This window comes from Pseudomonas syringae (assembly GCF_023278085.1).
Taxonomy (GTDB): Bacteria; Pseudomonadota; Gammaproteobacteria; order Pseudomonadales; family Pseudomonadaceae; genus Aquipseudomonas; species Aquipseudomonas syringae_Q.
Genome location: NZ_CP066265.1, coordinates 2,495,411 through 2,726,096, shown reverse-complemented (window position 1 = coordinate 2,726,096; position 230,686 = coordinate 2,495,411). Strand labels below are relative to the sequence as shown.

Annotated in this window: 175 protein-coding genes and 7 pseudogenes (2 of these 182 cut by a window edge); 80 read left to right on the top strand and 102 right to left on the bottom strand. The window is 59.5% G+C overall.

Features of this window, described 5'->3' with window-relative positions; genetic code table 11:
- A protein-coding gene (locus I9H07_RS12055; RefSeq protein ID WP_024672350.1) for a LysR family transcriptional regulator crosses the window boundary here: on the bottom strand, window positions 1–653 show its 5' portion. Its footprint begins 265 nt before the window's first position; the window shows 653 of its 918 coding nt (coding positions 1–653); its start codon is at window positions 651–653; its stop codon lies beyond the left edge, outside the window.
- Between the two features lie 124 nt (window positions 654–777).
- Here I9H07_RS12055 and I9H07_RS12050 point away from each other — a divergent pair, with 124 nt between their 5' ends.
- From I9H07_RS12050 to I9H07_RS12040, 3 genes are all read left to right on the top strand, one after another.
- A complete protein-coding gene (locus I9H07_RS12050) occupies window positions 778–1,533 on the top strand; it encodes a 5-oxoprolinase subunit PxpA (RefSeq protein ID WP_058393030.1) in 756 nt (251 codons plus the stop codon).
- A gap of 117 nt (window positions 1,534–1,650) precedes the next feature.
- Window positions 1,651–2,523: a 5-oxoprolinase subunit B family protein gene (locus tag I9H07_RS12045; protein ID WP_058393031.1), complete on the top strand. Its 873-nt coding sequence runs from the start codon at window positions 1,651–1,653 to the stop codon at window positions 2,521–2,523.
- On the top strand, window positions 2,520–3,494 hold the full coding sequence (locus I9H07_RS12040) for a biotin-dependent carboxyltransferase family protein (protein WP_024672347.1): 975 nt from the start codon (window positions 2,520–2,522) through the stop codon (window positions 3,492–3,494). The genes I9H07_RS12045 and I9H07_RS12040 overlap by 4 nt, the downstream gene beginning before the upstream one ends.
- A 58-nt stretch (window positions 3,495–3,552) precedes the next feature.
- On the opposite strand, the gene I9H07_RS12035 is transcribed toward I9H07_RS12040, so the two are convergent.
- Window positions 3,553–4,134: a TetR/AcrR family transcriptional regulator gene (locus I9H07_RS12035; RefSeq protein ID WP_236425389.1), complete on the bottom strand. Its 582-nt coding sequence runs from the start codon at window positions 4,132–4,134 to the stop codon at window positions 3,553–3,555.
- Window positions 4,135–4,764: 630 nt separating this feature from the next.
- Here I9H07_RS12035 and I9H07_RS12030 point away from each other — a divergent pair.
- From I9H07_RS12030 to I9H07_RS12020, 3 genes are all read left to right on the top strand, one after another.
- A complete protein-coding gene (locus tag I9H07_RS12030) occupies window positions 4,765–5,949 on the top strand; it encodes a major royal jelly family protein (RefSeq protein WP_236533923.1) in 1,185 nt (394 codons plus the stop codon).
- 26 nt (window positions 5,950–5,975) lie between these two features.
- Window positions 5,976–6,284: a putative quinol monooxygenase gene (locus I9H07_RS12025; protein WP_236425391.1), complete on the top strand. Its 309-nt coding sequence runs from the start codon at window positions 5,976–5,978 to the stop codon at window positions 6,282–6,284.
- 68 nt (window positions 6,285–6,352) lie between these two features.
- Window positions 6,353–6,910 (top strand): hypothetical protein, encoded by a 558-nt coding sequence (locus I9H07_RS12020; protein ID WP_236425392.1) that lies wholly within the window; start codon window positions 6,353–6,355, stop codon window positions 6,908–6,910.
- 51 nt (window positions 6,911–6,961) lie between these two features.
- On the opposite strand, the gene I9H07_RS12015 is transcribed toward I9H07_RS12020, so the two are convergent.
- The 3 genes from I9H07_RS12015 to I9H07_RS12005 form a co-directional block, all read right to left on the bottom strand.
- Entirely contained in the window at window positions 6,962–8,293 is a 1,332-nt protein-coding gene (locus I9H07_RS12015; RefSeq protein ID WP_236425393.1) for an OprD family porin, read from the bottom strand.
- 67 nt (window positions 8,294–8,360) lie between these two features.
- Complete coding sequence (locus I9H07_RS12010; RefSeq protein WP_236425394.1) at window positions 8,361–9,917, bottom strand: MFS transporter; 1,557 nt, start codon at window positions 9,915–9,917, stop codon at window positions 8,361–8,363.
- 10 nt (window positions 9,918–9,927) lie between these two features.
- Complete coding sequence (locus I9H07_RS12005; RefSeq protein ID WP_024674396.1) at window positions 9,928–11,136, bottom strand: aspartate transaminase; 1,209 nt, start codon at window positions 11,134–11,136, stop codon at window positions 9,928–9,930.
- Between the two features lie 278 nt (window positions 11,137–11,414).
- Here I9H07_RS12005 and nac point away from each other — a divergent pair, with 278 nt between their 5' ends.
- From nac to I9H07_RS11945, 12 genes are all read left to right on the top strand, one after another.
- Window positions 11,415–12,326, top strand: coding sequence for a nitrogen assimilation transcriptional regulator NAC (gene nac / locus I9H07_RS12000; protein WP_236425395.1), 912 nt, complete (start codon window positions 11,415–11,417; stop codon window positions 12,324–12,326).
- Between the two features lie 117 nt (window positions 12,327–12,443).
- Window positions 12,444–12,884 carry an acetyl-CoA carboxylase biotin carboxyl carrier protein gene (locus tag I9H07_RS11995; protein ID WP_058823453.1) on the top strand — a complete coding sequence of 147 codons (441 nt, stop codon included), beginning with the start codon at window positions 12,444–12,446 and terminating at the stop codon, window positions 12,882–12,884.
- 40 nt (window positions 12,885–12,924) lie between these two features.
- Window positions 12,925–14,277 carry an acetyl-CoA carboxylase biotin carboxylase subunit gene (gene accC, locus I9H07_RS11990; protein ID WP_236425396.1) on the top strand — a complete coding sequence of 451 codons (1,353 nt, stop codon included), beginning with the start codon at window positions 12,925–12,927 and terminating at the stop codon, window positions 14,275–14,277.
- On the top strand, window positions 14,274–14,939 hold the full coding sequence (gene pxpB, locus I9H07_RS11985) for a 5-oxoprolinase subunit PxpB (protein WP_058823451.1): 666 nt from the start codon (window positions 14,274–14,276) through the stop codon (window positions 14,937–14,939). The genes accC and pxpB overlap by 4 nt, the downstream gene beginning before the upstream one ends.
- The gene (locus tag I9H07_RS11980; RefSeq protein ID WP_058823450.1) at window positions 14,936–15,907 is read left to right on the top strand and encodes a biotin-dependent carboxyltransferase family protein; all 972 of its coding nucleotides are present in this window, start codon (window positions 14,936–14,938) and stop codon (window positions 15,905–15,907) included. The genes pxpB and I9H07_RS11980 overlap by 4 nt, the downstream gene beginning before the upstream one ends.
- On the top strand, window positions 15,907–16,314 hold the full coding sequence (locus tag I9H07_RS11975) for a biotin/lipoyl-containing protein (RefSeq protein ID WP_236425397.1): 408 nt from the start codon (window positions 15,907–15,909) through the stop codon (window positions 16,312–16,314). The genes I9H07_RS11980 and I9H07_RS11975 overlap by 1 nt, the downstream gene beginning before the upstream one ends.
- A 4-nt stretch (window positions 16,315–16,318) precedes the next feature.
- Window positions 16,319–17,089, top strand: a complete 771-nt coding sequence (locus I9H07_RS11970; protein WP_236425398.1) for a 5-oxoprolinase subunit PxpA — start codon at window positions 16,319–16,321, stop codon at window positions 17,087–17,089.
- A 127-nt stretch (window positions 17,090–17,216) separates the two neighbouring features.
- A complete protein-coding gene (locus I9H07_RS11965; RefSeq protein WP_058393044.1) occupies window positions 17,217–17,969 on the top strand; it encodes an SDR family oxidoreductase in 753 nt (250 codons plus the stop codon).
- A gap of 106 nt (window positions 17,970–18,075) precedes the next feature.
- The gene (locus I9H07_RS11960) at window positions 18,076–18,777 is read left to right on the top strand and encodes an amino acid ABC transporter permease (RefSeq protein WP_024674405.1); all 702 of its coding nucleotides are present in this window, start codon (window positions 18,076–18,078) and stop codon (window positions 18,775–18,777) included.
- A 6-nt stretch (window positions 18,778–18,783) separates the two neighbouring features.
- Window positions 18,784–19,524, top strand: coding sequence for an amino acid ABC transporter permease (locus I9H07_RS11955; protein WP_024674406.1), 741 nt, complete (start codon window positions 18,784–18,786; stop codon window positions 19,522–19,524).
- 19 nt (window positions 19,525–19,543) lie between these two features.
- Entirely contained in the window at window positions 19,544–20,272 is a 729-nt protein-coding gene (locus I9H07_RS11950) for an amino acid ABC transporter ATP-binding protein (RefSeq protein ID WP_236425222.1), read from the top strand.
- Between the two features lie 52 nt (window positions 20,273–20,324).
- Complete coding sequence (locus tag I9H07_RS11945; protein ID WP_024674408.1) at window positions 20,325–21,158, top strand: ABC transporter substrate-binding protein; 834 nt, start codon at window positions 20,325–20,327, stop codon at window positions 21,156–21,158.
- A gap of 69 nt (window positions 21,159–21,227) precedes the next feature.
- On the opposite strand, the gene I9H07_RS11940 is transcribed toward I9H07_RS11945, so the two are convergent.
- On the bottom strand, window positions 21,228–22,502 hold the full coding sequence (locus I9H07_RS11940; RefSeq protein ID WP_058393048.1) for a glucarate dehydratase family protein: 1,275 nt from the start codon (window positions 22,500–22,502) through the stop codon (window positions 21,228–21,230).
- A gap of 18 nt (window positions 22,503–22,520) precedes the next feature.
- Window positions 22,521–23,864: an MFS transporter gene (locus tag I9H07_RS11935; protein ID WP_024674410.1), complete on the bottom strand. Its 1,344-nt coding sequence runs from the start codon at window positions 23,862–23,864 to the stop codon at window positions 22,521–22,523.
- A 139-nt stretch (window positions 23,865–24,003) separates the two neighbouring features.
- Between I9H07_RS11935 and I9H07_RS11930 the strand changes: the two genes are divergently transcribed.
- From I9H07_RS11930 to I9H07_RS11915, 4 genes are all read left to right on the top strand, one after another.
- On the top strand, window positions 24,004–24,903 hold the full coding sequence (locus I9H07_RS11930; protein ID WP_236425208.1) for a LysR substrate-binding domain-containing protein: 900 nt from the start codon (window positions 24,004–24,006) through the stop codon (window positions 24,901–24,903).
- A gap of 138 nt (window positions 24,904–25,041) precedes the next feature.
- Window positions 25,042–25,734 carry an ATPase gene (locus I9H07_RS11925; protein ID WP_236425209.1) on the top strand — a complete coding sequence of 231 codons (693 nt, stop codon included), beginning with the start codon at window positions 25,042–25,044 and terminating at the stop codon, window positions 25,732–25,734.
- 191 nt (window positions 25,735–25,925) lie between these two features.
- A complete protein-coding gene (locus I9H07_RS11920; protein WP_236425210.1) occupies window positions 25,926–27,896 on the top strand; it encodes a putative bifunctional diguanylate cyclase/phosphodiesterase in 1,971 nt (656 codons plus the stop codon).
- A gap of 75 nt (window positions 27,897–27,971) precedes the next feature.
- Complete coding sequence (locus I9H07_RS11915; RefSeq protein WP_024674414.1) at window positions 27,972–28,682, top strand: GntR family transcriptional regulator; 711 nt, start codon at window positions 27,972–27,974, stop codon at window positions 28,680–28,682.
- Here the strand turns inward: I9H07_RS11915 and I9H07_RS11910 are convergent, their stop codons facing one another.
- From I9H07_RS11910 to I9H07_RS11900, 3 genes are all read right to left on the bottom strand, one after another.
- Complete coding sequence (locus I9H07_RS11910) at window positions 28,683–29,633, bottom strand: PDR/VanB family oxidoreductase (protein WP_236425211.1); 951 nt, start codon at window positions 29,631–29,633, stop codon at window positions 28,683–28,685.
- A 79-nt stretch (window positions 29,634–29,712) separates the two neighbouring features.
- Window positions 29,713–30,780 carry an aromatic ring-hydroxylating oxygenase subunit alpha gene (locus I9H07_RS11905; RefSeq protein ID WP_236425212.1) on the bottom strand — a complete coding sequence of 356 codons (1,068 nt, stop codon included), beginning with the start codon at window positions 30,778–30,780 and terminating at the stop codon, window positions 29,713–29,715.
- 140 nt (window positions 30,781–30,920) lie between these two features.
- The gene (locus tag I9H07_RS11900) at window positions 30,921–31,820 is read right to left on the bottom strand and encodes a LysR family transcriptional regulator (protein WP_236425213.1); all 900 of its coding nucleotides are present in this window, start codon (window positions 31,818–31,820) and stop codon (window positions 30,921–30,923) included.
- Between the two features lie 128 nt (window positions 31,821–31,948).
- On the opposite strand from I9H07_RS11900, the gene I9H07_RS11895 reads away from it, so the two are divergent.
- From I9H07_RS11895 to I9H07_RS11875, 5 genes are all read left to right on the top strand, one after another.
- A complete protein-coding gene (locus I9H07_RS11895; RefSeq protein ID WP_024674418.1) occupies window positions 31,949–32,704 on the top strand; it encodes a gamma-glutamyl-gamma-aminobutyrate hydrolase family protein in 756 nt (251 codons plus the stop codon).
- 127 nt (window positions 32,705–32,831) lie between these two features.
- Window positions 32,832–33,380, top strand: coding sequence for a cupin domain-containing protein (locus I9H07_RS11890; RefSeq protein WP_024674419.1), 549 nt, complete (start codon window positions 32,832–32,834; stop codon window positions 33,378–33,380).
- Between the two features lie 254 nt (window positions 33,381–33,634).
- The gene (locus tag I9H07_RS11885) at window positions 33,635–35,239 is read left to right on the top strand and encodes a hybrid sensor histidine kinase/response regulator (RefSeq protein WP_024674420.1); all 1,605 of its coding nucleotides are present in this window, start codon (window positions 33,635–33,637) and stop codon (window positions 35,237–35,239) included.
- Window positions 35,240–35,602: 363 nt separating this feature from the next.
- On the top strand, window positions 35,603–36,622 hold the full coding sequence (locus I9H07_RS11880; RefSeq protein ID WP_236425214.1) for a hypothetical protein: 1,020 nt from the start codon (window positions 35,603–35,605) through the stop codon (window positions 36,620–36,622).
- A gap of 298 nt (window positions 36,623–36,920) precedes the next feature.
- Window positions 36,921–38,375: an ArnT family glycosyltransferase gene (locus tag I9H07_RS11875; protein ID WP_236425215.1), complete on the top strand. Its 1,455-nt coding sequence runs from the start codon at window positions 36,921–36,923 to the stop codon at window positions 38,373–38,375.
- 64 nt (window positions 38,376–38,439) lie between these two features.
- Here I9H07_RS11875 and I9H07_RS11870 read toward each other — a convergent pair whose 3' ends face one another.
- The 9 genes from I9H07_RS11870 to I9H07_RS11830 all read right to left on the bottom strand — a co-directional run bounded on the left by I9H07_RS11870 (window position 38,440) and on the right by I9H07_RS11830 (window position 48,184).
- The gene (locus I9H07_RS11870; protein WP_236425216.1) at window positions 38,440–39,834 is read right to left on the bottom strand and encodes a UDP-glucose dehydrogenase family protein; all 1,395 of its coding nucleotides are present in this window, start codon (window positions 39,832–39,834) and stop codon (window positions 38,440–38,442) included.
- Window positions 39,812–40,216: a 4-amino-4-deoxy-L-arabinose-phosphoundecaprenol flippase subunit ArnF gene (gene arnF, locus I9H07_RS11865; RefSeq protein WP_236425223.1), complete on the bottom strand. Its 405-nt coding sequence runs from the start codon at window positions 40,214–40,216 to the stop codon at window positions 39,812–39,814. Before arnF ends, I9H07_RS11870 begins: the two co-directional genes overlap by 23 nt.
- A gap of 26 nt (window positions 40,217–40,242) precedes the next feature.
- Window positions 40,243–40,587: a 4-amino-4-deoxy-L-arabinose-phosphoundecaprenol flippase subunit ArnE gene (gene arnE / locus I9H07_RS11860; protein WP_058823437.1), complete on the bottom strand. Its 345-nt coding sequence runs from the start codon at window positions 40,585–40,587 to the stop codon at window positions 40,243–40,245.
- Window positions 40,584–42,236 carry a lipid IV(A) 4-amino-4-deoxy-L-arabinosyltransferase gene (gene arnT, locus I9H07_RS11855; protein WP_236425217.1) on the bottom strand — a complete coding sequence of 551 codons (1,653 nt, stop codon included), beginning with the start codon at window positions 42,234–42,236 and terminating at the stop codon, window positions 40,584–40,586. The genes arnE and arnT overlap by 4 nt, the downstream gene beginning before the upstream one ends.
- On the bottom strand, window positions 42,233–43,114 hold the full coding sequence (gene arnD / locus I9H07_RS11850; RefSeq protein ID WP_236425218.1) for a 4-deoxy-4-formamido-L-arabinose-phosphoundecaprenol deformylase: 882 nt from the start codon (window positions 43,112–43,114) through the stop codon (window positions 42,233–42,235). Before arnD ends, arnT begins: the two co-directional genes overlap by 4 nt.
- A complete protein-coding gene (gene arnA, locus I9H07_RS11845) occupies window positions 43,114–45,105 on the bottom strand; it encodes a bifunctional UDP-4-amino-4-deoxy-L-arabinose formyltransferase/UDP-glucuronic acid oxidase ArnA (RefSeq protein ID WP_236425219.1) in 1,992 nt (663 codons plus the stop codon). The genes arnD and arnA overlap by 1 nt, the downstream gene beginning before the upstream one ends.
- Window positions 45,102–46,106: an undecaprenyl-phosphate 4-deoxy-4-formamido-L-arabinose transferase gene (gene arnC, locus I9H07_RS11840; RefSeq protein WP_236425220.1), complete on the bottom strand. Its 1,005-nt coding sequence runs from the start codon at window positions 46,104–46,106 to the stop codon at window positions 45,102–45,104. Before arnC ends, arnA begins: the two co-directional genes overlap by 4 nt.
- Window positions 46,103–47,251 carry a UDP-4-amino-4-deoxy-L-arabinose aminotransferase gene (gene arnB / locus I9H07_RS11835; RefSeq protein ID WP_024674430.1) on the bottom strand — a complete coding sequence of 383 codons (1,149 nt, stop codon included), beginning with the start codon at window positions 47,249–47,251 and terminating at the stop codon, window positions 46,103–46,105. The genes arnC and arnB overlap by 4 nt, the downstream gene beginning before the upstream one ends.
- Window positions 47,252–47,818: 567 nt before the next feature.
- Window positions 47,819–48,184: a winged helix-turn-helix transcriptional regulator gene (locus I9H07_RS11830; RefSeq protein WP_058823432.1), complete on the bottom strand. Its 366-nt coding sequence runs from the start codon at window positions 48,182–48,184 to the stop codon at window positions 47,819–47,821.
- A 98-nt stretch (window positions 48,185–48,282) separates the two neighbouring features.
- On the opposite strand from I9H07_RS11830, the gene I9H07_RS11825 reads away from it, so the two are divergent.
- The 3 genes from I9H07_RS11825 to I9H07_RS11815 all read left to right on the top strand — a co-directional run bounded on the left by I9H07_RS11825 (window position 48,283) and on the right by I9H07_RS11815 (window position 51,872).
- The gene (locus tag I9H07_RS11825; protein WP_236425221.1) at window positions 48,283–49,032 is read left to right on the top strand and encodes an SDR family oxidoreductase; all 750 of its coding nucleotides are present in this window, start codon (window positions 48,283–48,285) and stop codon (window positions 49,030–49,032) included.
- A gap of 714 nt (window positions 49,033–49,746) precedes the next feature.
- Entirely contained in the window at window positions 49,747–50,709 is a 963-nt protein-coding gene (locus I9H07_RS11820; protein WP_236425743.1) for a hypothetical protein, read from the top strand.
- Between the two features lie 806 nt (window positions 50,710–51,515).
- Window positions 51,516–51,872 carry a hypothetical protein gene (locus tag I9H07_RS11815; protein ID WP_236425742.1) on the top strand — a complete coding sequence of 119 codons (357 nt, stop codon included), beginning with the start codon at window positions 51,516–51,518 and terminating at the stop codon, window positions 51,870–51,872.
- A gap of 614 nt (window positions 51,873–52,486) precedes the next feature.
- On the opposite strand, the gene I9H07_RS11810 is transcribed toward I9H07_RS11815, so the two are convergent.
- The 3 genes from I9H07_RS11810 to I9H07_RS11800 all read right to left on the bottom strand — a co-directional run bounded on the left by I9H07_RS11810 (window position 52,487) and on the right by I9H07_RS11800 (window position 55,304).
- On the bottom strand, window positions 52,487–53,521 hold the full coding sequence (locus tag I9H07_RS11810) for a methionine synthase (RefSeq protein WP_058824477.1): 1,035 nt from the start codon (window positions 53,519–53,521) through the stop codon (window positions 52,487–52,489).
- Window positions 53,522–53,547: 26 nt separating this feature from the next.
- Complete coding sequence (locus I9H07_RS11805; protein ID WP_058391019.1) at window positions 53,548–54,531, bottom strand: DUF1852 domain-containing protein; 984 nt, start codon at window positions 54,529–54,531, stop codon at window positions 53,548–53,550.
- A gap of 443 nt (window positions 54,532–54,974) precedes the next feature.
- On the bottom strand, window positions 54,975–55,304 hold the full coding sequence (locus I9H07_RS11800; RefSeq protein ID WP_058391020.1) for an alcohol dehydrogenase catalytic domain-containing protein: 330 nt from the start codon (window positions 55,302–55,304) through the stop codon (window positions 54,975–54,977).
- A 546-nt stretch (window positions 55,305–55,850) separates the two neighbouring features.
- On the opposite strand from I9H07_RS11800, the gene I9H07_RS11795 reads away from it, so the two are divergent.
- Genes I9H07_RS11795 through I9H07_RS11765 form a run of 7 tightly spaced genes read left to right on the top strand, consistent with a single transcriptional unit; the run spans window position 55,851 to window position 63,702 of the window.
- Entirely contained in the window at window positions 55,851–56,588 is a 738-nt protein-coding gene (locus I9H07_RS11795; RefSeq protein WP_024674442.1) for a FadR/GntR family transcriptional regulator, read from the top strand.
- Window positions 56,585–57,601: an ABC transporter ATP-binding protein gene (locus I9H07_RS11790; protein WP_236424980.1), complete on the top strand. Its 1,017-nt coding sequence runs from the start codon at window positions 56,585–56,587 to the stop codon at window positions 57,599–57,601. The genes I9H07_RS11795 and I9H07_RS11790 overlap by 4 nt, the downstream gene beginning before the upstream one ends.
- The gene (locus I9H07_RS11785) at window positions 57,598–58,731 is read left to right on the top strand and encodes an ABC transporter ATP-binding protein (protein WP_236424982.1); all 1,134 of its coding nucleotides are present in this window, start codon (window positions 57,598–57,600) and stop codon (window positions 58,729–58,731) included. Before I9H07_RS11790 ends, I9H07_RS11785 begins: the two co-directional genes overlap by 4 nt.
- Window positions 58,728–60,230, top strand: coding sequence for an ABC transporter substrate-binding protein (locus I9H07_RS11780; RefSeq protein ID WP_236424984.1), 1,503 nt, complete (start codon window positions 58,728–58,730; stop codon window positions 60,228–60,230). Before I9H07_RS11785 ends, I9H07_RS11780 begins: the two co-directional genes overlap by 4 nt.
- Window positions 60,231–60,258: 28 nt before the next feature.
- Complete coding sequence (locus I9H07_RS11775) at window positions 60,259–61,203, top strand: ABC transporter permease (protein ID WP_024674446.1); 945 nt, start codon at window positions 60,259–60,261, stop codon at window positions 61,201–61,203.
- On the top strand, window positions 61,203–62,075 hold the full coding sequence (locus I9H07_RS11770) for an ABC transporter permease (RefSeq protein WP_236424985.1): 873 nt from the start codon (window positions 61,203–61,205) through the stop codon (window positions 62,073–62,075). The genes I9H07_RS11775 and I9H07_RS11770 overlap by 1 nt, the downstream gene beginning before the upstream one ends.
- A gap of 31 nt (window positions 62,076–62,106) precedes the next feature.
- Window positions 62,107–63,702: a gamma-glutamyltransferase family protein gene (locus tag I9H07_RS11765; protein WP_024674448.1), complete on the top strand. Its 1,596-nt coding sequence runs from the start codon at window positions 62,107–62,109 to the stop codon at window positions 63,700–63,702.
- A gap of 9 nt (window positions 63,703–63,711) precedes the next feature.
- Here the strand turns inward: I9H07_RS11765 and I9H07_RS11760 are convergent, their stop codons facing one another.
- Complete coding sequence (locus I9H07_RS11760; RefSeq protein WP_024674449.1) at window positions 63,712–64,170, bottom strand: thiol-disulfide oxidoreductase DCC family protein; 459 nt, start codon at window positions 64,168–64,170, stop codon at window positions 63,712–63,714.
- 294 nt (window positions 64,171–64,464) lie between these two features.
- Here I9H07_RS11760 and tspO point away from each other — a divergent pair, with 294 nt between their 5' ends.
- Complete coding sequence (gene tspO / locus I9H07_RS11755) at window positions 64,465–64,905, top strand: tryptophan-rich sensory protein TspO (RefSeq protein WP_058824480.1); 441 nt, start codon at window positions 64,465–64,467, stop codon at window positions 64,903–64,905.
- Window positions 64,906–64,955: 50 nt separating this feature from the next.
- Here tspO and I9H07_RS11750 read toward each other — a convergent pair whose 3' ends face one another.
- Window positions 64,956–66,161, bottom strand: a complete 1,206-nt coding sequence (locus tag I9H07_RS11750; RefSeq protein WP_058392221.1) for an MFS transporter — start codon at window positions 66,159–66,161, stop codon at window positions 64,956–64,958.
- Window positions 66,162–66,271: 110 nt separating this feature from the next.
- Here I9H07_RS11750 and I9H07_RS11745 point away from each other — a divergent pair, with 110 nt between their 5' ends.
- Complete coding sequence (locus tag I9H07_RS11745) at window positions 66,272–66,898, top strand: TetR/AcrR family transcriptional regulator (RefSeq protein ID WP_024674452.1); 627 nt, start codon at window positions 66,272–66,274, stop codon at window positions 66,896–66,898.
- Between the two features lie 71 nt (window positions 66,899–66,969).
- On the opposite strand, the gene I9H07_RS11740 is transcribed toward I9H07_RS11745, so the two are convergent.
- The 4 genes from I9H07_RS11740 to I9H07_RS11725 all read right to left on the bottom strand — a co-directional run bounded on the left by I9H07_RS11740 (window position 66,970) and on the right by I9H07_RS11725 (window position 71,484).
- Window positions 66,970–68,148 (bottom strand): DUF2252 domain-containing protein, encoded by a 1,179-nt coding sequence (locus tag I9H07_RS11740; RefSeq protein WP_024674453.1) that lies wholly within the window; start codon window positions 68,146–68,148, stop codon window positions 66,970–66,972.
- Between the two features lie 152 nt (window positions 68,149–68,300).
- Entirely contained in the window at window positions 68,301–68,969 is a 669-nt protein-coding gene (locus I9H07_RS11735; RefSeq protein ID WP_024674454.1) for a haloacid dehalogenase type II, read from the bottom strand.
- 48 nt (window positions 68,970–69,017) lie between these two features.
- Entirely contained in the window at window positions 69,018–70,373 is a 1,356-nt protein-coding gene (locus I9H07_RS11730; RefSeq protein ID WP_024674455.1) for an aspartate aminotransferase family protein, read from the bottom strand.
- Window positions 70,374–70,398: 25 nt separating this feature from the next.
- A complete protein-coding gene (locus I9H07_RS11725; RefSeq protein WP_058392218.1) occupies window positions 70,399–71,484 on the bottom strand; it encodes a phosphotransferase in 1,086 nt (361 codons plus the stop codon).
- A gap of 299 nt (window positions 71,485–71,783) precedes the next feature.
- On the opposite strand from I9H07_RS11725, the gene I9H07_RS11720 reads away from it, so the two are divergent.
- A complete protein-coding gene (locus I9H07_RS11720) occupies window positions 71,784–72,464 on the top strand; it encodes a GntR family transcriptional regulator (protein WP_024674457.1) in 681 nt (226 codons plus the stop codon).
- 331 nt (window positions 72,465–72,795) lie between these two features.
- Here I9H07_RS11720 and I9H07_RS11715 read toward each other — a convergent pair whose 3' ends face one another.
- From I9H07_RS11715 to I9H07_RS11705, 3 genes are all read right to left on the bottom strand, one after another.
- Window positions 72,796–74,121, bottom strand: coding sequence for an NAD(P)/FAD-dependent oxidoreductase (locus I9H07_RS11715; protein ID WP_024674458.1), 1,326 nt, complete (start codon window positions 74,119–74,121; stop codon window positions 72,796–72,798).
- A 269-nt stretch (window positions 74,122–74,390) separates the two neighbouring features.
- On the bottom strand, window positions 74,391–75,239 hold the full coding sequence (locus tag I9H07_RS11710) for an SDR family NAD(P)-dependent oxidoreductase (protein ID WP_024674459.1): 849 nt from the start codon (window positions 75,237–75,239) through the stop codon (window positions 74,391–74,393).
- Complete coding sequence (locus I9H07_RS11705; protein ID WP_024674460.1) at window positions 75,236–76,648, bottom strand: flavin-containing monooxygenase; 1,413 nt, start codon at window positions 76,646–76,648, stop codon at window positions 75,236–75,238. The genes I9H07_RS11710 and I9H07_RS11705 overlap by 4 nt, the downstream gene beginning before the upstream one ends.
- A 294-nt stretch (window positions 76,649–76,942) precedes the next feature.
- Between I9H07_RS11705 and I9H07_RS11700 the strand changes: the two genes are divergently transcribed.
- From I9H07_RS11700 to I9H07_RS11645, 12 genes are all read left to right on the top strand, one after another.
- On the top strand, window positions 76,943–77,950 hold the full coding sequence (locus I9H07_RS11700; RefSeq protein ID WP_235591749.1) for an AraC family transcriptional regulator: 1,008 nt from the start codon (window positions 76,943–76,945) through the stop codon (window positions 77,948–77,950).
- A gap of 115 nt (window positions 77,951–78,065) precedes the next feature.
- A complete protein-coding gene (locus I9H07_RS11695) occupies window positions 78,066–79,115 on the top strand; it encodes an NAD-dependent epimerase/dehydratase family protein (protein WP_024674462.1) in 1,050 nt (349 codons plus the stop codon).
- 280 nt (window positions 79,116–79,395) lie between these two features.
- A complete protein-coding gene (locus tag I9H07_RS11690) occupies window positions 79,396–80,388 on the top strand; it encodes a SphA family protein (protein WP_024674463.1) in 993 nt (330 codons plus the stop codon).
- Between the two features lie 57 nt (window positions 80,389–80,445).
- Entirely contained in the window at window positions 80,446–81,627 is a 1,182-nt protein-coding gene (locus I9H07_RS11685) for an MFS transporter (protein ID WP_058824487.1), read from the top strand.
- Between the two features lie 62 nt (window positions 81,628–81,689).
- Complete coding sequence (locus I9H07_RS11680) at window positions 81,690–83,135, top strand: carotenoid oxygenase family protein (RefSeq protein WP_058392217.1); 1,446 nt, start codon at window positions 81,690–81,692, stop codon at window positions 83,133–83,135.
- A gap of 270 nt (window positions 83,136–83,405) precedes the next feature.
- Window positions 83,406–84,257 carry a fumarylacetoacetate hydrolase family protein gene (locus I9H07_RS11675; protein ID WP_236424987.1) on the top strand — a complete coding sequence of 284 codons (852 nt, stop codon included), beginning with the start codon at window positions 83,406–83,408 and terminating at the stop codon, window positions 84,255–84,257.
- Between the two features lie 3 nt (window positions 84,258–84,260).
- Window positions 84,261–85,082: an IclR family transcriptional regulator gene (locus I9H07_RS11670; RefSeq protein ID WP_236424989.1), complete on the top strand. Its 822-nt coding sequence runs from the start codon at window positions 84,261–84,263 to the stop codon at window positions 85,080–85,082.
- Window positions 85,083–85,103: 21 nt separating this feature from the next.
- Window positions 85,104–86,750, top strand: a complete 1,647-nt coding sequence (locus I9H07_RS11665; RefSeq protein ID WP_236424991.1) for a bifunctional 3-(3-hydroxy-phenyl)propionate/3-hydroxycinnamic acid hydroxylase — start codon at window positions 85,104–85,106, stop codon at window positions 86,748–86,750.
- A gap of 23 nt (window positions 86,751–86,773) precedes the next feature.
- The gene (locus I9H07_RS11660) at window positions 86,774–87,622 is read left to right on the top strand and encodes a VOC family protein (protein ID WP_236424992.1); all 849 of its coding nucleotides are present in this window, start codon (window positions 86,774–86,776) and stop codon (window positions 87,620–87,622) included.
- 48 nt (window positions 87,623–87,670) lie between these two features.
- Window positions 87,671–89,149, top strand: coding sequence for an aldehyde dehydrogenase family protein (locus tag I9H07_RS11655; RefSeq protein ID WP_236424994.1), 1,479 nt, complete (start codon window positions 87,671–87,673; stop codon window positions 89,147–89,149).
- Between the two features lie 67 nt (window positions 89,150–89,216).
- Window positions 89,217–90,218 carry a helix-turn-helix domain-containing protein gene (locus tag I9H07_RS11650; RefSeq protein ID WP_024674471.1) on the top strand — a complete coding sequence of 334 codons (1,002 nt, stop codon included), beginning with the start codon at window positions 89,217–89,219 and terminating at the stop codon, window positions 90,216–90,218.
- Between the two features lie 235 nt (window positions 90,219–90,453).
- Window positions 90,454–91,578: a metallophosphoesterase gene (locus tag I9H07_RS11645; protein ID WP_058824489.1), complete on the top strand. Its 1,125-nt coding sequence runs from the start codon at window positions 90,454–90,456 to the stop codon at window positions 91,576–91,578.
- 210 nt (window positions 91,579–91,788) lie between these two features.
- Here I9H07_RS11645 and I9H07_RS11640 read toward each other — a convergent pair whose 3' ends face one another.
- The 19 genes and pseudogenes from I9H07_RS11640 to I9H07_RS11555 form a co-directional block, all read right to left on the bottom strand.
- The gene (locus I9H07_RS11640) at window positions 91,789–93,390 is read right to left on the bottom strand and encodes a putative bifunctional diguanylate cyclase/phosphodiesterase (RefSeq protein WP_236426023.1); all 1,602 of its coding nucleotides are present in this window, start codon (window positions 93,388–93,390) and stop codon (window positions 91,789–91,791) included.
- Between the two features lie 171 nt (window positions 93,391–93,561).
- A pseudogene (locus tag I9H07_RS25035) lies at window positions 93,562–93,990 on the bottom strand (methyl-accepting chemotaxis protein); the annotation flags it as partial.
- A gap of 111 nt (window positions 93,991–94,101) precedes the next feature.
- Window positions 94,102–94,824: pseudogene (locus I9H07_RS25030) on the bottom strand (PAS domain-containing protein); the annotation flags it as partial.
- Between the two features lie 269 nt (window positions 94,825–95,093).
- Window positions 95,094–95,738: an RraA family protein gene (locus tag I9H07_RS11630; RefSeq protein ID WP_094188466.1), complete on the bottom strand. Its 645-nt coding sequence runs from the start codon at window positions 95,736–95,738 to the stop codon at window positions 95,094–95,096.
- Window positions 95,735–96,514: an IucA/IucC family C-terminal-domain containing protein gene (locus I9H07_RS11625; protein WP_236423926.1), complete on the bottom strand. Its 780-nt coding sequence runs from the start codon at window positions 96,512–96,514 to the stop codon at window positions 95,735–95,737. The genes I9H07_RS11630 and I9H07_RS11625 overlap by 4 nt, the downstream gene beginning before the upstream one ends.
- A complete protein-coding gene (locus tag I9H07_RS11620) occupies window positions 96,511–97,302 on the bottom strand; it encodes an ABC transporter ATP-binding protein (RefSeq protein WP_024674477.1) in 792 nt (263 codons plus the stop codon). The genes I9H07_RS11625 and I9H07_RS11620 overlap by 4 nt, the downstream gene beginning before the upstream one ends.
- A gap of 10 nt (window positions 97,303–97,312) precedes the next feature.
- Window positions 97,313–98,344, bottom strand: coding sequence for a FecCD family ABC transporter permease (locus I9H07_RS11615; protein ID WP_248957208.1), 1,032 nt, complete (start codon window positions 98,342–98,344; stop codon window positions 97,313–97,315).
- Complete coding sequence (locus tag I9H07_RS11610) at window positions 98,337–99,326, bottom strand: FecCD family ABC transporter permease (protein ID WP_236423930.1); 990 nt, start codon at window positions 99,324–99,326, stop codon at window positions 98,337–98,339. Before I9H07_RS11610 ends, I9H07_RS11615 begins: the two co-directional genes overlap by 8 nt.
- Window positions 99,323–100,246: an ABC transporter substrate-binding protein gene (locus I9H07_RS11605; RefSeq protein ID WP_236423932.1), complete on the bottom strand. Its 924-nt coding sequence runs from the start codon at window positions 100,244–100,246 to the stop codon at window positions 99,323–99,325. Before I9H07_RS11605 ends, I9H07_RS11610 begins: the two co-directional genes overlap by 4 nt.
- On the bottom strand, window positions 100,236–102,119 hold the full coding sequence (locus tag I9H07_RS11600; protein ID WP_236423933.1) for an IucA/IucC family protein: 1,884 nt from the start codon (window positions 102,117–102,119) through the stop codon (window positions 100,236–100,238). The genes I9H07_RS11605 and I9H07_RS11600 overlap by 11 nt, the downstream gene beginning before the upstream one ends.
- 4 nt (window positions 102,120–102,123) lie before the next feature.
- Window positions 102,124–102,897: an HpcH/HpaI aldolase family protein gene (locus I9H07_RS11595; protein ID WP_058824494.1), complete on the bottom strand. Its 774-nt coding sequence runs from the start codon at window positions 102,895–102,897 to the stop codon at window positions 102,124–102,126.
- On the bottom strand, window positions 102,897–104,750 hold the full coding sequence (locus I9H07_RS11590) for an IucA/IucC family protein (protein WP_058824495.1): 1,854 nt from the start codon (window positions 104,748–104,750) through the stop codon (window positions 102,897–102,899). The genes I9H07_RS11595 and I9H07_RS11590 overlap by 1 nt, the downstream gene beginning before the upstream one ends.
- Window positions 104,751–104,771: 21 nt before the next feature.
- Window positions 104,772–106,178 (bottom strand): DHA2 family efflux MFS transporter permease subunit, encoded by a 1,407-nt coding sequence (locus I9H07_RS11585; protein ID WP_236423936.1) that lies wholly within the window; start codon window positions 106,176–106,178, stop codon window positions 104,772–104,774.
- Complete coding sequence (locus tag I9H07_RS11580; protein ID WP_236423938.1) at window positions 106,175–107,383, bottom strand: type III PLP-dependent enzyme; 1,209 nt, start codon at window positions 107,381–107,383, stop codon at window positions 106,175–106,177. Before I9H07_RS11580 ends, I9H07_RS11585 begins: the two co-directional genes overlap by 4 nt.
- Entirely contained in the window at window positions 107,376–109,160 is a 1,785-nt protein-coding gene (locus I9H07_RS11575) for an IucA/IucC family protein (RefSeq protein ID WP_058824497.1), read from the bottom strand. The genes I9H07_RS11580 and I9H07_RS11575 overlap by 8 nt, the downstream gene beginning before the upstream one ends.
- A gap of 125 nt (window positions 109,161–109,285) precedes the next feature.
- The gene (locus tag I9H07_RS11570; protein WP_024674487.1) at window positions 109,286–110,662 is read right to left on the bottom strand and encodes a diaminobutyrate--2-oxoglutarate transaminase; all 1,377 of its coding nucleotides are present in this window, start codon (window positions 110,660–110,662) and stop codon (window positions 109,286–109,288) included.
- A gap of 341 nt (window positions 110,663–111,003) precedes the next feature.
- A complete protein-coding gene (locus tag I9H07_RS11565; protein ID WP_058824499.1) occupies window positions 111,004–113,406 on the bottom strand; it encodes a TonB-dependent receptor in 2,403 nt (800 codons plus the stop codon).
- Window positions 113,407–113,474: 68 nt separating this feature from the next.
- The gene (locus tag I9H07_RS11560) at window positions 113,475–114,440 is read right to left on the bottom strand and encodes a FecR domain-containing protein (RefSeq protein WP_058824500.1); all 966 of its coding nucleotides are present in this window, start codon (window positions 114,438–114,440) and stop codon (window positions 113,475–113,477) included.
- Window positions 114,437–114,946 (bottom strand): sigma-70 family RNA polymerase sigma factor, encoded by a 510-nt coding sequence (locus tag I9H07_RS11555; RefSeq protein ID WP_024674490.1) that lies wholly within the window; start codon window positions 114,944–114,946, stop codon window positions 114,437–114,439. The genes I9H07_RS11560 and I9H07_RS11555 overlap by 4 nt, the downstream gene beginning before the upstream one ends.
- A gap of 328 nt (window positions 114,947–115,274) precedes the next feature.
- On the opposite strand from I9H07_RS11555, the gene I9H07_RS11550 reads away from it, so the two are divergent.
- Window positions 115,275–116,498 carry an MFS transporter gene (locus I9H07_RS11550; protein ID WP_236423940.1) on the top strand — a complete coding sequence of 408 codons (1,224 nt, stop codon included), beginning with the start codon at window positions 115,275–115,277 and terminating at the stop codon, window positions 116,496–116,498.
- A 15-nt stretch (window positions 116,499–116,513) separates the two neighbouring features.
- Here I9H07_RS11550 and I9H07_RS11545 read toward each other — a convergent pair whose 3' ends face one another.
- The 7 genes and pseudogenes from I9H07_RS11545 to I9H07_RS11515 form a co-directional block, all read right to left on the bottom strand.
- Entirely contained in the window at window positions 116,514–117,689 is a 1,176-nt protein-coding gene (locus I9H07_RS11545) for an MFS transporter (RefSeq protein WP_236423942.1), read from the bottom strand.
- Window positions 117,690–117,711: 22 nt separating this feature from the next.
- Window positions 117,712–118,332: a hypothetical protein gene (locus I9H07_RS11540; RefSeq protein ID WP_024674494.1), complete on the bottom strand. Its 621-nt coding sequence runs from the start codon at window positions 118,330–118,332 to the stop codon at window positions 117,712–117,714.
- A gap of 10 nt (window positions 118,333–118,342) precedes the next feature.
- A pseudogene (locus I9H07_RS11535) lies at window positions 118,343–119,825 on the bottom strand (aspartate aminotransferase family protein).
- On the bottom strand, window positions 119,822–120,499 hold the full coding sequence (locus tag I9H07_RS11530) for a class II aldolase/adducin family protein (protein WP_024674496.1): 678 nt from the start codon (window positions 120,497–120,499) through the stop codon (window positions 119,822–119,824). The pseudogene I9H07_RS11535 and the gene I9H07_RS11530 overlap by 4 nt, the downstream one beginning before the upstream one ends.
- The gene (locus tag I9H07_RS11525; protein ID WP_236423945.1) at window positions 120,496–122,124 is read right to left on the bottom strand and encodes a xylulokinase; all 1,629 of its coding nucleotides are present in this window, start codon (window positions 122,122–122,124) and stop codon (window positions 120,496–120,498) included. Before I9H07_RS11525 ends, I9H07_RS11530 begins: the two co-directional genes overlap by 4 nt.
- Window positions 122,125–122,134: 10 nt before the next feature.
- Window positions 122,135–123,016 (bottom strand): TorF family putative porin, encoded by an 882-nt coding sequence (locus I9H07_RS11520; protein WP_058824504.1) that lies wholly within the window; start codon window positions 123,014–123,016, stop codon window positions 122,135–122,137.
- A gap of 28 nt (window positions 123,017–123,044) precedes the next feature.
- A complete protein-coding gene (locus tag I9H07_RS11515) occupies window positions 123,045–123,470 on the bottom strand; it encodes a DUF2147 domain-containing protein (protein ID WP_058824505.1) in 426 nt (141 codons plus the stop codon).
- Window positions 123,471–123,622: 152 nt separating this feature from the next.
- Between I9H07_RS11515 and I9H07_RS11510 the strand changes: the two genes are divergently transcribed.
- The 3 genes from I9H07_RS11510 (at window position 123,623) to I9H07_RS11500 (ending at window position 126,766) form a co-directional block, all read left to right on the top strand.
- A complete protein-coding gene (locus I9H07_RS11510; RefSeq protein WP_024674500.1) occupies window positions 123,623–124,303 on the top strand; it encodes a TetR/AcrR family transcriptional regulator in 681 nt (226 codons plus the stop codon).
- A gap of 91 nt (window positions 124,304–124,394) precedes the next feature.
- Window positions 124,395–125,831: a coniferyl aldehyde dehydrogenase gene (locus I9H07_RS11505; RefSeq protein WP_024674501.1), complete on the top strand. Its 1,437-nt coding sequence runs from the start codon at window positions 124,395–124,397 to the stop codon at window positions 125,829–125,831.
- Between the two features lie 266 nt (window positions 125,832–126,097).
- Complete coding sequence (locus tag I9H07_RS11500) at window positions 126,098–126,766, top strand: helix-turn-helix transcriptional regulator (RefSeq protein ID WP_024674502.1); 669 nt, start codon at window positions 126,098–126,100, stop codon at window positions 126,764–126,766.
- Between the two features lie 97 nt (window positions 126,767–126,863).
- On the opposite strand, the gene I9H07_RS11495 is transcribed toward I9H07_RS11500, so the two are convergent.
- Both I9H07_RS11495 and I9H07_RS11490 read right to left on the bottom strand, forming a co-directional pair.
- On the bottom strand, window positions 126,864–144,695 hold the full coding sequence (locus I9H07_RS11495) for a non-ribosomal peptide synthetase (protein WP_283107549.1): 17,832 nt from the start codon (window positions 144,693–144,695) through the stop codon (window positions 126,864–126,866).
- Window positions 144,692–154,189, bottom strand: a complete 9,498-nt coding sequence (locus I9H07_RS11490; protein ID WP_236423947.1) for a non-ribosomal peptide synthetase — start codon at window positions 154,187–154,189, stop codon at window positions 144,692–144,694. Before I9H07_RS11490 ends, I9H07_RS11495 begins: the two co-directional genes overlap by 4 nt.
- A 293-nt stretch (window positions 154,190–154,482) precedes the next feature.
- Between I9H07_RS11490 and I9H07_RS11485 the strand changes: the two genes are divergently transcribed.
- A complete protein-coding gene (locus I9H07_RS11485) occupies window positions 154,483–155,256 on the top strand; it encodes a helix-turn-helix transcriptional regulator (RefSeq protein WP_024671930.1) in 774 nt (257 codons plus the stop codon).
- A 70-nt stretch (window positions 155,257–155,326) separates the two neighbouring features.
- Here the strand turns inward: I9H07_RS11485 and I9H07_RS11480 are convergent, their stop codons facing one another.
- From I9H07_RS11480 to rpiB, 3 genes are all read right to left on the bottom strand, one after another.
- Complete coding sequence (locus I9H07_RS11480; protein ID WP_058390923.1) at window positions 155,327–157,702, bottom strand: membrane-bound PQQ-dependent dehydrogenase, glucose/quinate/shikimate family; 2,376 nt, start codon at window positions 157,700–157,702, stop codon at window positions 155,327–155,329.
- Between the two features lie 65 nt (window positions 157,703–157,767).
- Window positions 157,768–158,748: a sugar-binding transcriptional regulator gene (locus I9H07_RS11475; protein WP_024671932.1), complete on the bottom strand. Its 981-nt coding sequence runs from the start codon at window positions 158,746–158,748 to the stop codon at window positions 157,768–157,770.
- 63 nt (window positions 158,749–158,811) lie between these two features.
- Window positions 158,812–159,273: a ribose 5-phosphate isomerase B gene (gene rpiB / locus I9H07_RS11470; protein WP_058824510.1), complete on the bottom strand. Its 462-nt coding sequence runs from the start codon at window positions 159,271–159,273 to the stop codon at window positions 158,812–158,814.
- 281 nt (window positions 159,274–159,554) lie between these two features.
- Here rpiB and I9H07_RS11465 point away from each other — a divergent pair, with 281 nt between their 5' ends.
- The 8 genes and pseudogenes from I9H07_RS11465 to I9H07_RS11430 all read left to right on the top strand — a co-directional run.
- Complete coding sequence (locus I9H07_RS11465) at window positions 159,555–161,042, top strand: sugar ABC transporter ATP-binding protein (protein WP_236423949.1); 1,488 nt, start codon at window positions 159,555–159,557, stop codon at window positions 161,040–161,042.
- Window positions 161,039–162,017, top strand: a pseudogene (locus I9H07_RS11460) (ABC transporter permease). Before I9H07_RS11465 ends, I9H07_RS11460 begins: the two are co-directional and overlap by 4 nt.
- 52 nt (window positions 162,018–162,069) lie before the next feature.
- Window positions 162,070–163,080: a substrate-binding domain-containing protein gene (locus I9H07_RS11455; protein WP_024671934.1), complete on the top strand. Its 1,011-nt coding sequence runs from the start codon at window positions 162,070–162,072 to the stop codon at window positions 163,078–163,080.
- A 242-nt stretch (window positions 163,081–163,322) separates the two neighbouring features.
- Window positions 163,323–164,078 (top strand): SDR family oxidoreductase, encoded by a 756-nt coding sequence (locus tag I9H07_RS11450; RefSeq protein ID WP_236423951.1) that lies wholly within the window; start codon window positions 163,323–163,325, stop codon window positions 164,076–164,078.
- Window positions 164,079–164,107: 29 nt separating this feature from the next.
- On the top strand, window positions 164,108–165,223 hold the full coding sequence (locus I9H07_RS11445; protein WP_058390920.1) for an MDR/zinc-dependent alcohol dehydrogenase-like family protein: 1,116 nt from the start codon (window positions 164,108–164,110) through the stop codon (window positions 165,221–165,223).
- A 40-nt stretch (window positions 165,224–165,263) separates the two neighbouring features.
- Complete coding sequence (locus tag I9H07_RS11440) at window positions 165,264–166,265, top strand: dihydroxyacetone kinase subunit DhaK (protein ID WP_024672026.1); 1,002 nt, start codon at window positions 165,264–165,266, stop codon at window positions 166,263–166,265.
- A 3-nt stretch (window positions 166,266–166,268) separates the two neighbouring features.
- Window positions 166,269–166,928 carry a dihydroxyacetone kinase subunit DhaL gene (gene dhaL / locus I9H07_RS11435; protein ID WP_024672027.1) on the top strand — a complete coding sequence of 220 codons (660 nt, stop codon included), beginning with the start codon at window positions 166,269–166,271 and terminating at the stop codon, window positions 166,926–166,928.
- Window positions 166,929–166,984: 56 nt separating this feature from the next.
- Window positions 166,985–167,296, top strand: a pseudogene (locus I9H07_RS11430) (LysR substrate-binding domain-containing protein); the annotation flags it as partial.
- 35 nt (window positions 167,297–167,331) lie between these two features.
- On the opposite strand, the gene I9H07_RS11425 reads toward I9H07_RS11430, so the two are convergent.
- From I9H07_RS11425 to I9H07_RS11375, 11 genes are all read right to left on the bottom strand, one after another.
- On the bottom strand, window positions 167,332–168,129 hold the full coding sequence (locus I9H07_RS11425) for a phosphodiesterase (protein ID WP_058824513.1): 798 nt from the start codon (window positions 168,127–168,129) through the stop codon (window positions 167,332–167,334).
- Between the two features lie 104 nt (window positions 168,130–168,233).
- On the bottom strand, window positions 168,234–168,821 hold the full coding sequence (locus tag I9H07_RS11420; RefSeq protein WP_058824514.1) for a peroxidase-related enzyme: 588 nt from the start codon (window positions 168,819–168,821) through the stop codon (window positions 168,234–168,236).
- Entirely contained in the window at window positions 168,818–169,348 is a 531-nt protein-coding gene (locus I9H07_RS11415; protein WP_024672031.1) for a CMD domain-containing protein, read from the bottom strand. Before I9H07_RS11415 ends, I9H07_RS11420 begins: the two co-directional genes overlap by 4 nt.
- Window positions 169,349–169,418: 70 nt before the next feature.
- Window positions 169,419–170,984, bottom strand: a complete 1,566-nt coding sequence (locus I9H07_RS11410) for an ABC transporter substrate-binding protein (protein ID WP_236423952.1) — start codon at window positions 170,982–170,984, stop codon at window positions 169,419–169,421.
- A 64-nt stretch (window positions 170,985–171,048) separates the two neighbouring features.
- Window positions 171,049–172,062 (bottom strand): ABC transporter ATP-binding protein, encoded by a 1,014-nt coding sequence (locus I9H07_RS11405; RefSeq protein ID WP_236423954.1) that lies wholly within the window; start codon window positions 172,060–172,062, stop codon window positions 171,049–171,051.
- Window positions 172,052–173,068, bottom strand: coding sequence for an ABC transporter ATP-binding protein (locus tag I9H07_RS11400; RefSeq protein ID WP_248957207.1), 1,017 nt, complete (start codon window positions 173,066–173,068; stop codon window positions 172,052–172,054). Before I9H07_RS11400 ends, I9H07_RS11405 begins: the two co-directional genes overlap by 11 nt.
- The gene (locus I9H07_RS11395) at window positions 173,065–173,985 is read right to left on the bottom strand and encodes an ABC transporter permease (protein WP_024672035.1); all 921 of its coding nucleotides are present in this window, start codon (window positions 173,983–173,985) and stop codon (window positions 173,065–173,067) included. The genes I9H07_RS11400 and I9H07_RS11395 overlap by 4 nt, the downstream gene beginning before the upstream one ends.
- Entirely contained in the window at window positions 173,982–174,956 is a 975-nt protein-coding gene (locus I9H07_RS11390; protein ID WP_058824517.1) for an ABC transporter permease, read from the bottom strand. Before I9H07_RS11390 ends, I9H07_RS11395 begins: the two co-directional genes overlap by 4 nt.
- Window positions 174,953–176,413, bottom strand: coding sequence for an NAD(P)-binding domain-containing protein (locus I9H07_RS11385; RefSeq protein ID WP_058390912.1), 1,461 nt, complete (start codon window positions 176,411–176,413; stop codon window positions 174,953–174,955). Before I9H07_RS11385 ends, I9H07_RS11390 begins: the two co-directional genes overlap by 4 nt.
- A 434-nt stretch (window positions 176,414–176,847) precedes the next feature.
- Window positions 176,848–177,798 (bottom strand): LysR family transcriptional regulator, encoded by a 951-nt coding sequence (locus I9H07_RS11380; protein ID WP_024673651.1) that lies wholly within the window; start codon window positions 177,796–177,798, stop codon window positions 176,848–176,850.
- Between the two features lie 191 nt (window positions 177,799–177,989).
- Window positions 177,990–179,045, bottom strand: a complete 1,056-nt coding sequence (locus I9H07_RS11375; RefSeq protein WP_058390911.1) for a GGDEF domain-containing protein — start codon at window positions 179,043–179,045, stop codon at window positions 177,990–177,992.
- 224 nt (window positions 179,046–179,269) lie between these two features.
- Here I9H07_RS11375 and yghX point away from each other — a divergent pair, with 224 nt between their 5' ends.
- Window positions 179,270–180,157 (top strand): YghX family hydrolase, encoded by an 888-nt coding sequence (gene yghX / locus I9H07_RS11370; protein WP_024673652.1) that lies wholly within the window; start codon window positions 179,270–179,272, stop codon window positions 180,155–180,157.
- Window positions 180,158–180,251: 94 nt separating this feature from the next.
- Here the strand turns inward: yghX and ydiJ are convergent, their stop codons facing one another.
- A complete protein-coding gene (ydiJ, locus tag I9H07_RS11365; RefSeq protein WP_236533931.1) occupies window positions 180,252–183,299 on the bottom strand; it encodes a D-2-hydroxyglutarate dehydrogenase YdiJ in 3,048 nt (1,015 codons plus the stop codon).
- A 154-nt stretch (window positions 183,300–183,453) separates the two neighbouring features.
- Here ydiJ and I9H07_RS11360 point away from each other — a divergent pair, with 154 nt between their 5' ends.
- The 4 genes and pseudogenes from I9H07_RS11360 to I9H07_RS11345 all read left to right on the top strand — a co-directional run bounded on the left by I9H07_RS11360 (window position 183,454) and on the right by I9H07_RS11345 (window position 188,055).
- Window positions 183,454–184,359, top strand: a complete 906-nt coding sequence (locus tag I9H07_RS11360) for a LysR substrate-binding domain-containing protein (RefSeq protein WP_024673270.1) — start codon at window positions 183,454–183,456, stop codon at window positions 184,357–184,359.
- 25 nt (window positions 184,360–184,384) lie between these two features.
- Window positions 184,385–185,293, top strand: a complete 909-nt coding sequence (locus I9H07_RS11355; RefSeq protein WP_236424598.1) for a LysR substrate-binding domain-containing protein — start codon at window positions 184,385–184,387, stop codon at window positions 185,291–185,293.
- Between the two features lie 182 nt (window positions 185,294–185,475).
- Window positions 185,476–186,799 (top strand): annotated as a pseudogene (locus I9H07_RS11350) (MFS transporter).
- Complete coding sequence (locus I9H07_RS11345; RefSeq protein ID WP_236424594.1) at window positions 186,796–188,055, top strand: metal-dependent hydrolase family protein; 1,260 nt, start codon at window positions 186,796–186,798, stop codon at window positions 188,053–188,055. Before I9H07_RS11350 ends, I9H07_RS11345 begins: the two are co-directional and overlap by 4 nt.
- 7 nt (window positions 188,056–188,062) lie before the next feature.
- Here I9H07_RS11345 and I9H07_RS11340 read toward each other — a convergent pair whose 3' ends face one another.
- The gene (locus I9H07_RS11340) at window positions 188,063–188,962 is read right to left on the bottom strand and encodes a polysaccharide deacetylase family protein (protein WP_236424592.1); all 900 of its coding nucleotides are present in this window, start codon (window positions 188,960–188,962) and stop codon (window positions 188,063–188,065) included.
- The gene (locus I9H07_RS11335) at window positions 188,959–190,119 is read right to left on the bottom strand and encodes a GNAT family N-acetyltransferase/peptidase C39 family protein (RefSeq protein ID WP_236424590.1); all 1,161 of its coding nucleotides are present in this window, start codon (window positions 190,117–190,119) and stop codon (window positions 188,959–188,961) included. Before I9H07_RS11335 ends, I9H07_RS11340 begins: the two co-directional genes overlap by 4 nt.
- A gap of 93 nt (window positions 190,120–190,212) precedes the next feature.
- Between I9H07_RS11335 and I9H07_RS11330 the strand changes: the two genes are divergently transcribed.
- Together I9H07_RS11330 and I9H07_RS11325 are read left to right on the top strand one after the other, a co-directional pair.
- Window positions 190,213–191,799, top strand: a complete 1,587-nt coding sequence (locus I9H07_RS11330) for a RimK family protein (protein WP_024673264.1) — start codon at window positions 190,213–190,215, stop codon at window positions 191,797–191,799.
- Between the two features lie 4 nt (window positions 191,800–191,803).
- Window positions 191,804–192,733, top strand: coding sequence for a magnesium transporter CorA family protein (locus I9H07_RS11325; RefSeq protein ID WP_024673263.1), 930 nt, complete (start codon window positions 191,804–191,806; stop codon window positions 192,731–192,733).
- Between the two features lie 4 nt (window positions 192,734–192,737).
- Here the strand turns inward: I9H07_RS11325 and I9H07_RS11320 are convergent, their stop codons facing one another.
- The 5 genes and pseudogenes from I9H07_RS11320 to lexA form a co-directional block, all read right to left on the bottom strand.
- Complete coding sequence (locus I9H07_RS11320) at window positions 192,738–193,589, bottom strand: urea carboxylase-associated family protein (RefSeq protein WP_024673262.1); 852 nt, start codon at window positions 193,587–193,589, stop codon at window positions 192,738–192,740.
- Window positions 193,590–193,649: 60 nt separating this feature from the next.
- Window positions 193,650–196,746 (bottom strand): annotated as a pseudogene (locus tag I9H07_RS11315) (error-prone DNA polymerase).
- Window positions 196,743–198,158: a Y-family DNA polymerase gene (locus I9H07_RS11310; protein WP_024673260.1), complete on the bottom strand. Its 1,416-nt coding sequence runs from the start codon at window positions 198,156–198,158 to the stop codon at window positions 196,743–196,745. The pseudogene I9H07_RS11315 and the gene I9H07_RS11310 overlap by 4 nt, the downstream one beginning before the upstream one ends.
- A 7-nt stretch (window positions 198,159–198,165) precedes the next feature.
- Window positions 198,166–198,786 carry a translesion DNA synthesis-associated protein ImuA gene (imuA, locus tag I9H07_RS11305; RefSeq protein WP_024673259.1) on the bottom strand — a complete coding sequence of 207 codons (621 nt, stop codon included), beginning with the start codon at window positions 198,784–198,786 and terminating at the stop codon, window positions 198,166–198,168.
- Window positions 198,786–199,403, bottom strand: coding sequence for a transcriptional repressor LexA (gene lexA, locus I9H07_RS11300; RefSeq protein ID WP_236424585.1), 618 nt, complete (start codon window positions 199,401–199,403; stop codon window positions 198,786–198,788). The genes imuA and lexA overlap by 1 nt, the downstream gene beginning before the upstream one ends.
- 335 nt (window positions 199,404–199,738) lie before the next feature.
- Here lexA and I9H07_RS11295 point away from each other — a divergent pair, with 335 nt between their 5' ends.
- Window positions 199,739–200,734, top strand: a complete 996-nt coding sequence (locus I9H07_RS11295) for an aldo/keto reductase (protein ID WP_058390902.1) — start codon at window positions 199,739–199,741, stop codon at window positions 200,732–200,734.
- A 21-nt stretch (window positions 200,735–200,755) separates the two neighbouring features.
- On the opposite strand, the gene I9H07_RS11290 is transcribed toward I9H07_RS11295, so the two are convergent.
- Window positions 200,756–201,442, bottom strand: a complete 687-nt coding sequence (locus tag I9H07_RS11290; RefSeq protein ID WP_024673256.1) for a hypothetical protein — start codon at window positions 201,440–201,442, stop codon at window positions 200,756–200,758.
- 490 nt (window positions 201,443–201,932) lie between these two features.
- On the opposite strand from I9H07_RS11290, the gene I9H07_RS11285 reads away from it, so the two are divergent.
- From I9H07_RS11285 to I9H07_RS11275, 3 genes are read left to right on the top strand one after another with little or no spacing between them, the layout of a single operon-like run.
- Complete coding sequence (locus tag I9H07_RS11285; protein WP_024673255.1) at window positions 201,933–202,943, top strand: aliphatic sulfonate ABC transporter substrate-binding protein; 1,011 nt, start codon at window positions 201,933–201,935, stop codon at window positions 202,941–202,943.
- On the top strand, window positions 202,940–203,788 hold the full coding sequence (locus tag I9H07_RS11280) for an ABC transporter permease (RefSeq protein WP_236424582.1): 849 nt from the start codon (window positions 202,940–202,942) through the stop codon (window positions 203,786–203,788). Before I9H07_RS11285 ends, I9H07_RS11280 begins: the two co-directional genes overlap by 4 nt.
- A 3-nt stretch (window positions 203,789–203,791) precedes the next feature.
- The gene (locus I9H07_RS11275; protein ID WP_058824529.1) at window positions 203,792–204,505 is read left to right on the top strand and encodes an ABC transporter ATP-binding protein; all 714 of its coding nucleotides are present in this window, start codon (window positions 203,792–203,794) and stop codon (window positions 204,503–204,505) included.
- Window positions 204,506–204,528: 23 nt separating this feature from the next.
- On the opposite strand, the gene I9H07_RS11270 is transcribed toward I9H07_RS11275, so the two are convergent.
- The gene (locus I9H07_RS11270; protein WP_236424580.1) at window positions 204,529–205,608 is read right to left on the bottom strand and encodes a polyamine ABC transporter substrate-binding protein; all 1,080 of its coding nucleotides are present in this window, start codon (window positions 205,606–205,608) and stop codon (window positions 204,529–204,531) included.
- A 374-nt stretch (window positions 205,609–205,982) separates the two neighbouring features.
- Here I9H07_RS11270 and I9H07_RS11265 point away from each other — a divergent pair, with 374 nt between their 5' ends.
- Window positions 205,983–206,249: a DUF1652 domain-containing protein gene (locus I9H07_RS11265; protein WP_024673251.1), complete on the top strand. Its 267-nt coding sequence runs from the start codon at window positions 205,983–205,985 to the stop codon at window positions 206,247–206,249.
- 51 nt (window positions 206,250–206,300) lie between these two features.
- Here I9H07_RS11265 and I9H07_RS11260 read toward each other — a convergent pair whose 3' ends face one another.
- The 15 genes from I9H07_RS11260 to I9H07_RS11190 form a co-directional block, all read right to left on the bottom strand.
- Window positions 206,301–208,793: a UvrD-helicase domain-containing protein gene (locus I9H07_RS11260; protein ID WP_058824531.1), complete on the bottom strand. Its 2,493-nt coding sequence runs from the start codon at window positions 208,791–208,793 to the stop codon at window positions 206,301–206,303.
- Window positions 208,794–208,921: 128 nt separating this feature from the next.
- Window positions 208,922–209,845, bottom strand: coding sequence for a sugar kinase (locus I9H07_RS11255; RefSeq protein WP_236533909.1), 924 nt, complete (start codon window positions 209,843–209,845; stop codon window positions 208,922–208,924).
- Between the two features lie 27 nt (window positions 209,846–209,872).
- Window positions 209,873–211,078 carry an amino acid deaminase gene (locus I9H07_RS11250; protein ID WP_236533908.1) on the bottom strand — a complete coding sequence of 402 codons (1,206 nt, stop codon included), beginning with the start codon at window positions 211,076–211,078 and terminating at the stop codon, window positions 209,873–209,875.
- Between the two features lie 14 nt (window positions 211,079–211,092).
- Window positions 211,093–211,857 (bottom strand): IclR family transcriptional regulator, encoded by a 765-nt coding sequence (locus I9H07_RS11245; RefSeq protein WP_024673247.1) that lies wholly within the window; start codon window positions 211,855–211,857, stop codon window positions 211,093–211,095.
- Between the two features lie 219 nt (window positions 211,858–212,076).
- Window positions 212,077–212,463, bottom strand: a complete 387-nt coding sequence (locus I9H07_RS11240) for a RidA family protein (RefSeq protein WP_005892869.1) — start codon at window positions 212,461–212,463, stop codon at window positions 212,077–212,079.
- 40 nt (window positions 212,464–212,503) lie between these two features.
- Window positions 212,504–213,295, bottom strand: coding sequence for an amino acid ABC transporter ATP-binding protein (locus I9H07_RS11235; RefSeq protein WP_058824532.1), 792 nt, complete (start codon window positions 213,293–213,295; stop codon window positions 212,504–212,506).
- The gene (locus I9H07_RS11230) at window positions 213,292–213,954 is read right to left on the bottom strand and encodes an amino acid ABC transporter permease (protein ID WP_236424575.1); all 663 of its coding nucleotides are present in this window, start codon (window positions 213,952–213,954) and stop codon (window positions 213,292–213,294) included. The genes I9H07_RS11235 and I9H07_RS11230 overlap by 4 nt, the downstream gene beginning before the upstream one ends.
- 9 nt (window positions 213,955–213,963) lie before the next feature.
- Window positions 213,964–214,626, bottom strand: a complete 663-nt coding sequence (locus tag I9H07_RS11225; protein ID WP_024673244.1) for an amino acid ABC transporter permease — start codon at window positions 214,624–214,626, stop codon at window positions 213,964–213,966.
- 63 nt (window positions 214,627–214,689) lie between these two features.
- Entirely contained in the window at window positions 214,690–215,541 is an 852-nt protein-coding gene (locus I9H07_RS11220; protein WP_024646991.1) for a transporter substrate-binding domain-containing protein, read from the bottom strand.
- A gap of 517 nt (window positions 215,542–216,058) precedes the next feature.
- On the bottom strand, window positions 216,059–216,418 hold the full coding sequence (locus I9H07_RS11215) for a 2-oxoacid ferredoxin oxidoreductase (RefSeq protein WP_236424573.1): 360 nt from the start codon (window positions 216,416–216,418) through the stop codon (window positions 216,059–216,061).
- Window positions 216,419–216,465: 47 nt separating this feature from the next.
- The gene (locus tag I9H07_RS11210) at window positions 216,466–216,909 is read right to left on the bottom strand and encodes a hemerythrin domain-containing protein (RefSeq protein ID WP_024673242.1); all 444 of its coding nucleotides are present in this window, start codon (window positions 216,907–216,909) and stop codon (window positions 216,466–216,468) included.
- Window positions 216,910–217,024: 115 nt separating this feature from the next.
- A complete protein-coding gene (locus tag I9H07_RS11205; RefSeq protein ID WP_024673241.1) occupies window positions 217,025–217,450 on the bottom strand; it encodes a DUF3830 family protein in 426 nt (141 codons plus the stop codon).
- A gap of 69 nt (window positions 217,451–217,519) precedes the next feature.
- Entirely contained in the window at window positions 217,520–218,146 is a 627-nt protein-coding gene (locus I9H07_RS11200; RefSeq protein WP_024673240.1) for a glutathione S-transferase family protein, read from the bottom strand.
- A gap of 26 nt (window positions 218,147–218,172) precedes the next feature.
- A complete protein-coding gene (locus tag I9H07_RS11195; protein WP_058390895.1) occupies window positions 218,173–218,724 on the bottom strand; it encodes a GNAT family N-acetyltransferase in 552 nt (183 codons plus the stop codon).
- Between the two features lie 98 nt (window positions 218,725–218,822).
- Window positions 218,823–219,524, bottom strand: a complete 702-nt coding sequence (locus tag I9H07_RS11190; protein WP_058390894.1) for a DUF3053 domain-containing protein — start codon at window positions 219,522–219,524, stop codon at window positions 218,823–218,825.
- A gap of 871 nt (window positions 219,525–220,395) precedes the next feature.
- On the opposite strand from I9H07_RS11190, the gene I9H07_RS11185 reads away from it, so the two are divergent.
- Complete coding sequence (locus I9H07_RS11185; RefSeq protein WP_024673237.1) at window positions 220,396–221,985, top strand: ABC-F family ATPase; 1,590 nt, start codon at window positions 220,396–220,398, stop codon at window positions 221,983–221,985.
- A 69-nt stretch (window positions 221,986–222,054) separates the two neighbouring features.
- On the opposite strand, the gene I9H07_RS11180 is transcribed toward I9H07_RS11185, so the two are convergent.
- Window positions 222,055–223,188: a lactonase family protein gene (locus I9H07_RS11180; protein ID WP_058824533.1), complete on the bottom strand. Its 1,134-nt coding sequence runs from the start codon at window positions 223,186–223,188 to the stop codon at window positions 222,055–222,057.
- A gap of 164 nt (window positions 223,189–223,352) precedes the next feature.
- On the opposite strand from I9H07_RS11180, the gene I9H07_RS11175 reads away from it, so the two are divergent.
- Both I9H07_RS11175 and I9H07_RS11170 read left to right on the top strand, forming a co-directional pair.
- Window positions 223,353–224,552 (top strand): MFS transporter, encoded by a 1,200-nt coding sequence (locus tag I9H07_RS11175; RefSeq protein ID WP_058824534.1) that lies wholly within the window; start codon window positions 223,353–223,355, stop codon window positions 224,550–224,552.
- Window positions 224,553–224,759, top strand: a complete 207-nt coding sequence (locus I9H07_RS11170) for a hypothetical protein (RefSeq protein WP_024673234.1) — start codon at window positions 224,553–224,555, stop codon at window positions 224,757–224,759.
- An 18-nt stretch (window positions 224,760–224,777) separates the two neighbouring features.
- Here I9H07_RS11170 and glgB read toward each other — a convergent pair whose 3' ends face one another.
- The 3 genes in view from glgB to I9H07_RS11155 are tightly spaced (at most 19 nt apart) and all read right to left on the bottom strand, a layout consistent with a single transcriptional unit that may run on beyond the window.
- A complete protein-coding gene (gene glgB, locus I9H07_RS11165) occupies window positions 224,778–227,012 on the bottom strand; it encodes a 1,4-alpha-glucan branching protein GlgB (RefSeq protein ID WP_024673233.1) in 2,235 nt (744 codons plus the stop codon).
- Window positions 227,009–230,335, bottom strand: a complete 3,327-nt coding sequence (gene treS / locus I9H07_RS11160; RefSeq protein ID WP_024673232.1) for a maltose alpha-D-glucosyltransferase — start codon at window positions 230,333–230,335, stop codon at window positions 227,009–227,011. The genes glgB and treS overlap by 4 nt, the downstream gene beginning before the upstream one ends.
- 19 nt (window positions 230,336–230,354) lie before the next feature.
- On the bottom strand, window positions 230,355–230,686 hold the 3' end of the coding sequence (locus I9H07_RS11155; RefSeq protein WP_236425879.1) for an alpha-1,4-glucan--maltose-1-phosphate maltosyltransferase. It continues 1,687 nt past the right edge of the window; only the last 332 of its 2,019 coding nucleotides appear in the window; the start codon falls outside the window, past its right edge; it ends in the stop codon at window positions 230,355–230,357.

Sequence of the window (230,686 nt, the reverse complement as noted above, 5' to 3'; positions counted from 1 at the left end):
ACGCTGGGTTGCTGGCCGGCCATTTCCCAGTAGCGCCTCGCACTCTGTTCGGCCTCGTCGACGGTCAGCAGGATGTAGGGCTCTTTTGCCACGTCGGCGAGGCTGACCGAGGCGCGCTGGCACAGCGGATGATGGCTGGAGAGCCATAGGCGGCGCTCGGAATTGAACAGTGTTTCCGAGACGATATCCGGGTGAGTGAGGTTCGCGGTGAGCACCACAGCCATGTCGAATCGACCCTCCAGCAAGCCTTGCTCGATGGATTGCCGTTCCTGCTCATGCACTTCGATGGCGACGTCTGGATGCCAGTGTTCGAGGCGTTGCAGGTGGTGCGGCAGAAAGTAGCCAATGACGGTGTAGCTGGCAGCCAGGCGCAATACGCCACTGGCACGCAGATCGGGCATGGGGCTGTTCAGCGCGTCGTCAACGCTACGCAGGATCACGTAGGCGCGGTTGAGAAAGTGCCGGCCGGCGTCGGTCAGGCTCATGCCCTGCGCCGAGCGCTGAAACAAGAGTGTGCCGAGCATGCCTTCCAGTTCCTTGATCGCCGTGGTGACGGCCGACTGGGAGATGTTCAGGTGGATGGCCGCTTGCGAAATCTGCCCGATCTCGGCAGTTGCGACGAAATAGCGAACCTGGCGCAGGGTCAGGGACATACGTACTCCAGTTGGTGAGGTATCTGTTTTTCAGAAGGCAGCGTATCTGTTAATAGATCTTCCCAAGGGGTAGGTGTGAATCTAACGTGGTTTCCATCAACTCGATAGCCCCAGGAGCATCGCCATGCAGGTGGATTTCAACTCGGACATGGGTGAAAGTTTTGGCGCATGGACCATTGGTGACGGCGTCGATACCGAACTGATGGCGTTCATCAGTTCGGCAAATATCGCCACCGGCTTTCACGCGGGCGATCCCGGCACCATGCGGCGCACGATCGAGCAGGCCAAACGTCTGGGGGTCGCCATCGGCGCGCACCCGGGGTTCCGAGATCTGGTGGGCTTCGGGCGGCGACACATCAATGCGCCAGCGCAGGAACTGGTCGACGATATGCTTTACCAACTGGGCGCCCTGCGCGAACTGGCGCGGGTTCAGGGCGTGGCTTTGCAGCACTTCAAACCCCATGGCGCGCTGTATATGCATCTGGCTCGCGACGAAGAGGCGGCGCGGCTGCTGGTGGAAAACCTGCAACGTCTGGAGCCTGATTTGCTGCTCTACTGCATGCCCGGCTCGGTGATCTGCACCATCGCCGAGGAGCTGGGTCAGCCGGTGGTCCGCGAGTTCTATGCGGACCGTGACTATGACCTGAGCGGTTCGATTGTGTTTACCCGTAACGTGCGTGCTCACGACCCGGATGAAGTCGCGGCGCGGGTTGTACGCGCCTGTCAGCAAGGCCTGGTGCGGACCGTCGAGGGGCAGGATCTGGCCATCGAATTCGATTCCATCTGCCTGCACAGTGACACGCCGGGAGCGTTGGCGCTCGCCGAAGCCACGCGGACCGCGCTGGACCGGGCCGGGATCGAGGTGCGCGTGCCACGCTGAGTCCATTCGCACGTTGAATCATGCACGTTGAATCAAGAGGGCATCGTGTGCACAGAAACGCGAGCCAGGTTACTGATCTTTGCCTGCCTTTCTACAACGATTCCAAAAGGAACAGACATGGCTGATCCGATTCGCTACAGCTTTGGTGCCGATGAGCACTTGTTTGCCGAGGTCAGTGACAGTATGTCGCTGGAAGCCTTTTTCACCGGTATGGCCGTGACCCGCGCAGTCGAGCGCCTGGCGCTGGATGGCGTACTGGACGTGTGTCTGGCAAACGCTTCGTTCCAGATCCGTTTCGACCCGGACCGCATCGCCCCTCACGCATTGCTTGAGGCGGTGCGTGAGGCGGAGGCCGGGGCGGTCGCCGAGCGAACCCTGCAAACCCGGATCATCGAGATTCCCGTGCTGTACAACGATCCGTGGACTCACGAAACCCTGATGCGTTTTCGAGATCGGCATCAGGACCCGAGTGCCACTGACCTGGAGTACGCCGCGCGGATCAACAACCTGGCCGACGTGGATGCGTTTATTGCCGCGCACAGTGGTGCCCCTTGGTTTGTCTCGATGGTGGGTTTTGTGGCCGGTCTGCCGTTCATGTTTCAGATGGTCGAGCGCGAGCGTCAGTTGCAGGTGCCCAAATACCTGCGTCCGCGTACCGATACGCCGAAATTGACGCTGGGCCATGGCGGTTGCTTTGGCTGTATCTACTCAGTGCGCGGGGCGGGCGGTTATCAGATGTTCGGCGTCACTCCGGCGCCGATTTATGACCCTCAGCAGAAGCTGGCCTACCTGAAAGAGCACATGGTGTTTTTCCGGCCGGGTGACATCGTGCAGTTCAAGCCGGTTGACCGTGAAGCTTATGATCGTGCCGTGGCGGAGGTGGAAGCAGGGCACTTCGATCTGCGGATTCGTCCGGTCGAGTTTTCTCTGGACGCCTTTCTGGCCGATCCAGTCGGTTATCCCAAATCGCTGCAGGAGGTGCTGGCATGATCAAGGTCATCAAACCGGGCCTGGCCACGTCAGTCCAGGACCTCGGCCGCGAAGGCTATTACCACCTCGGCATTCCCCCCTCGGGCGCGCTCGACCAATACGCGCTCAGTGCTGCCAATCATCTGGTTGGCAATCCGCCAGGTGCCGCCGGGCTGGAGTGCACGTTGATCGGGCCGGAACTGGAATTTCACTGCGACACACTGGCAGCTGTCTGCGGTGCCCACATGGCCGCGCGCCTGGACGGCGTGGAAATGCACCATGACACTGCATTTTCGGTCAAGGCGGGGCAGGTATTGCGCTTTGATTTTCCCAAAGACGGTGCCCGTGCCTATCTCGCGGTGGCGGGCGGTATCGATGTGCCGCTGGTGCTGGGCAGCCGTTCGACCTACACGCTGGGCGCGCTGGGCGGTTTTCAGGGGCGCAGGCTGGAGGCTGACGACCAATTGCCGATCGGCATTCCCGGCGGCAAAGGCCGAGCAGGGGCAAGTCTGCCGATGGCGCTGCGCCAGTCGCTGGGCGGGGAAGTTTATCTGCGTGTGGTGCCGGGACTGTATTACGAACGCCTGACCGAGTTTGCCGCGACCAGCTTTTTCTCCGAGTCGTGGACAGTAGGTTCTGAAGCAGACCGTATCGGTTATCGCTTCAAGGGTGGCCGTGCATTGACCTTTCAGCCCCGCGAGCAGCCGTTTGGCGCTGGCTCTGATCCCTCGAACATTGTCGACAGTTGCTACCCGATAGGTTCGATTCAGGTACCGGCCGGGCTGGAGCCGATTGTGTTGCACCGTGATGCGGTCTCGGGCGGCGGCTACGCGATGATCGGCACGGTGATCAGCGCTGACCTGGACCTGATCGGCCAGATGCAGCCCAACCAGAAAGCGCGTTTCGTCGCAGTCACTTTGGAAGATGCCTTGCTGGCACGAAAATCCTACAAGAAGAAACTGGCCTGCCTGAGCAAACTGTTTCCGTCCTGAAGCGATCGGCGGGCAGGGCGCAATGGTCCTGTCCTGCCCGCTGCCTCAAGCGAACCCGTCAGTCAGCCTGCGCTGGCTTCAATTGCGCCTGCATTCGTGCGCGACAGACGTCGAGTATCTCGTCCGCCAGTGGCGAGTCGTCCGGGCAACTGCGCGACAGCAGCACAGCGCCCAACGCATGGGCAAACATATCAATGGTTTTCGCCCGCGCCCGCTGGCGGATTGCGTCATCGGTCGCCGCATCGGCGGGCGCAAAGGCAGCCAGCGTCCGCTCGATGCCGTCAGCAAACGTCTGTTTGACATCATCCGACTGGCGCGCGGCGTCGCCGCCGAGCGCGGCCATGGTACAGCCCGTGCCGGGATTGTCACGGTGTTCTCTGGACAGGTAATAGTCGATGAACTGCGCAGGGGCGATACCCTTCGACTGCTCTACCGTCTGCGCAATGGCGCAGGCCGCCGCTTCAGCCATCAGGTCAGACTTCGAGCCGAAGTGCTTGTAAAAACCACCATGGGTAAAGCCTGCCGCTGCCATCAGATCAGCCACCCCGACACCGTCATAGCCGTGCTCACGGAACTGAACAGAAGCCGTCTCGACAATGTGTGCCCGGTTGGCTTGGGCCTGCGCCTTGGTGACTCTCATTGGGGTTGCCTCTTTTGCCTGCTCCATTCGACAGGCCGCAAATATAGCATTGATGTTGAACGTCATCAAAGCGGCGGACAAACAAGATGCTGGTCATCATCATAGGGCTGTTGCGCGTTGGCATGCATTGGGTGACGCTCCCCGTCACACATACATGCTGCCGCGCCTATTCAAGGTTGGACGCAGAGCGTCCAGAACTGCATTCCCACGCTGGAGCGTGCGGAACGATAACCTCAACTATCGTACGACGCTCTGCATAGGCATGCCGCGCTGAGCGCTCTGCGTCCGGTCTTGAATCAGCGGAACGATAACCTCAATATCGTGCGACGCTCTGCGTCGTCATGCCGTTCTGGACGCTCTGCGTCCGATCTTGAGCAGGCGGGAACGAGACTGTATACCGTGCCAATGCGACGGGATCTATGTATGTAAGGATGAGTGCGCATCTTCAATCCCGTGTTGAAAGTGTTAGTGCGTTCCCCGTGTTTTTCTTTGTACCCTGAAAGACCAAACTGCTCACCATCTTGTCTACCCCACACCCTTGAGCAGCGTGTCTTGATGAAAGTCATCACACGTCGTGCGCATCAACCTTGATACCGATGGGCCACCCGGCTGGCCCGTCAGGAGAGCAGCATGCATCGAAAAACCATGGCCGCAGCACTTGCCATCATGTCGGCAGCCAGTCTCACAACCTCTTTGGCCTATGGCATGACCACTACCGAGTTGCCTGCCGGCGCGCCGGCCGACAAACCTATAGGCAAGCTTGAACAGGTCCATGCCTTCTACGACGCAATGCCTACCGGCGTAACAGTCTCCGAAACCGGGCGAATCTTCGTCAATTTCCCTCGCTGGGGTGACAAGGTGCCTTTCACGGTCGGTGAGATCCGGAACGGCAAGGTGGTGGCTTATCCGGATCTTGCGGTCAACCGGGAAAATCCGAAGGATCCTGGCGACGGGTTGATCAGCGTGCAAAGTGTGGTTGCCGACGGCAAGGGACGCGTCTGGCTTCTGGACACTGCAGCACCGGAGTTTGCCTCGCCACGTCCACGGGGCGTCAAGCTGGTTGCGGTCGACCTGGCCAGCCACAAGATCGTCAAGCGGCTGGTATTCCCGGATAACGTCATATTGCCCGGCACCTATGTCAACGACATGCGCTTCGACTTCCGCAAAGGCACGGAGGGGACGGTGTATGTCACCGACTCGTCGGTGAGCGGTCCGGGCGCGATCATTGTCATGGATATAGCCAGTGGGCAAGCGGTGCGGCGCTTGAGCGGGGCGAAGGCAACGTCCGCAGACCCTGATTTCGTGCCGGTAGTGGAGGGCGTGCAGGTGCTTGGCCAAGGGCCGGACGGGAAGCGCAAGCCTGTCACCGTCGCGTCCGATGGCATTGCGCTGTCGGCAGATGGCAAGACGCTGTATTTCTCGCCATTGTCCAGCCGTCATCTTTATTCGGTCGCGACCGACCTGTTGAACGACAGCCAGGTGACTGAGCCGCAACTGGCCGCAGCGGTCAAGGATCTGGGTGAAAAGGGCGCTTCCGATGGTCTGGAATCTGATGCAGACGGTGCCGTATACGCGGGTGACTACGAGCACAATGCAATTCGCAAGCTTCTGCCGAGCGGTGTCTGGCAGACCGTCGCGCACGATCCGCGCATGTTGTGGCCTGACACCTTGTCAATTGGCCCTGATGGCTACCTGTATTTCATCGTCAACCAGTTGCACCGCCAGGCAGGCTTCAACGCCGGGCAGGACAAACGGGAAAAACCTTACAGCCTGCTGCGTGTGAAAGTCGGCGCTGCGCCTGCACCTACGCATTGATTGAATTGAACAGTGGAGAATGGACAGTGAGTGCACAGACAAAGCAAGTAGTCTTGATCGCGGTACTGAAAGCCAAAGCAGGTAAAGAATCGGCATTGAAAGACGCGTTATCGGCACTGGTGTCGCCAACCCGAACAGAGCCGGGGAATATCGAGTACGTATTATTCGAAAAGCGCGATGAGCCGGGAACGTTCTACATGCGTGAATGTTTCAAGGACCAGGCGGCTCTTGATGCGCATGTTGCTACGTCACACTATCAACAGTTTGCCGCCGCCAGCGGCGAGTTGTTTGCAGAAGCGCCGCAACTGATATTCCTCGATCCGGTATCGAACTGAGTCGGTGTCAGGGCCCGGTACATCCGAGCCCTGACACCAGAAGGAATGCCTGGAACACCGTTAAACGTATGATGGGCAACATCTTTCAAGAGATATGTATCATTGCCGATACACTTTTCAATCCGTACTTGAGAGACGCTCACATGCTGACTATCAACACAAAGACTTTGAGTGGCAGTGAGCTTTCATTGCTCAAGGATGCTGCCAAAGCAGAGTCCGCAGATCAGGCGAGCGCGGCATCGACGGGCTCGGCAACGGCGGCGGCTCCAGCGAGCGTTAAAGTTTCTCTGTCGAGTGCAGGCATCACCAAAGCTGCGGCTGACAGCGATCCAAACCGCGATATCAAAGAGAGCGATCTGCCGGGTAACGTCAAGGACACGTTGATCCGGATTCGCGAGTTGAAGCAGCAGATCGCTGAAAAAATGGCTGAACTGCAGGCAGTGATGGCCGATGGTAGCCTGTCTCCGCAAGCCAGACAGGTTAAGGCTGGTTCACTGCAAACGGCCCTTGCCGGGCTGAATGCCGGGCTCATGACCGCCAATGCGGCGCTGGAGAAAGCGTCAAACAATGGCAGCATGTCAGACACTCAGGCAAAACAGGCTGCGGTAATGTCGATGAAGAGCTGAACAGCCTGCATCAGGCAGCAGACACGTTTTGTATCTGCTGCCCAGCCTGCTTCAGAAAATATTGATCGGGTAACTCACGATAATCCGATGCTCATCGGAATCACGCTGGCTGGCGAACTCGGTGCGCAGTTGCGCGTGGCGCAGGGCAACGCTGAGGTTTTTCGCCGGGCCGGACTGCACCACGTAACTCAGGGTCACGTTGCGCTCCCATTCCTTCTTGTCGCCGTCGGAGGTCTGGATATTCGAGCCGCTTTCATACATCGCCAGGAAGTTGAGACCCGGTACGCCCAGTCTGGCGAAGTCATAGCCATAGCGAACCTGCCAGGTGCGTTCTCCGGCGCGCTGGAATTTGCCGATCATTGATTCGGTCATGAAGTAGGCCGTTGATCCATCACCCTGATTCAGCCAGACAGCGTCACTGTCGCCGGTCACTGCCTGATAACCGGCAGCCAAGGTGTGGCCGTCGATTAGATAGGTGAACTGCGCGCTGGACAGGCGGCTGTCGACTTCACCTTTGGTCACACCATTACCGTAATAGCCCACGGTGTAGAACGATGGATCGTGGCCGTTGGCGCCGTCCGAGCGGTTGTCGAAGTGGCGCAGGTCGGTGCGCAACGTGCCGGGACCGAGTTGCATGTCGTATTTCAGGCCCAGAAAGTTCTGCTTATAGAAGTTCTCCAGGTTGCCGTAGTAATACTGCAAGGTCAGGTCTTTGGTCGGTTTGTAATCGACGCCCGCGTAATAGAACGTGTTGACGAACTCACCGGTCAGCGGGTTGTTTGCGCCAGGAATCGACATGCCCATCTGATTGGTCGAACCGCGGCCCATGACATGTTCCAGCTGACCCGCGGTGAACGTGAAGTCCTTCACGTCGCCAGACTGAATCTGCCCGCCACGAAAGGTTTGTTGCAGCATACGGTCGGTGGACATCACCACCGGCAACATGGGCACCAGCGTCCCGTACTTCAGCTCGGTTTTGGAGACGCGTGCCTTGAGTGTTGCGCCCAGGCTGCTGAACTCGTCGACTGCGCGGCCATCGCTGTCAGTCGGGAAAATGTTGCCATTGAACGCGGTACTTTGCGGGTTGTAATGGCGGCCTTTGCCCGAGTCCAGGCGGATGCCCAACTGGCCGAGCGCGTCGACGCCGAAGCCGACGGTGCCCGGTGTGTAGCCGGACTGGTAGTTGAGCATGAAGCCCTGTCCCCATTCCTGGGTGTAGTTGGGATCGGCTGCGCCGCTGCGATTGTCTGCATTGCTGAAGAAGTTGCGCGCCAGAATACTGGCCTTGCTGTCTTCCAGAAAGCCTTCGCCGTAGCTCTGTTGCGCGATCAGCAGGCCACAAAAGCCCGCAACGAAAGTGGTGGCGCGATTGATACGCTCCATCGGGTTCATCCTCATGCTGTAGTTAAGTGTTGTGAGAGGCAGAGTCAGACGGCAGTCAGGTTTCTTGTTATTTGTCAGGCAGGTGTTGTTCAACAGGATGGGGTGCAGCGGTTGACGCCTGATACAGCGTGACGCGAGGCAACCGGTAAAGCGTGAACAACGCCACGACGCCAAGCCCGGCGCAGAGCAACAGCGCGGTGCCGACTGCGTGAGCGAGGGCGGTGCGGGCCAACAGCAAGGTGGCATCGTTACTCACAGGCAGGTGCTGCAACAGCACCTGAGGGTCAACCAGGTGCGGCATGGCCTGTAGCTGGCCCGCCGAGGCCAGGGCACTGTGCAGGTTGGCCAGGTACAGCCATTTGACCAGCACGCCGATGGCCGCCGTGCCGAGCAATCCGCCGACCAGTCGTAAAGATTGGGTCAGCGCCGTGGCGATGCCGAGGTACTGGCGCTCGGCAAGGGTCTGGGTGAACACGGTAAGATTGAGCAGAATGAAGCCCAGCCCCAGGCCCGCCAGCAGAATGAGCAACAACAGGGTCGAGAAACCGGCCTGCAGTCCGACCATCGCCAGTGCCGCGCAGGCAATGGACAGGGCGATGAAACCGGCGGTCGGCAGCAGATTTGGATTGCTCAGCCGCGTCATGATCCGGCTATTGACGATCGCGCCCAGGGTGATACTCAGGGCCAGCGGTGTCAGCAGCAGGCCAGCGTCTTGCGGCGAGTAGCCGTAACTGCCCTGCAACAACAGTGGCAGGTAGAACAGCAAGGTAAACATGATCGCGCCGGCCAGCAGCGACGTGATGAACAGCAGGCGGATGCTGCGGTTGGCAAACAGCCCGGCGGGCAGCAACGCAAACGCGCAACGGCGTTCCTGGAACCAGAGGCCCGTCAAGGCGATAACCGTGACCGCGCCGCACAGCAGGCTGATTGCCAAGGGACGCTGACCGAGCCATTCGACGAACAGTTGCAGGCTGCCCAGGCTCAGGACGATCAATACCGCACCGATCCAGTCCAGACGGATCGGCCCCGCAGGCTGCGGGCGATACCACGGCAGAAAACGCCAGGCAAAGAACAGGGCGATCATGCCCAATGGCAGATTCAGCCAGAACACCGAGCGCCAGCCAAACTCGCCTGTCAGATAACCGCCCAGCCCCGGGCCGATGGCATTGACCACGCTGAACATGGCGCTGAGCAGCACCTGCCAGCGCAGCCGCTGACGGGTGTCGGGAAACAGTTCCGGCACGCAGGCGAACGCCGTACCGATCAGCATTCCGCCACCAATGCCTTGCATGGCGCGGCCGATCACCAGCGTCAGCATGCTGTCTGCCAGCGCGCAGACCAGCGAGGCCAGGGTAAATATCACTGTGGCTGCAAGCACGAAGGGTTTGCGCCCATAGAAGTCGCCCAGCCGGCCGAAGATCGGGATGGTCACAATGGAGGCCAGCAGATAACCGGTAGCGACCCAGGCGTACAGCTCGAAACCGTTGAGTTCCGAGACGATGCTGGGCAGCGCGTTGCCGATCACGGTCTGGTCGAGTGCCGAGAGCATCAGCACCAGTGAAATGCCGAGCATGGCCAGCAGGGCCTGTTTGAAGGTCAGGGCTGGATGGCTCGGCGTCGTCATGTGAATGCGCTCAGCGCAACGCAGCGACAGCGGTCGCAATGCGCGCACAGCCGCTTTCAAGGGTCTCGATGGCGGTCGCGGTCGACATTCTGAAAAACGGCGCCAGGCCATACGCGGTGCCCGCTACAACGGCGACGCCCTGACTTTCCAGCAGGTACAGGACCACGTCGGTGTCGGCCTCCAGCAATGCGCCCGATGGCGTGCGCTTGCCGATCAGCGCGCCGCAATTGACGTACAGATAGAACGCGCCTTCCGGCTTGATGCAGCTCAGGCCGTCAATCGCATTGATCAGCGCCAGGCAGCGATCGCGACGCTGCTTGTAGACCTTGACGCTTTCGTCGACAAATGACTGATCACCGTTGAGTGCTGCCACTGCAGCGGCCTGGCTCACGGAGCAGGCGTTGCTGGTGGATTGCGATTGCAGGGTTGCCATCGCACTGATGATATCTGCGGGGCCAGCAGCGTAGCCGATACGCCAGCCGGTCATGGCGTAGGTCTTGGAGACGCCGTTGATGATCAGCACGCGTTCGCGCAACGCGGGCTCGACAGTGAGCAGGTGGCTGAGCGGTGTGTCGTCGTAGCGGATGTGCTCGTAGATGTCATCGGTCATGACCAGCACGTCCGGGTAGTCGAGCAGTACGTCGGCCAGCGCGCGCCATTCGGCTGCGCTGTAGGTCGCGCCGGTCGGGTTGCTCGGCGAGTTGAGCAGCAGCCAGCGGGTGCGCGGAGTGATCGCATTGCGCAGTTGCGCGGCAGTCAGCTTGAACTGGTTTTCTTCCGGGCATGCCAGGGTGACAGGGCGACCGTCGCACGCCAGCACCATGTCCGGGTACGACACCCAGTAAGGCGCAGGAATCAGTACTTCATCGTCGACACCCAATGTCGCCGCGAAAGCATTGAAGATGGCAGCCTTCGCACCGCTGGTGACCACGATCTGGCCGGGCGCGTAGGTCAGGCCGTTTTCGCGCTGCAGTTTGGCTGCAATAGCCTCGCGCAGCGCTGCGGTGCCAGCGTTGAGTGTGTAGCGCGTTTCACCGTTCTCGATGGCGGCGCAAGCTGCCTGACGAATGTGCGCAGGCGTGTCGAAGTCCGGCTCGCCGACCACCAGATTGATGATCGACTTGCCAGCGCGCCGCAGTTCATTGGCCCGGTCGGCAGCAGCACTGCTTGGCGATGGTTTGATGCGGAGCACGCGGGCAGCGATGCGAGATGCGGTCACGTTGGCATTCCTCGTTGATGGCCTTGACGAGGAATACGTTACGAGCCTGCGACGGGCAGCCCATAAGACGAGTTTGTTCTGGGTTGATAGGCAGTGCTTATGACCGGAGATGAAGCAGCCTCGCACCAAAATCGAGCGGTCCAATGGTTGCGGGGGGTAACACGGTAATCGCATGCTGGTGACATAACCATTGCTTATGACCGGGTTCGCCGCACTTTCCACAGAGCTGGCCTGTGTCTTGCTGAGACAGCGGAGTCGTGACCTTGGAGCGCAACACCTTGAACCTTCGCCGTTTGAAATATTTCGTGAAAATCGTCGACATCGGCAGCCTGACCCAGGCCGCCGATGTGCTGCACATCGCTCAGCCTGCGTTGAGTCAGCAACTGGTGACCCTGGAAGCAGAGCTGCAGCAACAATTGCTGATCCGCACCAAGCGCGGCGTGACCCCGACCGAAGCGGGGAAGGTGCTGTACGGTCACGCTCAGGTCATTCTGCGTCAGTGCGAGCAGGCGCAAAGCGACGTCAACGCCAGCGGGCTCGCGCTGTCAGGCCCGGTATCGGTCGGACTGGCGCCGGGCACAGCTGCGTCGACGCTGTCGCTGCCGCTGCTCAAACGGGTGCGCGAGCGGCATCCGGGCATTCTGCTGTACCTCAATGAAAACTTCGGCACCACCCTCAGTGAACTGATCATGAACGGGCGTATGGACATGGCAGTACTTTATGGGGGGCGCGAAGTACACGGCCTGAGCTTTGTGCCATTGATACGCGAGCAGCTGTATCTGGTCAGCGCAGAAGACATGCTTCAGGGATGCGAGGAAATCCCGCTGGCCGAGTTGGCCGACATCGATTTGCTGCTGCCGCGCACCTATAACACCATCCGCCGTCTGGTGGACGAGGCATTCCTGCGCATCGAACGCAGTGCCCGGGTGGTGGCGGAAATCGAATCATCGACGACCCTGGCGGCAGCGGTGGCTGACCGTTTCGGTTCAACCATTCTTCCCGAATCCGCCGCGCGGGTTCTCGCCGACACCCATGCGGTCCACCTGAGCCGCATTATCGAGCCCGAGATCGAAGCACCTCTGGCGCTGTGCCTTTCAGGTCACTTGCCACTGTCCGTCCCCGCGCAAGCGGTCAAGGCGATCCTGCTGGAACTGGTCGCTGAAATGCGTGGCAATCGGCGCAGCCAATGACCTGAGCGGGTCATAAGGGGGGCTTATCACCCCACAGCCAAACCGTCTTGGCGGTCAAAAACCGCGCTCGTTACATTGCCCTCAGCCACATTTCTTTTGCCAGGCAAGGGCCGTTGCATGAAGCCGGAACGTATCAAAGCACTTATCGACCTGATGGCTGAATCGGATCTCAGCGAGCTCAGCCTTTGCGAGGGTGACACGCAGCTACGTTTGCTGCGCGAGCACGCTCAAGTTGCCAGTCACGCCGCTCCCGTTGTTTCGCTCCCGGTCGTCACACCTGCAGCCAAGGCCACTGCTGCTTCGCAACCACCAGCCGCTAAGCCCGCCGGGCAGGCTTGCGCTTCGCTGTACGGGGTGTTGCACCTGACTCCGGCACCGGATCAGCCGCCTTTCGTTGCCGTTGGCACGCAGGTCGAAGTGGGCCAGACCCTGGCGGTGGTTGAAGCGATGAAGATGTTTCACCCGGTCAAGGCTGAAATGGCGGGGGTTGTGAGCGCCATTCTGGTTGCCAACGGCGAAGAAGTTCAGGCCGGTCAGGCGCTGTTCACTATCGGTTGAACGGCTTGCGCTGCCATCCTGGGTTCTAGAGGGGTTTTTGATGTTCGATACAGTCTTGATCGCCAATCGCGGTGAAATAGCCTTGCGTATACAGCGCGCCTGCAAGGGCCTCGGGCTGAAGACGGTTGCGGTTTATTCAGAAGCGGATCGCGACGCCAGTTACGTGCAGCAGGCCGACGATGCACTGTGCATCGGACCTGCGGCGCCGGGGCAGAGCTATCTGAATCAGGCGGCGGTGCTGTACGCCGCACAGTTGACCGGCGCTCAGGCGATCCACCCCGGTTATGGTTTTCTGTCCGAAAATGCGGCGTTCGCCGAGCGCATCGAGCAGGCTGGTCTGACCTTCATCGGCCCCAGCGCCGCGTGTATTCGGGTGATGGGCGACAAGGTCGCGGCCAAACGGGCGATGCGTGAGGCTGGCGTGCCGTGTGTTCCGGGCCCGGACAGCAGCATGCCCGCCGACCCGCAAAGCATTCTGGCGATTGCCCGCGACATCGGTTACCCGGTCATCGTCAAAGCCGCAGGCGGTGGCGGAGGACGTGGCATGCGCGTGGTTCATGAAGAATCTCAGCTGCTCGATGCCATCGCGCTGACCAGCGAGGAAGCACGCCGTGCGTTTGGCAATCCTGAGTTGTATATCGAGAAATTTCTCGGCCAGCCGCGCCACGTCGAGATTCAGGTGTTGTGCGATGCGTATGGCAACGCGGTCTGGCTCGGCTCGCGAGACTGCTCGATGCAGCGCCGTCATCAGAAAGTGCTGGAAGAGGCGCCGGCACCTGGCATCGACGCGGCCTTGATGAGCCGGGTAGGCGAGCGTTGTGCCCAGGCATGCCGACAGATCGGTTATCAGGGCGTAGGCACGTTCGAATTCCTTTTCGAGCACGGCGAGTTTTACTTCATCGAAATGAATACCCGCTTGCAGGTCGAGCACCCCGTTACCGAAATGACCTCCGGTATCGACATCGTCCAGCAGCAGATTCGCATGGCGATGGGCGAGCGCCTGAGCTTCAGTCAGGCCGACGTCAGCGTATCCGGCCATTCACTGGAATGCCGAATCAACGCCGAAGACCCGCGCAGCTTCATGCCGACGCCGGGGCAGGTGACCCGCTGGCAGATCCCCGGTGGCTTCGGTGTGCGGGTTGACTCGCATGTCAGCCACGGTTACCGCGTCCCGCCTTATTACGATTCGATGGTGGCGAAAGTGATTACTCATGGCGCCAGCCGTGATGAAGCGTTGGCGCGTATGCGCCTGGCGCTGAGTGAAATGCACGTCGAGGGTATCTCCACCAATATCGCATTGCATCGCGACATTCTGCAGGACCCGGTGTTCTGCAAGGGCGGTATGGATATTCACCACCTGGAGCGCTGGTTGCAGACAAGGAGCCACCCATGACCGTATTGCAGTCACCGCCACGAATCACCTTGCTCGGCACCACCGCCTTGCTGTTCGAAGCACCCGGCGAGCTGGATCTGGCGCCGCAACAACGCATCTGGGCGTTGGCGAGCATGAGCAAGGACTGGCCCCAGGTGCGTGAAGCCGTGCCGGGCATGAACAATCTGATGCTGACCTTCGAGACCCCGCCACGGGATCTGAACGGGCTGCACACCCGTTTGCTGGAAGCCTGGGAGCAATGCCAGCCGTTACCGTTGCAGGGCCGGATCATCGAGTTGCCGGTGGTCTACGGCGGTGACGGCGGCCCGCACATGGTCGATGTCATCGCCCATACCGGCCTGGACATCGAGACCATCGCCAACCTGCATTGCGAGCCGCTGTACCCGGTTTACGCCTTGGGCAGCCACCCCGGTTATTGCTATCTGGGCGGTATGGACCCGCGTCTGGCAACCCCTCGACGCAAGGTGCCGGTGCTCGACATCGGTGCCGGGTCGGTGTCCATCGGCGGCATCCAGACCGGTATTTCTGCCTCGGCAGGCCCCAGTGGCTGGAACACGATAGGGCGCACGGACATGGTGTTCTTTGACGCTGGGCAGCACCCGCCGGCGCTTTTGCAACCCGGCGATCAACTGCGCTTGCGCATCGAGAGGATCATTCGATGATCGAAGTTATCAGCGCCACCGCGCTGGCCACCGTTCAGGATCTGGGCCGACATGGCAGCCTGGGCTATGGCGTCGGCACCTCGGGTGCCATGGATACGTTATCGCTACGCCTGGGCAATCTGTTGCTGGGCAATGAAGAGGACGCGGCGGGAATTGAAATACCGCTGTTCCCGTTCGAAGTGCGTTTTGTTGAAGACTGTACGTTTGCGATTACCGGTGCTGCCTGCGCGGCGCGGCTGGATGGCCAACGGCTGCCGGGCAACTGGGTTGCCCATGCCCGCAAGGATCAGGTGTTGAAGCTGAGTTACCCGACCACCGGCAGTCGCGCCTATCTGTGCCTCGCCGGGGGCATTGATGTGCCCATGGTACTGGGCTCGCGCAGCACTCAGTTGCGGGGTGAATTCGGCGGTTGGCAGGGCCGCGCCTTGCAGCAAGGGGATCTGATTCCTGCGGGTGCCGCCCATGAACCGCGCCTTGGTGACTTTGGCGTGGAATCGGCTGTGACGGCGCTGCCATTGATGCTTGACGGTCTGCACGCCATACGGGTGCTGCCCGCGGCCGAGTTCGACTGTTTCAGCGTCGAGGCTCAGGAAACATTTTTTGCCGGTGAATGGAAAATCACCACGCAAAGCAACCGTTACGGTTATCGCATGGAAGGCACGCCGCTGCTGGCGCGGGAGGCGCTGGAAATCCGCTCTCACGGCATCGTACCCGGCGTGATTCAGGTGCCCCATGGCGGGCAGCCGATCGTGCAAATGCGCGACGCACAACCCAGCGGCGGCTATCCCAAGTTTGCGACGGTTATCGAAGCGGACCTGTGGCGCCTCGGCCAGGCCCCCATCGGCAGCAAGGTGCGCTTCGTGCAATGCAGCTATGAAGAGGCCGTCGAGGCACTGGACACCAATCACGCCTTCATCGAAGACGCCCGGCGCCTGCTTGCGCTGCGCGGCCTGCAAGGACACAGCTGATGGACATCAATGACATTCGCCAGCTGGCAGGCTGGATTCGTGACGCGGGCCTGACGGTGCTGGAGCTGAAACGGCCAGGGTTCGAGTTGTTGATCCGGCGCGGTGTGTGCCCGGATGCAAGCAGGTGCGGACCTGATGTGCGGGTCGCAGTCGAGCAGGCTCCGACCGTTGCTCGGGTAATCGCTGCCGACAATCCCGGCGTATTTGTAGCCAGTCATCCTGACGAAAAAAGCAGCTACGTGAAGCCGGGCGATGCCGTTGTTGTCGGGCAGTTGCTCGGGCTGTTGCGCATCGGCCTGCTGTATCTGCCGGTGCGTAGCGATAAGGCAGGGCGCGTGGTGCGTTTCCTGGCTGCTGAACATGAGCGAGTCGGTTATGGCCAGCCGCTGATTGAACTGGAGGAATGACGCAATGCGTATCGATCTGAATGCTGATCTGGGCGAGGGCTTCGGGCCCTGGACCATGGGCGAGGACGAGGCGTTGATGCAATTGATCTCCTCGGCCAACGTAGCCTGTGGTTTTCATGCCGGTGATCCGTTGATCATGGACAGCACGGTGCGTCGCGCCAAGGCGCTGGGTATCGATCTCGGCGCACATGTCGGCTTTCCTGATCTGCAGGGTTTCGGCCGCCGCAGAATGAACATCGAGCTCAAGGAGTTGTGCGCCATGGTGGTGTATCAACTTGGCGCGCTGGCGGGCCTTGCAGCCGCTGCCGGTTACCGCGTCACGCACATGAGTTTTCACGGTGCGCTGGGCAATATGGCTGCGGCCGATGCCGAACTGGCCGGGCCGTTGGTAAAAGCGGTCGCCGGTTTTGACCCGCAGATGATCATCAGCTCATCCAGCAGCATCGCCATCGAGCAGGCCGCCGCGGCCTGCAACCTGAGGGTGGCGACGACCTTTCTGGCCGACCGCGCCTACGACGAGCACTGCCTGCTGGTGCCGCGCGGTATTGCCGGTGCGGTGGTCAAGGACCCGGAGCAGGTCCGGGCCAGGGTCGCACAATTGCTGCAGGACGGCACCGTCACGACCCTCAGCGGCAAGCGCGTGGCGGTCAATGCCCAATCAATCTTGCTGCATGGCGACACGCCGGGCGCCGTGGAGCTTGCGCGCAGCATCCGGCAAAGCATCGAAGGGCAGGGCGGCGTCATTACCCCCGTTTCACAGCTGCTCGGGTCATAAGTGCAGCTTATCGCCACACAACCATTGCGTCTTGGTCGCTGCCCATGACGCTGGTTAAAGTCCAGTACAAGGCGATCGGCGTTGAACGATGCGCGACCGATCGAAGCTTATTCAAGGAAACCTCCCTATGCCTTTTTCCGATTACAAAACCGCGCTGGTCACCGGCGCTTCCTCCGGCATTGGTGAAGCGGTCGTCGAACGCCTGTGTGCCGAAGGCCTGCAGGTTCACGCTTTGGCGCGCAGTGCGGACAAGCTGGCGGCGCTGGCTGAGCGCACTGGCTGCATTGCCCACGCCATCGATGTGACGGATCTGGCCGGTCTGACGGCCTTGTTTCAGGCGCAGCAGTTCGATGTCGTGGTCAACAATGCCGGGGTCGACCGGCCCGGCTCGCTGCTCAAGGCCGACGCTGAAGGCATCGACTTGCTGATTGATGTGAACCTGCGCGCCGTGCTGCAGATCGCCAGGCTTTCGTTGCCGGGCATGGTCGAGCGTGACTGCGGGCACATCATCAACATCAGCTCGATTGCCGCCGCCTACAACTTCGGCGGCAACTCCACCTACCACGCCACCAAGGCTGCGGTAAGCATGCTGTCCCGTCAGTTGCGCATCGATGCCTTCGGCAAGCGCGTGCGCGTCACTGAAATCTGCCCCGGTCGCGTGGCGACAGATATTTTTGCCCATGTACACGGCGACTCCGAAGAAGTACGCCAGCGCTTCATCGAGGGCTACGAGCTGCCGGTGGCCAAGGACATTGCCGACGCCATCGCCTATGTGATCGCCGCGCCCATCGCCGTCAACATCGGCCATATGGAAATCACCCCGACGCTTCAGGTGCCGGGCGGGCTCTCGACTGCGCGCCCACAGGACTATGAAGGCTGAGGCGAGCAGCCCCGGTCACGAGAGCGGCTTGAGCCGCCACGTCATACCCGCGCCGATCCAGTCGGCGCCTTGCTTCTGCCCTGACTGAATGTCTATGGGAACAACCATGACCAGTAAATTCGATCTTTCAGCGATCCTGCAAGGCGAGTACGCCGAGCTGATCGTCAAGGGCATAGAAACGACCCTGCAACTGGCATTTTTCGCCTGGTGCCTGGCCATGGCGATTGCCTTGCTGTTGGTGTCGGTTCGCCTGACCGGCAACCGATATGCCGAGCGTCTGGTCGCTGCCTACGTGTCCTACCACCGCAATGTGCCAACGCTGGTGCAATTGATGCTCTGGTACTTCGGTATCCCGACGCTGCTGTCCGAGAGCACGCAGATCTGGCTGTCCAACTACAGCACCGAGTACCTGTTCTCGGTGATCGCGCTGGGGCTGTGCCAGGCCGCCTATTTCAGTGAAGACATCCGCAGCGGCCTGCGCGCCATTCCGGCCGGGCAGGTCGAAGCTTCGCGTGCGCTGGGCCTGGGTTACGTGCGTTCGATGCGTTACGTGATCCTGCCGCAGGGCGTTCGCAACTGCCTGCCTTCGTTGATCAATCACACGGTCTTGCTGTTCAAGAACACCAGCCTGGTCATGGCCATCGGCGTAGTCGAGCTCACTTATGCCACCCGCGAGGTCGAGAACTACACCTTCCGTACCTTCGAGGCGTACCTGGTCGCAACCGTGGTCTATCTGGCCATTTCACTGCTGTTGATGGGCCTGGGGGCGTTGCTGGCCCGGCATTTCAGCAAAGCCATGGCGAGGTAGGCGACGATGTTCGATGTATTCACGATTGTTCGCGATAACTGGACCCTGCTGCTGGTCGGCCAATACCCGCACGGCCCTATGGGCGGGCTGGTGTCGACGCTGGTTCTGGCGGCATTGGCGCTGTTGCTGGCGTTCCCGCTCGGGTTGTTGCTGTCACTGGCGCGGGTTTCGCCGTGGCGCTGGCTGCGCTATCCGGCGACGGTCTGGGTTTACGTGATGCGCGGTATTCCGTTGCTGATGGTGATTTTCTGGACCTATTTTCTGGTCCCTTTGCTGATCGGCCATAACATCACCGGCTTTACCACCATGCTCTGCACACTGGTGGTGTATCAGAGTGCGTACCTGTGCGAAATCATTCGCGGAGCCATTCAGGCTTTGCCGACCGGTCAGTACGAAGCGTCCCGCGCACTGGGCATGGGCTACATGCGCACCACGGTCTGGGTGATCCTGCCGCAGGCGCTGTACAACGCCTTGCCGAGCCTGATCAGCCAGTTCATTTCGATCATCAAGGAAACCTCATTGGGCTATGTCATTAACGTCCAGGAAGTGACCTTTGCCGCCAATCAGATCAACAACCAGCTGCTGACCAAGCCGTTTCAGGTGTTCTTCATTCTGGCGGTCACCTATTACGTGCTGTGCTACGGCCTGACCCGTCTGGCCGGGAGTGTCGAGCAGCGAATTGCCCGCAAGCGGGAGGGCAGCGCTGCGCCTGCACCTGCTGCCCGGCCTTTGACCACCGATAAATGAGGGTTGCCCCATGCATCCAATGATCATGTTTTCCAGGATCAACAAATGGTATGGCGAGTACCAGGCCCTGACCGAGATCACTGCCGAAGTACAGCGCGGCGAAGTGGTGGTGCTGTGCGGACCCTCGGGTTCCGGAAAATCGACACTGATCCGCACCGTCAACCGCCTGGAAGACGTTCAACAGGGGCAGATCCTGTTTGACGGCCACGACGTGAACGGCACCGACGCGAACGTCAATCGACTGCGCAGTCGCGTGGGCTTCGTGTTCCAGAGCTTCAACCTGTTTCCGCACCTGTCGGTGCTCGACAACATCATCCTGACTCCGACCAAGGTGCGCGGTCTCAAAAGCAGCGAAGCACGAGCAAGGGCCATGGAATTGCTGGACAGAGTAGGCCTGGCCCACAAGGCCGGCGCCTACCCGGCGCAGTTATCCGGTGGTCAGCAGCAGCGCGTGGCGATTGCCCGCGCGCTGGCTATGGAGCCGCCAGTGATGCTGTTCCATGAACCCACCAGCGCCCTTGACCCGGAAATGGTCGGGGAAGTGCTCAGCGTGATGAAAGGCCTGGCCAAAGAAGGCATGACCATGATGTGCGTCACCCATGAGATGAACTTCGCCCGCGAGGTGGCCGACACCATCTGGTTCATGGACGCAGGGCAGATCCTCGAAAAATCCAGCCCTGAAGCGTTCTTTCAGCAACCGAGCCACCCCCGCGCACAGCGCTTCATTTCCGACCTGCGCAGCCATTGAGCACAGGCACTGACTTAACCGAATCACTCAATCAGTTTTCAGGAGTCTCACCATGCGTATGAAGTCTTTGCTGGCTGCACTGGCGTTGTCGCCACTGGCTGTTGCCGTTGCCCACGCGGATCAGCTCAGCGATGTGATGAGCAAAAAGAGCCTGAGTTGCGGCGTGTATGCCGACGTGCCGCCGTTTTCGGCACCGGACCCGAAAACCCGTGAGCTGGTGGGCATGGATGTCGACCTGTGCAAAGCCTTGGCCAGGCACATGGGTGTCGAGCTGGAGCTTAAGCCATTGTCGGTCGAAGCGCGTATTCCGGAAGTGAAAATGGGCCGTGTGGACGTGATTTTCGCCAACCTGGCCTACACCAGGAGCCGCGCCGATCAGATCCAGTTCAGTGACCCGTACTACATTGCCAAGGAAACGCTGGTGGTGCGCGCCGCCAACGCTGATCAGCCAAAGTCGTTCTTCAAGGGCAAGCGCATCAGTTCGACCAAAGGCTCTACTTCGGAGCAGTCGATCCGTCTGGCTGACGCAACACCAGTGACTTTCCAGGACACCGGTTCCGCGTACATGGCGTTGCAGCAAAACAAGGTCGTGGGTCTGGTCACCAACACCATGACCGCGATCAAACTGGTCGGGCAGGCCAAGGCCAGCGGTGTAGAGCTGGCAATCGCCAAGGAGCCCATGGCGCTGGAGCCTATCGGCGCAGGCATGCGTCAGGGCGAGCCGGCATTTCTGGCCAAGGTCAATGAATCGCTGTACGCGATGGAGGCGGCAGGCGAAATCGATGCGATCTGGGCAAACTGGATCGGCCCGAACACCGAATACAAGATGACCCGTGAAGACAAGGTGCAAAGCCTCACCGACTTGAAGTTTGATCCCTTGCCTTGATCACAGCGCAGCTTGCGTGATGCTGGACGGGCTGTGTTGCCGTCCAGCGTATCTCCTCGCGGCAGATGCTCAATACCTCGGCTTTACCGCCTTCCAGTCCGGCTGGTACTTCTGCATCTGCTTCACATCATCGCGCTGACGAATGCCGCAGCTGTGGTACTGGTCATTGAGCTTGCCCAACTGGTCGTAATCCAGCTCAAGGCCCAGGCCGGGAGCGCGGGTGATGCTGACGCACCCGTCGACAATCGGCAGTTTGCCGCCTTTGATGACTTCCTCGTCCGGTTCCTGCCATGGGTAGTGCGTGTCGCAGGCGTAATCCAGATTGGGTACTGAGGCTGCCACGTGGGCCATGGCCATGAGGCTGATGCCCAGGTGCGAATTAGAGTGCATCGAGACGCCGAGGCCAAAGGTGTCGCACATTTTCGCCAGCGTCTGGGTGTCGCGCAGGCCGCCCCAGTAATGGTGGTCGGCGAGCACGATCTGCACGCTGTCGAGGGACACGCTACGGCGGAATTCGTCGAAATCGGTGACCACCATGTTGGTCGCCAGCGGCAGGCCGGTGCGCTTGTGCAGTTCGGACATGCCGTCCAGGCCTGGGGTCGGATCTTCGTAGTATTGCAAATCATCACCCAGCAGTTCCGCCATGCGAATCGAGGTTTCCAGCGACCAGTTGCCGTTGGGATCGATGCGCAGCGGATAGCCGGGAAAGGCCTTTTTCAACGCCTTGATGCACGACACTTCGTGTTCCGGTCGCAGTGCGCCGGCCTTGAGTTTGATGCTCTTGAAACCGTAGGTCTCGATCATGCGCCGGGCCTGCGCGACGATCTGTTCCTCGTTCAGCGCTTCGCCCCAGCTGTCCGGCTTGTAGGGCGCATCGGCGTGCTGCGCATACTTGAAGAACAGGTAGGCGCTGAAAGGGATCTGTTCGCGAACTGCACCACCCAGCAGGTCCACCAACGGCAGGTTCATGGAGCGTGCCTGCACGTCCAGAAACGCGACCTCGAACGCCGAGTAGGCATTGCTCACCGCTTTGCTGGCATGCGAGCCTGGCGCCAGTTCGGCACCGGCCAGGCTGGCCGGTTTGTGGGCCGCAACGGTGGCCTGCACGATGCTGCGCAACTGGTTGAGGTTAAAGGGGTCAAGGCCGAGCAACTGGTTCTGCACCTGTTGCTGAATCGCCAGTGCAGGTGCATCGCCGTAGCTTTCACCGAGGCCGATGTAGCCATTGTCGGTCTCTACCTCGATGATCGAGCGCAGAGCAAAGGGTTCGTGGATACCGCTGGCGTTGAGCAGCGGCGGGTCGCGAAAGGCGATAGGGGTCACGGTCACACGTGTGATTTTCAAAGGGCGTCTCCCGGGGAGTCAGGGCTTGAGGCTGGAAGGGGTAGCGAGCGGGGCGGCAGTGTGCGGCCCGGTCAACCCGGCTTTCGGCGGGTGGCGCGTGTCACCTCGCGGGGTGGTACGTGCAAAGAAGATCACCACGGCAGCCAGCAGCGAAGTGGCGGCCAGTCCATACAGCCCGCCCTCAATGGAGCCAGTGGTCTGCTCCAGAAAGCCGAAGGTCGTGGGCGCGACGAAGCCGCCGAGGTTGCCGATGGAATTGATCAGCGCGATGACCGCCGCGGCGATGCGCGCATCCAGGTAGCCCTGCGGGATCGGCCAGAACAGCGCCGATGCAGCCTTGAAGCCAATCGCAGCGAAACAGATGGCAACAAACGCGAAGACAGGCCCGCCAATGGTGGACATGAACATGCCGAGCGAAGCGATCACCAGCGTGATGGCGACCCATGCCTGTTGGTGCTTGAAGCGTGCGGCGAGGGCGGCAAAGCCGTACATGGCGACAATCGAGATGATCCACGGCACCGAATTGAACAGCCCAACCTCGAAGTCGCTGAAACTGCCCATCTTGCGGATCATGCTCGGCAGCCAGAACGTGGCGCCGTAAATGGTCAGGGCTATCGAAAAATAGATGAAGCAGAACAGCATGATTTGGCGGTCCGCCAGCAACCTGAACAGGGTCGGCCGCACAGTCTGCGTGGCTTCGCGCAGCCGTTGTTCTTCGGCAATGGCGCTGGTCAGCGCGGTTTTTTCTTCATCGCTGAGCCAGGTCGCTTCGTGGGGGTGTGACTGCAACCAGAACCAGACAAAGCCGCACAGCACGATGGAGGCGAAGCCTTCGATCAGGAACATCCATTGCCAGCCGTGCAGGTTCAACCCTTCCACGCCCAGCAGCGCGCCCGATACCGGCCCGGAGATCACCGAAGCGATCGCAGAACCGCTGAGAAACAGCGCCATGGCCTTGCCGCGATCAGCCGAAGGAAGCCACTGCGTGAAGTAATAAATAATGCCTGGAAAGAAGCCTGCTTCAGCTGCACCCAGGATAAAGCGCAGTACATAGAAGCTGGTTTCGCCCTGCACGAAGGCCATCGCCATGGCCGCTGCGCCCCAGGTAAACATGATGCGGGTCAGCCAGGCGCGGGCGCCATAACGTTGCAGCAGCATGTTGGACGGCACTTCAAACAGCGCGTAACCGACAAAGAACAAGCCTGCGCCCAGCCCATAGGCCGCAGCACCAATGCCCAGATCGGTTTCCAGATGACTGCGTACAAAACCGATGTTGACCCGGTCGATATAGTTAACGATGAACATCACCACGAACAGCGGCAGCACGTGGCGTTTCACCTTGGACGCGGCACGGGCTAACACCGTGGCGTCCGTAGCGTGAGGGACGGTATTCAAGAGGCGACTCCCATTCATTGTTTTTTTGGGGATGAGCCGATCATGGACTCACTGATTATTCCCGTCTAATCTAGTTACTGACTTGATTGATACCCGGAATGAATCAATGTTTGAGCTTTCCCAGCTGCGCTGCTTCACGACGGTGGCCACCGAGCTTAATTTTCGGCGCGCCGCCGAACGCCTCAATATGACTCAGCCACCCCTTAGCCGACAGATTCAGTTACTGGAACACAATCTGGGCGTTGAGCTGTTCACCCGCAGTACCCGGAGTGTCGCCTTGACTGCCGCAGGCCGGGCCTTTTTCATTGAGGCGCAGACCTTGCTGGAGCGCGCGCAGCAAGCGGCGATGTCGGCGCGGCGCTTTGCAGAGGGCGATATCGGTTCGGTGACGATCAGCTTTGTCGGCAGTGCGGTGTATGAATTTCTGCCCAGGGTGATCGCCGAAGCGCGGCTCAAACAGCCGCAGGTGAAGATTTCCCTGACTGAAATGAATACCTATCAGCAGCATGAAGCGCTCAGGGCCCGACGCATTGATCTGGGTATTGTGCGTGCGCCGCTGTTTCAACCGGGTTACGAGAGCGAGTGCCTGGTGCGCGAGCCGTTTGTGCTGGCGGTGCCGGGGAATCATCCGTTGGCCCGTGCACAGTCGGTCAGGGTTGAAGACCTCGATGGCGCGCCGTTTTTGATGTATTCGCATTCGGCCTACCCACCGTTCAACGAACTGCTGACCGGTATGTTTCGTTCCGCACGAGTGGCACCGGAGTATGTCCAATGGCTGGGATCGTCACTGACTATTCTGGCGCTGGTCAACGCCGGGATGGGGCTGGCTCTGGTTCCGCGTTGCGCGACCAATGTGGTGTTCAAGGATGTAGTGTTCCAGGACATCGATCTGGGCGAAGGCGTGCAGAGCGAGTTGCATCTGGCCTGGCGCTCGGACAATGACAACCCGGCCTGCAGGATGCTGCTTGAAGCGATCCGCGCAGCGGTCAGGGCGGATGAAAGGTGACGCGAAAAGCCTTGCACCTTACGGGCGTCAACTATCATTGGTTAAGTCGATAGTCATCATCAAGCAAGGCAAGTTTTGTTTTTCCGGCAAAGGAGGAGGATGGCGTCATAGCCACTTGCTCCAAAGGGAGACGATGTGATGAGAATGTTCAATCTGTTGACGCTTGCTGCCGTGCTAGCCACTGGTTTTGCGGTCAGTGCGCCAGTCAATGCTGCAGTTTCTCCTGCATTTGTCTCCGCCGGACAGTCTTGCCACCTCACGCCGGTGGTCGACAGCGCTGCCAGTCTTCAGCACAGTCAGTCAGTGGGCGTGCTGTACAGCGAGAGCACTGTCAGCAACCTGCAATACCTGAACAACTACCACTCGGTCGCGCTCAAAAGCGGCCAGAACGGCGCACTCGATTCGCGCATTCGTAACGCGTTCATCAACAGCTCTGACCCGAAACTGGCCACCGACTGGCTGATTGGCTCATTGCAGAAGCAGTTCGCCACCGTAACCGTCTACGACAATCTGGATGCGTTGATGCAGGCGCGTCCTGACGTCATTGTGATGCTCGACACTTACAACCGTCTGGTGAGCAAACGCAACAGTCAGGTTGAAGCGCGCTTCATGGCTCGTTTCTACGACAACAACCTGCACTACATTGGCAAGGCGGAAGGTGAAGTGGTGCGGGAAATGACCTCTGTCTGGGTGCAGGGCAAGGCTGCCCCGGAAATCGCCGCGCAGATCGACCAGCAGCGCGAGTTTCAGGTGAACGCCCTGAAACAGTTCGATGCCTCGCTCAAAGCATTGGTGGTGCAGGCAGATCGTGACCAGGTCGCGGCTAACTAGGTTGTCTGCTTGAGCCTGCAAGCCATTTTCATACTGCAGCACGCGGAACGAAAGGTGTCCGCGCGCCTTGTTCATCTCATCAAAACGATGCACGGCTGCTTTTCGCTGTAAAGAATAAGCCACACCTGCCGAGAGCATGATGAGCGGCATTCCACTTGCGCGCTTTGAATGTGGTAACGAGAAGCCTTGCGATGCCGAGAAAACGATTGGGTGCCTTGCGCATCCTGATGTCTGTACACCACGATAATCCCAGGCTTTTGCAGGCCCAGTATGTTGCGTTGTCCCGTCAACTGCCGTTGATGTACTTCGTGCTGTTGGTCAATACCTGGGCGTTGGCTTACACCCATTTATTGATCGCACCCAAGTGGCTGACCCTGTTGGCTCCCGCTCTGCTGACGGTTATTTGCGGCATTCGTGCGCGCAAATGGTTGCTGACGGTCAACAAACCAACGCCGTCGCCGCAGGTCATCCTCAAGACATTGCGCGGCACCAATGGCCTGGCTGGCGTTATCGCCGCCGGTTTTGCAGCCTGGTCACTGTCGCTTTACCCCTATGGAGATGCTTACGCGCAGGCGCATGTCGCATTTTTCATGGGTATCACCGTTATCGTATGTATCTTCTGCATGATGCACCTGCGGCCTGCTGCGTTGACCACAGCACTGGTCGTCAATACGGCGTTCGTGATCTTTTTTGCTTCTACCCATAACCTGACGTTTATCGCCACTGCCGTAAACATCGTGCTGGTGTCGATCAGCATGTTGATCATTCTTCAGTATCAGTACCGCGATTTCACCAGTCTGGTGAACGTTCAGGTCAAGACCGAACAGCTGGGCAACGAGAACCTGCGACTGGCTAACCAGGACAGCCTGACCGGCCTGCCTAACCGCCGGCAGTTTTTTCAGACACTGGATACGGCGATGCAGCAAGCCATGCATCAGCAGACAGGGCTGGCGGTGGGCGTTCTGGATCTGGACGGATTCAAGCCGGTCAATGACCTTTACGGGCATCGCACTGGCGACCGGTTATTGATACTGGTGGCTGAGCGCCTGATGACGGCGTCGAGCGATACGGTGCATGTATCGCGTCTGGGCGGTGACGAGTTTGCACTGGTCATCAAAGGCGATGTCAGCAATGAAGCGCTGGTGGCATTCGGCAAGCGTCTGTGCGATCTCATGCATGAAAGTTTTGAACTGTCGGATATGCCGATCCAGATTGGCGCGACGCTCGGGATGGCAACCTTTCCCGGCACTGCCGATAATGCGACGCAACTGTTCGAATACGCTGACTACGCGCTGTATCAGGGCAAGAACCACAATCCCGGAACAGCCTGTCTGTTCTCTGTTGCTCACCGTGAACAGCTGCATGCTGACGGTATCACTGAGCAGGCACTGCGACGGGCCAATCTCGACAGTGAGTTCCATGTGCTGTTTCAGCCGATTATCGAAAGCTGCTCCCGTGAAACGGTAGCCTTCGAAGCCCTGGCGCGCTGGAACAGCCCGGAACTGGGGCCGGTATCGCCTGCGCAGTTCATTCCGATCGCCGAACGTATTGGCATGATCAACAAACTCACTGCGCCTTTGCTGACTCATGCGTTGCAAAAAGCACTGTTCTGGCCAGCGCCGATCAGGTTGTCGTTCAATCTGTCGGCGCATGACTGCGCGACCTGCGAAAGCGTCAATCAGATCGTCGGGATCATCGAAACCAGCGGTTTTGATGCCTCGCGGCTGGATCTGGAGATTACTGAAACGGCCATCATGCAGGACATCGCTCAGGTACAGCAGGCGATTACCCAGTTCCGTCAACTTGGTTGCGGTATTTCGCTGGATGATTTCGGCACCGGCTATTCGAGCCTCAGCCAGTTGCACGCGCTGGCCCTGACCAAGCTCAAGATCGACCGCAGTTTCGTGACAGGCGTGCACAACAACCCGGCCAGCTACAAGATTGTCAAATCGCTGGTCGCGCTGAGTCTGGACATGTCTTTGGGCTGCGTGATCGAAGGCGTCGAAACGCAGGACGAGCTGAACGCATTGACTTCTCTGGGGTGCACCATGGTGCAGGGCTTCTTTTACAGCCCGCCGATCAGTTTTGAAGAGACCCTGACCTGGCTCGACACGCCAGATGGCGAGCGCACATTCGGTGGCGCCGCCTCCTGCCGGATCTGATTTGGCACGCTTGTCGCCGTTACCCGCGTGCGCGTGGGTTAAGATGCGTCCTTCGATGCTCTGGGAATCCCTTTCATGACCAAGCCCGGACAAACCGTTCTGGTCGCGCTGCGCAAGATGATTGCATCTGGCGAGCTGGCGGCTGGGGAACGATTGATGGAAGTGCCGACTGCCGAGCTGTTTGGCGTCTCGCGCATGCCGGTGCGCATCGCGTTTCGCACGCTTGAACAGGAAGGGCTGCTGGTGCCGTCTGGCGGCCGTGGCTTTCAGGTGCGCTCGATCAGTGCGCAGGAAATCGCCGGGGCAGTGGACGTTCGCGGCGTGCTGGAAGGCCTGGCAGCGCGGCAGATGGCCGAGCGCGGGGTGACGCCGCAGGCGAGGGCCGAGCTTGAAAAGTGCTTGGTGCAAGGCGATGAGTTGTTCGACAAGGGCCATGTCACTGAAGACGACCTTGAGCTCTATCACGACATGAACATGCGCTTGCACCGGATCATCGTCGACGGCAGCGGCAACCGGGCAATCGCCGATGCACTGGCCCGTAATGATCATCTGCCCTTTGCTTCGGTCACCGCGCTGGCGGTGGACCGTAACAATCTGATTCGTGAGTACCGTCGGTTCAATTTCGCGCACATGCAGCATCATGCGGTGGTCGATGCCCTGATCAATGGCGAAGGCGCGCGTGCCGAAGCGATCATGCGTGAGCATGCCAACGCCACGCTGCGCTACGCCGAGATTTTCGGTACCGGCCTGCATGAGCGCATCAAGGTCATCCAGCGCGCAGACTGATCAGATGTCGAGCACCAGCAAGGGCGTCTTCGAGCGCGAGCAGCAGGGCGTGAACTGATCGTTGAGCGCCTGTTCTTCTTCAGTCAGAAACAGGTCGCGGTGATCAGGAACGCCTTTCAAGACGCGTGTCAGGCATGTCCCGCAGACACCTTGCTCGCACGACAGCGGGATATCGATACCCTGGCTTTCCAGCACCTGAGCGACGGTCTTGTTGGCCGGGATGGCGATCACCTGTCCGGTGCTGGCTATTTCGATGGAAAAGCTACCGTCAGCGCGGGTGTCGATTGGCTCTGCGGCAAAATATTCGCGATGCAGATGGTCTTCAGACCAGCCTGCAGTGCGCGCGGTGTCGAGGATGTGCTGCATGAAGCCGCCCGGCCCGCAGACATACAGATGGGTGTCCGGTGCGGGGGCGGCGAGCACGTGCAGGGCATTCAGCGCGGTTTCCGGCTGCTCATCCAGGTGCAGCGTTACCCGGTCGGCGAAGGCTGATTGCTGCAGACGTTGAATGAACGCCCCTCGTTCGGCAGAGCGGACGCAGTAATGCAGCTCGAAATCGGCGTGATCCTGTGCGAGCTGTTCAGCCATGCACAGGATGGGCGTGATGCCGATACCACCTGCGAACAGCAAGCTGCGACGTGCGCTCTGAGCGAGCGGGAACAGGTTGCGCGGTTCGCTGATGCGCAACTGCGCACCCGGGTGGATCTGCTGGTGCAGGCGCCTGGACCCTCCACGTGAAGCCGGGTCGTTGAGGACGCCGATCAGATAGCGGTGGCGCTCGTGGGGCGGGTTGCACAGCGAGTATTGGCGGATCAGCCCGTCAGGCAGGTGTACGTCGATATGGGCGCCGGCGGTGAAGGGCGGCAGTGGTTCACCGCTGGACTGCACCAGCTCGTAGCTGCAGATATCCAGCGCTTCGTCGTTGCGCGATGACACAGTCACGTCAATCATGATGGTTCCTCGGGTGACCTCGGCAAGGGTCACTTCTGCTTGTTTTCCAGGCATTTCGGTGCAGTGCCAGGCGTGACCGTTATTTAGTCGCCATCACCGGAATCTGCTCACCCGTGGCATCCTCCTGCTCGGCATCGATCAGGCGTTGCAGAATCTTGCGCGACTGCACGCCACCCGCGTCGATGTTGAGCTTGAGCAGGTTGCGCTGCGGGTGCTGGAGCAGATTCTGTTGCTGGCGTTCGAGCATCTCCAGGTCTTCGCTGAAGATCTTGTGCTGGCCTTCGCGAATGGTCGTGGTCAGCGCTTCATCGGCCGGATTGAAGTTGCGTGCCATGCCCCAGAAGTACCAGATCGAGGTGTCTGTTTCCGGGGTGATGAAATCAACGACGATGCTCGATGCCTTGACCTCGTTCGGCGCGTGATAGCCACCGTTGCCCGCGTGGGCCACTCCCACTTCGATCATGACGTGGCTGGGGGGGGTGAAGCGGCAGATCTGCCAGCGATCAACCGGCACATCATCGGCCAGATTGTTGCCGCGCAGCGCCATTTTCCAGAACGGTGGCGGCATGATGTTTTCCATGTGCCGTGAGGTCGCCACTTCTTCGCCTTCAACCGTGGTAACGGGCGCCGCTTCGTCGATTTCCTTCTGGCCAATGCTTGACGCATGCACATAGGTTTCGTGAGTGAGGTCCATCAGGTTGTCGATCATCAGGCGGTAGTCGCACTGAATGTGAAACAACCCGCCGCCATATGCCCAGTCGTCGCTGACCGCCCATTCCAGATGGTGGATGAGCGCGGGATCTGCCTTTTCCCGATCGCCTGGCCAGACCCAGATAAACCCGTAGCGCTCGACAGCGGCGAAGGTCTTGTTGCAGGGAAAGCCTCGCACGCGCTGGCCAGGCATTGAAACGGTCTTGCCGTCACCGCCCATTGTCAGGCCGTGGTAGCCACACACCAGTTGCCCGTTTTCGACGTAACCCAGCGAAAGCGGAGCGCCGCGGTGTGGGCAGAAATCCTCGACGGCGGCGATCTGCCGATTCTGGTCGCGATAGAACACCATTTTTTCGTTGCAGATCTGGCGTCCCAGAGGCTTATCGGTGATTTCATCTGCTGTACAGGCGACGTACCAGGCATTTTTCGGATGCATGAGGCTTCTCCACGGTTCGATTATTGGTCTTATGGATCCATTGGTGGTGTGCTTGCAATGATCTTGCGTTTATTAATGCCATAGCAGAGGAGTAAAGCCAATGATTAATTAGGTTAACTATTATTTAATGGATCCATGGATCACGGATTGCTGTTAACGGTTCCGGCTGGCAGAAGGGCCTCGCGCAACAGCGGCGCCAGCGCTTCAAGCAAGGTCTGTACGGAACGCAGTGCGCGGCAATCCGGACGCGTCAACAGCCATAGATCGGTGCGGCAGCCGATCAGCGGTTCGCTCAAGCAGGTCACCCCTTCAAGGCCCCGAACCGTGAAGTCGGTCACGGCTGCCACGCCGAGCCCGGCGGCGACCAGTTGCGAAACGGCGGACATGCTGCTGCAACGGTAGCGCGGCACGACACCGGGGAACGCCTGTTTGCGCCATATCACCGAGGTGTGATCCGGCATCGAGTCGTCAGGGCTGATCCATGGCACAGAGGCGGGATTGTGCTCCAGTGCTTCGCGAAATTCGGGGCGACCACAGATCACATAGTCGGCACTGCCCAGGCAGCGGCCGATCAGGTGTTCGGGCGGGGTATTGGTCAGGCGCAAGGCGATGTCGGCATCACGGCGGCTGAGGTTGGCGAAGGCGTTGGAGGTGGCCAGTTCAAGGGTGATGGCCGGGTACTGCGACATGAAGCGGGCCAGCGCCGGCAACAGCAGGCTATGCAGCACGGCGTCGGTACAGGTCAGCCGCACCGTTCCGCTGACGACCTGCTCACCTTGCCGCAGGGCAACGCGCGCAGCGGCGAGCGCCAGTTCTGCGTGTTCAGCCTGCTCAGCCATGGCCTGAGCGGTGTCGGTGGCAATGTAACCGCGTCGGTTCTTTTCGAACAGCGCCGTGCCCAATGCCGCTTCGAGGCGACGTATCGAGCGGAATACCGTGGAGATGTCGACATGCAGCAGTTCGGCGGCCCGCGCCAGCGTACGACCACGCACCAGAGCCAGTACCAGTGCAAGGTCCGCGTGAGTGATTTCATATTGCATTGCTGCACAGTTCCTTTGCCGGATTGCCTATGTAGATTGCGTTCACGACTATCCTAGACTGGTTTCATTCAGACTGGTTAACAACGTGCCTGCACGCCAGTCATCAGACCTTCAGACAGGACTCCAGCATGTCGTACCCCCCTTTGATCGGTGTAACCGCCTGCCGCCAGCAGTTGGGCAAGTATTCTTCTCACACCGCAGGCGATAAATACGTCGAAGCCGCAGCCTTTGCAGGCGTACCGGTCATTCTCCCGGCGCTTGATGTGCCGACCGCACCCGAGCAGCTGTTGGCGTCGCTCGACGGGCTGCTGTTCACCGGCTCGCCATCCAATGTCGAGCCGCGTCATTACAACGGCCCGCCAAGCGTGGAAGGCACGGCGCATGACGTGTTTCGGGATCGCACTACGCTGCCGCTGCTCAGGGCAGCCATCGCACAGGGTGTACCGGTGTTGTGCATCTGCCGTGGCTTTCAGGAGCTGAACGTGGCATTGGGCGGCAGTCTTCATCAGCGGGTGCAGGACCTGCCGGGATACCTGGACCATCGCGAGCCGCAAAGTGATTCGCTGCCCGTGCAATATGCGCCGCAGCATGCAGTGTCCGTGCGACCGGGCGGTTTGCTGGATGCGCTGGGTCTGGCGCCAGGCTTCGAGGTCAACAGCCTGCACAGTCAGGGCATCGACCGGCTGGCAGCCGATCTTCGCGCCGAAGCGCTGGCGCCGGATGGTCTGGTGGAGGCGGTTTCGCTGCCGGGTGCGCCAGGGTTTGTACTGGGCGTGCAGTGGCATCCAGAGTGGGAGTTTCTCGACAATCCAGTATCGCTGAGCCTGTTCAAGGCGTTTCGCGAAGCCTGTCTGGCTTACGCCCGGCGGCGTCAGGGCGTGTGACACGATCAGCTGCTGAGCTGCGCTGACAAACGTGATTTAATATCCGCCTTGAGGCTCCCGACTGATGGTCCAACCATTGCCCCGGGAGTCTGCCTCTTTCAACGGATATTCTTCTTATAAGGCCACTATGGATACGGGAGCACGACTGAAACTGGTGCGTGAAAGCTACAAGCTGTCGCAACGCGAACTCGCCAGACGCAGTGGTGTGACCAATGCCACGATCTCTCTGATTGAACAGAATCGTGTGAGCCCTTCGATCAGTTCCCTCAAGAAACTGCTTGAGGGCATCCCCATGACGCTAGCGGATTTTTTCACCTTCGATCAACCGCCAGGCCAGGATCAATATGTCTTTCGCGGGGGCGATCAACCTGATCTGGGCCGTAACGGGGTACGCCTGCTGCTGGTCGGGGCAACCCTGCCCAGCCGGCAGATGCGTTTTCTGCGCGAGCAGTATGCGCCGGGTGCCGATTCGGGTGAGGAGCCTATCGTCCACAGTGAGGGCGAGGAGTGCGGGCTGGTAATCCGGGGCACCGTGGAGCTGACCATCAACGGTCAGGTCAACATTCTGGGCCCCGGAGACGGCTACTACTTTCCAACCACGTTGCCGCATCGCTTCCGCAATATCGGCCAGGACGAGGCCGAGATCATCAGTTCCAACACGCCTGCGAACTTCTGACGTTCAGCGCCGCCTGCCGGTCTGAGCCTACGCAATTGAAAGGGTGCAGGGGCTGCCTGACTCCGCACTGTGCGTGTTAATCCTTCCAAATGGATAGCCGTTCTCCCCGCAAATGGCTTGTTCTGAGCGACATAGCCCGTCATACGAATATATATTGGGTTTTTGTCAGGTGACACAGAACCCTTTTGAGGGGTACCAGTCCTACTTTCAAGAGTGTCTGCTCTAATTCATCTACCAGTCGTGGAGTTCCAGGCGTGTCGGAAGATAAAGCCCGTGTCGATAATGCTGCGACGGGAGATATTCAGCATCAGGGGCGGGACATCTTTTTTGCGGCGGTAGAGACGACACGCATGCCGATGATCGTGACCGACCCCAATCGTCCGGATAATCCCATCATTTTTTCCAACCGGGCTTTTCTGGAAATGACCGGCTATGCGGCGGATGAGATCATTGGTACGAACTGCCGGTTTCTCCAAGGGCCGGAAACCGATCAGTCAGTGGTGCAATCCCTGCGCGATGCCATTCGGGAGCGTACCGACATCTCCACAGAGATCCTTAACTACCGCAAGGATGGTTCGTCTTTCTGGAATGCACTGTTTATCTCACCGGTCTATAACGATGCGGGTGATCTGATCTATTTTTTCGCGTCGCAGCTCGACATCAGTCGCCGTAAGGACGCTGAAGAAGCGTTGCGCCAGGCTCAGAAAATGGAAGCCCTGGGGCAACTGACCGGCGGCATCGCCCACGATTTCAATAACCTCCTGCAGGTCATGGGCGGCTACATCGATCTGATCGGCAGCGCTGTGGAGAAACCTGGTATTGATGTGCAACGGGTCCAGCGCAGCGTTCAGCACGCCAAATCGGCGGTAGAACGCGCCAGCACCCTCACCAAGCAATTACTGGCTTTCGCACGCAAACAGAAGCTTCAGGGCAGGGTGTTGAACCTCAACGGACTGGTTTCCACGACTGAATCGCTGCTGCAGCGAACATTCGGGCCGGAAGTGACTATCGAAACCGATCTTGAGCCTGCACTCAAGAACTGCCGCATAGACCCGACTCAGGCAGAAGTTGCCCTGCTGAATATTTTTATCAATGCCCGTGATGCGCTGATTGGCAGAGCCAGCCCGAAGGTGTGCATCGAGACGCGCAACCTGGTGGTCGACGAACTGATCAACGTCTCTTATGACGGTCTGTTGCCGGGACGCTATGTCAGCATTGCCGTGACCGATAACGGTATCGGCATGCCTGCCAGCATTCGTGACCGGGTTATGGACCCGTTTTTCACTACCAAAGAAGAAGGTAAAGGCTCTGGTCTGGGCCTGTCGATGGTATATGGCTTCGCCAAACAGTCAGGTGGTGCCGCGCGCATTTACACAGAAGAAGGTGTCGGTACGACGCTGCGTCTGTATTTCCCGGTCGATGAGGCGGGGTTGACCCACACCGAGTCGCCGAAGGCAGCAGAAAGGCGTCTTGGCAGCAGTGAACGTATTCTTATCGTTGAAGATCGCGCTGACGTCGCCGAGTTGGCGAAGATGGTGCTGGATGACTATGGCTATGTGTCCGATATCGTGCTGAATGCGCATGAGGCGCTGAAGAAGTTCGAGTCCGGAAACAGGTATGACTTGCTGTTTACCGATCTGATCATGCCGGGCGGTATGAATGGCGTGATGCTGGCGCGCGAAGTCAAACGCCGGTACCCGAAGGTCAAAGTGCTGTTGACCACCGGCTACGCGGAAAGCTCGATCGAACGGACTGATCTGGGAGGGGCCGAGTTCGATGTGATCTCCAAACCGTGTATGCCCCACGATCTTGCCCGCAAAGTTCGCCAGGTGCTGGACGGGCCGAATGGCATTGCCTGAATGAGTGTCGCCTTATGGTGTTGATCCGCCTGTTTCCCATCCAGAGCAGGCTGTCATGCCGCCACCGAATAATGGCTATTGTTGCTTGGGCAAAACAGGCTGTTCAATTAATTGACGTTAAATCATTAGACAACAGACAACACTCCCCATTGATACATGAAACACTGTTAGCGTGCCGAATAGATGGCGGATTTTGAACATACGTGAAGCATTCCGTTCCATTGACAGCCACCGTATCTGTCACGTTTTCAAACACTGAAAAAAGTGAATAAAAGTTTTAAACTTCTTGAGTGTCGCTTGGGTCATTGAAGTGTACGCCAAACAATTTCGCGTTCACTGCCAATGACTCAAAGGACTACTATTATGATTCGCGACGACCGTATCGCCCCAGGTGCCCCTGTGTACCAAGAAACTCATGCAATGGCTCCGCTGCTTAAACGTATTTCCTGGAGTGCGATTCTGGCCGGTGTGGTACTGGCCATGGTTGTTTCGCTTTTACTGAATCTGTTGGGTACTGCCATTGGCAGCGCCAGCATTGATCCCATGCAGGAAGCCAATCCACTGTCCGGTATCGGCACCGGTGCAGGTATCTGGGTAGTGGTCAGCTCGGTCATCTCGCTGTTCGTTGGCGGTTGGGCTGCGGGGCGTCTGGCTCAGCGTGAAGGTGCTTTCCACGGCCTGCTGGTATGGGCGTCGGTGTCGCTGATCACTGTTTATCTGGTTTCCAGCGCAGTTACAGGTGTGGTTCGTGGCGGCCTCAATCTGGCAGGCAGCGGCATGTCGGCACTGGGCAGTGGTATCGCTCAAGTCGCTCCTGCGGTCGGTGGCAAGATTCAGGACCAACTGCGCGCACAAGGCATCGACTTCAATCTGGACGATATCCAGGGCGAGATCGAAACTGCAATGCGCCAGACTGGCAAGCCTGAGCTGAACCCTGAAAACGTCAAGCAAGAGGCGCAAGCCACTCAGCAGGACGCGCAGAACACTGCCAAGCAAAGCGCGCAAAACCCTCAGCAAGTCGATGAGCAACTGGGTGGCCTGATGGATCGCATCAAAGCCAAAGGCGATCAGGCCTGGGATGCTGCTGACCGTCAGGCGCTGGTTAACCTGATCAAAGCGCGTGGCAACAAAACCGACGCTGAAGCCAATCAGATCGTTGATCAGGCTCAAGCCAGCTACCGTCAGGCTTACGCCAAGTATCAGGAACTGAAAGCTCAGGCAGAACAGAAAGCCCGCGAAGCGGCTGAAGTCACTGCCAAGCGTGTTTCCCAAGGTGCCTGGATTCTGCTGATCACTCTGGTGATTTCGGGTCTGGTGGCTGCGGGTGCCGGTGTACTGGGTCGTCGTACTCAGCCGCCAGCCAAGGTAGTTGCTGCTATCTGATCAAGACAGCGTCAGGTTGGGACTGAAGTTCAAAAATGGGGAGCGTATATCGCTCCCCGTTTTTTTTGTGCTGAACAGGGTTTGAACTGCCGGTATTTACGGTAATCGCGGTGGCGAGCCGTTTTTAATAACCATTTATAAAAACAAACTTCGACAATTGTCGAACATATAGCCCCAACATCACTTCTGCCTGACAATTTTGGCCCACACGGTTAACAATATTTCATCAATGGGTCGCTTACACTTTTTCCCGCCATACTCTTCACCGAGCCACTCTTGACCCACTCGGTATATAGCCTTGACCCTCTCTCGTGAACTGTCCCTATTACTGCTGGCCGTTGCGTTGTTCTTCGTCGCGCTGGGTAATCACCAACTGCAAAACTCAACGGAGCCGCGAGTCGCCGGCATCGCCATGGAGATGCACCTGAGTGACAACTGGGTGACACCCATGCTGAACAATCAGCCCTTTCTGGAAAAGCCGCCGTTGAGTGTCTGGCTGGACGCGGCGGCTATCGGTATGTTCGGTGGCACGCCATGGGCGGTGCGGCTGGCTTCTGCATTCGCCGGGGTGTTCAGCGTGTTGTTGCTGTACCGGATGCTGAGACTGTTGGGTAGGCCAGCGTCTGTGGCGTGGATGGCTGCATTCATGCTCGCCACGCAGGCCAGCTTCTGGAGCAACTCGCGGCAGGTGGGCGAGGACGCACTGTTGGCATTGGGGGTGAGCACTGCGCTGCTGGCCTTTTTTTACGCCAGTGCTGTACGCAGGGACAAACCGGCAATCGGCACCTGGCTGCTGTTTTCCCTGGGCATCGCAGTGTCGACCCTGAGCAAAGGGGTACTGGGGCTGGCCATGCCAGGCGTGGTGATTTTCGCGTGGCTGGTCTGTGAGTCAGTGCAGCACAGACGCTTGGTCATTGCCGACTGGCTGCGTCCGGCGATGTTCACTGTTCTGGCGCTGATACCGCTGTTTGTCTGGCTTTATCTGCTGTACGGGCAGGGCGGAGTGCAGTCGCTGAAGGGCGTGCTGTGGACCAACAGCGTCGGTCGTTTCAGTGGTTCGTTCGAGGAGGCGGGTCATTACGAACCTTTCTACTATTACCTCGCGAAACTGCCTGAAGCCTTTTTGCCGTGGAATATTCTGGTCTATCTGGGCCTTTGGCATTTCCGTAAACAGCTGAGTGCCCATCGATACCTTTTGTTTTTCAGCCTGTGGCTGGTCGTTCAGTTCCTGCTGCTGACACTGGCGTCCAGCAAACGCATGGTTTACCTGATGTCGCTGGCGCCTGCCGCTGCCGTGATCGCAGCAGAGTATGCGTTTGTGTTGGGCGAGAAGGTGCGGGCACGCGCTGCGCGTTCTGCCTGGGCCGGATTCATCACGCAAAATCGCCAGGTAATGACCGTCGCAGGCGTGTTGCTGATTGTGATCTGCTACCTCAGCGTAGCCGTGTGGGTGGTGCCGCGAGCTGATAAACAATTGTCGTTCCTGCCGTTGGCCGACAAGACCCACGCCTTGCAAATTCAGGGGCGTCACGTTGCGCTGTTCCGGCCCACTGAGCGGCTGGCGGGAGCCAGCGTGTTCTATGGCCAGAGTTTGCTCGACGCGCTGATGTCGAGCGCTGACCTGAACGCGTATCTCGATCGCTCGGTCGATAACGTCGCCATTACGGAAAACCTGTCAGCGGCTGCGCCGCCGGTGCGGATCGTCGACCAGGTCAAAGTCGGTGAGCGTACCTACTATTTCGTCAGCCACTGACAATGATTCCGACCACGTGCCCTGAGCGGCCCGCAATGGAACATCAGACGCTCAGGGCACAGGCTCAGGCGAGCTGGCCGCCAGCGAGCGGAGGGTAAGCAATCCACTGCTTCTGCGGAATGGGTAAATCACAGGATTCACCACGGCCCATGGGGAAGTAGTGAAAACCGCGGCTCGCGAGCCGCTCAGTGTCGTACAGATTGCGACCGTCGAAGATGACCGGTGCGCTAAGGCGCTGCTGGATCAGCTCGAAATCCGGGGCTTTGAACTGCTGCCATTCCGTGCAGATGATCAACGCATCGGCTTCATCGAGTGCCGATTCCGGCGTGCCCATCAGAATCAGATCCTTGCGATGCCCGTAGATACGCTGGGTTTCCTGCATGGCCTCAGGGTCAAATGCCTTGACCACCGCGCCGGCCTGCCAGAGCGCTTCCATCAGCACGCGGCTGGGGGCGTCGCGCATGTCATCGGTGTTCGGTTTGAATGCCAGGCCCCACAGCGCGAACGTCTTGCCGCGCAGATTACCCTGATAGAAGGCATTGACCCGCTCGAACAGTTTGCTTTTCTGCCGTTCGTTGATGGCCTCGACCACCGACAACAGGTCGTTGGAGCAGTTGGCTTCTTTCGCGCTGTGGATCAGTGCGCGGATGTCCTTGCCAAAGCACGAACCGCCATAACCGCAGCCGGGGTAGATGAAGTCGTAGCCGATACGTGAGTCGGCGCCTATGCCCAGCCGGACAGATTCAACGTCCGCACCGAGGTGTTCTGCCAGTTCGGCGATCTGGTTGATGAAGCTGATTTTGGTGGCCAGCATGCAGTTGGCGGCGTACTTGGTCAGCTCGGCGCTGCGCAGGTCCATGAACATGATGCGGTCATGGTTGCGGTTGAACGGCGCGTACAGCTCGCGCATGACTTTTTGCACCGCCTCGTTTTCGCAGCCTATGACGATCCGGTCCGGACGTCGGCAGTCATTGACTGCCGAGCCTTCCTTGAGGAATTCCGGGTTGGACACGATATCGAACTGCAGCAGCCGACCCGCCTGGCGCAAGGCTTTATCCATGTGCGCGCGCAGGGCGTCGCCGCTGCCGACCGGCACAGTGGACTTTTCAACGATGATCAGTGGTTCGCGGCGATGCCGGGCAATCGCATCGCCCACGGCGAAAAAACCGCTCAGATCAGCAGAGCCATCTGCTCGGGAAGGCGTCCCGACGGCAATGAACAGGACTTCGGCATGCTCCACGGCAGCCTGCTCGTCGGTGGTGAAGTGCAGGCGTTCATGATCCAGGTTTTCACGCACCAGGTTAGCCAGCCCCGGCTCGTAAATATGCACCTGGCCCTGACGGAGTTGCTCGATCTTGTGTTGATCGATGTCCATGCAGACAACGTCGTGGCCCACTTCGGCAAGCACGGTTGCTTGCACCAGGCCTACATATCCGCTACCGAAAACGCTGATTTTCATGGGAGAAATCCTTAGTTTGAGGGCCGGAAATGCGCCGCAGATTGATAATCAAGACACCTGCCACGATCAGCGTGACACCCACAGTTTTCGATACCGTGAACGTCTCGTGGAAAAATGGCAGAAGGGCCGCCAGCGTATAAACCAGCGGATAGCTGACCGCGAGGAGTGAATAGGCGCGGCTCAGGGGCAGGTCCCGAAGCGCCAGCAGCCAGGCGAGCATGGAAAGCGCATAGGCCATGATCGAGACGCCGATCACGGCAACGGCGCTGAAATCAATCGGGCTCCAGGTCTGCATATCGAGCCACTGGCCGGGCGAGGGCAGACGACTCATGCCCCAGCGCATGCCCAGTTGCGCAGAACTGACCAATACAACACTGGTCATGGCCAGTATCGTGCCGTTGCGGCGGCTCACGTCTGAGACCCCAACAGCGCAACGCCAATAATGATCAGCGCCACCCCCGACCAGTGACGCGCGTCCACCGGCTCATTGAAAAGAAAGCGCCCCACCAGAGTGATCAGCACGAAGTTGAGGCCCAGCATCGGGTAGGCAATGCCCACATCCAGCCGTTGCAAGACCATCAGCCAGATCAGCAGGCCGAAGGCCAGGCAGGTCACGGCAAGCCACAACCAGGGCGAGCGAAGGGCGGCAAGCGCGCCTGGAAAAGCGCCATTCCAGCGTTCTACGGCATACTTCTGGGCGATCTGACCCAGACACGTCAGCAGGCAGGTGGCCACAAGCATCAGCCAGATCATGATGCTGACTGCGCGTAGATGAGAATCACCAGATTGCCTTCGTCGTAACGCTTGCCATCACTGGGCAGCGACTCGAGTTCGAGCAGTTCGTCATCACTCTTGCCGCGCATGATGACGCCGACCTGACCGTCACGTCGGGCCTTGATCATCCATGCCGCTATATCCTGAAACGGCACTTCTCGATTCTGCACGTCTGGATAACCCAGGCCGTACTCCAGTTCGCCCCAGGTATTGAAAAAGGTGACATCAGGCCGTTTCAGTCGCCACGACAGCGCCGAGGCGGCACCCAGGTCGTTGCTCAGCAGAGACTTGCTTGCGGCCAACTCGGTTTGATGCCTGGCGATGAATTGATCGGGTGTCTTGTTGTACACCACATTGTTGGGCAGCGAGGCTGGCAGCAACGCGATCAATAACCAGCTTCCCACGGCGGGCAGGGTCCAGAAGAACCGGGGGCGGAAGGCTTGCAGGGCATTGGCGAGCGTCCACCCGACAAGCACGATGATCGCCAGCAGCAGATGCACTGGCTCATCCACATACACCGGCTTTTCCGATTGCAGATACAGCAACGCTGCCAGACCAAGGACAGTGGCAAGCGCATTGAACAGTCCATTCACGCGCAACGCCGTAACGCGCCCCTGTTCAAGCCGCTGGAACAGCGCATCGGCCATCAGCAGGGCCAGCGGTAGCAGGCAGGGCAGCAGGTAGGTGGGCAGTTTGCCTTTGCTCAGGCTCAGAAACACCAGTGGCGCCAGCAACCACAGCGACAGAAAGGCCGTCTCGGTTCGGTGTTTTTGAAGCCACGCCTGTTTGAAGGTCGCTGGCAGCAACAGCGCCCACGGTACGCAGGCCGCGACCAGCAGCGGCAGGTAAAACCACCAGGGTTCGGCATGCTGGGCGTTTTCCGCAGCAAAGCGATGAATGTGCTCGTGCCAGAAGAAGTAACGCCAGTAGTCGGGCTCTTGCTGGTGCACCGCCAGCACCCAAGGCAGGCTGACGACGACGGCGACCAGCACCGCAAGCGGGCCGAATCCGAGCAGCTCCTTGAGGCGTCGCTGCCATATCATATAAGGCAGAACAACGATTACCGGCAGCACCCAGGCGAGAAATCCCTTGGTCAGAAAGCCCATGCCGCAGGCCAGACCCATCAAGGCCCAGGCCGTCAGGCGGGCCCGATCGACGCTATGAACAGCGTGCCAGAACGCTACCAGCGTCAGGTTGGTCCACAGTGTGAATTGCGGATCAAGGTTGGTGTAACCCGCTTGTCCGGCCACAAAACCAAAGCTCATGAACAACAGCGCGCTGGCGAAGCTCTTGCGCGGGTCGTGCCATATCTTTTCCGCCAGCCAGTAGGCGAGTACAACGCTCAGACCGGTACTCAGCGCCGATGCGATCCGCACGCCGAACAGGTTTTCACCGAAAACGGCCTGCCCCAAAGAGATAAACCAATAGCCGGCAGCCGGTTTTTCAAAATAGCGCAGCCCCATGAAGTGAGGCACGACCCAGTTGCCGCTGTGGAGGATTTCCTGACTGATCTGCGCGTAGCGGGTTTCATCGGGAATCCACAAGCCGTGAACACCGAGCGGCAGCAGGCAGGCGAGGGCAAAGGCCAACATCAGCAGGGTGATGCCACGCGATCTGCCGGTATTCATTGCTGCATACCCAGCCAGCCCTCACGACCGGCGATAGAACCACGAGCAATACGCCCGGCAGGCAGTTGCTCGATAGACGCCGGCAGTAAATCGCCCAAGGGGTTGAAATGAATACCTTGGGCATTGGCTTGTTTTAACAACTGCCTGAAGGCATCGGCCATGACGATGCCTTCAACTTCGGCGTGGACGGTGTAGACATTGAGCTTCTGTGTGGCGAAACGCTGCAGGATGTAGTCGTTGAAGGCCTCCGCCTTGAGATGCGGGCCGATTGCTTCGTCGAACGTTGGCAAGTCCACCGGAATCTGCGGCGCGCCCAGGCTGCCATCGGCCAATACCGGACGAAATAGCGACGTGCCGCGACAGTCGCTGTTGTAACGCAGGCCGAAAGCCTGTTTGGCTTGCACGACACGTTCATCGGCGCGCCAGCCTGCGGCAGCGGAGCAGGTGACCGGGCCGTCCAGAATGCTGCCCAGGCAGTCGAGACCGAGGCGTATCTGCTCGGTCAGTTGTACATCGCTCCAGCGCCCGGCATTGGCCTGCCAGCTGTAATGATCCCAGGCATGCAGCCCGACCTCATGCCCGGCATCGCGTGCGCGGCGCATCAGCGGCCCCAGATCACGGGCAATAGGCTTGCCTGGCCAGGCCGTGCCCGCCAGCAAAATGTCCCAGCCATACAGACTGGCCGCGCGCGACCTGAGCATCTTCCAGAGGAACCGGGGGCGCGCGAGGCGCCACAGGTGACGACCCATGTTGTCAGGGCCGACGCTGAAAAAGAACGTCGCCTTGACCTGCGCTTCGTCGAGCATGTCCAGCAGCTTCGGCACGCCATCGCGGGTGCCGCGATAGGTGTCTACATCGATTCTCAGGCCTGCCTGCATCAGCACTGATCCGCTTTTTCAGCCATGGCTTCGCGCAGGAAGAAATCCAGGGTCTTGCCGATGGTTTCGCTCAGCTCGATGCTGGGTGTCCAGCCGATCAACTGACGAGCGTTATCGATACTCGGCTTGCGGTGGCTGACGTCCTGATAACCCTTGCCGTAGAACGACTGACTTTCAACATCGCGAAAGCCCGCGAACGGAGGGAAATTGTCACGCAGCGGATGGGCCTCGAACTGACGCAGCAGCTCCTCTCCCAACTGACGAATGCTGGCTTCGTTGTCCGGGTTGCCGATGTTGATGATCTGGCCATTACAGCGCCCGTCGCGGTTTTCGATGATCCGCGCCAGCGCTTCTATGCCGTCTGCCACATCGGTGAAGCAGCGCTTCTGCGCGCCACCGTCTACCAGCCGAATCTGTGTGCCCTCCACCAGATGCAGGATCAATTGGGTGATCGCCCGTGAGCTGCCGATACGTGCCGAATCCAGACGGTCCAGACGCGGTCCCATCCAGTTGAACGGCCGGAACAACGTGAATTGCAGGCCTTTCTGCCCATAGGCCCAGATCACGCGGTCCAGCAATTGCTTGGACACTGAGTAGATCCAGCGCTGCTTGTTGATCGGGCCGACGACGAGGTTTGACGTGTCTTCGTTAAAACTGGCGTCCTGGCACATGCCATACACTTCGGACGTCGACGGAAAGATCACTCGCTTGTTGTACTTGACGCAGTAGCGAACGATTTTCAGGTTTTCTTCAAAGTCCAGTTCGAACACGCGCAGTGGATTGCGGGTGTATTCAATGGGTGTCGCGATGGCCACCAACGGCAGTACCACGTCGCATTTCTTGATGTGGTACTCGATCCATTCGGTATGGATGCTGATATCACCTTCGATGAAGTGAAAGTTCGGTTTGGCACGCAAGCGCTCTATGGCATCTGAACCAATGTCCATGCCGTAGATTTCGTATCGATCATCCTGCAACAGCCGTTCTGACAGGTGATTGCCGATGAAGCCGTTGACACCGAGGATCAGCACGCGAGTACGCCGAACCGGCCGCTGCTTTTTAGTATCGAGCAGCTGTGAACCGTCTACCAGACCGAACTCGCGGGCCAGTTGTGCGCCGCTGAGGTACAAGCCTTCATCGCCGCGTTGCCCGGCATTGATGATCAGCGAACCGTCGCCGCAGGCGATGCGTAACGGGTCGTGGCTGATGACGGTGCCTGGCGCAGCGCCGTTATTCGAGAGCTCCACACGGGCCGCCCAGATGATCAGCTTGTGGTCACCGACCGGACAAAACGCACCGGGGTAGGGCTGCGTGACCGCGCGAACCAGGTTGTACAGGCGAGTCGCCGGAAGTGACCAGTCGATGAGGCCGTCGGCCGGGGTTCGCCGACCGAAACAGCTTGCCTGGGCTTCGTCTTGAGGCGTACCCGACAGCCTGCCCTCAGCGAGTAACGGCAATGTGTCCGACAGCAGGCCAATGGCGGCTTCACGCAATTTGCCGTGAAGCGTCAAGGCGCTGTCGGTGGCGCTGATGGAGACGCGCTGCTGAGCGAAAACGGGGCCTGCGTCAGCGCGCTTGACCATCTGATGCAGCGTCACTCCGGTTTCGGTTTCGCCGTTGACCAATACCCAGTTAGCCGGTGCCCGACCGCGATAGCGCGGTAACAGCGAGCCATGCAGATTGAATGCGCCTCTTGTCGCGCAGGCTAACAACGGCTCACTGAGAAGCTTGCGGTAATAGAAGGAGAAGATGAAGTCTGGAGCGAGCCTGCCGATTCGTTCCACCCACAACGGGTGGTTAGCGTCTTCGGGCGCATGCACCGGAATGTCATGCTGAGCACACAGTTGAGCCACTGAGCCAAAGAAGGTTTTTTCCTTCGGATCGTCTGCATGGGTAAAGACCGCGGCGATTTCATAATCCGCGTCGAGCAATGCTTGCAGACCGACACAGCCGATATCGTGATAGGCAAAAACGACCGCTTTAGTGCTCATGGCGCAACCTTGTTTATATAAGGGGTTACAACGCTATCGTTGGCAGTGACGGAAGAACTGCGCACGACTTTTTCGATAAAGAAGCGTGGGCGCGCACGTACATCGCTGTACATCCGGCCGAGGTATTCACCCAGCAGTCCCATGCCGATAAATTGCCCGCCAGTGAATACAAACAGCACGGCGAACAGCACGAAGGTGCCGTCACCGGCCCAGGTTGCCCCGAAAATCAGGCGCAGGACGATCAACAACATGGCGAACAATCCGCCCAGAAACGCCATGCTGAAACCGATGATGCTCAGCAAGCGCAGGGGCGTGGTGGTCATGCAGGTGATCAGGTCAAACATCAGGTTGACCAACCGCATGGGGCTATATTTGGAGTCGCCATGCTCGCGCTCGGCGTGCTCGACCAGTACTTCAGTCGTGTGCCGCGCGAAGGTGTTGGCCAGAATCGGAATGAAGGTGCTGCGCTCCCGGCAGGCCAGCATCGCGTCGACGATCGTGCGACGGTAGGCCCTGAGCATGCAGCCGTAATCGCTCATGGCCACGCCGGTGGAGCGCTGCACGGCCAGGTTGATGAGTTTCGATGGCCAGCGCCGCCAGGCCGAGTCTTGACGATTGCTGCGCACGGTGCCGATGACGTCATATCCTTGCTCGGCGAGTGTGACCAGGCGGGGAATTTCCTCGGGTGGATTTTGCAGGTCAGCGTCAAGGGTGATCACCACGTCGCCTTTGCATTGCTCGAACCCGGCCATGATCGCCGCGTGCTGACCGTAATTGCGGTTCAGGATCACCGCAATAAAGGGGCTGCCGTCCCGCGCCGCTGCCTGTTGCAGGATCTCCGCCGAGTCATCGCGGCTGCCGTCATCTACCAGCACGATTTCAAAAGCGTGATTCAGTTGCGCACAGGCCGCCTCGGTGCGCCGCAACAGTTCCGGCAGGCTTTGTTGCTCGTTGTAGACCGGAATGACGATCGACACGCGGTTGATTGGGTAAGGTTTCAATGGCTGGATTCCAGGATTGATTCAATGGCACTGACCACCCGCTCGACATCGTCGAGGGTCATGTCGGGAAACAGCGGGATGGAGCAAAGCCTTGATGAGTTCCATTCGGTATCAGGCAGGTGAACCTCAGGGAATCGTTTCCGGTAGTAACTGTGCAGGTGAGTCGCAATGAAATGGATGCCCGTGCCGATGTTCTGCGCCTGCAAGGCCTTCATGAACGCGTCACGATCCAGCCCGCAGCGCTCGGGATCGATGCGCAGAATGAACAGGTGCCAGGCGTGTTGTTGCGCGTAGCGGGGCAGGGCGAGGGGCTGAACCGGGCTCTCGGCAAGACGCTGAAGATAATGTCTGGCGAGCATCTGGCGCTTGGCATTGATCGCATCCAGACGCTGCAACTGCACCAGCGCAATACTCGCGTTGATGTCTGCCAGGTTGTATTTGAAGCCTGGCTCGATAACCTCGGCCTGAGGCTTTCTACCCAGGGTCAGACGGTCATAGGCGTCGACACCCAGACCATGAAATTTCAGTTGCCGGACGCGATCAGCCAACTGGGCATCATGGGTCACAAACATTGCGCCTTCGGCACAGGTCATGTTCTTGATCGCGTGAAACGAGAAGATCGCCGTGCCGTGGCTCCCTATCGGCCGCCCCTTGTAGCGGGTACCGACGGCATGTGCGGCATCCTCGATCACCGCGATACCGTGCCGGTCTGCCAGCGCATAAAGCGGATCGAGATCAAATGCTGCACCAGCGTAGTGAACCGGAACGATTGCTTTGGTGCGCGGGGTGATGGCGCGTTCGATGAGCGCTGCGCTGGTCATCAGCGTGTCGCGGTCAACATCGACAAACACCGGCGTAGCGCCCAGCAAGCAAATCATGTTTGCCGTCGACACCCAGGTCTGCGACGGCGTAATCACCTCATCACCCGGCCCGACACCCAGCGCGAGCAACGCAACATGCATAGCCCCGGTAGCCGAAGACAGCGCAATAGCCTGCCTGGCGCCAACCCGTTCGGCGAATTGCTCTTCAAGTTTCTGACATTCAGGCCCGGTCGTAATCCACCCGGAGCGAAGCACACGCGTTACCGCAGCAATTTCTTCATCACCCATGGAAGGGCGTGAAAACGCCAGAAAGGCTTCGCTCATTGATGTATTTCCTGTGGTGTTTCATATAGGTATATAAAAAGCGCATATATCCTGAATAACAGCTGTCTGTGTTTTTATATTCATACAGTGCCCAGGCGGGCGCCACGAAGTCTGAGAGCGATGAAAGTAATGGGTCGAATATAAAAAAATTGTTCAGGGCAGGTTGTTTTTTTGTTTTGCCTTGCGCTTTGGATCATAGAATAGGGTGGATGTTATATTTGTGACAATATGGCTATTACTCCATGTAAAATTCTTAATGCAGAGGTGGAGTTTCATGTGGCCAGGCATGGGCAGACAGCGATGGTTCAGGATGAGCGTGGTATACGCAAAAATTTAAAGTTGCCAACGCGTGATGTGAGCCGTATTGACGTTTTATAACCGGCGAGCAGGGTTGATTGCGGGTTGGCATGGGCTGCGGCCAAAGAGTGTGACGCCGCGTTATGCAGGGGGGATGAAGCGCCAGACTTCAGGAGTATAAGAATAACTCAACTAAATGTCCCTTTAGTTGAGTTATATGTAGTGGGCTGTCAATCGAGGGCAGGGGACCGGTCTCTGCCAACCATAGCATTACTCACTGACAGACGGAAAAGCGTTCATGCGATGTTCGCTGATACGTTCTACCGTTTGCATATGGTGGGTGCCCCATTCACACAGTGCTGTTAATGCGGTGGCCAGCGATTGCCCGAATGGCGTCAGAGAGTATTCAACCTTTGGCGGAATTTCCTTGAAGTCAATCCGCGAAATAATTTCATCGCGCTCAAGCTCTTTCAACTGCTGAATCAAGACTTTATCGCTCACGCCTCTAACTGCGCGCTTGAGCTCACCGTAGCGATGAACATCTTTTGCCAAATGATAAAGAATCAGAGGTTTCCACTTTCCGCCGATCACTGCCAGCGCAGCGTCCAGCCCACAACTGAAGGGAGTATTGAACATGGTGAGGCTCGCTGATGGGGTACTTACCAAAAGGTGCATACTATCCATATTGAATGCGTGGATCTACAGTGGGGTCTCAACTTCTTTGAGAATCCATCATGAACAGGCTCAGCGGTAAAGTTGCAGTGATCACTGGCGGTGGCACCGGTATTGGCCTGGCGAGTGCCTTGGGCTTCGCTGCAGAAGGCGCAGAAGTTGTGATTATCGGGCGCAGGCAAGAGGAATTGAATAAAGCACTGCAGCTGATTGGCCCCACGGCGACCGCGATCCAGGCTGATATTTCGAAACTGGACGACCTGGATCGCGTTTACACGCAGGTCAAAGCTACCAAGGGCCGGATCGATATTCTATTTGCAAACGCAGGTCTCGGAGATTTTCAGCCGCTCGGATCGATTACCGAGCAATCCTTTGATCGTACCTTTGGCGTCAACGTGAAAGGCACACTGTTTACCGTACAAAAGGCGCTACCGTTGATGCACAGCGGCAGCTCTATAATCCTGACCGGCTCGACGACCGCGACCATGGGCACCCAGGCGTTCAGCGTCTACAGCGCCACGAAGGCTGCGTTGCGTAATTTCGCCAGAAGCTGGGCGCTTGATCTGAAAGGCACCGGCATTCGGGTCAACGTACTTTCACCCGGACCGATCTCTACGCCTGGCCTGGACCTTGCGCTTGCAGGTACAGGCCAGCGCGACGCGGTGATTGATTCGATGGTTGGGCAGTTACCTCTGGGGCGCATGGGTCTATCAGAAGAAGTCGCCGCAGCAGCGTTGTTCCTGGCTTCAGATGAGAGCAGCTTCATGACAGGCAGTGAAATGTTTGTAGACGGCGGTTTTGCACAGGTTTAGTCAGGAATATTTTTGGAAGGTGCGTCAGTTGAAATGTGGCTGGGGGACTGCCCGGGTTGGCAAGACGTAGGTACGCATAATGTATATTATGTTAAACTGTATCTGTTTGTTTCGTTAACGCTGTTGTCCAATGTCACTAAATGTGACTGTCAGCCATTAATGCTAATCCTGAAAATCAAAAAAAATACTTAAAAATCAAGCGTTAGCCGATCATTCGTAAGTGCTCTCCTACACGGGCACGTCCCCAAATCCGCGAAACCTGATCGACATACGAATATTTCTAGGTGTTCATAGATGCTAGGGCTAGGAGGCATCACATTTGAAAGCGCTGGATTTTCAACACCTTAGGATTCAACGTTGAATGTCATAGAGGCGGATTTCATCTGCATCGAGTATCCGTAAATATTAGACCGAAAGCGTCACCGGAGCTGGCATATCGACTTCTATGAGCTATTTTAAGCTATTTCATCGGAGAATCGTTATGACTGAACCTCGCCCCATGTTCTCTGATCAGGATGCGATAGCGCTTTCGTCCGACGTATATTTCACTTTGCACCCTGAACTTGCCGATTACCTAGCGAGCTTCAGCGTTGAACTAGATCCCGTCTTGATCTTCGATTCGGCGAAGGATTTCCTCCAGGGCTATGCAAACTATGACCAGGCAGCGGACGTTAGTACCACTTTTTTTATTATCGAGGCATCACTGAGCGATTATTGCTGTGGGCGTGGATCATTAATAAAACCCCCGTTTCCAAGGTCGGTATCAGCGATATTAAAGAATTCCTTAGATTCTGTGCTTCTCCCCCAGAAAGCTGGGTTGGTCGCAGCGCAATGCGCCGATTTAAGCGGAACAGTGATGGCTACTACATCATCAATCGCAGGTGGCGCCCTTTTTCAACTGCTGCCGAAAACTCAGTGGCAAAAGCCAAGGCGCTTAAGAGTATTCGATCAGTATGCACGCAATTTTTTCACTATTTGGAGAAACGCCAGCTAGCAGTTACGAATCCTGCTAGGCATATCGAAGAGTCTTTTATCGATAGTCTTACTGAAAGAAGCGTTTCACTTATTGGACGACTGGAGCGAACCCATTTGAATTACCTATTAAAGGCCGCGGAGAAAATGTGTGAGCATGACAGCGCTCATGAACGATCACTTTTTATTTTAGCGATGATTATATTCATGCTTGTTCCAGTTAGACTTATTTCAGGCAGCAAATCCTGGCGTCCCTCATTACGTAATTTCCAGGAAAAAAATACCATACTGACCTACTGTGCCATCGACGCAGAACGCGTTTTTTGTTTACAGGCACCGGAGGTATTCTCACGCTATTTTGAGCGATACTTAAAAGCGAGAGCTATCGCTAAAAGCGATCGCGCTTCAGCTGACTTGGCTGTTTTCACTACTTTAGGAGGTCGCCCCGGCATAACGTCGAGACAGGTACGTAACGTGATTAAAGACATCAGTCAAACTGCTGTGAGTATGATGACCCAAGATGGCATGACGGAACAGGATACTGCGTTAGTCGCTGCTGCTAGGCTCGATACTATCCGCGCAGCAGCTATTATGGTTTCGCTTCAGGATTTTGGATTCGACAATACACGTAGTCGGCTCGGATACGAGTCTTTAAATGCGCTCCAGAACCGCTGCGCGTCGACGTCAAAAATTACGTCTATATAAATGAGCTAAGAATTTGAGGTTTAGAGGCGAGTGCGGGCTGATTCTGACAGGCTGAGATCTATCACAAAATGCTATTCAACATTTGCGAAATGTGCACCCTCCTCCCTGGTCCTCATTGCCCAGCTTGATTTCTGCCTTTGAGGATTGGCGGAAATTCGAGAGCTTGCGCGCGCTCCCTTCGGCTGGAAGACTTGGGTCGCAAAGCGTCTTATATTTATATATAGGTGATCTAAGCTCCTTGAGCCCAAGTGCATCAGCACAGTCCGATCCTTGCCTTCGAACGTTATCACCGACGAAATCAGTATGTGCTGTGGCCTGGAACTCGCCACATAGGCGAGCTGCACAGCCTCTGACCCGCGATTTTGCAACCTGTCCTGCTGATGAAGACCGTTGAGGCGCGGGCTGTTGGAGCGAAACCACCACGGTGAAATCGTGCTTTTGCGACCATCAGGTTCACCCTTCGCAGGGCGTCCAGCTCCTCACATAGTTCTACAGGTACGAAGGGCTGATCGGGGTTGCCAGCACCATTGGCGACTATGAACTCCGGCTCTCATGGATGAATAACCGTCCGGCAGGCGTGTACTCCATCAGAATGGGGCAATACGGGTAGTTGGTACCGTCACTCATCGTGACAAGCGCGTCGAGACGAAAGGTCTCAAGAAAGGTTCTCCGAGTTATCGGCGGTGCCCAGCTGAAACCGTCCAACTGGAGGATGAGCCCTGCCCGCCCGGCTTTTTGAAATTCCAATGTTGCGGGGTCCACACCTTCGTTATACCGACCGGTGATGTCGGCCTCCAGAGTCCAGCTTGCCCTGGCACTCCATAACAGCTGGCGCGGCAGCCTACTACGCGCTTGCCCAGGGCATCTGTAGCGATTTCCGCAAGTTGATCGAACGCTCCGTTGAGGACGACCTGCTACAGAAAATCGTTGTACGTCACCGCCGGGGAATTTCCACCGATGGACGTCTTCCTGCTCTGCTTGGGATCACTCACGAGGAGCTTCAGCGCATTGATGAGCTGATGACGAAGTTCAGCTGCTTTGAGCACAGCCAATCCGATGAGACGCCGGTTCAGCCACCGGAGGAGGCGGAGCTTAAGGTAGACATCGAATCCCTTAAAAAATGGCGTGACGAATTAGAGGCGCGGCGAAAACTTACTGCATAGGTGCCCCATCACGCCATCAGCTAGGCGTATTCCAGCGGCCAAAGTTACTGAACCTCTGGAATAGCCGCCAGCGTCGGCGTTTGCTTTGGGAAGCCTGCTGCCTGTGATGGGGGCAGCAGGCGGCTGAATGGGAGACGTTACGTAAATACATAAAAGCTAGGGAGCGATTCAAGCAGCTCGATGAAGCCCTGAGTTCGCGGCATCCAAGTCATGACCAAGTCGGCTATTGAAATCCGAATGCCTATACTTTGACTACGCGAACTTTGCTTTCCTCCTATTGACAGTTATAAGGGGCTGGGATATCTACAAAGCAGGATTTAACAACCCAAGCGATAAAGGAAATCGACGATGAGTATTAAACCTGGCCCTAAGAGAACGAACGAGGATGGCACCCCGGACAAGAGGCAGAGAGTCACGCCTGAAAAGCAAAAGGATCATCCAAAACTGAAACCTCATAAGCATAAACAGGGGGAGTAGGATCAAAAGCAGCTCCCGCGCCTGAAGTGGCCCGATAATCTGGCTGGCTTCAGCCTTCTTCAATTTTGAAAGCGGCCCGTCGATCAAAATCGACCTGATCGCCCACTCAACCTACGTACGCCATTTGCGAATGTAGCTCAGCGCTCGCTATAGAGTTCTCTACGTACGATTTCTGCACCAGCACTCAACGCGTGCAGCTTGCCGCTGGCGACTCGACGTGGCAACGGTGCCATGCCGCAGTTAGTGCATGGATAGAGCCTGTCGGCATCGACGAACTGGAGTGCCTTTCTCAGGGTATGGGCGACTTCCTCAGGCGTCTCAATGGTATGGCTCGCCACGTCAATGGCTCCTACCATCACTTTTTTACCCCTAATGAGTTCAAGCAGATCCATAGGTACGTGAGAGTTATGGCACTCCAGCGAGATAATATCGATGCCGGATTTTTGCAGCTTGGGAAACGCTTCTTCGTACTGTCGCCACTCTGAACCCAGCGTCTTCTTCCAGTCGGTGTTGGCCTTGATGCCATAGCCATAGCAAATATGCACGGCGGTTTCGCATTTGAGCCCTTCGATTGCTCGTTCCAAGGTGGCTACACCCCAGTCATTCACCTCGTCAAAAAACACGTTGAATGCAGGCTCATCGAACTGAATGATATCTACCCCGGCAGCCTCCAGCTCTCTGGCCTCCTGATTGAGAATCTTCGCGAATTCCCAAGCCAGTATTTCACGGCTTTTGTAGTGAGCATCGTATAGGGTGTCAATCATCGTCATTGGGCCAGGCAAGGACCATTTAATCGGCTGCTTGGTCTGCTGGCGCAAAAATTTGGCGTCTTCAACGAACACTGGCGTTTTCCGGGCAACGGCACCCACCACCGTCGGGACGCTGGCATCGTAGCGATCACGAATCCGGACGGTTTCACGATTTTCGAAATCGACACCTTCAAGATGCTCGATGAAGGTCGTCACAAAATGCTGACGGGTCTGTTCGCCATCACTGACGATATCAATGCCGGCCAGTTGCTGCTCTTGCAAGGAGAGGCGCAAAGCATCCTGTTTACCTTCGATCAGTTCTTCATTCTTCAATTTCCAGGGTGACCAAAGCGTTTCAGGTTGTGCAAGCCAAGAAGGTTTAGGCAAGCTACCAGCGGTCGAAGTAGGCAACAGTTTCTTCATCGAATAAGACCTTGATTTCAAATTAATTAAAGCGTGCAGCGAACAGACCATTGATCAAGAACGGCCTTATAGGGCTTGATAAATTGCTCTTCGGCAAACTTTCCCTGTTCAGTAGCCAGTCGGCTACGCTCTTCTCGATCATAAATAATTAGAGTCAATGAATAGTCCTGATTCTTCAAGCTAGGCTGGTAGAACTTTCCAGCTGCGGAGTTTGCATTGTAGATCTCAGGACGGTAGATTTTCTGGAACGTATCCATTGTGCTAATGGTGCCGATCAACTCAAGATCGGTGTAATCACCGAGCAGATCCCCTGAAAAGTAGAAAGCCAGTGGCGCAGCACTGTTCGGCGGCATGAAATAACGAACCTTCAAGCCCATTTTCTTGAAATATTCATCTGTCAAAGAGTACGCATCTTGCTGGTACTCAAAGCCCAGGACAGGGTGCTGGCTTTCGGTTCGCAGGTATGTCCGGGTACTTGATACGCTGAGGCAGATGACAGGCAGCTTGTCAAAGTGCTCTTTGTAAGTGCTTGAATTGACGAAGCTCTTGAACAGTTTTCCGTGCAAATCGCCAAAGTCATTTGGGGTGCTGAATTCCGACTGGTTCTTGTTGTGCTCCAGCAGCCGCACACTAAAGTCATAGTCCCGCACGTAGGATGAGAAATTATTTCCTACTATGCCACTTATACGTTCATTGGTTTCTCGATCAAGAATCGTTGTCTTCAAAATCTCGATCAAAGGAATAGCGTGGCTGCGACCTTCAGTACCAATTTTCATTTCAGCGGAGATAATGTCCAGCTCGACCGTGTAACGATCACCCGTGGAATTACCCTCGTGCGCCAACGCATTAAAGCGATTATTAATCATCTTCAAAGTGTTGCGCAGATTTTGCTGCCGACTCTCCCCTCTCGCCAGATTGGCAAAGTTGGTCGTAATACGCGTATTTTCTGAGGGGAAGTAGTTTTCATCAAAACAAATGCTCTTTATAGCAAATGTGAATTCGTTGTTCATTGTGAACCGCACCTGTATTTTGGACAAACCTGAAATGGCGCCTGGCCTCTTTCATTTTTGCTCAACACTCTGTTCCTTCACTCAACGGTCTGTAGATCGGCCATCGTGAAGAGCTACACGTATTTTAAGCAGGGAGGCTACATGAACAAAAACGAATTGATTTCAAAAGAACATTAGCCACACTCATGATGGGCGCAGGGTTAAGGCCAAGGTCGCCGGATCAATTGGCCTCTCTCTTCGGCCTGCCTGGAGTCGACATCAATACGTCGGGATCGGCGCTGATCGGGAATAGCACGTCCAGATTTCGCCCGCAGGTTACGTGCAATCTGTCATAACGATCAGTCGCTCCAAGATGGCATAGATGTCCACCTTCGATCCACAATCTAAAGGGGCTGGCATGCGCGCTATCACTTGGATAATGCGGGGCTGATGAAATTGGTATCTTAAAATTTTCTGCGCAGGTCGAAAGTTGCCGTCATTAAACCTGCTGGGTACTGAGCCAGGAAGTGACCGCAGATAACCCGGTCGCCCGGCTTGACCTGGCTGACGCCCTCGCCTGTTGCGATGACGTCACCGACACCTTCGGACATGGGAATGCGCTCTGGCAGCTGTCTGGCACCGTATGTGCCGCGCAGTATTTGAACATCGCGGCTTATGAGACTCACCAGACGAGGCGCCACAATGGCTTCTCCCGGCCCTGCAATCGGCTCGGGCCGAGTGGTCGCGGTCAAAGCGTCCAGGCCTTGTTGAGAGCCAATCTGAAAAGCTTTCATGAAAATAATCCTTGTATCGTCAGCGCGAAAAACGACCTGTATCGCGCCTAGAAAAATATCGTTGTAACGCTGCTCAGGGAGGCCCGGTTTTCAACTTGTCGCCTACACCATACCTGCTCAGGGCTGAGCGGCAAGTACAACACCAACATCACCTCGCCCTTTGCCAGGGAATCCTCGACTGGAACATGCAAGCACATGTCCTGCGCGCGCTGTAAAACAACCCAGTCCCGGCAGCACCCGATAACCCCCGACAAAACACGCGCCTCGCTGGCGCACTACGCCCGCATTCATGCAACAAAACCCGCATCACCCTAAAATTGGTCCGCGCATCTGCGAACCAATCTTCTTTCATACCCTGGCCCAATCAGCCGAACCTTTCAGCATTGGCCCGCCAGCATTGATTTCCGGCATTCGCCGGGCATCCAGCGACTAACAACCGGGCAAACCAATTTCCATTGGCATCGCTCTTGCACCAGCCCTTTTGCCTCGAATATCTGCCTGTAGGCAGCTCAGGGCGTCTTTTTCTGGTCTGGCGCGAGTACCACGATGCAAAGGTTCGAACCTGACACCCCCATCGATAACACGTCGAAACTGGCACTGGATGCCTTGCGGCAGATCGTTGCCCAGCATGCTGCATTCCCTCAAAGAGCGTTGCCTACCGAACGGGATCTGGCGGCTGATTTCGGGGTTAGCCGACGGGCTATTCGTCGCGCCCTGTCGGTGCTGGAAGCCGAAGGCCAGATCTGGCGACGGCAAGGCAAAGGAACCTTTGTCGGACCTACGCCGCCCAGTGCTGCCATGAGTTTCGCCCGGCTTTCCAGTCGGACCAACTTCAGTGAGGTCATGGAGGCGCGTCTGCATCTGGAGCCGGCATTGGCGTCTCTCGCCGCAGTGCGAGCCAACGGTGAGCAGATGGCGATTCTGCGCCGCCTTGCCGAGCGCACCACTCGCCAGCAAGTCGCCGAGCAGACCGATGCGGAAGGCATTGAGCTATGGGACAGCGCGCTCCACCGGGCCATTGCCGAGGCTGCGGGCAACCGTCTGATGCTGGACATCTTCGAAATGCTGGATGCGATCCGGCTGGACCCGACCTGGCGAGATCTGCGTCAACGGGCACGCAATGCCGACCGACTCGACACCTATAGCCACGATCACGACGACATCGTCAGCGCCATCGAAACGCGCGACCCGATCAAGGCCGCCACGGCCATGCGCGGCCATTTACGGGCGCTGCAACAGGCGCTGGACAACGTCATCAATCACGATCTGGAGGCCAGCTCATGAGCGCCAACGCCCACCTTAACGAGACCTGCGACGGCACCGTACTCAGCGTCAGCGATCTGACCGTACGTTTTGCCGGTGCCCCTGCCAACGTCGTCGACGGCGTATCGTTTACCGTTAAACGGGGCAAGACCCTGGCCATCGTTGGCGAGTCCGGTTGTGGCAAGAGTGTGACGTCCATGGGACTGATGGGCCTGTTGCCCGCGACTGCCGAGGTTAGCGCGAGCGCCTCGTTGCTGATCGATGAGGCATTGCTGGGCATGTCCGAGGAGCGTCTGCTGGACGTGCGCGGCAACCGCATGGCGATGATCTTTCAGGAACCCATGACCTCCCTGAACCCGGTCTTCACCATCGGCGAGCAGATCGCCGAAAGCGTGATCCGTCATCAAGGTCTCTCAGGCAAGGACGCTCGGCAGCGGGCCCTGGAAATGCTCGAAAAGGTCCGGGTGCCGGATGCCCGCCAGCGACTGGACGCTTACCCTCACGAACTCTCCGGCGGCATGCGTCAACGGGCGATGATCGCCATGGCGCTGGCCAACGATCCGGCGCTGATCATTGCCGACGAACCGACCACTGCGCTGGACGTGACGATTCAGGCGCAGATCCTCTCGTTGATCGCCAACCTGCAAAACGAAACTGGCACCGCGATGATCCTGATCACCCACGATCTGGGTGTGGTCGCCGAAGTCGCCGACGACGTGATGGTGATGTACGCCGGGCGCGTGGTGGAAAGCGCCCCGGTGAAGACCCTGTTCGATGATCCGCAGCATCCGTACACCATCGGCCTGATGGGTTCGATGCCATCGATGGGGCCTCGTGAAGGTCGCCTGGCCACAATTAATGGGCGAGTGCCGACGCCTGTAGAAATGCCCGGCGGATGCCGTTTCGCCGGTCGCTGCCCGTTTGTGATCCAGCAATGCCGGGACGAGCGTCCGCCGCTGCTTGAGTTGTCCCCCGGACACTTCGCCGCGTGCATCCGTGCGCCTTTGGAACAGCATGTGGGAGTCAGTGCGTGAACCTTTCCAAACCAGACATCGCCGGGCGCGTCAGCCCCGACAGCAACGCGCAGAAACCCATTCTGGAAGGCATCGGCCTGAGCAAGCACTTCGCCGTGGAAAGCGGTCTTTTGCAGCCGAAGAAGCCGCCTGTACAGGCCGTTAATGAGGTCAACCTGTCAGTCCGCAAGGGCGAGACGCTGGCATTGGTAGGCGAGTCCGGCTCGGGCAAATCAACCCTTGGCCGCCTGCTGCTCAACCTGCTGCAGCCAACCGCGGGCGACGTGATTTACGAGGGCCGCAACCTGGCCAACCTGACGCCGGAAAAACTGCGTCAGGTACGCCGTGACCTGCAGATCATTTTCCAGGACCCGTTCGCCTCGCTGAATCCACGCATGACCGTGGAATCCATCGTTGGCGAACCGATCTGGCTGCACAGCAAAGCCAGCCGCAGCGACCGTCAGGCCAGGGTCGCCGAGTTGCTGCGCACGGTAGGTCTTGCTCCAGAGCACGGCGGTCGGCATCCCCATGAGTTCTCCGGTGGCCAGCGCCAGCGCATCGGCATTGCCCGCGCACTGGCTTCCGAGCCGCGCTTGATCCTTGGTGACGAGCCGGTCTCGGCGCTGGACGTCTCGGTGCAGGCGCAAGTGGTCAACCTGCTCGAAGACCTCAAGCATCAATTCGGCCTGACCCTGGTGATTGTTGCTCATGGACTGGCCGTGATTCGCCACATGAGCGACCGCGTAGCGGTGATGTATCTGGGTGAAATCGTTGAACTGGCGCCGGTCAACGCGCTGTTCGAAGCCCCTCTGCATCCTTATACCCAGGCGTTGATGGCTGCGGTGCCGGTCAGCCACCCGGACCTGCGCCAGCCGCGTCCCTTGCTCGGCGGCGACATGCCCAGCCCGAGCCGCCCGCCTTCGGGTTGCCGGTTTCATACCCGTTGCGCGCATGCCCGTGCGCTGTGCAAAGAAGCAGCGCCGGTCATGGAAACCGTTGAGGCCGAACGCCAGGTGGCTTGCCACTTCTGGCGTGAAATCGCCAATGCGGGCAGCGGCCCATTGATCCTTCCGACACCCAGCGCTGCCTACACCCAGCGCCTGAATCTGTTCAAGCACCATCAATCCCTCGCAGTGGAGAGCCAGCCATGAAAATTGCACGCGTCATGACAGCAACCTTGTTATTGCTGGCCACTCACGCCGCCTTTGCCGAATCGACGTTGCGCATCGGCATCCAGGACGATCCCGATGTGCTTGACCCGCATCGTTCGCGCACCTATTCCGGACGTCTGGTCTATACCGCGCTGTGCGACAAGCTGGTGGACGTCAACCCGGACCTGACTTACGCGCCACAACTGGCCACTGCCTGGAGCTGGAGCGAGGACGGCAAAACCCTGACCATGACCTTGCGCGAAGGCGTGACGTACCACGACGGCGAACCTTTTGATGCCGCCTCGGTGAAGTTCAACCTCGATCGCGCCCGCACCCTCCCCGACTCCCTGCGTAAAAGCGAGCTGGCCTCAGTGGACAGCGTGGAAGTGATCGACACAAAGACCGTCGCCATCAAACTCAAACAGGCCGATGCCACGCTGGTGTCGCAACTCTCGGACCGCGCCGGGATGATGCTCGCGCCGAAAGCTGCGCAAGGCGAGTTCGCCTCCAGCCCTGTCTGCTCCGGCCCTTATAAATTCGTGCAACGCGTGCAGCAGGATCGCATCGTGCTGGAGCGTTTCGACCATTACTGGAACAAACAGGCTTATCACTTCGACAAAGTGGTGTTCCTGCCGATTCCGGACACCTCGGTGCGCCTGGCTAACCTGCGCTCCGGCGACCTGGACATCATCGAGCGCGTTGCGCCAACCGATGTGAAAACCGTCAAGGGCGACAGCAAGCTGGCCATCTACAACACACCCGGCCTGGGCTACATGCAGCTGATGTTCAACATCGGCAACGGTGAAAAAGCCAACTCGCCAATGGGCAAAGACAAGCGTGTACGCAAAGCGTTTGAGCTGTCCATCGACCGCGATGCCATTAACCAGGTGGTGTTTGAGGGCCTGTACGCCCCAAGCGCTCAGCCGTTCCCGAAAAACAGCCCGTATTACGACAAGGACCTGCCGATCCCGGCTCGCGATGTCGAGAAAAGCAAGGCGCTGCTGGCCGAAGCCGGGGTAAAGCTGCCGCTGGCGGTGGACCTGAAAGTGGCCAACAACCCTATTGCACAACAAGTCGGGCAGATCATTCAGGCCATGGCTGAAGAAGCGGGCTTCAAGGTCAACCTGATTGCCACTGAATACGCCACGATGCTGAGCGAACAGGCAAGCGGCAACTTCCAGATCGGCATGAGCGCCTGGTCGGGTCGCCCTGATCCGGATGGCGATATCCATCAGTTCGTGACCTGCAAAGGCGGCCAGAACGACGGCAAGTACTGCAATGCCAAACTCGACGAGTTGCTGAACAAAGCGCGTACCGTCAACGACGTTCCACAACGCCAGGCGCTGTACAACGAAGCGCTGCGCTTGTTGGCCGATGAGGTACCGACCACTTACCTGTATTTCGACCCGCGAATCATTGCCATGCGTAACAACGTGACCGGTTTTGTACCGAACCCGGACGGCCTGATTCGTCTGGCCAATGTCGCATTCAAGCCATGATTGACGGACGCACCTGCGAGGTTCCGGCATGCTGATGTTCATTCTGCGACGCCTGCTCAGCTCGATACCGACGTTAATTCTGGTTTCGCTGTTCGTCTTTACCCTGCAGAAGTTGCTGCCGGGTGACCCGGTGCTGGCCATGGCCGGTGAAGAGCGCGATCCGGCGGTCATGGAATACCTGCGCGATAAATATCGGCTCGACGACCCGCTCCCGGTGCAATACCTGAACTGGGTCGGCAACGTGCTGACCGGCGACTTCGGTACTTCGCTGCGCACCGAGCAACCGGTGACCACACTGCTGGCGTCCAAGCTGCCAGTGACCATCGAGCTGGCGGTGCTGGCCTTGCTGATTGCGCTGTTGATCGGCATTCCCACCGGCATCATCTCGGCGGTGCGCAAAGGCACCGCCGTGGATTACGGGGCCAACGTGGTCGCGCTGTCGGGGATTTCCATTCCGCATTTCTGGCTGGGCATCCTGCTGATCATGATCTTTGCGGTGAAACTGCAATGGCTGCCTGCCTCCGGCTTTGTGCCTATGGGTGAAGACTTCGGGCAAAACCTGAAGACCTTGATCCTGCCGGCGTTCGTACTGGGTGCCGGGTTGTCGGGAATCCTCATGCGCCACACGCGCAGCGCCATGCTCGAAGTGTTACGCACCGATTACGTCCGTACTGCCCGAGCCAAAGGGTTGTTCCCACGCACGGTGATTCTCAAGCATGCGTTGCGCAACGCGCTGATGCCCATCGTGACGCTGACGACCTTGCTGTTCGGTGAGTTGCTGGGTGGCGCAGTGCTGACCGAGCAGGTGTTCAGCATTCCGGGCTTCGGCAAGATGATCGTCGACGCTGTTTTCAACCGTGATTACGCCGTGGTGCAAGGCGTGGTGCTGTGTGTCGCGATTGGCTTTCTGCTGTTGAACCTGCTTGCCGACGTGCTCTACCGCTTGATCAACCCGCGTTTGAGGACTGCCTGATGACCGGTATTGCCAGCCTCCCGCACAGCGCGATCCTGCCCCGCAGCCGCTCGCCGTTCCTGAAGAAATTTCTCGCCAACAAAGGCGCGGTGATTGGCGCGGCGGTGTTGCTGCTGTTTGTTCTGGCGGCCGTTCTGGCGCCATGGATCGCGCCCCATGATCCGCTCAAAGCCAACTTCCTCGCCGTGCGTAAAGCGCCTTCGTTGATCTACTGGCTGGGCACCGACGAACTGGGCCGCGATCTGTTTTCGCGCCTGCTGTATGGCGCCCGCAGTTCGCTGCTGGCCGGTGGTGTTTCGGTGGCCATCGCCATGTTCATCGGCGTGCCCCTGGGCCTGTTGGCCGGCTACTTCGGCGGCAAGCTGGACATGCTCATTTCGCAGGTCATGGAAGCACTGCTGTCCTGTCCGTTTCTGGTACTGGCCATCGCCCTGGGTGCCTTTCTCGGCCCGAGCCTGACCAACGCGATGATCGCCATCGGCCTGTCCGCCATGCCGATCTTTGCCCGACTGACCCGCGGCCAGGTGCTGTCGATCAAGCACGAGGATTATCTGGAGGGGGCTCGCGCCATTGGTCTGCCGGATCGCTGGATCATCCTGCGTTACGTGCTGCCCAACGTGATGTCGCCGCTGGTGGTGCAGGCGACGCTGACCATTGCTTCAGCGATTCTGGCTGAGGCCAGCCTGTCGTTCCTTGGCCTGGGCCAGCAACCACCGTCGCCGTCCTGGGGCTCGATGCTCAATACGGCAAAGAATTTCATGGAGCAGGCGCCATGGATGTCGATTGCGCCCGGCGTGGCGATCTACCTCACGGTCCTGTGTTTCAACCTGTTGGGTGACGGCCTGCGCGATGCGCTGGACCCCAAGGGCTAACCCGTTCGTTTTCTGCCAAAGAGAAACGCTTATGTTCGATGATCTGGATTACAGCCAACCTTACGCTTCGGCACGCTCGCCGGTGATGGGCAACAACATGGTCGCCTGTTCCCAGCCTTTGGCCGCTCAGGCCGGGCTGGACATGCTGCGCCGTGGTGGTAATGCGGTCGACGCGGCCATCGCTGCGGCCATGGTGCTGACCGTGGTCGAGCCCACCGGTTGCGGGATTGGCAGCGACGCTTTCGCCATCGTCTGGGACGGCAGCAAGCTGCAAGGTCTGAATGCCTCCGGCCGCGCGCCACAAGCCTGGACGCCCGAGTACTTCGCTGGACAAAGCCAGATGCCGCAACGTGGCTGGCCTGCCGTCAGCGTGCCGGGTGCGGTGTCGGCCTGGGTCGCATTGTCCGAGCGTTACGGCAAACTGCCCTTCGCTACCCTGGCCGAACCGGCGATTGGCTACGCCCGCGATGGCTATCAGGTGACGCCGATCATCGCCGAGCTGTGGAAACGCGGCTCGCATTTGCTCAAGGATCAACCCGGTTTCGCCGAGTGCTTCATGCCGGATGGCAAGGCGCCGTTGGCCGGGGAGAAAATCCAGCTCAAGGACCATGCCCGTACGCTGGAGCTGATTGCACACACCAAAGGCGAAGCGTTCTATCGGGGGGAACTGGCAGAGGCAATCATTGCTCACGCCAATGCCAATGGCAGCGTGATGAGCCTCGATGATCTGGCGACGCATACCGTGGACTGGATCGAAACACTGTCAGTGCCGTACGCCGGTGCCGTGGTCCACGAACTGCCGCCTAACGGTCAGGGTATTGCCACCCTCGCGGGCCTGACCATGCTCGAAGCGCTGGGCGTCGGCGAGCATCCGGTGGACAGCCTTGAGACCGTACACCCGGTGCTGGAAGCGATGAAACTGGCGCTGGCCGACCTCGACGAGCATGTCGCCGACAGCGAGCACATGCGCGTGCCCTCAGCCGACTTGCTGGGCAAGGCCTACTTGATGGAGCGCGCCGGACTGGTAACCGATCAGGCCGCCAATCCTGGGCATGGCTCGCCCAAGCCGGGTGGCACGGTGTACCTGTCGGCCGCTGATGAAAGCGGCATGATGATTTCGTTCATCCAGTCCAACTACATGGGCTTCGGCTCAGGTGTGGTGGTGCCCGGCACCGGTATCAGCATGCAGAACCGTGGTGCAGGCTTCTCTCTCGACCCACAGCACGTTAACTACGTGGCACCGCGCAAGCGTCCGTTCCACACCATCATCCCCGGATTTGTGATGAATGCCGATGGCACGCCGTTGATGTCATTCGGTCTGATGGGCGGCCCGATGCAGGCGCAGGGTCACTTGCAAATGATGATGCGCATCCTGCGCTACAAACAGAACCCGCAAGCCGCTGCCGACGCACCGCGCTGGAGGATCGAATCCGGCCTGAAAGTCGCAGTGGAGCGTGCGTTTGACCCTGAAGTGGTCAAAGCACTGCGCGCCAAAGGTCATGACATTGATGTCGAAGAACCGAGCGGTGTGTTTGCCTTTGGCGGTGCGCAGATTATCCAGCGCACGGCACATGGCTATGTGGGCGGGACTGATCCGAGGAAGGACGGAGTGGTCGCGGCTTATTGAGCAGGATGTCTAGCGCTTTTCAGACGGCGCCCGGTCGTGCGGAGCACGGTCGGTTGCCGGAACTGCACAGCTGTCGCCCCGACAGCGAGCACTGCCGTCGGGATGAGGCAACCACGCCAAATGCGGACGCCAGCGGCAAAAAAGACGATAGCCGATATTAAGCAGTGGCCTGGTCAACCGCCATGACAACGGCGCAGCCCAGACACCCAGGCCCGCTGCTCGCCAGCTCCAGAGCGTCGCGTCCAGGCCAGTGACCCAAGTGCCATCGGCAAACCTGGCGTGCAATGAGGACTCCATTTGCGCAAGTGTGAACCCGAGCGATTTGGCGTCAAAGGCGTCATCACTGATGTCGACGAACAGAAGGCGCTCCGCTGCAGCGCGAGCACGCAGGATCTTGACTTCTCGAGCACAGAGCGGGCACTCGCCGTCAAAATAGAGCGTCAGTGGCCACTGGGTTTTCTTGTACACGGATAAATACCTTGTATAGGTTTTTTACACGATATTCTCAAAAAAACCTGCTGGCAATGGGCGGTACTGCGTGGCAATGGCCATGTACGGTTGTGATGTCCCAATAAGGTACGTTCAGGCTCGAATTGAGACCGGAATTTGCAAAAAACTGGAGATATTCGCGGCGGTTTGCTGACTAACCGAAAAGCCCCACCTAAAACACCCCGGCCAACCGCTGGGAGCATGAGAAAAACAGCGGTGGTTCAGACCACCCTTTTCTCTCCATACCCATGCCGCTTCGACCCAGGACAACTCATGACCTTCTACATCTTCCTTCTAGCCTGCTGCGCCGCCGGAGCAACCGGCATCATCTTCAAACCTGGTGCGTGGTACAAATCGCTTCAAAAGCCCGGCTTCACGCCCCCAGACTGGGCGTTTCCAGTGGCCTGGACGACGATCTATCTGCTGCTCGCCTGGGCAGGCTATCGCTTGACCCTGCTCCCTGGCAGCGAGACCGTGCTGGCTTTGTGGGCCGCTCAAATTGCATTGAATACCTTGTGGACGCCGGTGTTCTTTGGCGCGAACCGGATCGTTACTGCGATGATCATTCTTGTTGTGCTGTGGATCGTTGTAGCCGTGATGGTAGTGATGGCAATGCAGATGGATGTTGTGACAGGGCTCATTTTATTCCCTTATCTGGCATGGCTCTCAGTGGCAGCTGCGCTGAACTTTTCCATTCTGCGTCACAACAAATGAGCCATACCCCAGGTTGAATCAAACGCATGCAGCGCAATGCTGCATGCACATCAATGACCGGCAATCATTTGGCCTGGTTGCCTGGCTCCGCCGGTAAAACCGTGGACTCGCGCCCGGAATGCGATGAGCAAACTCAGGAGCAGCAGCACCAGTAAAATCCAGGGAAAGGAACTCACTCCCCATTGCCCGAGCAGCACACCACCCATTAGCCCACCGCAAGCAATAGCGCTGTTCCAGACGACGACGTTCATTGAGAGGGCAACGTCAGCGCCCTCTCCCGCGGCGTCCGCGAGGGCGGTTTGCAAGAGCGTGGCAGCGCCGCCAAAGGTCAGTCCCCAGATGAAAATACCGCTGTAAATCGCCACGGCCGAGCCTGAAAACACGCCAAAGAATACCGAAACGGCTGCAAAGGTTGCGAGGCTGACCAGCACTGCTGTGCGCAGATGCCGATCCACTAGCCGCCCGGTTATCCAGATGCCTCCCAGTGCGGCGACACCGAATGCCAGCAATACCCGGTCAACTTCATTTGCCAGCCCGGCGCTGGCAACAAATGGCGCGATATAGGTGTAAAGAATGTTGTGAGCGAGCATCCAGGTGAACACGACGCCCAATACCGAGCACACGCCCGGCGTGAAAAACACCTCACGCAGCGCCATGCGCTGAGAAGACGACTGGCCAGGGTAGTCCGGCACCTTGATCAGCACCCAGGCAATAAGCGCCAGGGTCATCCCGGACATCAATCCGAACGCCATGCGCCACCCCATGAATCCACCCAGCCATGTACCCAGCGGCACACCCAGCGACAACGCGATGGGTGTTCCTACCATGGCAACCGCCAGGGCGCGGCCCTGTAAGTGTGGGGTCACCATGCGTCGTGCATAGCCCGCGATCAGGCTCCAGGCCAGCCCCGCTGAAACGCCAGCAAAAAACCGCGCCACCAGCGTCAGCCAGTAATCGGAAGACAGCGCCGTGATCGAGTTGAATATCAGAAAGCCCACGATGGTCAGGAGCAAAACCGTCCTGCGCCGCCAGCTTTGCGTGGCAATAGTCAGCGGAATGGCTGCGAGCAGCGACCCTAACGCGTAAACGGTCACCATCTGCCCCGCAAACGATGCCGATACGCCCAGGCCATTGCTGATCTCTGGCAGTAAACCTGCGGGTAACGTCTCGGTTACGATGCAAATGAAGCCGGTCATGGCCAGCGCCAGTAACGCGCCAAGCGGAAGTTTTTCGTCATTTCTCTCATCGGCAAGCATTTTTATCTTCCTTACTAATATACTGATCGGTATAAATATAGGGAGAGACCCCTAGGTAGTCAATCATTTATGTATCGATTAGTATTTATGTAATTCGAGAGGAATCAGATATGGCACAAATGGGACGTCCGCGCACGTTTGACCGTGACGTCGCAATCACCCAGGCCCTGCATTTGTTTTGGGAGCATGGGTACGATGCAACATCACTCAGCCAGCTCAAGGCAAAAATCGGTGGAGGCATTACTGCGCCCAGCTTTTACGCCGCTTTTGGTTCCAAACAGGCCTTGTTCAACGAGGTCATGGAGCGTTACCTCGACACACACGGTCGCGTCACCGACAGCTTGTTCGATGCAACCCTGCCGCCCAGGCTGGCGATCGAGCTCACCCTGCGCCGGTCAGCGAAAATGCAATGCGAGCCTGATCACCCCACAGGGTGTCTGGTGTCGTTAGGTCTGATGAGCGCTTGCTCGGATGAGAGCAAAGCCATCTCCGAGCCCCTCGCACGCGCCAGGAACTTGAACCGTGCGGGTATCGTGGCGTGTATCGACCGCGCCATTACCGCGGGCGAATTACCTGAAACGGTGATACCGGAGACTCTCGGCGCCGTGTTCGACAGTTTTCTTTTGGGCTTGTCGACACTGGCGCGCGATGGTGTACCGCATGCGACGCTGGATGCCGCGGTGACTCAAATGATGGGGCTGTGGGACAGCCTGTGTATCGCTGATCGCGGTCAATAGCCCGCAAACCGATTGGAGAGCGCTGAACCAGAGCTCTCCTGCTCGTTTGCTCATTCGTAAGACACAAAGCCTTATAGCGCGTAACGTCGGCAATGCTCCAGATAGCCCTGTTCATGACTTCCCACCAACTGAACAACACTCGACCATAACCAGGACGGCGCATCCAGCGTCTGGGACCGATTGGTTTGCAGATCCCGGATCCACGCCGTACGTGTTGCCAGATCCATCTGTCTGGCGTGGGCAATGCCAACCACTTTCGCGAGATAAGCCGCTGCCTGCATGGCCTCCGGCTGGGTGAGCTCATCAAGTTCCAGTTTCATGTCTTGCGGAAGCAGTTCACGGATGAAGAACGAGTGATCCAGCATCCTTACCGCAACCATTCTGCTGCCCAAGCCAGGCGAAAGATGCCTGGCGCCCTCCACAACCCGTTTGCCATTGTCTCGGGGCATGCGTGCCCTGGCGGTTCGTGGAGCAGCGGCCGCTACAGCTTCCTTGATATCCAGCAGACAGAGTTCTTGATCGTCGTCGTCACCCACGCTCATCAATACCGCGTAGCGAAGTAGCCCCAGAGAGCTGCAGCCCTTTACCCAATAGGCAGAATCGAGCAACTGCACGTGGTCATCGGGCGATCGGCCCTTGAGCGATGTCACCAAGGCATGGATATCCGGCGTGGAGCAAAGCGTTTTGATCGCATCGCGTTCCGCACGAGACAGCGCCCAGAAATGTTTACCCTGCGGGATCGTAGGGCGCATGTCCTCAAAGCGCTCCTCGGCAAGGTGCTTCCATGTGCGCTGTACCGCGCTGCGCATCCCGGCTTTCACGTGTGCCGGGCGATCGGGCTCTTCATCGCCGGTGTTCATGAACGCCTGCTCGTAGCCTTGCATCATCTCTTCCAGCATTCGTGCAGTGGTGACTCCGGGCAAATCGGAGCCACGAGCAGCCGTTGCCAACGATAAGCCAAGCCTTACCAGGTCGTGGGCAGGGTTACCGATCACCGATTGATCCAGATCGCGTATGTGTATGTCGATGCGCCCTTTCAAGTCCCCGGTGGGTCCCAGATTGCCGGCATGGCAATCCCCGCAAATCCACACCGGCGGGCCGCTCGGCAGGCGTCTTCCGGACTGACTGTTGAGCCACTCATAGAACTGGGCGGTATTGCCTCGGACGAATGCATGCGCAGAGCGCGCCATCTTCAGATTGCGCAGGTTGATCAGGGTTTGAAGCCGTGCGTTGGGTCGGGGCGTTTTCATCGGAAAACCTTGAAGAGAGTTATTCCATTGACTCGTGCGGCCCGAGGAATGTTTCAAGATATTTCTAATTTGTTGGGCTACCTGATCCTGATGCTGGTTGCGGGCGCCAACGTCCGCGACCATGCCCATTTTCCCTCAAGAACGCTCGGTGACTAAAGCCCGACCAGTCCAGGCAACCCGCCAATATCCGAAATCTGATGGTAGCCAAAAGAGGCATGCGCCGGCTGCTCATGGCCACGAGCGATGAAAGCCTTGTGCCTGATCTTCATGTCGTGGGCTGACATCAGGTCATAGCGGAAGCTTGATGACACGTGCAGCACATCCTCCGGCCCGCAGTTGAGGTTGTCGAGCATAAACTCGAACGCGGCCAGGCGTGGCTTATAGGCCTGCGCCTGTTGCGCGGTAAAGACTTTATGAAACGGTGCGCCGAGCTTGTCGACGTTGGACATGATTTGCTCGTCCATCGCATTGGAGAAAATTACCAATGGAATCTTGCCGGCGATTTTTGCAAGGCCCGCGGGAACATCCGGGTGCGGGCCCCAGGTCGGCACGGCGTCGTAGTACAGCTGGCCTTCGTTGCGGTATTCGATCCCCCAACGCTGGCAGGTCCGCGCCAGGGCGGTCTTGAGTACCTCGTCATAAGGTCGCCAATCGCCCATCACCTGATCCAGGCGATAGGCGGCGTAGTCCTTGACGAACTGATCCATGCGCTCAACCGGGACGCGGTCGGCGAACAATTCACGGGTCATGGCTGCGGTCTTGAAATTAGTCAAGGTGCCGTAGCAGTCGAAGGTAATGTATTTGGGGCGAAGAAAGCTCATGAATGCGGTCCTTGATGAGGGTTGATGTCACAGCAGCAAGCAGCTGTCTTACAATGCGGCAAACGCGTTTTCCAAGGCGTCCAGAAGCCGCCCCGCTTCCTTTTCAGTCCATATCAATGGCGGGCGAATTTTCAGGATGCTCGCGTCAGGTCCCGTGGCGGAAATGAGCACGCGTTGTTCACGCAGGTTGTTGACCACGCGCAGGGCGGTTTTCATGTCCGGTGCTTTCGAACCACGGTCTGTGACCAGTTCAACGCCGAAGTACATGCCCGTGCCGCGTACATCACCGATCTGTTCAAAGCGCAGGGCCAGGTCTTTGAGGCCAGCAAGGATCAACCCTCCCACACGGTTGGCGTTGTGCATGAGTTGCTCGTCGCGAATGATGTCGAACGTTGCCTGGGCAGCGGCAATGGCAACGCTGTTGCCGCCGAAGGTATTGAAATAGCGCATGTCGCGACCAAAACCCGCGACTATTTCGGGGCGCACCATCAAGCCGGCAACCGGGTAGCCGTTGCCCATGGGTTTGCCCATGGTAATGATGTCCGGTACGACACCATGACGCTGGTGCCCCCAGAAATGCGTGCCGCTGCGACCGAACCCTGACTGAACCTCATCGGCAATGAACAAACCACCGGCTTTGCGCACCACTTCGGCAATCGGCCCGAACACGTCGACCGGATCACAGAACACGCCATCGGAGGAAAACAGGCAGTCGGCAATAAAAGCTGCCACTCCACCGCCATGGCGCTGAATATCCTGAATCTGCGCGCTGACCTGGTCCGCCATATAGCGTCCCAAGGCTTCACGCGGGATGCGATAGGAGTCCGGTGCGGGCACCCGCCGAACAAATGGATCGAGTTTGGCATTGGCACCCAGCGAGGGTGAAAACGCTGCCACTGTCGTAGAGTTTCCGTGGTATGCCTCGGCGGTAACGATGACGCCGGTGTTCCCGGTGTGGTGACGTGCAATGCGGAAAGCCAGATCGTTGGCTTCCGAACCACTGCAGGTGAACATCAAATGCCCGTCAGCGCCTATTTCACCGTCCGCCGTTGCACGCAGCTGTTCGGCATAATCAAGAATCCCGTCCTGCATGTACCGGGTATGGCTGCACAGGGTGCTCAGTTGTTCAGTGATCGCGGCGACGACACGGGGATGACAGTGCCCTACCGAAACGACATTGTTGTAGGCATCCAGATACTCGTTGCCGTCCTTGTCGTAAAGGTAAGCACCTTTCGCTCGGGCCACGCCCACCGGCTCGTTGTAGAACAAACGGTAGGCAGGGCCCAGCAGATTGGCGCGGCGCTGAATGTGCTCACGCGACGTCGCGTCCAGACGTTCAATGTTGTCCGGGTTGAACCCGTTAGGCATATCGCCACGGATTGCTTCGATGTTTGAGTTGTTCATTTAAAACCCCATTAACAGGCAAGCATTAATCGGTGAAGGACATCAGAAGTTCTGACATTTGCGAGGGTGTTCGATTAAGCATCCAGTCAAGCTGGCTCCAGCCTGGCGCAGCATTTCTCAAGATATACGCGCTGTTTTGCGGGAACAGCTGCGATCGCCAAGTGGTTATCAACGCTCGGGCGGTCAAGCGCGCCATCGCGAGATGCGGGATAAGCGATAGCTCTTCAGGGGTCAGGTTGGCAACGCTCAGATATCCCCTCAGGAGATCTTTTGCCGGGGCGAAAATATCAACATCGCCACCGACTGCGGCCGCGCCCAACTGGTTCATCATTGCCGTGGCTACATCAATGGCAATGGCCGTCTTGACCGTATCGCCGAAATCAATGATGCCGCTGACCGACTGCGGTTGGTGCGGATCAATAACGATATTCGAAGTATTGAAGTCGTTATGCAGCACTTGCTTGCGGCAACCGGCAATCAAACCTTCAACCTCAGAAAATCGCTCGAGTGCGCTCTCTAACTGATGGCGGCGCAGCGGCTCGGCGACAAAGCTAATCAATGGCTTCAGCGTGCTGAGATGTTGAACATCCCAGCACACCTCGCGCGACTCTGCCGGGTGCGAAAAACCGGCAGTGGCCAGCCTGAGATAGGCAAGCAATTGGCCGATATGCTCGCGCCCTTGCACGTTGATCGTCGTTTTATCCAGAGGCGTACCTGACAGGTAGCTCATAAGCCGCACTTGCCTTGAATCGCCATTGCGCGTTGTGATTCGCGTCAGGTACTCACCTTGCAGGGATGGATAAACTCTGGGGATCGGAAGCTTTGGCGCCGTGCGCTCGATATGGCGCATCACTTCAACCTGCAGCGAGAGCTCCAGTGGGACTTCCTGAGGATTGGCGATTTTAAGGACGTAAGACTTGCCGCCAGGGGCGTCGCACCTGAACGTGTCGTCCTTTTCCGTCGCGAACCGGGTCAAGGTCCCACTTACCCCAAACTGCGCTCGCAGGATCTGCGCGCCTTCCTCCAAAGAAACCGGAGTGAACGTTGCCGCCAAATCTCCTTGCAGTGCTGCAAGGTCCTCACTGAGCCGGTCTTTAAGAATCACTCGCATTGTAGAACTCCAAGCCCTGGACAAGCCATGCAGTGCACGTCTTTGGTGTTTAGATATTGTGCTACAATTTTTAGCATTAAAAGAGGAGAAGCAGATATTTTTTGAAAAAAAGCTCGTTTTATTGACGATAAAAATATTCAAAGTCTTGTTTTTTAACGATAAAAAACAAATGAATATTTTTACTGATTTTTATTATTGTTGGACAAGTTTAGCGGCCCGTAGGTGTCTCGCTGGCACGCGCCCACAGAAACGTATTAGAATCAGCCTCTGATCAAGCGACAACCCTGGTCCTGTAGAAAATGATTTTCCCCGACACGAACATTGAAACGCACTCGGCCAAGCTTTCGGCGGTCGAGGTGCTGGCGACAAAGCTCAAGGGCCGAATCCTGAACGGGGACTTCGAGCCTGGTGAATTCTTGCGCGACGTGCGAATGGCGGAAGAGTACGAGGTGGCGCGCAACACGTTTCGCAGCGCTGCTCAGTTGCTGGTGTCATTCGGCTTGTTGCTGAAGGTACCCAATCGGGGTTTTTGCATACCCGAGTTCGGGCCGAACGACATCGTGGATATCGCCAGGTTGCGAGGCGTTCTGGAAACCGAGGCGGTACGCATGATTATCCTCAACGGCGTCATTCCGCCTGAAGCATTGAGCGCAGTGGAAGTGCTGCGTAACGCACCCGCCAATGCACCGCGCTCGGAAATCGTCACTGCCGATGGCGACTTTCACCGGGCAATTATCCGCGCCAGCGGCAGCCCGCGATTGCAGCGCAGCTATGCCATGCTCGAAAGCGAAATTGAACTACTGCTGGTGTTGCAGCAGCCCTGCTATGAAGACCCGCGAGAGATCGTCTCCGACCATGAGCGCTTGATAGAGTGCCTGCGCAGCAGGGACTTCGAGACGGCTCGCGTCGCGTTTGCCGAGCACTGGGAAGATCTGAGCACCAAGCTGCTGCGAGCGCAGTTTGAGCGACGCCGATCCTGATACGCGTCTTGAATTGTCAGGCAAACTGTTTTCGTGAGGCGTGCTCACGAATGAATGTCACTAATACCACACCCATAAAAAAACCCGCCGAAGCGGGTCGTTTTTCTATCAATACCATTCCGACGTCCTGTCAGTAGCCATCCCGGCAATGGTGATCATCCTTGACCTCCGGAGCGCTTCCTGCGCTGCGGTTGATGGGTGTAGATTGCTACTTTTCCGAGGTGCCGTACAGAGTGGATCCACTCTACTGGGTGTAAGCCTTTCGCTATACATGTCCCCTGCTACATGTTAAATCTCGACCAGCAGATTACCGACAACACGTGACGGGCACCTAGAAATCAGCAACCTTGCCCCACGCAGACGACTGAAAGCGATCCGGATGGTATGGCCGTGGGTCGACGATGGGAACAGCACCGCTGACAATGTCAGCGATCAGATGACCGGCGCCCGGACCAATCCCAAAGCCATGACCGCTGAACCCGGCGGCCAGTACCAATCCCGGCAGGTTGGCCATTTCGCCGATCCCGGGAACGCCATCAGGCGTGCTATCCACGTAGCCCGCCCAGGCGGCCTTCACCGAGGAGGCTTTCAGCAACGGGATAAGCTCCACCGCACGCTGGTAGGTCAACTCGACAGCGGAGGCGTCCGGCTTCGGATCGAGAATTCGCATTTTCTCCATCGGCGTCGGCTGGTCCAGGCGCCAGCGCTTCCAGCTTTCATGGCCCGAGCGCAGGCCTTCCAGCCCGCCAGGTGCCAGGTTGCGCCATCTGCGCTGAAACATCGGCAGAAACTGCGTGGCGAAACCAAGCAGTTGGGGCGTCAGGTCAACACGGCCGCGGCCACTGATGGCCAGCGTATAGCTGCCATCGAAGCGGCGTGTCATCGAGACGCCAGCCGTATGCAGTGCGCTGGGTATTTCTCCATTCGGCGGCGACACGGAAAGTACGGTCTGGCGAATGCTCGCCTGCGGAAAGCGAATACCGTATTGGCGGCAGAAGGACGAGGCCCAGGCCCCTGCGGAGAGCACTGCGGTACGCGTGCGAATCGTGCCTTTTTCAGTCACCACCGCAGACAATCGACCGCCTTCGGTCTCAACGCCACGCACAGCGCAGCCCTGATGCACGGTGCTGCCCAGTGCCATGATCGCGCGCGCGACCGCCGGGGCGGCACGCGACGGGTCGGCAGTGCCGTCGGACGGCGAAAATACCCCGCCTTTCCAGTGTTTTCCGGTCACCCTGCCGTGTTCAGCGGCTTGCGCAGCGGTCAGCATGTGGGTTTCGACGTTGACGGTGCGGGCAAACTCGCCCCATTTCGCCCAGCCGGCAAGTTCTTTTTCGTCGTTGCTCAGATAGAGCAGGCCGCAACGCGTGAATCCGGTCTGTTCGCCTGTTTCTGCGCTGAACTGCTCCCACAGGTCCAGGCTTTTGGTGGCCATCGGCAGCTCCCGCGCATCGCGATTCTGCTGACGGCACCAGCCCCAGTTACGACTCGATTGCTCGGCACCGATACGGCCCTTTTCAACCAAGGCGACCTTCATGCCGCGTTTCGCCAGGTAATACGCTGTAAACGAACCGATGATGCCGCCGCCAATTACCACCACATCAGCCTCCGTCGGCAGATTGGGAGAAGTGTCTACAGAAATCAAAGGTGCTGGCATCTTCTGGGTATCCATTGAGAATCGATGTCGGCGCTGGTGGCGCCGCATGGGTCTGAACCGGCTCAGGCTCAGTTCGGGCAGACGGCATGCAGCGCACTACAGCATGCGAGCCATCGCTCCGGTCTTCTGGACGTATTACACCATCATGGAGCCATGCATAGATGATTGAAAGTGAGCGGTCGCTGGCATGATCCACTGTTTGCCAAGCCTGCCTCGGCATACTTTGCGGATGAGACAGGCAAGTGCTCTACGGCGCGGCTCAAGTTCGACTACTTCAAACGCCAGACGCCCTCTACCTGATGCGCAAGCCCGCGTTCGCCAAGGGACTCGATGTATTTCTTCATGCCGCGTTCGCCACGTTTTTGCAGTAACCGGGTAGTGCGCGGCAAAAGATTGGGGAACAGCATGGTCAGGCTGGATGCCCAGGATTCACTGGGTTTGGGGAACCGCTCCAGGCAAGGTTTATCGAGCATCAGTACAACCTGCCGGGCAACGTCCTCCGGTGATTGAGGCGGCGCGATGAACTGCAAGGCGTTGCCACCCTCGATGGCTTCCTTGCGGAGCATTTGCGTATCTGTGGCAGTTGGCAGAATGGACCCGACCTTGATGCCCTTCTGCGCAAGATCCAGGCCGATTGAAAGCATCGCGCCGCGCAGGCCAAACTTGCTTGCGCAGTAAATGGGTGACTCGGGCGTAGGGAAGACACCCCCCAACGAAACCGTGGAAATAACCCGCGCATCGGCCGAGCGTTTGAGTAATGGAATGGCCAGACGGGTGAGGATCAACGGTGCAATGAGATTGATGTCAAGTTCGCGGCTGATGCTTTCGACTGAGCGCGTGTCGAACGCTTCGACCACTGCAATGGCGGCGTTATTGATCAGCACGTCGAGTCGACCAAACTCGGACTCGATATAGCTCATCAAGCCCTCCAGGCGCTCCCGATCGGTCAGATCCACTACATAGGGATGAGCATCAGCGCCGAGCTGTTCTGCCAGTGCTCGTAACGGTGTTTCATTAATGTCAGCCAATATCAGCTGCATGCCCCGGCGGATCAGTTCGGCGCAGATGGCCTGGCCAATACCTCCGGCGGCGCCAGTCAGCAAGACGACAGTTTTCATACAAAGCTCTCCGTTACAGCGACCTTCTGCTGCTGAACAGGAACAGCCACATAACCTGCCCCCTTGCGCAGGCTGCTGTAATACCCCTCCTCTATCTCCGGCCAGCCGAGGCTGCGAAACAGTTTGCGCAAGTATTTCTTGAGCGAGTGCGCTTCCAGATACACCTCGTGCCGTTGCGATTTAACGAACGTGATACCCCCGGAAAGATCGGGATTGTCAGCGGCAATCAATTGATCGAACTGGCTGGCCTGGGCGGTTTGATGCAACTGATCACGCAGGTAACAGGCCACCGCATGCGCCTCGTTGTCGAACAGCTTGTAAGCGCTGGAGTTGGTTTCCAGGTAGCCAATGCCAAACAGATTATGGTGCTCGCGACTGAAAATCGACAGGTACAACTGCGGCCGCCCGCCTTTCCACTCGAAATACTTCGATGCGTACTTGCAGCTCCATTTATAGCCGGTGGCATAAAGCACCAGATCGAGCACCTCACGTGTGCCGTCCTTGAACACCACTTCATGACCCTCGTAGTGCGATACATCGGCTTTGACCTGAATATCGCCGTGTTGCAGATAATGCAACAGTTGGGTATTGAGCAGCGGGTGACTCTCGAACAACTTATGGTCTGGCCTGGGCAAGCCGAAGCGACATGTGTCACCGTTAATGACACGCAGAATCGCCTGAAAGATCGGGCGCGCGAGCCACATCGGCAAGGGCGGTCCTTTCTCGCCGAATTCATCGACCGGCATACCGAACAGGTGCTTGGGAATGAAATGGTAACCGCGACGCATACTGATAAAAGCCTTGTCTGCATGCTTGGCCGCATCGCAGGCAATATCAGCGCCGGAGTTGCCAGCCCCAATAATCATCACCCGCTTGCCTCTGAACTCGTCGGCATTCTTGTAAGTTACCGAATGCCGGATCGCGCCTTCGAACTGCCCTTTCACTTCGGGCATGTTGGGGTCCCAGTTGCAGCCCGTGGCGCACACCACGGCCCGATAACGGCGCTGTTCACCGTTGGCCAGCGTAACCAGCCAGCGCCCGTTCTCCTCCTTTTCCACATCGGTGACCGCAGTATTGAAACGAATCTTGCCGTACAGGTCGAATGCCATCGCAAACGAGCGAACGTACTCGAAGATCTGTCGATTGCTCGGGTAATCCGGGAAGTGCGCTGGCATGGGATAGTCGAGAAACCCTGACTGATCGCGAGAAGAGATGAAGTGCGCCGATTGATACATGGGCGTACCGGGATTATCGATATCCCACACCCCGCCCACTTCGCTGTGTCGCTCGAACTGTTCATAATCGAGGCCTTGACGCTTCAGGGCTCTCGCCATACACAACCCGCCAGGGCCGCTGCCGATAATACAGACGGCATCAGCACAATTATGGATCTTGTTTTCGTTGCTCACTTTATGTTCCTCGGGTTCTTCAGCGAGACCCCTACGTTAGCCAACACTAGGCGGAGCAAGCAGGGGTTTAATGGACGCAAAAGGGGGTGGCAACGGACGGGGTCGCGTTTGCTGGAATAGCGCCTCGAATCGATGATTTATTTAGCGAATCGCTAGCGGTTACAGATGTTTTTTCAGGCATGCTGTTACTCGATAACACCAAAAAGAATACGCAGGCAGAAGGTCTGGCTCGCCATGAAACTCATTGCTGATCCACTGTTTTCCGAAGCATCTGCTCCGCCCCAGGTGTCCCGCATGCTTTTGCAATATGCCAGTGACCGGGGCGTCAACACCGAGTGGCTGTGTCGCGGTTTGGGTTTTGCTCCGGATGACTTGAAAAAGCCCGATTATTTTCTGTCTCATCGCCAGAGCAACCTGCTGGTACGACGCACAATTACCCTGCTCGGCGATGACGGTCTGGGGCTTGCGGTTGGCAAACGCCAGACCGCCGTCTCGTGGGGGCTTGTAGGGTTGGGCATGCAGGCCAGCCCCACGCTGGGCGACGCATTGAGTCTGGCCATCCGTTATCAAAAACACACCGGCGCCCTGCTCAGCCACCGTATGGAGTTTCACGAAGGCCGTTGCCTGACGTATATCGTGCCGCTGTTCTTTGACCCGGATGTCATCAGTTTCTATCTGGAAGAAGCATTCGCGAGTGCAATGGCTATCGTTCGGCATCTCTGTGGCCGTGGTGATCTGCTTCCAAGCCGGATTGAACTTGAATATCCGGAGCCAGAACACGGGCCACGTTATACCGAGGTATTTCGCTGCCCGGTGGTATTTGCCGGTACCCACAACCTGATCGAGTTCGATGCGCAGTGGCTTGAACTTCCGCTTGCGACACGCGACGACTTCGTGGCTGCCGAAGTGGCGGAGTTGCTGGACAGTTCTCACTGGGAAGACAAGGGTGTTTCTGACCTCGTAGAAACCGTACAGCGAGAAATACGCAAGCAACTCTGCGCTCCACCTTCGGTCGGTGATCTGGCGAAGCAGCTCAATATGGGCGAGCGTACTTTACGGCGGCGTCTGGAAGAGGCGGGACAGTCCTATCAAGGTGTCATCGACTCTCTGCGCAGGGCCAGGGCATTGTCGCTGCTGAGTCACAGAGAGACGAAGCTGATTGATGTTGCCAGTGAAACCGGATTCAGCGATATCCGTGATTTCCGGCGAGCCTTCAAGCGCTGGACCGGCGTGACGCCGCGCGAAGCCCGGCATGAAATCCAGCAGTTCAGAAAAGACATCCAGCGGCCGCCTTCAAACTGAAGCGGAAGTCCGTTGCCGCCCCCTTTTGCGTCCGTTTTGCCCCTGATCGTGCTGTTGCCGCTTGTTTAACGTAACCCTCTGCCCTCAATAAATAATCAACAAGAGACGGTGCGTTATGACAGATCGAGTACTTGTGACCGGTGGTGGAGGTTTTGTTGCCTGCCACCTGATTCAGCAATTGCTTGCCAACGGCAATACGGTCAATACCACTGTCCGCACTCTGGCCAATACCGCAAAAGTGCTTCCGCTGTTTACCTTGCAGAAGCAGTACCCAGGCAGACTGTTTCTATTCGAGGCCGACCTGCTCGAAGACAGTGCATTTGATGCGCCGATGCGCGATTGCACAGTCGTCCATCATGTGGCTTCGCCTTTTCTGCTGCCTGAAAAAATAAAGGATGGCCGCCGTGAAATGCTTGAACCCGCGCTGCTAGGCACTCGGAACGTTTTGAGTAGCGTCGAAAAAACGCCCAGCGTAACGCGCGTGGTCATGACCTCCACGGTCGGGGCAATTTTTGGTGACTACATCGATGTCTTGAGCATGAAGAACAAGACCCTGACCGAAGCGTATTTCAACACCAGCAGTACACTTGAAAACAATCCCTATCACTACGCCAAGGTAGAGGCCGAGAAAGAAGCATGGCGAATTTGCGAAAAGCAGACTCGCTGGCGTCTGGTCACGATCAACCCAGGCATGATTCTCGGTCCGTCGCTTACACCGGCCTCGGATTCCGGAAGCCTGTTTCTGCTGGATGAGATGTTCCGGGGTTACTTCTTTTACGGGATGCCTGACCTGAGCCTGACGACTGTCGACGTGCGTGATGTAGCAAAAGCCCATATCAATGCCGCCAGCAATGCGAACGCCCAAGGCCGTTACATCCTTGCAGAAAAAAGCATGGTGTCCTTTGTGGAGATATCGAGCATCGTGCGCCGTCTTCATCGGCGTCCCTGGCTATTGCCGCGTTACCAGATCCCGAACGCACTCGTCAGACTGATCGGGCCTTTGTTCGGGCTTACACAGGACTATCTGAGCAAGCACCTCGGGGTTCGTTTCAGGGTCGACAATCAACGCAGCGTCGACGAACTCGGGATTCGTTATCGATCGATCACTGAAACCCTGACGGACCACTATCGGTCCTGGGAAATGCAGCGCCCATTGAAAAAGTAATTCGACGAAACAAAAAGTGGGCATGGCGGCGAACTCTGCTTTGAATAGCGTTGCAGCCATTAACCATGAGCGCCCGCCACAGCGTCAATCGAGAGATGGCGTTTTGCGATTAAGAAGCGTAATGCTGCCCTACATTTATTTATGGCTGTCACTCCCTGCCTTGATGGCGCTCTCAGTCAACTCTGTCCCTTCCACTCAAGTACAACGGTTACGCAGGCTTTAAAGTCAAGCTGCCAAGGGACGCTTCCCTGCTCACAATTCCAAAAATAGAGCCGCGCCAATGAGACTGACAAAAAACACGCCAGCATTCCTGGCTCTCTGCTTCGTATCATTTGCCGTTTTTGCAGCAGATGGCCCTCCGCCGCCTTCGGTCAGCCAGCCCAGTGGTATCAATCTGGGCGGCACCAGCTTTTACGACGGGTTTGCAGGACCGCCCGGCCTGACGCATCAGACTTATCTGAAATTCAGTACAGCCAGTAGCATCAGAACCAGTGCCGGCAAGCACAACAGCGCTTTTGATGACCCGAAGATCAACGTTGTCACGATGATCAACCAGTTCAGTTACTACTCGCCCGACAGTATTGGCGGCGGCGCGCACTTGGGTTGGAGTGTGCTAATCCCGGTTGTCTCTCTGGATGGCGATTTCGGCGACAACGGCGCCAAGCTGAAGGATAACGGGACCGGTCTTGGTGACGTCACGGCGGGCCCCCAGATTCAGTTCGATCCGATCGTTAATGCGACGGGCAGGCCGGTTTTCGTGCAGCGAGTAGCCTTCGATACCATCATCCCCACAGGCAAGTACGACAAGCACAAAGATCTCAACCCTGGCTCCAATTACTTCTCGCTCAACCCGTATTGGGCGGCAACCTGGATGCCAGCGCCTCGCTGGGAGGTCAGCTGGCGGCTCAACTATCTGTACAACTTCAAGAACGATGATCCTGCGAGCAGTTCTGCGCAGCTTTTCGAAGGGCGCCCGGTGCGCGACACCCAGTCAGGACAGTCCGCGTGGGCCAACTTCACGGCGTCGTATGAAGTGTTTCCCAAGGTTTCGCTCGGTATCAACGGCTACTACTTCAAGCAGATATCGGACGATGAAGTCAATGGCAGCAGGCTGAGCGACTCACGGGAAAAGGTACTGGGCATCGGCCCGGGCCTGTTCTGGAAGATAAGCGAACCCCAGGCATTCTGGCTGAATACCTACAAGGAAACCGACGTCGAGAACCGCTCTCGGGCTGATTACATGGTGCAGGTTCGCTACGTTCACAAGTTCTGACTGACGTGTGCGCCTGCCCTGCATGCCGGGCGGGCCTTTTACTCGAGGTGATGCTGCATGAACGCGCTCGACTCAATCGATAGCAAGCAATCATTGGCCGCCATCTGCCTGATGATGGTCATATCTCTGGGAACACTGCAGATCCAACCTATCCTGGGCGGCGCGTTGATCGACCAGCTAGGCTTGCCGCTGAATGCTATCGGAGGCATTTTTGCTGCCGAGCTGATAGCGATGGCCATTGCCTGTGGTGCAAGCGCGATGTTTATGGGCAGTGTCAACCGACGCTATTTCGCCATCGCGGCGCTGATCGTGCTGGTACTCGGCAATCTGGCCAGCGCTCAGGTGCACAGCCAGACAGGGCTACTGATCTGCAGGGTGATTTGCGGCGCAAGCGGAGGCGTTGTGATGGCCGTGGTTTACGCCACTGCGGCATTGCGCAGAGCAAAGGACGCCACATTCGCCATCATCAATATCGGCAATCTGCTCTGGGGCATGCTGCTGGTGACGTCCATGCCGACCATCCTCCAGGCATTCGGTATAAATGGTGCGTTTTACCTGCTGGCGACCGTCAGTGCAGTCGCCATCCCGGGGTGCTGGAGGGTACCGAAACACTATCCGCAGGCGCTGGTTAAAGCCAATGGCCCTTCCCTCCCGTTTGGCTTGACGTCATTTCTGCTGATCATGCTCTTTGCCTTGCTTTTTTTCGGGCATTCCGCGCTCTGGGTCTACCAGGAACGCATCGGCAAAAGCATCGGCCTCGAGCCACAGCAAATTGGCGGCATTCTCGGTGGCAGCATCCTCGCGGGCGCACTGGGTGCAGGTCTCGCCGGGCTGATCGGGCGTCGATTCGGGCTGCTTTTTCCGCAACTGCTGGGTTTTGGTACAGCATTGCTGGCGACCCTGGTAATGGTCTATGGCAATACGCCGGTCGCCTTTGCCGTCACTGCGTGTCTGATCCATATGGTGTGGTTCTTCAGCCTTCCCTACCTGCTTTCCATTGCCGCTGAAATGGACCCTTCCGGGAGGCTGGCAGGCCTTGGCAATGCCGCAATTTTTATCGGTCAGGGCCTTGGTCCCTTCGGTGCAGCGCTTGTCGTTGGCGAGGGCCACTTCCGCGCGGTCGGCTGGCTGGCCGGGGCTGCCTATCTGGTGGCGCTGGTTATCTCGTGCATCGTCGTCAAACGCTTTCGTCGGCAACTCACACCGACCGAGCAGGCAATGTGCCCTCAATCCGCCTGAATGTACTGCCTGAATGATGTGTCCCTGAAACGAACGAAACGCCCAATCAACGGGAGTACCCAATGACCACCCTGTTCCCCAAGACACCCGAGTTTTCGGGCCCCCTTTACACGCCCAGTCGTATCGAAGCCGATGTATTCGACCTTGAAGTCGAAGGCACCCTTCCCCACTCGATCCGCGGTGTGTTTTATCAGGTTGCACCCGATCCGCAGTATCCGCCCATGCTGGGCACCGATATCTTTTTCAACGGCGACGGCCTGGTCAGCGGATTCTTTTTCGCGGATGGCAAGGTGTCATTGCGCCGCCGCTATGTGAAAACCGATCGTCTGTTGGCTCAGCGCCGTGAAGGTCGCTCGCTTAACGGCGTTTACCGAAACAGCTACACCAATGATCCGCTTGCGGCGAAGAACAACACCACTGCCAATACCACCGTCATGCCGCACAACGGCATGCTGCTGGCATTCAAGGAAGATGCGATGCCCTGGGCGCTGGACCCGGAAACGCTGGAGACGCTGGGGGAATGGAATTTCGAGGGCCAGATCAAATCCGCGACATTCACCGCTCACCCGAAACGCGACCCGCTGACCGGAAATCTTCTGGCCTTCGCCTATGAAGCCAAGGGCGAAGGCACGCCGGACATTGCGTATTTCGAAATCTCTCCGGACGGTAAACTGCTGCACGAAATATGGTTTCAGGCACCCTACGCGGCGATGGTTCACGACTTTGCAGTAACCGAACATTACGTGGTATTTCCGTTGATCCCGTTGACCGTCGACATAGAACGCATGAAAAGCGGAGGCGCGCATTTCCAGTGGCAACCCTATCTGCCTCAGTTGTTCGCCGTCGTGCCACGCGACGGGCGCGGTGAGGACATTCGCTGGTTCAGAGGGCCGAAGCAGGGTTTTCAGGGCCATACATTGAATGCATTCGATGAGAACGGGAAGATTTACGTCGACATGCCGGTCACGGGCGGCAACATCTTCTATTTCTTCCCTCAGGCGGACGGCTATGTTCCGCCGCCAGAGACGCTGGCAGCCAGTCTGATGAGGTGGACCTTCGACCTGAACAGCTCACAGGAGGATATCGAGCCCCGGCCGCTGAATGATTACGCGTGTGAATTCCCCAGGTGCGATGACCGTTACATCGGTCGCCGCTACGAACACGGTATGCTGATTGCCTTCGATCCGCAGCGCCCTTACAACCCCGCAAACGGGCCGATGCCGTTTCAGTTCTTCAATCTGCTGGCCCACCTGAACCTGCTAACAGGTGTGACAGATGCCTGGTTTCCCGGTGACAGCGGATGTTTTCAGGAGCCTATCTTCATCCCGCGCTTCCCGGACGCCGACGAGGCAGACGGTTATGTCGTCTCGCTGCTCAACCTCATCGCAGAAAACCGCAGTGAACTGGTTGTTCTGGACTCCCGTGACATGCAAAGCGGGCCGATCGCCCGCATAAAGATCCCGTTCCGGATGCGCATGTCGCTGCATGGCTGCTGGTCACCCAGGTAAGTCTAAGCGTTCTGCTCAGTGACTGTCGGGCTGAGGTCTGACAGCCGCTGAAAATGGTATGAAAGCCCTTTCTGCCTCACCTGTTGTCAGGCGCTGCATTGCGACTGGCACGTCATCGCGTGGGCGTTTTTCGACCGGTAAATCAATCCATAAAAGACACATTACATAATTTCTGCATTGTGGGATTTATTAATAAATCCTGCTTTACAGGAATTATGTTCAGGCATAGATTAAACCTCAGCGCATGTGTCCACCGACCAAGGAGATTCCATGAAATTCGCCAGCTTTATCGTTGAAGGTCGCACTACCTACGGCGTCGTCGAGGGCGACCAGCTCATCGACATGGACGGGCTGAAGCCTACGTTTGGTGCTGATCTCAAGCAGGCCATCAGCAACAACCTGTTGAGCGGACTCGGCAGCGACCTACTGGCAAGTCTGCCGCGCATTCCCATGGCGCAGGTGACGTTCCTTCCCGTCATCCAGAATCCGGGGAAAGTGCTGTGCATCGGCATCAACTACGCCACGCATGTTCGGGAAACCGGTCGCGAGATGCCGACCTACCCGATGATCTTCACGCGTTTCGCGGACAGTCAGGTTGCGCATATGCAACCCATCATCCGCCCCAAGGCTTCGCACAAACTGGACTTCGAAGGTGAACTGGCAGTGGTGATCGGTAAGACCGCGCGCCACGTCAAGCAAGCTGACGCGCTGGACTATGTCGCCGGCTATGCCTGCTACAACGACGGCAGTGTTCGCGACTGGCAGAAGCACACCATCCAGTTCATTCCGGGCAAAAACTTTCCCTATACCGGCAGTTTTGGCCCTTGGCTGGTAACCCGTGACGAGATTGGCGACCCGCAGAATCTTGAATTGACCACCCGCCTGAATGGCGAAGTCATGCAGCACACCAACACCAGCGACATGATTTTCGATGTGCGTGCGCTGATTGAGTACTGCTCCACGTTCACCGAACTCGCGCCGGGCGATGTGGTTGTCAGTGGCACCACAGGCGGTGTCGGTGCGTTCCGCGAGCCTCCAGTGTGGATGAAGCCTGGCGATGAAGTCGAGATCGAGATTTCCGGTATCGGCATTTTGCGCAACAGCATCGTTGACGAGCAGTAAGTCATGGAAAACATCAAACCACCGCAACAGCTCCACGAGCAGAGTGCCGACGTCAAAGGTTCCAGTCTGGAACGCATGCTGCGGGTACTTGACCTGTTTACCGCAGAAAAGCCGATCTGGGCCGTTGATGACATGGGCGGCGCGCTTGGGTTCACCCGCTCCACGGTCTATCGCTACGTGCGCGAGCTGGCCGATGCCGATCTGTTGTTTCAGGTTGAGGCCGGACGTTATGCGCTGGGTGCACGGATCATCACCTGGGACCGCCAACTGCGCCTCAGCGACCCTCTTGTGCGCGCTTCACAGGCACTGGAAGCAAGCTTCCCACGCTGGACCGAACAACAGGCCTGGCTGATTTGCCGGCTGTTCAAGGATCAGGTCGTCTGTATTCATCAGTATGGCGATCTGCTCAGTGAGGTCAGTTACTCGCGAGGCACTCCACGGCCGCTGTTTCTAGGAGCAACCTCCAAAGTCATCCTTGCCAACATGACGTCGCGGCAACATAGCCAGCTGTTTCTCGACAACCCGGATGCAGTGCGTGCCAGCAATCTGGGCCAGAGTTGGGAACAGTTTCGCCGTTCGCTGCAGCAACTCCGCCGTCAGGGCTACGTCGCCAGTGCAGGTGAGGTCGACAACGGTGTGTACGGCCTGGCAGCGCCGATTTTTGACCACGATGGCAAAGTCGTCGGCAGCATCAGCTGCGTTCGGCCGATTCAAGACCGCGATAGTGCGCAAGAAGACGTACAGGGTCAGCAGATTCTCGCCCTGGCACAGAACCTGTCACAGCTCATGACGGCGCTTGCCAATAGCCCACCGCATAAAGGCTGAACCCAACTTCAGGGAATAATAATGACAACCCTCAAAAGTCTCAGCACCCAGGTGCTGATAGTCGGGGCCGGTCCTACCGGGCTTACTCTGGCCAACCTGCTGGGTCAGGCGGATGTGAACACACTGATCATCGACCGCAAGCCCGGCACGGTGACCGAGCCGCGTGCGGTGTCCATCGATGACGAATCGTTGCGCACCATGCAGGCCATCGGGCTGGACCAAGCGGTTTTGCGCGACGTGGTGCCCGGTTACGGCGTGCATTATTTCACGCGTCCCGGCGGTCGCTGCTTCGGCAAGGTCGAACCCACCGGTAAGCTTTATGGCTATCCCAAGCGCAACGCTTTTCGGCAGCCACTGTTCGAAGGCACGCTTAAGACCGGTCTGGAACGATTCTCCAGCCTGCAGGCGCTGTTCGGCCATGACTTGCTGGAATTCAGTCAGGATCGGCGCGGTGTATGTGCGCTTATTCGCGATGCCGACGGCCATCTGCTCGAAATCAACGCAGACTACCTGATTGCCTGTGACGGCGGCCGCAGCCCGGTACGCAAGCAACTCGGGATCGAAATGGTGGGTTCCAGCTTCAGCTCGCGCTGGCTGGTGCTCGACACCGATCAGGATGACGATGAGTTCTGGCAGACACGCGTGTATTGCGATGCGCGCCGCCCGGTCGTTGACGTTCCGGGCCCGCATCGCACGCGACGTTTCGAGTTTCTTCTCAAGCCCGAAGAGACCGATTCGCACGTGCTCAGTGACGCCAGCCTGCACGCCCTGCTAAGGCCGTTCAAGGGTGACGCCCCGGTCTCTATCGTGCGCAAGACGGTTTATACCTTTCATGCCCGTGTTGCCAGTCGTTGGCAGGTGGGCCGGGTATTCCTTGCTGGTGATGCCGCTCACCTCACCCCGCCTTATGCAGGGCAAGGCATGAACAGCGGCGTGCGTGATGCGCACAACCTGGGCTGGAAGCTGATCGGCGTGCTGCAAGGAAAAATGGATGAAACCGCCCTGCTTTCCTATGAAAGCGAGCGCCGTGACCATGCATGGGCATTGATCAAACTGGCCTTGAACCTCGGCGTGGTCATGGCCCCGGCTAGCGTTTTTCGCGCTCGCCTGATCAGCGGTGTGTTCTCGCTTATAGGACTGCTACCACCGCTGCGCGACTATTTCCTGCAAATGCGCTTCAAGCCCAAACCCCGCTTCACCAAGGGGTTGGTACTGACCGAGGGCCAAGCCGGAAGCCTGTCCAGCGGCAACATGTTTCCCCAGCCGATGCTGACCGATGCTCAAGGTCTGGTGCGGCTGCTGGACGACATCATCGGCGCGGGTTTCGCCCTGATTCAGTATGGCGATGCGGCGCAGCACTGTGTCGACGAACTCCAGCATGGCTTCTGGAACCACCTTGAGGCCAGACGCATTCTGATTCTTCCGGCAGACGCCAAAGATATCCCTCCGGTGCCCGGATGCTCCGTGGTCCAGGACGCTGACGGTTTGCTCGAAAAAATACTGGGCCGCTCAGACACAGTTTTGTTGCTGCGCCCCGACCGTTATATCGCGGCGATCTTCGACAAGGCATCTGAGGCACGGACAGCCCATTTACTGCAATCACTGTTCGGCAGCGCCACAGCAAAGGAAGGCGCGGTCAACTCGAACGCTACACCCGTCTTTCCCTGAACCGTTCATGTACAGAGGTGGTTATGCAAACTCTCCAGACATCTACTCCAGCGCGCCTGTGCTACCTGCATCTGGCCAGCAAAGAACCGCAACAGCAGGTCGATTTCTATCGGCGCATGCTGGATATGGAAGGCCTTGCCCAAGCTGATGGCAGTTGGCAGCTCAAGGGCCCGCAACGTTCGATGCTGATCTCCCCGGCCGACCACAGCGGGCTGCTTGCCGCCGCTTTCTCGCTGGACAATCAGGCTCAGCTGGCAGAACTGCGTGCGCGCCTCGTCCGCCAAGGCTGCGCTGTCGAAGACCTTGAATCGCCGCTACTTGAGTCGGGAGCCTTCGTGATCAGTGACCCGCAAGGTCGGCAGACGATATTCGGCGTGTCCGCCACCGACGCCTGTGCGGTTCGGCGCGGCATGCCTGGCCGCCTGCAACACGTTGTATTCCAGACCACTGAACTGGAAGCCATGATCGACTTCTACGTCAATACCGTTGGGTTTACCGTCTCGGACAACGTCGTTGATGAGCAGACCGGTCAGCTCACCACCTGCTTTCTGCGCTCCGACGATGAGCACCATACCCTTGCATTCTTTCGCGGCTCGAAAAAAGAGTGGGACCATCACTGCTATGAAACCAACGAGTGGAACGATATCCGTGATTGGGGTGATCGCTTCGCCAAAGAGCGCATAACGATTTTCTTCGGCCCGGGCCGTCATGGGCCGGGCAACAATCTGTTCTTCATGGTGGTCGATGCCGACCGCAACCGCCTGGAGTTCTCGGCCGAACTTGAAGTGACTGATGCCTCGCGTGCTCCCGGCGTCTGGCCGCAAGAGGAACACACGCTGAATTCCTGGGGGCGCGCCTGGATCAGAACCTGAATCCAATGGGCAGCGCTTCATCCCCAACACGTTTCAGAAGGTAAGACCATGAACTGCTTACATCTCGCCCCCTACGCTATCAATGGCGATCAGTACATCAACGGTGCCTGGCGTACAGGCCGCTCTGCTCGTCGGCTGGACGACCGCAACCCGTTCAATGGCGAACAACTTCTGGAAATGCCCCTCGCCTCAGTCGCTGATCTGGATGACGCCTACCAGGCTGCGCATGTCGCCCAGTCCGCCTGGGCAGCCTTGCAGCCCATGGAACGCAGCGCCCAGTTGGCAAGGCTGGCGGACGTTATCCAGTGCCGGGAACAGGAAATCATCGACTGGCTGATTCGCGAGTCCGGCAGCACGCGCATAAAAGCCACCATCGAATGGCAATCCACGCTGCGCATGGTGCGTGACTGTGTCGCACTGCCGATGCAGGTCGAAGGGCGAATTCTGACCAGCTACAAGCCGGGCGAACAGAGTTTCGTGTTTCGCGAGCCGCTGGGCGTGGTGGGTGTTATCAGCCCGTGGAACTTCCCGTTGTACCTGAGCATGCGCTCGGTAGCACCCGCACTGGCGCTCGGCAACACCGTCGTACTCAAGCCGGCCAGCGATACTGCAATCACCGGCGGCCTGCTGATTGCCCATTTCTTTGAAGAGGCAGGCTTTCCGAGCGGTACGTTCAATGCCGTGGTCGGCGCAGGTTCTGAGATCGGTGATGCCTTCGTCGAACACCCGGTCCCGAGCCTGATTTCCTTTACCGGTTCCACCGATGTGGGGCGCAATGTGGGCCGCATCGCCACGGGAGGCAAACACATCAAGCGTGTCGCGCTGGAGCTGGGCGGCAACGCACCACTGGTGGTCCTGGAGGATGCCGATATCGAAGTCGCGGCGCACGCGGCTGTGGTCGGACGTTTTCTGCATCAAGGGCAGATCTGTATGAGCGTCAACCGGGTGATTGTCGATCGCTCGCTTTACGCTGACTTCTCGGCACTGGTAGTCGAGCGCGTGCGCGACCTGAAGACCGGTGATCCGGCCAAAGCCGATACAGTCATCGGGCCGGTGATCAATCAAAGCCAGCTTGACGGCCTGCTGCGCAAGATCGATCAAGCCGGGCGCGCCGGTCTCAAGCGCCTGTTTGGCGGTCAGGCGTCAGGGCTGGTGCTGCCGCCCCATGTGTTCGGAGAGGTCGCCGCCGATCAGGAGCTGGCCCGTGACGAAACGTTCGGCCCGTTGCTGCCGCTGTTGATTGCAGAGGACGAAGCACACGCGCTGCAACTGGCCAACGCCAGTGAGTTCGGACTTTCCAGCGCGGTGTTCAGTCGCGACATGGCCCGTGGCCTGAACTTCGCACGGGGCATTGTGGCTGGCATGACTCACATCAATGACATCACCGTCGATGATCAACCCAACGCCCCCTTCGGCGGCGAGAAGAACTCCGGCCTCGGACGCTTCAATGGCCATTACGCGCTGGATGAGTTTACTCGCGCCCATTGGGTTACCTGGCAGCCAGGCGGTCACCAGTATCCGTTCTGAGTCAGTGCCGGTGAAGTCCGAGCGCATGCCCGGACAGCAGAAAACAATAACAAGACAGAGGCAAACCATGACCAATCTCGCCTGTGTGTCCACCGATCAAGTGGTGTGTTCCGACCGACTGATGAAATGGAAAGAATTCATGAGTGATCACCTCGGTTGCACACCCGATTACATCAAGCGCCTGGAATCAACATTCATCGACCCTTTGCACCACAGCAATTTTCAGGGGCGGCTGGAATATGGCGATCTGGGGCCCATACGCTTCTGCCGTATGACGGCCAGCGCGCACCGCTATTCACGGCAATTGAGCAAAGCAGTCGATGCGCTCGACACGCCGCGCATGTTGATTCTGCAAACCGCAGGCGTCAGCCATTTCACTCAGGGCCAACAGGACAGCGTACTGGCGCCGGACGAAATGCTCCTGGTCGACTGCGGCAAACCCTTCAGCGTGACCAGCACTCAGGGCTGCGAACACTTCATTCTGCTGTTTCATGGAACACCCGCGCACAGTGCCGCCGAACCAGCTGACATGCACCTGAGCGGCCGTAACGGGCTGGGCAGAATCCTGATGCACATGATCAGCGATGCCTACAATCAGTACCCGTTGCTGAACGGTAACTCCGGGCGTCTGCTCGGCGAAAGCATTGTCGGTGTTCTGGACAACGCGTTGCAGAACAAGAATGAGGAAAAACAACTCACCCATGACTTTCGCCTGTTCAAGCAAAACCGCCTGAAAGCCTACATCGAGCGCCATCTGGCCGAGCGCGACCTGACCATAGAGCGCATCGCCAACGCCGAGCAGTGCTCGGTGCGCAGCCTGCACAGAGCATTTCAGGCCGACCAAGGGTGCACGGTCAGTGAGTATATCTGGCAACGACGTCTGTCACGTTGCGCCGAAGACCTGCGTAATGGCGAACTTGCCCAACGATCGCTCACCGACATTGCATACGCATGGGGCTATGGCAGCAGCTCGCATTTCAGCAGGCACTTCAAATCCACATTCGGCATGTCGCCCCGGTTGTTTCGTGAGATGGCTCGCGGCGGTGATGTGGCATTGAATGCGGCGTGATGCAGACCTCGCAGGGGCGAGAGTAGCGTCAACCAGCCCGCTTTTATTCGATAACAACTGTACCGAGATATTTTTGACCTTGTTAGTCTTCTGTTTATATGGCGTGATTGCGTTTGGCTATTCAATGAGGGACATAGCAAATGCATTGCAGGACACCGGGTAGAGACGCACAACAGAAACGCCCAGAACACAGAATGAAGGAACAGCAGACACTAATAATCAAGGGGGCGCGTTGATGTTTCACGTCATGTTCAGCCTGCCTTGCCTGTATGTGATCGTGCGTTATGTATGGCCAATGCCATGGGCGCCGCGGGCCAGAATTGCCGTCGCCCTGCTGCTGGTCCTTGCCTCGCAATATCATCTGTATTGCCGCTTTTCTTCCGGCAGCGTGTTCTCGCCGGAATTTCCCCGCGACATTGTGATGGTGTTCAACTGGGCATTTGGCGCGATTCTGCTGCTTGCCGTGCTGCAAATCATTGTCGACCTGGGCACGTTACTGACCATGCTGGCCAAGCGGCGATGGCTGACTGTCCCGGCAAAACTGCGTTATGGCATCGGCATGACAGCCTTGCTGCTGGCCGCCATTGGCGTTCATCAGGCCGTGCGCGTGCCGCCGGTGAAGGACATCGAAATTGCGATCAAAAACCTGCCCCCGCAGTTCGACGGCTACAAGGTATTGCAACTGACGGACATGCACATCAGCCGATTGTTTGATGCGCCGTGGACGCAAGCGGTGGTCAAGGCATCAAACGCGCTGGGTGTCGATCTGATCGTCATCACGGGTGATCTGATCGACGGCTCGATCAGCGACCGCAAACAGGATATCGATGCCTTGCGTGATCTGCGTGCGCCGGACGGCGTTTATGTGATACCCGGCAACCACGAGTACTTCTTCGATAACCAGGCGTGGATGCAGCATTTCGTTTCGCTGGGAATGGTGCCACTCGCGAACAGCCACACCCTGATCGAGCGCGACGGCGCCCAGATTGCACTCGCTGGCGTCACGGATGTAACGGCACCGAGAACCGGGTTCCCCGCCCCAGACGTTCAAAAGGCGATAGCCGGCATAGCCAAGGACATGCCGATTATCCTGCTCGACCATCAACCAAGGAACGCGCTAGAAACAGCCACTCAAGGGGTGGCTCTGCAACTCTCCGGCCATACCCACGGTGGCATGATCTTTGGTCTTCACCGCCTGCTGGCCCTGGCCAACGGCGGATTTGTATCGGGGCTTTATGATGTCGACGGGATGCAGCTGTATGTCAATAACGGCACTGCACTCTGGCCCGGATTCGCCATCCGGCTAGGCAAGCCATCGGAACTGACACGGATCACGCTTCGACGAGCGCCAGATGCGTAGTTACCTGGATGAGTCAATAAAAACAGCACGCTGTTGGCAATTATCTGCGGACTGAAAAAACTTGATAACTCTGACCTCTACTTGTTTCAGCCAAGGCAGAGCAAATGAATTGGCGGCGTGGACATTAGCAATTTCACGCCGCCGATTGTTGACGTTTCATCCTGCTTCTACCAACCGCTCTCGAACTCATCGGGCCTTTATATCGGTGCACTACCCAACACTGCCTCGCGCCCTGACCGGCCCGCCTGCCTCACTCATTGCCAGCAACGCTGTCACCTGTGCCAACGGCAGTGGCCGCCCGAACAGATAACCCTGTGCAAAGTCGCACCCATTGGCGGCTAACCAGTCTGCCAGCTCCTCGTGCTCTACCCCTTCAGCGGTGATTTTCATGCGCAGACTCTTGCCCAGAGCAAGGATGGCATTGACCATCTCATTCTGGTTATCCAGCGACGTATCAAAAAAAGACCTGTCGATCTTGATCTTGTCGATGGCGAGTTTGGTCAAGTGATAAAGCCCTGAGTAGCCGGTACCGAAATCGTCCAGCGCAATACTCACGCCCATCGCGCGCAGACGCTCCAGGTTCAAGCGTGCACTGTCGACGTTGGCCACGAGGGCATTTTCTGTCACTTCGACTTCCAGCCGGTTTAAAGGGAACCTGCCTTCACTGGCCAGGTGCTTCAGCCATTCGGGAAAGTCGAGGCTTTCGATCATCAGCGAGGTAACGTTGATCGACAGCGTAAAGTCGGGCGGCCAGTCGCGCGCCTGATCGAAAGCCTGGATTAACAGGCTTTCAGTGAGTTGTTTGATTAGCCCCAATTGTTCTGCAACGGGGATGAAATCAAGCGGCATGATAATTCCACGTTCGGGGTGCAACCATCGCGCCAGCAGTTCGAACCCTGCGAGGCGTTGTTCGGGAAGACTGACGATGGGTTGATAGAACGGCTGAATGTGGCGCTCTTCAATAGCGAGCCTCAGTTCCTGCGCGAACAACGCCTGCTGGCGTTGTTCGCGCTCAAAGCTGGCTTCGTAGAAATGAAACGTCGCGCGGCCACTGTGTTTACCGCGATACATGGCACTGTCAGCATGTTGCAGCAAAATCTCGGGATCGGAACCGTCCAGCGGCGCAATGGCGACGCCCAAGGTGGCACTGAAGGTCATGAGGTGCAAGTTATCGCTGGATGCCGCGATTTTAGCCAGAACAGTCTCCGCCAGCGTCGCCAGCTCGACCTGACTGAAGTTGCCACTGACCGCCAGACCGAACTCGTCCCCTCCCAGTCGGGCCACTGACGCCTGCCACCCTGCCGTGGCCTCTCGCAAACTTTCTGCAACGGCGCAGATGGCGGCGTCACCGACAGCATGGCCGTGGGTATCGTTGATCAGTTTGAATTTATCCAGGTCGATCAGAAAAACAGCCGTTTGCGTAGACGCCTGTTGCAGGCGCGCAACCAGTTGCTCGTGAAACACACGACGATTGAGCAGGCCGGACAATGGATCGTGCCGGGCCAGCGAGTCACTGAGCGCCTGCGCCGCCAGCAAGTCGTTGTAGCTGCCTTGCAATCGTTGCATCAGGCGCGTCAGCAGTATGAATGGCACGACCATCGATAACAGCGCAAAACCGGTCGACGTCAAGACGAAACGCCAACGCTCGGCATTTTCGAAGTCCGAGTCATACGGTAAGTCCAGCACATGCATGGCGATGGATTCAAGCTTGAATTCCCATGCCACTGCCAGCAGGAAAATAGAAAACAGGTAAAGCCACAACACGGCGTAAAGGTATTTACGAACCATTTGCGGATCGCGGATGAATGACATAAGGGCTACGCTCGGGAGACGACGGGTGCTATGGCTGGAGACAGGTTATCGGTAGGCCAGCGTGAGTCTTGAAGACCGTTGTCCCCGCGCTGCTCGCGTTACCTGCTGAAGGGTCAAGGCTCGGGGGAGTACGGTTAACGTAGTCCCCCGAGCCGATCAATCAGCGAGCAACTAGCTTGAACGCTGATTAACAAAACGGCTGACGGCGGTTACTACCGTGTTTGCGCCTTGCTGGATTTCCTGAATGACACGGTCTGCATCGTTAGCCAATACCAGTGCCTCGGATGCCTGTTCGGTACTGCGCACAATGACGGCCACGGCTTCTGATGCCAGGCTTTGATTCTTCTTCACCACGTTGACAATTTCTTCCGCAGCCTTTGTTGTGCGCGAGGCCAGCTGGCGTACTTCGTCGGCCACTACCGCGAAGCCCCTGCCTTGTTCGCCTGCCCTGGCGGCTTCAATGGCGGCGTTCAATGCCAGCAGATTGGTTTGCTCGGCGATCCCGCTGATGGTCTTTATAATCGTTCCGATGACCTGGCTTTGAGCGTCCAGTGCCTCGATGCCTTGCGTGGCCTCCTCCATCGAGAGGGTCAGTTGACCTAACGTGTGCAGGGTGTCCTTGATGACCTTTCGCCCTTGTTGGGCACTGCTGTCAGTGTCGATAGACGTTTGATAGGCCATGTCCGATGCTTCAGCAACGGCTTTTTCACGTTCAACCTGTTCAGTAATAACCGTCGCAAACTTGGCAATTTTGTAGAGCTTGCCGTTGGCGTCGGTAATAGGGTTATAAGACGCCTCCAGCCAGACATCGCGGCCGGACTTGTCAACTCGTCTAAAGCGATCAACGATAAATTCACCGCGGCGCAGTCTTTCCCAGAAATGGGTATAGGCGTCAGAGGACGACTCTTCAGGCACACAGAAAATTTTGTGATGTTTGCCCTTTATTTGATGCAACTCATAACCCATCGCCTTCAGAAAGTTATCATTGGCGCCAATGACAATTCCATCGAGGGTAAAGTCGATAACGGCTGTAGAGCGTTGCAACGCATTGACCAACGCCTCATTTTCACGCGAGGCTTCAATCGTTCGCGTCAGAACGCTTGAGTACAACGTGATCTGTTCCACGCCGCCCGTTTCATTTTTGAAGGGAACGACCACCGTCCTCAACCAGACCCTGGCCCCCGTCTTGCTGATCAGCCGCAGGGTGCCGCTGAAATGCTTGCCGTCCCGAATCGCAGTCAGCGCGCGCTTCTGGTGAGTATCACCGCTCAACTCTGGCGGGCTCAGCTCAGACAGGCTACGACCCACAATCTCGCTTTGTGAATAGCTCATCTCGGTTTCGAACAGGCCGTTGACAGTCTGTACCTTGCCCGATGCGTCCAGAACGACGGCAACCGTCTCCAGATTCAGGATTTGCCCCGCTTGTTCAAGCATGGCAAGGCGGCGCTCCAATGCCTGGTTGGTCTTTTTCAACTGAGAGTTAAACATTGCGGCTATCCGAGACAGATGGGGTTTGCAGTCTTCATCGGTCATAAAACAGCAATCTTGAGCATCGCCCCTGAAACTTAATATAAAAAAACACCTTTTCAGTGTTTTAACAGGTAATCGGGATCCAAAATCCTTGTTCCATTCATTGAACAGCGTTTAATATGTTTACGCCCTGTACAGCCATCACTTAACAAGCTGGATAGCTATTCACAATATTAATAATGATGTTTGGTACTTGCGTTTTCTCCGACAAGCCTTTGCAGAAAATCTTCCCGCCGTTCTTTATCCGCGCCCTCCTTTGCCAATAACTCAGGCAACATGTCATTCGCTTGCTGTGGGCTCAAGATAAATACCCCGTCATCGTCACCCACCGCAATGTCTCCAGGATGAACAACCACTCCACTCACATTGATCACCCCGTTCAGCTCACCGCTCTCACCCAGACTGCGCGTCGTCACGGCGCTGATGCCACGACTGAACACCGGCAGGCGATGTTCGCGTAAAGCGGCAATGTCTGTCACGGCCCCCGACACGACGACTCCAGCCAGACCCTTTATCAGCCCGGCCAACGCGCGTAACTCACCCCAGCAGGCGCAGTGTTCATCACCCACGCACTCGATTACCAGCACATCGCCGGGCAGGCTGTTCAGCAGTGCGTCGCGGAGAATGCTGCCGTCCGGCAACTGGACTTTGACGGTCACCACATTGCCGACCATTCGGGCGCCGTCGAACAACGGTCTGATCCCGCGCAGATAACCGCTGTCGGTCAGGTGGCCGATGGTGGATGCTGCAATGCCACGGAATTGCTCGATGACGGCATCGCTGAGTTGTTGTTGACGGTGTGCAATCTGTTTGTTCATCGACATTTTTTTGGCCTCAACAACGGGCAGGTGGAACAATATTCGACGGGGTTGCTGGCGTCGTAATAAAAACAGCAGGTGCGGCGGAAACGTATACTTTTGCCCTCGGCTTCCAGCAAAACCGGCGGGCGTCGAAAGTGTTTAAGGGGGTTGTAACTTAATCCGAACAGCGACGGGTCGGCCTGATTCAACAGCCAGTCGAAATCCGCCTGGTAACGCTCACGAATGGCCGGATCTTCAACCTTGTCCATGCGTTTGTCGTACAGCGAATAGACGCGCACTGCAGTGTTTTCCCAAAGAATGCGCCGGGAAATACCGCTGACTCGATTGAAGGTTTCCCACAGAGGCTGGAGCAAGTCTCGAAACAGAGTACTGACTATCCTTTCACGCCATGCCTCGCGCATACCCGGTTCGTAACACAAGGGGCTTACGTCAGCCAAAGGCATGGAAGAGGTCCAGAGGCCATCATCGTGGGCATACTCGATCACGCTGTTGTCCAGTGACAGGACCAGGCCCTTGTCGTAAATCGACATGGAGTAGAGGCAGGCGCCGGTGCTCAGGAAGGAAAAGCGTTTGGCCAGCAGTGAAGCGGTGATCGCCAGTGATGGCGAGCCGATGATCGGCCCCAGCGTATTGAGCAACTGTTCGCACACGTCATCGTCCAGCAACGCACTTGCCGGCAGTGAGCGAGGATCGCGCTCATCCGCCTGCCTGAGCCGCAGGGCGCCGGACAGCAGCGCCCACTCCGATTCGCTGAACGTGCGCGCCAGGCTCATTGCGGCAGTTCCCGGCCAAAGGGAATGCACAGCGGTGTACCAAAGAACGGATCGGCGATGATCCGGCAATTGAGGCCGAACACCTGCTTGACCAGTGCTTCACTGAGGATATCTGCGGGACGTCCCTGGGCGAATGCACTGCGTTCATGGACCGCGACCATGTGATCGGCGTAGCGACACGCCAGGTTCAGGTCATGCAACACCATGACGATGGTTTTGCCTTCTTGGCGATTGAGGTCACGTAGCAGGTCCAGCACTTCGATCTGATGCGCGAGGTCGAGAAAGGTGGTGGGTTCATCGAGCAGCACCAGGTCGGTGTCCTGCGCCAGGGTCATGGCGATCCACGCACGCTGACGCTGGCCACCAGACAAGGCATCCACCGGCCGCTCGGCGAGGTCCTGCATACCGGTTTGTGCCAAGGCCCGCTCGACCATGGCTTCATCTTCCACGGACCATTGCTGCATCCAGTTCTGATACGGATAGCGCCCCAACGCTACCAGTTGGCGCACGCTGATACCCTCGGGTGCGCTGGGCATCTGCGGCAGAATTGCCAGTTCGCGGGCGACTGTGGCGGTGGATTTCTGATGAATGTCCGCGCCATTGAGCAGCACACTGCCCTGCTGCGGCTTGAGCAGGCGCGCCAGGGACTTGAGCAAGGTACTTTTGCCGCAGCCGTTGCTGCCGATCAGCACCGTCACCTGGCCTGCGGGCAATTGCAGATCGAGGCTGTCGATGATCACCTGGCGCTGGTAACTCAGGGTCAGGTCATGGGTTGCGATGGACGCCATCCGTAATTCCTTAATGCCGCTGGTTAATCAATAGATACAGAAAAAACGGTGTGTCCAACACCGCAACAAAAATCCCGGCCGGCAGATCCAGCGGCAGGAACAGCGTACGTCCGGCCAGGTCGGCGAGCATGACCAGATTGGCACCGATCAGCGCGGCCATCAGTGCCTGACCGGTAAACCCCGGTGGCATCAGGCGCTTGGCAATGTGCGGCGCGATCAGCCCGACAAAGGCAATCGCCCCGCCCCAGGCGACCGCCAGACCGGCCAGTGCAACGCTCACCAGCAATAACCCGCCACGCAACCACTGCACGCGCACGCCAATGCCCTGGGCCAGATCGTCATCCAGTTGCTGCATGCGCACCTGGCGGGCGAGCAGCACCAGCAGCGGCAGGGTCAGTAACAGCCAGCCTGCCAGCGCGCGTGGTTCCGGCCAGCTGGCACCATACACGCTCCCGGTCAGCCAGACGTAGGCCGACAAGGTGGTGGTCAGCGGGCTGAACACCAGAATGAACGTGGTCACTGCCGCCAACAGCGCCGACACCCCGACCCCGATCAACACCATGCGCAACGGCGAGGCGCCCTGATTCCAGGCCAGCAGGTAGATCACCAATGCGGCGAGCCCCGCACCGGAAATGGCCGCCAGCGGCAGGAATTGCGCGCCCAGCGCCGCCGAGAAGAAGGACAGATACAGCACCGCCGCCGCGCTGGCGCCGCTGGTGATACCCAGCAGGTCCGGCGAGGCCAGCGGGTTGCGAATAATGCTTTGCAGAATCAGCCCGGACACAGCCAGTGCCGCACCCACCAGCGCCGCCAGTGCCAGACGCGGCATGCGCAGTTGCTCGACGATAAACACCAGGCTGGCGTCGGCGTGACCGGAAAACACGCTTATCAGGGTTGCAGGCGACAGATTGATCTTGCCTACCGCCAACGAAACCAGGGCCACCAGCGCTGTCAGCGCCATTGCCGTCGCCAGACGCATCAGCACGCTCAGGCTGAACTGCCGGGAGAAGCCGCGATAACGCAGCGTCAGGTGCTTATCCATAACGCGCCCCCCGACGGACCAGCGCAATGAAGAATGGCGCGCCGAACAGCGCAGTCATAACGCCGACCGGTACTTCCTGAGGCACAATCACCACCCGCGCCAGCGTATCGGCGAGCAGCAACAGGGTTGCGCCCAGCACCGCGCAGCCGGGCAGTAGCCAGCGATGATCGATGGACAGTGTCTTGCGTACCATGTGCGGCACCAGCAGCCCGACGAAACCGATGCTCCCTGCCAATGCCACGGCGCTACCGGCCAGAACGATGATCACCAGGCTCATCAGCAAGCGAATCAGCCCGGTTCGCTGGCCCAGCGCGGTGGCGATGGCTTCGCCGGTATTGAGCACATTGACCTGCCCCGCCAGCACCCACGATCCGCCCAGAGCGAGCATCACACACACCAGCAGCGGTGCAGCCGTGGCCAGATCTCGTTCCGAGAGAGAACCTGCCAGCCAGAACAACACGGTGTCCAGCCCGTCCTGATTGACCACCAGCAATGCCTGACTGAACGCCGTGAACAGTGCGGTAATGGCAGCACCTGCCAGCACGATTCGTAACGGATTGAGACTGCCCTGCCCCCGATTACCAATCACCCAGACGGTGGTCCCTGCCACGGCTGCGCCGATAAACGCGCACCACAGCCACTGGCTCATTGACGTCAGGGAGAGCAGTGACGAACAGGCAATGATGGCAAACGTCGCCCCCGCGTTGATCCCGAATAGCCCTGGCGAGGCCAGTGGGTTGCGGGTCAGGGCCTGCATCAGCGCGCCGGCCACTGCCAGACTTGAACCCACGGCTACGGCCATCAGGGTGCGAGTCAGCCGGGTATCGAGCAGTACATGCTGAACAGGATTCAAGACATCAGGCTGCCAGAAGCTTGCAACCATGGCAGACGGCGATATCCAGACGGCCCCGGTTGCCAGGCTCAACCCCATGCACAGCAAGAGCAGCAAGACACCTAATCCCAGTTTTACCGATAAGGTCATGAGGTGCTGTCCGCCATCACCACCCGGGAGATTTCATCGAGCATGCGGTTGGCACCCAGAATACCGCCGGACAGGCTCCAGGCGACTGCATCGACGCGCCACACCTGGTGCTCCTGAGGAGCGCGCAACTGTTGCCAGAACGGGTGCTGGACCAGTTTGTCGTAGTTTTGCTGCGCGGTTTTACTGTCCGCGCGCTGGAAGATAAAGAACAGGTCGGCATCGACCACAGGCAAACTCTCTTTACTGCTGAGTTTAAGGGATACGCCCTGTGCCTCGCGGGCGGCGGGCGTCCAGGCAAAACCCAGTTCGCTGAGCACCGAACCGGCGAAGCTGGCGGGCAGATAGCTGCGGATATGGTCTTCGCGAATATCGAGCACTGACACCGTGATGGGCCAGCGACCGGCGAATTTCGCCTGTAACTGGCCGCGCAGTTGCGCTACACGCTGCTGCCACTCGCCGAGCAGTTGCATGGCTTGCGACTGACGATTCAGCGCTGCGCCCATCATCGCCAGCGTGCGCTTGAATTCGAACACCTCTTCGAGCATCAGCACCGGACCTATCTGCTCCAGCAATGGCGCAATGCGCTGATGGCGAAAGCGTGACGCGACGATCAGGTCCGGTTTGAGCAACACGATGTCTTCCAGACTCGGCTGGGTTTCTAGGCCGACGTGCGGCACCGTCGCCAGGGCCGGGCGCAGGTAGCGGTACATCGGTTTTTCACTCCAGGAATCCACCACACCACAGGGTGTCACGCCCAGTGCCACGGCGCTGTCGGAAGCCCCTTGAAACAACGTGATTACTCTCAACGGCCTCAAAAGCTGCAACGGCGCTGCCCAGGCAAACCCGGGCAGCGCCAGTAAACCCAACGACAGGCGCAACACCATGCGCCGCGAAGGATGCAGGGATTGCTCAGGACTCACGGCGCAACCTGTGGAACGGGTTGACCACCTCGCCCTTGCCGAACGGCATGCTCCCCGGCCCGCCAGCACGCTCGATCATCGGCGTGAGCAGCAGTTTCTGGGGCCAGTTCGGTGCGTCGAACAGTTGATGGCGGATCATGGCGCGAGCCTCGTCGTCGAATTCGATGGTGGTGATCAGATTATCCAGAACATCGCGCAGCACCGTCCACAACGCCGTTACCGGCACCTCGTAAACTTGCGCAAGCGTGTCCATGATTGCCCGCACGTTGACCTGAATACCCAGAGTCTGCAGCCAGAACAGCAAGTCCTCGGGGCGATCATGATAAAGGGTATTGGCATGACCTTTCTTGATTCGATATTCCGGGTCGTGCATGCCGTTGCGCTCCAGCCACGGCACGAAGATACGCAACGAGTCATGATCGCGCAGCAACAGCCCTTGTGCCTGACCGGCTTTCCAGACCATCACTGCGTTCTGGCCATGCACCTCGCCGAGCATACCTAGGCGGAACATGCGCAGGTTGATGTCGAAGAAACTGTGGCTCAGCTCGCGGAACAGGGTCAGCACCGAAGCCTGATTGCGTGGCAGGTCGCGATACGCCATCCATTCATCGAAGAAATGCCTGTTGCTGCCCGGTAACGGCGTGCCCAGCGCGGCCATCGGCAGCAGGCGGCACTCAGTATCGTCCAGCAAAGCCGACGGATAGCGGCGAACCATTGCCGACAGGTGCCGTGGCGCTTCGTCGAACAACGTGGCTTGAGGCGGCATGAACGCCCACCATTTGCCCTCGTCACACAGGTGCAGTGAGCGCTTCAGGGTTTCGTCCTTGTCCACCACCTCGCGCAGCAATTTCTCGCTCAGTTCACCGTTGATCATCTTCACCGCGGGCAGGTAACGGGACGCGCCGAGGGAATAGATTGCCATCGGCAGCTTGAGGTAATCCGCGCTGTCAAAGCACGGCGTCATCGAACGCAGCGATGAAGTGGCATACACCGTTGCCTGGTTGAATGTCAGGCGCTGGCACTCGCCCTTGGCGAATACATCGCCCAGTTGCGCGTCCAGAATGTGCTCGAACTGCCAGGGATGGACCGGCAGCGCCACGTGGCTGCTCGCGATGCCGCGCTGTTGCAGTTCTCGTTCAAGCTCGGCCTGCAGGTTTTGCGGCAAAAGATAGCGCGCCGGGAACGAGGCATTTATATCCCCTACACCGCCACCGCATTGCAGCAAGGTCTTGTCGACGGCGACCCAGTTCAGTGCCACCGGTTGGGCGAACTCGGCCTGATACTGCCGGTATTCCTGCTCGTTCAGGCCCTGTTTGGCCTTGGCCAGCGGGTGATACGGGCGATCACGCAGCGAGGCCCATTGCTCCATGGTGCGGAAGAAGGTCGCACCGTCCTGCGCCATCAGGTTGTGGTGGTCGACCTTGTGATCCAGTGACAGTGCGGTCTGCCAGACGCTGATGCGCAGGACGTCGAGAAACAGCGCAATGCCTTTTTCGTTTTCCTCGCGCTGGCTGGCCTGAAGCTGCGTTGCCTTGCCGGCAAACACCCACTTCATGAAGTCTTCCGGGGAGAGCTGCGTCCAGCGCTCATCCTGACGACCCAGCACCGGGGTGCCGGGCACTTTCTCCCACTGTTGGGTGATGCCGGGGCGCAATGCGATGCTGATGAAGCGCTGTTCGGATGCATCGCAACACCATTCCCAGACTTGCTGTGCGGCGCTTTGCTCCGCCAGGTGCGGGGCCTGCGGGTGACGCGCTTGCCAGCGAGCAGTGTCCTGCAGGCTCAATGGCTCCCGGCCAAAAAAGTCTTCAGCCAGCAGGCAATCGACCAGATCCTGCATGACGAGGTCAGCGGCGAGTGAAGTGAAGTTCATCGGATTATTTTCCTTCTGCTGAAAGTTGGGTCAGGCGCGCCTGAAGCGCCCGAAAGGCGATACCGCGCTCATCGCCGAGAACGAAGGCGTTGACGCCGCGGGCCTGCCAACGGGCTGCATCGCCGGGCTGACGGGGAATGCTGCAATAAGGGACGCCTGCCGCCTGCGCCGCCCGCCAGGTGTCGAGCAGCGCCTGCTGCACCTCGGGCTGGTCGATCTGCCAGGGCATGCCCATGGACTGCGACAGGTCTGCGGCGCCTTCGAGAATCATGTCGAGCCCCGCTACGGCGGCGATCTCGGCAGCGCGGCGCACGCCTTCGGCGCTTTCGATCATGGCCACGACCATGATGTGCTGATTGGCCGCTTCCACGTACTGCGCAAGGCTGTGTTTGCCGAACGAGCCAGGGCGACCTGCATTGAGGCTGCGCCGGCCCAGTGGGTGGTACTTGCAGGCTGCAATCGCGTCCGCCAGTTGCCCGGCGCTTTCGATCATCGGCAACACGATGCCCTGCGCGCCGCCGTCGAGCAGACGCAGCAGGGTTTTCGGATTGAGGTCAGCGACTCGTACCAGCGGTGTCAGGCCGTAGCTCTCGGCCACGCGGATCATGTTCTCCACGGTTTCCGGGTTAATCAGCACGTGTTCCATGTCGATGATCACGAAATCAAACCCCGCCTCGGCAATCAGCTCGATGGCCGCCGGGGCCGGAATGGAACTGATCAGCCCGTACACCGTCTGGCCGCTGCCCAGTTTGCTTTTGAGCGTGTTGGTCCTCAGCATCATTGCGGCCTGTAAGCATGAAGTGGATTGGGTACTGAGCGGAAGCGCCGCTCGCCATCACCCAACAGGCGGCGTTTGGTCAGCTCTTCCACTTCATAGGTGGGTGCGAACACGTCGAACAGGCCGAAACGGTCACGGTGCTGCGGGTGAGCCTGCTGATAGCCGAGGATCACGTCAGCGGTCATTTTCCAGAACAGCGACTCGTCCAGTTGATACTGCTGGCGCAGGAAAATCGCCATCTCCGCCAGGCAGATGAAGAAGAAACAGTCACAGGAGAAGTCGCGAACTGCATTCACGTCATCGGTGACGATGAACGAGTTGCGGTTGAGTTTCGCGTGGCTGGCAGGCAGTGGAACCAGTTCCGGGCACAGTTCGGGACGACCCAGATGGTCAGGCGAATAGCGCACACCGTCGTGGAAATCCTTGAGCGCGATACGCTGCGGCCAGCCCTGTTTGACGATCAGCACGATGTTCTGCCCGTGAGACTCCATGCCGATGCCTTCGGCGTACAGCATGTGAATGATCGGCGGCACGGTGACCTGCAATAGCTGGCGGGTCCACTCCTTGAGGCCGTACTGGCTCACCCAGGCGTCGATGAAAGGGGTCTGCTCGCCGTCGCCATAGCGATTTTCCACATGGCTCAGGCCATTGAACGGCACTGCCTGTTCATCGTCCTTGAGGTATTGATGCAGGCTTTCCCGCCAGATCGTCCCCAGCGTGCCGTAGGTCTGTGCCGAGCGCGATTCCGGCAGGTGGCGGTAGTCGTAACTGACCCCGGCGACCTCGCCAAGAATCACGAAATCCAGCGCCCTGGCCGTGCTGTCGGTGGCGATCAGCCGGTGCAGCCAGTCAGTGATGATCGGGCCGTTGAGCACCGTATGCCGCGCCAGAATCCGCGTGCTTGAGGTGTTGGTCATGCTCATCGCCAGCTTGACGTAAGGCCGCTTTGGCTGACTGGCATTGGCCAGCGTGCGGATTGATTGCTGCGCCTTGTAGACGTCGGTCGAGGTACCCAGATAAACCAGCTCGCCGCTGGCCAGTTCCGGGTAGAAAGTCGACACCGTGACGTTGTCCCACTGCCACGGATGGACCGGCATCAACTGATAGTCATCAATCGACTTGCCTTGTGCAGCCAGCTCGCGGGCGAATTCCTGCCAGCGTTGCGCCCCTAGCTCTTCGCGAATAAACGTCTGGAAATCCATGCTGCGAGCATGCCCGACCGACGCGCTTGAGCGGGCAACCGCCAGCCAGACCACGGCGAAAGGCGTGGCAAATTCGGGCCCGTACTGGCGGTTATCGGCCAGGGAAAAGCCGATCCGCGATTTGTAGCATGGGTGGTAGCTGTGGGCGTCCATGAAGTGCTGTTCCAGCGCATCCACGTCCAGCTCGTGTGCCGGTCTGGCGGGCTGATAACCCTGATGACGTGCTTGCAGGTCCTTGAGCTGAGTCTGCTCGATTTCCTGGATAAAGCGCGCCAGATGCGGACTGTCCTTGAACGTGGCCAGCAGTTCGGTCAAGGCCAGGTGCAGGTCAGGCGTCGAGCGCTGACCTGTGCTGTCGACGCGCTCAAGGCTGGCGTGATCCAGTCGGATCAGCTCGAAACTGGTGCTGAGCAGCCCGTTGCAGCGGTATTCCACGCCATCGCCGAGCGGTACGGTGAAACGGTGTTGGTGCTCGCCTAGCGGCTTGCAGCGGTAAGGCAGCGCCGCTTCGTAGAGCAGGGTTTGCAGCAGTTGCCCGATCACCCGGCGCTGTACTTTTTCGTAGCGCTCGGTGTCGGTATCCGCCAGCCAGGCGCCGGTGGCGAGGGTTGTCGATGCAGCGTCACGTTGCAGCGGTAAAGGGGTAGCCATGTTCATACCTCGAACGAAAAATTATCGGGGTTCGAGCGCGTCGGGCCGAGCCTTGGCGCGTTCGTCGTTAAGGGGGAATCGCCAGGCACAGGGCAGCGCCAGCAGGATCAGCAGACCGGTGACGATGAACACTTCGCTGATGGCCGAAGGCGTGGCGAGCGGCCCGGCTGAATTCAGGCGGAATTCCAGCCAGAGTGAGGCGATGACAATCGCCAGCGAGGCGACCAGGCGGCGCGAAATGTTGTTCATTGCAGCGCCCTGCGTGACCATCGGTTCGGGCAAGGCATTGAGCCCGGCGGTGGTCACCGGCATGTAGGAAAGCCCGAGGCCCGCGCCGCGCAGCATCATCAGCACGAACACCACGCCAATCCCTGCGTTGGCCTTGAGCATGCCCAGCGCCAGCGTGGAGATACCGGTGAGCAGCAAACCGATCGCCACCACCGTGCGGGGGCCATGGCGGTCCAGCGCCTTGCCGCCCCACTGCCCGAACAGGCTGGCGAACGCTGCGGTACACAGCAGTGCCAGGCCGGTCCAGATCGGGTTGTAGCCCAGCACGGTCTGCACCAGCAGCGGCAGCAGTACCAGGCATTCGAACATGCCCACCGACTGCACCACGGCGATGATCACGCTCAACCGGTAACCGCGCAGGTTGAACAGGCGCAAATTGAGCAGCGGTGCTTCACGACGCAATTCCACACGGACAAATGCGATCAGGCAGGCTACGGCAACCAGCACCATGCCTTGATTGAGCGGATCGAGCAGCGCTTCAGCGTGATGCATGCGGCTGATGGCAATCATCAGCAGACCGATGCCCGAGGCGATCAGCAAATAGCCGAACAGGTCGAACGGCTTGCGCTCGGCAGGCTCCGAATCCGGCAGCACGCCAATGCCCAGCAGCAATGCCAGCAGCCCGATGGGCACATTCATCAGGAACAGCGAGCGCCAGCTGAACCACTCCAGCAACAGGCTGCCGCACAGCGGGCCCAATGCCGGAGCTAGCATCACCGCTGCGCTCCACAGCCCGGTCACTCTGCCCCGTTCATGCTTTTCATACACAGAAAAGATGATTGCCAGCGACAGGGGAATCATCAGACCGCTGGCCACGCCCTGCACCACTCGTGCAGTGATCACCAGGGCAATCGAGCTGGCCAGCGCACCCAGCAATGAACCGCCAATGAACAGCGCCACGCCCCACAGGTACAGACGTTTACGGCCGATCCGCTGACTGAGAAAGCTGGTCAGCGGCATGGTCATGCCCATGCTGGTCATGAACCCTGCGACGATCCAGGTGGCCAGCAGCGGACCGATCCGGAACGCTTCCATGAAAGTCGGCAGCGCCGGGTTCAGCGAACTGTTGCTCAGGCTGACGGTGAGCGTGCCGAGCAGCACGTTGATCACCACCCAACTGCGAGGAACTTTCCAGCTCATGTCCTGACCCGTTCGCCGTTGCGCACGAAATGCTGCGGCGGCCTTGGATGGCAAAGGAAGTCAGCGTGCGAGATGTTATAGCCATACGCCCCGGCCAACGGCAGCACCAGCAAGTCGCCGATATTCACGTTTTTGAAGGGCTGGCGGCGACTCAGTACATCCTTGGGCGTACACAGCTGGCCGACCACGGTATACGCCTGTTCCTCCGACGCAGGCTTCGGCGGCACACTCGGCACGTGGATCACCGGATGATCGTGCCCCTGTGCTACCGGCAGACGGAACTGATGAGTGCCGCCCCGACAGACCAGAAAGTGCTCGCCGTGGCTGATTTTGCTGTCCAGCACCTCAATGACGTAATAGCCGCAGTAGGCGCTGATGAAACGTCCCGGCTCGAAACGCAAAATCGGTGCGTCGCTCTCTTCGCTCAGGCGTTTTTCCAGATAGCGGCACAGACGCTGCCAGTCGAACTGCTGACTGTTCAGGTAATCGACTCCGATACCGCCGCCGACGTTGAAATGGGTCAATTGCTCGGGATAACGCGCCAGTGCTTTCCACGCTTGCCAGCGCTGCAGATAGAAGTCCAGCAGCTGCTCATGACGCTCGACCGACATCTGATGCGACATGGCGTGCACGTGAAAGCCCTTGAGCGTCAGGTGCGTGGCACCGTCCACGCGGCGCACGGCGTCGGCCAGATCCGCTTCGTCGATACCGAATGGCGTTGCTGTCCCGGCCATCGCCAGTTTGCTTGATTGCTGTGCTGGCAGTTGCGGGTTGATGCGGATGAACACCGGCTGCACGCGCCCGGCCTGTTCGGCCAGATGTTGCAGACGCTCGATTTCGTTGAGGCTTTCCAGGTGAATGGCTTCGACCTTGTTCAGCAGCGCCGAGCGCAGGTCGGAATCGAGTTTGCCGGGGCCGGAGAACACATAGGGTTTGCGGGTCGGGCAGGCCATTACCCGCTCGATTTCGCCGCCGGACGAGATTTCGAAGCCGCTGACCAGCGGCGCCAACGTTTCCAGCATGAGGGCTTCACTGTTGGCCTTTATCGCGTAATACAGCTCGACGCCAGCGGGCAGCGCCGCCATGACTTCGCCGACATGCTCGCGCAACGCATCCAGATCGTAGACAAACGCGGCCAGCGGGTCGCTTTCGAGGGCGCGGGCCTCCTGGATGGCGGCCAGTACCGTGTCTGGAATGTTATGCATAACGCACCTCCGAACCCCACGGTGATGCAAGACGCACGTAATTGGCCTCACGATCCGCCTTGGCCGCCAGACGCACCTTGAGGTTGGTCTTGCAGGCAATCGAATGGCCTGCGATCAGCGCATCCAGCTCCGGGCACGGACGCACCAGTTCATCGCGAATGCGCCGCAGTTGCTGCTCGACTTTCTGCCACATCAGCGGTGCCAGATGCGGGCGCTCCCAGCTCAGGGCCAGCACGGCCTCGGACAGGTTATTGATCATCAGGCAGTAGGTGATGCGGCTCCAGCCCTGTTCGCGGCTGTAAAGCAGCGACTGACGAACCCGTGGATGCAGCCCGACCTGAATGGCACCGATGCCCAGCTCATCGGTCAGCTTGACGCCTTCGAAATCGCGCAACAACAGTTGCTGCGGCTGGCCGTTATCGTGAATCAGGACGGCATTCTGCAGGTGCGGCTCCATCACGATGCCATGGTTGAAGAACAACGCCATGACCGGGCGCAGCAGCAAGGCCTGGTAAGCGTCGAACCAGTTGACCAGGTCGTCGTCTTCAAGCTCGCTGCCTTTGAAACGCTGAAGAAAATCATGTACCAGCGGCCTGGAACGCAGGTCACGTGCGAACAGGGTGCCGGCCATCACGCTGCACTCGGCACCGGAACGGCGACAGAAGTTTTCCCGCAGAATCGCCCCGGTCTGTTCACGAAACCAGTGTCCGTCCGCTTCGCTTGCGCCCTTGGGGGCCCAGCTCATCGAACCGGGCTCGGCAACCGTCGACAGTCCACCCAGGGTTTCCGGCCGGGTCTGCTGCAAGCGCTGAAACAAGTCGTCGATGATCAACGTGCTTTCCAGCTCGTACCAGGCGTTCTTCCTGACACAGTTGGTAATGCGTACATTCAGCGAGCCTTTGATGAAGTAGTCGTGACCTTCGATGTACCAGGTACGCATTGAGGCAGTCGGGCTGGCCAGCAGGCCGCTTGGCCCCAGATCCGAGATATCTCCCAGTTCGAGCAGACGCTGCACACGACGGTCCTGCATGAACAGCTGCGCCTGTACAGGGTGCATGCAGATCAGCGCATGGCCGGGTCGGGCCCGGGACTGGTCGGCGAAGCCCGACATCACCTCGGCTTCGCTCAAGCCATTGGCGGTAATGCGCAAGCCCTCCAGCGGGACTTCAAACAGGTGCAGCGCGGTCTGCGCCTGAAACTCCGGTGCGTAGGTTTCCTGCGCCAGATGCGCAGGCCACAGCCGCGCCTTGGGCGCCGGGTGGTTGGGATGACCGAACCACAAGCCCTGCTCGCTGGCCAGATAACCGCTCAGTGGTGCGGGATGCTGGCCAGTCATGTTGTGTGCCACGATGGCAGCGGTCAGGTGCTGGCTTTGCAGCACCTGGTCCAGCAGTTCGTCGTTGCTGGCGCGGGTCATGTGTTCACAGGCGCTCAGCAAGTGCCGGGCGAATTCGGCAAACGCCAGGCAGCGCCAGGTGCCCTGACCACTGCGTGCATAGACATCAGAGAGGTATCGGTGACTGCCGAGACGGTCCTGACGATCCACCAGCACGAAGAACTGCTGTTGATTGGGCAGGCTGATGGTCAGTGGAATACCTTTCCAGTGTCCGCCGTCGACAAAACTGCCCGGTGCAATACCCTGCATGTCTTGCGGCCACGTGTAGTGGAGGCAGTTTTCAGGCAGTGCGAATTCCTTGATCAGGCAATTGAGTAAGGCACGTGTCGTCGCCAACTCGCTCACCATATTTGATAAAACGGTGCGATCGGTATTGGTCATGTCTGCTCCACAGTCGCTGTACGCTTACTGTTTTAAGTGGCGCGGCAACAGGTCAGTAATGCTGTCTATCTGTTCATTGAATGTTCTGAACGGGTGCCACGTCTTTTGATCACGCGGCGCGGCAGTTACTTGCGCAATTGAAACAACGCTGCCTTGAGCGCTTCTTCAAATCGTTGAACAACCAATTGGCATTGTTCCTCGGTAATAATCAGCGGCGGCAAGAGCCGGATCACATTACCGTTACGGCCACCGCGCTCAAGCAACAGGCCCTGTTTGAAACAGTGCTGTTGAATGACCACTGCCAGTTCCGGGTCCGTCGGAAAGCAGCCGAGGCGGTCTGCGGCCTTGCGCTCATCGACAATTTCAATGCCCAGCATCAGCCCGCGCCCACGCACGTGGCCCATGGCGGGATAGCGCTGTTGCAAGTCTTTCAGTTGGTCTTTCAGCCACTGCCCGCGCTTTGCGGCCTGGCCGGCAAGGTTTTGGCGTTGCAGGACTTCAAGGGTGGCAAGCCCGGTGGCCATCGCCATCTGGTTACCGCGGAAAGTACCCGCGTGATTGCCGGGGGCCCACGCATCGAACTCGCGCTTGAAGCCCAGCACTGCCAGCGGCAGGCCACCCCCTACTGCCTTGGACATGACAATGATGTCGGGTTCGATCCCGGCATGCTCGAAGGCGAACATCTTGCCGGTGCGGCCAAAACCGGCCTGCACCTCATCGAGAATCAGCAGGATGCCGTGCTTGCGGGTCACTTCGCGAATCTGCTGCAGCCAGGCGGCCGGTGCAGGATTGACGCCGCCCTCGCCCTGAACCGCTTCCAGGATCACGGCTGCAGGCAGCGACACGCCACTTTCGACGTCTTCGATGAACTGGGTAAAGTAGTAGCTCAGCGCATCGACCCCGGCCTCGCCGCCAATGCCCAGCGGGCAACGGTATTCGTGCGGGTACGGCAGGAACTGCACGCCGGGCATCAGGTTGGCGACCGCGTTTTTCGGCGCGGTGTTACCGGTCAGCGCCAACGCGCCGTGGGTCATGCCGTGGTACGCGCCGGAAAAACTGATGACGTTGTGACGGCCGGTGGCGGTCTTGGCCAGTTTGATCGCGGCCTCAACGGCATCTGCACCCGACGGCCCGCAGAATTGCAGGCAGTAATCACGGCCCTGCCCCGGCAGCAGACCCAGCAGCGCTTCGCTGAATGCATCCTTGACCGCCGTGGTCAGGTCAAGGGTGTGCATCGGCATGCCTGAGGTCAGAAAGCTGTCGAGACTGGCCATGATCGCTTCATGGTTATGACCCAATGCCAGCGTTCCGGCACCGGCCAGGCAATCAAGATACGTGGTGCCTTCAACGTCCGTTACCCAGACGCCATGTGCCTTGGCAATCGCCAGCGGCAACTTGCGCGGATAACTTCGCACATTGGATTCAAACTTGCTCTGTCGATCCAGATAGTTGGCATTGGTTTTCTGCGACGTAGTAGAGTGCAATAAGCCATCATTCAACATCAGTTAACCCTCGCTAAGTTCGAGATGCAAACTATTATCATTCAGCCGGAAGTGCAACCTGTTGTATCGAAAAAAAACATGAAAATAAAATAAGGGATTTATAAAGTTTTCAGGTACGCAATAGCCCCGAAGTTTTCACCGGAGTCATTCAAAGTGCCATCACTGGAACAAGCACTTTAATGGATAAAAAGTCACTGCTAATAGTAGGTTTGTTAAGTCTTTATTCAGTAACGCTCTACGTATTCAGCTATTTATATATACAGGTTATGCCTCGAGAAGGATCTGCCGAGTGTGATCTGTGCTGCATGCGGCCCTTCCATGGGCCGGGCAGTCATCTGCATTCAAAACCCGATGGTTGCTGACAGCAGGTAGGTCCTCGGAGTCGCCAGCGTCAGGCCGGGCTCACTGTCATCCGAGGCACCGGCCGAGGCCCAGTAACGCTTGTCCATGACGTTTTCGATGTTGGCCCGCAGCGTGATGTCCTTCTGATCGACTTTGAAGGCATAGCGCGCGCCCACGTCGAAACGCTCGGAAGAATCGATGCTTTTGCTGTTGGCCTGTTCCAGGTACTGCGAACTGGTGTAGATGCCCCGCCCGGTCAGGGTCAGGCCCTTGACCTGCGGCACGTCCCACTCGGCCCCCAGGTTGACGTTATATTCGGGCGTGGCAGGTGCCCGGTTGCCATCGAACTGACCGTTGACGGTCTGGGTCAGTTCGCTGTCGATGTACATCACCCCGCCCAGCAGACGGAAACCCTTGAGGGGTTCGCCGAACATCGTCAGCTCGACACCGTCATTCTTGCGCTTGCCATTCGGGCCGAAAACCCGCGACGTGGCATTGGTCTCGTAAGCCGGTTGCTTGATACGGAAGACGCTGGCGGTGAACGCATACGAGCCCAGGTCATACTTGGCACCGACTTCAACCTGGCGACTGACGAACGGCGGGAATATCTCGTCTTCGTTCACAGAGGTCGACGGCGCGATCTTGCCCTGGCTCAGACCTTCCATGTAGTTGGCGTACACCGAAAAGTCTTCGGTGACCTTGTAAAGAATGCCACCTGAAGGCGAGACCTTTTCCTCGTCGTAGGCGGTGTCGCCCTTGACGTTGTCAGTCCAGTCATCAACCTTGACCCGTTGCCAGCGGGCACCGAGTGTCAGCAGCAGGCGGTCATCGAAGAAGCCCATGGTGTCGGTCAAGGCCACGCCGCTGAAACGGTTTTCGGTGTAGACCTTGGAGTCGGATCGGGTCGGGTTCGAGGGGGTCGGTGTCTCGACCGGGTCATACAGGTTGCTGGGCGAGGCCGCATAGCGCGCGCCGCCGTTCTCGAAGTCCATGTAGAAATAGCTGGCAGCCAGATTGACCTCGTGGCTGACCGGTCCGGTATGGAACCAGTTGCGCACCCCGGCGTTGGCGGTCCGGACGTTTTCGTCACGGGTGAAGTCGCGGGGCTGCACGCTGAAATCGCCCGCGTTGTTGGTCACCGACACCGCATGGCGCAGGAACTCATGGTTGCTTTTGCGCGCGCCGACACCGCCGTAGAGCATGACCGAGTCATTGACGTCGTACTCGGCATTCACCGCGCCGAAGGTGTCCCGGGTGCGCGCCTTGCTCCAGGCCTGCGCATAGTTGTCACGCACATCGTTGGCATTGGGCACTTTGGCATTGGCGCCGACCTGCACGCGCTCCTGCGGGGCGTCGGTGTCACGTTCGGTGTGACCGATATCGGTCGACAGGCGCAAACGCTCGCCGCGGAAATCCAGGCCCAGCACTGCCATGTCGCGATCGACGCTCTGATGGTCCCACTCGGTATCGCCGGACTGCTTCACGCCGTTGAAGCGAATACCGAACTTGTCGTCTTCACCGAACCGGCGAGCCACGTCCACCGCGGCACCGACCTGCCCTTTGGAGGCATAGCTGGTGGTGAACTCGGTGATGGGCTTGTCGGTTGCCCGTTTAGGCACAACGTTGATCCCGCCGCCGACACTGCCGCGCGGCGAGATGCCGTTGATCAGTTGGCTCGGGCCTTTGAGGATGTCGACCCGATCGGCCATTTCCATGTCGATGGTGTAGGTGGGCAGAATGCCGTAAAGGCCGTTGTAGGACACGTCACTGTTGAACAGGCTGAAACCACGAATGGTGAACTGTTCATAACGGCCGCCCGCGGGGTTGGTGGAGCGCACCGACGGATCACTGGCAATCAGGTCACCCAATGTGCGGGCCTGCTGGTTTTTCACTGCCTCCTTGGTGTAGGTGGTCATGCTGAACGGCGTTTCCATGAAATCCCGCGAGCCGAGCATGCCTTGCGAACCTTTGCGCGCAACCTGTCCGCCTGCATATTCCTGACCGTCCGTGGAGCCCACGTCGCCGACAATTGAAGTCGGCGCCAGTTGCATACTCGTGCTTTGCACGGCAGGAATCAGCGTGTACGCCTGATCGCCGACGGATACCAATTGCAGACCAGTGCCTTGCAACAGTCGCGCAAAGCCTTCTTCGACTGCAAAGTCGCCCGACAGACCGGCGCTGTTGCGTCCGTTCACCAGCGCAGGGTCTACCGACAGGTTGACGCCGGCCTGCCCGGCAAACCGGGTCAGCGCGGCACTCAGGGTGCCAGCGGGCACTTCATAGGCTCGTCTGTTAGCGGTGTCGGCCCAACTGGTCGAAACGAGCAGCGGACTGGAGCTCAGGGTCAGCAACAGACCGAAATGCAACAGCGGACGCAAACGATGGGGAGAAACTGCAGACATAGAGGGAAGCTCTCGTAATTTTGTTCACTACCTGGAATGACCAGTGAGACGAAAAAAAGGGACAGGCTTCACGCATTATTTTTTTGTGGTGAGTTTTTTCGGGGGGCCAGAGTGACCCAGTAACGGGTACGCATGTGGATATCCACCGGCAGACTGGCCGCCAGCAATGACAGTACCCGGTCAGTGTTATCGAGCTGAAAACTGCCCGTCACGCGCAATGCCTCAAGCTCGGGCTCCCAGCGCAGCAGACCGGGACGGTATCGACCGAGCTCGCGCAGAAAACTGCCCAGTGGCTGGTTCTGCGCAGTCAGCACGCCGTCACGCCAGCCCGGCGACAGGGCGTCAAAGGCGGTGATCGGACCTGCCCCGTTCCTTTGCAGGCTGATCTGCTGTTGCGCCTGCACAACCAGCGCAGGGCCTTGTAACGGATGGATCTGTACCGAACCGCTGACCACCGAGACCCGGCAGTCGCTCTCGTTGAGACGTACGCAGACTTCACTCTGACTGACCACGATGCGCCCGTAAGGGCCATCGATGGTCAACGGCGCACTGCCCGGCACTTTGAGCGCGATTTCTCCGCGTATCAGCGTTATCTGCCGGGCACCCGGATCGACGTTGACGGCGCTGTCGGTGTTCAGTTGCAGGACGCTGCCATCAGCCAGTGTCAGGCGCCGGTGTTCGCCGACGGCGGTGTGCAAGTCGGCACGCCATACCTCGAGGGGTAATTCGCGTCCCAACAGCCAGACCGCTGGAGCCAGCGCAGCAAAGCCAAATGCTCGTTTCAGCGCGGCGCGTCGAGCCTTGTCGGGACGGTCCAGCGTCGCCATCGCCAGATTGGCCGGCAAGGCCGAAAAGCGCTGACGCAGTTGCTGGGCTTTCTGCCAGGCGCGCTCATTGCCAGCAGCACTTTCGCGCCAGTGCTGCAGCATGGCGTGATCTTCTTCGCTGGCACCACCGGACTCTAGCAGTGCCAGCCATTGCGCAGCTCTGCGTACAACCTCGCGCTCTTCGTTCGAGGGTGCAGAACGGATCACCAATCCACCAGCAGGCAGTGCTCATAGGCTTGCGCCATGTAGCGTTTGACGGTGCGCTCGGACACCTGCAAGCGTTGCGCAATGTCGCGATAGCCCAGCCCTTCGAGCTGACTCCAGAGAAACGCCCGGCGTACCGGTGCAGGTAAACCGTCCAGCAACTCGTCGAGCGCCTGCAGGGTTTCCAGCAGCAACCAGCGCTGTTCGGGAGACGGCACGCTGTCTTCAGGCAGCTGGGCAAGCGCCTCCAGATAAGCCTGTTCCAGACTGCGACGGGTGTAGAAATTGCTGAGCAGGCGCTTGCCCACGGTCAGCAGATACGCCCGTGGCTCCTGCATGTCGGCGATCTGTTGCGAACTGGACAGCACCCGTAAAAAGGTATCCTGACTCAGGTCTGCGGCATCCCAGGCATTGCCCATGCGCTTGCGCAGCCAGTTTTCAAGCCAGCCGTGGTGATCGCGGTACAGGGAATGCAGGGTCTGCGAAGGTAGGGTCGCTGTGTCAATCATGACAAGAGCCTTGAGCGATGGATGCGCCAAATGAGACTGATTCTAATTAGTGTTATATCCCGAGTCCATGCTCTTTTTTTTCAAAAGGCCCCTTTCCGTTGCGGAAATCGGGCGTCATTGGCACGCAGAGCATGGATCTGCGCCACGTGTAGACGAGGTGTCGGTGCTGACACTTAAAGGCATTCAGTTGCACATTTGTGTCCGGGGTGTCTCATTTTTTGTCAAAACCATGCTTTCCGTAGCGGTCATGTCCTCCGCCAGAAGCTCCGGCTGGTATTTCGACCGCAACGCCTTATGATTCAGTGTGCCAAGTCATGGATGGACTACGATGCTCGCCCTTTCCTGTTCGAATAAACGAATTCTGTATGTGTTCGCATCAATAGGCATTTTGGTCGCGCTCTCCGAAGCCGTCTATGACCTGGCATTTGCTAACCTGGCCTATAACCTTTCAGGCAAAACACTCGCTGTGATGACCACTTATGCAATGGGTTACAGCGCGGAAATTCTGGTGACGTTACTGGGTTCGGGATTCATTGATCGGCATGACAAGTGGAAGCTGTTCATCATCACCCAGATTGTAAACATGGTCGTATTTTCAATTGCAGTTGCCACCCTCTCCTTGTCAGGCGGGTCGGTTGAGCTTGTATGGTTTTTTGCATTTCTGGTTGACCTGATACATCAGTACGTACGGCTTATCATGTTTTCATTCATACCTTTTCTCTTCGCAAGGGAAGAGATTATCCGGGTCAATGGTTTTCTTGCGGTTATCAATGGCATCGCCAGAGCGACCGGCCCGGCGATTGGCGCGCTGGTGATACTTCATACAAGCCTGCCAATGGCGCTCGTCGTCTCTGTTGTGTTCATGTCAGGCGCCCTGCTCCTTGCATTGTGGTCCGCACTTACAGACCACAATATGGCAAGCACAGACGTGGATGACTTATCTTTCAAAGAGCGATTCCACCAAAGCATCACGGGTGCAGCGAGGGCTGCCATGAGACTTCTCGGGGCACCGCAGTGGCGTGGTTTTCTGGCGTCATATTCAACCTGTGTTCTGGTGATAAGCGTGCTGGCGCTTTTATGGATTCCTTTTCTCCGGGATTTCCATGCATTTTCTCCGGAGCAGACAGGTTATCTCTATGCGCTGGGGATGACCGGAGCTGTGCTGGGTGGATTAACGACGGCCACAGTCCGGGATATAAGTCTTACGGTGACAATGCGGTCAGCCCATGCGGCTATGTTCATCGGCATAGCCATTGCCCTGTGGCTTAAAGGCTGCTTCGCAGGTGTCGCTGTCGGGATGTTCCTGTTCCAGTTTGGTACCACCGTTTATTTTCGCAGTACGGCAAGCGCCATACAGCTGACGTTGCCTAAAGAAGTCATCGGGAGCTGGTATGGCGCCATTGATTTCATCAGCCGTCTCGCTGGGTTGTCGGGCGTTCTTCTGGCTGGCTGGTCATACGACCAGGTGGGTGCCTATTGGGTCTATTCAGTGTTGCTTGTACTGCTTGCGGTCAGCGGCGTAGCCTGGCGAGCAAGAATTCAGGTTGCCTGACCACATACGCTGCAATCAAACCCTGCGTGCAAAGCCGACTTGCGCACGCATGGGACACCTGCGTAACACGCCCACCAACAGCAGCGCTATCACTGAAAACCAGGCACTCACCAGCAGAACCGGCTGGGCGTTGTCGCCTGCAATCCATTGCGACGCCAGTAGCGGTCCAAACGCACAGCCCAGCAATTGCATGCCGGGGATAAGCCCGGCGATTCGTCCGGATGGGTCGATCTGCAAGGCAATGCGCACTTGAAAAGGCGTCAGTATCAGATAGATCAGCGCGAACAAACTGCACAGTCCGAGAAATACCGTTACACCTTGATCAGCCGCCACGTACATACCCAGCGCAATGCTGGCCAGCAGGAGTGCAATAACCGCCAGCATCGAATAGTCAGGGACTCTGCGTACCAGCAAAACCCCTAGGCATCCGCCCACCACCTGCATGAACAGCATCGCCGAGACCAGCACCTGCGCCGCCTGAGGGGCAAGGCCGGCATGGGTTCCCAATGGTTCCAGATATGCCCAAAGCGCACCGATCGCCGAGAGCTGCAGGAATACCAGCATCAGCAGCAACACTTGCTTGAAACTCCAGCTGAAACCCGATGCATCGGTTTGTTTGTCTGGCTCGCGCGCCAGCCGTTTCGGCAGCCAGACCACGAACAGCGCAGAAACCGCCGTCAGTCCACCCAGAAATACGAAGCCGGCATAGACGCTTTTGCCGGGCAATACCCAGAACGCCAGCGCTGCCGCTATCAGCGCCTGCGCCAGTGTCTGCACCACCATGAACACGCCCGCCACCCTGTCCGGCGCAGGCCCCTGAACGATCAGGCTCACTGCGCCCCATAGCAACAGCCCCTCCGCCAACCCCGCCAGCGCTCGGGCTGCAATCAAAGGACCATCGCCAGTGACATTGGCCGTCAGCAGGTCCATCCCGGCTGCCGACAAAATGGCGATGACGGTGAGTACACGCAGGTTCAGCCTTGATCGCAGCAGGTCGCCGAGCACCACGCCCAGCCCCAGTGCAACGATTTCCCCCATGGCGACCAGCCCGACGCCTTCCAGTGAGACGTGACCTTGCGCGAGCAACTCACCCAGCAGCAGCGGTTGCAGGCCCACCATCAGTACCGCGACCGAGCCCAGGGCCAGCGCGGTGTACAGATGCCTGCGAGTTACAACGGAAGACGTTTGCATGCCATGCGCCTCTTCGGAAGTCTCAATAACCGCGGGTTTCCGGCGGAATCCGGCCATCGGCAAAACACAGTGCCGCCCGCTTTTCGTCTTTCATCAGCCGTCCGTTGGCCACCAGCACCACCCACCATGGCAATAGCGTGAGTGGTTTACCGCAGGCCCTGGCCAGGGTGTAGGCCTTGGCACATTTTTCAAACAGCTCCGCGTTGAGTGCCATGCGAGCGCCAGTAGTCCCCATGATGACTGGCGTGCCATCGATAAACGCGCCATTTCCGCCACGCTTCAAGGTATTCACCAAGGGCTGATCCTGTTTGCCGGGCGTGCCCATATGACCGATATGACGCGCTTGTTCATCAAAGAGAATCGGCATGACACCGCCAAAATCCATCAGACTTTTTGCGAACGTTCCGCCGCCGACGAGAATGGCGCCTACGTCCGTACGCGCCCTGTAGATAGAAGCATGGGGCTGACTGGCCTCCACGGTGGCAGCGGACCAATCGACCGCCTGCGGTGCCAGGTCATCCAGTTTTCCCAGCCACATGCCCTGCTCGCCCGGCAGACGCAGGGAAATGCTGCTGTGTGAATCGACCTGACCCATCAGGCGCTCGCGCAGGTCAAACCATTGCTGTCGAAGTAAATCGCGCATGACGGTCACCTCACACCAGTTGAAATACAGCGTCGAAGCGTTCGAGGGCGTCATCGATGACCTCATCGGTGTCCGCCAGGCTGGTGTATATCCGGCTGCCCGCCAGTGTGATCAGGCCATGAGCGGTATACGCAGCGCCCATCTCTTCCATCATGTGCTTGCGGGTCTTGGCTTCGTTGCGTGCGCGCAACAGCTTGAGCGGGTTGCTGGTGTCGAGCAGCAACACACCGGAGGTCTGCAAGTGCACGATGGAGCCCATGTTGTAAGCCACGTACGGCAAACCGCGTCGATTGATGATTTCTTCCAGCCCGGCGCGCATGCGGTCTCCTGCCCTGCCCGCCAGTACCGGTGCGTCCAGACGACGTGCTTCAAGCAGCGCGTAATACCCCGCTACGCATGACAGCGGGTTGGCCGACAGTGTCCCGCCGACCAAACGCCCGCCGTGAAGATGTACCAATGCCACCGGCAAGCAGCTGCATGACCTCTCGACGTCCGCCAATCGCGCCAGCCATGGGGTAACCGCCAGTCAGGCATTTACCCAGCACGGTGATATCGGGCATGACATTGAAGTAAGCCTGCGCACCGCCCAGCCCCGCGCGAAACCCGGTGACCACTTCATCGAAGATCAGCAGTGTGTCGAACTCTTCGCACAGTGCACGCAGTTGGCGGTTGAAGTCAGCATGTACCGGACGGGTGCCGCTTTCCGGACCGAAAGGTTCGACCATCACCGCTGCGGTACCGCCTCGCAGGCGATTGATCTGCAACCGGCGACGCAAGGCGTCGAGATTATTGGGAGGGCTTTCCTGTGTGTTCGCCGTGGCTCCTCGCGGAATACCCACGGCTTCCATACGACCGGTTCCCGGCAAACGCATGCCGTAGACAAGCTGATCGCTCCAGCCGTGATAAGCCCCGCCGATCTTGATCACCCATTTCTTGCGCGTATAGGCACGCGCCAGACGCACTGCAGCCATTACCGCTTCGGTGCCCGAACCTAACAAGCGCAGCATGTCGACACCCGGCATCATCTCGCACACCAGTTCGGCCAGCTTGACCTCGTACTCATGCAGCAGCCCGGTTACCGGCCCGCACTCGTCAAGAATGCGATTGACCTGCTCGCGGATCGCCGGATGGTTCGAGCCCAGCAAGGTCGGGCCGCCCGCCTGTAGAAAGTCGGTGTAACGGTTGCCGTCGACATCCGTCAGGTGTGCACCCTTGGCCTGGGAAAAGGCCAGCGGAAACGGGTAATTGAATGCAAGGTTGTGTTGCACACCTCCCGGTATGACCTTCTTCGCGGCTTCGGACAGGCGCTTTGAACCCTGACAACGCTCATCGAAATAGCCCATGACCTTGTTCATCGCATCGCGCTTGATCGGGCGGATGGGCTGCTTCACCAGCGCGTCGAAACGACGGTAGAGCAATTCGACGTCAGGCCACTGCGAGACGGCTGAAGTCGGGGCCGGAGGCAGGCTGGCAAGATCAAGAGGTTTGTTCATGGGTAAGTCTCCGAGAAGGTCTGAGGACTGAGTGCGTGCGGGCTGGAAAGCGCCTTGATCAGGCGGGCTGCGGCGGCGCTGGCCTCCGGTCTGCTGGAGGCATTGGCCTTGATCTGATTGACCAGATGGTCGCGACAAAACTTTTCCAGGTCTTCCAGTCGCGCCAGCGTGGTTTCTATGTCCGGGCCGCAACACAGCACGCCGTGGTTGCGCATCAGATAGGCGTTGTGGTCCGGGCGGATGGCCTTCTCAAGTTTGCCGGCCAGCCAGCCGGAGCCGGACGGTGCGTAACCCACCAGCGGAATGCGTTTACCCAGCGATGCCCATAACGGCGGGTATGGCACTTCCAGTGGTTTACCGAACAATGTGCAGGCGCTGGCCAGTGGTTGATGGGTATGGATACTGCAATTCACATCGGGACGGCAGCGCAGGACTCGCGCGTGCAACTCGCTTTCGACCGAGGGCGAGCGCGCTCCCGAGAGTTGCTTGAGGTCCACCAGCCGCAACACGCAGACATCCTCGGCACGCATGCTGAAATAGTCGGTGGCGGACGGGGTGACCGCGATGTGCTGCGCGTCGATACGCAGTGCCAGGTTGCCACCGGTTGCGGCAAAGAAGCCACGGCGTGACAGATGCCGCGACAGTGCGACGATCTGCTGTTGAACAGAACTCATGATGTCGTCTCCTGTGATGGGTTCAACCTGCGATACAGCGGTGCCAGGCGCTTGCGGACTTCCTTGAACGTGGCGAAGCGGTCGTCATACAGGCGGCGGGTTAACGCGGACGGCTCGTACAGCCGATGCGGTCGTTGCAGCGCAGGAAGATCGGTGAACTGCAGCTTTTTCAGCGCGACGGCGGCGATCAGGGCGGCGCCACGGGCATTGGTCTGGATCGGGTTATGCGGTTGCTGGATCACGCGCCCGCAGACATCGGCCATGATCTGGCACCACACATCCGATTGCGCACCGCCGCCGGTGGCCACGATTACGCCGCTGGACTGGCCGATGAACTGCGAGAACGGTTCGAGCATCCAGCGCGTGTTGTGTGCAACGCCTTCCATGAAGGCGCGGATGATGTCTTCCCGGGAATGTTCGAGTTTCAGGTTGAACAGGCCCGCGCGAAGGCTGGGATCACCAATCGGCGAACGCTCGCCGCACAGCCATGGCGTGTAGATCAGCCCCCGCGAGCCAGGCGGCACGCGGGCGGCAATCCGGTCGAGCAACGCGTAGACATCCGGTTGCTGTTCATCGCTGAGCAGCTCGTCCGGGTGGTACAACACCTTGTCGCGCAAAAACGACAGGTTTGCGCCCGCTGCCGATTGCATGGCCATCGCCAGGTAGCGGCCCTTGACCGCGCTGGGCACTGCCGCAATGTGGTGACGAACACTGGATTTCTTGAACGGCACATGCGCACCGACCCAGGATGAGGTTCCCAGATAAAGGTGCGGCGCAAAATCGCTCACTGTTGCGCCGACCGCCACTGCCGAGGTGTCCACGGCACCTGCCACCACTGGCGTCGAGTGCGGCAGCCCCAGTGCATCGGCCAGTTCCGGCTGCAACGTCCCGATGACTTCGGTAGACCCCACCAGTTCGGGCAGTTTGCCTGCGTCAATGCCCAGCGCCCTGATCAGGCTGTCGTCGTAGCGGATCCGGTGCGGGTCGCGGTTATCGGTGATCCAGGCGGTCAGCATCGAGTCGCCGGTGGCACAGTAACGACCTGACAGGCGCAGGTTCATGTAGTCCAGCACGTTGAGGAATTTGTGAGTCCTCTCATACCTTGCCGGATCGTGATCGAGGATGTAGGCCATGTGCCCGGCCGAGTCCATGCCTGATAGTGAGGCCACGCCACCCGTCAGGCGCAACGAGCGCCAGAGCTTGAGTGGTCCGTAGCCACCCAGGTTGCACCAGCCGCCGCCCATGCGTTTTTTGATGGAATCAGCACCACGCTTGTCCAGCCACAACAGCGCGCGTCCCAGTGCCGAGCCATTGCGGTCGACACATACCGTGCCTTCGCTTTGAGTGGAGCAACACACAGCCACCACCTGGCGACGCCTGAGCAAATCAGCTCCCAACAACTCGTTGGCACCGCGCAAAAATGCATTCCACCAGTCTTCGGGGTCCTGCTCCGCACTCAATCCACTGACGTGAAGCGGCACGCCATGGAACGCCCAGGCCCGGATGTCACCCTCCATGGAGACCAGTGCACACTTGCAGCCAGACGTTCCGAGGTCGATGGCGAGGACGAGTTGCTCCAGGCCGGTGGCCGCCTCAGGCGTCCGGGAGATGAAAAGCGAAGTCATAAAGGTCTACTCAGAATGTGCGGGAAATCGACGCTACCCAGCGATTGTCATCCGTGGCTCGTACATGCCCGTCGTCTTCGGCCATGTACAGTTCGCGGGCCCGGGTCTTGGTGGTTACCCAGTCAAGCCCCCAGTCAAAACCCCACCAGCGATGCACCAGGCCTACGCCGTAGTCGGCAAAGTCGGCTTCCGAGAAGTTTTCGATCTGTTGATAGCCGGCATGCACCTTCAGGTTGGTGTTGATGCCCAGCGCGTACTTGTAGTCCAGGTCGTAAAGCAGGCTGCCGCGTGAGTTACGCTCGCCCTTGGCGTAGCATTCCAGGCCTTTGGTCGGATCGTCGCGGAACTGCAGTTGCGCGCCGCACACCCCGCCACTATTGGCCCCACGGTAGTTTTTCGAGAGCACTCTGGCGACTCGGCCTTCGAGCGCGCCATAACCTATTTCGAGCACGGCAAACTGACTGTTGTAATGGGTGGAGTGCTCTTCACCCGGCGTGAAGGTCTGGAAATCGAAGCGATTCGGCGCCTTGAATTGCGCGCCAGGGAACATCTCTGCGGCAAGCCCCACACCGTAGTGCCAGGCGTCTGGATCACCGAAGCGATAGCCGCCGGCAAGCAGCACGCCTGCGCCGTCGCCATCGAGAAACTGCTTCTTGCTGACCGTGGTAAATTCGGCGAGCGCCACCAGACCTGATTCATGAGCGACCTGAAGGGTGACTTTGGCACCGGGGCGATTCAACGAATCGGAAATGCCCCGGGTACGAATGTCCGAACTGGCCTTGGCGGTGACATCCACCGCGTAGCTTGACATTTCATCTGCCAGTGCCAGCGTCGGACAGGCTACGGAGCACAGGGTGAACGCCATTGCACAACAGGTTGTATGAGTACGCATGATTCTCTCCCACGCTAAAGGACCGGACTTACAACGTGCAAACCGGGGCAGGAGGCAGTGTGGCGATACGTTCGAACTGCTCTGTCTTGCCGAGTATCTCGGTGCCGACGAAAGCCCTCACATTGAGGCGACCGTCCTTGACGCGAACAGCGCCCTTGTATTTTTTCTGGTCACGCGGGTCATACACCCAGCCATCGCGCCAGGCATCCTTGTCATAGCGGGTCAGTTGCAGGATTTGCACACCGCAGTCGCTGGACGTCGAGGTAACATCCTTGACCCAGACCACCTGTCCGCAGATGGCGCCTGCCTGATCCTTGCAATCGTCCAGTCTGACCACTGCGTCTTTTTCCGCGGTCAGCCAAAGGCCCTTGGCCTCCAGCGGACCTGTTGCAGCATGAATGCCGGTGGAGCACATCAGAACCGAGGAGAGGAAAAGCCATTGCTGTACGTTCATAGCGGCACCTTTTTATTTTTTTTAACAGACCGTCACAATAACGACGCTTCGGTTATGATAGTCATCGCTACACGATAGTTATAGCTATCATTTTACGACGCAGCAACTACTTTTTTGCCACGCAGGCACCTCACCCCTTTCGACAGGTACGTATGGCCAGGCTGAAAACTGAAGCAGATCCTGCACAGATCGCGGGAAAAACCGCAGAGCGCAAAAAGCTGCCCGCGCAGCAGCGCGCCACTGAAACCTACGAGCGCATTCTGGTAGCCACGGCACAGACCCTGTGTGACGTCGGTGTCGAGCGCTTGTCCACTAATCTGGTTTGCGAGCGTGCAGGTCTTACGCCTCCCGCGCTGTATCGCTATTTCCCCAACAAATACGCGCTGTTGACGGTGCTGGGTGAGAGGCTGCTGGAAAAGCAGAACGAGCGGATCGATTACTGGATCACGGCGGAGCTGCTCACCGGCACGCCGCAGGCTTTGGAAAAGGCGCTTGCCGATCTGATTCTGGACACCTATGAGGTCACCGAGGCAACACTGGGCGGCATGTGGACGCTCAAGGCGTTAAGGGCCGTTCCGGCGCTGGAGCACGTGAGGCTCGACTCGCACCGCCGGGTGGCCACCGCTCAGGCTGCAATCATGACCAGTGCGTTCCCCGAGGCTGATCCTCAGCGCATCGCCATGGTTGCGCGAGTGGCGGTAGAAATGATTCACGCGACCATCGAGCTACTGTTCGATGAGCCCATGGCCCCTGAACAGGTCTGTGCAATGGTGGCGGCGATGATCGTCAGCCATCTGGATCGTTTGAGCCCCCAGCCTGAAGCCAGCGGTTGACCGGCCTGGCTTTATTCTCGGGCTTCACGTGCACCCTTACACAGGCAGTACGTCTCCACTCATTATAAAAACCAGTTACAGGAGCATTGTCATGAACCAGCCAGCACAGATTCAGCCTCCCACGCCTTCCTCCACTGCGGCGCTCAACGAGGTATTGGCAGCACAGCAGGCGGCGATACGCGCTCAGGGTGTGCCTGGCTATGCACAACGGATCGCCGACCTCGACGCCGTTTTGCGCATGGTGAGCAGCAATCAGGACCGATTGCTTGAGGCTGTCTGTGCAGATTTCGGCAATCGCTCCTTCGCCGAAACCCGGCTTGGCGAGTTGATGCCGATCATCAACGGTATCAAACACATTCGCTCGCACCTGAAAGCCTGGATGCGTCCCGCCCGGCGCAAGGCGGGGATCGTGTTCAGGCCTGCGAGTGCAAAGGTTATCTACCAGCCGCTGGGCGTGGTCGGCATTCTTGCTCCCTGGAACTACCCGCTGACCTTGACCCTGGTGCCGCTGATCGAAGCGCTGGCGGCTGGCAATCGGGTGATGATCAAGCCTTCGGAGCTGACACCGAGAACCTCCGAACTGCTCAGGCAACTGCTCGGCGAAACGTTTACTTCCGATCAGGTCGCAGTGGTCACCGGCGATGCCATGCTGGCCAGTCAGTTCAGCGAGCTGCCCTTCGACCACCTGCTGTTCACGGGCTCGACCCATATAGGCCGTCAGGTCATGGCCGCCGCAGCGCGCAACCTGACGCCAGTGACCCTGGAACTGGGAGGCAAGTCGCCGGTGGTGGTCTGTGCCGACTTTCCGCTCAAGAAGGCCGCGCGAATCATCGCGATCGGCAAGCTGTTCAACGCCGGCCAGACCTGTGTAGCGCCGGATTATGTGCTGGTGCCGCGCAACCTGGTGGACAACTTCGCCAGCGAGTGGCTAGCGGCCGCCAAAAAACTCTACCCGACACTTGAGGGCAATCCGGACTACACCTCGATCATTTCGCCGCGTCATTACGATCGACTGTTGGCCATGGCCAACCAGGCCGTCGCCCTTGGTGCCAGAGCCTGGCAGCATGATGCGCCGCCAGCGAAAAACGATCGCAGGATCCCGCCGGTGGCCTTTACTCAGGTGCCACTGACTGCGGACATCCTGCAGGAAGAGATTTTTGGCCCGCTGCTGCCCATCCTCGCCTACGACACACTGGATGAAGCCATCGCCTTCATCAACGCCCGTCCGACACCGCTGGCCCTTTACTGTTTTTCCAACCAGCAGGCCTCCGTGGACCATGTATTGAACCGGACGCGCTCCGGCGGTGTAACCATCAATGGCACCATGTTGCACGCCACACAGGATGATCTGCCGTTTGGCGGCGTCGGAGAAAGTGGCACCGGTGCTTATCACGGTTACGAAGGCTTCATTCGTTTATCCCATGCACGCAGTGTGCTCACGCTGAGTCGCTTCAACCTGTCCGATAAAGTCTCGGCACCCTATGGGCGGCTGACACTCTTGGTGACCCGGCTCATGCTCCGTAAATAGCCGTATGCCTGCTCACTCATCCAGGTGAAGGGATTCACCCGGCTGTTGGCACAGACTATTTAGTGATAATCATCGCTTGTGATGATGAAGTATTTAGGTAACATCAGGGCGTTATTATTTGCTGTAGTTAATACTAGTCGCGCTCTAAGCGAGCATCTAACGTCAATATTCAGTCGTAACAATTGTTGCGACCAAGTTGATGTGACCGACTTGCTTTTGCCGCGTCTACACTATTGTCAACAGTTTTTGATCTCATGGACGACCTCATGCCTCATACACTACTGCCCCACATTGGCCGGGCCATTGCCAGCATCGGCAGCGGCCATTTTTCCAGCCTGTTTCACACTTTGATCGACACGCAGCTTGCCGTGGATGCCACGCACCTTTCTTCGCTGCCGCAGCCCTGGCAATCGCCGCCTGCCTCGGAAGTGCCGGTTTTCAACGAAACGGTGACGTCGTCGCGTGGCACGCTGTTGCTGAGCGACTCGATCCATCTTTACCCGGTTCAGGCATCGGAAAGTTTCTCCTGCAAGATCACGGTGTTCCGCGCCCTGCCCGCTCAGGCATTTTCACCCAGCGAGCGTCGGCAACTAAGTGATATCACCCCACTGCTGTTCTCGATACTCGAAAAACACGTCAATGCGCTGCAACTGGCGATGCCCAGTAGTGAACTGAAAAAAACCGAAAGCCTGGAGGAGCGTTTCCAGGAACGATTGCGCGAAACCGGCCTGTCGCTGTCCGAGCGGGAAACCCAGGTCTGTCTCGGGCTGCTCGCCGGGCATACCGCGCTTGAACAGGCTGAACGGCTGACGCTCAAGGTCAACACGGTCGGCAGCTACCAGCGCCGGGCGGCCATCAAACTGGGCATCAGCGGCCGAAACTCGCTGATGCGCTGGATGTACGCTTCTTCCGAAGGCGCCTTTTCGGCCTGTTAATCGTCGGTCTGCCGTCCCTGGCATTAACCGCAGCCGACGCCATTGCTGCGATATCCCTATCGATATCGCAGCAATGAACCCGCTGACTAAAACCGGCTCATAGCGTTTCTCCCACGCCAACCGCCTGCCTGTCGTACCACCAGGCGGCCAGGCTGTAGACGTCAGGTGCCTTGAGGACGCTGAAGTGATTGCCTGGCCCCTCCCACAACGCCAGTTGCGGCAACAAATGTTGCCACCCGGCCGCGGCAGAAGCCTGCTCAAGCTGGTTGTCCAGCGAATCCAGGCTCGGGTCGTCGACCAGCACCAGACTGACCCGGCCGTTGTAGCCACCGGTTTGTGGCCGGTAGACGGTGCGCAAGGCGCAGGCAAACGTACGGACAATGCCCTGCAATGCCTGCGGTGCCAGACGCGGCGGCAACATGCCAATCCGCACCATGGCGCTTTGTAACAGGCTCAGTTGCGTGGCGTAATCGCCGTCGGCAAACATTTTCGGATCAATATCCAGGTCTTTGCCACTGGACAACTGCAAGGCCTCGATCAGGCGCTCCAGCGCTGCCGTGGCGGTATAAGGTTTGCTGCACAAGCCGTCTCCGCCAGGTGCTTCGCTGTCGATCAGGGTCAGTGAAGCCACCTCGCGACCACGTGCCTGAAGCTTCGCCGCCATGGCGTGCGCGGCCCAGCCACCAAACGAGTGGCCGACCAGGTGCAAGGGACCTTGCGGGTACAGCGCCTCGATTGCCTGCACATGACTTTCCGCTGCCGCTTCCACGCGGCTGTGCGGCACGCTGCGGCCGTCCAGCCCACGTGGTTGCAGACCGTAGATCGGCCAGTCCGGGCCCAGCGCTTCGGCAAGACCGATGAAGCTGGTCACACTGTCACCGGCACCCGGCACGCAGAACAACGGTGCATGTTCGCCCTGCCCGCTCTGGATCGCCAGCAACGACTGATGGACCACTGCCGGTGCCGGAGCGGCAGGCAAATCGGCCAGTGCCTGGCCAATCGTCTGGCCGAGAACGGTGACGTGCGGCGCTTGCATCATGCTCATGTGGTCGCCAGGAACATCGACGCACTGCAACTGGCCGGTTGGCAGGATTTCACCCCAGCCCAGGGTCGCAGTGGTGCCGCTCGGTGCCGTCGGGCGTTGCTCGGCACGGAACAGATACACCGGCAGGTTAAGTGGCTCCAGCTGGTAATGGGCCAGCGCGTGACCATGCGCCACCTCTCGCTCCAGGTAATGACGCAATTGCGCGTCGCTGGCCTGCGCCAGTTCCTCGTACAACAGGTGTTCCTCGCGGCACAGCTGCAACAGCGCAGCGAAGTCGGGTAACGGTGTCTGCTGTTGCAGTTCGTTCAGGCGCACCAGTGCCGTAACGCCGGTCTCGCGTTGCTCTTGGGTCTGCTCCTGGGTCTGGGCTTGCCAGTGCGCGGTGCAGTGCGTGAGCAATTGCCGCTCAAGCAGGTCTGGCCCTTGCCAGCGCGCCTTACCCTGATCGGTCAGACGCGGCACATAACTGTCTATCAGGCCGAGGAAGGTAACGGCCTCGTCCATGCCCAGCAATTGAGTCGCGACTTCATACGCCAGCACCCCGCCAAACGACCAGCCCGCCAGACGATAAGGCCCGCGTGGCTGGACCTGACGAATGCGCTCGACCATGCGTGCCGCGAGGCATTCGAGGGTGCGCAACTGTTGCTGGCCCAGCCCGATGCCCGGCAGGCCGTAGATCGGGAAATCGCCTTGCAGGTGTTGTCCGAGGACAGGGAAATAGGCATCCAGCCCCGTGAAATCGTGGATCAGGAACAGCGGCGATTCGCTTCCGCCCGCTCTGACGGTGATCACTTCCTGAGCCTCGACCGACTGTGCAGGACGCTGGTCGAGCAACCCGGCCAGCGCGGCGATGCTCGGATGCTGGAACAACTCGGCCAGTGTCAGCGGCAAACCGGCCTTTTGCAGCAGACTCACCAGGCGGATCGCAGACAGCGAATGGCCGCCCAGTTCGAAGAAACTGTCGTGACGACCGATGTTGCCGATCTCCAGCACGTGCGCCCACTGTTCCGCCAGACGCTCTTCCAGCGGCGTCGAGGGTGGTTGATAGGTCGCGTTGCTCAGTGCATCGACATCCGGCGCAGGCAGTGCCTTGCGATCGACCTTGCCGTTCTGGGTCAGCGGCAGTGCATCGAGACCGACGTAAGCCGCGGGCACCATATATTCAGGCAATCGGGCCAACAGATGAGCCCGCAGCGTGGCGCTGTCCAGCGCCGGGTCACGGCGAGTGTAATAAGCCACCAGCCGCACGCCGCCATCGTCCAGAACCTGAGTGGCAATCACCGCTTCGCCAATGCCGGGGCACTGCGCCAGATGCTGCTCTATCTCGCCCGGTTCGATGCGTATGCCGCGTATCTTCACTTGATCGTCGTTTCGCCCCAGGTACTCAAGCGTGCCGTCGGCCAGCCAGCGCACCAGATCGCCGGTGCGGTACATTCTGGCGTGCGGCGCTGTGCAGAACGGATCGTCGAGGAAGCGTTCGGCGCTCAGCTCCGGCTTGTTCAGATAGCCACGTGCCACGCCTGTCCCGCCGATATACAACTCGCCTGGCACACCGAGCGCTACCGGTTGCTGACGCGAGTCCAGCACGTACAGCGTGGCATGGGTCACCGGTTTGCCGATGTGCAACACACCGCCCGGCTGCATGGCGCCGGAGCTGGCCACCACTGTGGTTTCCGTCGGTCCGTAGTTATTGATGACAGCAAAACCCGGATCGCGCTTGAAATGCCGCAGGCGATCACCGCCGATCAACAAGGTTTTCAGCGTCGGGTGACGCAACTCGCGGCTGAACGCGTATTCGGCCACCGGAGTCGGCAGGAACGCGACCTGCAGCGGTTGAGCCAGCCACCAGTCGAGCAGCGCATCGAGCTGTTCGTTGCCGATCTGTGCAGGCGGCATGTGCAGCACGGCTCCGGCACACAGCGCGGGCCAGACTTCCCAGGCCATGGCATCGAAGCCAAACCCGGCCACGCTGGCCGTGTGGCTGCCCGCGCGCAGGTCGAACGCCTCGCAATGCCAGTCGACCAGATTGTTCAGCGTGCGGTGTTCGACCATGACGCCTTTGGGCAACCCGGTCGAGCCCGAGGTGTAGATGACATAGGCCAGATGCGCCGCCGTCAACGCCATCACCTGCGGGTTTTCGTTGCGCTGTGGCCATTGCGGACGATCCAGCGCAATCACCGGCACCCGCACGTCAGGCAAGCGCGGTAGCAGATCGAATTGCGCCAGCACCGCAACCGGTGCGCTGTCTTCCAGCAGATAACCGATGCGCTCGTCTGGGTGTGCCGGATCGACCGGCACATAACTCGCCCCGGCCTTGAGCACTGCCAACAGCGCGGTCAGGGTCTCCAGCCCGCGTCGAGCCACCACTGCAACACGGTCGTCCGGGCGCACGCCAAGGCCGATCAAATGGTGAGCGAGCGAATTGGCACGAGCATTCAGTTCGCCATAGGTCAGGCTTTCGTCGCCAACCTGCACGGCCAGCGCGTCTGGCTGCCGCAAGGCCTGTTGCGCAATACGCAAGTGAACCGGCAGTGCGCTTTCGGCCGTTGTCGGCACAGGATTGAAGCCGTGCAGCAGCTCATTGCGCTCGGTATCGGGCAGCATGGCCAGCGATTGAATCGCGGTGTCCGGTGCCTGCTCGAGGGCGACCAGCAGATGCTCGACCGCACTGGCCATATAGGCACAGATGCGCCGTGCATCAATGCCCGGCGAGGTCAAGGCAGTCAGGTCGAATCCGGCCTGGTGCTGGCCGTCCGCGACACTGCCCAGATCATCCACGCTCAACGTCAATGGATAACTGCTGCGCTCGGCGGCTTGCAGCAATTCGATCCCGTTCCAGGCCTCGCTGGCCGCAGGGTCATGAGCCTCTGCTGTCGAGCTATGCCGGTAGTTCAGCAGCGCGCTGAACAGCGGCGCGCCTGCCGGCAAGGCACTGCAACGCTGAGCGAGTGCCAGCGAAGCGTGTTCATGCGCCAGCAGACCGGTCAGGTGTTGATGGGTCTGCAATACGGCGTCACGTGCCGTTTGCTCGCCCAGATCGATGCGCAGCGGCAAGGTATTGATGAACACCCCGAGCGTACGCTCTGCGCCTGCGTTGCTGGTCAGGCGACCGAGCAGCACGGTGCCGAACACCACGTTGTCGCGGCTCGACAGGCGGCCCAGTACCTGAGCCCACGCCAAGTGCATCAGGCTGGCCGGGCTGACGCCCAATTTACGGACCTGATCACGAATGCGCTGACTCAGCGCTGCGTCCAGCCGCTGCCTGGCTTCACCGGGCACGTCAGGTCCTGGCAACCACGTCTGGCCATACGCAAGGGTCGGTTCATCGATATCGCTCAGTTGCTCGCGGAAGTAGCGTTCGTGCGCGCCATCGACCGGCCCCAGCAGCGTATGCGCAATATAATTGCGGTACGGCACCGGTTCGGGCAGTTGCGCCTCCTGATCAAGCAGCACCGCCTGTAATTCCTGGCTGAGCAAATCGAGGGCGACGTGATCCATGATCAGGTGATGGAACAGCAACACGGCGACGATCCGTTGGTTGTCCGGGTCATCGGCATGCACCAGACGCAATAATGGCGCGCAAGTGAGGTCCAGTTGCCCGGGATCGTCCAGTGCCGTCAGCGATGCTTCGACGACGGGCAGTTCAGCGCGCCGCCAGACCACTTGCACCGGGGTTTCCAGGCCTTCCCAGCACAGTGAAGTGCGCAGCACGTCGTTGCGTGCGATCACGCGTTGCAGCGCATGACAGAAAGCCTCCAGCCGCGAACGGTCAGCAAACGCAAAGCGCGCCTGCAAGCGATACGGGTCGTCCTCGGTGGCGGACAGGTAATGATAGAAAATCCCCGCCTGCAGCGGGCCCAGCGGGTAGATGTCCTGAATGTTGGCTGCGCCACCGCTGACGCTGGCAACCACCCGGTCGATACTCGACTGATCGAGAGTCACCAACGGCAACAGGTCCGGAGTGATCTGCGTACACTCTGCGCCGATGAGGTTGGCCGGCACTTTCACCTGGCTGCCACTGCCAATCGCGCTCGCCAGCGCTGCAAGGGTTGGTTGAGCGAACAGCGCCCGCACATCGGCATCCATGCCCCGACGGCGCATGCGAGCGATCAGCGTAACGGCCAGCAGCGAATGGCCACCCAGCTCAAAGAAGTGATCGTGACGCCCTACCGTCTCGACCTGCAGCAACTCGCTCCAGATCTCTGCCAGCGCGACTTCGACGTCGCCTTGCGGCGCTTCGAAGTCACGGCCTGGCAGCGCTTCACGTTCCGGAACCGGCAACGCACGCCGATCAACCTTGCCATTGGCGGTCAGCGGCCAGGCGTCGAGGCGTACGAAAGCGCTTGGCACCATGTAACCCGGCAGACAGGTGAGCAATGCAGTGCGCAGTTCAGCCACCTGAACCGGTGCAGCATCGGCCCGTTCGATGAAGTAAGCCACCAGACGTGACTGCCCCGGTTCGTCCTCGCGAGCCAGCACCAGGGTTTCCTCGATGTCAGGCAACTGCGCCAACTGGGCTTCGATTTCACCCAGTTCGATGCGCATGCCGCGAATCTTCACCTGGTCGTCGTTGCGGCCCAGGTAATCCAGCGTGCCATCGGCGTTCCAGCGCGCCAAGTCGCCAGTGCGGTACATGCGCGCCTGCGCCTGACCGCTGAACGGGTCGCGCAGGAAACGCTCTGCGGTCAGTTGCGGCTGGTTCAGGTAACCCCGCGCCACGCCCTCACCGCCGATGTACAGCTCGCCGGCGACGCCGAGCGGCACCAGTTGTTGCTGCGCATCCAGCAGATACACACACGTATTGGCAATCGGCTTGCCGATATCCAGGCTGCCGTTTGGCAGCAGCGGCCCCGAGGTGGCGACCACGGTCGCTTCGGTAGGGCCATAGTTATTGATCACGCTAAAGCCCGGATCACGATGGAACTGACGCAGGCGGTCGCCGCCAATCAGCAGCGTGCGCAACGTCGGGTGGCGCAATTCGTGGCTGAACGCGTATTCGGCCACCGGCGTCGGCAGGAATGCGACCTGCAGCGGCTGCGCCAGCCACCATTCGAGCAGCGCATCAAGCTGCTCGTTGCCGATGTCTGCGGGCGGCAGATGCAACGTCGCACCGGCGCACAGTGCAGGCCAGATTTCCCAGGCCATGGCATCGAAACCGAACCCGGCCACGCTGGCGGTGTGACTGCCTGCGTGCAGAGCAAACGCCTCACAGTGCCAATGCACCAGATTGGTCAGGGCGCGGTGTTCGACCATCACGCCTTTCGGTTGTCCGGTCGAGCCGGAGGTGTAGATGACGTAAGCCAGATGAGCCGCATTCAAGCCCGGCACCTGTGGATTGTGCTCCAGCGCTGGCCAGTTCGGCTGGTCCAGCGCAACCACCGGCACAGCCAGCGGCGGCAGCCGTTCGATGACGGCTTGCTGGGCCAGCACTACCATCGGAGCACTGTCGCTCAGCAGGTAGGCAATGCGTTCATCCGGGTGCGCGGGGTCTACCGGCACATAGCAGGCACCGGCCTTGAGCACGGCCAGCAAACCGCTCAGGGTTTGCAGCCCGCGTCTTGCAACCACCGCCACCCGATCATCCGGGCGCACGCCGAGGCTGATCAGATAATGAGCAAGCGCATTGGCGTGTCGATTCAGTTCAGCGTAGCTCAACGAATGGCTGCCCACCTGTGCGGCGATAGCGTCAGGGGTACTGACCGCACGCGCTTCGATGAGGGCATGCACCGTCTGGCCTTGCGCAAAGTGCTGCGCAGCAGGGTTGAGATGATCGAGCAGATACTGACGTTCCTGCTCGCCCACCAGCGTTATCTGGTCGATCGCTACCTGCTCGTTGTTCACCAGCGCGTGCAGCAACTGCTCGAAATAGCCGCAGTAGCGTTTCACCGTCGCTTCATCGAACAGCGCCGTTGCGTAGTCCAGCGTGCCGACTAGCGCATCACCGTGCTCGCCGAGGTTCAGCGACAGGTCGAATTTGGCGGTCTGAGTGCTTTGCTCGACCAACGCCAGCGATAATCCATCCATGTCCGGCAGCGAAGTATCCCCGGCCAACCAGTTGAGCGTGGTCTGGAACAGCGGCGCGTGCGCCAGGCTGCGTGCCGGACGCACGATTTCCACCACCTGCTCGAACGGCAGGTCCTGATGATCCTGGGCCTCCAGCACTCGAGTCCTGACCTGGGCCAGCAAGGCTTCGCCGGTCGCGGCCGAAGACGTGTCGATACGCACAGCCAGCGTATTGACGAACAGCCCGATCAGCCCTTCCAGTTCAGCGCGACCACGCCCCGCAATCGGGCTGCCGATCACAACCTCGGCCTGCCCGGAAAGACGCGCCAGCAGCGCTCCCCAAGCGGTCATCAAGGTCATGTACAGCGTCACACCCTGGCGCTGCGCCAGGGCACGCAAGCCTGCGGTCAGATGAGCATCCAGCCGGATCGCCAGGCTGGCACCGGCAAAGTCCTGTTGCGCCGGACGTGGCCGGTCGGTGGGCAGGGTCAGCAGCGTCGGTGCGCCGTCCAGCGTTTGAAGCCAGTAGGCGGCCTGATGTTGCAGACGCTCGCCACTCATCCAGCTTTGCTGCCAGACCGCATAGTCTGCGTACTGAATGGCCAGCTCGGGCAGCGGATCGCCTTTACCCTGCCGTAACGCCGGATACAGCGCCAACAGCTCGCGAGTCAACACGCCCATCGACCAGCCGTCGGCGACGATGTGGTGCACGGTCAGCAACAACACATGACGTTCGTCCTCCACCTGCAACAGGCTGCCGCGTATCAGCGGTCCGCGTGCCAGATCGAAAGGGGCTGCGGCCTCTGCCATCACGCGCTGTGCAAGTGTTTGCGGATGCAGACGCAGATCCTCGATGTGCAACAGCGAGCTGCCAGGCAGCGCAGTGAAGATCACCTCGGCCCCCTCCTCGCAGGCAATGAACCGGCTGCGCAGGGTTTCGTGCCGCTCGACGATCCGCGCCAGTGCGGCGGTCAGCGCAGTCACATCCAGCTGGCCGCGCAGGCTCAGGGCCAGCGGGATGTTGTACGCCTCGCTGCCACCTTCAAGCTGCGCCAGGAACCACAAGCGTTGCTGGGCAAACGACAGTGGCAACGACTGGTCACGCGGCGCCGGCAGGATCAGCGACAGTTCACTGCGTCCGGCACCGGCCAGCGCCGCAGCAACGGCTGCCAGTTCACCCAGTGCAAAGAGTTCGCCGAGCGGCAACTCCATGCCCAGTTGCTGGCGAACCTGCGACACCATGCGCATGGCCAGCAGGGAATGCCCGCCCAGATCGAAAAAGTGATCGTGGCGGCCTACCCGCTCGACCTGCAACACCTCGGCCCAGATCTGCGCCAGCGCGACTTCAATATCACCCTGTGGTGGTTCGTAGGCCAGGCCGAGCAGCGACGAATGATCCGGTTCCGGCAATGCACGGCGGTCCAGCTTGCCATTGGCAGTCAGCGGCAGCGCGGTCAGCTCGATGAAAGCTACCGGGACCATGTAATCCGGCAGGTTGGCCTGCATGTGCGCACGCATCTGTTCCGGCGCGGGTGCTTCCACATCCTGTTGGCTGGTGAAATAGGCGACCAGACGCACGTTGCCCGGCTCGTCCTCGCGGGCCAGAACCACCGCTTCCCTGATCCCCGGCAGTTGGTGCAGGCAATTGACGATCTCGCCCAGCTCGATACGGAAACCTCGAATCTTGACCTGATCGTCGTTGCGCCCCAGGCATTCCAATTGCCCGTCTTCCAGCCAGCGTCCCAGATCCCCAGTGCGGTACATCATGGCACCGGGCTGATCGCTGAACGGATCGGAAACGAACTTCTCCTCAGTCAGTTCCGAACGGTTCAGATACCCCAAGGCAACGCCGTCGCCACCGATGAACAACTCGCCGATGACACCCAGAGGTGCCAGACGTCGATGAGCATCGAGTACGTAGACCTGAGTGTTGCCGATGGGGCGTCCGATAGGCACTGATTCTGCGCTGTCTGCCAGCACCCGAACATTGCAGACGGTGGCAAAGGTCGTCGTCTCGGTCGGACCGTAAGCGTTCAACAGTTGCAGCCCGGGTGCCTGGGCCTGCATTGCCCGGAAGCTGACGGGATCGGCACGCTCGCCGCCAGAGAGCAACAGCCGCAAGCCGGTGAGCGCTTCAGGAATCAGTTGCACGTACTGGTTGAACAGTGCGGTGGTGAGAAACAACACGCTGACGTTGCCGTGACGCAAGGCTGCGCTGAAACGTGCCGGGTCGATCAGCGTCGTGTGCTCGATCACAAACAGCTGCCCACCGTTTAGCAAGGCCCCCCAGACTTCCATAGTGCTGGCATCGAACGCCGGATTGGAGGCAAAGGCGATGCTGTCCTGTTCGTTGAAGTCGGCGTAACCGTTGTTCAGCACCAGCCGCGCAATGCCGCGATGGGCAACGCGCACACCTTTTGGCGCCCCCGTGGAACCCGAGGTGTACATGACGTAAGCCGCGGTGTCCGAAGCCTGCGGCAGGCCCGGGTCGTGAGCAGGCTGGTCATCGAGCTGCAGTTGGTCCATATCGACGCGCCGCACGGACGGGGTAATCGACATGGCGCTCTGCGTCAATACGAATTTCGCCCCGCAGTCATCGATCATGTAGTGCTGCCGCTCGGCAGGCGCATTGACATCCAGCGGTACATAGGTTGCCGCGCATTTACCGATGGCCAGTTGGCTGATCAGCAGTTCCAGCGAGCGTGGCAGCAGAATCGCCACATGCTCATTGGGCCGTACACCCTGCCCCATCAGGTAATGCGCAAGGTGGTTGGCACGCTCGTTCAACTCGCCATACGTCAGCGAGCGTCGGCCGTGCACGGCCGCGACGGCATGCGGATGAAGCGCCGCACGACGTTCGAACAGGCGGTGCACGGGTTGCTCGCGAGGGTAGTCACGACGGGTAGTGTTGAACGTGGCCAACAGTTGCTCGTGCTCGGCCTGCGGTACTACGGACGATTCGATCAGGGCTGTTTCCGATTGCTGCTCCAATGCCTGCACCAGATGGACAAGGGCTTGTTGCACGTAGACGCAGATCCGTTGCGGCTCAATACCCGGTGCAGCCTGGACAGTCAGGCCGAAATCATCGCCAAAGTCATCGACGCTCAAGGTCAGCGGGTAGTTGCTGCGCTCTTCTGCGTGGATGACCTCGATGCCTTGCCATGCGGCGCTGCTCGCCGGGTCATCGACCTTCGCTGCGGCGCTGTGCCGGTAATTGAGCAACGTATTGAACAGCGGTGCGCCAGCCGGCAAGGCACTGCATCGCTGGGCGAGCGCCAGCTGAGCATGCTCGTGGGCAAGCATCCCGACCAGACGAGCATGGACATCGAGCACCGCGCTGCGCGCGCAATGCCCGCCCAGATCCATGCGCAGTGGCAAGGTATTGATAAACACACCCAGAGCGCGTTCGCCGCCTTCACCCCCGCGCAAACGTCCGAACAGCACGGTGCCGAACACCACGCTGTCGCGCCCGGACAACTGCCCCAGTACCTGAGCCCAGGCGAGGTGCATCAAGGTGGCGGCGCTGACACTCAACTGCCTTGCCTGATCGCGCACCTGACTGCACAGGTCGCTGTCCAGTGTGAGTCTGGCCTCGCCAGGAATCTGCTCGGCGGACGCCATTGCCAGACCGTAAGGCAAGGTCGGCTCATCCACATCGCCCAACTGCTCGCGGAAGAACGCTTCATGGGCGTCATCGCCAGGCCCTTGCAGGACGTGGGCGATGTAGTTTCGGTACGGCACGGGCGCTGCGAGCCCGGCTTCGTTGTCCAGCAGTATGGCCTGCAACTCATGACTCAGTACATCGAGCGCAATATGATCCATGATCACATGGTGATAGCGCAGTACTGCGGTAATCCTTTGGTTGTCCGGGTCATGGGCGTAGACCAGATGCAGCAGCGGCGCCTGAGTCAGTGCCATGCGCGGTGCATTGAAAAGGTCGGCTAAGGCCGTCTCTTGAACGCGCAGCGGGGCCTGACGCCAGACCACCTGAACCGGCGCTTGCAAACCTTCCCAGAACAGTGCGGTGCGCAGAATATCGTTGCGCTCAATCACTCGCTGCAATGCCTGGCAAAAAGCATCCAGACGCGACGCATCGGCGAACGCGAACTGCGGCTGCAACAGGTAGGGATCGCTGCCCACGGCGGTCAGGTGGTGATAAAGAATGCCGGTCTGCAAGGGCCCCAGCGGATAGATATCCTGCACATTGACGGCACCGCCCGGTACCTGCGCGACGATACGGTCAATGGCTGGCTGATCCAGCGCTACCAGGGGCAGCAGTTCTGGCGTGATGCGCTGGCAGTGCGCATCGATCAGGTTGGCTGGCACGTTGATTTCGGTGTCGCGACCGACCGCCTCAGCCAGCGCCGCCAGTGTTGGCTGGACAAAAAGAACGCGAATGTCGGCCCGCATGTCCAGACGACGCATGCGCGCAATCAGGGTGACGGCGAGCAATGAGTGGCCGCCCAGCTCAAAGAAATTATCCTGACGACCGACCTGCTCCACCTGCAGCAGCTCGGCCCAGAGGCTGGCCAGGGCGATTTCGATCGCACCTTGCGGCGCTTCATAGGCGCGGCTGGCGATGCTGTCGCGATCCGGTGCCGGCAGGCTTTTGCGGTCCAGTTTGCCGTTCGCCGTCACCGGCAGGCGGGCAAGCCGTACGAAGGCCGCAGGCACCATGTATTCGGGCAGCAGCCCCGACAACCAGGTACGCAACTGCTCGATATCCAGCCCGGTCTTGTCTTCAGCGCAGGTGTAGTAGCCAACCAGGCGCTTGTCTCCGGGCACATCCTCGCGCGCCACGACCACCGCGTCGAGAACATCCGGATGATCATTCAGGCGAGACGCGATCTCACCCAGTTCAATACGGAAACCGCGAATCTTGACTTGTTCATCGTTACGGCCCAGGTATTCCAGGCTGCCATCGGCCATCCAGCGAGCCAGGTCACCGGTACGGTAAATACGCGCATCTGCTGCCTGGCTGAACGGGTTGTCGAGGAAACGTTCGGCCGTCAGCGCTTCACGGTTCAGGTAGCCGCGCGCCACACCGGCACCGCCGACATACAGCTCGCCAACTACGCCCATCGGCACCGGCTCGCCGCGAGTATCGAGGACATACAGCTGCAAATCGGGAATGCGCTTGCCGATCGGGCTGGCGCCGACACGCCGGGCGTCTTCAGGCTGCACCGGGTAATAGGTCACATGCACGGTGGTTTCGGTGATGCCATACATGTTCACCAGTTGCGTGCCGGCATTCACGTTGCGGGCATACCACGGCTTGAGCATCGCGGTTTCCAACGCTTCACCGCCGAAAATCACCTGGCGCAGCGAATGCGCCTGCGGGTTTTCACCCTGCGCAGCAATCAGTTGGCGGAACGCACTCGGCGTCTGATTGAGCACCGTGACTCCGGCGCTGCACAGCAGCGCGTAGAAGTCTTCGGGAGAGCGGCTGACCAGTTGCGGCACGATCAACAGACGTCCGCCGTGCAGCAACGCGCCCCAGATTTCCCAGACCGAGAAGTCGAAGGCGAACGAATGGAACAACGACCAGACATCCTGTTCGTTGAAGCCGAACCAGTCTTCGGTGGCGGAGAACAGCCGCGCAACGTTGCGGTGTTCGATCATCACCCCCTTGGGCTTACCGGTGGAGCCGGAGGTGTAGATCACATACGCCAGGCTCGTCGGCTTTACCGACACCTGCGGATTACAGTCGGACTGGTCCTGCAAATCGGCATCGTCGAGACTGATCACCGGTACTTCCGAGACCGGCAAGGCATCCTGTACTGAGCGCTGGCTCAATAACGCCACCGGCGCGCTGTCGTCGAGGGTGTAGGCAATGCGCTCCGGAGGATAAGCCGGGTCCAGTGGCACATAAGCGGCACCGGCCTTGAGAATTCCCAGCAGGCCCGCGATCATCTGCACGCCGCGATGTGTGCAGATGGCGACACGATCATCCACACCGATGCCCAGGCCGATCAGGCGATGCGCGATCCTGTTGGCCTGGGCGTTGAGCGTCGCGTAGCTCCACGATACATCTTCAAAGCTCACGGCAATCGCGTCCGGCGTGCGCTGCACTTGCGCTTCAAACTGGCCGTGCAGGGTCTGCCCTTGCGGATAAACCATGTCGGGTGCATTGAAACCTTCGGTCAACTGCCGACGCTCGGCTTGCGACAAGAGCGGAATGTGGTTCACCCGCGTCTGGCTGTCGGCGACCATGCCACGCAGTAGCGCCTCCAGATAACCCAGATAGCGTTCGACGGTGCCCCGGTCAAACAGCGCGGTGGCGTATTCCACGATGCAGCGGAAATGATCAGCGCTGTCGCCGACGCTCAGCGCCAGGTCGAATTTTGCGAACGCGGCCTGCTCCTCCAGCGGCTCCAGCAGCAGATCCCCCAGTTGCAAATCCAGCCCCTGGCTGCCATCCCAGGTCAGTGATGCCTGGAATAACGGGCTATGCGCCAGGCTGCGGGGCGGTCGCAGGCGTTCCACCACTTGTTCGAAAGGCAGGTCCTGATGGTCCTGCGCTTCCACTACGCGGGCCTTGATGCGGGCCAGCAGCGTCACGGCATCCGGTTCGTCCGACGTATCGATACGCACGGCCAGGGTATTGACGAACAGACCGATCAAGCCTTCGATTTCGGCACGGCGGCGGTTGGCAACCGGCATGCCGACGACGACCTCTTCCTGGCCGGACAACCGCGCCAGCAATACCGCCCAGGCGCCCATGAACAGCATGAACGGTGTTACCGACTGCGCCTGGCAGAAGGTCCTGAGGTCGGCGCTCAGACGCGCATCCAGATTCAGCGCGACGCTGGCGCCGGTGTAGTCCTGATGCGCAGGACGTGGACGGTCGGTAGGCAACGTCAGCAAGACCGGTGCACCTGCCAGCGCCTGCTGCCAGTAATCGGCCTGATGGCTCAGCCGTTCGGCGTCCAGCCAGTGACGTTGCCACACGGCGTAATCGCCATACTGCAGCGCCAGCGCGGGCAACGGATCGTCCAGCCCCTGACTGAACGCCTGATACAGCGCGGTCAGTTCGCGGGTCAGCACACCCAGCGACCAACCGTCGGCAACAATATGGTGCACGGTCAGCAGCAATACGTGATGGTCTTCGGCCAGGCACAGCAAACGACCGCGAATCGGCAGGTCGTGGCGCAGATCGAAGGGCTGCGCGGCTTCTTCCTTGACTACCGCGCGTAAGGCATCTGCGTCCTGACCGCGCAAATCCTGCCAGCGGATGTCCGGTATTTCGCTGACGGACGCCGCCTGCACCCAGGCGTTATCGTCTTCCTGGCTGAAGCGGCTGCGCAGGCTGTCGTGGCGGGCCACAATGCGTTCCAGCGCACGCTTCAGGGCTCGGCTGTCCAGCGGACCGCTCAGTTTAAGGCCCAACGAAATGTTGTAAGCGCTGTTGGCATCTTCCATCTGCGCCATGAACCAGATCCGCTGCTGCGCAGAAGACAGTGGCACCGGCCCGCTGCGGGGCTGCACGTCAATGGCAGGTAACTGACTGCGACCGGCAGCGGCCAGGCAACGCGCCACGGCGCTCAGCGAGCTGTCGGCGAACAGTTCGCCCAGCGCCAGCTCCAGTGACAGACGCTGGCGCACTTGAGAGACCATGCGCATCGCCAGCAGAGAATGGCCGCCCAGCTCGAAGAAGCGGTCGTCGCGCCCCACTCGCTCGACCTGCAGCAATTCGCTCCAGAGGCTGGCAAGTGCTGTTTCCAGCTCACCTTGCGGCGCCTGGTATTCGCCCGTCGACAGCGCGTCGCGGTCGGGTACGGGCAAAGCGCGGCGGTCAACCTTGCCGTTGGCCGTCAGCGGCCAGGCGTCCAGACGCACCAGTGCGCTGGGCACCATATAGGCTGGCAGGCGGGCCAGCAGTGCGCTACGCAGTTGGTCCACGGTGCAAGGCGGCGCGTCGGCGCGCTCGGTGAAGTAACCCACCAGTCGCGGCTGTCCCGGCTGATCTTCGCGGGCCAGCACCAGCGCTTCTTCGATGCCTGGCAATTGGCTGAACTGGCTTTCGATTTCACCCAGTTCGATGCGCACGCCGCGGATTTTCACCTGATCGTCGTTACGGCCCAGGTATTCCAGGGTGCCATCCACGTTCCAGCGTGCCAGATCACCGGTGCGGTACATGCGTGCCTGTGGCTGATCGGCAAACGGATCGTGCAGAAAGCGTTCGGCGCTCAGTTGCGGCTGGTTCAGATAACCGCGTGCCACGCCGTCGCCGCCGATGTACAGCTCACCGGCAATGCCGAACGGGACCAGACGCTGCTGGTCGTCGAGCAGGTACACGGCGGTATTGGCAATCGGCTTGCCGATGTCGAGGCTGCCGTTGGGCAACAAGGGGCCCGAGGTCGCCACTACGGTGGTCTCGGTCGGCCCGTAGTTGTTGATCACGGCAAAGCCAGGATCACGGTGGAACTGACGCAGACGGTCGCCGCCGATCAGCAGCGTGCGCAGGGTCGGGTGACGCAGGTCGCGGCTGAACGCATATTCAGCGACCGGTGTTGGCAGAAAAGCCACGTGCAGCGGCTGCGCCAGCCACCAGTCGAGCAGCGCATCAAGCTGTTCATTGCCGATTTCAGCAGGTGGCAGGTGCAGGGTCGCGCCAGCGCACAGGGCGGGCCAGACTTCCCAGGCCATAGCATCGAAACCGAAGCCCGCCACACTGGCGGTGTGGCTGCCAGCGTGCAGATCGAATGCCCGACAGTGCCAGTCCACCAGATTGTTCAGTGTCCGGTGTTCGACCATCACGCCTTTGGGCTGGCCGGTGGAGCCGGAGGTGTAGATGACGTAAACCAGATGCGACGAGTTCAGCCCGTCGACTTGCGGATTGCTCTGCTGTTCTGGCCAGTGCGCGTGTTCAAGATCGATCAACGGGGCTGTTGTCTCCCCCGCAGACAGGCCCTGAAGACGTTCCAGCAACGACGCTTGGGTCAATATGGCAACCGGCGCGCTGTCGGCGAGCAGATAGGCAATGCGCTCGTCCGGGTGTGCCGGGTCGACCGGCACGTAGCCTGCTCCGGCTTTCAATACCGCCAGCAGGCCGACCAGTGTTTCCAGGCCTCGGCGCGCCACCACCGCCACGCGATCATCGATGCGCACGCCCAGGCTGATCAGATAATGCGCCAGACTGTTGGCGCGCTGATTCAGCTCGCCATAGCTCAGGCGTTGCTCGCCCACTTGCGCGGCGATGGCGTCGGGGCGCTGCGCGGCCTGTTGCTCGATGCGCTGATGGATCGTCAGTTCACGCTGATACTCGGCACGCTGATTATTGAAATCACCCAGCAATTGCGCGCGCTCGCTGGCGGGCACGATGCCGAGTTGATCGACCGGGGTCTGCGGTGCCTGCTCCAGGGCGTCGAGCAACGCTTGCATCGTCCGTTGCAGGTAGCCGCAGATGCGTTGCGGATCGATGCCGGGGCTGGTTTGCGCCGTCAAGCCGAACGCTTCGCCCAGATCGTCGACGCTCACCACCAGCGGGTAGTTGCTGCGTTCCTCGGCGTGCAGCACCTCGATGCCTTGCCAGGTTTCGCCAGAGGCATGGCTCGGCGAGCTGTGACGATAATTGAGCAGTGCGTTGAACAACGGCGTCGGTGCGGTAACGCCGCTGCAGCGCTGGGCCAGCGCCAGTGGCGCGTGTTCATGGCGCATCAGGGTGGTCAGGCGTACATGCGTCGCCCGCACCGCAGCGCGCACGTCCTGATCGTCCAGATTGATGCGCAATGGCAAGGTGTTGATGAAGATACCCAAGGCGCGCTCGGTCGCCTCGGCGCCCAGCAAACGGCCCATCAGCACCGTGCCGAACACCACGCGCTGGCGGCCGGTCAGGCCTGCCAGCACACGCGCCCAGCCCAGATGAAACAGGCTGGCGACACTCACGCTAAGGGCGCGTGCCTGGGCGCGCAAGCCTTGGCACAGTGCCAGATCCAGGGTCAGGCTGTGTTCTTCGACGCGGTCGCCATCGCCGCTCAGGTCTTGCAGATCGTAGGCCAGCGTCGGTTCGTCGAGGTCGCCAAGCATGTCGCGGAAAAAGCCTTCGTGCTCCTCCTCGCTGACGCCCAGCAGCGCCTGCCCCACGTAATTGCGAAACGGCACCGGTACGCCGAGCGATTCGGCATGGCCTGACAGGCAAGCCTGTATTTCCTGGCGCACCACTTCGAGCGCGCTGTGGTCCATGGCAATGTGATGAAACAGCAGCGTGGCCTGTACCCGCTCATTGCTCGACGACTCGATGCAGATCAGCCGCATCAACGGCGCCTGACCAAGATTCAGGGTGATGCCTGCAGCGCTCGGCAAGGTATCGACTTGCAGTTGCGCCTGACGCCAGACCACCTGCACCGGGGTTTCAAGCCCCTCCCAATGCACCGAAGTGCGCAGAATGTCATGCCGGGTAATGACCGTTTGCATGCCCTCGGCGAAGGCCAGCAGACGCTCGCGATCAGCGAAAGCGAACTGTACGTGCATCACATACGGGTCGCCCTGGGTCGCGGTAACGTGGTGGTACAAAATACCTTGCTGCAATGGCGCCAGCGGGTAGATGTCCTGCACGTTGGCGGCACCGCCAGGGATCGAGTAGACCAGACGGTCAATCGCGTCTTGATCCAGTTGCACCAGCGTCAGCATCTCGGGCGTGATACGGGTGCAGCTCGGTGCGATGCCGTTGGCTGGCAACACCAGCGCCGCGCGCTTGCCGGTCAGGTATTGACCCTGCCCGATCAGCTCGATCAACGCAGGTTTATGCTCGCGCAGGTGATCCAGCAGGCCGTTGTCGGTCAGCGCACGACGGTTGCCCTGCACCACCAGTTGTCCGTCCTTGACCGTCAAGTGGATCTCGTGGGCTTTCAGTGTTGCCAAGAGTTCGTTGATGCTCACAGGGTAATCTCCATGTTCTCTGTGATAGCTGCGTAGCCTGCCAGCGTGGGGTGTTCGAAGAGCGCCCGGACATCGGCCTCGATACCTTCCTGGCGCAGGCGCGCCGTCAGGCTTACCGCCAGCAGCGAATGGCCGCCCAGTTCGAAAAAGTTGTCATGCCGGCCAACCTGCTCGACCCCGAGCAGGTCGCTCCAGAGTCTTGCCAGCAGGGTTTCGGTCTCGCCTTCCGGCGCTTCGTAAGGCCGCGTCGCGAGGGCGTCGGTGCCCGGCGCAGGCAAGGCCTTGCGATCAAGCTTGCCGTTGGGGCTCAGTGGCATGGCGTCCAGATGCACAAACACGGCGGGCACCATGTAATCGGGCAATTGCGCACGCACTGCATCGCGCAGTGTTTCGACCGACAGTCGCGTGCCGGTGTACCAGGCCACCAGTCGCTGACCGCCCGGTGCTTCATCGCGGACCAGCACCACTGCCTGTTGAATCGCCGGGTGAGCAACCAGGCAGGACTCGATATCGCCCGGTTCGATGCGCAGACCGTGAATTTTCACCTGATCGTCATTGCGACCGAGGAATTCGAGGCTGCCGTCCTCGCGCTGGCGCACCAGATCGCCACTGCGGTACAGGCGGTCGCCCGTCACGAATGGGTTGGCGATGAAGCGTTCGGCATCTGCCTGCGGCAGGTTCAGGTAGCCACGCGTCACGCCGCTGCCGCCGATGTGCAACTGACCGATCACGCCCTGCGGTACCGGTTGGTCATAGGCATCCAGCACATACAGACGCGTGTTGCTGATCGGCCGACCGATGGGTAACGGGCCTTGCGGCACCGGCTGCTCGGGCTCCAGCGTCCAGACGCTGCAATCTACTGTGGTTTCGGTCGGGCCATAGACGTTATGCAGGCGCACCTGCGGCAAACGCTGGCGGACTTTTGCGGCGAGTGCGGCAGTCAACTCGCCACCGCCGCAGACAATGTCGGTCAGGCTGGCGCATTGATAGCTGTGCGGCAGCTCGATGAATTGCTGCAACAGCGCCGGCACGAACTGCACCACGCTGATCTGGCGCTCCTGGATCACCTGCGCCAGATAGGCCGGATCGCGCTGACCGTCAGGACGCGCCAGCACCAGTGGAATGCCGCTGCTCAGCGGCCAGAAAATCTCCCAGACCGAGGCGTCGAAGCTGATCGGCGTTTTTTGCAGCAGCGCAGTAGCGGCGTTCGGTGGGCACAGCAGTGAACTCCACTGCACAAGGTTGCTCACGCCGCGATGCTCGACCATCACGCCTTTGGGCGTTCCGGTGGAGCCCGAGGTGTAGATCACGTACGCAAGATGGTTCGGCGTGAGGCCCTGAATACGCGGGTTTTCGATGCGCTGCGGGTCCCAGCCAGGGGTGTCCAGATCGATCCGGGCGGTACGCTGATCATCGATCAGGGCGCGCGTGGCGGCGTGCATCAGCAACGCGACCGGAGCGCTGTCGTTGAGCATGTACTGGAGACGTTCGCGCGGGTAGCTCGGATCAAGCGGCACATAGGCCCCGCCGGCTTTGAGGATGGCCAGCAGGCCAACCACCATCGACACGCCGCGCTCGACACAGATTGCCACGCGGTCGTCGGGTTTTACGCCCAGACTGATCAGGTGGTGAGCCAGGCCGTTAGCCTGCTCGTTGAGCTGTCGATAGCTCAACTGCGAGCGCCCGGCACGCAGCGCAACCGCCTGCGGCGTGCGGCAAACCTGCGCTTCGAACAGCCCTTGCAGGGTTTGCTGCAGATCGTGATGAACCGTAGTGGCATTGAATTCGACCAACAGACGCTGGCGCTCGTCGGCGTCCAGCACCGGCAGGCGTTGCAGCGGCAGATCGGGGCGGGACTCCAGTGCGTCGACCAGCGCGGTCAGTGTCTGTTGCACATAGCCACAGATACGCTGCGCGCCCATCTGCGGCGGCACCGTAACGCTGAGGCGCAGTCTGTCGCCCAGATCATCAACGTTGAGGCTCAAGGGATAGTTGGTGTGCTTCTCGCTGGCGAGAATTTCCAGCCCGTGCCACGCGCCCTGCTGTGCATCCTGTCGCGCCTGACCGGCAGCATGCCGGTAGTTGAGAATCGCGCTGAACAACGGCAGTGGCGCGGCCACCCCGCTCCAGCGCTGAGCCTGAGCCAGCGAGGCGTGTTCGTGCCCCAGCAGCGCGGCCAGACGGGCGTGAGTGGCGCGCGCGGCATCGCGCACGCCGACCTCCTGCAGATCGATGCGCAACGGCAGGGTATTGATGAACATCCCCATGCCACGGTCAGCACCGGCTCCGCCTTGCAAGCGGCCCAGCAAAACCGTGCCGAACACCACGCGTTCATGGCCGGTCGCGGCCGCCAGTACTCGGCCCCAGGCCACGTGCAGCAGGCTGGCGACGCTGACACCCAGTTGCCGGGCCTGGCTGCGCAAACGCCGTAACACGTCGTCGGGCAACAGCTGTTGCGCTTCCTCTATCGAGCGGCCATCCCCCTGCACATCGAGCAGGCCGAACGGCAGGGTCGGTTCATCGATATCCCCCAGTTGTTCACGGAAATACGCTTCGTGCTCTGCTTCGCTGACCCCCAGACGTGCCTGCGCCACATAGTTGCGGTAAGGCACGGCAGGCTGCACAGGGCCGGGTTCGCCGCGCAGGTGGGCGAGCATTTCCTCGCGCATCACTTGCAGCGACGTAGCGTCCACCACGATATGGTGGAACAGCAGCGTCGCCGCCAGCCCCTGTCCTACTCCGTCCGGGCTGTAGACCAGACGGATCAGTGGTGCGCGACTCAACTCCATGCGTGCCGAGCCTGCTTCGGCGTCGATCTGCGCAAGGGGCACGCGCTCGACCACCAGATCGGCCTTGCGCAATACGACCTGCTGCGGTGTTTCAAGACCTTCCCAGACCACGGCAGTACGCAAGCTGTCATGCCGTGCAATGACTTTGCGCAGGGCATCGGCCACTGCACTCAGGCGCTCCAGGCTGTCAACGTTGAGGCGCAATTGCAGCAGATACGGGTCGCCCTGCTCAGCGGTCAGGTGGTGATAGAGAATGCCCTCCTGGAGCGGTGCCAGCGGATAGATTTCCTGCACATTGGCCGCGCCGCCCGGCACGCTGGCGACAATCCGGTCGATGGTCGGCTGATCGAGCTGCGTCAGGCTCAACAGCTCAGGGGTGATGTATGTGCAGCCGCTCGGAACACGGTTCAGCGGTGCGACGATCTCGCGACCGCTGCCCACCGATGCCGCCAGTGCTGCGACGGTGGGCTGACCCAGCAGCACCCGCACGTCGACACTCAGACCGGCAGTGCGCAGACGCTCGACGAGGCTGACCGCCAGCAGCGAATGACCGCCCAGTTCAAAGAAGTTGTCATGACGGCCGACTTTTTCCAGGCCCAGCACCTGCGCCCAAAGCTCAGCCATAAGGATTTCGACGTCGCCCTGTGGCGTTTCATAGGCCTGCGCGGTCAGTTCCTGCAGGTCAGGGTCTGGCAAGGCGCGGCGATCAAGCTTGCCGTGACTGGTCAGCGGTAACGCATCCAGCCGCGTAAATGCCAGCGGCACCATGTAGGCCGGCAGCCGCTCGCGGAGTGCCTGGCGCAGCGCTTCAGGCTCGACAGCGGTGTTTTCGGTGTACCACGCCAGCAAGCGCTCACCGCGCACCAGCACCACCGCGTCGTTGACTTCGGCCTGACCGGCCAGCGCCGCTTCGATTTCGCCCAGTTCGATGCGCATGCCGCGAATCTTCACCTGGTCGTCGTTGCGGCCCAGATAGTCCAGCGTGCCGTCGGCATTCCAGCGCACCAGGTCGCCGCTGCGGTACATGCGCGCCTGCGCCTTTTCGCTGAACGGATCGGCGACAAAACGTTGTTCGGTCATCTGCGGCCGATTCAGGTAGCCGCGAGCCACGCCTTCGCCACCGATATACAGCTCGCCGATGACACCCACCGGCACAGGATGCAGCTGTTCATCGAGCACATACACACGGGTATTGGCGACGGGTCGACCGATGTCCAGAGCACCGCCGGGCAGGACCGCTCCCGAGGTGGCGACCACGGTGGTTTCGGTCGGGCCATAGTTATTGATAACGGCAAAGCCCGGGTCGGTATCGAACTGGCGCAAGCGGTCGCCGCCGATCAGCAGTGTGCGCAGCGTCGGGTGCTGGCGCGGCCGGCGCAAGGCCTGTTCGGCCACCGGCGTTGGCAGGAAGCTGACCTGAAGCGGTTGTTCCAGCCACCAGTCAAGCAGTTCGTCGACATTTTCGTTGCCGATGTCGGCAGGTGGCAGATGCAGCACCGCACCGGCACACAGCGCTGGCCAGACTTCCCAGGCCATCGCGTCGAAGCCGAAACCCGCCACGCTGGCGGTGTGACTGCCCGCGTGCAGATCGAATGCCTTACAGTGCCAGTGAACCAGATTGGCCAGCGTGCAGTGTTCGACCATTACGCCCTTCGGCTGGCCGGTCGAGCCGGAGGTGTAGATGACGTAGGCCAGATCATGCTCGTCGAGGCCCGGTACATAAGGGTTGGCCTCGGCGTGCAGGTGCCAGTCGGCCTGCTGGATATTCAACTGGCGGGTATCACCAACCAGTTCCAATGTGGCGGTCTCGGTGAGCACCACGCGGGGCGCGCTGTCCTGCAACAGATAAGCGATGCGCTCTGCAGGGTAAGCCGGATCTACCGGCACATAGGCAGCACCGGCCTTGAGTACCGCGAGCATGGCAATCAGCCGCTGCGGACCACGATGCAGGCACAGAGCGACTCGCTCATCAGGCGTCACGCCGAGCCCCATCAGATGATGAGCCAGACGATTGGCCTGCTGATTGAGTTCCGCGTAACTCAGCACCTGCTCACCCTGAATGACCGCAGGGTTTTGCGGGCTATTCGCCGCCTGCGCTTCGATCAGTGCATGCACGGTCAGGGTGTGCGCAAAAGTCTGTTCACTGGCGTTGAAATCGACCAGCAACTGGCTGCGCTCTTCAGCGTCGAGGATTGAAACACTGTGCAGCGTGAGCGGCTGTGCCTGCTCCAGCGTCTCGACCAGATGCCGGAGCGCGTTGATCATCCAGCCAGCGATACGCTCTGCGCCCATGCCTTGCACGGCCAGTACATGCAGATCGAAGCTTTCGCCCATGTCATCGACGCTGAGCGTCAGCGGGTAATTGCTGCGTACATCGCCGCCGAGCATACGAACGCCCTGCCAGGGACCTTCACCGTCATGCGGTCGCACATCAGCGCTGTGGCGGTAGTTGAGCAATGCGCTGAACAGCGGCGAACCTGCCGCCACCGCGCTGCAGCCCTGGGCGAGTACCAGCGATGCGTGTTCATGGGCAATCAGCGCGGTCAGCCGCGCATGAGTCGACTTTACCGCTGCACGGGCGTCATCTGCGGTATCGACCCGCAGAGGCAAGGTATTGATGAAGACACCGAGCGTGCGCTCAGCGCCTTCGCCGCTCATGCGTCCCAGCAGCACAGTGCCGAACACGACGTCACTGCGGTTGGCCAGCACACCCAGCACCCGCGCCCAGGCGACATGCATCAGGCTGGCTGCGCTTGCGCCCAGTTGCCGGGCCTGCTCACGCAGACGTGAGGCCAGCGCGTTATCGAGCGTGCGGCGATCCTCGTCGATCGCGCTACCATCGTCACGCACATCCTGCACACCGAACGGCAAGGTCGGTTCGTCGACATCGCCGAGCATTTCGCTGAAAAAAGCCTCGTGGGCAGCGTTGTCATTGCTCAGGCGTACCTGCGCAACATAGTTGCGATATGGCACTGGCGTCGTCAGGGCGTCAGGCTGATCGGACAGCAACGCCTGCATTTCGCGGCTGACCAGTTCCATGGCGGTGTTGTCCAGCACCAGATGATGGAACAGCAGAATCGCAGTCACCTCACCGCTGGACGGGTCATCGGCGTGCACCAGACGCATCAACGGTGCCTGAGCCAGATCAAGGCGATGGTGGCGGGCGTCGAATCGTTGTTGCAGACGCTCGATGGTCGTCATGTCGGTCGCGGCGGGTTCTATGCTGATCGCTTGCACCGCCAGTTCGGCCTGTCGCCAGACCACTTGCAGCGGGTTTTCCAGGCCCTCCCAGACAATCGAGGTGCGCAGAATGTCGTGGCGGTCGATGACCTTTTGCAGCGCGCTGGCCCAGGCGTGCAGGCGCTCCGGGCTGTCGAACGCCAGACGCCATTGCAGCAGGTACGGATCGCCCTGCTCGGCGGTCAGGTGGTGATAGAGAATGCCTTCCTGCAGCGGTGCCAGCGGATAGATTTCCTGCACATTGGCCGCACCGCCCGGCACGCTGGCGACGATGCGATCGATTTCCGGCTGATCGAGGCTTACCAGCGTCAGCATCTCCGGAATGATCCGCGTAGCGCCTGCCGGCACCGCATTGGCCGGTACTTGCAGCGCTTGGCGGAAACCCTCGCAAGCGGCCAGTGCAGCGAGGGTCGGCTGGGCCAGCAGCGCATGGACGTCGGCTTTCAAGCCTGCCTTGCGCAGTTGCTCGACCAGGTTGACGGCCAGCAACGAATGGCCGCCCAGCTCAAAGAAGTTATCGTGCCGCCCTACCCGCTCAACGCCGAGCACATCTGCCCAGATGGCGGCCATGGCCACTTCTGCGTCACCCTTTGGCGCTTCATAGGCGTGACCAAGCAGGTACGCAGGGTCCGGGTCTGGCAGCGCCCGGCGATCGAGTTTGCCATGGCCGGTCAATGGCAGTGAGTCGAGACGAGTAAAGGCGCGTGGCACCATGTAACCCGGCAGTATCGCGCGCAGTGCATGGCGCAAGGCATCGGTATCGACCGCTGAGGTTTCGGTGAACCAGGCCAGCAGGTGCAGATCACGAACCAGCACCACGGCGTCCTGCACCCCGTCCTGAAGGGCCAGCGCGGCCTCGATTTCGCCCAGTTCGATACGCATGCCGCGAATCTTCACCTGATCGTCATTGCGGCCCAGATAATCCAGCGTGCCGTCGGCGTTCCAGCGCACCAGGTCACCGCTGCGGTACATGCGCGCCTGTGGCTGATCGCTGAACGGGTCGGCGATGAAGCGCTGGTCGGTCAGTTGTGGCTGGTTCAGATAACCACGGGCGACACCCGAACCACCGATGTACAGTTCACCGCTGATGCCCACCGGCATGGGTTGCAAGTGCTCATCCAGCACGTATACGCAGGTATTGGCGATGGGCCGGCCAATGTGCAGGGCGCCGTTGACCAGCACCTGACCGGAGGTGGCGACCACCGTGGTTTCGGTGGGTCCGTAATTGTTGACCACCGCATAGCGACGGTTATGGGCAAACTGGCGAAGTCGGTCGCCGCCGATCAACAGGGTTCGCAGGGTCGGGTGTTCGTCCGCCTGGCTGAACGCGTATTCGGCCACCGGCGTCGGCAGGAAGCTGACGTCCAGCGGTTGCGCACGCCACCATTGCAGCAGGGCTTCGATGTCTTCGCCGCCCTCTTGAACTGGCGCCAGGTGCAGCGTCGCGCCCGTGCACAGTGTCGGCCAGACTTCCCAGGCCATGGCGTCAAAACCGAAACCCGCGAGGCACGACGTGTGTCCGCCTGCTTCAAGCTCGAAAGCACCGCAGTGCCAGTCGACCAGATTGGCCAGCATGTGGTGCTCGACCATCACGCCCTTCGGCTGGCCGGTGGAACCGGAGGTGTAAATCACATAGACCAGATTGGCACTGCTCAGGCCCGCCACCTGCGGGTTGCTGTCGCTACCCGAAGCGTCAAGGCAGTGATCCAGTTCGATCAGCGGCACCGTCAATGACGGCAGACGTTCGACCAGCGCTGAGAGCGTCAGCACCGCAACCGGGGCGCTGTCCGTCAGCAGATAGGTCAGACGCTCGCGGGGATGGGACGGGTCAATGGGCACGTAAGCTGCGCCGGCCTTGAGCGTGGCCAGCAGCCCCACCAAGGTTTGCAGGCTGCGCCGGGAAACCACGGCGACGCGGTCGTCCGGGCGTACGCCCGCCTCGATAAGGCGCAGCGCCAGCGCATTGGCCTGACGATTGAGCTGCGCATACGTCAGCGATTGCCCTTGATGCACGGCGGCGAGCGTGTCCGGGCGCAAGCGCGCCTGTTGCTCGATACGCCGATGAATCAGTTGTTCTTTGCCAGCGTCCATCGCCGTGGCGTTCCATTGCTGAACGTCAAGTCGCTCGGCGTGTGTCAGCAGATCAAAGTCTTTGACCTGCAACGCGGGATTTTCCAGGCCCTGCTCCAGTATCGACAGCAGACGCGCGGCAATGGCCTCGGCCTCGGCGTCACTGACCCACGCGCGATGGTGAACCATGTGCAGCGAGGCCTCGTCGCTGTTCAGATTGCTGCGCATGTGAATGGCCAGCGGCGTGGCTTCGTAACCATTGGAGACTTTTACAGCCCGGGCCTGAGCCGCTCCGTAGCGGTAATCATGACCTTCCTGTTCGTAGGACACCGAAACCTCGAACAGCTGCGCCCTCTCATCGCGTGATACGCCCAGTGTGCGATTCAGCTCGCTCAGCGCAAAGCGCTGGTGCCGGAAGTCACGCTTGAGTGCGTCACGGACTTCACTGACCAGCGTCGCGAAATCCACGCCTTGCGCAAAGGCCATGCGCACCGCGCTGACCTGCACGAAATGGCCCAGGGTTGCCTTGAATCGCGCCCCGGTGCGATTGAGCAACGGCAGGCCGACCACCCATTCTTCACGCTGCGTGGTGCGGGTGAAGTAGACATGCAACACCGCCAGCAATACGTGGAATGTCGAAGCACCCTGCTGTCCGGCAAACTGTTTCATACGCACATGCAGAGCTTCCGGGAAAGCCTGCACGCAGGCATGTGCAGGCGCCGGATCCGTCATCCGCCGATTGTGATAACGGGAGACCAACAGTGGCTCCGGCAAATTGCGGTATTTTTCCAGCCAGTAGTGCTTGTCGCGCAGGTAGCGCTCGGACGCCTGATAGCGTGCATCTTCTTCGATAAAGTCGCTGTAGCGTGGCGCTTCGAATACCGGGCTGTCGCCGTGCATCAAGGCCGAGTAAATGTCCCCCAGCGACTGCATCATCTGCCCGAAGCCCCAGCCATCCAGAATCAGGTGATGGGCCTGACTGGCCAGCCAATAGTGGTCCGCAGCCAGGCGAATGAGGCTGAAGCCGAGTAACGGACTGCCATCGAACACATACGGACGACGCATCTGCTCGATCACCAGCGCCTGAGCGGCCAGCTCGGGCTGCTCGTGATCGCTGAAGTCATGCAACGCCAATGGCATGGGCATGCTGGCCACATACGTCTGAAGCGGCAGACCGTCCGCCCCGGCACCGGGCAGCAACACAGTGCGCAAACCTTCATGCGTCGCAACCAGCAGGTCCAGAGCACGCTGCAAGGTCGCCGCGTCCAGTGGACCGTCAACATCCATGTAGCCGCCGATGTTGTACAGGGGAGAATCACCACGGCTGATCTGGTCGAGCCAGACATCACGCTGTGCGGCGGTCAGAGGGAAGTGTGCGGCGGCTGAGGCGAGCATGGCTCAAGGTCCTTCTTGACAGGTAAGACGCGGATTAGGCCCTCGCGCTCCTGTCACTGTATGGCCCCTTAAACCCGGACACTGGCGTATCGCTATTAATCGCTGGGAGTTAGTTCAATTCGGGGTTTAAGCGTGTCCCTGTTTTTCGTTACAGACGCAGGCGCAATCCTTAGGCTGAATACCCAAAGAATCAGTGACCTATCGATTGTTATAAGTAATGGTTATCAGTAGTCGCCGCGAAAGGAGTTGACCAAGATCCTCTTTTCGCAGGGTTGAAATCGGGAAAGATCAAGATGAACACGGCGCAACACTTCGAATACAGCGACGATCCGCGCTTTTACCTGCAACTTGCCAGTCTGGTTTCCAGCACCGGCTGCACCACATTTGCCGGGCGCATGCTGCAACTGGTCCATTCTGTAGTGCCGGTTCACGGGCTCGACCTCAGTGAATTGACGCTGGACCTGCGCCAGGGCAGCGTCAGCCATATCCACCTGCTAGGCGGCGCCGGTCTGCAGCATGCCAACACCGCCATCGACTCAACGGGCCATCCGTTGCTGTCGAGCATTCTGCACATGCAGGACCCGCTGTTGATCCAGCTCAAGCCGCCTTCGAGCATGCAACATCCGCAACGCAATACTCATCAGTGCAATCTGGTCTCCAGCCACGGCGAGCTGCGCCGAATCATCTGCTTTTACCGGCTGACCACCTTGCGCGCCTTCTCGCTGACCGAGCTGTCACTGCTCAAAAGCCTGTCGGATACCCTATTGCCACTGGTTGAGCAACACGCCCATAGCCTGGCTCAGGCCAGCGTTAGAGGTGCGCGAGTCGAACCGGAGCCGGGCTCGCTGGATCAGGCGTTCAGCGGCAGGCTGGCACAGGACGCAATTACCCTGTCTGCCCGTGAACAGGAAGTCTGCCTGGGCTTGCTGACAGGGGGTACAGTGGCGGAACTGGCGCTGCGACTGAACGTCAAGCACAGTTCGGTGGAAACTTACCTGAAGCGTGCAACGGCAAAACTCGGTGTCAGTGGCAGGCATGGTCTGGCGCGCTGGATGGCGGGGAATTGAAGCGCTTTCCGGTCGCCTCAAGGCAACCTCAAAGAGGCCGTCCATGGCCTCTCTGTTGACGCCCCGGATATCAGTCCAGACGGAACGCAATCACGCTGTCGCCCAGCGTCGTCCCCAGCGATCCGTGACCACCGGCGGCGATGATCACGTACTGTTTACCGTCGTTGCCGGTGTAGGTAGAAGGCGTGGCCTGGCCGCCAGCCGGCAGTTCATGCTCCCAGAGCACTTTCCCGGTATTGATGTCGTAGGCGCGGAAGAAGTTGTCTGCGGTTGACCCGTGAAAAATTACCCCGCCAGCGGTCACCAGCGGACCGCCGTGGGCGACCATCCCCATCGGGAAGCCGATCGGAAAGCGCGATTGCATGAAGCTGGTCTTCAGGTTCTTGGTCGTGCCGACCCGCCGGGTCCATTCCGTCTTGCCGGTGCTCAGGTCCGCGCCGACCATGCTTCCCCAAGGCGGCGCAGTACACGGAATCCCGAGACTGGACGCGAGCCGTGAAATGCGGATGGCGTAGTCACCCTTGAAATTTTCATTCCAGTACGGCTTGCCTTCTTCGGTTAACAGCCGTTTCTCTTCAGCTTGAGCGGGACGCTTGATCAGGTTGTAGATGTACGCCAGGTGTACAGGCGCTGCGACGAGTATCTGCCGATCCGGATCGACAGCCACAGAACCCCAGTTAAACACCCCGATATTGCCCGGATAGATCAACGAGCCTTTCTCGGTGGCGGGCGTCCACGGGTTACCGTCGTAACGCAGCTTGTTATAGGTAATCCGGCAAGCCATCTGGTCGAAAGGCGTAACCCCCCACATGGATTTCTCGGTCAGCGCTGGCGGGATGAAGTTGAGCCTGGAAACCGGCTGGCTCGGCGCAAAGCGTTCACCGGGCACACCGCCTTCAGTGGACACCTTGACCTGATCGACCGGCACAATCGGCTCGCCGGTCAGGCGGTTGAGCACGAAGATATTGCCGACCTTGGTGGGCACCAGGATCGCTGGTTGTTTGCTGCCCTCCTTGCCCAGCTCCAGCAACGACGGCTGAGAAGGATTGTCGCGGTCCCACAGATCGTTGTGCGAAGTCTGGAATTTCCAGCGCAATGCACCGGTGTTCAGGTCCAGCGCAGCCAGCGCATCACGGAATTTCTCGGTGTTGCTTTCAGGGTCCCGCAACGTGCCGGTTTCGTCAGGCGAAGCGTTGCCAAACGGTACATACACCAAGCCGTTCTTGACGTCTGCACTCAGGGTGGCCCACGCAACAGGCGTGTCCTGCGGGTAGCTCTGGCTCGCTGCGACGGGACGGTTGTCCTGCGGATGCAGCGGATCAAAGTTCCACACCAGTTGCCCGGTGACCACGTTATAAGCGCGAATCACGCCAGACGGATTCCCCTCGCTGTAGCCATTGTCCATGACCGAACTGCCAATCACGATCAACTCACCGGCAATCAGCGGCGCGGAGGTCTGCATCAAGGCGTGCGGACGAACTTCACCCATATTGACGCTCAGGTCGATCACGCCAGCGTCGCCAAAATCACTGCACAGTTTGCCGGTATCGGCATCCAGCGCCACCAGCCGCGCATCGGCGGTTGCGGTGATGATGCGTTTTGAGCAATGCGCTGGCGTGGGCTGACCGCTCGCAGCACCAATCGCTGCCGAGTAATAGCTGACACCCCGGCAGGTCTGGTGCTGTTGCAGGTACGAACGTTTTTTCTCCGGCGTGTACTTCCAGGCCAGCTCGCCGGTCTGCGGATTCAGGGCATGCACTTCGTTGTGCGCAGTACAGACGTAAACCCGGTCATTGACCTTAAGCGGAGTGGCTTCGAACGTGTATTCACCGGCATCCTTATCCGCATCACGCAGGTCGCCGGTGTGGTATTCCCAGGCAACCGACAGCTTGCCCACGGTTTTTGGCGTGATCTGATCAAGGCGCGAGAAGCGCTGACCGGCACTGGTGCCGCCATACGCAACCCAATCATCACCGGCTGTTTCAGCGCTGCGAGACGCCCCGGCCGTGTTGATCTGGCCGCGCTGCGGGTACGGATCGTAAAACATCATTGCAACTACAATGACCAGCATCACACCGAGCGTGCCACCCAGAAACGGATGAAAGCGGCGTCGGTCATCGCCAGACTGTGCGCGATACAGCGGGCGTACCACCCAGGGCAGCGCCAGCCACAGCCCGACCAGAGCAAAGACGTCACCTCGGGGAATCCACTGCCATTTGTCGAAGCCGACTTCGTAAACGATCCAGATCAGGATGCCCCACAGAATCAGCGCATACAGCGTCAGTGCAGACTTCTTTTTCAGAAACAGCAGGACCGCCGTCGCCAGCACGCCAAGGGCGATAATCGAATACGCGGGAGAACCGCCGACGGCCACCAGTTGCGCGCCCATGTACAACAGGGCCATGCTCAGTATCGCCATCGCGATACTCGTCACTTTCAGAATCATCGTCCTTGCCCTGTCATTATTATTGGATGCAGGTCATGCGACAACGCCTGAGACCGGGTGTTGCGTCAGCTTTTGCGGGTCGCATCATCCAGGGCAAGGATGGTGTGCGCATTGGTAACGGTGGTCGCCAGCGTGTTGATCACCCCCGAGCGCAACGCACCCAGCGTGGCGGCCGCCTTGGTGTTTTCACTGGCGATAGCGACCACATCGGGAATGCGGAAGAGCTCTTGCACGGTCAGGCCGATGACCCGGCCCTGGATGGCGTTGACCGCTGGCTGGCCATGAATGTCGATGAAGTCGTAACCCATCATGTCGCCGACTGTTCCGGATAAACGGGCCTGAGCTATTTCCTGCGGAGAGAACCAGCCCATGCGCACCATGTTGCTGTTCTCACTCATATCACCGATACCGATCAACGCCATGTCGGCACGGCGCGCGCGGTCCAGGGTGGAGCGCACCGTGTCGTTGCTGATCAGAATGCTGCGCAGTTCCGGGTTGGCGACCAGCGCCGGGGCATACAGGCTTTCGCTTTCGCCGCCGAAACGCAGTGCCAGACGGCGACAGATGTGGTCGGGGTTCATGTATTCCCCTGCTTTGAGCGAACCGCCAATCGCGCAGACAAATGTGCAGTTGCGCGTAACCGGCAGAAATACGTTATCGGCCACGGCCCCCACATTGCGGCCCATGCCGACGGCGACGATCATGCCGTCGCCCAGAGTCTTGTTCAGGTAGTTGGCCACCAGGCTGGCGACCGCCGAGCGCTGGGTATCGGGATCGCTGTGATCGACCGCAATCAGCGCTCTGTCGAGCTGAAAGCGTTCTGTCAGCGCCAGCTCCAGCTCGTTGTTCATGGCCGGGTGCTGCAACACCCGCACCTCGACGATGCCTTCATCGCGTGCGCGTTTGAGCAGCCGGCTGACTTTTGCTCGCGACAGGTCGAAACGCTTGGCGATGGCTTCCTGAGTGACGTTCTCAAGGTAATAAAGCATCGCGACTTCAGTCATCAGGTCGATGTCGCTGGCCATGCGCTGGCTACTGTCACTCATGTGGGCGGGCTTCCGTTTCGGCGTCAAAGGCCCATTCTCCCTACTCCGGCCCCGTGCCGTCCACTATTGATGCCCGTCACGCTCAATCGCATTGATACGCTCGACCTTGGCCCCGGAGCGCGCCGCTTCAAACTCTGATTCCAGAAACGACTTGACGATACTTTTTGCCAGCTCCGTGCCGATCACCCGCGCCCCGATGGAAAGGATCTGCGCATCGTTGCTCTTGCGCGCCCGCTCCGCCGAATAAGTATCGTGCGCTTGCGCTGCCCGGATGCCGAACACCTTGTTGGCGGAAATGGCCATGCCGATGCCGGTGCCGCAAACCAGCACGCCGAGCCGCTGCTGCCCGGCGTTGATGGCGGTTGCGACCGCCAGCGCTATGTCCGGATAAAGCACCGGCGCGGTGGAGTGGGTGCCGAAGTCAGTCACTGGATAGCCCAGTGACTCGATATGACCTTTGAGCAGTTCCTTGAGTTCGTAACCCGCTTCATCGCATCCGATAGCCACCGGGAAAGGTGTGTTCATGGCGTCTGGCTCCGCTGTCGAGGTCATACGATGCTGACCAATTGTTCATTGCGTGAAATTCCGATCAGTCATTTCTCGGGCATTATGTCTGTCCTGTCAAGCATGAATTAGAGAAAGCCTGTCAAAAACAGCTTGCAGGCTCGTTTTGCCAAAGGATCCAAAGTCGCTTGAAGTTTTTTATGAAAGAGATTGACTGATCAGAATTTCATTTGGTAAACATATGATCACTGAGCAACACATCAGTGCATCTAATAAGAAATTCACAGCACGAGGACACGCCAATGGCTACGCCATTACTGCTCCAGGCTGAACACGTCGCCAAGGCTTATGCCGGTATCCCTGCCCTGCGCGACGGCCGCCTTTCATTGCGGGCTGGTAGTGTGCACGCCTTGTGTGGCGGCAATGGCGCCGGTAAATCCACTTTCCTGAGCATCCTGATGGGCATCACCCAGCGGGATGCGGGCAGCATTCTGCTCAACGGCGAACCCGTGCAATTCAGCCGTCCGGTTGAAGCGTTGACGGCGGGGATTGCGATGATCACCCAAGAGCTTGAACCCATCCCCTTCATGACCGTTGCAGAAAACATCTGGTTGGGCCGTGAACCACGCCGGGCCGGCTGCATTGTCGACAGCAAGGAGCTGAATCGCCGTACCCGCAAACTGCTCGAAGAACTGGAGTTCGACGTCGACGCGACCAGCCCCATGCACCGGCTGAGCGTGGCGCAGATACAACTGGTCGAAATTGCCAAGGCGTTCAGCCATGACTGCCAGGTGATGATCATGGACGAACCCACCTCGGCTATCGGCGAGCGCGAAGCACAAACCCTGTTCAAGGCCATTCGCAGGCTGACCGCACGCGGTGCCGGCATTATCTACGTCTCCCACCGCCTCAGCGAACTGGCGCAGATCGCCGACGACTACAGCATCTTTCGCGACGGTGCCTTTGTCGAAAGTGGGCGCATGGCTGACATCGACCGTGCGCATCTGGTGCGCGGCATCGTCGGTCAGGAGTTGCAGCGTATTGACCACAAGGCCGGTCGTGAATGCAAAACCGAGTGCTGCCTGAGCGTCGACGGCCTGAGCCGCTCTGGCGAGTTCGAAGACATCAGCCTGCAACTGCGGCACGGCGAAATTCTGGGTATATACGGCCTGATGGGCTCCGGTCGCAGCGAATTTCTCAACTGCATCTATGGCCTGACCACCCCGGACGCCGGTAGCGTCACCCTGCGCGGCAAGCCGATGCCCATCGGCCTGCCCAAGGCGACCATTCTTGCTGGCATGTCGCTGGTCACCGAAGACCGCAAGGACAGCGGCCTGGTGTTGAGCGGCAGCATTCTTTCCAATATCGCGCTGTCGGCCTACAGGCAGTTGTCGCGCTGGTCGCTGATCAACGCGAACAAGGAACAGCAACTGGCCGAAGACATGGTCAGTCGGCTACAGATCAAGACCACGTCGCTGGACTTGCCGGTGTCATCCATGAGCGGTGGCAACCAGCAGAAAGTAGTGCTCGCCAAATGCCTTTCCACCCAGCCGGTGTGCCTGCTGTGCGACGAGCCCACGCGGGGTATCGACGAGGGTGCCAAACAGGAAATCTATCACCTGCTGGATCAGTTCGTGCGCGCGGGTGGTGCCGCCATCGTGGTGTCGTCGGAGGCCCCGGAACTGTTGCGCCTGAGTGACCGGATCGCCGTATTCAAGGGTGGCAGGCTGGTGACCATCAGCAGCGATGCCGACCTTTCCCAGGAAGCCTTGCTGAGTCTTGCCTCATGAATAGCAAAACTGTTATCGCCCCTGCCACCGTTGAGCCGCGCAGCCGTCTGCGATTGTCCTTCGACCGTTTTGGCCTGCCGCTGGTGTTCATCCTGCTGTGCCTGGTCATGGCGTTTGCCAGCGAATACTTCATGACCTGGCGCAACTGGATGGACATTCTGCGCCAGACCTCGATCAACGGCATCCTTGCGGTCGGTATGACCTACGTGATTCTCACCAAAGGCATCGACCTGTCGGTGGGCTCGATTCTGGCCTTCGCCGGATTGTGCAGCGCTTTGGTGGCGACCCAGGGTTACGGCCTGCTCGCAGCGGTCAGCGCGGGGATGTTCGCCGGGGCGATGCTCGGGGTGGTCAACGGCTTCATGGTCGCCAACCTGTCGATCCCGCCATTCGTGGCCACGCTGGGCATGCTCAGTATTGCCCGCGGCATGACGTTTATTCTCAACGACGGCAGCCCGGTTACCGACCTGCCTGAAGAGTACCTGGCGCTGGGCATCGGCAAGGTCGGTCCGATCGGTGTGCCGATCATCATCTTCGCCGTGGTCGCACTGATCTTCTGGATGGTGCTGCGCTACACCACCTACGGCCGTTACGTGTACGCCGTGGGCGGCAACGAAAAGAGCGCGCGGACCTCGGGGATCGGCGTGCGCAAGGTGATGTTTTCGGTGTACGTGGTGTCCGGGCTGCTGGCGGGGCTGGCAGGCGTGGTGCTGTCTGGCGAGAACCACCTCCGCCCTGCCCCAGGCGGGCATGTCGTATGAGCTGGACGCGATTGCCGCAGTGGTGATCGGCGGCACCAGCCTGTCTGGCGGCACCGGCAGCATCGTCGGCACGCTGTTCGGCGCCCTGCTGATCGGCGTCATCAATAACGGCCTTAACCTGCTGGGCGTGTCGTCCTATTACCAGCAAGTCGCCAAGGGTCTGATTATCGTGTTCGCGGTACTGATTGACGTGTGGCGCAAGAAGAAACGCTAGTCCCTTTTCATCTGAATGACCGACTGACTACAACAATAACGAGGTGCTCATCATGAAATTCGGTAAATCTCTGGCCGCTGTCGCGGCGCTGACCCTGCTTGCCAGCAGCATCGCTCTGGCGGCCGACGGCAAAACCTACAAGATCGGCGCGGCGGTGTATGGCCTCAAGGGCCAGTTCATGCAGAACTGGGTGCGTGAGCTCAAGCAGCACCCGGCGGTCAAGGACGGCACGGTGCAGATCACCGTGTTTGACGGCAACTACGACGCGCTGACCCAGAACAACCAGATTGAAACGATGATCACCCAGCACTTCGACGCGATCATTTTCGTGCCCATCGATACCAAGGCCGGGATCGGTACTGTCGCACGGGCGATGGAAAGCGACATTCCGGTAATCGCCTCCAATACCCGGGTGGCCAGTGCCAAGGTGCCTTATGTCGGCAACGACGATGTCGAGGGTGGTCGCCTTCAGGCACAAGCTATGGTCGACAAGCTCAACGGCAAGGGCAACGTGGTGATCATCCAGGGCCCGATTGGCCAGTCGGCCCAGATCGACCGGGAAAAAGGCGAAATGGAAGTGCTGAAGAAACACCCGGACATCAAGATCATCGAAATGAAGACCGCCAACTGGTCCCGTGCCGAAGCGCTGGCCCTCACTGAGGACTGGCTGAACGCGCACCCTAACGGTGGCATCTCCGGGATCATTTCGCAGAACGACGACATGGCCCTTGGCGCCCTGCAGGCGGTGAAATCCCGCAACCTGAAGCCTGAGGATGTACCGATCACCTCCATCGATGGCATGCCCGACGCCATTCAGGCGGCCAAGAAAAACGAAATCACCACCTTCCTGCAAGACGCCCAGGCGCAATCCCAGGGCGCCCTCGATGTTGCGCTGCGCGCCTTGGCTGGCAAGGATTACAAGCCCAAATCAGTGATCTGGGAACGCTACGCCAAGGACGTCAAATGGGGCGACGGCACCGACAAGAACTACATCCTGCCGTGGGTGCCGGTGACCGATGCCAATGCCGACGCGCTGTACCAGCAGGTCAGCGGCGGCAAGTAAGCCGGGGAGCGCGCAGAGCGCCGCAGGTGTGTGACGCGGAGCGTCACGAACGGCATTCTCACGCGGAGCGTGAGGAACGAGAAGTGTCCGGTCCGACAGCTCTCGTCTATCGCTCCCACGCTCCAGCGTGGTAGCGCCGTTCCGGACGCTCTGCACCTGACCTTGAGTGTGCGGTAAAGCATGGATTTGTAACGCAGAACGTGACGAATCATCAGTCAACCAGCGCTACGGGAGTCATATCAATGTCTGAATTCTGGAACAAGGCCTTCGATCTCACTGGACGTTGCGCCGTCATCACCGGCGGCGCCGCCGGGATCGGTCTGGCCTGCGCCCGCCTGCTGGTCGAGCATGGTGCGCGGGTGGCGCTGCTGGACCGCGACACGGCGGTGGCAGACGTAGCCGCCAGCCTCGGCAGCGGGCACATCGGCATCGCCGTCGATCTGCGCCGGATCGAGCAGGTCAACAGCACCATCACCACGGTATTCGAGCATTTCCAACGCCTCGATTACCTGGTCAACAGCGCGGGCGTCGCGGTGCTCGACAAGGCGCTCGATGTGAGTGAAGAAGCCTGGGACACGACGCTGGATATCAACCTCAAGGCCAGCTTCTTCGTCGCGCAGGCCTGCGCCCGGCACATGCTGGCCCAAGGCAGCGGGCGCATCGTCAATCTTGCCTCTCAGGCCGCCGTCATTGGTCTTGACCGACACGTCGCCTACTGCGCCAGCAAGGCCGCAGTGGTCGGCATGACCAAAGTGCTAGCCATGGAGTGGGCACCACACATCAACGTCAACGCCATTTCGCCGACAATCGTCGAAACCGCGCTGGGCAAGAAAGCCTGGGCCGGCGAAGCGGGCGAACGCGCCAAGACACAGATCCCGGCCGGACGCTTCGCCCAGCCCGAAGAGATCGCCGGTTTGGCGCTGTACCTGCTCAGCGATGCCGCGAGCATGATCACCGGCGAAAACGTGGTGATCGACGGCGGCTACAGCATCCAGTAACTCATCTTTCAGTCGCGAGGTTTATCGTCATGTCCACCGCTATCCAACGCACTGCCGAACAGCTTGCTCCCGTCATTCCGGCCACCATGCAGGCGGTGGTGTGTTACGGCCCGGAAGACTATCGACTGGAAACCGTCGACGTACCCACGCCCGGTCCTGACGAAATCCTCACCAAAGTCGAGCTGTGCGGTATCTGCATGGGCGATATCAAGACCTATCGCGGTGCGCCGTCGTTCTGGGGCGATGCCGAGCAGCCGCGCTACGTCAAACCTCCGATGATTCCCGGTCACGAATTCGTCTGCCGGGTGGTTGCGCTCGGCCCCGGTGCCGAAAAACGTGGCGTGCAGGTCGGTGACCGGGTCATTTCCGAACAGATCGTGCCATGCTGGGGCTGCCGTTTCTGCAACCACGGTCAGTACTGGATGTGCCAGAAGCACGACCTCTACGGTTTCCAGAACAACGTACAGGGCGCCATGGCCCAGTACATGATTTTTACCAAAGAAGGCATCATCCATAAGGTGCCGGATTCCATCGCACCGGATGAGGCGATCCTGATCGAACCTCTCGCCTGCTCACTGCACGCCGCCGAACGCGCCAACGTCGATTTCGATGACATCGTGGTGGTCGCCGGGGCCGGTACGCTGGGGTTGGGGATCATTGGCGCAGTGCGTATGCGCAATCCCAAAAAGCTCATCGTGCTCGACATGAAACCCGAGCGCGCCGCCCTCGCCCTGCGCATGGGCGCAGATGAAGTATGGAACCCGGCCGAAGTCGACGTGCTGGCGAAAATCCGTGAAATTACTGACGGCTATGGCTGCGACATTTATATAGAAGCCACCGGGCACCACAAGGCGGTCAATCAGGGCCTGGCGATGCTGCGCAAATTGGGGCGTTTCGTCGAGTTTAGCGTGTTCAACGACGAAGCCACCGTGGACTGGTCGATCATCGGCGACCGCAAGGAACTCGATGTACTCGGCTCACACCTGGGGCCGTATATGTACCCGAGGGCCATCGATTTCATCGGCAACCGCAAGATCGACATGCGCGACGTGGTCACACACAAGTTCGCCCTCGCCGATTTCAAGCAAGCCTTCGCGGTCATGGAGCGCGGCGACAAATCCCTGAAGGTGGTACTGGAACCGTAACCCACCCGATCCTTATAAGAACAACACAGGAAAACGCGTTATGAATCGAGTGATCAATGACCCGGACCAGGTGGTCGAGGACATGCTGCGCGGCCTGCTGGTTGCCCACCCCGAATTGTCGCAAAGCGCCAGCAACCCGCGCGTCATCAGTAAAACCAGGCCTTCCGCGCAGGGTCATGTGGGCATTGTGACGGGTGGCGGGTCTGGCCATGAACCGGCTTTTCTGGGTTATGTCGGCCCAGGCCTGGTGGATGCCGTAGCCGTTGGCGAGATTTTCTCCTCGCCCACCGCCAAAAGCTTTTTCGATGCTTTCCGCGCTGCTGACCAGGGTGCGGGTATAGCCTGCCTGTACGGCAATTACGCAGGCGACAACATGAACGTGAAACTGGCGATGAAAATGGCCGCCAGCAAAGACCTGCAAGTGCGCACCGTGGTGGCCAACGATGATGTCGCCTCCGCCCCCAAAGCCGATATCGCCAAGCGCCGCGGCGTGGCCGGGGAAATTTTCATGTGGAAGGTCGGCGGTGCCGCCGCCGCGCAAGGCTACGACCTGAGTGGCGTGATCCGCGTCGCCCAGAAAGCCGTCGACCAGTGCCGCTCCATCGGCATCGGCCTGACGCCCTGCACCATCGCGGCAGTCGGCAAGCCGAACTTCCAGATTGCGGACGGCAAGATGGAGTTGGGTATCGGCCACCATGGAGAACCGGGCATAGAGGTCATCGCCATCGAATCCGCCGCCGCGATGGCGGAACGGATGCTCACGCCGATCCTCGCAGACCGGGATTTCAGCACTGACGAGAGCGTCGTGGTGCTGGTTTCCGGTCTCGGCGCTACGCCAGTCATGGAGCTGTACATCTTTTACGCCGAGGTGGAAAGCCTGCTCAAGGCCAAGGGGCTGAAGGTCCATCGCTGCTACGTCGGCAACTACTTCACCTCGCTGGAAATGATGGGCGTGACCCTGACCCTGCTGGGTCTGGACGATGAATTGAAAACCCTGATCGACCACCCTTGCCGCTCCATCGGCATGACCCAGGCGGAATGAACCATGAGCCAGCATTTCTCCACACATGACGGCACTGCCATCGTTGCAGACCTGGTGAGCGTGATCGTCGCCAACCGCGAATACCTCAGCGAAGTCGACGGCGCCATCGGCGATGGCGACCACGGCATCAACATGGCCAAAGGTTTTGCTCATTGCGGCCGCACCATCGAGGGCCGACAGCTGACCCTCGCCGAAGCGCTGGACGAACTGACCCTGAGCCTGATGGAAGGCATCGGCGGCTCGATGGGCCCGCTGTATGGCAGCCTGTTCATCGGCATGGCCGATCAGGTGCGCGGCAGTGACAAAATCGACGCGGCGACCTTCGCCAGCCTGCTGCGTGGCGGGCTCACTTCATTGCAGGACATTACCGAAGCCGGCGTCGGCGATAAATGCCTGATGGACACCCTGATTCCGGCCGTCGAAGCCTTTGAACAGGCGCATGCTTCCGGTGCCTCGTTCAATGAGGCGCTTGATGCGATGAAACGCGCCGCCGCACAAGGGCGTGATTCGACCAGGGACCTAGTGGCAAAAATCGGCCGCGCCAGTCGACTGGGTGAGCGCTCACTCGGCGTGCTGGATGCGGGGGCGGTGTCGTGCTGCCTGATTTTGAACAGGCTGGCGGATTCGGTGCAGCCGAGGCTTGTCCAGGCTGGGCATTCATAAGGCGGCGTTACCGCCTCGTACTGGTACGGCGATCTGGCCCCTCAGTAGCTATTCGCAACCTGCGCCTGCCTACCCATGGCGGACTGTACGCATGAGAATTCGCCAAAGACGGCGAGACCCTCAACGTCCGGGTTACCGGCCAGGTGGCGTTCAACGGCGTTTATCCACTGCTGGACGCCGCACTGGACGGTTTCGGGCTGAGTTACATTCCCCACGATCTGGTTGCAGCGCACATCGACGCTGGGCGATTGATCCATGTGCTGGAAGACTGGTCGCCGACCTTCGCCGGGTTCCACCTCTACTACCCCAGCAGACGGCAGGCGTCGCCTGCCTTTGCGCTGCTGCTGGAAGCGTTGCGCTATCGCTGATCGGTTACCTCTGGAACCTGAAGCCTTGCCCTTATTCAGGCGAAAGCAAAAGGCCCTTCGAAGTTGCCGATCGGCACCCAATGCGTAATAAGCCCCGTATCGCTTTTCCAGTGATGCAAGAGCAGTGCTGGCGGTTCGATGTACGAGGCATCGCTGGCATCAGGGCGAAGTTGCAGCGCAATGGCCGTGGTCGTGCTCGGCGCCGTACACATCAACGTTCCGCCGAAACGAAGCTGCATGAAGCGATGAATGTGCCCGCAGACGATCCGTTCAACGGCGGGGTATCGCGACACGACCTCGGCCAATCGCTCGCCTCGTTCGCATCGATAGTGGTCAATGCAGGTGATGCCGCTGAAAAACGGAGGCTGGTGCATCATGATCAGCGTGGGCTTGTCAGGCTCCAGCGCCAGTGTTTCATCCAGCCATTGGCTCGCACGCTCGGTTATATCGCCGTGATGCTGATCGGGCACGCTGATATCCAGCCCGATGATGCGCACTGGCGCCGTGCCTGAATGCACGAAGTTGCATGTTTCCTCATCCATGAAGTAATCATGCTCAGGGAAAGCGCGGCGCAGGTTGTGCCGGTGATCATGGTTGCCGGGGATCATCAGCAGCTTTTGACGCAGTGGCGCGAGTAATTCACGGGCCATTGCATATTCGTCGGGCCGCCCTTCATCCACCAGGTCACCACTGAACAGAATCAGATCGGGGGGCGGGTCGAGTGCGTTGATCGTGTCGACGGCGGCCGCCAGCATCGCGTTCGAATCAACCACTCCCTGATAGAGCTGCCCCCTTGGGCGTACATGCGTGTCGGATATTTGCGCAATCAGCATTCCATTACCTCACCTCAGTCGTGATCAGGTTGCCTGTGCGTGGGTGCAACCAGTGTTGCAACGAGTGGGCCAGACTGCATCATGCAACCAGAGAGAGGTGACTATCAGGCCTCGGGAAACACCGGCTCGCCAAGATTCAGCATCAGCCGGTTGGCCCAGGCAAATATCGAAATGGCGTGGATCAGGTCCAGGACCTGTGTGTCATCCAGCCCCTGCTCGTGCAGCGCCTGAATGTGCTCGGCATTGAGTTCAGCAGGCTCAAGTGTCAGTTCGATGGCGAACTGCACGATGGCTTTTTCGCGTGCGCTGGTGCCCGCTGTCGCAGGGTCGGCAAACACCTCGGCGATCACGTCATTACGCTTGGCCAGTTGCTCGAAACGCTGTGCATGCACCGAGGCGCAATACACGCAGCGATTGATCCGCGACACCACGGTGCTCGCCAGCTCCCGCTCGGCGCGGGACAGGCCACCCGGTGCGTACATGATGGCGTTGAAGGCCTGAGAACGCTGGCGCAGGATGTCCGGGTGATGCGCCAGGGTCAGGTAATAATCCGAGGTTTTGGCTTGCGGATGGCTCTCTTCAAGCACGGCGATCTGCTCGGCAGTGGCATCGTCTAGATTCACGGTCGGCAACCAGGCCTTCCAGCCCAACACCTGATTGGTAAAGCCTTCGATCTGAATAAGCTCGCTCATCGGGTTGCTCCGGCAGATTTCATGGCGCTCAGCCCGGCGGCCAGACGCACCTGATAGGACAGAAACGCAATCAGCTGCGCCAGCACCACGATTTCAGCAGTGCTCAGGCCTTGCTGCTGTAATGCCTGCAATGCACGTTGATCACCGTGTACCGGAGACTCGATCAGGGTGCGGGTAAAGTTCAGGATTGCAGCCAGTCGCGGGTCTTTCAGCATATCGATCCGGTTACCGTCGATGTCTGCAAGCACACAGGCGTCGAGGCCGGACTTGTCCAGCAGCGACAGGTAATGCGCGGTCAGCGTTGACTGCGCGCTTAGCTGCGTCGCGTAATAGGCAACCCAGAGGCGTTCGCTCAACGACAGGTTATTGTCCAGCGCCGGGTCGAAAAACAGGTGCTGGCTGCCTTCCGTTGCAGAGGCAACCTTGTCCCGCGCATGACGCACGCTATGCAACGGGCTGCCCGGCTCGATGGCCAGCAGTTCATCGAGCAAGTCCGGCGGTGTCTGATGTTCAGCAGTCGATGTCATGAAATAACCTGCAATGCTGTGGTGGCGTTCGCGCAGCCGTTGTCACAGACGCTGCGCGAACCGGGAAAGATCAAGGCTGTTCGGTGACCATGGTCGCTGCGGTACGGTCGCTGACCAGCGGCTCGACTTTCAGGCCTTTGCGGGCGGCCCAGATGTTCTGGTAATGGAACAGCGGAATGATGCCAACGTCGTCGCTGACCACCTTGACCGAGTCCTGAAGGATTTTGCGGCGCTTGGCTTCATCGAATTCGGCAGTCGAATCGGCCAACGCCTTGTCCACCAGAGGGTTGCTGTAATGGCCCCAGTTGGAGGCGCCCTGCCCCTTGTTGCTGTCGACCGTGGTCAGAATGTTGGTCAGCGCATAAGCCGCTTCACCCGTGCCATTGCCCCAGGCAATCACGCTGATGGCCAGTTCATTCTTGTTCGCCTTGCCCGCGTATACGGCCCACGGCAGTACTTCCAGCTGCACCTTGACGCCGATTCGCGTCCAGAACTGCGCCACGGCCTGCATGACTTCCGGCGCTTGCGGGTAACGGTCGCCCGGTACGTGTACGGTCAGCTGAAACCCTTCGGGAAAGCCTGCCTGCGCCAGCAGGTCCTTGGCCTGTTTGGCGTCATACGGGATGTTCTTGATCTCAGGGTTGTAACCGAAGGTGTTGGCCGGCATCCATTGGTTGGCCTCGGTGACGGTGCCCTGCATGATGCGCTCGTCGATGGCCGGACGATTGATCGCCAGGGACAGCGCCTTGCGCACCCGCACATCCAGCAGCGGGTTCTCGGCCAGCGGCTTGCCCGCGTTGTCACGAATGAACTCGTTGGGTCCGGCGCGGAAACTCGGCTGAATGATCAACGCACGCAGCCCCTGATAAGCAAATACATTGACGCTTGGCGTCTTGCGCAGGCGCTCGACATCGGTCGGCGACACCTTGTCGATCACGTCCACGTCGCCTGCCAGCAAAGCCGCCGTGCGGTTGGCCGCGTTAGCGATGAAGCGGAAATCAACCTTGTCCCAGGTCGGCTTCGCGCCCCAGTAACTGTCATTGCGGGCAAAGATCGTGCGGTCACCCGGCACGTAGGACACAAAGCGATAAGGCCCGGTACCGATCATGGCCTTGCCCGAATTGTAATCGGCACTGCTCGCCGTCGCGCCTGCGTGACGACTGACGATGTAGATCGAATCGACGTCCGGCAGCAGGTTGGCGTTGGGCAGGCGGGTCTTGATGATCAGCGTGTGATCGTCCTTGGCCTTGACTGATTCGACAGTGCGCATGGCGCCCGCGTAAGAGGCGACGCTGCCCGGTACGCTGCGGGCACGCTCGAAGGAGAACACCAGATCGTCTGCCGTCAGCGGCGTGCCGTCCTGCCATTTGACGTCATCCCGCAGGGCAAACTCCCACGTGGTGTCGTCCACGACCTTCCAGCTTTTCGCGAGCCCCGGCAGGGTCTTGTCGTCGCGGCGGCTGACCAGCGATTCAAAGGCATGCAGCGCCACCGAACGGTCGCCCGCGTAGTTGTTCAACTGTGGGTCAAGAGACGAGACCGGGTCGGCATAACCGATACGCAGGTCCTGCGCCGAGGCACTGCCGGCTGCCAGTAGCAGAGCCGAGGCCAGCAACGAACGAACGAGTGGTTTCATGGATGATTCCTTGTACGCAATGGCGGAGATTGACGAGCTTCAGGGGCTCGTTCAGTGTTGGTCATTAGCCTTGATCATTTAAATGACACGCACTCTGGTGGTTCGGAGAAACCTCCCTCAGCGCTGGAACTTCCTCGCGGCAGCGCGGCATGGCGTGCGGGCAGCGAGGGTGGAAATGACACCCGGCAGGCGGGTTCAGCGGGCTGGGGATTTCCCCTTTGATCGCGTCATAACGGGTACTGCGAATATCGAAGCGCGGGATCTGCGCCAGCAGCGCCTGGGTGTATGGGTGATTGGCCCGCGCAAACAGATCGTCGACCGACGCCGTCTCGACCACGCGGCCCAGGTACATCACCACCACGCGGTCACACAAGTGCTCGACCACACCCAGATCGTGGCTGATGAACAGATAGGTCAGGCCCAGCTCATCGCGCAGGTCCATGAACAGATTAAGGATCTGCGCCTGAATCGAGACGTCCAGCGCGGCCACCGATTCATCGCACACCAGCAGTTCCGGCTGCACCGCCAGCGCACGGGCGATGCCGATCCGCTGACGCTGACCGCCGCTGAACTGATGCGGATAACGCTGACGCAGTTGTGGGCTGAGCCCGGCACGCTGCAGTTGCGCGCTGACGTAGTCGTCGGCACCTTTGCGGTCTGTCAGGCCGTGCAACAGCGCGCCTTCGCCGACGATACGATCAACCCGCAAGCGCGGATTAAGGCTCGACGACGGGTCCTGAAAAATCATCTGCACCTTGAGACGCAGCGCCTTGCGCTCCTGCGCGGTCAGGCTGTCGAGTGGCTTGCCGTCTACCAGCGCACTGCCGGAAGACACTGGCAACAGGCCGGCAACCATGCGCCCGAGGGTCGATTTGCCGCAACCCGACTCGCCCACCAGCCCGACCACTTCGCCGCGCACAATACGCAGATCGACACGGTCCACGGCATGCGTCACCGGTTTCGGGCGGGTCAGGTGCAGGCGTTGCAGCAGCCCTTCAAACGAGCGCTCGTCCACCGTTTTGCCGAAGGTCTTGCTGACCTGTTGCAGCTCGATGAGGGGGATCTGATCACTGGACATCGGCAGCAGCTCCTGGGTAAAAGCAGCGAACCGTATGGCCCGGTAGAATTTCGCGGGGTTCAGGGTCCTGCGCGCACATTTCCGCTGCTCTGGAGCAGCGCGCGGCAAACGCGCAGCCGGCGGGCATCGACAGCAAATCCGGCGCCATACCGGGAATCTGCCGCAAGCGCTGACCACGCTTGTTACGGCTCGGCAGGCTGTCGATCAGGCCTTGCGTGTAGGGATGTTGCGGACGATCCAGACCCTGCTCGACCGACCCCTGCTCGACGATACGTCCGGCGTACATCACCGCCACATCGTCAGCCAACCCGGCAACCACCGACAGGTCATGGGTGATCCAGATCAGCGAGGTACCCTGCTCGCGCACCAGTTTCTGCACTTCGCTGAGGATCTGCGCCTGAATGGTTACGTCGAGCGCGGTGGTCGGCTCGTCGGCGATGATCAGGTCAGGCGAGTGCAGCAACGCAATGGCAATCGCCACCCGCTGACGCATGCCGCCGGACAACTGATGCGGATAGGTGCGAAGGCGCTCTTCGGGGCTGGCAATGCCCATCAGCGCCAAGGTGCGGCTGGCATGTTCGCGGGCTTCGCGCTTGCCGATCGAACGATGGGCACGTACCGCTTCGACCATTTGCGTATCGACACGCAGCACCGGGTTGAGGGTCATCATCGGGTCCTGAAAAATCATCGCCACCCGATTGCCCTGGATTTCCCGCAGTTGCGCGGCCGAGAGCTTTGTCAGGTCCCGGCCCTTGAACAGGACCTGGCCGCCACTGATACGCCCCGGTTCATCCACCAGACCGAGAATCGAGAAACCGGTCACCGATTTGCCCGACCCCGACTCGCCCACCAGCCCCAGAATACGCCCCGGCTGCACGCGCAACGACACATTGCGCACCGCAGGCAACACGCCGGCGCGGGTATGAAACGAGGTACACAGATCGCGCACATCGAGGGTCGGCTGTTCGCCTGAAACTGGCGCAGGCGTCACATCAGGCAGGCTCATCGCTGCAACCTCGGGTTCAGGACATCGCGCAGACGGTCACCGACCAGGTTGATCGCGACAATGGTGATCAGCAGTGCCAGCCCCGGAAACAGGCTGATCCAGTATTCATTGCTGAGCATGTATTGAAAGCCGTTGGCGATCAGCAGGCCCAGCGACGGCTCCGTCACCGGTACGCCAAGGCCGAGAAACGACAGGGTCGCTTCCAGGGTGATGGCGCGGGCAATCTGCAATGCGCCGATCACGATGAGCGGCGGCAGACAGTTGGGCAGAATGTGGCCGATCACCAGACGCAGCGGCCCGACCCCCTGCCCGCGCGCTGCATCGACGTATTCGCGGCGGCTTTCAGTGAGCGCCTGGCCACGGGCGGTGCGCGCGTAATAGGCCCATTCGAGCAGGATCAGGGTGAGCATCACGTTGCCGACGCCCTTGCCCAGCCAGGCGAGAATCATCAGCGCCATCAGAATCACCGGAAACGACAGCAACAGGTCGACCAGACGCATCAGCAATGCATCGACCCAACCGCCGACATACGCAGAGACCAACCCCAACAGCGTGCCGATCACGGCTGCGATCAACGCTGAGCCGATGCCGACCCACAGGCTGATGCGCAAGCCGTAGATAATCGCCGAGACCAGATCGCGGCCCTGCCCGTCAGTGCCCAGCCAATAGGTATAACCGCTGTCCATGTTGAGGCTGCCGGGCGGCATGCGTGCATCCATCACGTTGAGCTGCATCAGGTCATAGGGGTTCTGCACCACAATCCATGGCGCGAAGGCTGCGACCAACACAATGACCACCAACAGCAGCAGGCCAACCACCGCCGTGGTGGAACTGATGAACTCGACGGCCACCCGCCGCCAGGGCGACTGAGCCTGCAACAGGGTGTTCGCAGGCAGGGCTTTTTCGGTGATGCTCATCGGGATGCCTCGATGCGTACGCGCGGATCCAGCAAGTAATACAAGCCATCGACGATCAAATTGAGCACCACGAAAATCACCACGACGACCATCAGATAGGCCACCACCACCGGCCGGTCGAGCATGTTGATGCTGTCGAGAATCAGTTTGCCGGCACCCGGCCAGGCAAAAATGCTTTCAGTGACGACGGCATAGGCAATGGTCGAGCCCAGTTCCATGGCCAGCACCGTCACCACCGGAATCATGGTGTTGCGCATAACGTGCATGCACATCACGCGCATGGGCGACAGGCCTTTGGCACGGGCGAATTTGACGAACTCCTGCGGCAGCACCTCGCGCACACCTGCGCGGGTCAGGCGCAACACCAGTGAAATCTTGAACAGTGCCAGGTTCAACGCGGGCAACAGCAAGTGCTGCAAGCCGTCCAGCGTCAGCCACGACCATTGCACGCCGAGCCATTCACGGGTCTCGCCGCGACCGCTGGCCGGCAGCCAGCCGAGTTTGATCGAGAACAGCATGATCATCATCAATGCCACCCAGAACGCCGGCAGCGAAAAGCCGACGATACTGGCAGCCATCATCAGGCGGGACAGCGGATGATCGGGGTACAGGCCGGCAAACATGCCCAACGGCACGCCGACCACCACCGCCAGAAACAGCGCGCTGAACGCCAGTTCGAAGGTCGCGGGCAGGCGTTGCAGGATCAGGCGCATGGCGTCTTCGTGGTACACGAAACTCTGGCCCAGATTGCCGTGCACCGCGCCTTTGAGAAAGATCAGGTATTGCTGCCACAACGGCTTGTCCAGCCCCAGGTGCGCAATGGCCTGCAAACGTTCGGCCTGATTGAGGTCTTCGCCCACCAGAATGTCCATCGGATTGCCGATGGCGTTGAGGCCGACGAACACCACCAGCGTCATCAACAGAATCACCAGCAAAGACTGGGTGAGTCGGCGCAGCGCCCAGCCGATCATGTACGTGACTCTTCAGCAGTCGGCTCGCTGGCCAGCCACTCATCGCCCAGCAGTTCCGGCTCGGCATAATCGCGCATGGCCTCGAAATGCAGCGCGATGTCTTCGTTGAACAGCAGCCCGACCAGCGCATGCGCCAGCCGTTTGGAGCCTTCACTGATGGCCGGAATATCTCCGGACACCGCGCCGTAGCTCAGTGCTGCCGGGTAGCTGAAACAGTGAATGTGATTGAGCCCCGGACACGCACCTGGGGTTTTCTCCTGAAATTCGAAGCAATTGCCCAGGTCAGGCAATACCGCCAGTTCAGTGTCGGCTTCGCCAGGCGGCGCCGTGAAGCGGTCCTGCCAGACGCGAATGTGCGAGGAGAACGGGGCAAATTCCGGGCGCTGTGCAAAGTCGGTGCGAAAGCCGGTGGCGAAGACCACAAAATCTGCTTCGATACGCGCCTTCGACGTGTGCAGCGAGACCCCGCCAGCCGGATTTGCTTCGACCGCCAGCACGGCGTTGTCGAGCAGAAAACGTGCCCTGCCCGAGTTCGATACCCGCAGGGTACTGCCGCGTGGTGGCGGCACTTGCTGGGTGTTGAGGTAGTGGCGAATGCGCCATTTCCAGAGGTCCGGCAAGCGCCAGTAGCCGTGGACCATGCCCGGATTACCGACGCCCTTGCCTTTGTTGACGCGCGGCAGCTCGGCGCGACGAATCAGCAGATCGACTCGCTGCGCACCGGCTTCCAGCGCAGTCGCGGCGCTGTCCATGGCCGACGCGCCGCCACCGATCACCGCGACACGCTTGCCTGCGAACCAGTCATCCTGCAAACCGGCCGCCGAGTGTGTCCAGAGATGATCCGGCAATTGCCGGGCGAAATCCGGCACCCAGGGGCCGCCCAGACCATCACGACCGGTCGCGAGCACCACATGCCGGGCCAGCATGAATCGGGTTTGCACGGGGGTGGTGAGATCCAGCTCAATAAGGCCGTCCGCTCTGGGCGCAACCCTGCTGACCCGGTGTTCATTGCGCACATCCAGCGCCAGCACCTTGCGATACCAACGCAGGTACTCAGCCCATTGCAGGCGTGGGATCTTGTCCAGCGCGGCCCAGCCATCGGCGCCGAACTGTGCTTCGTACCAGGCGCGAAAGGTCAGTGCCGGCAAACCCAGTGCCGGTCCGGTCAACTGTTTCGGCGAGCGCAGGGTTTCCATACGTGCGGTGGTCGCCCACGGGCCCTCGAAACCTGCCGGGGACTGATCGAAGATCACTGCCGCCACGCCCAGATGCCGCAGCTCGGCAGCCAGGGCAAGCCCGGCCATGCCGCCGCCAATGATCGCCACGTCGAGCACGGCCTGCCCGGCACTGGCCCGCGGTTTGACCCAGGGCTTGGCAGGCAGGTCCAGCCAGGCCAGATCCTGTTGCAGGCGAGCTTCCAGCGCGGCAAGGCCAGCAGGCGGGTTTACATCGGACATTGGTCGGTACTCGGAAAAATGATCAGGCCCAAAGCCCGAGCGTTGACTCAAATCAATTCAAAAACCATTCCACATTTACTGAAAATGAATTCTTAAAGGCCTTGAATGCTTAATCCGAATAATAAAAGCCGTTTTTTATTCTCGCAATGCGCAAAAAAGCATATTGATATTTCCAAATGGAATTTAGGTGCTATCTGGCTACGCGTGGCGACATGGGTATGTGACGCAGAGCGTCACGAAAGGCGTTCCCACGCTGGAGCGTGCGGAACGATCAGTGCCTGGGAGTATGCTTATCGTGCCAATGCACTGGGTTGACTATCGTGCCAATGCTCTGCGTTGGCATGCATTTCTGGACGCTCCGCGTCCGATCTTCAGTCTTGTGCGATGACAGGCGTTACCAACGCTCAGGCTTCGCGATCGCCTGCATTACCCGCTCACTCGGCATAAATGCTCTGCAACAGCGCATCGTGAGCACCGGCTTCGTGCATGACCATCTCTGGCAACAGGGTTTTCGCGGAAACGGCTATTTCATCGATCAGCGCCCTCGCCACGTCCGATAACGGGCTGGCGAAGGCCGATATCAAACCGAAAAAGAACGGAATATTGCAGGTGATCGGCCTGACCACGACCCCTTGCACCGGCACACCCATGGCGGTGAACGGGTCGACCAGTGCGATGCCGAGCCCTGCCCTGGCCATCTGCATGGCGATGAGTGAGGTATTGGTGTCGAGCATGCGCGGTGGCTCGCCACCCACATCGTGAAACGCCTTGTCGATCCGCCGACGGAACCGATACGGATTGGCCATGGTAATCAGGGTCTGTTGCCGCAGCAGCTCAATAGACAGAATGTCATGCGCGGCCAGTTCGGAGTCAGCAGGCAACACCGCCACGCAAGGTGCTTCGCCGATCCAGTGAATCTCCAGCCCACGATGCTCTAACGGCAGGCTCACGGCCCCCAGATCCATAGTCTTCGACAGCACGGCCTGAACCACATTCTCCGGGGACATGCTCTGGAGCTGGATCTGTTGCGGACGCAGATGCTCCGGCAGTCGTGACAGTGCTGCGGGCAGTAGCCCGGCCGCCAGCGCTGAAATGGCGACCAGTTTGATCTGATGGTTTTCTTCCTGAGCGATGTGCTGCGCACGTTGGCGAATGTTGCGAACACTCAGCAACGCGCTTTCGACCTCGCCGTACATCATGAACGCCTTATGGGTCGGCGTGACCTTTGGCCCGCTGCGCTCGAACAGCGCAAAACCCAGCTCCTGCTCAAGCTCCTGAATAACCCGGGTGACCGATGGCTGGGAGCGGCCCAGCATTTTCCCGGCTGCCGTGACACTGCCTGCCGACATGACCGCCGCAAACGCTTCGAGTTGACGCAAATCCATAAGCACGCCTTGATCATCACCGATACGTGAAGAACCCTGCGTTGCAGAATTCCCCGATTCAAAGCGCAAAAGTCTACACGCTGTCGGCATGGAAGGCCTCGCGCCCGTCGCACAGCCGTACGTGAAGCGTGGCTGGCGCTGGTTGTCCAGAAGGCTGAGGCGGTGTTTTGAGCTGAAGGTGAGACCGGTACTTACACGCCGACCATCAAGCGGTTGCGGCCCTGTTTCTTGCCCAGATAAAGCAATGCATCGGCCCGGCTCAGCGCAATCTCGAAGCTTTCATCGCGATTGATCGCGACGACCGAAAGCGTCGCGGTCACCTTCATGACCTGCGCCCTGCTCCAGCCCGCTTCGTTGCCGATGAGCGCCCAGATCCGGTCGGCGACCCGTTGTGCATCTTCCGCCGAGGTATCGGGCATGAGCACCAGAAACTCCTCGCCGCCCCAGCGGGCCGCCATATCATTGCTGCGTACACTTGAGGCAATGATGTCTGCAACACGCTGAAGAACCACATCGCCAGTCTCATGCCCATACTGGTCATTGATCAGTTTGAAATGGTCGATGTCGAGCAGAATGAGCGACGCCGACAGGCCCTGACGTCGTGTCTGCAACTGTCGCACCCGGTCCAGCACCCTGCGTCGCGTGAACAGGTTGGTCAGACTGTCGCGATTGGCCAGATGAAACAGACTCAACTGGATGGACGACGTAAAGCGCACAGAAAGCGCGGTCGCGTAGATCGACAGCGTGGTGGCGGCGAACAGGTTGATGACCCCGAACACATCAAGCGTCGTGCTGCTCAGGCCGGAATCAAGGCCCATGTGCCGCCGGAATGCGAATAAGGCAACCAGCGCCACCAGAATGGCCACGCTGAAAACAATCCGTTTGACGGTGATCAGCTGGAAGGTGAAGGCAATGACGGGGATGACGCAGAACATGTAAAAACTGAAATTGCTTTCCCACCCCAGCACACAGGTGGCCAATACCGCATGGGCAATGATTTCCAGACTCATCAGTTGCCCGGCCTGCTGGTAACGCTCTCCTCTGATCAGGTAGATGCAGTTGACGTAAATCAGGGTGCTGACAATGTTGGCAAGCCAAAGGATTTCAACGTGCAGGGCAAGAAACACCAGCAGCGACACGGAGTGGATCCCGAGGGCGACGTAAACGATGGGCGTGATGTGTTTCCAGAACTGGGCTGCCGTGTCCTTATACAGCTGGGCTCGGTCTTCTGCCGGGAGGGTCATCATCACGTTTCTCGAGTGTGCGGGCTGGGTATGACCATGAACATGGGGGTGAATTCATCGACTGTGTCCGCAAAAAAGCACATCCCTTGATACATTGTCTAACAATTTAACAAGCCGCGTTGCGACTGCTGGATATGTATCAACGCAATACGAGGCTGCTTTAATGCGCAATGATCTTCAGCCCGTGGGTTCACGGGCGGCCCGAACGACCCAGAGGAAGCATGCTGATGGAACGTCTTACTGCGAAAGATTTTGCGCCTGAACTGCTTGAGCTCTACGACTATTATGCCCACGGCAAGATCAACAGGCGTGAATTTCTCGACCGTGCGGCACTGTTTACCCTGGGCGGGCTGACGGCCAGCGCACTGCTGGCGGCGCTGAGCCCCAACTATGCACTGGCCACACAGATCGAGTTCACCGACCCGGACATCATTGCCGACTACATTACCTACCCGTCCCCCAAGGGCCATGGTCAGGTACGCGGCTATCTGGTGCGTCCGGCAAAAGCCACCGGCAAAGTGCCTGCTGTTGTGGTGGCGCATGAAAATCGCGGTTTGAACCCGTACATCGAAGACGTTGCCCGCCGGGTGGCGAAAGCCGGGTTCATTGCGCTTGCGCCTGACGGCCTGTCCTCGGTCGGCGGCTATCCGGGCAATGACGAAAAGGGTAAAGAGCTTCAGCAGAAGGTCGATCCGGAAAAGCTCATGAACGACTTCTTTGCCGCCGTCGAGTGGCTGATGAAGCATGACGCCACCACCGGCAAGGTCGGGATCACCGGTTTCTGCTATGGCGGCGGCGTGGCCAACGCTGCGGCTGTGGCCTATCCGGAACTGGGCGCAGCCGTCTCGTTCTACGGGCGTCAGCCCAACACCGAAGACGTGGCCAGGATCAAGGCTCCGGTAATGATTCACTACGGCGAGCTGGACACCCGCATCAACGAAGGCTGGCCAGCCTATGAGAAGGCCCTGAAAGCGGCGGGCACGACTTACGAAACCTTCATCTATCCGGGCGCCAACCACGGCTTCCACAACGACTCCACCCCGCGTTATGACGAAGCCGCAGCCAAACTGGCCTGGGAGCGCACATTGGGGTGGTTCAACAAGTATCTGGTGTGACGAGCTGATCCTGAACAGGCGCAGTTGCGTGCACCTGTGACGCAGAGCGTGCGGAACGATACTCTCGACTATCGTGCGACGCTCCGCGTCCGGGTTACAGCGCCCTCACCCGCTCCAGCAGCACCTGCAACGGATGCTGCACCACCTTGCCATCCTTGCGCTTGACCTGGCTGCGACATGAATACCCGTCGGCGAGCAGTCGGCCATTACCTCCATGGCGCGCCACCAGTGGTTGCCAGGACTGTCGGTAAATGGTGTCGCTGGTCTTTGCGTTTCTGGTTTCGTGCCCGTAGGTGCCGGACATCCCGCAGCAGCCGCTGGCCAGCACTTCCAGCTTGAGGCCCGCACGGGCGAAGGTTTTCTGCCACAGGCCGACGCTGCCCGGCTCGTTGGTCTTTTCAGTGCAGTGCGGCAGGAAGTAATACGTTTCCTGCGTCACTGCGTCATGCTGATCTTCAAATGCAGTCGCCAGCCATTCCTGCGGCAGCATGACAACCGGCACGTTCTGGCTGCCCAACGCCTTGCTGTATTCCTGGCGATAGACCAGGGTCATGGCCGGGTCCAGACCAATCAGCGGGATGCCGTACTCCGCCAATCTGCCCAGCGACTGGCTGTTGAAACTGGCTGCCTTTTCAAATGCCGCCAGGAAGCCCTGCACCTGCAACGGCTTGCCATTGGGCGCAAACGGCGCGAGGTAAACCTGGTAGCCCAGGCGCGAAATCAGTTCCAGCCAGTCTGCCGCCAGTGGCGTTTCGAAATAACGGGTGAATGCATCCTGAACCAGCACCACCGTACGCTTGCGTTCCTGTTCGCTCAGTGCAGCCAGGCGCTGTGGCGTGGCGATGCCGACATTCCAGCGAGCGCAGGTGGCGCGAAAGTCCATCAGGCTCAACAGCGGGCTGTCGACCATCCCGGCAACGTGCTCCAGCAGGTAGCGCACCGGTTTTGCGCCCATGATCGCGTTGTACAGCGTCGGGAAACGCGCCAGATGCGGAATGCTGAATTCCAGCGAGCCGATCAGGTAATCCTTGATCGGGCGCAGGTAACGGCTGTGGTACAGCTCCAGAAAGCGCGAGCGAAACTCGGGCACGTTGACCTTGACCGGGCACTGCCCTGCGCAGGATTTACAGGCCAGGCAACCGGCCATGGCGTCGTAGACTTCGTGAGAGAAATCTTTCTGCCCGGCGACTCTGGCCACGCTGTTGACGGTACGCTCGGCCAGGCTTTTCAGCACATTGGCGGTGCGCGCCCTGGCGCTGGCCGTCAGGACGTTCACATCCTGCTCGCCCTGCAGGCGCAACCACTCGCGCACCAGCGACGCACGGCCCTTGGGTGAATGAATGCGGTCACGGGTGGCTTTCCACGACGGGCACATGGCGTCGTCGGTGTCATAGTTGTAACAGGCACCATTGCCGTTGCAATGCAGTGCGCTGTCGTAGCTCTTCCAGACGCGCTCGTCGATCTTGCGGTCCAGATCGCCGCGCAGCGTCACTTCATCCACCAGGGTCAGACGCGCCTCGGGCACTGTCGCAGGCGTGGCGATCTTGCCAGGATTGAGCTGATTGAACGGGTCGCAGGCAGCTTTCAGCGCCTGCAACGCCGGGTACAGCTCACCGAAATACTCGGGCACATACTGGGTGCGCAGGCCCTTGCCATGCTCACCCCATAACAGACCGCCGTAGCGTTTGGTCAACGCGGCAACCGCGTCGGAAATCGGGCGAATCAGCGCCGCCTGCGCCGGGTCTTTCATGTCCAGAATCGGCCGTACATGCAGCACGCCAGCATCCACATGGCCAAACATGCCGTATTGCAGGCCGTAGCTGTCCAGCAGCGCACGGAATTCCTGAATGTAGTCGGCCAGGTTTTCCGGCGGCACGGCGGTGTCTTCCACAAACGGCTGCGGCCGGGCTTCACCCTGGACATTACCCAGCAAGCCCACCGAGCGCTTGCGCATGGTGTAGACCCGGCTCACCGCCGCGCTGCCGACTGCCAGCGTATGCCCGAGGCGCACCACCGAGGTGTCTTCCTGCAAGTGCGCGACAAACGCGTGGACGCGCTGTTCTACTTCCTCCAGCTCGTCGCCACTGAACTCGATCAGGTTGATACCCAAGGTTGGCGTCGCCGAATCCTGAGGGAAGTACTCGGCCACGCCATGCCAGACGATGTCCTGCATCGCCAGCATCAGCACCTTAGAGTCCACGGTTTCAATGGACAACGGCTTGTGCGCCATCAAGGCCTTGGCATCGCGCAAGGCGTCCATGAACCCGGCGTAGCGCACGTTGACCAGAATCGAGTGCCTGGGGATCGGCAGCACATTGAGCCTGGCTTCGACGATGAAGCCCAGCGAGCCTTCTGAGCCGCACAGCACGCTGTTGAGGTTGAAGCGTCCGTCTTCCTCGCGCAGGTGCGCCAGGTCATAGCCCGTCAGGCAGCGATTCAGTGGCGGAAAGATGTCCTTGATCAGTTGCGCCTGGGTGTCGGCAATCTGCTGCGCGCAGCGGTACACGTCACCGGCCCGATCAACGCGCGCCTGTTCACTGGCCAGCTGCACGGGGCCCAGCGCCTGGCTGTGAACGTACGAACCGCCGAGCAACACGGTCGACAGTTCCAGCACATGGTCACGCGTCTTGCCGTAGGTGCAACTGCCCTGCCCGCTGGCGTCGGTATTGATCATACCGCCCACGGTGGCACGGTTGGACGTCGACAATTCCGGCGCGAAAAACAGCCCGTGCGGTTTGAGCGCGGCATTCAGCTGATCCTTGACCACACCGGTCTGCACTCGCACCCAGCGTTCCTCGACGTTGATCTCAAGGATGTTGTTCATGTGCCGCGACAGGTCGACCACCACGCCATCGGTCAGCGACTGCCCGTTGGTGCCGGTGCCGCCGCCACGCGGGGTCAACACCACCTGCTGGTGCTCGGGCCGCGCGGCCAGTCGGGCGACGATTGCCACATCATGGCTGTCCATCGGGAACACCGCCGCCTGCGGCAAGCGCTGATAGATGGAGTTGTCGGTGGCCAGCACCGTGCGCGATCCATGATCCCTGGCAATTTCGCCGCGAAAGCCGCCCTCGACCAGCGCATTGAGAAAACGGTCGTAGTGGCCGACCTGTTCTGAGGTCGGTTTCAGCAGCGCAATCATGGTGGTCTTCCTGGCTGGCTAGGCGTTTTATATGCAAAGCACGTATGCTTCGAAACGCTCGTATGCATGGTGTTATCAACGGTTAAAGTGATTCTCCCGCCTGTCATGCTCCAGCGCAAACGTAAAACGTGCCGTTTTTCCATGAGTTTTATGAATGAACACCAGAAGACTGACGCCTTCGATGTCACTGCTCCTCGCTTTCGAGGCAGCGGCCCGGCATGGCAGCTTCACCAAGGCTGCAGACGAACTGGCCCTGACCCAGAGCGCGGTCAGCCGCCAGGTACAGGCACTGGAAGCGCAACTGCAGGTCGAGCTGTTCAAACGTGATGGCAGGCGTATCGAGCTGACCACCGCAGGCGCGCTGTATCAGCACGAACTGGCCGCTGCACTGGGCCGCATCCGTAGCGCGACGCTGCAGACCATCGCCCACAAGTCCGAGGGTGGCACCCTGCATCTGGCCGTGCTGCCGACCTTCGGCTCCAAATGGCTGCTGCCGCGGATGAATGACTTCTACACCCGGCATCCGGGCTATGTGGTGCATATTCACTCGCGCATCGTGCATGCCGACCTGACGCCGGCCGCCAGTGAAATGAACGCGATCATTTGTGCGGGTCATGGCAACTGGCCGGGTTACATCGCGCATCCACTGGTCAGCGAAAAGCTGGTGGTCATCGCCAGCCCTACTGCGCTTGCCGGCTACCCGTCAATGACCTTGGCACAGGTTGCCCAGCAGTCGTTGCTGAGCGTGGTGTCACGGCCCAATGCCTGGTCGGACTGGTTCGACAGCAATCAACTGGCTCACCACATCATGCGTCCCGGCCCGAGCTTCGAACTGACCTCGCACCTGATTCAAGCGGTGGCTGCCGGGATCGGCATCGCGCTGGTGCCACGCATTCTGGTGCAGGACGAGATCAGCAACGGCGAACTGGTCACGCTGTTCGAGCCCATGGACAGCGGGCGCAATTACTATCTGGCCTACGCTACGCGCTTTCAGAACCTGCCTTCGCTGTGTGTATTCCGGGACTGGCTGTTGTCGACGCCCTTTCCAGACAGTCTGTAAATCCAGTCCGTAAACAGGAGCAACCGTGCGTATCGAGCCTCTTCCGCCCCTACAGAACCTGATCGCCTTCGAAGCCACCGTGCGGCATGGCAGCTTTACCCGCGCCGCCAGCGAGCTGAACCTGACCCAGAGCGCGATCAGCCGCCAGGTCGCTCAGCTCGAAGAGTTCCTCGGCCGCGCGTTGTTCCGGCGCGAGCACAAGCGCATTCACCTGACGGTCGCCGGGCAGATCTACGCCGAGCAGATCCAGCGCATGCTGACCCTGTGTGCCGAGGCCACGGCTCAGGTCATCACCCACAGCGGCGATCAACAACTGACGCTGGCCTGTTCCAGCGGTGTCGCGGCCTTATGGCTGGGCCCGCTGCTGGGCCGTTATCGCGATGCGTTTCCAGCGGTGGACATCCGCCTGCGGGTGGTCGACGGGCTGGATTCGCTGATCCGCGCCGAATTCGACCTGGCGCTGTATTTTCTGCGTGAAGTGTCACCGGCAGGCCTGGACGCCAAGCTGCTGTTCGCCGAGTCGGTGAATGCCTACTGCTCGCCCAACTACCTGAAAGGCCAGGTGCTGGAACCTGCACAGCTGCTGGACCATTGCCTGCTGATGCTCGAAGACGGTCAGCGTCAGTGGCTGTCTTGGTCAGACTGGTTTGGCCGTCAGGGCGTCGATGCCTCGCTGATCCGCCAGCGCATGACGGTCAATCTGTACCCGGTACTGGTCGACCTGGCCATTGCCGGGCACGGCATCGTGCTGGGCTGGCAACCGATGATCGATCGCCACGTGCAGTCCGGTGCGCTGGTGCCAGCCTGCAACAGCAGCGTTGGCGCAGTCGGTGGCTATTACTTGCTGACACCCAGCGGCAAGATGCCCCGTCGCGCGGCACGTGCTTTCGAAAAATGGCTGACAGAGAAAATAGAACAGTCCCTGAAACCCTGACACTTGCATGCGTTATGCGCATGCAAACCTGCGTAATAAGCGTTTTCTCCAAACCGCCTCAGCACCTACTCTCGAACCAAGCGGGCCAAGACCCGACTCTGCTGCACTTCGCCAACTCTGCCCTTAACCAATGCAGCCAATGCAGGGGCTTCCCTGCGTGATCCGCATGCAGGAGCCAACCAGTGAGCACTACACAACAATCGGCCTCACAGCACCATGATCTGACCCCATCAGCAGAAAGCGCGCCGCGCAGTCACCGCCACAGTGATCGGCAACGGCCTGGAATGGTTCGACTTCACGGTCTACAGCTTCTTCTCGGTCATCATCGCCAAAGTATTCTTCCCCACCGGCAGCGAATTGACCTCTTACCTGCTGGCGCTGGCGACCTTCGGCGTCGGCTTTTTCATGCGCCCGGTCGGCGGCATCGTGCTCGGCATCTACAGTGACAAGCGCGGTCGCAAGGCTGCGCTGTCGCTGACCATCCTGCTCATGGCGCTGGGCACACTGATCATCGGCCTGACCCCGAGCTTTGCGCAGATCGGCTACCTGGCACCGGTGCTGATCGTACTGGCGCGCCTGCTGCAGGGCTTCTCCGCCGGTGGCGAAATGGGCAGCGCCACCGCTTTTCTGACCGAGCATGCACCCGAGGGCAAGAAAGCCTTTTACTCCAGCTGGATTCAGGCCAGCATCGGCGTTGCAGTGCTGCTCGGCTCGGCACTGGGTGCGCTGCTGTCAACGTATCTGACCCAGGCACAGCTCGAAAGCTGGGGCTGGCGTGTGCCGTTTCTGATCGGCACGCTGATCGGCCCGGTCGGCTTTTACATTCGCAGCCGGGTCGACGAAACGCCTGCTTACACGGCCGCCAAACAGGTCGAATCGCCACTGCGCGAAGTCATAAAAACGTATCCGCGCCAGACCCTGATCAGCTTCTCGCTGGTAGTGCTGTGGACCGTCTGCACCTACGCGATCCTGTTCTACATTCCGTCCTATGCGCAGCGCGTACTTGCCCTGCCGTCATGGATGGGCTTCAGCGCCGGCATGATGGGCGGCGCGGTGTTGATCGTCGCCACCCCGATTGTCGGCGCATTGGCTGACCGCAGCGGTCATCGTCCGTGGTTGCTGGGTTCGGCCATCGCAATCTTCTTCAGCGCCTACCCGATGTTTCTGTTCATCAACCAGATGCCGGGGCTTTATTCGCTGCTGATCTTCGAGCTGGTGCTCGGCTTGCTGATCTCCGCCTACATCGGTTCGATCCTCGCCGCCTTCGGTGAGTTGTTGCCGACCCACGTGCTGTCCACCGGCCTGTCAGTGGCCTACAACTTCGCCGTGACCATTTTCGGCGGCTTTGCCACGTTCACCATCACCTGGCTGATCGCCACAACCGGCAGCAACCTCGCGCCCGCCTTCTACATCATGTTCGCCGCCATCGTCAGCGGCAGCGGCGCGCTGCTTTATCGTGACCGTGCATCGACCGTTCATCGCCCTTTGTCTGGAGCTTTCCAATGAATACCGCCGAATCCCCCTGCCTCATCCTGCGCAACGGCCGCCTGCTGGACCTGCAACTGGGCCAGTTGATCACCGGCCAGGAAGTCGTGATCGAGGGCGAGCGCATCGTCGAGGTGCGCGCTGAGGGGCAACCTGCCCCGACCAACGCGCAGGTGGTTGATCTGGGCGGCCGGACCCTGATGCCCGGCCTGATCGATTGCCACGTCCACGTACTGGCCTCCAATGCCAACCTGGGCATGAACGCCTTGCAGCCCAACGCGATCATCATGTACCGCGCGCTGCCGATTCTGGCGGCGATGCTCAACCGTGGTTTCACTACCGTGCGCGACGCCGGCGGTGCCGACTGGGCGCTGGCGCGTTCGATCCAGATGGGCCTGATTCCGGGCCCGCGGATCTTCGCGTCCGGCAAGGCGCTGTCGCAGACCGGTGGCCATGGCGACATGCGCGCCCGAGGCGAACTGCTGCTCAACGAGCCCTGCTCGTGCTGCTTCCGGGCCGGCGCCATCGCCCGCGTGGTCGATGGCGTCGACAATGTGCGCCTGGCAGTGCGTGAAGAGCTGCAACAAGGCGCCAACCAGATCAAGATCATGGCCTCGGGCGGCGTTTCCTCGCCCACCGACCCGATAGCCAACACCCAATACAGCGAGGCCGAAATTCGCGCCATCGTCGACGAAGCCGCAGCGGCCAATACTTACGTCATGGCCCACGCCTACACCGCACGGGCCATTCGCCGCGCCATCGAATGCGGCGTTCGAACCATCGAGCATGGCAATCTGGTGGACGCCGACACCGCTCGCCTGATGGCCGAAAAAGGCGCGTTTGCCGTACCGACCCAGGTCACCTACGAGATGCTCGCCGAGTACGGCGAACGCTTCGGCCTGCCCGCTGACTCAGTGGCGAAGATCGAAGACGTGCGGCAGGCAGGCCGCAATGCCCTGTTGCTGTTTGCCGAAGCCGGCGTACCCATGGGCTATGGTTCGGACCTGCTGGGTGAAATGCACGAATACCAGACCCACGAACTGAAGATTCGCGCGGAACTGCTGGGTAATCTGGCAGCGCTGCGCAGTGCCACCAGCGTTGCCGCGCAGATTCTCCAGCGTGAAGGTGAACTGGGCTGCATTGCTGCCGGGGCGATTGCCGATCTGCTGGTGGTAGACGGCGATCCGCTGAGCGACATCAGTTGCCTGGTGGGCCAGGGTGAGCAGTTGGCGATGATTGTTCAGGGGGGTCAGGTTCGCAAGAACACCTTGGTCTGACCTGCCGTCAGTGCGCGTTGTGGTCCCAGATCCAGTTCCACACGCCGGGTAAGCGCACAGGCTGGTCGGCGTTCCTGACCGTACGCGCCAGGGCGGCGCGCTGCAATTGCGCGCTGTCATCGTAAAACGGCTTGTCCGCGAGCCGTACGCCAGTCTGGTTGGCACTGTCGACCAGAATCTGCAGATACTCCCGTGCATGACGCGCGGTGTAGCGGTTCAGGTCATGGAAGGTCACCACCACCGGAATCACCCCGTCCACCGCAGGCAGTTCTCCGGCAGCGATGCGCTCGCGCACCTGGGATAGCTGACTGACCATGTTCGAGCGCCGTCGCAGGCTGAAATTGTAACCCCAGATTTTGCCGTCGTTGGCGCTCAGGTCAGTCAGCAAGACATGCAGGCCGTGGCGCTGATAGGCGCTGAACGTGCGTTTGTCGTAATTCCAGAATGGCGGCCGCAGCAAGACGGTCGGCGCGCCGGTGATGGAGGCCATGATCGCGCAGCCCTTGCTCAGGGATTGCTCCAGCTCGTCGTCGGTCAACGAGCGATGATTGGTGTGGTGCGGTGTGGCGGAGTGAAAGCCCAGCAGATGACCTTCCTCATGCTCGCGCTGCATGATCGCCCGGCCTTGATCACTGTTGCCTGCGCCTGCTGCGCCTGTCTGCACGAAAAATACCGCCTTGATGTGCGGCTGAACCGGGTTCTCGGCCAGGCTGTCGAGCACGGTGACAGTCGGGTTGTAAAACGTCGAAGCACTCGGGCCGTCGTCGAAAGTCAGCAGGAAACGAACCGGCGGCTGCTGCCGCAATTTCTCGGTGGTGTTTGCCGTCAGCGGCACTGGCGCACTGATGCAGGCCGACAGGCTCAGGGCGATGGCAAGCATCCACAGGGCGTTGAAGACGGGTTTCATCTGAGGGTTGGATCCTTTGCGTGAGCTGCCGAAGCCTTTGAGGCGGGCGCATGATCATCCACCGGCGCGGCAAACACAATCACTGCGGCCCTGAGTTTGTCGGCACCAAAACAGCTCATGCGGTTGAAGTCAGCGTGGCTGACCGGCATGTGCTGGCAGTCGATGGCCTGACGATGCAGGCTGTGATCGATATCAGGATCATGCAGGTAGACAAAATCGCTGTCGCAATCGGTGACCATCACCCAATGCGGCGCCTTGGAGCGTGTCAGGCGGTAGCTGCTGATCAACACCAGTGGCTTGCCACCGTCGGCCAGCACACGCGGCAGATTCAGCGAGCGATTGGCTAACGACTGCACGCTGGAGGCGTCAAGCTCACGACAGAACTGTTCGTGAACCAGGCGGATGACCTGTTTCTTGTTGTCGCTGCGCACCCCGCCCAGAAACAAAGGGCCTGACACCGACACCAGCAGATTCACCGCAAAACCGCGCCGCCATGCTGCCAGTGCCAACCCTTGCGGGCTGCATCCACCGTGCCCGGAGGTCATGAACACCGTGGTTGCTTCGCGCCAGATCTGCACTTCTTCAGCGCGACCCATCAATCGCTCTGGCTGCAAGGCTTTCATGGCCATCAGTAAACAGGCCGGGCCGCAGGTGAAGTCCAGGGTTTGCTGGTAGTAAGGCACCGAGCGGCTGTCTTGCCTGACGTGCTCGACGATACGCTTCTCGTAACGCAGCGCCGGGGCGTGGTCCTGGTAGTAATCGTCGACCTGAGCGAAACGCCGATACCCGCTGCGTTCGTACAGGCCGATTGCCGCAGCATTGTCAGGCCGCACTTCCAGCCGCAGGTAGGCGCAATCGCGCTCCACCGCCTGCTGTTCGGCACGCTGCAATAACTGCCTGCCCAACCCCTGCCCCCTTGCTGAGTCGGCAATCGCCAGCGAATACAAACGCCCCAGCGAAGTGCCGCGATGGAACAGCACCAGCGCGTAGCCGGTGAGTTGCCCGGCGTGCTCGGCGACGAGCAGACACGCGTTGGCACGGCGGATCATCCACTGAAAACTGCGCGCCGTCAGCCGGTCGCCTTCAAAGCACTGGTTCTCCAGAAACAGCAGAGCGTCGAGATCGTCTGCAACTGCATCACGAAATATAAAGTCCATCTGCACCGCCGTAAAAGTTGTGTAACGAAACGGGACATTTCAAAAAGCACATGCTTAATAGAAAGGACTTGTTTCCCATCGGATCGATTACACATGTCAGCGGCACAGGTGAAGATGAACGAAGTATCGGCCCAACTTGCACTTTCAGCAACAACCAGACGTGCAGACCCCACAACCCCCTTTGCAGCGCAGAGGCAACTGGTGATTATTGTCGAACGGCTTGAAGACTGGGCATCGTACTTCCCCAGTGAAGATTTGATCAGCGCTCAGGACTATCTCGAAAAACCGCTGAAAGCCACGGCAGGCAAGCGTGTACAAGTCATCAACCTGTGCCGGAGCTACAAGTACCTGGGCCATGGCTATTACTGTTCGCTGCTCGCCGAAGCGCGCCAGCACAATGTAATCCCTTCGGTAAAAACCATCAGCGAGTTAACGCGAAAATCACTCTACGGCCTGGCACTCGACGACCTCGACAAGTTGCTGGAGACCGCACTTCAGGACCATCCCTATGACGACACCGAAGGGTTTACCCTGACGCTGTATTTCGGTCAGACCACACTTGAGCCGTTGAAAGATCTGGCCCGCCAGTTGTTTGAAGCCTTTCCCTGTCCAATCCTGATGGTCGAGTTTCGCAAGCGCGACAATTGGCACATCGCCGGTATCAAAGCCGGTGCCCTGCCGCGTTTGCGCGATGATCAACAAGACGAGTTTGCCATCGCGCTGGACGGTTTCAGCCGCAAGATCTGGCGACAGCCCAGCTCTCGTCGTCTGGCGCGTTACGACCTGGCGATCCTCCATGACCCCCAGGAGCAACTGCCGCCTTCCAATGCCCAGGCGCTGGCCAACTTCATTCGCGTCGGTCAGCGTCTGGGCATTGACGTCGAGCTGATCGAAAAGAAGGACTATGCGCGTCTGGCCGAGTACGACGCACTGCTGATTCGCGAAACCACCAGTGTCGACAACCACACCTACCGGTTTGCCAAAAAGGCCGAAAGCGAAGGTCTGGTGGTCATGGATGACCCCACGTCAATTCTGCGCTGCACCAACAAGGTTTACTTGACGGACCTGCTGAAGAGCCATGATCTGGGCATGCCACGAACCGAAATCCTCTACAAGGATCGCCCCGAGGAACTGCAACACGTCGCCACGCGGCTGGGTTTCCCGCTGGTGTTGAAAATCCCTGACGGCTGCTTCTCCAGAGGCGTCATCAAGGTCAGCACACCCGAGGAGATGCACACCGCGACGACCCAGTTGTTCGAGCATTCGGTGTTGTTGCTGGCACAGGAGTTTTTCTACACCGAATATGACTGGCGCATCGGCATTCTCAATCGCAAGCCGATATTTGCCTGCCAGTACTTCATGTCCAAGGGGCATTGGCAGATCTACAACCATAAGGCGATTGGCGCCGAGGTCATTGGCGAGTGCCGAACGCTCGCGGTACACGAAGCGCCGAGAGCCGTGGTCGAACTGGCGCTCAAGACCGCCAACCTGATCGGTGACGGGCTTTATGGTGTTGACCTGAAACAATCCGGCGATCAAGTCGTGGTAATCGAGGTCAACGACAACCCGAATCTGGACGCCGGCATCGAAGACGCTTACCTGCAGGACGATCTGTACAGTTTGGTGCTGGAAGAATTCGTTCGGCGCCTGGAGCTCAAGCGCCTCGGCCAGGCATGGTGAAACGATGATTCAAGGTCTGAAACTCGATGCCGGTCGGTTGCAGCCCTGTGACTCGCAAAAAGCTCAGGTGCTGTGGTTCAGCAAACCTGACGCCGGCGAGCGCAGGCTGTTGCTGGAACAGTTCCACCTGGATGAGCATGCGGTGGCCTCGGCGCTCGACCCGGATGAAATATCGCGCATCGAGTTTCACCCCGATGCGCTGTTTCTGATCTGGAAACGCCCCGAAAACTACTCGGGCAAGGACAGCTTCTCGTTCGATGTTTCATCATTTGGCGTGCTCCTGAGTCAGGACCAACTGCTGCTGATCTGTGATGACGATCAGCCCTTGAACATGCTCGGGTCTCATCGTCCGCTGAACCAGCCGCTGGATATCCTTTTGGAGATGCTGTTCAACAATATTCACCACTATCTGGGACACTTGAAGGTCATCAAGATGGTCGCCCGGGAATTACAGCAGAAATTCAACTCGTCGCTGGAAAACCGCCATCTGCTGCAAATGTTCAACCTCAGCGAAAGCCTGGTCTATTACATCAACGCTATTCACAGTAACGGCGCAGTGCTGACGCGCCTGCGCAATCACGCGCAAGGCAAGCACTACGCGGCTGCCAGCCTAGCGTTGATCGACGACATGATCATCGAGAACGACCAGTGCTACAAACAGGCGGAAATCTATTCCACCGTGTTCGCCGGGCTGATGGACGCACGGGGCAACCTGGTCAACAACAGCACCAATACCCTGCTGCGCAAACTGACGTTGATCAACGTGGTGTTTCTGCCGTTGAACCTGATTGCCGGAATCGGCGGCATGTCCGAGTTCAGCATGATGACCGCCCCGCTGCACTGGTGGGTGGCTTACCCGGCCTTGCTACTGGCCATGCTCGGGCTTGGGGCGGTGATGGTCCTGGGACTGCGCCGAATGGCCCGCTCGGCCTGAGCCGTTACTTTTCCCAGTCGGCCTTGGCAGTCTGCAAACCATGCAGTCCGTTGTACGCCGCACGCTCGGGAGACTGCCAGCCCTCCAGTAACGAGGCGTCGAGGTCATAGACCTCGACACCCAACGGCCGGCAGACGCTCAATGGGTCCTGAGCCTCCGGCCCCCACATTGGCAGTGACAGGTCGCCGCCCGGACAGGTCGACAAGGCACACAGCAGGTCGATTTCCGCGAAGAACTCCAGATAGTCGCCCTTCTGCGCTGGGCAGGCTTTCATGAAATACATATCGTCGTGGTTCAGGCCGGTGCACTGAAAGATGTTCAGCACATCGTGCACATCGAATTCGGTCAGACCATGCGGCAGCACTGCGCGAGTCAGGTTCGAATGGCAGTGGTGATGAAAGTCTTCGCCGGTCAGCATCTTGTTGACGTAAGGGTCGCAGCGCGTACCCAGCAAGTCGTGCAGACGGCCGCCATGTTCGTCGATGCCGTAGCTGGCCAGACTGTCGTCGGTGATGGTAACCATTGGCCGCAGGAACGGCAGGTTCGACCACAACCGGTCATGGGTGCTGACATGCGCGCCCTGCAACTGACGCGTGCGCGCTGCCCATAGCCGTTCGCGAGGGTCATTGGCATTCCACACGTTGAAATCGCCGACTTGGGGCCCCACCGGTGTGGTGACGCGAAACACCTGGCCAGCCTTGACCTTCCACGCGCGCCCGGTGCGAATCGGCACTTCGAACTGTTCGACCAACGTGCGCTGCTGCGCATTCGCCCGGATACGCTCGTAAAAAGCCGTGTCCACTTGCAGCGCTGCGCCTTTGCTGACCTGGTAGGCGGCTGGATAGTCTTTGTACATTCAGGGCTTCTCGTTGGCAGGATGTACCGATTAATGCTGCAAATTACGGGCCTGACCGGATCACTGAAAATCCCGACTGCGCACATCCAGCCCGGTCAGCAGCGGCGTCAGGTCATACAGCCGCTGGGCGATCAGGTGGCGCACGCCGCTTTTCGATTCCAGCCGCCCGAACACCTGTAGCAACTGTGAACCGACCAATACCTTGCGCTGGCGCTCGGCCAGGTCGCGCCAGACCACGACATTGACCATGCCGAACTCGTCTTCCAGCGTCACAAAGGTCACGCCGCTGGCAGTGCCCGGTCGTTGCCGGCCGATGACCAGACCTGCCACGCTGAGGGTTCGGTCATTCTCCAGCGTCATCAGGTCTTGCGAGCTGCGAAAGCGCTTGGCGGCCAGTTGCCGCCGCAGCAACGCCAGTGGGTGCGGGCCGAGGGTGGTGCCGAGTGTGGCGTAATCGGCGACCAGGGTCCTCGGCGACCGTCGGCAGCGGCAGCATCACCTGGGTTTCTTCGCTGGGCAGGTCGCTGAACAGCGGGCGCTGGGCTTCGACCCCTGCCACTTCCCAGCGCGCCCGGTGCCGATGGCCGATCAGGCCGCGCAAGGCGCCAGAATCTGCCAATGCTTCAGCGGCGCGCGAGTCCAGTCCCGCGCGTAACGTCAGGTCCGTAGCATCGGCAAACGGTCGTTTCGAGCGCGCCGTCGCGATACGCAGAGCATCGTCCTCACGAAAGCCACCCACCATGCGTAGCCCGAGGCGAATAGCCAGGTTGCGCGTGCTGTCAGGGTGGTCGATCGGCTCCAGCGAGCAATCCCAATGACTGTAACGCACGTCCACCGGACGTATTTCGATGTGATGACGACGCGCGTCTTGCAGCAGTTGGTCCGGGTTGTAAAAGCCCATCGGCCAGCTGTTGATCAGCGCGCAGGTAAAGGCTGCCGGCTCATTGCATTTGAGCCAGCAACTGGCATAGGTCAGCAAGGCGAAGCTGGCGGCATGGGATTCAGGAAAGCCGTAGCTGCCGAAACCTTTGATCTGTTCGAAGATGCGGTCGGCAAAGTCCGCTTCGTAACCGTTGTTCAGCATGCCTGTGCGCAAACGCTCACGGTGCGGATCCAGCCCGCCGTGGCGTTTCCAGGCGGCCATGGCGCGGCGCAGTTCATCGGCCTCGCCGGGCGTATAACCCGCAGCGATGATCGCGACTTCCATGACCTGTTCCTGAAACAGCGGTACGCCCAGGGTGCGCTCAAAGACGCTTTTCAGCTTGGGCGGATAGGTGATGGCTTCTTCACCATTGCGCCGACGCAGGTACGGATGAACCATGTCGCCCTGAATCGGCCCCGGCCGGACGATGGCGACTTCGATGACCAGGTCATAAAACTTCTCGGGCCTGAGGCGTGGCAGCATGGCCATCTGGGCACGGGACTCGATCTGGAATACGCCGATGGTGTCGGCGCGGCTGATCATTTCGTAGGTTTTCCGATCATCACCTGGCAGATTTGCCAGGGTCCAGCGCTTGCCTCGGTGCAGATGCACCAAGTCGAACGTCCTGCGCAGTGCGCTGAGCATGCCCAGTGCAAGGATGTCGACTTTCAGCAGGCCGACCAGATCCAGATCGTCCTTGTCCCATTGAATGATGGTGCGCTCGGCCATCGCCGCATTCTCGACCGGCACCAGTGTGTCCAGCGGGTGCTCGGAAATCACGAAGCCGCCCGGATGCTGCGAGAGATGCCGGGGGAAGCCGATCAGTTCGCCGGTCAGTGCCAGCACACGCTTGAGGATCGGTGTATCGGCATCAAAACCGTATTCGCGCAAGCGTTCAGGCGACGGCAGCGAGTCGCTCCAGCGACTGAACGCTTCGGACAAGGTATTGATCTGGTCAGACGGCAAGCCCAGCACCTTGGCCACGTCACGCAGTGCGCCTGAACCGTGATAAGTGCTGGCCACGGCGGTCAGCGCCGCCCTGCCCCGGCCATAACGCCGGAATATGTACTGAATGACTTCTTCGCGGCGGTCATGCTCGAAATCCACGTCGATGTCGGGGGGTTCGTTGCGCTCTTTGGAAATGAAGCGTTCGAACAGCAGATTACTCTTTTCCGGGTTCAGTTCGGTGATGCCCAGCGCGTAACACACCGCCGAGTTGGCCGCCGACCCACGGCCCTGACAGAGAATGTGCTGGCTGCGGGCAAACTCGACGATGTCGTGGACCGTCAGAAAGTAGCTGTCGAACTTCTTTTCCGTGATCAGTGCCAGTTCTTTCTCGACCTGCGCACGCGTCGCCACACTCAAGCCCTTCGGCCAGCGCCTGCGAATCCCGCGTTCGGTCAGCTCGCGCAACCATGATGTGGAGGTCTGGCCCTTGGGCACCAGTTCATGAGGGTATTCATACCGCAATTGATCGAACGTAAAAGTGCAGCGCCGGGCAATCCGCGCCGACTCGGCCAGCAGCCAGTCGGGGTAATGCTCTGCCAGTGCGTCGAGCGGCCGTAGATGACGCTCGCCGTTGGCAAACAGCAGGTGCCCGGCCTCGGCCACCGTGGTGTGATGGCGGATAGCGGTCATGGTGTCCTGCAAAGCGCGTCGCCCGCGGGCATGCATGTGTACGTCGCCGCTGGCCACTGCCGGAATGCCCAGCGACTGCGCCAGCGCCAGCAGATCGGCCAGACGCTGATCGTCATCCGCACCGCGATGCAGCTCTACGCCCAGCCACAGGCGCTCGGCAAAATGCTCGCGCAACCAGTTGCCCTGTGCCAGACAGGCTTGAGCGTCGCCTTCGATATCCGGCAGCCAGATGGCCAGCAAACCACCCGATGACAGCTGGAAATCTTCGCGCAGCAGCCGGTATTCACCCTTTTTGGCCCTGCGCCGGGCGGCGGTGATCAACTTGCACAGCGCTTCATATCCCGTTTTGTCCTCCACCAGCAGGACAATCTTCGGGCCATTCTCAATATGCATTTCGCTGCCGACGATCAACGGCAGAGCGGTTTTCTGCGACGCCTGCAAGGCGCGAACGATACCTGCCAGGGTGCATTCATCGGTAATCGCCAGCGCCGTGTAGCCGTGGCGCACGGCACGCTCGAACAGTTCAAGGGCGCTTGAAGCGCCACGCTGAAAGCTGAAGTTGGACAGGCAGTGCAGCTCGGCATAGTCGGTACTCATGCGAACCAGCCATGCAGTAGCAGTTCGCCCTGCTCGCCAACGCTGCGATAGGCCCAGGCGCGCTGACCATTGGGGGTTTCGACCAGATAATAGTCGCGGCGCACATCACCACCGTCCCACCAGCCGGACTCGATTCGTTCCGGGCCAGCCAGAATGCGCGTGGTATGCACAGGCAACGGCTGCGGCTCTCGCAACAGCCAGCCCGGACGCGTACAGCCGCGTGCTGGCAGCACCGGATGGCGAGTGCTGTGTGGTTGCCAGGCACATTCCGGACGATGATCCGCCTGGGCGCGCAGGCCAGAGACTGACTCGTCGCCCAGCCGCGCCCGCAAGCGTTCGCGCAGTTGCTCCCAGGGCAAGGTCTGTTGCACGCGCTCATCGAACAGCTCGCGGTGGGCCGGCACGAAATCCGGCAAGTCCTGCGCCAGCAAGCGCACCGCCCGTACCGGCGAGGCCACCAGTACCTGTTCCAGCCTGCCGCGCGCCAGTTCGAAAAGCATCGAAACGTCGCGTTCGGCACTGAGCAGCCCGACCGGAATCACGGTCTGCGGACCCTCGACGTGCTCCAGATGCAGGGCAAATCGCTGCACACCGCTGTCGCGTCCGGCCAGAAACAAACCCAGGTCGGCAATCAGCCGTTTGAGGGGGAACAACAGGGCCTGATGCGATTCGACATCGAAATTCAGCTCGATACGCACATCGAAGAAGTCAGGCGGCGTGTAGCACTCCAGCGCCACGGGACGTGCTCCCAACAGGGTGTCGAGGTGCTGCAGGACACTGGCCGGGAAACGCCGCGCCAGGGTATCGCGCGGCAAGGCCAGCACTTGTCGCACGCTGCGCAGGCCCATGCGCGTCAGGGCGGTGGCCACTTCGCGGCTCAGCCCGATGCGCTCCAAGGGCATCTGTTCCAGGGTCCGGCGCAATTCATGCGGGCAATCGATACTCAGCCCATCGTGCATGTTGGCCAGCATTCGCGCCGCTATCGGGTTGGGCGCCACCACGATGCGATGCCGAAAGCCCTGCTCGGTCAGCTCTTTACGCAAGCGCGCCTCAAACACGGGCCACGGCCCGAACAGCTTGAGGCTGGACTCGATTTCCATCAGCAGCACGCGAGGATATTTAAGGCTGACATTGGAGCTGAAGCCGTAAGCCCAGGCTGCAAGCAGTTGTTGCAAGCGCTCTATGTCGGCCGGGTCGTGCTCGACTGTGGTGAAGTTCGGCACCAATGCCTGCGCGGCGGTCAACGCTTGCCCGGCTTTCAGACCCAGCGTACGCGCAGCCGGATTGACCGCTTGCACCATCCGGCGCTGGGCGCTGCCGCTGATCAGCGCCAGAGGCTCATCGGGATTGGCATGACGGCGCATGACGCCGTCGAGCGCCAGTTGCGGCAGCAAGACACAGGCCCACAGCATAAGAACCTCAAGCGTCGGTCGGAAACGGGATGGGAAAAGGCGGCGCAAGCCCGCCTCGGCATTTGAGCACCCGCAATTGGGCAGGCCGGGTATCAATGACCACGCGCAGGGCCGCTGGCGAGGGGTTGGCAGCCGCCTGCTGAGGGCGACAGGCAAACGCCAGGGTCTGCCCGGTTTCGGCAGCCACCTGCAATCGCCGCAGCGCACGGTCATCGGCCATGCCGGGCCAGCACACCACGGCACCGCAACTGCCGGAACGCAGACATTGTTCGACCGCCCATAGCGCATCGCGGGCACTGGCCTCGATCACCACCAGTTGACGCAGATCCACCCCGGCGGCCAGCCAGGCTTGCGGATAGGGAATATAGGGTGGCGCAACCAGCACGATGCGCTCACCCATACCGGACAGCCGCGCCAGGCTCGGCCACAGCAAACGCAACTCGCCGCTGCCATTGGCCGGGATCAGGATTTCAGTCAGTGCCGAAGCCGGCCAGCCGCCTGTGGGCAAGGCGTTGTCGAGCGCCGCATGTCCACTGGGGTGCGGGCTGACCGCCGGTGCACTCTGCTGACGCCCTTTCCAGACCCTGCGTTCATCCAGCAGGGTATCGAGGCTGACCACTGCGCCCATCATTCGCGGCGCACCAGGCCACAGAACACGCCTTCGATGGCGAAGTCCTGATCGGGGCTGACGATGATCGGTTGATAGGCCGGGTTGCGCGGCAGCAGGTGCAACTGATCGCCCCGGTGTTGCAGGCGTTTGATGGTGACTTCGCCGTCCAGACGGGCGACGACGATCTGCCCGTCACTGGCCTGCGGGCTGCGGTGTACGCCCACCAGATCGCCATCGAGAATACCGTCCTCGATCATCGAGTCGCCCTGCACGCGCAGCAAGTAGTCCGGCGCACGGGTAAACGTGCCGCGATCCAGGTGCAGCGTGGTGTGTATGTCCAGATCCGGGCCGATGGGTGCACCGGCAGCGACACGGCCCAGCACCGGGATTTCCAGTAACTCGGGGCGCGGCTCGCTGTTCAGCAGACGAATGCCGCGTGCCTGATGCGGTACGACTTCGATAAGACCGGCTTCAGTGAGGGCCACGATGTGTTTGCGCGCCACACTGCGCGAAGCAAACCCGAAGGCCTCGGAGATTTCCGCCAGGCTCGGCGATTGCCCTTGCTGCGCGATGCGATCACGGATGAAGGTAAGGATTGCGCTACGGCGGGGAGATAATGTGCTCATGGAGTACATTTGTACTCTTTTCGGTATTTTGTGGATAGCGCAGTTGGTCGGATTTGAGTGGCTCGATATTGCTCAGCCAGACACAGGCCTCGATGAGCCTGGAAAACCGGGATTTTGTAGGCGCGAACGTGTTCGCGAAGGCGTCGTTTCAGACACTGGATCTTCTATGGACCCACTGGCCCTATCGCGAACAAGCCAAGCGTCACCCGGTTCGCTCCTCCAAAAGCTGAGCTAAAACGCTATTGTTTAGATTTTCACAACAGTGAAATCGTAAACACGAGGTTTATTGGGTCAATCAAATGGCAGAGACTCTTGGGGTCTTTCAAATGTCAGGAGGTCTCACAGTGATCACGCGCCAACTGGGTAAAAACGGTCCTCAGGTTTCTGCCATCGGGCTGGGCTGCATGGGGATGTCGGACTTCTATACCACCGGCATCGACGAGCAGGAGTCCATCGCGACGCTGCATCGCGCACTGGAGCTGGGTGTCACTTTTCTCGATACCGCCGACATGTATGGCCCGCACACCAATGAGGCTTTGCTGGGACGTGCGCTGGAGGGCAAGCGTGAAGGTATTTATCTGGCCAGCAAGTTTGGCATCGTGCGTGGCGATGACCCGCATGCGCGCGGCGTGAACGGCAGTCCTGAGTACATTCGGCAGGCCATCGAAGGCAGCCTCAAGCGGCTGAATACCGATTATCTCGACCTGTATTACCAGCATCGTGTCGACCCCAAAGTGCCGATCGAAGACACCATCGGTGCCATGGCCGAACTGGTCAAGGCAGGCAAGGTTCGCCATATCGGCATTTGCGAAGCCAGTGCGGCAACCATCGAGCGAGCGCACAAGGTGCATCCACTGGCCGCTGTGCAAAGTGAGTACTCATTGTGGTCGCGTGACCCGGAACACGATGATGTGCTTGCTACCTGCCGCCGCCTGGGCATTGCCTTCGTTGCCTACAGCCCGCTGGGCCGCGGCTTTCTGACCGGTGCATTGCGCAGCCCGGACGATTTTGCCGCCGACGACTACCGTCGCTTCAGCCCACGCTTTCAGGGGGAGAACTTCTCCAGGAATCTGCTGCTGGTGGAGAAGGTCAAGGCACTGGCTGCCGCCAAGGGCGTCAGTGCGTCTCAACTGGCACTGGCCTGGGTGCTGGCTCAGGGCAGCGACATCATTCCGATTCCTGGCACCAAGCAACGCAAATACCTGGAAAGCAACGTCGCTGCCGCCACACTGACCTTAAGCCTGGACGAGCTGGCCCAGCTGGATGCGATTTTCCCCTCCCGGGGCGGCGCAGCAGGTGAGCGTTACACGCCGGAATCAATGAAGTCACTCAACGGCTGACAGAATGCTGCCATTTCGAGGTCAGGTCGACGTCGGGCAAGTCTCGGCGCCGTTGTTCAGGTCCTGTCTGTGGCTCTTGTAATCCAGCGTGGCCTTGCCGTCGACCCACTTGAGGGTCACCACCACCACTGAATCAAAATCATCATTGGTCCAGTCATCGACCAGATTGACGGCCTTGCCGGATGCTTCTTCAGCAACCTTGTTGATCAACTCCGGCAAGTAGCCGTGAGACCAGGCGGTGTAGATGATCGCGTTATGGTATTTGTCCTGCATTAATTCGTCGGCCAGATCGCCGGTATCGTTGGCGCCAAAGTCGATGTTGACCGGCAGCCCAAGCTTGATGGCACTGGGACCTACCGTCATCAAAGGTCGCACGTAACTGTAGGAAAGGTCGCCCTCACCCTCTTCCACATGCCGACTGGGATTGGCAGCGAAGATGTAGTCCGCCTTGCCAAACTTCCTGGGAAGCACCTCTGACAATTCGATCGCGCGATTAAGCCCTTGGCAATTCAACTGACCCAACCCCATCGCCGGCTTTTCAGCATGACGAAGAAACACCAGTGTCTGCGTACCGTTCTTGGTTTCGGCGAGGGCTCCCTTGCCCACAGTAAACAGCGTCAAGGCTGAAACCATCAGCAGCGCAGGCAGAGAGAACCAGGCTATGCGGCGCTGAAGCCGGGTGGTGAATGCTATTTTTGAAATTTTCATGGGTTAACATCCGATGCGCATTTAGGGGATCAGCCATCTGGCTGCTGCGAATACGCCTGCTTGGGCGGTTCGTCCCGAGAACTTCCTGCGGATCAGTCGAATCCGTGTCTCAGGTAAAAGTAATCACGCGCGATACTAGTGTGCGCATGTTTCTGAATTAAGAATGCGGACGATTAAGAGTGTCAAAAAGCGATTGTGTTGCACCAAGGGATGAAAAATTCCGCCTGACGGGTCGAAACCTGTCAAAAAACCGCCAGAATCGGGCGCTGAATGCTTGCTGTTGCTGCGGCAACAGTCATTCGACAGGCTGTTGCCGAAGCAACATCCCTTAGCCGGGACAAATCGTTCTGGCCCTTGATCTACACAGCCTCCAGGCCTTTGGCACAGAGCGTACAATATTCCATTTGTGAATTTAACGCTCTTCTGACTGCTGATTTCGGAATATAAAAAGCAGCAGCCTTGCTCTGTTCCCCTGATCTGGACGCCCACTATGCCACGTCTTCGTGTTTCGTTTCGGTTGCAGTCTCCTCATGCCTTGTTTCGCTGGATAGCGACGACCTGCGCGTTGGCCGTAAGTCTGCAGGGCGCAGCGCACGCGGCTGAAACCGCGCCTGCCGAAGTCCGTCTGGATTACGCCTACTATTCGCCGGTCAGCCTGGCGCTCAAGCATTTCGGCTGGCTGGAAAAAGCCCTTCCGGACGCCAAAGTCACTTGGGTGCTGAGCCAGGGCAGTAACCGTTCACTGGAATACCTGAACAGCGGCAGTGTCGACTTTGCCTCTTCGGCCAGTCTGTCTGCAGTGCTGGCCCGGGCCAACGGCAGCCCGATCAAGTCGGTTTACGTATACAGCCGGGCTGAATGGACCGCGCTGGTAGTTCGCAAGGACTCGCCGCTGCAATCGGTAACCGAGTTGAAAGGCAAGAAAATTGCCGCCACCAAAGGCACCGACCCGTACCTGTTCACCCTGCGTGCGCTGCAACAGGCCGGCCTGAAAAAGGATGATGTCGAGCTCCTGCACCTGCAGCATCCCGACGGCCGCACCGCGCTTGAAAAAGGCGATGTGGACGCCTGGGCAGGACTTGACCCGCACATGGCTGCCAGCGAAATCCAGTCCGGCTCACGCCTGCTTTACCGCAACAAGGATTTCAACAGTTATGGCGTGCTGAGCGTGACCGAAACCTATGCCAAGGAACACCCGCAAGCGATCAGAACGGTATTAACCGCTTATGAAAAAGCCCGCGAATGGGCTGTGAAGAACCCGGATGAGCTGGCCAGGCTGCTGGCGACCGAGTCGGGCCTGCCACTGGAGGTCGCTCGCCTGCAATTGTCGCGTACCGATCTCGGCAACCCGCAACTGAGCGCAAAAGACGTGGAGGCCTCCAAAGCTGCCGCGCCGATCCTGGTCTCGGAAGACCTTGTGCGCAAAGGTGTCAATGTCGAGCAGGTCATTGACCGGTTGATCACCCCGGACTTCTCCAAAGCCGTGATCGCGACCCCATGACCAGCCAGGAAAAGTCTCTGCCTGCCGTGCCGCAGACCACGTCGACTGAGCGTCAGGCGCGCAACCTGTGGCAGCGCTCCGGCACACGACTCAAGGGGTTGGTAGTCCCCGCGCTGGTCATCGTGTTGCTGGAAGTCATCGTGCGTATCGGCTGGCTGCCGTCTTACCAGATGCCGGCACCCAGCGAAATCCTGCTGACTTTGCGAGACCTGGCAGACGGTGCGTTATGGAAGCACATCAGCGCCAGCCTGTTGCGTGTTCTCAGCGGTTTTCTGATAGGTGCCAGCCTGGCGCTGGTATTCGCGGCCTGGGTCGGGCTCAGTCGCGAGGCAGAAGCTTATCTGGAACCGACCTTCGCCGGGCTGCGCTCGATCCCCAGTCTGGCCTGGGTACCGCTTCTGCTGCTGTGGCTGGGGATCGGCGAGACGTCAAAGATTGTCCTGATCGCCATCGGCGCGTTCTTCCCCGTTTACCTCAATGGTGTGGCGGCGATTCGCGGCATTGACCGCAAGCTGGTGGAAGTCGGCCAGATGTACGGTTTCAGTCGCTACCGCCTGACCCGCCGCATTCTGCTGCCCGCCGCCCTGCCTGGCCTGTTCACCGGTTTGCGCAGCGGTATGAGCCTGGCCTGGATGTTTCTGGTGGCCGCCGAGCTGATAGCCGCCACCAAAGGTTTGGGCTACCTGCTCAGTGACGGGCGCGAAACCTCGCGCCCGGACATCGTGCTGGCAGCGATTATCGTTCTGGCCACACTGGGCAAACTGAGTGACGGCCTGCTGGCTGGCCTGGAAAAACGCTTTCTGGCCTGGCGGGATACATTCAACGGTCAGAGCCGTGAGGGTTGATAGATGCCGGATTCGTTGCTGGACATTCGTGTAGAGCACAAGGCTTTCGCTGGCCATACCGTGCTGCAAGGCATTGATCTGTCATTGCAGCCAGGTGAAATCGTCAGCCTGCTCGGCCCCAGCGGTTGCGGTAAAAGTACGTTACTGCGCATTGTCGCCGGGCTGGAGCAGGATTTTCGGGGAGCGGTCGCACGGACCGGGGGCGAAGTGGCGTTCGTGTTTCAAGAGCCGAGGCTGATGCCCTGGCTGACAGTAGAGCAGAATATCGGCTTCAGTGACGATGACCGCTACGACCGCGACTGGGTCGGTCAACTGATCGAAGAAGTGGGCCTGTCCGGTTTTGCCGACGCATTGCCAAAGGCGCTGTCCGGCGGCATGGCGCAACGCGTGGCGATCGCGCGCGGCCTGTACTCGCACCCGACCGTATTACTGCTGGATGAACCGTTCAGTGCGGTGGATGCTTTCACCCGCATGAAGCTTCAGGACCTGCTGCTGCAACTGGCGCGACGCCACGCGATCACCCTGCTGCTGGTGACCCATGATGTTGACGAAGCGCTGTATCTGAGTAATCGCGTGCTGGTCATGGGCAGTCGTCCCGGCACCATCACCCATGAACTGGCGGTCGGCCTGACAACGCCGAGAGATCGTCGTGATCCACTGTTGGCCCGGCTCAAGGCTCAGGCACTGACCGAACTGCATCAAGCGCATGTCATCTGAATGCTGGCAGCGGGTTGGCGCTACTATTTGCCAGCCATGATCTCATTCCAGATCCGCAGGCGCAGTTCGTCGATGCCGACAGGGATCGGGGCCATCACAAACAACCGGCTGAGCATGTCGGCATCCGGATAGATATTGGTGTCCGACCATATGCCGGGATTGATCAGCGCATCCGCTTTTTCGTTGCCGTTCGCGTAATGCACCGTGTTGGTGATGTTGGCAATCACCTCCGGACGCAACAGGTAGTTCATGAAGGCATATGCACCTTTGACGTCGACCGCGTCGGCCGGAATGGCGATCATGTCGAACCACATGGGCGCGCCTTCCCTGGGCACTACGTAGCTGATCCTGGTGCTGCTGCCCGCCTTCACGGCCAACTCCTGGGCTTGGGAGATATCCCCTGAGTACCCCACGGCAACGCAGATTTTCCCGGCGGCCAGGTCGGCAACATAATCAGCGGCGCTGAAATTACGTATGTAGGGCCTTACGCTGTCGAGCACCGCTCGGGCCTTGCTGTAATCGTCCGGCACTTCGCTGTGCGGCGGCAAACCGAGGTAATTCAAGGTGATCGGAAACAGGGCTGGCGCACTGTCGAGGAACGCGACGCCGCACTGGGCGAGCTTTTTCATGTTTTCCGGCTTCAGCACCAGATCCCAGGAATCAAGAGGCGCATCCTTGCCAAGAATTTCCTTGACCCTGGCCGCGTCATAGCCGATTCCGGTACTGCCCCACAAGTACGGGAAACCGTGACGATTCCCCGGATCACTGGCTTCCAGCACCTTGAGCAATACCGGGTTGAGATTTTTCCAGTTGGGCAACTGGCTCTTGTCGAGGGTCTTGAGCAAACCCTTTTCGATTTGCCGTCCCATGAAATGGATGGACGGGAAGACCAGGTCGTAGCCGGAATGGCCGGCAACCAGCTTTGCGTTCAACGCTTCGTTGCTGTCGAAGGTGTCATACGTGGTCTTGTAACCGGTCTGGGCCTCGAACTTTGGCAGCGTGTCCGGCGCAATATAGTCGGTCCAGTTGAGAATATTGACCGTCTCCGCCGCATGGCTGGTCGAGGCCAGCAGCATGAGTGCGGCAAGGTATTTTTTCAGCATGCGCGGTTCCTCGGGTCAATAGCGACAGCTTGCCCGAGACGCGGTGTGAAAACCACCTTCGTAGGGGGCAAAAGAAGTCCATGACAGTGATGAGCAACGGCACAGAGCATGCCTATCAATACCTTTTAATGATGCATTTCATGTAATTGTCTTTTTCATTCAGCGTCATAAAAAATTTTTCCAGAAAAAGCCCCACCAGTGCTATTTTCATTACTCGTCAGACCGCTCAGTAATACCGCTGGAAAGCAGCCCCCGACAGATGACTGGCCAAGCAGTTCATCATCGGGTCATCACCGCTTTGCCAGACGCATCCTGGTTGGTCTGCCTACCCCATGGAGCATTGGACGCTCGATCGACTCAGGTGGGCCATTGTCATGACTAAAGTCACATTCCCCAATGCCTGCCAATTGATGCGCTGGCACTTCCACCCGATCGGCTTTGAAGCCTCCATGGATGCGCCCGGGAGCATGATCGCCCGGCTGTTTGATCGGGCCAGCGGCGAGACGGTGGTGGCCATTGCCGGTTTGCCCTGTTCGACCGTGATGAACGCTGCCGACGTCGAGCGCATCATCGAAGCCATCGAGGACGAGCTGGAGCTGTTCGGCACGTACACTCAGCGGCAGGTGGCCGGCTTTTCCTGAGCTGAGCCGGCCTGAACCGTCCAGCCTGAACCTGACTGTCAAGCTGAAGCCTCAGCCCGCCTGCACCTTGCCGCGCAAATCATCAAAGAATGGCTTGTCCCGGGCAATTCTGTCCGATGCCTTGGGCATCTGCGTGCTGTCTCCGGTGTTGGCACTTTCATCAATGTACCAATAACAGTGACGCGCTGAGCGCGTGATGGCCACGTACGCCAGACGCAGCACTTCATCTTTCTGAGCCGTGTCAAACGGCTGAAGATCGTGAGCGTCGCCCAGCCCCGCCAGTCGGTAGACCTGATTCTTGTAGGGCGACACGGTCAGATGCTGACAGTCCCCCAGCAGGAAAACGGCATCAGCCTGCAAGCCCTTGGAGCTGTGATACGTCAGCGTGCGGATCCGGCGGCCTTGCGCGCCCATCGCCGCGTCGGCATCGATCAATGCCTGCAGGCGCTCGGTAAACCGGGCCTTTTCGCTGCCCTTGCGGTACAGAAGCAGAATCGAATCCCCATCGTTGTAATGTTCGGCCACCCGCTCGGCGAGTTCGTCCTCGTTGCGGTCCAGCACCTTGACCGGCAACAGTTCCTGAGGGGCACCACTGGCACGGGCCTTTTTGCCGGGAATCGCTGGTGCGGCGCGAACGATATGTTCTGCCGCGTCAATGATGTGCTGATGGCTGCGGAAATTCTCGCTGAGCATGACTTTAGTGGTGGCCGGCGACGAAAACTCTTTGGCGAACTCCATGAAGTACTTCGGCGAGCTGCCGCGCCAGCCGTAGATCGACTGCCAGTCATCGCCCACGCAGAGCAGCGACGAACGCTGCGCAATACGGCCCGTCTGCAGGGCCGGGCCACGACGTCTGATCTCGCGCAGGCTGGCACGAATCCACGAAACGATTTGCGGCGATACATCCTGAAACTCGTCGATCATCAAGTGCGACAGCGGCCTGAGCATCTCGTCGCTGACTTGCCGGAGGTTCTGCGGTGACGTTTCACCAAACAGGGCAAACATCCGGTTGTAGGTCATGACCGGTGGCGTCTGTGCCAGCAGATGGGCTTCGAATGCTTTCCAGAACAGGCTCAGCCCTTCAAAGAAGAAACGGTCAGGGTCATCGCTGGCAAAACTCATCTCGGCGACTGCGGCCGGAACATCCAGCCCGAGGTTCTCGATAAAGCTTGCGGCAGTCACGAAGCAGTCCAGCAGCGGCGCCGCACCGAGTTCGCCCTTGACCCGATAATCAAATCCAGGCCCGGCCACTGCAGTTCCGGCAAGCGACTGCATGACCTTGCCTGCAGCCTGGTAGTTATCCAGCCATATCAATGGTTTATCGCAGAAAGCTTGAAACAGGGTGCGCTTGATAACCCCTTCAGCCCACACAGGCAGTTTGGCACCCGGGCGCTTGAGTTGCTGGTCTTCACTTGAGTCCAGCCCCAATACCACCCATGCATCAAGTTCAGCGATATAACCGTGAAAGTGAAACGGAAAGCCATTTATTTCAACGGTTTGGCGCATAGGCTCAATGCCTTTTATAGGCCAGACTCCGGCACGAATCCACAGGTCTTCTACCGTGTCGCACCATTCCTCATCACGTTTCGAGGATAGCTCGGTCACCGCCATGCGTTTTTGCACGTCCGGATGCTCGCGATCCAGCTCCTTGAGCTGTAACGCATGGCGATACAGCGGCGCCATGACATCACGAAAGCGCTCATTGCTGGCGTACAGGTCGCGGTAGCAAAGATTCAGCTGCTGGCGCTGAGCGTCATTGATACGCAAGTCGAACGGGTTGCTGTCGGCGTCCTCCAGCCCTGATGACTGACTGCTCAGGTTTTCGAAGGCGCGCAGCTGTTCGAAGCCCGGCAAACTGCGCACCAGCGGCAGGATGCGCGAATGAAAGGTACGCACCAGGTCCCTGGCCTGCTTTTGCCCCACTGCATGGCCCCACAAAGCCATGACGTCGATCAGCTTGCCGATGAAGTCTTTGCGCGACTCACGCGTAAAAGTCACCACCGTCATCGCGTTCAGTTCGTAACCCAGATAGTGGTGCAGGAGCAGAATACGCAGCACCAGCGATGTCGACTTGCCCGCGCCAGCCCCTGCAATGACATAGGTGGACGGCGTATCGCTGAAAATCATCTTCCATTGCGCTGCGCTAGGCTGGGAATGCGCTGGCAACTTATCCGCGACATCTGCCTTGATGCGCTTTTTCAGCTCGGGCGTCAGCGCCAGCCGCCAGTCATCGAACAGGTGGTCATCAACCTTCGGCCCGCGATGCAGGGCTGGACGTGTATCGCTGATCACCAGTACCTGGCGACCCTGCTCCTGGCCGTCGAGATAGCCTTCGGCGTAGCCCTCGCGCACGCCTTCGATGTGGCCGTTCAGGTAGCCATCGGCGTGCCCCTGAAACCAGGACGGTGTGTGTTGCGAACCCAGCCCGGTCAGGCTGCGCCCCATCAGACGCGCCAACAGGCGTCTGAAAAACGGCAACTGCCGGGGCGGTATGAGATCGACATCCAGGTCATGAGGAAGCTCGGAGGGCAGATCGTCGGGCACGCAGACTCCATCGGGTGGCTTGCAGGCAGAAAGGCGCCTATGGTGGCCGCATTCGCCTGCAGGTTCCAGTGAAATGCTTTGCTGTCAGTGCGTTAGCCGATCAACTGCATGCAATGTGGCAGGTACTGTCAAAATGGCATGACCGATTTCGGCACCAGCGCGCCGGGGTGCTGGATCACTACAGCGGCCAGGCGGTGCCCGGCTTCGGCAGCCTGTCGCGGGTGCTCACCCCTCAGCCGGGCGGCCAGATAGGCCGCGCTGAACGAGTCGCCTGCCGCCGTGGTGTCGACGATGTGCTCGACCTTCTGCGGCGCTATCTCGAAGCGTTCGCCGCCTGCTTCTATCAGGCAACTCTGCGCACCCCGCTTGACGACGACCTCACCAATGCCGCGTTGCCGATAAGCTTTCAACAATTGCTCGCTGTCGGCGTAACCGTACAGTGCCTGTTCGTCGTCTTCGGTCAGCAGCGCCAGATCCACGTGCGGCAAAAAGGCCTGATAGGCGTCGCGCGCCTGCTCGACACTGGCCCACAGCCGGGGGCGATAATTGTTGTCGAACGCAACCTTCACTCCGCGCGCCCTGGCCCGACCCAGTGTCTCCAGCAACCGCGCACGGCCTTGCTCGCCGAGGACGGCCAGGGTGATACCGCTGAAATACAGCACGTCGTAACTGGCCAGTGCCGAGAGGATCGGCTCGGCAGCAGGCGTCATGAAGCAGTCACGCACCGCAGCCTCGTTGCGCCAGTAGAGAAAACGCCGCTCGCCGTTGGCATCGGTCTGGATGCAGTAAAGCCCCGGCAGGCGACCGGGCAAGCGCTGCACCTTACCCAGCCCGATGCCCTCATCGGCCCAGGCCCGGCACATGGCGTCGCTGAAGCTGTCGTCACCCAGCGCAGTCACGTAATCCACCTGGGCCCGATCACCGAGCAGGCGGGACAGATAGACGGCGGTATTCAGCGTGTCGCCGCCGAAGCTCTGACGCAGGCTGCCGTCAGCATGTTGCTGCAATTCGATCATGCACTCGCCGATCAGGGCGACGCGTGGAAGGCTCATGGGGCGATACTCCTTCGAATACTTGAACTAGAAAAACGTGCTGAAGGGCTCGATCACTTTTAAATCATCATCCACCAGACAACCTGAACGCCACTTGTCGAAGGTCAGACACGGGTGCGAGGTGCCGAAGGAAACAATATCGCCGACCTGCAATTGGCTACCGGGCGCGACCGTCATGAAGGCGTGCTGGTCCATGACGGCCGTGACCTTGCAGGCGCTGACGTCATCGCCCGAGGCAGACAAAGCGCCCGCCTTGTAGCGCAGCAGCGGGTTGGGCAGGCCGGCGTCATAGGCCACATCGCGCTTACCCATGGCGATCACGGCAAAACCCGGCTCAGGCAGGGACTGCACGTGCGCCCAGACCTCCAGCGCCGGACGCAGCGCTTCGCTCAGCTCGGCACGTCGATCCAGCACGCAGCATTGCGCATCCTTGTAGATGCCGTGGTCGTGTACCACGTAACTGCCAGGCCGCAAGACGCTGAGGAAGCGCTCGCGAACTGCCTGAGCATCGAACGCTTCGGCGATCAGGTCATACCAGGCCGAGCCAGAGGCCGTCACAATCGGCCGCTGCAGAGCAAATGCGCCCTTGTCCTGCAAGTCGACCGCCAGGCGTACCAGCGAGGCGGCAAAGGCCTTGATGCCCTCGATGGCGTGCTCACCATGAATAACCCCTTCGTAACCCTCGATACCGGTCAGTGCCAGCGCCGGCTGGGCCTGAACGGCGTCGGCCAGCGCCAGCACCTGCGCTTCGCTACGACAGCCACAGCGGCCACCGGGCACGCCATATTCGATCATCACGTTCAAGCGCAGCCCACGGGCGGCAAAGAACTCGCCGAGTGCAGCAACGTTGTCCGGGTGGTCGACCATGCAATGAAACTCGAACATCGAATCAGCCAGCAGGTCAGCGATCAGCGCCATGTTTGGCGCGCCGACCAACTGATTGGCCATCAACACACGCTTTACGCCATGCGCATACGCGGCCTGAGTCTGCACGGCGGTCGCCAGGGTCATGCCCCAGGCACCCGCGTCCAATTGGCGGTGAAACAGCGCGGGGACCATGCTGGTCTTGCCGTGCGGTGCCAGCTCCGCACCGCTGTCGGTCACAAAACGCTGCATCCAGCGAATGTTGTGCTCCAGCGCCTGATTGTGGATGACCAGCGCAGGCAGGCTGACGTCGCGGGTCAGACTGTCACCCGGCTGTGCAGTGCCTTTTTGCATGACGGCGATGCTCATCGGTAATCTCCTGGTTATTCGTTGATTCGGCGAGCCAGGCCGTTGGCGCTGTCGATCAGCACCCGGCGGTAGTCGCTGTAATGGGTTTTGGCATCGGCCCGTGGCGCGACGATGCACAGCGTGGCGATGCACTGGCCGTGCTCGTTCTTCACGGGGGCGGCGAAACAGTGGGTGAAGGTGTCGGCCACGCTGTCGAAGGAGAAGAAGCCCTCCTCCCCGGCCTTGCGAATTTCCCGCAGGAACGTCTCCAGCGGCAGGCGCTCGCCGCCCGGCAGGATGAAGTCGTCGGCGTCGATCAGGTCAATGATTTGCTGATCGCTCAGGTGGCTGAGCAGCAGTCGACCGGAGGCTGTCCAGGGGATCGGGGCGTTCTCGCCGATGTCCGAGGAAATCCGGAAATGCCGCTCACCTTCTTTCATCAGCGCAACCGTGTATTTGCGGCCATTGAGCAGACACATCTGCGCGGTTTCCCGCGTCTGGCTGACGATATCGCACAGGCAGGCTTCCGCCTCGCGGGTGAAATCGAAGTGCCGCAGGTGCGCCTGGCCCAGAAAATACAGCTGTCGGCCCAGGTAGACATGCCCGTCCTTGCCGACCGTTTCCAGAATCCGCCGCTCCAGCAACGACGCCACCAGCTCGTAAACAGTCGATTTGGGGCTGCCGATCCCGCTGGCAATTTCGTTGGGACGCATAGGCCTGGCCTTTTCCTTGAGAAAATCCAGAATATCGAACGCCCGGTCCAGCCCACGTGCCCGGCGCTTGATTATGTCTTCCGTCATGAGGGGATCCTTTGGATAGTTGCAGGCCTCAAGCCTCAAGCCTCAAGCTTCAAGCTTCAAGCTTCAAGCTTCAAGCTTCAAGCTTCAAGCTAAGAGCTAAGAGCTAAGAGCTAAGAGCTAAGAGCCTGATTTGATCTGACTTGTAGCTTGTAGCTTGTAGCTTGTAGCTTGTAGCTTGTAGCTTGCAGCTTGTAGCTTGTAGCTTGAAACTTGCAGCTGCTACTTCCGCTTATAAGCTATGCAGTCGATTTCGACCTTGCAGTCGACCATCATGCTGGCCTGCACGCAAGCCCGCGCCGGGGCGTGTTCGGGGCTGAAGTATTCGCCGAACACCTTGTTGAAGCTCCAGAAGTCGCGTGGGTCTTCCAGCCATACGCCGACGCGAACCACGTCCTTGATGTCGTACCCGGCCTCTTCGAGAATCGCGATCAGGTTGCGCATGGTCTGGTGCGTTTGCTCGACGATACCGCCAACGATGATCTCACCGTCCTGCGCAGGGACCTGACCGGAAACGTGCAGCCAGCCATCGGCCTCGACTGCTCGGGCGAATGGGCGCGGCTGGCCGCCACCTGCGGTGCTGCCTGCGCCATAACGAGTAATAGTCATGAGTTTCTCCTTGTATTGAAACGTTGAAAGTATGGAAACGTTAAAAGCGGATGTTCTTGAGGAATTCGCTCAGGCGTGCTGACTTTGGCTGCTCGAACAGGGTTTTCGGTGCGCCCTGCTCTTCGATGCGGCCTTGATTCATGAACACGATCTGATCGGAGACCTCATAGGCAAAACGCATCTCGTGGGTCACCAGCAGCATGGTCATGCCCTCCTCGGCCAGGTCCTTGATCACGCTCAGCACCTCTCCCACCAGCTCCGGGTCCAGTGCCGAGGTCACTTCGTCGAACAGCATCAGGCTGGGGTTCATGGCAATGGCGCGGGCAATCGCTACGCGCTGCTGCTGACCGCCAGACAACTGGCCGGGGAAGTGATTGCGCCGCTCCAGCAGCCCGACCCGGTCCAGCCACTTTTCGGCCAGGGCAATCGCCTGATCCTTGGGCATCTTCTTGACCTTGAGCAGGCCCAGGGTCACGTTCTGCAAGGCGCTGAGGTGCGGAAACAGATTGAATTGCTGAAACGCCATGCCGGTCATGGCACGGTGCTGCGCGATCAGACGCTCCGGATGGCGGACGCGTTTGCCGTCTACGTCGCTGTAGCCGATGTCCTGACCTTCAAGGCGAATGTGACCGCCCTGAAACTCCTCCAGCAGGTTGACGCAACGCAACAAGGTGGTCTTGCCCGAGCCGCTGGAACCGATCAGGGTAACAACGTTGCCTTTCTGCATGCGCAGATCGACGCCTTTGAGCACTTCCACTTCGCCGTAGGATTTATGCAGGCCCTCAATGCTGAGCAGCGCCGGGCCGGGGGTTGCGGTGTGAGTCTGTGTCATGGCAAGGCCACCCGTTTTTCGATGTGTCGCCCAAGAAGCTCGATGGCGTAGTTGATGAGGAAGAACAGGAAACCTGCAAACAGGTAGAACTCCAGCGTCATGAAGGTGCGAGCGATCACCTGCTGGGTACTCAGCAGCAACTCGGCGACGCCGATCACCGACAACAGGGTCGATGCCTTGACGATTTCGGTCGAGGAATTGACCCAGGTCGGCAGGATCTGGCGCATCGCCTGAGGCAGCAGCACATACCGCAGCGTCTGGTTGAAGCGCAGGCCAATCGCCTTGCTGGCCTCGACCTGACCTCGCGGAATGGCTTGCAAGGCACCGCGCACGATCTCTGCGACGTGAGAGCCGCAAAACAGCGTCAGGCCTATCGCACCCGCCTGAAACGCGCTGATCTGCCAGCCTAGCGCCGGCACCATATAGAAGACCGCCAGCACCAGCACGAACACTGGCGTGCCGCGAATCAGGTCGACATACAGCCGAACCGGCAAGCGGGCGAAGAATCCGCCATAGGTCAGGGTCAGACCGGCGTACATGCCGATCAGGGTGCCGAACAGAATCGCCAGCGCCGAGCACTGGATGCTGGTCAGAAAGCCGGACCAGAGCACTTCACGCGCGGTCCACAACTCGTGCAACCAGCCAGGGGGTTGATACATGAGAGCCTCCTAGCGGCGAATCGCCAGACGTTGTTCGAGGGCGCGCAAAAGCATGGCGATCACGTAGCAGGCAACCACGTACAGCGCAGTGGTCACCAGCCAGGTTTCGATCACCCGATAGCTTTCGACGTTGATCTTGCGTGCGTAATAGGTCAGCTCCGGTACGGCAATCGCGGCCGCCAGCGAGGTGTCCTTGAACAGCGATATGAAGTTGTTGGAGAGCGCTGGCAACACATTGCGCAACATGACCGGCACGATGATGTAAGCCCTCACCTGCCATTCACCCAGGCCAATGGCCAGACCCGCTTCGCGCTGTCCCTTGTGGATACTCAGCAGCCCCGCGCGGAACACTTCGGTCAGATAAGCACCTGCGTACAGCGACAGGGTCACGATAAACGAGGCCAGCTTGTCCAGACGAATGCCCAACCCGGGCAAGGCAAAGTAGATCAGCAGGATCAACACCAGAATCGGCGTGTTGCGCACCACCGTCACGTAGATCGACGCCACCACTCGTAGCGCCCGGTAACGTGACAGCAGTGCGAAAGCGTTCATCAAACCGATGACACAACCGATGGCAATCGAGAACAACGCCAGCTCCAGACCAAGGCCCAGACCGGCCAGCAGGTTGGGAAAGTCCCGCCACACGGCATCAAAATTCAACTGATAGTTCATGTTCGCCCGTACCTGGCAGGGATGGCCCATCGGCCTGCCCTGCCCTTGAAGGTCAAATTCGGCTTATTTGTATTCCATCGGGAAACCGATCGCTGGCACCGGCAGGTCCACGCCGAACCATTGCTTGAACGACGCTGCGTAGGCCGGGAACTCAACACCGGTCATGGCCTCATGCAAGGCGGTGTTGACGAAGTTCAGCCAGTCCTGATCGCCACGCTTGACGGCGCAAGCGTAGGTTTGCGGGCTCCAGGCAAAGGCCGGTGAGCGGTAGCGGCCAGGGTTCTGCACCATCAGGTATTTGACCGAAGACTGGTCGGTGGCGGCCGTATCGGCGCGGCCTGAGTTAATGGCCTGATACATCAGATCAACGCTGTCGTACTGATCGACCTTGGCCTTGGGCAGCGCTTGATGGACCAACTCCTCGGCGTATACGTTTTGCAGAACGGCGACCGTTACGCCATCGCCTGCAGCTTTCAGGTCATCGATTTCCTTGTACTTGCTGTTCGCGGGCAGCAGCAAGGCAACCCCTTCGCGGTAGTACGGCAGCGTGAAAGCTACCTGTTGCGCGCGGCTGGCAGTGACGGTGATGAACTGGCAACTGATGTCGACCTTGTCAGTCAGCAGATTGGGAATCCTGGCGTCCGAGGACTGCACCACGAACTCGACCTTGCTCGGGTCATTGAACAGCCCCTTGGCAATGATTCTGCCGATGTCGATATCGAAGCCCTGCAATTTCCCGTCCGCACCCTGAAAGTGCCACGGCGCGTTGGTGCTGCCTGTGCCGACGATCAGGTTGCCACGTTTCAACACCGCATCCAGTTTGCTGCCTTCGGCCGCCTGCGCCGCATTGGCCAGCGTGAATGAGGCTGCAAGAACAAATGCACAAGCTTTCAGAAAAGAAGGTCCGCGATGCATGACATAAACTCCGCCGAGGTATTCGTTATTCCGCTATAGCGGACACTGGTATGTAACAACGGAATAGACAGCAGAAAGTGTGCCACAGGCTTCAAGCAGAAGACACCACATGAAAAAGCCGAGGCAAATCAACAGGCTGGAATTTGGGGGTTATCGCAGGAAAATGAAGGCAGAGGCTGGAGGTAACGCTACCGATTGACACACTCGAGTGGTAAGGCCCCACTCTTGTGCGAATGCGCTGTTATCGGGCGTGGGGTATCAACGTCCATGAGCCCGGAGCCCGGAGCGCGAGCGCAAAATGCCTGACTCTCGCGCTACTCTGCGTTGGTGTGCATCCATGAAGCTCTGCGTGACAAATCCAAGCCGCGCAGCGCCTCAAGAGCGTCCAGAACGGCATTCCCACGCTGGAGCGTAGGAACGAGAGGTGTCAGGGCGAAAGCCTCTCGATCCCTTGCTTATGCGCTACCGGAGGGACAAAAGTCCTGATAACGGAGCCCACAAAGCGTGGGGACAAGAATCAAAGGCAGGTAGCAACCGCCGCCGATCGCAAGGCGGCCTGGGTATCGCCTTGCGGAGCGTAGAACTCAACGGTGGTGGTCGGGCCTTTGCCGCGCACGTCGGCGAAGTACTTCGATTCGGTGGTGAACACGGTGAAGCCGCCGCCGGACAAGTCATGCAGGAACACGTCCGAAGAAGTGCCGAACATGGCTTCGTTCTGCCAGGTCACCTGGATGCACTGGGCAACGGCAGCGTCCTGCTTGGCGCTGGACAGCACCTTTGAAGGCCCTGCCGAGCGCGCCGAAGCGGAAGGCGCTGCGCACCCGGCCAATGTAGCGGCCGCAACTAACGCTGCACCCGTCAAAAAGAGAAACTTCATGTCATGCCCACGCGGATAAAAAGCGGATTCTAGCATTGCACGCCGTATCAGCTCTCCGCCAATTGCTCTTCGTATTCCTTCACGTACTCCCCCGCCAGGCTTTCTTTCTGCTTGTCGTCGAGCAGCTTGCCGGCCATCTGGAAGAACTTCTGCTCTTCTTCCTTTAGGTGGTGATGGACTTTTTCCGAGAGTTTTTTCGCAGTCGCCAGCCAGGCCGGGCTGGACATTTCGGTCTCGTCGAGCTCTTCCATCATCTCGTCCATTTCATGGTGCTCGGAAATGGCATGCCGGCTAAGGTCGACGCCATTGTCGTGGGCCATCAGCGGAATATAGAAGAAACGCTCTTCAGCGGTCTCGTGAGCTTGCAGTTCGTCTTTGAGCTGTTTGTAGGCCTCTGCCCGTTCGGCACTGTCGCCGCTGGTCTGGATCAGCGCATCGGCATAACCACGTTGACGATCATGACTCTCGCGCAATGCTTCAAAAATATTCAAGGTCTTGTCTCCAGGTCGGCTTCCGGGAGCTGGAAGCATTGTGGACTAGACCCTTGGCGAAGATCAGCAGTTCCAGAAAATGCTGGCAAATAACCACCGCACGGCAATGAAGTGCTCAGGCAAGCTCGAAAAGCACATCCTGAGCGCCCTCCCACAGCGTTTTCACGCCCAGCTTGCGCAGGTTCTCCTTGCCTTCGGTGATGGTCAGGAAGTGATTGCCCGCCAACTGCCCCATCTTGCTGGCAAAGCAGCACGAGCCATAGGCCAGGATAATCTCGGTCTCGCTGTAACCGCCCGGATAGAAAAGAATATCGCCCACCGAAGGATGGCTGGTCGCGTTCTCGAAACCGATCAACGTGTCATCCAGCTTCAGTTGATAATCATCCAGCGGCACCCAGCAACCTTCGCCGCTCCAGCGCACATGGATGAACTTCTGCCGATAAGGCAGCAATTTCAAAAACGCCTCGACGGTCTGCGGCGCATCCGGATTGGCTTCGGCCAGAAATTCATATCCGCCGGCGGTAATTTTAATAGTGGTCAACGCGAGTGCTCCTTGAAAGCCTCAAGACTTGAAACGGCGAGCAAGAATAAACGTGACCGTCGTGCGTCGTCACGGAGTTCCGTTGCGGCCATACAACAGGTAACCGGGCCGGTTGCTCAGACGTTGGTAATAAGCACTTACCGCAGGCAACTGGGGAGGGTCCATTGGCGTCTCGAACCAGCGATTGACCGACAGTCCGATCGGGATATCTGCCAGAGAAAAAGACTCGCCGCAGACATAAGCACCTGTTGTTTCGAGCTGTCGATTCAATATCTGCATATGCCTGGCCCAATTGGCGCATGAAGCCGCCGTTGCTACAGGGTCGTTGAAATCAGCTGCCCGGCGCGTCAGCGACATGAACGCGTAGGCCCAGGATCGATTGAGGTCAGCACTTTGCCAGTCTATCCACTGATCAACGTGCGCCCTCGCCTTCGGATCATGCGGATAAAGATTCCCTTCAGCGTCATGACAGGCAGCCAGATAGCGAATGATACTGTTGGACTCCCAGAGCACGAAACCATCATCAACGATGACCGGAACCATTGCATTCGGGTTGAGCGCCACAAACTCAGCGGTATCTGTCGGCTTGAAGCCGCTGCCCCACTCTTCCTGATCGAACGGTATCTTCAGCTCCTCACACACCCAGAGCACTTTCCGTACATTGATCGAAGATGACTTGCCCAATATGCGCAGCATTTCAGCGTCCTTTGCAAACTAACGTTTTATCCGACCGAGCGATTCAACACCTTGGCAAACAAGCTGTTGCCATGCGTTTCACCCTGAAATTCGTAGCGGGGAAAACCTTTCACCTCATAACCTTCGCGCGGGTAGAAACTTAAAGCGCGCTCATTGCCAGACCAGACGGTTGCCCACAACAGTGATGCCTGCCTGCGGGTGGCGCATTGTTCGGCAGCTTCGAGTAATTGGCGCCCGGCGCCACGTCCGGTGAAGCGTTCCTGCACGTAAAGGCGTTGCAGTTCGGCGGCGTTTGAATCGCACAGGATAGGGTGATCCGTGCGCAGCTCGACTTGTGCGAAGCCGATCAGGTGGTCGCGTACTTCGGCAACGATAATAGTGAGGTTTGCCGGTTCGGCGAGTAACTGTGCAAACGTATGAGGGGCAAACGCCTCAAGGGCTTCGCGGGCGATAGACTCACGAATACCTTGCGTCGCATAAGTGTCAAGGAACACCTGCATGCCGAGTGCGCTCAGGCACAACGCGTCGTCAGGCGTTGCGTGGCGTAACGTGATTGCCAGTGAAGAAGGTGTGGTCATCAATCCGTTGAATCCGAGTGTCAGGTAAGCGAGACGCAAATCATACCTGACACTCGGTGCGGCCCGACACCGCGTCGGGCCGCACCATCAGTGCTGCCTTAGCGCCCGGTCATGAGCGACTGCAGCCGACCCTGTGCCTGCTGGGCATTTTTGCCCTGATCATTCAGTTCTTGCAGCAGCTTGTTGAGTTCGGTCTGCACGACCGGGTCCTTGACAGTAATTGCGGAACCGGAAATATCAATCTGCGACTTGTGTGCTTCTATGTAATCGGCCACTTTCAGACCTGTGGAAAAAGTACCTTTGATCTGCGGCAACACTTCGCGAAAGGTATTCGCAGGCACGCTGACAGTCCTGTCATAGGCCTTGTCATAAACCACTTTCAAATCGTCCGGCTGTTTCAGCTTCGCGTGCGCAGCATCTGCCTTGCCTTGTTCTACGGTCAGTTCTTCACCCACCTTATCAAGACCGGTCTGCACTGCCGCGAGATCACCACGACGCTGCACGACATCGCTCACCGAGTGAAACGAGCCCTTCTGCATCAGGCTGCTCAACGGCTGCACGGCAGTATCCATGCCCGCGCCAAAATCAGAGATCACCGCGTAATGCGAAGTGTAATCACCGAATGCCTTCTTTTCGTCTTCCGTCAACTTGGGAACGTGCAGGCCTGGTTTGTCGATGATGCGGGTTTGCAGGAACTGAGTGAACGCTGCACGTTGCTCGGGCTCCTTGTCGCCACAGCCAGCCAGTAACAAGGGTAAGGCGACCGCCAACAGCAAACCTGGACGAAAAAGGGACTTCATGTCATGGACCTCCGAGATCATAAGAATGCGTGTTCAGAGCAACAACGGCGCTGAACACAAGCCTGCTTATAGTCACGTGACGCGATCATCTAGTTCCGCGATGGCTATGAGCATGTGGCGAATAACCCCTGAAACAACGTTTTTAATCGCCAGCCAAATGATTGTTTTCCAGCAGATTCGCGGTTGCAGCGCGAATACCGAAGATGAGTGAGCGTCCACGAACGTGCGGCCCTAGTGAAAGTTCCTTAACAATTCTTCATGAGATGAAACGTTTCAGCGACTAACCTCAATCGGACCGACAAAGTGAACAACAGGAGTCAATCACTATGTTTGCACACGAGGCCATGGGCCTGATCCTTATCACCATCGTCTTTCTGCTTGGAGCGATCGCGATGTTCATTCACCCGTTCCATGCATTGGGTAACTGGTTCAGGAAACGAAAGCAAAAACGAGGACGTGATTAGTATTGCGCTGGACAGAAGCTGAATGAGGTGTGCTTGCCCAGACGATCAATCGGCCTCTGTCCATTGCCTGCCGGAAGCGCCCGATTTGATGCCGGAGCCGCTACCCGAAGGACAGCAGCGCCCTTTCACCTGCTACAGCCCCCGCTTTCTTGACCAGGATCGCTGTCAATCCGACAGACCCACCATGTCACTGCCGCCCGACCTATGCGACAATGCGCGCCAATGTCTGGCGTGAACCCCCACATTCATCTCCCGGCAACGCAGTCACGGCAGACTGCCGTTGCTGTCGACGCATGCCCGCTGGATAAGCTGAAGCTCAGCCGGAACGGGCTGGAAAACGACAGATGTGGCCCAGAATCGGTCCCAGCCCAAATAAGCGCACCATAAGCTATTGATAGGTAAAGTAATTGATCTCCACAGCTAACATCACGATGCAGTTCGGCGCCAAACCCTTGTTCGAGAACGTCTCGGTCAAGTTTGCTGCCGGTAACCGTTACGGCCTGATCGGCGCGAACGGCTGCGGGAAGTCCACGTTCATGAAAATCCTCGGCGGCGATCTCGAACCTTCGGGTGGCCAGGTGATGCTGGAGCCGAACGTGCGTCTGGGCAAGCTGCGCCAGGATCAGTTCGCCTATGAAGAATTCACCGTGCTCGACACGGTGATCATGGGCCACGAGGAGCTGTGGAAGGTCAAGGCCGAGCGCGACCGTATCTACTCGCTGCCGGAAATGAGCGAAGACGACGGCATGGCAGTCGCCGAGCTGGAAACCGAATTCGCCGAAATGGACGGTTACACCGCCGAGTCGCGTGCCGGTGAATTGCTGCTCGGCCTGGGTATCGGCATCGAGCAGCACACCGGACCGATGAGCGAAGTGTCGCCGGGCTGGAAACTGCGTGTTCTGCTGGCGCAGGCGCTGTTCTCCGACCCTGAAGTGCTGTTGCTCGACGAACCGACCAACCACCTGGATATCAACACCATTCGCTGGCTGGAAAACATTCTGACCCAGCGTAACAGCCTGATGATCATCATCTCCCACGACCGTCACTTCCTGAACAGCGTGTGCACCCACATGGCTGACCTGGACTACGGCGAGTTGCGTCTGTTCCCGGGCAACTACGACGAGTACATGACCGTGGCCACGCAGTCCCGCGAACAACTGCTGTCGGACAACGCCAAGAAAAAGGCGCAGATTTCCGAACTGCAATCGTTCGTCAGCCGTTTCTCGGCCAACGCCTCGAAAGCCAAACAGGCCACGTCCCGTGCCAAGGCGATCGACAAGATCCAGCTGGCCGAGGTCAAGCCTTCGAGCCGCGTGAGCCCGTTCATTCGTTTCGAGCAAACCAAGAAGCTGCATCGTCAGGCGGTCATCGTCGAGCGCATGGCAAAAGGCTTCGACGGCAAGACCCTGTTCAAGGACTTCAGCTTTCAGGTTGAAGCAGGCGAACGCGTTGCGATCATCGGCCCGAACGGTATCGGCAAGACCACCCTGCTGCGTACGCTGGTCAACGAACTGACCCCGGATGCCGGCACCGTGAAGTGGACCGACGCTGCGGAGCTGGGCTACTACGCCCAGGATCACGCTCACGACTTCGAAGACGACTGCAATCTGTTCGACTGGATGGGCCAGTGGACGCAGGGCGGCGAGCAAGTGGTGCGAGGCACCCTGGGCCGCATGCTGTTCTCCAACGACGAAATCCTCAAGTCGGTCAAAGTGATTTCCGGTGGTGAACAGGGTCGCATGCTGTTCGGCAAGCTGATTCTGCAGAAGCCGAACGTGCTGATCATGGACGAACCGACCAACCACCTGGACATGGAATCCATTGAAGCGCTGAACCTGGCGCTGGAAAACTATCCGGGAACGCTGATCTTCGTCAGCCATGACCGGGAATTCGTATCCTCGCTGGCCACCCGCATCATCGAACTCAGCCCGAGTGGCGTGATCGACTTCAGCGGTACTTACGACGACTACCTGCGTAGCCAGGGCGTTACGTTCTAAGCATTCCTGACTTTCCGGTAACGCTGAAAAGCCCTGTCTCGTGACAGGGCTTTTTGTTTACCGACTGTTTTAGGAGCCTGGCTGACTCAGCATTTCGATCCACAGCGCGCCCTTCCCCGCTGGCGCCTCGCTGACTCGCTGCAAGGCACCGTTCGACCCGATGGCGTAGCTGCCGACCTTGTCGCTTTTCTCTCCACTGACCAGCAGCCAGCGCCCATTGGGCGACACGGCGATATTGCGCGGCTGTTTTTCCTGAACCGGGTAGTTTTCAACGAACGTCACCTTGCCGCTGGCCGGTTGTACCTTGAATACCGAGACACTGCTGCTGGTTCGCTCGCTGACAAACAGCCATTTGCCATCCGGTGCAATGCGTATGTCGGCGGCCCAGATGCGCGGCGTCGGGTCATCCTTGAGGTCGTTGTTACGCGCATCGCGCGCCTGTCCGGGGGCCAGCTTCAAGCGCGCTGGAATGCCATCGGCATGGCTCACCTGCGTCAGCGCGCCAGTCTTGTCGTTGATCGCGAAGGCGGTCACTGTGCCGCTCATTTCACCCACCACGTACAGAAACTTTCCATCCGCCGAGAACGCCAGGTGGCGCGGCCCGGTGTTGTCAGGAAGCATCACGTAGCCTTCGCCGATGGGCACCAGCTTGCCGTCCTTGGGCTCAAGGCGATATTGCAGGACGCGATCAACGCCAAGGTTTCCCGCGTATACGAAGCGGTTGCTGGGGTCTGTGCGCACCGAATGCGCATGCATGCCGGTCTTGTAAGTGGCAATGCTGTCGCTGGGGCGGTGCTGCGCATCGATCGGCTGAACGCTGAGCAGATCGGCACCGTAGGACGCACCGAACAGAAAGCGCCCACTGCGATCAGTCGACAGATAGGCCAGGCTTTCGGCGAGCGGCGCCTGACTGAGCGGTTTGAGATGCCCGGTCCCCGGTTCGATCGTATAGGTCAGTACTTGATAGGGTTTGGCGCGTAATGCGGCGAACAAAGCCTTGCCGTCCGGGGAAATCGCCATCGGGTTCACCTGATCACCTGCCTGGGTCTGTTCGACCAGGCTGAGCGCCCCGCTCTTCTCGTCAAGACGGTACTGTGAGATGAGCCCGTCTGCGGGACTGGAGATGTAAGCAAAGGTAGACGCCTGAACAGGCAGACCAAACGAGCAGCCGACTGCAGCGGCCAGCAACAGGATTTTTCTCATGAGAGACCTTTTTGTTATTGTGTTGTAGTCAGTCATCCTATGACCATCCCTACAGATCGGCAACTACTGGCTGATCACCCTGATAAAACCGTTAGCCTGCTTTCATTTATTCACGGCGCAAGCCATCATGGCGGCACTCCCACCGCCTGCCAGCGAAGAGTCCAATGCCTGCCGCGCAACCTGGTTCCACGACGATTACTCTGCAAATTGTCTCCATTGTTTTCTATACCTTCATCGCCTTCCTGTGCATCGGCTTGCCTATTGCCGTATTGCCCGGCTACGTGCATGACCAGTTAGGCTTCAGCCCGCTGATTGCCGGGATGGCCATCGCAACGCAGTACCTTGCGACCCTGCTGAGCCGGCCTTTTGCAGGCAGGGCGACGGATACGCTGGGCAGCAAACGCTCTATTGTGTTCGGCTTGTGGGGCATCTGCATCAGTGGCGCGCTGACCTTGCTGGCGACGCTGCTTGAGGTGTTTCCCGCAACCAGCCTGTCGATCCTGATCGTGGCCCGGCTGTTTCTCGGTGTATCCCAAGGACTCATCGGCGTTGGCACCATCAATTGGTGCATCGGCAAGGTCGGTGCGGAACACACCGCCCGCTCGATCTCCTGGAACGGCATTGCCTCCTACGGTGCGATCGCCATCGGCGCACCGATGGGCGTGCTGGTCATTGATGCGGTGGGCTTCAACAGCCTGGGCGTCGCCTTGATGGTCATGGCTGGTGCAGCGCTGGTCCTGATCCGCAACAAGCCTGCGGTGCCAGTCATCGTCGGCGAACGCCTGCCGTACTGGTCGGTATTCGGCCGGATCGCGCCCTATGGCATGGGCCTGACTTTATCCTCCATCGGCTATGGCACGCTGACCACGTTCATCACGCTCTTCTACCTGAGCCGTGGCTGGGAAGGCGCGGCGTATTGCCTGAGCATGTTTGGCGTATGCTTTATCCTCGCGCGCCTGATGTTCATCGGCGCCATCAACCGTTTTGGCGGCTACAGCACCGCTATCGTGTGCATAGCCGTCGAAACCTGTGGGCTGTTGATGCTCTGGCTTGCGCCGAATATCGGCTTTGCATTGGCGGGTGCCGGGCTGACCGGGCTGGGCCTGTCGCTGGTGTACCCGGCGCTGGGCGTGGAAGCCATCAAACGCGTACCGACGCCCAGTCGTGGCGCCGGCCTGAGTGCCTATGCAGTGTTCTTCGATCTGGCATTGGCCATTGCAGGCCCGGTGATGGGAGCCATCGCCCTTGGTCAGGGCTATGACTGGATCTTCTTTTACGCGTCTCTGCTGTCGATCTGTGCGCTGGGGCTCGCGCTGTGGCTGTCCCGTCGATCTGCGACAGCGTCAGCAATACCAGCGTCCTGAATGTTGGCCCCGGAAGCGGTGACGTTTGATCGCGTACAGCAGGTCATGACCGAGCGTCAATCAACGACGGACAGTTTCGGCGAGGGGATGGTGGCGAAGATTGGCAGTGACACGAGTCTGTACCGGGAAGTGAGCTACAGCCGCGACCTGCACAGTAACGATCAGACCGGAACAAGCGCCAGCCTGGGAGTCAGGCTGGCGTGGTAACGCGGTGGCAGGTGTGGCTTACGCCTCAGCTGCCTTTTTTGGCTTGAGAATCAACACGGCCAACGGCGGCAGGTTGAGGCTCAGCGAGGCTGGCATTCCATGCGCCTCATCGACTTGGGCAATCACCTCTCCGCCATTGCCGAAGTTAGAACCGGCATAGGTTTCAGCGTCGCTGTTGAGCAACTCGACCCATGCCCCTTCACGTGGCGCACCAATCCGATAATTCAGGCGTGGGACCGGGGTCATGTTGGCCACCACCAGCAGCGGCTCGCCGTCCTGGCTCCAGCGCAGGTAAGCGAACACGCTGTTAGCGTTATCGTCGCCGATCAGCCACTGGAAGCCGCGAGGGTCGGTGTCCAGTTCGTGCAGCGCCTTTTCTTCGCGATAGATACGGTTGAGGTCACTGACCAGCTTCTTGACGCCGACATGGTCAGCGTACTGCAGCAAGTACCAGTCAAGCTGCTGATCGTGGTTCCACTCTCGCCACTGACCGAACTCGCAGCCCATGAACAGCAGCTTCTTGCCCGGATGGGTCCACATGAAGGACAGGTAAGCGCGCAAGTTGGCAAACTTCTGCCAGCGATCGCCCGGCATTTTGTCGATCAGCGAGTGCTTGCCGTGAACCACTTCATCGTGGGAGATCGGCAGCACAAAGCGTTCGGAATACGCATACACCAGGCTGAAACTCAATTCGCCGTGGTGGTGCTCACGGTGAATCGGGTCCTGCTCCATGTAACGCAGCGAATCATTCATCCAGCCCATGTTCCACTTGTAGTTGAAGCCGAGCCCGCCCTGCTGGGTCGACTCGCTGACGCCAGGCCAGGCCGTCGACTCCTCGGCAATCACCATGGTGCCCGGTGCTTCCAGCGCGACCACATCATTGAGATGGCGCAGGAAGTCGATGGCTTCCAGGTTCTCGCGGCCGCCAAAACGGTTCGGCACCCACTCGCCTGCCTTGCGCGAATAATCGCGATAAAGCATCGAAGCTACCGCATCCACACGCAGGCCATCGATGTGGTAGTGCTTCAGCCAGTGCAGCGCCGAGGCCAGCATGAACCCGTGAACTTCGGTACGGCCGAGGTTGTAGATCAGCGTGTCCCAGTCCTGATGGAAGCCTTCCTTGGGGTCGGCGTATTCATACAGCGCCGTGCCGTCGAACTGCGCCAGACCATGGGTATCGGTCGGGAAATGCGCAGGCACCCAGTCGAGGATGACGCCGATGTCTGCCTGGTGACACGCGTCGACGAAGGCTGCGAAATCCTCAGGCGACCCGTAACGTGCGGTCGGTGCGAACTGGGCGAGCAACTGATAACCCCATGAACCACCGAACGGGTGTTCCATGATCGGCATCAGCTCAATGTGCGTGAAGCCCATTTCCTTGACGTAGGGAATCAGACGATCCGCCAGCTCACGCCAGTTGAACTGCCGCCATTGACCCTCGTCGTTCTGCTCCATCTGCCACGAGCCAGCGTGCAGCTCGTAGATCGACAGCGGCGCGGAGACCTCGTGACGCCCGGCACGCGATTGCAGCCAGTTCTCGTCGTGCCATTCGAACTGCAACGGCGCGGAGATTTTCGAAGCGGTGTCTGGCGGCAATGTAGTCGCCAGCGCCATCGGATCACTTTTCAGCGGCAGAATGCCATGCGGGCCGAGGATCTCGTACTTGTAGACCTCACCGGGTTGCAGGCGCGGGACGAAGATTTCCCATACGCCTGTGGGATGCCTCAGGCGCATCGGATGGCGACGGCCATCCCAGTTGTTAAAACTGCCGACCACGGACACACGCCGTGCATTCGGCGCCCAGACCGCGAAGCGCACGCCATCGACACCGTCGACGCTGGTCACTTGCGCGCCAAGGCAGCTGCTCAGGTCACGGTGGTTGCCTTCGGCGAACAGGTACAGGTCCATCTCGCCCAGCAGCGCACCGAAGCTGTAAGGGTCCTCGGTGATCTGCTCGCCACCGGCCCAGTTGATCTTGAACAGATAGGGCTGCGGCTGCTCGATATGACCGACGAAAAAGCCCGGCACGTCACTCATTTCCATTGCGCCCAGCTCGCGGCCATCGTCTCTGGCCAGCAGGCGGACACTCAAGGCACCGGGCAGGTAGGCGCGGACAAACTGCCCGCTGCCACCGTCGCCGTGCGGGCCGAGGATCGAAAACGGGTCACGATGTTCAGCGCGGATCAGCGCATCCAGATCCACAGCAGCGGGTATCGCTTGGCGGCCCGTGCCGGCTTTGTCAGGCGCATTCATATTGGCTCTCCATCAGACGATTGCAGCAATCCACGCAAGCCCTGCAAAGGTACCGCCAGCCAGGCTGGCCGGTTCTCGGCTTCGTAGATCACTTCATAAGCAGCTTTTTCAAGGGTGAACAGTTCCAGTGCAGCGTCCTCCCCTTTTGCATCTTTCCAGGCGTGGGCCATTTCAGCCGTTGCCGAACGATAGCCTTCGATGAAGGCTGCACGAGCCTGCGACAAGTACGTCTCGGCGACGCGCTTGCGGGCCGCCGCAGCCTCTGGCGAGGTGTCGACGCTTTGCGCACTGCGCACAGCCATCGCGGCAGCGTAGTCGAACGAGCGCAGCACGCCGCTGACGTCCTTGAACGGGCTGTGCTTGGCACGCCGTTCTTCAAGCGCGCGGGCCGGTTCACCCTCGAAATCGATCAGGTAGGCATCGCCCTTGACCACCAGCACCTGCCCCAGGTGCAGGTCACCGTGTACACGAATCCGCAGGCCGCCCGCAGAACGCTTGGCGAGGCTGTCGACCCGCTGACGGATTTGCTTGCGATGCGCCAGCAAATCACTGACCAGTTGCTGATCCTCTTTATCGAGATCGCCCTTGCGCTGCTCCAGCAGCTGCAACGCACGCTCCAACTGAGCGTTGACGCTGGTCGCAGACGCCTTGCCGTCCGCCACGCTGGTGACCTCGACGGCAAAATCCGGGTTATCGGTCCGTGCCGCGAGGATCTGGTGCATTTCACCGAGTCGCTGGCCCAGGCTGCGCGAGAAGTCCGCCAGTTCAAGCAGCGCGTTGTAATGCTGCTCCTGGCCGGAAAAACCGTGCGCCAACTCGTCGCGCACCGCACGTTCGAGGTTGTTCTGCGTCCATTCCCAGGCATCGCCCTGATTACTCAGATAGCCTTGGGCGATCATCAGCAGATTCGGCTTGCCGTCATTGCCGACCCGCACCAGCGAACCGAGCAACGGCGAAATGTTCTTGAAGCCGGCCTGAGTCAGGAACGCGCCCATCTCCAGCTCCGGGTGCGTCCCGGCGCTGACCTTGCGGATCAGCTTGAGCACCAGGCTGCTGCCCACCACGACCGAACTGTTGGACTGCTCGGCAGAGAGATAACGCACTTCCGATTCATCGTTGAGGCCCAGCGGTGCGAGCTGCGAGCTTTGCTCGAAACGCAGCTCGCCATCGGCGCACGGAATCACGGTCTGCGACTGCATGCCCTTTATCACGGCGCGGATGAAGGTTTCCAGCGTGAAGCCATCGGTAATCAGGCCGACATCGCGACTGCGGCGAACTCTGGCGAGCGCCAGTTGTTGCGGCAATGCGCTGCTGATGTCGTCTTCGGCCAGCAAGCCGAAGGGCAACTGATAACGCTCGGTCTGGCCGTCTGCAGTGACTTCGATTTCGCTGAGCAAGACCGGATGTGTCTCGTCGCCAAAGCGGACCGCGTAAGCGATGTGGACCTTCTCGATAGGCTTGTCCTTGCCGCCGAACCAACGACGTTTCGGCAAGTAAGTCGCCAGCGAGGTATTTTCCATGGTGCCGCGCAACGGTTCGTCGAGCAGTTCTTCAAGATGCTTCTTGAGCACCAGAGTCGGAAAGTCCGGCATGCTTTGCGCGGGTTCAACGTGCCAACTGGGCATTTGATTCTCCGAAGCCAATAGAAACCAATAAAAACCATACGGCGGGAGCGTTAGCAGGTAGCTCAGCTGGCCGATGGGCGGAAAGGCACTGCCGCCGAGCATCTCTACCGGAACAGTGCCCGAATACGCCGACAATTCAAGTTCGGCAGCCTGAGCCGCGCTGGACACGTTGGCCACACACAAAACAATCTCATTGTGGCCGTCAGGCGCGGTATATTCACGGGTGTAGGCAAGAATCCGCCGGTTCGACGGTGAAAGCATTTTCAGCGTGCCGCGACCGAAAGCCTTTTGCTGTTTACGCACCGCCAGCATGCGTCGGTTCCAGTTCAGCAGCGAATGCGGGTCGCGCTCCTGACTCTCGACGTTGACCGACTGAAAACCGTACAACGGGTCCATGATCGGCGGCAGCACCAGGCTGGCCGGGTCGGCGCGCGAGAAGCCGCCGTTGCGGTCGATGGACCACTGCATTGGGGTACGTACACCGTCCCGGTCGCCCAGGTAGATGTTGTCGCCCATGCCGATTTCATCGCCGTAATACAGGGTCGGTGTGCCCGGCATCGACAGCAGCATGCTGTTGAGCAGTTCGACGCGACGACGGTCACGGGCCACCAGCGGCGCCAGACGGCGGCGAATCCCTAGGTTGATCCGCGCACGGCGGTCGGCCGCGTAATAATTCCACAGGTAATCGCGCTCACGATCCGTGACCATTTCCAGGGTCAGTTCATCGTGGTTACGCAGGAAAATCGCCCATTGGCAGTTTTCCGGAATTTCCGGGGTCTGCCGCAGAATGTCGGTAATCGGAAAGCGGTCTTCCTGCGCCAGCGCCATGTACATGCGTGGCATCAGCGGGAAGTGAAAGGCCATGTGACATTCGTCACCGTCTGGCCCCTTGCTGTCACCGAAGTACAGCTGCGTGTCCTCTGGCCATTGATTGGCTTCGGCCAGCAGCATGCGGTCCGGGTAATTCGCGTCGATCTCGGCACGAATACGTTTGAGCACCTGATGGGTTTCCGGCAGGTTCTCGTTGTTGGTGCCATCGCGCTCGATCAGGTACGGAATGGCGTCCAGACGCAGCCCATCGATGCCCAGATCCAGCCAGAAACGCATCACTTCCAGGACCGCTTCCAGCACATGCGGGTTGTCGAAGTTCAGGTCTGGCTGATGAGAATAGAAGCGGTGCCAGAAATACTGGCCCGCGACCGGGTCCCAGGTCCAGTTGGAGGTTTCGGTGTCGAGGAAGATGATGCGCGTGCCGTCATACTTCTGATCGGTGTCCGACCAGACATAGAAGTCCCGAGCCTTGGAGCCAGGTTTGGCATTGCGCGCTTTCTGAAACCACGGGTGCTGGTCGGAGGTGTGATTGATGACCAGCTCGCTGATCACCCGCAAGCCGCGCTTGTGAGCCTGAGCAATAAAACGCTTGGCATCGGCCATGGTGCCGTAATCGGTATGCACATCGCGGTATTCCGAGATGTCATAGCCATCATCCCGACGAGGCGAGGGATAAAACGGCAACAGCCAGATGGTGTTGACGCCCAGCGCGGCAATGTAATCGAGCTTCTCGATCAACCCCGCAAAGTCGCCGATGCCGTCGTTGTTGGCATCGAAGAACGACTTCACGTGAACCTGATAGATCACCGCATCCTTGTACCAGAGCGGGTCTTTGATAAATGTCGCTTCACCGGGTTTCTTAGCCATTGCTGACTCCTTGGGAGTGTTATTGCGCGGCCTGGATACGCCAGATTCCAAACGGTTGCGACGGGTCGAGACGCGTATGCTGGTACTTGCCGTACCAGGTCCAGCGGTGCCCGGTCATCAGGTCTTCGCCCGAAGTCGCGGCGTCGTCCGGCAGGCCCATCTCCCAAAGCGGCAATTCAAAATCCGCTTCCTGTGCGTTGTGAGGATCGAGATTGATAGCAACCAGAATGAAGTTGCTTCCATCTGCGCTGCGTTTGCCGAAGTACAGAATGTTGTCGTTCCACGCGGTGTACAGCTTCAGCCCCAGGTGCGTCTGCAAGGCAGGGTTCTGTCTGCGAATACGATTGAGCT

Coding starts and splice junctions, on each gene's coding strand:
- I9H07_RS11745 (WP_024674452.1), top strand. CDS start 66,272: ATGGCACAAATGGGACGTCCGCGCACGTTTGACCGTGACGTCGCAATC.
- I9H07_RS11360 (WP_024673270.1), top strand. CDS start 183,454: ATGAACACCAGAAGACTGACGCCTTCGATGTCACTGCTCCTCGCTTTC.
- arnT (WP_236425217.1), bottom strand. CDS start 42,236: ATGAATACCGGCAGATCGCGTGGCATCACCCTGCTGATGTTGGCCTTT.
- I9H07_RS11190 (WP_058390894.1), bottom strand. CDS start 219,524: ATGAAGTCCCTTTTTCGTCCAGGTTTGCTGTTGGCGGTCGCCTTACCC.
- I9H07_RS11325 (WP_024673263.1), top strand. CDS start 191,804: ATGATTCAAGGTCTGAAACTCGATGCCGGTCGGTTGCAGCCCTGTGAC.
- I9H07_RS11590 (WP_058824495.1), bottom strand. CDS start 104,750: ATGGCTACCCCTTTACCGCTGCAACGTGACGCTGCATCGACAACCCTC.
- I9H07_RS11660 (WP_236424992.1), top strand. CDS start 86,774: ATGCAAACTCTCCAGACATCTACTCCAGCGCGCCTGTGCTACCTGCAT.
- I9H07_RS11500 (WP_024674502.1), top strand. CDS start 126,098: ATGCCTCATACACTACTGCCCCACATTGGCCGGGCCATTGCCAGCATC.
- I9H07_RS11770 (WP_236424985.1), top strand. CDS start 61,203: ATGACCGGTATTGCCAGCCTCCCGCACAGCGCGATCCTGCCCCGCAGC.
- I9H07_RS11780 (WP_236424984.1), top strand. CDS start 58,728: ATGAAAATTGCACGCGTCATGACAGCAACCTTGTTATTGCTGGCCACT.
- I9H07_RS11640 (WP_236426023.1), bottom strand. CDS start 93,390: ATGTCATTCATCCGCGATCCGCAAATGGTTCGTAAATACCTTTACGCC.
- I9H07_RS11180 (WP_058824533.1), bottom strand. CDS start 223,188: ATGAGAAAAATCCTGTTGCTGGCCGCTGCAGTCGGCTGCTCGTTTGGT.
- I9H07_RS11805 (WP_058391019.1), bottom strand. CDS start 54,531: ATGAACAACGAATTCACATTTGCTATAAAGAGCATTTGTTTTGATGAA.
- I9H07_RS11455 (WP_024671934.1), top strand. CDS start 162,070: ATGAAATTCGGTAAATCTCTGGCCGCTGTCGCGGCGCTGACCCTGCTT.
- I9H07_RS11730 (WP_024674455.1), bottom strand. CDS start 70,373: ATGAACAACTCAAACATCGAAGCAATCCGTGGCGATATGCCTAACGGG.
- I9H07_RS11665 (WP_236424991.1), top strand. CDS start 85,104: ATGACAACCCTCAAAAGTCTCAGCACCCAGGTGCTGATAGTCGGGGCC.
- tspO (WP_058824480.1), top strand. CDS start 64,465: ATGACCTTCTACATCTTCCTTCTAGCCTGCTGCGCCGCCGGAGCAACC.
- I9H07_RS11225 (WP_024673244.1), bottom strand. CDS start 214,626: ATGAACTATCAGTTGAATTTTGATGCCGTGTGGCGGGACTTTCCCAAC.
- I9H07_RS11995 (WP_058823453.1), top strand. CDS start 12,444: ATGAAGCCGGAACGTATCAAAGCACTTATCGACCTGATGGCTGAATCG.
- I9H07_RS12030 (WP_236533923.1), top strand. CDS start 4,765: ATGCATCGAAAAACCATGGCCGCAGCACTTGCCATCATGTCGGCAGCC.
- I9H07_RS11825 (WP_236425221.1), top strand. CDS start 48,283: ATGAACAGGCTCAGCGGTAAAGTTGCAGTGATCACTGGCGGTGGCACC.
- I9H07_RS11530 (WP_024674496.1), bottom strand. CDS start 120,499: ATGAGTTCTGTTCAACAGCAGATCGTCGCACTGTCGCGGCATCTGTCA.
- I9H07_RS11810 (WP_058824477.1), bottom strand. CDS start 53,521: ATGAAGAAACTGTTGCCTACTTCGACCGCTGGTAGCTTGCCTAAACCT.
- pxpB (WP_058823451.1), top strand. CDS start 14,274: ATGACCGTATTGCAGTCACCGCCACGAATCACCTTGCTCGGCACCACC.
- I9H07_RS11610 (WP_236423930.1), bottom strand. CDS start 99,326: ATGACCTTATCGGTAAAACTGGGATTAGGTGTCTTGCTGCTCTTGCTG.
- I9H07_RS11390 (WP_058824517.1), bottom strand. CDS start 174,956: ATGATCGGCTGGGCGCTGCGCCGACTCACCCAGTCTTTGCTGGTGATT.
- I9H07_RS12020 (WP_236425392.1), top strand. CDS start 6,353: ATGATGGGCAACATCTTTCAAGAGATATGTATCATTGCCGATACACTT.
- I9H07_RS11690 (WP_024674463.1), top strand. CDS start 79,396: ATGAGACTGACAAAAAACACGCCAGCATTCCTGGCTCTCTGCTTCGTA.
- I9H07_RS11290 (WP_024673256.1), bottom strand. CDS start 201,442: ATGAAAATTTCAAAAATAGCATTCACCACCCGGCTTCAGCGCCGCATA.
- I9H07_RS11645 (WP_058824489.1), top strand. CDS start 90,454: ATGTTTCACGTCATGTTCAGCCTGCCTTGCCTGTATGTGATCGTGCGT.
- arnF (WP_236425223.1), bottom strand. CDS start 40,216: ATGACCAGTGTTGTATTGGTCAGTTCTGCGCAACTGGGCATGCGCTGG.
- I9H07_RS11900 (WP_236425213.1), bottom strand. CDS start 31,820: ATGCAATATGAAATCACTCACGCGGACCTTGCACTGGTACTGGCTCTG.
- I9H07_RS11750 (WP_058392221.1), bottom strand. CDS start 66,161: ATGCTTGCCGATGAGAGAAATGACGAAAAACTTCCGCTTGGCGCGTTA.
- I9H07_RS11510 (WP_024674500.1), top strand. CDS start 123,623: ATGGCCAGGCTGAAAACTGAAGCAGATCCTGCACAGATCGCGGGAAAA.
- I9H07_RS11175 (WP_058824534.1), top strand. CDS start 223,353: ATGCCTGCCGCGCAACCTGGTTCCACGACGATTACTCTGCAAATTGTC.
- treS (WP_024673232.1), bottom strand. CDS start 230,335: ATGGCTAAGAAACCCGGTGAAGCGACATTTATCAAAGACCCGCTCTGG.
- I9H07_RS11440 (WP_024672026.1), top strand. CDS start 165,264: ATGAATCGAGTGATCAATGACCCGGACCAGGTGGTCGAGGACATGCTG.
- arnB (WP_024674430.1), bottom strand. CDS start 47,251: ATGAGCGAAGCCTTTCTGGCGTTTTCACGCCCTTCCATGGGTGATGAA.
- I9H07_RS12045 (WP_058393031.1), top strand. CDS start 1,651: ATGGCTGATCCGATTCGCTACAGCTTTGGTGCCGATGAGCACTTGTTT.
- I9H07_RS11695 (WP_024674462.1), top strand. CDS start 78,066: ATGACAGATCGAGTACTTGTGACCGGTGGTGGAGGTTTTGTTGCCTGC.
- I9H07_RS11170 (WP_024673234.1), top strand. CDS start 224,553: ATGTTGGCCCCGGAAGCGGTGACGTTTGATCGCGTACAGCAGGTCATG.
- I9H07_RS11655 (WP_236424994.1), top strand. CDS start 87,671: ATGAACTGCTTACATCTCGCCCCCTACGCTATCAATGGCGATCAGTAC.
- I9H07_RS11960 (WP_024674405.1), top strand. CDS start 18,076: ATGACCAGTAAATTCGATCTTTCAGCGATCCTGCAAGGCGAGTACGCC.
- I9H07_RS11710 (WP_024674459.1), bottom strand. CDS start 75,239: ATGAAAACTGTCGTCTTGCTGACTGGCGCCGCCGGAGGTATTGGCCAG.
- I9H07_RS11220 (WP_024646991.1), bottom strand. CDS start 215,541: ATGCATCGCGGACCTTCTTTTCTGAAAGCTTGTGCATTTGTTCTTGCA.
- I9H07_RS11910 (WP_236425211.1), bottom strand. CDS start 29,633: ATGATTGACGTGACTGTGTCATCGCGCAACGACGAAGCGCTGGATATC.
- I9H07_RS11765 (WP_024674448.1), top strand. CDS start 62,107: ATGTTCGATGATCTGGATTACAGCCAACCTTACGCTTCGGCACGCTCG.
- I9H07_RS11830 (WP_058823432.1), bottom strand. CDS start 48,184: ATGTTCAATACTCCCTTCAGTTGTGGGCTGGACGCTGCGCTGGCAGTG.
- I9H07_RS11235 (WP_058824532.1), bottom strand. CDS start 213,295: ATGACACAGACTCACACCGCAACCCCCGGCCCGGCGCTGCTCAGCATT.
- imuA (WP_024673259.1), bottom strand. CDS start 198,786: ATGGGCGCAGTGGTCAGCCTCGATACCCTGCTGGATGAACGCAGGGTC.
- I9H07_RS11385 (WP_058390912.1), bottom strand. CDS start 176,413: ATGTCCGATGTAAACCCGCCTGCTGGCCTTGCCGCGCTGGAAGCTCGC.
- I9H07_RS11215 (WP_236424573.1), bottom strand. CDS start 216,418: ATGAAGTTTCTCTTTTTGACGGGTGCAGCGTTAGTTGCGGCCGCTACA.
- I9H07_RS11335 (WP_236424590.1), bottom strand. CDS start 190,119: ATGGACTTTATATTTCGTGATGCAGTTGCAGACGATCTCGACGCTCTG.
- I9H07_RS11675 (WP_236424987.1), top strand. CDS start 83,406: ATGAAATTCGCCAGCTTTATCGTTGAAGGTCGCACTACCTACGGCGTC.
- I9H07_RS11600 (WP_236423933.1), bottom strand. CDS start 102,119: ATGAACTTCACTTCACTCGCCGCTGACCTCGTCATGCAGGATCTGGTC.
- I9H07_RS11585 (WP_236423936.1), bottom strand. CDS start 106,178: ATGAGCTGGAAAGTTCCTCGCAGTTGGGTGGTGATCAACGTGCTGCTC.
- I9H07_RS11895 (WP_024674418.1), top strand. CDS start 31,949: ATGTCGTACCCCCCTTTGATCGGTGTAACCGCCTGCCGCCAGCAGTTG.
- I9H07_RS11375 (WP_058390911.1), bottom strand. CDS start 179,045: ATGATGACCCTCCCGGCAGAAGACCGAGCCCAGCTGTATAAGGACACG.
- I9H07_RS11620 (WP_024674477.1), bottom strand. CDS start 97,302: ATGGCGTCCATCGCAACCCATGACCTGACCCTGAGTTACCAGCGCCAG.
- I9H07_RS11505 (WP_024674501.1), top strand. CDS start 124,395: ATGAACCAGCCAGCACAGATTCAGCCTCCCACGCCTTCCTCCACTGCG.
- I9H07_RS11955 (WP_024674406.1), top strand. CDS start 18,784: ATGTTCGATGTATTCACGATTGTTCGCGATAACTGGACCCTGCTGCTG.
- I9H07_RS11420 (WP_058824514.1), bottom strand. CDS start 168,821: ATGAGCGAGCTTATTCAGATCGAAGGCTTTACCAATCAGGTGTTGGGC.
- I9H07_RS11650 (WP_024674471.1), top strand. CDS start 89,217: ATGACCAATCTCGCCTGTGTGTCCACCGATCAAGTGGTGTGTTCCGAC.
- I9H07_RS11595 (WP_058824494.1), bottom strand. CDS start 102,897: ATGCTGAGGACCAACACGCTCAAAAGCAAACTGGGCAGCGGCCAGACG.
- I9H07_RS11280 (WP_236424582.1), top strand. CDS start 202,940: ATGACCAGCCAGGAAAAGTCTCTGCCTGCCGTGCCGCAGACCACGTCG.
- I9H07_RS11925 (WP_236425209.1), top strand. CDS start 25,042: ATGAGAATGTTCAATCTGTTGACGCTTGCTGCCGTGCTAGCCACTGGT.
- I9H07_RS11380 (WP_024673651.1), bottom strand. CDS start 177,798: ATGGATTTGCGTCAACTCGAAGCGTTTGCGGCGGTCATGTCGGCAGGC.
- I9H07_RS11630 (WP_094188466.1), bottom strand. CDS start 95,738: ATGAACAAACAGATTGCACACCGTCAACAACAACTCAGCGATGCCGTC.
- I9H07_RS11920 (WP_236425210.1), top strand. CDS start 25,926: ATGCCGAGAAAACGATTGGGTGCCTTGCGCATCCTGATGTCTGTACAC.
- I9H07_RS12010 (WP_236425394.1), bottom strand. CDS start 9,917: ATGACGACGCCGAGCCATCCAGCCCTGACCTTCAAACAGGCCCTGCTG.
- I9H07_RS11255 (WP_236533909.1), bottom strand. CDS start 209,845: ATGAGCCTTCCACGCGTCGCCCTGATCGGCGAGTGCATGATCGAATTG.
- I9H07_RS11245 (WP_024673247.1), bottom strand. CDS start 211,857: ATGACGGAAGACATAATCAAGCGCCGGGCACGTGGGCTGGACCGGGCG.
- arnD (WP_236425218.1), bottom strand. CDS start 43,114: ATGCAGGCAGGCCTGAGAATCGATGTAGACACCTATCGCGGCACCCGC.
- I9H07_RS12035 (WP_236425389.1), bottom strand. CDS start 4,134: ATGAGAGTCACCAAGGCGCAGGCCCAAGCCAACCGGGCACACATTGTC.
- I9H07_RS11735 (WP_024674454.1), bottom strand. CDS start 68,969: ATGAGCTTTCTTCGCCCCAAATACATTACCTTCGACTGCTACGGCACC.
- I9H07_RS11400 (WP_248957207.1), bottom strand. CDS start 173,068: ATGAGCCTGCCTGATGTGACGCCTGCGCCAGTTTCAGGCGAACAGCCG.
- I9H07_RS11540 (WP_024674494.1), bottom strand. CDS start 118,332: ATGCGCGATTTACTTCGACAGCAATGGTTTGACCTGCGCGAGCGCCTG.
- I9H07_RS11545 (WP_236423942.1), bottom strand. CDS start 117,689: ATGCAAACGTCTTCCGTTGTAACTCGCAGGCATCTGTACACCGCGCTG.
- I9H07_RS11285 (WP_024673255.1), top strand. CDS start 201,933: ATGCCACGTCTTCGTGTTTCGTTTCGGTTGCAGTCTCCTCATGCCTTG.
- I9H07_RS11945 (WP_024674408.1), top strand. CDS start 20,325: ATGCGTATGAAGTCTTTGCTGGCTGCACTGGCGTTGTCGCCACTGGCT.
- I9H07_RS11425 (WP_058824513.1), bottom strand. CDS start 168,129: ATGCTGATTGCGCAAATATCCGACACGCATGTACGCCCAAGGGGGCAG.
- I9H07_RS11670 (WP_236424989.1), top strand. CDS start 84,261: ATGGAAAACATCAAACCACCGCAACAGCTCCACGAGCAGAGTGCCGAC.
- I9H07_RS11975 (WP_236425397.1), top strand. CDS start 15,907: ATGGACATCAATGACATTCGCCAGCTGGCAGGCTGGATTCGTGACGCG.
- I9H07_RS11340 (WP_236424592.1), bottom strand. CDS start 188,962: ATGAAACCCGTCTTCAACGCCCTGTGGATGCTTGCCATCGCCCTGAGC.
- I9H07_RS11580 (WP_236423938.1), bottom strand. CDS start 107,383: ATGCATAACATTCCAGACACGGTACTGGCCGCCATCCAGGAGGCCCGC.
- I9H07_RS11740 (WP_024674453.1), bottom strand. CDS start 68,148: ATGAAAACGCCCCGACCCAACGCACGGCTTCAAACCCTGATCAACCTG.
- I9H07_RS11490 (WP_236423947.1), bottom strand. CDS start 154,189: ATGCTCGCCTCAGCCGCCGCACACTTCCCTCTGACCGCCGCACAGCGT.
- I9H07_RS11625 (WP_236423926.1), bottom strand. CDS start 96,514: ATGAGCCTGGCGCGCACGTTCAGCGAATCGGAGTGGGCGCTGCTGTCC.
- I9H07_RS11790 (WP_236424980.1), top strand. CDS start 56,585: ATGAGCGCCAACGCCCACCTTAACGAGACCTGCGACGGCACCGTACTC.
- I9H07_RS11520 (WP_058824504.1), bottom strand. CDS start 123,016: ATGCGTACTCATACAACCTGTTGTGCAATGGCGTTCACCCTGTGCTCC.
- I9H07_RS11795 (WP_024674442.1), top strand. CDS start 55,851: ATGCAAAGGTTCGAACCTGACACCCCCATCGATAACACGTCGAAACTG.
- I9H07_RS11410 (WP_236423952.1), bottom strand. CDS start 170,984: ATGAAACCACTCGTTCGTTCGTTGCTGGCCTCGGCTCTGCTACTGGCA.
- I9H07_RS11395 (WP_024672035.1), bottom strand. CDS start 173,985: ATGAGCATCACCGAAAAAGCCCTGCCTGCGAACACCCTGTTGCAGGCT.
- I9H07_RS11800 (WP_058391020.1), bottom strand. CDS start 55,304: ATGAAAGCTTTTCAGATTGGCTCTCAACAAGGCCTGGACGCTTTGACC.
- I9H07_RS11405 (WP_236423954.1), bottom strand. CDS start 172,062: ATGTCCAGTGATCAGATCCCCCTCATCGAGCTGCAACAGGTCAGCAAG.
- I9H07_RS11890 (WP_024674419.1), top strand. CDS start 32,832: ATGGATACGGGAGCACGACTGAAACTGGTGCGTGAAAGCTACAAGCTG.
- I9H07_RS11270 (WP_236424580.1), bottom strand. CDS start 205,608: ATGCTGAAAAAATACCTTGCCGCACTCATGCTGCTGGCCTCGACCAGC.
- I9H07_RS11550 (WP_236423940.1), top strand. CDS start 115,275: ATGCTCGCCCTTTCCTGTTCGAATAAACGAATTCTGTATGTGTTCGCA.
- dhaL (WP_024672027.1), top strand. CDS start 166,269: ATGAGCCAGCATTTCTCCACACATGACGGCACTGCCATCGTTGCAGAC.
- I9H07_RS11880 (WP_236425214.1), top strand. CDS start 35,603: ATGATTCGCGACGACCGTATCGCCCCAGGTGCCCCTGTGTACCAAGAA.
- arnE (WP_058823437.1), bottom strand. CDS start 40,587: ATGATCTGGCTGATGCTTGTGGCCACCTGCCTGCTGACGTGTCTGGGT.
- I9H07_RS11965 (WP_058393044.1), top strand. CDS start 17,217: ATGCCTTTTTCCGATTACAAAACCGCGCTGGTCACCGGCGCTTCCTCC.
- glgB (WP_024673233.1), bottom strand. CDS start 227,012: ATGAATGCGCCTGACAAAGCCGGCACGGGCCGCCAAGCGATACCCGCT.
- I9H07_RS11700 (WP_235591749.1), top strand. CDS start 76,943: ATGCTTTTGCAATATGCCAGTGACCGGGGCGTCAACACCGAGTGGCTG.
- I9H07_RS11565 (WP_058824499.1), bottom strand. CDS start 113,406: ATGTCTGCAGTTTCTCCCCATCGTTTGCGTCCGCTGTTGCATTTCGGT.
- I9H07_RS11320 (WP_024673262.1), bottom strand. CDS start 193,589: ATGTACAAAGACTATCCAGCCGCCTACCAGGTCAGCAAAGGCGCAGCG.
- I9H07_RS11685 (WP_058824487.1), top strand. CDS start 80,446: ATGAACGCGCTCGACTCAATCGATAGCAAGCAATCATTGGCCGCCATC.
- I9H07_RS12040 (WP_024672347.1), top strand. CDS start 2,520: ATGATCAAGGTCATCAAACCGGGCCTGGCCACGTCAGTCCAGGACCTC.
- I9H07_RS11450 (WP_236423951.1), top strand. CDS start 163,323: ATGTCTGAATTCTGGAACAAGGCCTTCGATCTCACTGGACGTTGCGCC.
- I9H07_RS11515 (WP_058824505.1), bottom strand. CDS start 123,470: ATGAACGTACAGCAATGGCTTTTCCTCTCCTCGGTTCTGATGTGCTCC.
- I9H07_RS11200 (WP_024673240.1), bottom strand. CDS start 218,146: ATGCTGCGCATATTGGGCAAGTCATCTTCGATCAATGTACGGAAAGTG.
- I9H07_RS11915 (WP_024674414.1), top strand. CDS start 27,972: ATGACCAAGCCCGGACAAACCGTTCTGGTCGCGCTGCGCAAGATGATT.
- arnA (WP_236425219.1), bottom strand. CDS start 45,105: ATGAGCACTAAAGCGGTCGTTTTTGCCTATCACGATATCGGCTGTGTC.
- I9H07_RS11345 (WP_236424594.1), top strand. CDS start 186,796: ATGAATACCGCCGAATCCCCCTGCCTCATCCTGCGCAACGGCCGCCTG.
- I9H07_RS12015 (WP_236425393.1), bottom strand. CDS start 8,293: ATGGAGCGTATCAATCGCGCCACCACTTTCGTTGCGGGCTTTTGTGGC.
- yghX (WP_024673652.1), top strand. CDS start 179,270: ATGGAACGTCTTACTGCGAAAGATTTTGCGCCTGAACTGCTTGAGCTC.
- accC (WP_236425396.1), top strand. CDS start 12,925: ATGTTCGATACAGTCTTGATCGCCAATCGCGGTGAAATAGCCTTGCGT.
- I9H07_RS11775 (WP_024674446.1), top strand. CDS start 60,259: ATGCTGATGTTCATTCTGCGACGCCTGCTCAGCTCGATACCGACGTTA.
- I9H07_RS11445 (WP_058390920.1), top strand. CDS start 164,108: ATGTCCACCGCTATCCAACGCACTGCCGAACAGCTTGCTCCCGTCATT.
- I9H07_RS11330 (WP_024673264.1), top strand. CDS start 190,213: ATGTCAGCGGCACAGGTGAAGATGAACGAAGTATCGGCCCAACTTGCA.
- I9H07_RS11575 (WP_058824497.1), bottom strand. CDS start 109,160: ATGACCAATACCGATCGCACCGTTTTATCAAATATGGTGAGCGAGTTG.
- I9H07_RS12050 (WP_058393030.1), top strand. CDS start 778: ATGCAGGTGGATTTCAACTCGGACATGGGTGAAAGTTTTGGCGCATGG.
- I9H07_RS11615 (WP_248957208.1), bottom strand. CDS start 98,344: ATGGATAAGCACCTGACGCTGCGTTATCGCGGCTTCTCCCGGCAGTTC.
- I9H07_RS11265 (WP_024673251.1), top strand. CDS start 205,983: ATGACTAAAGTCACATTCCCCAATGCCTGCCAATTGATGCGCTGGCAC.
- lexA (WP_236424585.1), bottom strand. CDS start 199,403: ATGTACTCCATGAGCACATTATCTCCCCGCCGTAGCGCAATCCTTACC.
- I9H07_RS11525 (WP_236423945.1), bottom strand. CDS start 122,124: ATGACTTCGCTTTTCATCTCCCGGACGCCTGAGGCGGCCACCGGCCTG.
- I9H07_RS11570 (WP_024674487.1), bottom strand. CDS start 110,662: ATGTTGAATGATGGCTTATTGCACTCTACTACGTCGCAGAAAACCAAT.
- I9H07_RS11680 (WP_058392217.1), top strand. CDS start 81,690: ATGACCACCCTGTTCCCCAAGACACCCGAGTTTTCGGGCCCCCTTTAC.
- I9H07_RS11240 (WP_005892869.1), bottom strand. CDS start 212,463: ATGACTATTACTCGTTATGGCGCAGGCAGCACCGCAGGTGGCGGCCAG.
- I9H07_RS11715 (WP_024674458.1), bottom strand. CDS start 74,121: ATGCCAGCACCTTTGATTTCTGTAGACACTTCTCCCAATCTGCCGACG.
- I9H07_RS11195 (WP_058390895.1), bottom strand. CDS start 218,724: ATGACCACACCTTCTTCACTGGCAATCACGTTACGCCACGCAACGCCT.
- I9H07_RS11250 (WP_236533908.1), bottom strand. CDS start 211,078: ATGAGCATCGCCGTCATGCAAAAAGGCACTGCACAGCCGGGTGACAGT.
- I9H07_RS11720 (WP_024674457.1), top strand. CDS start 71,784: ATGATTTTCCCCGACACGAACATTGAAACGCACTCGGCCAAGCTTTCG.
- I9H07_RS11970 (WP_236425398.1), top strand. CDS start 16,319: ATGCGTATCGATCTGAATGCTGATCTGGGCGAGGGCTTCGGGCCCTGG.
- ydiJ (WP_236533931.1), bottom strand. CDS start 183,299: ATGATTGCGCTGCTGAAACCGACCTCAGAACAGGTCGGCCACTACGAC.
- I9H07_RS11310 (WP_024673260.1), bottom strand. CDS start 198,158: ATGCTGTGGGCCTGTGTCTTGCTGCCGCAACTGGCGCTCGACGGCGTC.
- I9H07_RS11415 (WP_024672031.1), bottom strand. CDS start 169,348: ATGACATCGACTGCTGAACATCAGACACCGCCGGACTTGCTCGATGAA.
- I9H07_RS11275 (WP_058824529.1), top strand. CDS start 203,792: ATGCCGGATTCGTTGCTGGACATTCGTGTAGAGCACAAGGCTTTCGCT.
- I9H07_RS11870 (WP_236425216.1), bottom strand. CDS start 39,834: ATGAAAATCAGCGTTTTCGGTAGCGGATATGTAGGCCTGGTGCAAGCA.
- I9H07_RS11475 (WP_024671932.1), bottom strand. CDS start 158,748: ATGAGTGACAGTAGCCAGCGCATGGCCAGCGACATCGACCTGATGACT.
- I9H07_RS11485 (WP_024671930.1), top strand. CDS start 154,483: ATGAACACGGCGCAACACTTCGAATACAGCGACGATCCGCGCTTTTAC.
- I9H07_RS11465 (WP_236423949.1), top strand. CDS start 159,555: ATGGCTACGCCATTACTGCTCCAGGCTGAACACGTCGCCAAGGCTTAT.
- I9H07_RS11905 (WP_236425212.1), bottom strand. CDS start 30,780: ATGCATCCGAAAAATGCCTGGTACGTCGCCTGTACAGCAGATGAAATC.
- I9H07_RS11930 (WP_236425208.1), top strand. CDS start 24,004: ATGTTTGAGCTTTCCCAGCTGCGCTGCTTCACGACGGTGGCCACCGAG.
- I9H07_RS11950 (WP_236425222.1), top strand. CDS start 19,544: ATGATCATGTTTTCCAGGATCAACAAATGGTATGGCGAGTACCAGGCC.
- I9H07_RS11480 (WP_058390923.1), bottom strand. CDS start 157,702: ATGATTCTGAAAGTGACGAGTATCGCGATGGCGATACTGAGCATGGCC.
- I9H07_RS11555 (WP_024674490.1), bottom strand. CDS start 114,946: ATGATTGACACAGCGACCCTACCTTCGCAGACCCTGCATTCCCTGTAC.
- rpiB (WP_058824510.1), bottom strand. CDS start 159,273: ATGAACACACCTTTCCCGGTGGCTATCGGATGCGATGAAGCGGGTTAC.
- I9H07_RS11230 (WP_236424575.1), bottom strand. CDS start 213,954: ATGTATCAACCCCCTGGCTGGTTGCACGAGTTGTGGACCGCGCGTGAA.
- I9H07_RS11725 (WP_058392218.1), bottom strand. CDS start 71,484: ATGCGAGTGATTCTTAAAGACCGGCTCAGTGAGGACCTTGCAGCACTG.
- I9H07_RS11980 (WP_058823450.1), top strand. CDS start 14,936: ATGATCGAAGTTATCAGCGCCACCGCGCTGGCCACCGTTCAGGATCTG.